This window comes from Enterobacter sp. RHBSTW-01064, from assembly GCF_014103035.1.
GTDB lineage: Bacteria > Pseudomonadota > Gammaproteobacteria > Enterobacterales > Enterobacteriaceae > Enterobacter > Enterobacter mori.
Genome location: NZ_JABXOU010000001.1, coordinates 173,015 through 403,700 on the forward strand (window position 1 = coordinate 173,015; position 230,686 = coordinate 403,700).

211 protein-coding genes, 2 tRNA genes, 1 other RNA gene, 5 pseudogenes and 1 other annotated feature (2 of these 220 cut by a window edge) are annotated in these 230,686 nt (G+C 54.0%); of the genes and pseudogenes, 68 read left to right on the forward strand and 151 right to left on the reverse strand.

Going from position 1 to position 230,686, the window contains the following annotated elements:
* The 23 genes and pseudogenes from tssF (HV355_RS00785) to HV355_RS00895 form a co-directional block, all read right to left on the reverse strand.
* Positions 1–98: the 5' end (the start) of a type VI secretion system baseplate subunit TssF gene (tssF, locus tag HV355_RS00785; RefSeq protein WP_182400685.1), read on the reverse strand. Its footprint begins 1,657 nt before the window's first position; only the first 98 of its 1,755 coding nucleotides appear in the window; it begins with the start codon at positions 96–98; the stop codon falls past the left edge of the window.
* Positions 99–181: 83 nt separating this feature from the next.
* On the reverse strand, positions 182–652 hold the full coding sequence (locus HV355_RS00790) for a hypothetical protein (RefSeq protein WP_249420809.1): 471 nt from the start codon (positions 650–652) through the stop codon (positions 182–184).
* 2 nt (positions 653–654) lie between these two features.
* Positions 655–1,724: pseudogene (locus HV355_RS00795) on the reverse strand (polymorphic toxin type 44 domain-containing protein).
* A gap of 31 nt (positions 1,725–1,755) precedes the next feature.
* Positions 1,756–3,357 (reverse strand): type VI secretion system protein TssA, encoded by a 1,602-nt coding sequence (tssA, locus tag HV355_RS00800; protein WP_148400815.1) that lies wholly within the window; start codon positions 3,355–3,357, stop codon positions 1,756–1,758.
* Positions 3,357–6,830, reverse strand: coding sequence for an ImcF-related family protein (locus HV355_RS00805; RefSeq protein WP_182400687.1), 3,474 nt, complete (start codon positions 6,828–6,830; stop codon positions 3,357–3,359). The genes tssA and HV355_RS00805 overlap by 1 nt, the downstream gene beginning before the upstream one ends.
* On the reverse strand, positions 6,827–8,035 hold the full coding sequence (locus HV355_RS00810) for a hypothetical protein (RefSeq protein WP_182400688.1): 1,209 nt from the start codon (positions 8,033–8,035) through the stop codon (positions 6,827–6,829). The genes HV355_RS00805 and HV355_RS00810 overlap by 4 nt, the downstream gene beginning before the upstream one ends.
* Before the next feature lie 261 nt (positions 8,036–8,296).
* Positions 8,297–8,617 carry a hypothetical protein gene (locus HV355_RS00815; protein ID WP_182400689.1) on the reverse strand — a complete coding sequence of 107 codons (321 nt, stop codon included), beginning with the start codon at positions 8,615–8,617 and terminating at the stop codon, positions 8,297–8,299.
* 158 nt (positions 8,618–8,775) lie between these two features.
* On the reverse strand, positions 8,776–9,507 hold the full coding sequence (locus tag HV355_RS00820) for a hypothetical protein (protein WP_182401251.1): 732 nt from the start codon (positions 9,505–9,507) through the stop codon (positions 8,776–8,778).
* A gap of 39 nt (positions 9,508–9,546) precedes the next feature.
* Positions 9,547–11,820, reverse strand: a complete 2,274-nt coding sequence (locus HV355_RS00825; protein ID WP_182400690.1) for a M23 family metallopeptidase — start codon at positions 11,818–11,820, stop codon at positions 9,547–9,549.
* A gap of 14 nt (positions 11,821–11,834) precedes the next feature.
* Positions 11,835–12,629 (reverse strand): annotated as a pseudogene (locus HV355_RS00830) (type VI secretion system Vgr family protein); the annotation flags it as partial.
* The gene (locus HV355_RS00835) at positions 12,617–12,934 is read right to left on the reverse strand and encodes a hypothetical protein (protein ID WP_182400691.1); all 318 of its coding nucleotides are present in this window, start codon (positions 12,932–12,934) and stop codon (positions 12,617–12,619) included. The pseudogene HV355_RS00830 and the gene HV355_RS00835, both read right to left, overlap by 13 nt.
* 481 nt (positions 12,935–13,415) lie before the next feature.
* Entirely contained in the window at positions 13,416–13,676 is a 261-nt protein-coding gene (locus HV355_RS00840; RefSeq protein WP_182400692.1) for a hypothetical protein, read from the reverse strand.
* A gap of 430 nt (positions 13,677–14,106) precedes the next feature.
* Positions 14,107–14,736 (reverse strand): hypothetical protein, encoded by a 630-nt coding sequence (locus HV355_RS00845; RefSeq protein WP_249420810.1) that lies wholly within the window; start codon positions 14,734–14,736, stop codon positions 14,107–14,109.
* 5 nt (positions 14,737–14,741) lie between these two features.
* Positions 14,742–16,913 carry a M23 family peptidase gene (locus HV355_RS00850; protein ID WP_182400693.1) on the reverse strand — a complete coding sequence of 724 codons (2,172 nt, stop codon included), beginning with the start codon at positions 16,911–16,913 and terminating at the stop codon, positions 14,742–14,744.
* A gap of 14 nt (positions 16,914–16,927) precedes the next feature.
* Complete coding sequence (gene vgrG / locus HV355_RS00855) at positions 16,928–19,369, reverse strand: type VI secretion system tip protein VgrG (RefSeq protein WP_182400694.1); 2,442 nt, start codon at positions 19,367–19,369, stop codon at positions 16,928–16,930.
* Positions 19,366–22,014 (reverse strand): type VI secretion system ATPase TssH, encoded by a 2,649-nt coding sequence (gene tssH / locus HV355_RS00860; RefSeq protein ID WP_182400695.1) that lies wholly within the window; start codon positions 22,012–22,014, stop codon positions 19,366–19,368. Before tssH (HV355_RS00860) ends, vgrG begins: the two co-directional genes overlap by 4 nt.
* Positions 22,015–22,175: 161 nt before the next feature.
* A complete protein-coding gene (gene hcp, locus HV355_RS00865; RefSeq protein WP_042716788.1) occupies positions 22,176–22,667 on the reverse strand; it encodes a type VI secretion system effector Hcp in 492 nt (163 codons plus the stop codon).
* Between the two features lie 5 nt (positions 22,668–22,672).
* A complete protein-coding gene (locus HV355_RS00870; RefSeq protein WP_182400696.1) occupies positions 22,673–24,376 on the reverse strand; it encodes an OmpA family protein in 1,704 nt (567 codons plus the stop codon).
* On the reverse strand, positions 24,373–25,059 hold the full coding sequence (gene tssL, locus HV355_RS00875; RefSeq protein ID WP_182400697.1) for a type VI secretion system protein TssL, short form: 687 nt from the start codon (positions 25,057–25,059) through the stop codon (positions 24,373–24,375). Before tssL ends, HV355_RS00870 begins: the two co-directional genes overlap by 4 nt.
* Positions 25,056–26,396, reverse strand: coding sequence for a type VI secretion system baseplate subunit TssK (gene tssK / locus HV355_RS00880; protein WP_126816228.1), 1,341 nt, complete (start codon positions 26,394–26,396; stop codon positions 25,056–25,058). Before tssK ends, tssL begins: the two co-directional genes overlap by 4 nt.
* A 17-nt stretch (positions 26,397–26,413) precedes the next feature.
* Positions 26,414–27,949, reverse strand: a complete 1,536-nt coding sequence (gene tssC / locus HV355_RS00885) for a type VI secretion system contractile sheath large subunit (RefSeq protein WP_182400698.1) — start codon at positions 27,947–27,949, stop codon at positions 26,414–26,416.
* Positions 27,950–27,989: 40 nt separating this feature from the next.
* On the reverse strand, positions 27,990–28,481 hold the full coding sequence (gene tssB, locus HV355_RS00890) for a type VI secretion system contractile sheath small subunit (protein ID WP_010431643.1): 492 nt from the start codon (positions 28,479–28,481) through the stop codon (positions 27,990–27,992).
* A gap of 702 nt (positions 28,482–29,183) precedes the next feature.
* Positions 29,184–30,800: a peptide ABC transporter substrate-binding protein gene (locus HV355_RS00895; RefSeq protein WP_148401221.1), complete on the reverse strand. Its 1,617-nt coding sequence runs from the start codon at positions 30,798–30,800 to the stop codon at positions 29,184–29,186.
* Positions 30,801–30,985: 185 nt separating this feature from the next.
* Here HV355_RS00895 and mpaA point away from each other — a divergent pair, with 185 nt between their 5' ends.
* Positions 30,986–31,699: a murein tripeptide amidase MpaA gene (gene mpaA, locus HV355_RS00900; RefSeq protein WP_100166174.1), complete on the forward strand. Its 714-nt coding sequence runs from the start codon at positions 30,986–30,988 to the stop codon at positions 31,697–31,699.
* Here the strand turns inward: mpaA and ycjG are convergent.
* Complete coding sequence (ycjG, locus tag HV355_RS00905; RefSeq protein ID WP_182400699.1) at positions 31,690–32,655, reverse strand: L-Ala-D/L-Glu epimerase; 966 nt, start codon at positions 32,653–32,655, stop codon at positions 31,690–31,692. The genes mpaA and ycjG overlap by 10 nt on opposite strands.
* A 107-nt stretch (positions 32,656–32,762) precedes the next feature.
* Between ycjG and tpx the strand changes: the two genes are divergently transcribed.
* Together tpx and HV355_RS00915 are read left to right on the forward strand one after the other, a co-directional pair.
* Positions 32,763–33,269 carry a thiol peroxidase gene (tpx, locus tag HV355_RS00910; protein WP_108417762.1) on the forward strand — a complete coding sequence of 169 codons (507 nt, stop codon included), beginning with the start codon at positions 32,763–32,765 and terminating at the stop codon, positions 33,267–33,269.
* A 283-nt stretch (positions 33,270–33,552) separates the two neighbouring features.
* On the forward strand, positions 33,553–34,761 hold the full coding sequence (locus HV355_RS00915; protein WP_182400700.1) for an aldose 1-epimerase family protein: 1,209 nt from the start codon (positions 33,553–33,555) through the stop codon (positions 34,759–34,761).
* A gap of 37 nt (positions 34,762–34,798) precedes the next feature.
* Here HV355_RS00915 and tyrR read toward each other — a convergent pair whose 3' ends face one another.
* The 3 genes from tyrR to HV355_RS00930 form a co-directional block, all read right to left on the reverse strand.
* Positions 34,799–36,340, reverse strand: a complete 1,542-nt coding sequence (gene tyrR / locus HV355_RS00920) for a transcriptional regulator TyrR (RefSeq protein ID WP_182400701.1) — start codon at positions 36,338–36,340, stop codon at positions 34,799–34,801.
* 113 nt (positions 36,341–36,453) lie between these two features.
* Positions 36,454–37,506, reverse strand: a complete 1,053-nt coding sequence (locus HV355_RS00925; protein ID WP_100166171.1) for a YcjF family protein — start codon at positions 37,504–37,506, stop codon at positions 36,454–36,456.
* Positions 37,503–38,900 (reverse strand): YcjX family protein, encoded by a 1,398-nt coding sequence (locus HV355_RS00930; protein WP_120158278.1) that lies wholly within the window; start codon positions 38,898–38,900, stop codon positions 37,503–37,505. Before HV355_RS00930 ends, HV355_RS00925 begins: the two co-directional genes overlap by 4 nt.
* Before the next feature lie 153 nt (positions 38,901–39,053).
* Here HV355_RS00930 and HV355_RS00935 point away from each other — a divergent pair, with 153 nt between their 5' ends.
* Complete coding sequence (locus HV355_RS00935) at positions 39,054–40,064, forward strand: LacI family DNA-binding transcriptional regulator (RefSeq protein WP_108417766.1); 1,011 nt, start codon at positions 39,054–39,056, stop codon at positions 40,062–40,064.
* Positions 40,065–40,098: 34 nt separating this feature from the next.
* Here HV355_RS00935 and HV355_RS00940 read toward each other — a convergent pair whose 3' ends face one another.
* The 15 genes from HV355_RS00940 to pspA all read right to left on the reverse strand — a co-directional run bounded on the left by HV355_RS00940 (position 40,099) and on the right by pspA (position 54,537).
* The gene (locus tag HV355_RS00940) at positions 40,099–41,013 is read right to left on the reverse strand and encodes an OmpG family monomeric porin (protein WP_182400702.1); all 915 of its coding nucleotides are present in this window, start codon (positions 41,011–41,013) and stop codon (positions 40,099–40,101) included.
* 66 nt (positions 41,014–41,079) lie between these two features.
* Complete coding sequence (locus HV355_RS00945; protein ID WP_182400703.1) at positions 41,080–42,162, reverse strand: ABC transporter ATP-binding protein; 1,083 nt, start codon at positions 42,160–42,162, stop codon at positions 41,080–41,082.
* A 2-nt stretch (positions 42,163–42,164) separates the two neighbouring features.
* Positions 42,165–42,842 (reverse strand): beta-phosphoglucomutase, encoded by a 678-nt coding sequence (pgmB, locus tag HV355_RS00950; protein ID WP_182400704.1) that lies wholly within the window; start codon positions 42,840–42,842, stop codon positions 42,165–42,167.
* Positions 42,832–45,114 (reverse strand): glycoside hydrolase family 65 protein, encoded by a 2,283-nt coding sequence (locus tag HV355_RS00955; protein WP_182400705.1) that lies wholly within the window; start codon positions 45,112–45,114, stop codon positions 42,832–42,834. The genes pgmB and HV355_RS00955 overlap by 11 nt, the downstream gene beginning before the upstream one ends.
* On the reverse strand, positions 45,108–46,166 hold the full coding sequence (locus tag HV355_RS00960) for a Gfo/Idh/MocA family oxidoreductase (protein WP_182400706.1): 1,059 nt from the start codon (positions 46,164–46,166) through the stop codon (positions 45,108–45,110). The genes HV355_RS00955 and HV355_RS00960 overlap by 7 nt, the downstream gene beginning before the upstream one ends.
* 11 nt (positions 46,167–46,177) lie before the next feature.
* Positions 46,178–46,966, reverse strand: a complete 789-nt coding sequence (locus tag HV355_RS00965; RefSeq protein WP_182400707.1) for a sugar phosphate isomerase/epimerase family protein — start codon at positions 46,964–46,966, stop codon at positions 46,178–46,180.
* A 17-nt stretch (positions 46,967–46,983) separates the two neighbouring features.
* Complete coding sequence (locus HV355_RS00970; protein ID WP_182400708.1) at positions 46,984–48,036, reverse strand: zinc-binding alcohol dehydrogenase; 1,053 nt, start codon at positions 48,034–48,036, stop codon at positions 46,984–46,986.
* 28 nt (positions 48,037–48,064) lie between these two features.
* On the reverse strand, positions 48,065–48,907 hold the full coding sequence (locus HV355_RS00975; protein ID WP_120158286.1) for a carbohydrate ABC transporter permease: 843 nt from the start codon (positions 48,905–48,907) through the stop codon (positions 48,065–48,067).
* Positions 48,894–49,775, reverse strand: coding sequence for a sugar ABC transporter permease (locus HV355_RS00980; RefSeq protein WP_100166161.1), 882 nt, complete (start codon positions 49,773–49,775; stop codon positions 48,894–48,896). The genes HV355_RS00975 and HV355_RS00980 overlap by 14 nt, the downstream gene beginning before the upstream one ends.
* A gap of 21 nt (positions 49,776–49,796) precedes the next feature.
* On the reverse strand, positions 49,797–51,089 hold the full coding sequence (locus HV355_RS00985) for an ABC transporter substrate-binding protein (RefSeq protein WP_182400709.1): 1,293 nt from the start codon (positions 51,087–51,089) through the stop codon (positions 49,797–49,799).
* 14 nt (positions 51,090–51,103) lie between these two features.
* Positions 51,104–52,801: a sugar phosphorylase gene (locus HV355_RS00990; protein WP_182400710.1), complete on the reverse strand. Its 1,698-nt coding sequence runs from the start codon at positions 52,799–52,801 to the stop codon at positions 51,104–51,106.
* Between the two features lie 200 nt (positions 52,802–53,001).
* The gene (gene pspD, locus HV355_RS00995; protein ID WP_010431696.1) at positions 53,002–53,223 is read right to left on the reverse strand and encodes a phage shock protein PspD; all 222 of its coding nucleotides are present in this window, start codon (positions 53,221–53,223) and stop codon (positions 53,002–53,004) included.
* Between the two features lie 12 nt (positions 53,224–53,235).
* Positions 53,236–53,595 carry an envelope stress response membrane protein PspC gene (gene pspC, locus HV355_RS01000; RefSeq protein WP_089600645.1) on the reverse strand — a complete coding sequence of 120 codons (360 nt, stop codon included), beginning with the start codon at positions 53,593–53,595 and terminating at the stop codon, positions 53,236–53,238.
* Positions 53,595–53,819, reverse strand: coding sequence for an envelope stress response membrane protein PspB (gene pspB, locus HV355_RS01005; RefSeq protein ID WP_010431698.1), 225 nt, complete (start codon positions 53,817–53,819; stop codon positions 53,595–53,597). Before pspB ends, pspC begins: the two co-directional genes overlap by 1 nt.
* Positions 53,820–53,868: 49 nt before the next feature.
* Positions 53,869–54,537: a phage shock protein PspA gene (gene pspA, locus HV355_RS01010; RefSeq protein ID WP_010431699.1), complete on the reverse strand. Its 669-nt coding sequence runs from the start codon at positions 54,535–54,537 to the stop codon at positions 53,869–53,871.
* Between the two features lie 166 nt (positions 54,538–54,703).
* Between pspA and pspF the strand changes: the two genes are divergently transcribed.
* From pspF to HV355_RS01045, 7 genes are all read left to right on the forward strand, one after another.
* Positions 54,704–55,681 (forward strand): phage shock protein operon transcriptional activator, encoded by a 978-nt coding sequence (gene pspF, locus HV355_RS01015; protein WP_182400711.1) that lies wholly within the window; start codon positions 54,704–54,706, stop codon positions 55,679–55,681.
* Positions 55,682–55,769: 88 nt separating this feature from the next.
* Positions 55,770–57,410 carry an ABC transporter substrate-binding protein SapA gene (sapA, locus tag HV355_RS01020; RefSeq protein ID WP_108417778.1) on the forward strand — a complete coding sequence of 547 codons (1,641 nt, stop codon included), beginning with the start codon at positions 55,770–55,772 and terminating at the stop codon, positions 57,408–57,410.
* Positions 57,407–58,372, forward strand: a complete 966-nt coding sequence (gene sapB, locus HV355_RS01025) for a putrescine export ABC transporter permease SapB (RefSeq protein WP_010431704.1) — start codon at positions 57,407–57,409, stop codon at positions 58,370–58,372. The genes sapA and sapB overlap by 4 nt, the downstream gene beginning before the upstream one ends.
* Positions 58,359–59,249 carry a putrescine export ABC transporter permease SapC gene (gene sapC, locus HV355_RS01030; RefSeq protein ID WP_089600639.1) on the forward strand — a complete coding sequence of 297 codons (891 nt, stop codon included), beginning with the start codon at positions 58,359–58,361 and terminating at the stop codon, positions 59,247–59,249. The genes sapB and sapC overlap by 14 nt, the downstream gene beginning before the upstream one ends.
* Positions 59,249–60,241 carry a putrescine export ABC transporter ATP-binding protein SapD gene (sapD, locus tag HV355_RS01035; protein WP_089600637.1) on the forward strand — a complete coding sequence of 331 codons (993 nt, stop codon included), beginning with the start codon at positions 59,249–59,251 and terminating at the stop codon, positions 60,239–60,241. Before sapC ends, sapD begins: the two co-directional genes overlap by 1 nt.
* A 1-nt stretch (position 60,242) precedes the next feature.
* Positions 60,243–61,049: a putrescine export ABC transporter ATP-binding protein SapF gene (gene sapF / locus HV355_RS01040; protein WP_089600634.1), complete on the forward strand. Its 807-nt coding sequence runs from the start codon at positions 60,243–60,245 to the stop codon at positions 61,047–61,049.
* Positions 61,050–61,229: 180 nt separating this feature from the next.
* Positions 61,230–62,171, forward strand: a complete 942-nt coding sequence (locus tag HV355_RS01045) for an ATP-grasp fold amidoligase family protein (RefSeq protein ID WP_182400712.1) — start codon at positions 61,230–61,232, stop codon at positions 62,169–62,171.
* Here HV355_RS01045 and HV355_RS01050 read toward each other — a convergent pair.
* Positions 62,152–63,216, reverse strand: a complete 1,065-nt coding sequence (locus HV355_RS01050; protein WP_174339670.1) for an ATP-binding protein — start codon at positions 63,214–63,216, stop codon at positions 62,152–62,154. The two genes, HV355_RS01045 and HV355_RS01050, sit on opposite strands and share 20 nt — an antisense overlap.
* The gene (locus HV355_RS01055; RefSeq protein WP_120158294.1) at positions 63,213–63,917 is read right to left on the reverse strand and encodes a response regulator; all 705 of its coding nucleotides are present in this window, start codon (positions 63,915–63,917) and stop codon (positions 63,213–63,215) included. The genes HV355_RS01050 and HV355_RS01055 overlap by 4 nt, the downstream gene beginning before the upstream one ends.
* Positions 63,918–64,190: 273 nt before the next feature.
* Between HV355_RS01055 and HV355_RS01060 the strand changes: the two genes are divergently transcribed.
* The 7 genes from HV355_RS01060 (at position 64,191) to pdeR (ending at position 75,245) form a co-directional block, all read left to right on the forward strand.
* Positions 64,191–64,577, forward strand: a complete 387-nt coding sequence (locus HV355_RS01060) for a transporter (protein ID WP_182400713.1) — start codon at positions 64,191–64,193, stop codon at positions 64,575–64,577.
* A gap of 123 nt (positions 64,578–64,700) precedes the next feature.
* Positions 64,701–65,612 carry an ABC transporter six-transmembrane domain-containing protein gene (locus HV355_RS01065; RefSeq protein WP_182400714.1) on the forward strand — a complete coding sequence of 304 codons (912 nt, stop codon included), beginning with the start codon at positions 64,701–64,703 and terminating at the stop codon, positions 65,610–65,612.
* A 4-nt stretch (positions 65,613–65,616) separates the two neighbouring features.
* Positions 65,617–68,712, forward strand: a complete 3,096-nt coding sequence (locus HV355_RS01070) for a multidrug efflux RND transporter permease subunit (protein ID WP_182400715.1) — start codon at positions 65,617–65,619, stop codon at positions 68,710–68,712.
* A 270-nt stretch (positions 68,713–68,982) separates the two neighbouring features.
* A complete protein-coding gene (gene fabI, locus HV355_RS01075) occupies positions 68,983–69,771 on the forward strand; it encodes an enoyl-ACP reductase FabI (protein WP_014832208.1) in 789 nt (262 codons plus the stop codon).
* Positions 69,772–69,928: 157 nt separating this feature from the next.
* Positions 69,929–70,915 (forward strand): CMD domain-containing protein, encoded by a 987-nt coding sequence (locus HV355_RS01080; protein WP_182400716.1) that lies wholly within the window; start codon positions 69,929–69,931, stop codon positions 70,913–70,915.
* A gap of 88 nt (positions 70,916–71,003) precedes the next feature.
* Positions 71,004–72,938 carry an exoribonuclease II gene (locus HV355_RS01085; protein ID WP_182400717.1) on the forward strand — a complete coding sequence of 645 codons (1,935 nt, stop codon included), beginning with the start codon at positions 71,004–71,006 and terminating at the stop codon, positions 72,936–72,938.
* Between the two features lie 318 nt (positions 72,939–73,256).
* On the forward strand, positions 73,257–75,245 hold the full coding sequence (pdeR, locus tag HV355_RS01090; RefSeq protein WP_182400718.1) for a cyclic di-GMP phosphodiesterase: 1,989 nt from the start codon (positions 73,257–73,259) through the stop codon (positions 75,243–75,245).
* Here pdeR and HV355_RS01095 read toward each other — a convergent pair.
* On the reverse strand, positions 75,242–76,111 hold the full coding sequence (locus HV355_RS01095; RefSeq protein ID WP_126816209.1) for a crotonase/enoyl-CoA hydratase family protein: 870 nt from the start codon (positions 76,109–76,111) through the stop codon (positions 75,242–75,244). The two genes, pdeR and HV355_RS01095, sit on opposite strands and share 4 nt — an antisense overlap.
* Positions 76,112–76,304: 193 nt before the next feature.
* Between HV355_RS01095 and HV355_RS01100 the strand changes: the two genes are divergently transcribed.
* The 3 genes from HV355_RS01100 to osmB all read left to right on the forward strand — a co-directional run bounded on the left by HV355_RS01100 (position 76,305) and on the right by osmB (position 77,765).
* Positions 76,305–76,487 (forward strand): hypothetical protein, encoded by a 183-nt coding sequence (locus tag HV355_RS01100; RefSeq protein WP_010431733.1) that lies wholly within the window; start codon positions 76,305–76,307, stop codon positions 76,485–76,487.
* Between the two features lie 42 nt (positions 76,488–76,529).
* A complete protein-coding gene (locus tag HV355_RS01105) occupies positions 76,530–77,282 on the forward strand; it encodes a DNA-binding transcriptional regulator YciT (RefSeq protein ID WP_108417786.1) in 753 nt (250 codons plus the stop codon).
* Between the two features lie 264 nt (positions 77,283–77,546).
* Entirely contained in the window at positions 77,547–77,765 is a 219-nt protein-coding gene (gene osmB / locus HV355_RS01110) for an osmotically-inducible lipoprotein OsmB (protein WP_010431738.1), read from the forward strand.
* A 102-nt stretch (positions 77,766–77,867) separates the two neighbouring features.
* On the opposite strand, the gene yciH is transcribed toward osmB, so the two are convergent.
* The 5 genes from yciH to pgpB form a co-directional block, all read right to left on the reverse strand.
* On the reverse strand, positions 77,868–78,194 hold the full coding sequence (gene yciH, locus HV355_RS01115; RefSeq protein WP_108417787.1) for a stress response translation initiation inhibitor YciH: 327 nt from the start codon (positions 78,192–78,194) through the stop codon (positions 77,868–77,870).
* Positions 78,194–78,931, reverse strand: a complete 738-nt coding sequence (gene pyrF, locus HV355_RS01120; protein ID WP_089600668.1) for an orotidine-5'-phosphate decarboxylase — start codon at positions 78,929–78,931, stop codon at positions 78,194–78,196. The genes yciH and pyrF overlap by 1 nt, the downstream gene beginning before the upstream one ends.
* 186 nt (positions 78,932–79,117) lie before the next feature.
* Positions 79,118–80,287 (reverse strand): lipopolysaccharide assembly protein LapB, encoded by a 1,170-nt coding sequence (gene lapB / locus HV355_RS01125; RefSeq protein WP_100166146.1) that lies wholly within the window; start codon positions 80,285–80,287, stop codon positions 79,118–79,120.
* Between the two features lie 6 nt (positions 80,288–80,293).
* A complete protein-coding gene (locus HV355_RS01130) occupies positions 80,294–80,602 on the reverse strand; it encodes a LapA family protein (protein ID WP_010431755.1) in 309 nt (102 codons plus the stop codon).
* A 148-nt stretch (positions 80,603–80,750) separates the two neighbouring features.
* Entirely contained in the window at positions 80,751–81,518 is a 768-nt protein-coding gene (gene pgpB / locus HV355_RS01135; RefSeq protein ID WP_029485098.1) for a phosphatidylglycerophosphatase B, read from the reverse strand.
* A gap of 197 nt (positions 81,519–81,715) precedes the next feature.
* Between pgpB and ribA the strand changes: the two genes are divergently transcribed.
* Positions 81,716–82,306 carry a GTP cyclohydrolase II gene (gene ribA / locus HV355_RS01140; RefSeq protein ID WP_013096372.1) on the forward strand — a complete coding sequence of 197 codons (591 nt, stop codon included), beginning with the start codon at positions 81,716–81,718 and terminating at the stop codon, positions 82,304–82,306.
* 36 nt (positions 82,307–82,342) lie between these two features.
* On the opposite strand, the gene acnA is transcribed toward ribA, so the two are convergent.
* From acnA to topA, 5 genes are all read right to left on the reverse strand, one after another.
* Positions 82,343–85,018, reverse strand: a complete 2,676-nt coding sequence (acnA, locus tag HV355_RS01145; protein WP_182400719.1) for an aconitate hydratase AcnA — start codon at positions 85,016–85,018, stop codon at positions 82,343–82,345.
* A 164-nt stretch (positions 85,019–85,182) separates the two neighbouring features.
* Positions 85,183–85,281, reverse strand: coding sequence for a small membrane protein YmiC (ymiC, locus tag HV355_RS24075; protein ID WP_042713577.1), 99 nt, complete (start codon positions 85,279–85,281; stop codon positions 85,183–85,185).
* A 312-nt stretch (positions 85,282–85,593) separates the two neighbouring features.
* Positions 85,594–85,734 (reverse strand): YmiA family putative membrane protein, encoded by a 141-nt coding sequence (locus HV355_RS01150; protein ID WP_213327741.1) that lies wholly within the window; start codon positions 85,732–85,734, stop codon positions 85,594–85,596.
* Positions 85,735–86,071: 337 nt separating this feature from the next.
* A complete protein-coding gene (cysB, locus tag HV355_RS01155) occupies positions 86,072–87,046 on the reverse strand; it encodes an HTH-type transcriptional regulator CysB (protein ID WP_010431770.1) in 975 nt (324 codons plus the stop codon).
* 188 nt (positions 87,047–87,234) lie between these two features.
* On the reverse strand, positions 87,235–89,832 hold the full coding sequence (gene topA, locus HV355_RS01160; protein WP_182400720.1) for a type I DNA topoisomerase: 2,598 nt from the start codon (positions 89,830–89,832) through the stop codon (positions 87,235–87,237).
* Positions 89,833–90,231: 399 nt separating this feature from the next.
* Between topA and HV355_RS01165 the strand changes: the two genes are divergently transcribed.
* Positions 90,232–90,483, forward strand: coding sequence for a YciN family protein (locus HV355_RS01165; protein ID WP_010431772.1), 252 nt, complete (start codon positions 90,232–90,234; stop codon positions 90,481–90,483).
* Between the two features lie 34 nt (positions 90,484–90,517).
* Here the strand turns inward: HV355_RS01165 and sohB are convergent, their stop codons facing one another.
* Complete coding sequence (sohB, locus tag HV355_RS01170; protein WP_089600607.1) at positions 90,518–91,564, reverse strand: protease SohB; 1,047 nt, start codon at positions 91,562–91,564, stop codon at positions 90,518–90,520.
* A 252-nt stretch (positions 91,565–91,816) separates the two neighbouring features.
* Here sohB and HV355_RS01175 point away from each other — a divergent pair, with 252 nt between their 5' ends.
* Together HV355_RS01175 and cobO are read left to right on the forward strand one after the other, a co-directional pair.
* On the forward strand, positions 91,817–92,578 hold the full coding sequence (locus tag HV355_RS01175; RefSeq protein ID WP_126546007.1) for a YciK family oxidoreductase: 762 nt from the start codon (positions 91,817–91,819) through the stop codon (positions 92,576–92,578).
* The gene (gene cobO, locus HV355_RS01180; protein WP_182400721.1) at positions 92,575–93,165 is read left to right on the forward strand and encodes a cob(I)yrinic acid a,c-diamide adenosyltransferase; all 591 of its coding nucleotides are present in this window, start codon (positions 92,575–92,577) and stop codon (positions 93,163–93,165) included. Before HV355_RS01175 ends, cobO begins: the two co-directional genes overlap by 4 nt.
* Positions 93,166–93,200: 35 nt before the next feature.
* Here the strand turns inward: cobO and rluB are convergent, their stop codons facing one another.
* The 3 genes from rluB to rnm form a co-directional block, all read right to left on the reverse strand.
* Positions 93,201–94,076 (reverse strand): 23S rRNA pseudouridine(2605) synthase RluB, encoded by an 876-nt coding sequence (gene rluB, locus HV355_RS01185; protein WP_182400722.1) that lies wholly within the window; start codon positions 94,074–94,076, stop codon positions 93,201–93,203.
* Positions 94,077–94,172: 96 nt separating this feature from the next.
* Positions 94,173–94,793: an L-threonylcarbamoyladenylate synthase gene (locus HV355_RS01190; protein ID WP_182400723.1), complete on the reverse strand. Its 621-nt coding sequence runs from the start codon at positions 94,791–94,793 to the stop codon at positions 94,173–94,175.
* Positions 94,790–95,671 (reverse strand): RNase AM, encoded by an 882-nt coding sequence (gene rnm, locus HV355_RS01195; RefSeq protein WP_174339680.1) that lies wholly within the window; start codon positions 95,669–95,671, stop codon positions 94,790–94,792. Before rnm ends, HV355_RS01190 begins: the two co-directional genes overlap by 4 nt.
* A gap of 160 nt (positions 95,672–95,831) precedes the next feature.
* Positions 95,832–95,926: a sequence feature (Trp leader region), on the forward strand.
* Positions 95,927–95,949: 23 nt separating this feature from the next.
* Between rnm and HV355_RS01205 the strand changes: the two genes are divergently transcribed.
* The 7 genes from HV355_RS01205 (at position 95,950) to yedF (ending at position 104,093) form a co-directional block, all read left to right on the forward strand.
* On the forward strand, positions 95,950–97,512 hold the full coding sequence (locus HV355_RS01205) for an anthranilate synthase component 1 (RefSeq protein ID WP_182400724.1): 1,563 nt from the start codon (positions 95,950–95,952) through the stop codon (positions 97,510–97,512).
* A complete protein-coding gene (gene trpD, locus HV355_RS01210; protein ID WP_182400725.1) occupies positions 97,512–99,107 on the forward strand; it encodes a bifunctional anthranilate synthase glutamate amidotransferase component TrpG/anthranilate phosphoribosyltransferase TrpD in 1,596 nt (531 codons plus the stop codon). Before HV355_RS01205 ends, trpD begins: the two co-directional genes overlap by 1 nt.
* 3 nt (positions 99,108–99,110) lie before the next feature.
* A complete protein-coding gene (gene trpCF, locus HV355_RS01215; RefSeq protein ID WP_148401193.1) occupies positions 99,111–100,469 on the forward strand; it encodes a bifunctional indole-3-glycerol-phosphate synthase TrpC/phosphoribosylanthranilate isomerase TrpF in 1,359 nt (452 codons plus the stop codon).
* Between the two features lie 10 nt (positions 100,470–100,479).
* Complete coding sequence (trpB, locus tag HV355_RS01220; protein WP_010431806.1) at positions 100,480–101,673, forward strand: tryptophan synthase subunit beta; 1,194 nt, start codon at positions 100,480–100,482, stop codon at positions 101,671–101,673.
* A complete protein-coding gene (gene trpA, locus HV355_RS01225; protein WP_042719119.1) occupies positions 101,673–102,482 on the forward strand; it encodes a tryptophan synthase subunit alpha in 810 nt (269 codons plus the stop codon). The genes trpB and trpA overlap by 1 nt, the downstream gene beginning before the upstream one ends.
* 169 nt (positions 102,483–102,651) lie before the next feature.
* Positions 102,652–103,863: a selenium metabolism membrane protein YedE/FdhT gene (yedE, locus tag HV355_RS01230; protein WP_108417798.1), complete on the forward strand. Its 1,212-nt coding sequence runs from the start codon at positions 102,652–102,654 to the stop codon at positions 103,861–103,863.
* Positions 103,860–104,093: a sulfurtransferase-like selenium metabolism protein YedF gene (gene yedF / locus HV355_RS01235; RefSeq protein ID WP_003856774.1), complete on the forward strand. Its 234-nt coding sequence runs from the start codon at positions 103,860–103,862 to the stop codon at positions 104,091–104,093. The genes yedE and yedF overlap by 4 nt, the downstream gene beginning before the upstream one ends.
* A gap of 43 nt (positions 104,094–104,136) precedes the next feature.
* On the opposite strand, the gene ompW is transcribed toward yedF, so the two are convergent.
* Positions 104,137–104,769, reverse strand: coding sequence for an outer membrane protein OmpW (gene ompW, locus HV355_RS01240; RefSeq protein WP_010433029.1), 633 nt, complete (start codon positions 104,767–104,769; stop codon positions 104,137–104,139).
* A gap of 183 nt (positions 104,770–104,952) precedes the next feature.
* Between ompW and HV355_RS01245 the strand changes: the two are divergent.
* The 4 genes and pseudogenes from HV355_RS01245 to yciA all read left to right on the forward strand — a co-directional run.
* A pseudogene (locus HV355_RS01245) lies at positions 104,953–105,042 on the forward strand (YkgJ family cysteine cluster protein); the annotation flags it as partial.
* 25 nt (positions 105,043–105,067) lie between these two features.
* Positions 105,068–105,811, forward strand: coding sequence for a YciC family protein (locus tag HV355_RS01250; protein ID WP_042719117.1), 744 nt, complete (start codon positions 105,068–105,070; stop codon positions 105,809–105,811).
* Between the two features lie 13 nt (positions 105,812–105,824).
* Positions 105,825–106,364 (forward strand): septation protein A, encoded by a 540-nt coding sequence (locus HV355_RS01255; protein WP_010433024.1) that lies wholly within the window; start codon positions 105,825–105,827, stop codon positions 106,362–106,364.
* 96 nt (positions 106,365–106,460) lie between these two features.
* Positions 106,461–106,856, forward strand: a complete 396-nt coding sequence (gene yciA / locus HV355_RS01260) for an acyl-CoA thioester hydrolase YciA (RefSeq protein WP_089600589.1) — start codon at positions 106,461–106,463, stop codon at positions 106,854–106,856.
* Between the two features lie 36 nt (positions 106,857–106,892).
* On the opposite strand, the gene tonB is transcribed toward yciA, so the two are convergent.
* Positions 106,893–107,615 (reverse strand): TonB system transport protein TonB, encoded by a 723-nt coding sequence (tonB, locus tag HV355_RS01265; protein WP_182401211.1) that lies wholly within the window; start codon positions 107,613–107,615, stop codon positions 106,893–106,895.
* A gap of 221 nt (positions 107,616–107,836) precedes the next feature.
* Between tonB and HV355_RS01270 the strand changes: the two genes are divergently transcribed.
* On the forward strand, positions 107,837–108,133 hold the full coding sequence (locus HV355_RS01270; protein WP_089600585.1) for a YciI family protein: 297 nt from the start codon (positions 107,837–107,839) through the stop codon (positions 108,131–108,133).
* Positions 108,134–108,172: 39 nt separating this feature from the next.
* Here HV355_RS01270 and HV355_RS01275 read toward each other — a convergent pair whose 3' ends face one another.
* The 10 genes from HV355_RS01275 to HV355_RS01320 form a co-directional block, all read right to left on the reverse strand.
* Entirely contained in the window at positions 108,173–109,126 is a 954-nt protein-coding gene (locus HV355_RS01275; protein WP_182400726.1) for a helix-turn-helix domain-containing GNAT family N-acetyltransferase, read from the reverse strand.
* 296 nt (positions 109,127–109,422) lie between these two features.
* Complete coding sequence (gene drt2, locus HV355_RS01280; protein ID WP_049010624.1) at positions 109,423–110,712, reverse strand: antiviral reverse transcriptase Drt2; 1,290 nt, start codon at positions 110,710–110,712, stop codon at positions 109,423–109,425.
* Positions 110,713–111,192: 480 nt separating this feature from the next.
* Positions 111,193–111,414, reverse strand: coding sequence for a DNA-binding transcriptional regulator (locus HV355_RS01285; protein ID WP_032665565.1), 222 nt, complete (start codon positions 111,412–111,414; stop codon positions 111,193–111,195).
* 76 nt (positions 111,415–111,490) lie between these two features.
* Positions 111,491–112,660, reverse strand: coding sequence for a phage late control D family protein (locus HV355_RS01290; RefSeq protein ID WP_063154251.1), 1,170 nt, complete (start codon positions 112,658–112,660; stop codon positions 111,491–111,493).
* Entirely contained in the window at positions 112,657–113,121 is a 465-nt protein-coding gene (locus HV355_RS01295; protein WP_049010630.1) for a phage tail protein, read from the reverse strand. Before HV355_RS01295 ends, HV355_RS01290 begins: the two co-directional genes overlap by 4 nt.
* Positions 113,122–113,131: 10 nt before the next feature.
* Positions 113,132–115,582, reverse strand: coding sequence for a phage tail tape measure protein (locus HV355_RS01300; RefSeq protein WP_049010634.1), 2,451 nt, complete (start codon positions 115,580–115,582; stop codon positions 113,132–113,134).
* Positions 115,572–115,730 carry a GpE family phage tail protein gene (locus HV355_RS01305; protein ID WP_240326290.1) on the reverse strand — a complete coding sequence of 53 codons (159 nt, stop codon included), beginning with the start codon at positions 115,728–115,730 and terminating at the stop codon, positions 115,572–115,574. The genes HV355_RS01300 and HV355_RS01305 overlap by 11 nt, the downstream gene beginning before the upstream one ends.
* Complete coding sequence (locus tag HV355_RS01310; RefSeq protein WP_063161408.1) at positions 115,727–116,035, reverse strand: phage tail assembly protein; 309 nt, start codon at positions 116,033–116,035, stop codon at positions 115,727–115,729. The genes HV355_RS01305 and HV355_RS01310 overlap by 4 nt, the downstream gene beginning before the upstream one ends.
* 60 nt (positions 116,036–116,095) lie before the next feature.
* Positions 116,096–116,614: a phage major tail tube protein gene (locus HV355_RS01315; RefSeq protein ID WP_049010640.1), complete on the reverse strand. Its 519-nt coding sequence runs from the start codon at positions 116,612–116,614 to the stop codon at positions 116,096–116,098.
* Between the two features lie 12 nt (positions 116,615–116,626).
* Positions 116,627–117,820, reverse strand: a complete 1,194-nt coding sequence (locus HV355_RS01320) for a phage tail sheath protein (protein ID WP_049010642.1) — start codon at positions 117,818–117,820, stop codon at positions 116,627–116,629.
* A gap of 228 nt (positions 117,821–118,048) precedes the next feature.
* On the opposite strand from HV355_RS01320, the gene HV355_RS24365 reads away from it, so the two are divergent.
* Positions 118,049–118,171: a hypothetical protein gene (locus HV355_RS24365; protein WP_254915563.1), complete on the forward strand. Its 123-nt coding sequence runs from the start codon at positions 118,049–118,051 to the stop codon at positions 118,169–118,171.
* 24 nt (positions 118,172–118,195) lie between these two features.
* Here HV355_RS24365 and HV355_RS01325 read toward each other — a convergent pair whose 3' ends face one another.
* The 6 genes from HV355_RS01325 to HV355_RS01350 are packed head-to-tail and all read right to left on the reverse strand — an operon-like array spanning position 118,196 to position 122,992.
* Positions 118,196–118,711: a tail fiber assembly protein gene (locus HV355_RS01325; protein WP_032609376.1), complete on the reverse strand. Its 516-nt coding sequence runs from the start codon at positions 118,709–118,711 to the stop codon at positions 118,196–118,198.
* A gap of 2 nt (positions 118,712–118,713) precedes the next feature.
* Positions 118,714–120,555, reverse strand: coding sequence for a phage tail protein (locus tag HV355_RS24080; protein ID WP_225990815.1), 1,842 nt, complete (start codon positions 120,553–120,555; stop codon positions 118,714–118,716).
* Positions 120,556–120,566: 11 nt separating this feature from the next.
* Positions 120,567–121,097, reverse strand: a complete 531-nt coding sequence (locus HV355_RS01335) for a phage tail protein I (protein ID WP_032609378.1) — start codon at positions 121,095–121,097, stop codon at positions 120,567–120,569.
* Positions 121,090–121,998: a baseplate assembly protein gene (locus tag HV355_RS01340; RefSeq protein ID WP_049010695.1), complete on the reverse strand. Its 909-nt coding sequence runs from the start codon at positions 121,996–121,998 to the stop codon at positions 121,090–121,092. The genes HV355_RS01335 and HV355_RS01340 overlap by 8 nt, the downstream gene beginning before the upstream one ends.
* Before the next feature lie 5 nt (positions 121,999–122,003).
* Positions 122,004–122,354, reverse strand: coding sequence for a GPW/gp25 family protein (locus HV355_RS01345; RefSeq protein WP_023338715.1), 351 nt, complete (start codon positions 122,352–122,354; stop codon positions 122,004–122,006).
* On the reverse strand, positions 122,351–122,992 hold the full coding sequence (locus tag HV355_RS01350; RefSeq protein WP_032609382.1) for a phage baseplate assembly protein V: 642 nt from the start codon (positions 122,990–122,992) through the stop codon (positions 122,351–122,353). The genes HV355_RS01345 and HV355_RS01350 overlap by 4 nt, the downstream gene beginning before the upstream one ends.
* 131 nt (positions 122,993–123,123) lie before the next feature.
* On the opposite strand from HV355_RS01350, the gene HV355_RS01355 reads away from it, so the two are divergent.
* Positions 123,124–123,855 carry a UPF0489 family protein gene (locus HV355_RS01355; RefSeq protein WP_049010691.1) on the forward strand — a complete coding sequence of 244 codons (732 nt, stop codon included), beginning with the start codon at positions 123,124–123,126 and terminating at the stop codon, positions 123,853–123,855.
* Between the two features lie 69 nt (positions 123,856–123,924).
* On the opposite strand, the gene HV355_RS01360 is transcribed toward HV355_RS01355, so the two are convergent.
* The 11 genes from HV355_RS01360 to HV355_RS01410 form a co-directional block, all read right to left on the reverse strand.
* Positions 123,925–124,374 (reverse strand): phage virion morphogenesis protein, encoded by a 450-nt coding sequence (locus tag HV355_RS01360; protein WP_049010689.1) that lies wholly within the window; start codon positions 124,372–124,374, stop codon positions 123,925–123,927.
* Entirely contained in the window at positions 124,367–124,834 is a 468-nt protein-coding gene (locus HV355_RS01365; protein ID WP_049010687.1) for a phage tail protein, read from the reverse strand. The genes HV355_RS01360 and HV355_RS01365 overlap by 8 nt, the downstream gene beginning before the upstream one ends.
* Positions 124,797–125,042 (reverse strand): Rz1-like lysis system protein LysC, encoded by a 246-nt coding sequence (gene lysC / locus HV355_RS01370; RefSeq protein WP_072163335.1) that lies wholly within the window; start codon positions 125,040–125,042, stop codon positions 124,797–124,799. The genes HV355_RS01365 and lysC overlap by 38 nt, the downstream gene beginning before the upstream one ends.
* The gene (gene lysB / locus HV355_RS24085; RefSeq protein WP_038421124.1) at positions 124,930–125,355 is read right to left on the reverse strand and encodes an Rz-like lysis system protein LysB; all 426 of its coding nucleotides are present in this window, start codon (positions 125,353–125,355) and stop codon (positions 124,930–124,932) included. The genes lysC and lysB overlap by 113 nt, the downstream gene beginning before the upstream one ends.
* Positions 125,352–125,861, reverse strand: a complete 510-nt coding sequence (locus tag HV355_RS01380; RefSeq protein ID WP_032609391.1) for a lysozyme — start codon at positions 125,859–125,861, stop codon at positions 125,352–125,354. The genes lysB and HV355_RS01380 overlap by 4 nt, the downstream gene beginning before the upstream one ends.
* Positions 125,845–126,066, reverse strand: coding sequence for a hypothetical protein (locus HV355_RS01385; RefSeq protein ID WP_001354073.1), 222 nt, complete (start codon positions 126,064–126,066; stop codon positions 125,845–125,847). Before HV355_RS01385 ends, HV355_RS01380 begins: the two co-directional genes overlap by 17 nt.
* Positions 126,057–126,260 (reverse strand): tail protein X, encoded by a 204-nt coding sequence (locus HV355_RS01390; RefSeq protein ID WP_032609394.1) that lies wholly within the window; start codon positions 126,258–126,260, stop codon positions 126,057–126,059. Before HV355_RS01390 ends, HV355_RS01385 begins: the two co-directional genes overlap by 10 nt.
* Complete coding sequence (locus tag HV355_RS01395) at positions 126,260–126,766, reverse strand: head completion/stabilization protein (protein WP_032609395.1); 507 nt, start codon at positions 126,764–126,766, stop codon at positions 126,260–126,262. The genes HV355_RS01390 and HV355_RS01395 overlap by 1 nt, the downstream gene beginning before the upstream one ends.
* A gap of 99 nt (positions 126,767–126,865) precedes the next feature.
* The gene (locus HV355_RS01400) at positions 126,866–127,621 is read right to left on the reverse strand and encodes a terminase endonuclease subunit (RefSeq protein ID WP_038421123.1); all 756 of its coding nucleotides are present in this window, start codon (positions 127,619–127,621) and stop codon (positions 126,866–126,868) included.
* Positions 127,622–127,624: 3 nt separating this feature from the next.
* Entirely contained in the window at positions 127,625–128,692 is a 1,068-nt protein-coding gene (locus HV355_RS01405; protein ID WP_049010683.1) for a phage major capsid protein, P2 family, read from the reverse strand.
* 55 nt (positions 128,693–128,747) lie between these two features.
* Positions 128,748–129,602: a GPO family capsid scaffolding protein gene (locus HV355_RS01410; protein WP_049010681.1), complete on the reverse strand. Its 855-nt coding sequence runs from the start codon at positions 129,600–129,602 to the stop codon at positions 128,748–128,750.
* A gap of 166 nt (positions 129,603–129,768) precedes the next feature.
* On the opposite strand from HV355_RS01410, the gene HV355_RS01415 reads away from it, so the two are divergent.
* The 5 genes from HV355_RS01415 (at position 129,769) to HV355_RS01435 (ending at position 135,657) form a co-directional block, all read left to right on the forward strand.
* Positions 129,769–131,538 (forward strand): terminase ATPase subunit family protein, encoded by a 1,770-nt coding sequence (locus tag HV355_RS01415; protein ID WP_049010678.1) that lies wholly within the window; start codon positions 129,769–129,771, stop codon positions 131,536–131,538.
* 1 nt (position 131,539) lies between these two features.
* Positions 131,540–132,565 (forward strand): phage portal protein, encoded by a 1,026-nt coding sequence (locus HV355_RS01420; RefSeq protein WP_049010675.1) that lies wholly within the window; start codon positions 131,540–131,542, stop codon positions 132,563–132,565.
* Between the two features lie 490 nt (positions 132,566–133,055).
* Positions 133,056–133,793, forward strand: a complete 738-nt coding sequence (locus tag HV355_RS01425) for a hypothetical protein (protein WP_069596666.1) — start codon at positions 133,056–133,058, stop codon at positions 133,791–133,793.
* Entirely contained in the window at positions 133,790–134,560 is a 771-nt protein-coding gene (locus HV355_RS01430; RefSeq protein ID WP_069596667.1) for a hypothetical protein, read from the forward strand. The genes HV355_RS01425 and HV355_RS01430 overlap by 4 nt, the downstream gene beginning before the upstream one ends.
* A gap of 38 nt (positions 134,561–134,598) precedes the next feature.
* The gene (locus HV355_RS01435; RefSeq protein ID WP_071892849.1) at positions 134,599–135,657 is read left to right on the forward strand and encodes an MBL fold metallo-hydrolase; all 1,059 of its coding nucleotides are present in this window, start codon (positions 134,599–134,601) and stop codon (positions 135,655–135,657) included.
* 65 nt (positions 135,658–135,722) lie between these two features.
* On the opposite strand, the gene HV355_RS01440 is transcribed toward HV355_RS01435, so the two are convergent.
* The 5 genes from HV355_RS01440 to HV355_RS01460 all read right to left on the reverse strand — a co-directional run bounded on the left by HV355_RS01440 (position 135,723) and on the right by HV355_RS01460 (position 139,298).
* Entirely contained in the window at positions 135,723–137,783 is a 2,061-nt protein-coding gene (locus HV355_RS01440; RefSeq protein WP_249420811.1) for a replication endonuclease, read from the reverse strand.
* Position 137,784: 1 nt separating this feature from the next.
* On the reverse strand, positions 137,785–138,048 hold the full coding sequence (locus tag HV355_RS01445; protein WP_014884151.1) for a DUF5405 family protein: 264 nt from the start codon (positions 138,046–138,048) through the stop codon (positions 137,785–137,787).
* Between the two features lie 22 nt (positions 138,049–138,070).
* Complete coding sequence (locus tag HV355_RS01450; protein WP_182400727.1) at positions 138,071–138,289, reverse strand: DUF2732 family protein; 219 nt, start codon at positions 138,287–138,289, stop codon at positions 138,071–138,073.
* Positions 138,290–138,355: 66 nt separating this feature from the next.
* The gene (locus tag HV355_RS01455; RefSeq protein ID WP_049010658.1) at positions 138,356–138,856 is read right to left on the reverse strand and encodes a hypothetical protein; all 501 of its coding nucleotides are present in this window, start codon (positions 138,854–138,856) and stop codon (positions 138,356–138,358) included.
* 166 nt (positions 138,857–139,022) lie between these two features.
* Positions 139,023–139,298, reverse strand: coding sequence for a regulatory phage cox family protein (locus HV355_RS01460; protein WP_045352347.1), 276 nt, complete (start codon positions 139,296–139,298; stop codon positions 139,023–139,025).
* 135 nt (positions 139,299–139,433) lie between these two features.
* Between HV355_RS01460 and HV355_RS01465 the strand changes: the two genes are divergently transcribed.
* Together HV355_RS01465 and HV355_RS01470 are read left to right on the forward strand one after the other, a co-directional pair.
* A complete protein-coding gene (locus HV355_RS01465; protein WP_058610388.1) occupies positions 139,434–139,730 on the forward strand; it encodes a helix-turn-helix transcriptional regulator in 297 nt (98 codons plus the stop codon).
* 96 nt (positions 139,731–139,826) lie between these two features.
* Complete coding sequence (locus tag HV355_RS01470; protein WP_182400728.1) at positions 139,827–140,837, forward strand: tyrosine-type recombinase/integrase; 1,011 nt, start codon at positions 139,827–139,829, stop codon at positions 140,835–140,837.
* A 109-nt stretch (positions 140,838–140,946) separates the two neighbouring features.
* On the opposite strand, the gene leuE is transcribed toward HV355_RS01470, so the two are convergent.
* From leuE to HV355_RS01485, 3 genes are all read right to left on the reverse strand, one after another.
* Positions 140,947–141,582: a leucine efflux protein LeuE gene (gene leuE / locus HV355_RS01475; protein WP_148401189.1), complete on the reverse strand. Its 636-nt coding sequence runs from the start codon at positions 141,580–141,582 to the stop codon at positions 140,947–140,949.
* Positions 141,583–141,651: 69 nt separating this feature from the next.
* Entirely contained in the window at positions 141,652–142,062 is a 411-nt protein-coding gene (locus tag HV355_RS01480; protein ID WP_120158318.1) for an Exc2 family lipoprotein, read from the reverse strand.
* A 127-nt stretch (positions 142,063–142,189) separates the two neighbouring features.
* On the reverse strand, positions 142,190–142,363 hold the full coding sequence (locus tag HV355_RS01485; RefSeq protein WP_017384232.1) for a YciY family protein: 174 nt from the start codon (positions 142,361–142,363) through the stop codon (positions 142,190–142,192).
* Between the two features lie 143 nt (positions 142,364–142,506).
* Here HV355_RS01485 and cls point away from each other — a divergent pair, with 143 nt between their 5' ends.
* Both cls and HV355_RS01495 read left to right on the forward strand, forming a co-directional pair.
* Entirely contained in the window at positions 142,507–143,967 is a 1,461-nt protein-coding gene (gene cls / locus HV355_RS01490; protein ID WP_089599052.1) for a cardiolipin synthase, read from the forward strand.
* Positions 143,968–144,000: 33 nt separating this feature from the next.
* Positions 144,001–144,330, forward strand: coding sequence for an HI1450 family dsDNA-mimic protein (locus tag HV355_RS01495; RefSeq protein WP_006810881.1), 330 nt, complete (start codon positions 144,001–144,003; stop codon positions 144,328–144,330).
* Positions 144,331–144,361: 31 nt separating this feature from the next.
* Here the strand turns inward: HV355_RS01495 and HV355_RS01500 are convergent, their stop codons facing one another.
* The 7 genes from HV355_RS01500 to HV355_RS01530 form a co-directional block, all read right to left on the reverse strand.
* Positions 144,362–145,231, reverse strand: a complete 870-nt coding sequence (locus HV355_RS01500) for an ion transporter (protein WP_182400729.1) — start codon at positions 145,229–145,231, stop codon at positions 144,362–144,364.
* Between the two features lie 14 nt (positions 145,232–145,245).
* Positions 145,246–146,250, reverse strand: a complete 1,005-nt coding sequence (gene oppF, locus HV355_RS01505; protein ID WP_010433006.1) for a murein tripeptide/oligopeptide ABC transporter ATP-binding protein OppF — start codon at positions 146,248–146,250, stop codon at positions 145,246–145,248.
* Positions 146,247–147,260: an ABC transporter ATP-binding protein gene (locus tag HV355_RS01510; RefSeq protein WP_010433005.1), complete on the reverse strand. Its 1,014-nt coding sequence runs from the start codon at positions 147,258–147,260 to the stop codon at positions 146,247–146,249. The genes oppF and HV355_RS01510 overlap by 4 nt, the downstream gene beginning before the upstream one ends.
* An 11-nt stretch (positions 147,261–147,271) precedes the next feature.
* Entirely contained in the window at positions 147,272–148,180 is a 909-nt protein-coding gene (gene oppC, locus HV355_RS01515; protein ID WP_014884161.1) for an oligopeptide ABC transporter permease OppC, read from the reverse strand.
* Positions 148,181–148,192: 12 nt separating this feature from the next.
* A complete protein-coding gene (gene oppB, locus HV355_RS01520; RefSeq protein WP_089599049.1) occupies positions 148,193–149,113 on the reverse strand; it encodes an oligopeptide ABC transporter permease OppB in 921 nt (306 codons plus the stop codon).
* Between the two features lie 84 nt (positions 149,114–149,197).
* Entirely contained in the window at positions 149,198–150,826 is a 1,629-nt protein-coding gene (gene oppA / locus HV355_RS01525) for an oligopeptide ABC transporter substrate-binding protein OppA (RefSeq protein WP_182400730.1), read from the reverse strand.
* Between the two features lie 772 nt (positions 150,827–151,598).
* Positions 151,599–152,246: a YchE family NAAT transporter gene (locus HV355_RS01530; RefSeq protein WP_010433000.1), complete on the reverse strand. Its 648-nt coding sequence runs from the start codon at positions 152,244–152,246 to the stop codon at positions 151,599–151,601.
* Positions 152,247–152,724: 478 nt separating this feature from the next.
* On the opposite strand from HV355_RS01530, the gene adhE reads away from it, so the two are divergent.
* Positions 152,725–155,403 (forward strand): bifunctional acetaldehyde-CoA/alcohol dehydrogenase, encoded by a 2,679-nt coding sequence (gene adhE, locus HV355_RS01535; protein ID WP_108417803.1) that lies wholly within the window; start codon positions 152,725–152,727, stop codon positions 155,401–155,403.
* A 75-nt stretch (positions 155,404–155,478) separates the two neighbouring features.
* Here adhE and tdk read toward each other — a convergent pair whose 3' ends face one another.
* Positions 155,479–156,093, reverse strand: a complete 615-nt coding sequence (gene tdk / locus HV355_RS01540; RefSeq protein WP_010432994.1) for a thymidine kinase — start codon at positions 156,091–156,093, stop codon at positions 155,479–155,481.
* 550 nt (positions 156,094–156,643) lie between these two features.
* On the opposite strand from tdk, the gene hns reads away from it, so the two are divergent.
* On the forward strand, positions 156,644–157,057 hold the full coding sequence (gene hns / locus HV355_RS01545) for a histone-like nucleoid-structuring protein H-NS (protein WP_003856724.1): 414 nt from the start codon (positions 156,644–156,646) through the stop codon (positions 157,055–157,057).
* 205 nt (positions 157,058–157,262) lie between these two features.
* Here the strand turns inward: hns and galU are convergent, their stop codons facing one another.
* The 3 genes from galU to rssA form a co-directional block, all read right to left on the reverse strand.
* Complete coding sequence (galU, locus tag HV355_RS01550) at positions 157,263–158,171, reverse strand: UTP--glucose-1-phosphate uridylyltransferase GalU (protein WP_010432990.1); 909 nt, start codon at positions 158,169–158,171, stop codon at positions 157,263–157,265.
* A 199-nt stretch (positions 158,172–158,370) separates the two neighbouring features.
* On the reverse strand, positions 158,371–159,384 hold the full coding sequence (gene rssB, locus HV355_RS01555) for a two-component system response regulator RssB (RefSeq protein WP_089599047.1): 1,014 nt from the start codon (positions 159,382–159,384) through the stop codon (positions 158,371–158,373).
* A gap of 92 nt (positions 159,385–159,476) precedes the next feature.
* Positions 159,477–160,379: a patatin-like phospholipase RssA gene (gene rssA, locus HV355_RS01560; RefSeq protein ID WP_174339693.1), complete on the reverse strand. Its 903-nt coding sequence runs from the start codon at positions 160,377–160,379 to the stop codon at positions 159,477–159,479.
* Between the two features lie 113 nt (positions 160,380–160,492).
* On the opposite strand from rssA, the gene HV355_RS01565 reads away from it, so the two are divergent.
* From HV355_RS01565 to HV355_RS01585, 5 genes are all read left to right on the forward strand, one after another.
* Complete coding sequence (locus HV355_RS01565; RefSeq protein ID WP_071985429.1) at positions 160,493–160,951, forward strand: YchJ family protein; 459 nt, start codon at positions 160,493–160,495, stop codon at positions 160,949–160,951.
* 48 nt (positions 160,952–160,999) lie between these two features.
* A complete protein-coding gene (gene purU / locus HV355_RS01570) occupies positions 161,000–161,842 on the forward strand; it encodes a formyltetrahydrofolate deformylase (RefSeq protein WP_010432980.1) in 843 nt (280 codons plus the stop codon).
* A 157-nt stretch (positions 161,843–161,999) separates the two neighbouring features.
* Positions 162,000–162,084: transfer RNA gene (locus tag HV355_RS01575), tRNA-Tyr, on the forward strand.
* A 35-nt stretch (positions 162,085–162,119) separates the two neighbouring features.
* Positions 162,120–162,204, forward strand: a tRNA-Tyr gene (locus tag HV355_RS01580).
* 45 nt (positions 162,205–162,249) lie between these two features.
* Positions 162,250–162,380, forward strand: a non-coding RNA gene (locus tag HV355_RS01585) — RtT sRNA.
* Between the two features lie 143 nt (positions 162,381–162,523).
* Here HV355_RS01585 and HV355_RS01590 read toward each other — a convergent pair.
* Positions 162,524–162,967, reverse strand: coding sequence for an Lrp/AsnC family transcriptional regulator (locus HV355_RS01590; protein WP_120158324.1), 444 nt, complete (start codon positions 162,965–162,967; stop codon positions 162,524–162,526).
* A 107-nt stretch (positions 162,968–163,074) separates the two neighbouring features.
* On the opposite strand from HV355_RS01590, the gene HV355_RS01595 reads away from it, so the two are divergent.
* Positions 163,075–163,971 carry a DMT family transporter gene (locus HV355_RS01595; protein WP_126816998.1) on the forward strand — a complete coding sequence of 299 codons (897 nt, stop codon included), beginning with the start codon at positions 163,075–163,077 and terminating at the stop codon, positions 163,969–163,971.
* On the opposite strand, the gene narI is transcribed toward HV355_RS01595, so the two are convergent.
* From narI to HV355_RS01620, 5 genes are all read right to left on the reverse strand, one after another.
* Positions 163,968–164,645: a respiratory nitrate reductase subunit gamma gene (narI, locus tag HV355_RS01600; RefSeq protein WP_010432973.1), complete on the reverse strand. Its 678-nt coding sequence runs from the start codon at positions 164,643–164,645 to the stop codon at positions 163,968–163,970. The genes HV355_RS01595 and narI overlap by 4 nt on opposite strands.
* Positions 164,645–165,355, reverse strand: a complete 711-nt coding sequence (narJ, locus tag HV355_RS01605; RefSeq protein ID WP_100166107.1) for a nitrate reductase molybdenum cofactor assembly chaperone — start codon at positions 165,353–165,355, stop codon at positions 164,645–164,647. Before narJ ends, narI begins: the two co-directional genes overlap by 1 nt.
* Positions 165,352–166,887, reverse strand: a complete 1,536-nt coding sequence (gene narH / locus HV355_RS01610) for a nitrate reductase subunit beta (RefSeq protein ID WP_174339695.1) — start codon at positions 166,885–166,887, stop codon at positions 165,352–165,354. Before narH ends, narJ begins: the two co-directional genes overlap by 4 nt.
* Positions 166,884–170,627, reverse strand: coding sequence for a nitrate reductase subunit alpha (locus HV355_RS01615; protein WP_182400731.1), 3,744 nt, complete (start codon positions 170,625–170,627; stop codon positions 166,884–166,886). The genes narH and HV355_RS01615 overlap by 4 nt, the downstream gene beginning before the upstream one ends.
* Positions 170,628–171,008: 381 nt before the next feature.
* Positions 171,009–172,406, reverse strand: a complete 1,398-nt coding sequence (locus HV355_RS01620) for a NarK family nitrate/nitrite MFS transporter (RefSeq protein WP_108417810.1) — start codon at positions 172,404–172,406, stop codon at positions 171,009–171,011.
* A 309-nt stretch (positions 172,407–172,715) separates the two neighbouring features.
* Here HV355_RS01620 and narX point away from each other — a divergent pair, with 309 nt between their 5' ends.
* Together narX and narL are read left to right on the forward strand one after the other, a co-directional pair.
* Positions 172,716–174,512, forward strand: a complete 1,797-nt coding sequence (gene narX / locus HV355_RS01625; RefSeq protein WP_182400732.1) for a nitrate/nitrite two-component system sensor histidine kinase NarX — start codon at positions 172,716–172,718, stop codon at positions 174,510–174,512.
* Positions 174,505–175,155 (forward strand): two-component system response regulator NarL, encoded by a 651-nt coding sequence (gene narL, locus HV355_RS01630; protein WP_028018756.1) that lies wholly within the window; start codon positions 174,505–174,507, stop codon positions 175,153–175,155. Before narX ends, narL begins: the two co-directional genes overlap by 8 nt.
* A 1-nt stretch (position 175,156) precedes the next feature.
* On the opposite strand, the gene HV355_RS01635 is transcribed toward narL, so the two are convergent.
* The 7 genes from HV355_RS01635 to nasR form a co-directional block, all read right to left on the reverse strand.
* Entirely contained in the window at positions 175,157–176,563 is a 1,407-nt protein-coding gene (locus HV355_RS01635) for a YchO/YchP family invasin (protein ID WP_108417812.1), read from the reverse strand.
* 202 nt (positions 176,564–176,765) lie between these two features.
* Entirely contained in the window at positions 176,766–179,243 is a 2,478-nt protein-coding gene (locus HV355_RS01640) for a nitrate reductase (RefSeq protein ID WP_182400733.1), read from the reverse strand.
* Entirely contained in the window at positions 179,240–183,226 is a 3,987-nt protein-coding gene (gene nirB, locus HV355_RS01645) for a nitrite reductase large subunit NirB (RefSeq protein ID WP_182400734.1), read from the reverse strand. Before nirB ends, HV355_RS01640 begins: the two co-directional genes overlap by 4 nt.
* Positions 183,227–183,241: 15 nt before the next feature.
* Positions 183,242–184,030 carry an ABC transporter ATP-binding protein gene (locus HV355_RS01650; RefSeq protein WP_042715167.1) on the reverse strand — a complete coding sequence of 263 codons (789 nt, stop codon included), beginning with the start codon at positions 184,028–184,030 and terminating at the stop codon, positions 183,242–183,244.
* 9 nt (positions 184,031–184,039) lie between these two features.
* Positions 184,040–184,918 (reverse strand): nitrate ABC transporter permease, encoded by an 879-nt coding sequence (gene ntrB / locus HV355_RS01655; protein ID WP_182400735.1) that lies wholly within the window; start codon positions 184,916–184,918, stop codon positions 184,040–184,042.
* Between the two features lie 2 nt (positions 184,919–184,920).
* The gene (locus tag HV355_RS01660) at positions 184,921–186,168 is read right to left on the reverse strand and encodes a CmpA/NrtA family ABC transporter substrate-binding protein (protein WP_182400736.1); all 1,248 of its coding nucleotides are present in this window, start codon (positions 186,166–186,168) and stop codon (positions 184,921–184,923) included.
* Positions 186,169–186,395: 227 nt separating this feature from the next.
* Complete coding sequence (nasR, locus tag HV355_RS01665; protein WP_182400737.1) at positions 186,396–187,580, reverse strand: nitrate regulatory protein NasR; 1,185 nt, start codon at positions 187,578–187,580, stop codon at positions 186,396–186,398.
* Positions 187,581–187,653: 73 nt separating this feature from the next.
* Between nasR and HV355_RS01670 the strand changes: the two genes are divergently transcribed.
* The 3 genes from HV355_RS01670 to HV355_RS01680 all read left to right on the forward strand — a co-directional run bounded on the left by HV355_RS01670 (position 187,654) and on the right by HV355_RS01680 (position 190,332).
* Positions 187,654–188,007, forward strand: coding sequence for a DsrE/DsrF/TusD sulfur relay family protein (locus tag HV355_RS01670; RefSeq protein WP_182400738.1), 354 nt, complete (start codon positions 187,654–187,656; stop codon positions 188,005–188,007).
* A 106-nt stretch (positions 188,008–188,113) separates the two neighbouring features.
* Complete coding sequence (locus HV355_RS01675; protein WP_108417818.1) at positions 188,114–189,898, forward strand: methyl-accepting chemotaxis protein; 1,785 nt, start codon at positions 188,114–188,116, stop codon at positions 189,896–189,898.
* Positions 189,899–190,092: 194 nt separating this feature from the next.
* A complete protein-coding gene (locus HV355_RS01680; protein WP_010432930.1) occupies positions 190,093–190,332 on the forward strand; it encodes a DUF1883 domain-containing protein in 240 nt (79 codons plus the stop codon).
* A gap of 30 nt (positions 190,333–190,362) precedes the next feature.
* On the opposite strand, the gene HV355_RS01685 is transcribed toward HV355_RS01680, so the two are convergent.
* Positions 190,363–191,058 (reverse strand): gamma-glutamylcyclotransferase, encoded by a 696-nt coding sequence (locus HV355_RS01685; RefSeq protein ID WP_148401365.1) that lies wholly within the window; start codon positions 191,056–191,058, stop codon positions 190,363–190,365.
* Positions 191,059–191,235: 177 nt separating this feature from the next.
* Complete coding sequence (gene chaB, locus HV355_RS01690) at positions 191,236–191,466, reverse strand: putative cation transport regulator ChaB (protein ID WP_042715159.1); 231 nt, start codon at positions 191,464–191,466, stop codon at positions 191,236–191,238.
* A gap of 270 nt (positions 191,467–191,736) precedes the next feature.
* On the opposite strand from chaB, the gene chaA reads away from it, so the two are divergent.
* On the forward strand, positions 191,737–192,837 hold the full coding sequence (gene chaA, locus HV355_RS01695) for a sodium-potassium/proton antiporter ChaA (RefSeq protein WP_010432924.1): 1,101 nt from the start codon (positions 191,737–191,739) through the stop codon (positions 192,835–192,837).
* 114 nt (positions 192,838–192,951) lie between these two features.
* On the opposite strand, the gene kdsA is transcribed toward chaA, so the two are convergent.
* From kdsA to hemA, 6 genes and pseudogenes are all read right to left on the reverse strand, one after another.
* On the reverse strand, positions 192,952–193,806 hold the full coding sequence (gene kdsA / locus HV355_RS01700; protein ID WP_029741601.1) for a 3-deoxy-8-phosphooctulonate synthase: 855 nt from the start codon (positions 193,804–193,806) through the stop codon (positions 192,952–192,954).
* A gap of 36 nt (positions 193,807–193,842) precedes the next feature.
* Positions 193,843–194,652 carry an invasion regulator SirB1 gene (gene sirB1 / locus HV355_RS01705; protein WP_089599489.1) on the reverse strand — a complete coding sequence of 270 codons (810 nt, stop codon included), beginning with the start codon at positions 194,650–194,652 and terminating at the stop codon, positions 193,843–193,845.
* A gap of 14 nt (positions 194,653–194,666) precedes the next feature.
* Positions 194,667–194,810 (reverse strand): annotated as a pseudogene (locus HV355_RS24090) (siroheme synthase); the annotation flags it as partial.
* Entirely contained in the window at positions 194,786–195,616 is an 831-nt protein-coding gene (gene prmC / locus HV355_RS01710) for a peptide chain release factor N(5)-glutamine methyltransferase (protein WP_182400739.1), read from the reverse strand. The pseudogene HV355_RS24090 and the gene prmC, both read right to left, overlap by 25 nt.
* Positions 195,616–196,698 (reverse strand): peptide chain release factor 1, encoded by a 1,083-nt coding sequence (gene prfA / locus HV355_RS01715; RefSeq protein WP_100166092.1) that lies wholly within the window; start codon positions 196,696–196,698, stop codon positions 195,616–195,618. Before prfA ends, prmC begins: the two co-directional genes overlap by 1 nt.
* A 41-nt stretch (positions 196,699–196,739) precedes the next feature.
* Positions 196,740–197,996 (reverse strand): glutamyl-tRNA reductase, encoded by a 1,257-nt coding sequence (hemA, locus tag HV355_RS01720; protein ID WP_010432912.1) that lies wholly within the window; start codon positions 197,994–197,996, stop codon positions 196,740–196,742.
* Positions 197,997–198,197: 201 nt separating this feature from the next.
* Here hemA and lolB point away from each other — a divergent pair, with 201 nt between their 5' ends.
* The 4 genes from lolB (at position 198,198) to dauA (ending at position 202,552) form a co-directional block, all read left to right on the forward strand.
* Positions 198,198–198,809, forward strand: a complete 612-nt coding sequence (lolB, locus tag HV355_RS01725; protein WP_010432909.1) for a lipoprotein insertase outer membrane protein LolB — start codon at positions 198,198–198,200, stop codon at positions 198,807–198,809.
* Positions 198,806–199,675, forward strand: coding sequence for a 4-(cytidine 5'-diphospho)-2-C-methyl-D-erythritol kinase (gene ispE / locus HV355_RS01730; protein ID WP_182400740.1), 870 nt, complete (start codon positions 198,806–198,808; stop codon positions 199,673–199,675). The genes lolB and ispE overlap by 4 nt, the downstream gene beginning before the upstream one ends.
* 125 nt (positions 199,676–199,800) lie before the next feature.
* A complete protein-coding gene (prs, locus tag HV355_RS01735) occupies positions 199,801–200,748 on the forward strand; it encodes a ribose-phosphate diphosphokinase (protein WP_003856663.1) in 948 nt (315 codons plus the stop codon).
* Between the two features lie 124 nt (positions 200,749–200,872).
* The gene (gene dauA, locus HV355_RS01740) at positions 200,873–202,552 is read left to right on the forward strand and encodes a C4-dicarboxylic acid transporter DauA (protein ID WP_182400741.1); all 1,680 of its coding nucleotides are present in this window, start codon (positions 200,873–200,875) and stop codon (positions 202,550–202,552) included.
* On the opposite strand, the gene HV355_RS01745 is transcribed toward dauA, so the two are convergent.
* A complete protein-coding gene (locus tag HV355_RS01745) occupies positions 202,538–203,596 on the reverse strand; it encodes a MerR family transcriptional regulator (RefSeq protein WP_108417823.1) in 1,059 nt (352 codons plus the stop codon). The genes dauA and HV355_RS01745 overlap by 15 nt on opposite strands.
* Positions 203,597–203,717: 121 nt before the next feature.
* Complete coding sequence (gene ychH, locus HV355_RS01750) at positions 203,718–203,993, reverse strand: stress-induced protein YchH (protein WP_108417824.1); 276 nt, start codon at positions 203,991–203,993, stop codon at positions 203,718–203,720.
* 274 nt (positions 203,994–204,267) lie between these two features.
* On the opposite strand from ychH, the gene pth reads away from it, so the two are divergent.
* Both pth and ychF read left to right on the forward strand, forming a co-directional pair.
* A complete protein-coding gene (pth, locus tag HV355_RS01755; RefSeq protein ID WP_095451149.1) occupies positions 204,268–204,852 on the forward strand; it encodes an aminoacyl-tRNA hydrolase in 585 nt (194 codons plus the stop codon).
* A gap of 126 nt (positions 204,853–204,978) precedes the next feature.
* A complete protein-coding gene (gene ychF / locus HV355_RS01760) occupies positions 204,979–206,073 on the forward strand; it encodes a redox-regulated ATPase YchF (protein WP_126816976.1) in 1,095 nt (364 codons plus the stop codon).
* Between the two features lie 53 nt (positions 206,074–206,126).
* Here ychF and HV355_RS01765 read toward each other — a convergent pair whose 3' ends face one another.
* The 21 genes and pseudogenes from HV355_RS01765 to tagH form a co-directional block, all read right to left on the reverse strand.
* Positions 206,127–206,420 carry a YciI family protein gene (locus HV355_RS01765; protein WP_126816978.1) on the reverse strand — a complete coding sequence of 98 codons (294 nt, stop codon included), beginning with the start codon at positions 206,418–206,420 and terminating at the stop codon, positions 206,127–206,129.
* A 99-nt stretch (positions 206,421–206,519) separates the two neighbouring features.
* Positions 206,520–206,885: a hypothetical protein gene (locus HV355_RS01770; RefSeq protein WP_182400742.1), complete on the reverse strand. Its 366-nt coding sequence runs from the start codon at positions 206,883–206,885 to the stop codon at positions 206,520–206,522.
* A 16-nt stretch (positions 206,886–206,901) separates the two neighbouring features.
* A complete protein-coding gene (locus tag HV355_RS01775; RefSeq protein ID WP_182400743.1) occupies positions 206,902–207,282 on the reverse strand; it encodes a hypothetical protein in 381 nt (126 codons plus the stop codon).
* Positions 207,283–207,363: 81 nt separating this feature from the next.
* Positions 207,364–207,840 (reverse strand): hypothetical protein, encoded by a 477-nt coding sequence (locus HV355_RS01780; RefSeq protein ID WP_182400744.1) that lies wholly within the window; start codon positions 207,838–207,840, stop codon positions 207,364–207,366.
* A 457-nt stretch (positions 207,841–208,297) separates the two neighbouring features.
* Positions 208,298–208,789, reverse strand: coding sequence for a hypothetical protein (locus HV355_RS01785; RefSeq protein ID WP_108417828.1), 492 nt, complete (start codon positions 208,787–208,789; stop codon positions 208,298–208,300).
* A 2-nt stretch (positions 208,790–208,791) separates the two neighbouring features.
* Positions 208,792–213,201 carry an RHS repeat-associated core domain-containing protein gene (locus tag HV355_RS01790; protein WP_182400745.1) on the reverse strand — a complete coding sequence of 1,470 codons (4,410 nt, stop codon included), beginning with the start codon at positions 213,199–213,201 and terminating at the stop codon, positions 208,792–208,794.
* Between the two features lie 3 nt (positions 213,202–213,204).
* On the reverse strand, positions 213,205–213,645 hold the full coding sequence (locus HV355_RS01795) for a DcrB-related protein (protein WP_182400746.1): 441 nt from the start codon (positions 213,643–213,645) through the stop codon (positions 213,205–213,207).
* A 75-nt stretch (positions 213,646–213,720) separates the two neighbouring features.
* On the reverse strand, positions 213,721–215,643 hold the full coding sequence (gene tssI / locus HV355_RS01800) for a type VI secretion system tip protein TssI/VgrG (protein ID WP_182400747.1): 1,923 nt from the start codon (positions 215,641–215,643) through the stop codon (positions 213,721–213,723).
* A gap of 105 nt (positions 215,644–215,748) precedes the next feature.
* Positions 215,749–216,069 (reverse strand): annotated as a pseudogene (locus HV355_RS01805) (ADP-ribosylglycohydrolase family protein); the annotation flags it as partial.
* A 60-nt stretch (positions 216,070–216,129) separates the two neighbouring features.
* Entirely contained in the window at positions 216,130–216,588 is a 459-nt protein-coding gene (locus tag HV355_RS01810) for a hypothetical protein (protein WP_249420812.1), read from the reverse strand.
* 29 nt (positions 216,589–216,617) lie between these two features.
* Positions 216,618–217,382: an ankyrin repeat domain-containing protein gene (locus HV355_RS01815; protein WP_126816351.1), complete on the reverse strand. Its 765-nt coding sequence runs from the start codon at positions 217,380–217,382 to the stop codon at positions 216,618–216,620.
* The gene (locus tag HV355_RS01820; RefSeq protein ID WP_182400748.1) at positions 217,379–218,797 is read right to left on the reverse strand and encodes a phospholipase; all 1,419 of its coding nucleotides are present in this window, start codon (positions 218,795–218,797) and stop codon (positions 217,379–217,381) included. The genes HV355_RS01815 and HV355_RS01820 overlap by 4 nt, the downstream gene beginning before the upstream one ends.
* Before the next feature lie 32 nt (positions 218,798–218,829).
* The gene (locus HV355_RS01825; RefSeq protein ID WP_182400749.1) at positions 218,830–220,251 is read right to left on the reverse strand and encodes a serine/threonine-protein kinase; all 1,422 of its coding nucleotides are present in this window, start codon (positions 220,249–220,251) and stop codon (positions 218,830–218,832) included.
* 24 nt (positions 220,252–220,275) lie between these two features.
* On the reverse strand, positions 220,276–222,891 hold the full coding sequence (gene tssH, locus HV355_RS01830) for a type VI secretion system ATPase TssH (protein ID WP_182400750.1): 2,616 nt from the start codon (positions 222,889–222,891) through the stop codon (positions 220,276–220,278).
* Between the two features lie 38 nt (positions 222,892–222,929).
* Positions 222,930–223,973, reverse strand: coding sequence for a type VI secretion system baseplate subunit TssG (gene tssG, locus HV355_RS01835; protein ID WP_010432864.1), 1,044 nt, complete (start codon positions 223,971–223,973; stop codon positions 222,930–222,932).
* The gene (gene tssF, locus HV355_RS01840) at positions 223,970–225,841 is read right to left on the reverse strand and encodes a type VI secretion system baseplate subunit TssF (protein WP_120158030.1); all 1,872 of its coding nucleotides are present in this window, start codon (positions 225,839–225,841) and stop codon (positions 223,970–223,972) included. The genes tssG and tssF (HV355_RS01840) overlap by 4 nt, the downstream gene beginning before the upstream one ends.
* Positions 225,842–225,843: 2 nt before the next feature.
* Complete coding sequence (gene tssE, locus HV355_RS01845; RefSeq protein ID WP_120158029.1) at positions 225,844–226,407, reverse strand: type VI secretion system baseplate subunit TssE; 564 nt, start codon at positions 226,405–226,407, stop codon at positions 225,844–225,846.
* Complete coding sequence (locus HV355_RS01850; RefSeq protein WP_126816347.1) at positions 226,400–227,212, reverse strand: type VI secretion system accessory protein TagJ; 813 nt, start codon at positions 227,210–227,212, stop codon at positions 226,400–226,402. The genes tssE and HV355_RS01850 overlap by 8 nt, the downstream gene beginning before the upstream one ends.
* Positions 227,213–227,221: 9 nt before the next feature.
* The gene (locus HV355_RS01855; RefSeq protein ID WP_182400751.1) at positions 227,222–228,208 is read right to left on the reverse strand and encodes a hypothetical protein; all 987 of its coding nucleotides are present in this window, start codon (positions 228,206–228,208) and stop codon (positions 227,222–227,224) included.
* A 16-nt stretch (positions 228,209–228,224) separates the two neighbouring features.
* The gene (locus tag HV355_RS01860) at positions 228,225–229,022 is read right to left on the reverse strand and encodes a protein phosphatase 2C domain-containing protein (protein WP_182400752.1); all 798 of its coding nucleotides are present in this window, start codon (positions 229,020–229,022) and stop codon (positions 228,225–228,227) included.
* A protein-coding gene (gene tagH, locus HV355_RS01865; RefSeq protein ID WP_182400753.1) for a type VI secretion system-associated FHA domain protein TagH crosses the window boundary here: on the reverse strand, positions 229,019–230,686 show its 3' portion. 96 nt of this gene lie beyond the right edge of the window; the window shows 1,668 of its 1,764 coding nt (coding positions 97–1,764); its start codon lies beyond the right edge, outside the window; its stop codon occupies positions 229,019–229,021. The genes HV355_RS01860 and tagH overlap by 4 nt, the downstream gene beginning before the upstream one ends.

The window sequence follows — 230,686 nt, forward strand, 5'->3', positions numbered from 1 at the left end:
ATTGCCGCCTGCTCGGGGTGAGCGCGGGCAAACTCTTCGCCAGCTTCCAGCAGGTAGCGCATTTCGGCGTCGTAATAACGCAGGGTTAAATTGTCCATATATTTATATTAATTTCTTATCATTTATTAAAAACTAAATATTCCCGCTTTAAACAGGCATTTCCAATAAAACAGGGCATGGGTCAATATTTGTATTTGAATGCTTTTATTTTTTTAAAACACAAATCACCAGAAGTATTCTCCAGAATCTCATTATTAAACCCATCGTTTATTTTGATCGACACAGAACACGCACCCGCTGTTGAGGAAAGAATTAAATTCTGACCTCCACCACCAGTTGAATTATATTCATATTGGCCACCGATCCTCCAACCAATATCGATTGCTGCGTCTCTTCTAATCAGAGATATAAATGAAGCAGTAAATTCACTTTTCTCGCCTGGAGCTATGATTTTAGGTTTTGACCTTACAATTCGATCAACTTCTTCAGGCTCGGGGTCGACGCCATAGATACTCTCACCAGCATATATGATAAGAGGTTTGTTAGTATTATTCGTAATCGTAACGAAAGGTCGTATCGGGAAGATGTGAACAATTAGCACCAACAGTCCCGAAAAGAATACAATGTAACCCAGAATTATTTTCTTTTTCATAATCATTCCTCAATCTTATCTGGATTATCCGTATTCCAGCACCAGTGTTTTTCTTTTGAGTGATGTAGTAGCACATCAGGTGTTTGCTCGAGTGCGTCAAGTATATTAATCACAGTCAAACTGTCTGCATATTTCCCGTGTTGATGGAACAGAGCAAAGCCGATTTTCATGCTCGTAACGTCGTCCACCGTATCGTCACCAATCGCTCCAGGCGTCATGTTTTGTTCCCAGGCAGACCCCTTTAAGAGCAACGATTTTGAAAAGCCGACACTAAGGCCAACATAGCCATAATGTATGTTTGACCAAACATCATAAAAATAATCATGCTGTTTGAACTTGTGGTAATAAGACCTTGAAGGTTCCCTTTTCTAGGTAATGGTCGCGCAACTACAACCGACGAAAATCTGTCTCGAATCTTCGGTTTGTGATCCCAGGTAGATCCTGTTTTTACGGTCTGATACCAGACAGCCATTGCAGCAGGTAAATCCGGTTTTGGATATGTTGCTAACTTTGCATAAAAAGGGAGTGTATTCCACTCGGCACGCCTTTGTTTTAAAGTATCATCATCGATTAAATATCTGATTGTTTCTGCTGTGTGGCTTCTGACATTCATCTTAATTTCTTTGAGTATGTAGTCAGCAACTTTTATCGCGCCATCAGTATGCTGACAATGCGGTTGAGTCTTAAGATCCGACGACTGCCCGGCAGTCGTTACTGGTAGAGTAGTTGCCGGTGAAGTAGCTGTAGATGTGGCTGCCGTTGCCCCCCCTGCAGAATTAGCACTCCCTCCGCTCTTCTCGTACGTATCCTCCAGCATCGACGGAATAAACTTTGCCCTGCAGGGACATGAACTGAAACTGTCGAGAGTCCCGGCCATTCGCCTGCCGTGAATGATATCGTTGTCGATGCCACCGGCTACCTTGTAAATCCCCGGAAATTTACCGCAGGTCACGCCGTCCTGTTCCCGTGCAACCGGTTTACCAAACAGAGTGTGATCTTCTGCGCCCGTGATAATTCTCCCGCCACAGGTCGTTTTGTCGCCCTGCACCAGATAAAAACCTTTTGCTGGCATATGTTCTCCTTATAGCTGAATTCAGTCCAGGTTAACTGCAAAGCACCGCACTGCCTGCTGGATCGAGTGCAATCAGACCGGACAGAAGCAAATCCATCTCTGGCTGTAACCGCGCTTTATCAGTCTCGTTGCGGGAAGCTTTCAAGCGCAGCAACCTGAGGCGACGCGATTTCACTTCAAACAACAGCGTCGGCACCCACTGTGTGAGGGTGATGGACTGTGCCGCACCATCGAGTTCACCCAGCAGATGCAGGGCCAGTTCATTTTTGCCTTTTTGCTCGGCCACGCGGGCCATCAGCAGGCGCAGCAACCATTTGTCTTTTGTGGAGTCGGTGCCCGGGCGCGTCTGCAGCCAGTGGAGTGTGGCATCCAGACCATCCGTGTCCGCTTTCTCCAGCGCTTCCGGCTCAAGGGCCAGAATAACGTTGTCCGTCTCACTGACTGTTCTGGCCGGCTCATCGTGCCAGCCGGACATATCGTCCAGCACGCTCTGGTTTATCCAGTTCAGCGTGACCTCATCGGCAAACGGCGTCCCGTCATTAAACGCCAGGGTTTCAAGCCCGGTGAGGCGGCTCAGCAGCCCTTTCAGGTCGGCGGCGATGATGTCGGCCAGCACATTTTGTCCCGTTTTCATCAGTGCCTGATGGATATACCACTGCAAATCCAGCCAGAGGTGACTGGCGCCACGCGAGAAGGTGCTGTCCGCCTGCTCCAGTAACTCCAGCCAGCTCTGCTGCAGGTACAGGCGTTTGAGCATGGCCCGCTCGTCAGCCCGCGGCGATGCGATGCGTGTTTTCCCTTCGCCATCCGGTGCCGGGATCGCACTCAGCGTGTCATGACGCAGGCTTTTCATCAGACGGTGCGCCGCAAGCCAGCCATCGGGTTGTTGGCGCAGATAGTCCGTCAGGATTCGAGCCTGGGCGAGTAAATCCTGACCCGAGGTGATGCGACTCAGCACCGGCGCATCCTGTTCTGTCGTATGGGGTACCGGCTGCATGCGAGTCTGACTGCTGGCGTTCTGTGGTACCACCGCATCCATGCCACCGGCCTTCATCAGGCGGGACTCCAGAGCACTGTACAAGGCATTCATTTTCGGCCGTGACGCTTCCGCCTCGGTCTCCAGACTGTCGCGGATAAGCAGCAGCGCACCAGCCGTGTGCAGGGCATCATCCCGGACCACTTCCGGCCAGAGAGACAGACTGTCGAGCACACGCGAGCCCGCGAGCCACTCCAGCGCCGGTTTACGGCTTCGCTCACGCTGCGGATGAAGCTGTGTTCCATAGCGCTGCAGCAATCCCGCCAGCAGCTCAAGCCCTTCGGCAAAGCCGGTTTCGCCGTCCTGGTGCAGGCGTGCCCAGCAATAATAAGTGGCAACCCGGATATCTTTGGCGGTAATGGTCAGCAGCTTTTCAGCAAGCGTGCATATCAGCCCGGTATCAATACCGGAAAGCTTATTGACCTCCTCCCGGATACGCTGGAAATCATCGTCATATCCCGGGTCTTCACCCGCTGGACGGGTAGCACTGATCGGGGCAAGCCAGGGCTGCCAGTTTTCCGTACGTGTCTGCGCCTGCTGGCGAAGCAGGGTTTCATCCGCCTGACAGGCGTCAACCAGATTCTGTAAAGTGTCCATTATTCGGTTCCGTCCATATCACTGTCTTCCGTGCTAGTCATCAGCGCCTGCGCCGTGGCCGCGCTGTCGACGCTGAATATCTGATCCGGCAGCGTGAAGTCACGCAGTGCCAGTAACGCCAGCGGCCCGCTGCCCAGCTGTGAACGCAGCACCCACTGCAGGGTACGGCCATCCGGCGCGGTAAAACTCATCATCCACTGGCTGCGGTCAAGCTGCGCACGCTTACCTTGGTCCAGCCAGCGAATAAAGCCCCAGGTCCCGCTGTAATCCCCGAACAGGCGCGCACCAGCGTTGACCGTGGTCCATGTCAGCATCGTTCCCGGCTTGTACGTCTCTCCCGGCCAGCGGAAGCTTTGCCAGTCGGCCATCTGGTTGAAGTAGTGCAGCTTTTGTCCATCAATGATTAGCTGCGTCTCCACCACCTGTGGCACAGGACGCGCCTGCAGCTCAAAGGTGATGCCCTGACTGCCGTCGGTGAACAGAATGTCCGACAGCTGGCTCAGCTGGTTTATCGCCCGCAGGAATGTCGGATTAAAGCTCAGCCCCTGGCTGTTGACCTTATCCGGTACCCACTGGCTACCCTCCTTGTGCAGTACACCACCGAGCTCTGTCGTCAGGAAGCGCTCTATACGTCCGCTGTCCTTACGCACAAATTCAGCCAGCATCGGCAGGGAGGCATCACTTTTACTCGCGGCAAACGGAAAACGTCCGTCAAATGCGGTGTGCCAGTTCGCTACCACGGAGCGGTTCCACTTGTCATTCAAGCTCGCCGCCGCTGGCTGAAGCACGGTTTCCCAGGCCTGGGTCAGCGGCTGCACAAACATTGTGCTGCCAAATCCGCTCCACTCCTCGCCAAGACTTGCCGAAATCAGGCTACCGTATTGCTGAGTGTCGGTGAGGTCCACGCTTTTGCCCTGGAACACGGTCTGCGCCAGGGTCTGCATCATTGCCTGCGGGTCAGAAGCGCTGGCCACCTGCTGCAGTCGCAGACGCACGCGGGTGATACGGGTCAGATACGTCTGCAGACTCAGGGAGTTGTCCGCCGACATGACATTACCACCTTTGTTTTTACCCAGAAGCTGCAGCAGCGGACCAAAGGTTTCGTCCAGCGGCCCCTGCGGCCCTGACGCAGACTGATCAATGGCAGGTTTATCTTTTCCACCGACGAGGTCTTTAGCCGATTTGATGAGGGAGTCCGAAAGACCTTCGCTTTGCTGGCCTGTCTGTCCCTGCCAGGCGAGGGTATTCATCAGGGCAATCAGTGGCGACTGGCGGACATCGCTCATCAGCGTCAGCTGATCGGTAACGTCCGCAATATTGTTTGCCGGGTTCCAGTGCAGGCTGTTAAGGAAATTCAACCAGCTGCCGGCAAAGTCAATGAAATAACGCTCTGTCAGGCGTGCTTTGAGCGCTTCCGGCGACAGATCTGCCGATACGGCTTTACGGGAATCACTCAGCACCCAGTCAATTTCATCCCGGCGGGAATTTGCAGCCTTTTCGATAGCCTGCTGAATGCCACCTTCCCAGGCCTGGCGGGTGAACATGCCCGGCACGACCTCCTCGGTAGTAAAAAGTCGACGCGCATCGGTACCGCTGGTCATGTCCTCCAGGGAGACATCGGCGAAGTTACGACGCACTGACTTGAGCATATTTTCATAAAGTGTGCTTTCAGCGTTACGACGCCCAATTTGCTGCAGCAGCAACTGGCGACTCTGGCTGACCAGCTGCGCATCCGGTGTGATTTTCCACTGTGGCTGCTTAGGCAGTTCGGTGATGTAGAAGGCCCACAAATCCGGCGCCAGGCTTTGCCACAGACCGGTAGAAATACCCATTCGCGTCGGCTGCACGGCTTTCAGGGTCTGGGCGTAAAACGCGCCGTCGACTTTATCCGGACGGGCCATCATCAGCAAGGCTTTAAGCTGGTCATAACCCGGCTTCGCCAGCTGTGCACGCTGGTCGCTGTTGGGGGCAGAGTTTGCCAATGCGCTGAGTTTTTGTGTCAGCGCCTGATTCGCCGGGTCGCGTATCAGGCGGTTGTTTGCCACGCCGTACCAGGGCAGCAACGCATCGAGCAGCTGCTGGTTATGGTCCAGACCGAAGCGCTGGTACCAGGGCGTGCCCTCCTGAACATTGTGCAACAGGCGGCCGGTGTCGTTACGCAGTTCGTGCAGGGCCGTCAGTTGGTAGTCCGATACGGAAGGATGCTCTACCAGGGCATGGGCCTGCTCAGCAACAGAGACTATCTGCTGACGGTTGACCATAAACGACAGCAGAGTACCCGCCCCCCAGACACCGATGATGGCCATCAGTGGCCAGGCAAGTGTCCTCTCCCACGCCATACCGACACGACGGCCACGCACACGGGTGCAGTCGTCAACGATACCTTGCCAGGTTGCCGGCAGGGTCAGGGCATGGTGCTGTGATCCCGGGATAAATTTTTCAGCGTCGGCTGTGCCCGCTGACGTACCGGCAGGTTGATTCTCCGTCAGGCTGAACATCAGCCCCCGCAGCGGAACACGCTGCTGAGAAACAGAAAGCCATGGCACCAGTTGCTGAGCCCAGCGGGTGACGGCGCCGTCTTTTAGATGCTGGCCCAGGCGCAGCAGGAAGTCGTGGCGGTTGTTTTCCCCGACCTGATTCATCCCCTGCGCCCGCAGGGCCGGCAGCATCCGCTCCAGCTGGCGGATAACATCGTCTTCATTTGCGCGTGGTGGAAAGCTTGCGCCTACCGCCTGCTCAGGACGCGTCCCCTGCGACCAGTGACTGCTGCACAGTTGCCACAGCCAGACCGGAGCGGAATAACGCAGCAGTTCGCTGATTTTTTCCAGACCGCGTAAATCGCTGTCACTGATTTGTGGGGTCAGGTTAAGCGACTCCGGCAGTACACGGATAATCCCGTCCAGCGGGCGTCCGCGGCGCAGTTTACGCAGCGCGGTGTATTTTTCGCGGTCAGGCTCCGGTGCCAGGCTGCCACCGTAAATCAGCACGGTGCGGTTGCCTTCAAGCCACTGCTGCTGTTGCAGGCCGGGTACCAGTTGTTCGATTGCCGCCTCATCGCCAGTGATTAACAGCAGACGGGTTTTGCTGCGCCAGTAAAGACTAATACGGGAGCGGAGATGCGCCCGAATCCTGTCACACATGACCACTGCAGGGTGAACAGGGACGTTATCATTTTCCCGTTTCGTTTTCTCGTCATCACCACTGGTTTCGTTGACAAGAACATCAAATTCTTTTTTGCCCGCACTGAGAGCTTGCCACAGGAGCACAACCAGCATGATAAATGTGCATCCGGAAATACAGCCTCCACCAATCAGCCAGTAAATTTGCTGCTGATTACCGTCAACCAGACCGGCCATGTCCGGATACTTCCAGACCATAAACGTCATGGCTGCAAAGAGTAAAAAGAGAATGAATGTGACAGAAAGATAGCGGCCTTCCGTAGTTTTCGGTGCAAAAGCAAAAGGTAGCTTCACGGATCCATCTCCTGTCGGGAAGCAATCGGGGTAATGAGCGTGCTCCACAGCACATTCTTTGTGGTATCGCCACAGATAATCATTTGTGGCGACTGTGTTTGTCGGGCGATTTCAGTGGCGGCAGCGATGGCCAGCCAGGGGGCTGCGGCTCCGGCACGTCCCATAGACATGTCGAGTGAAATGACGGAGTCGTCCGCTACAGACTGCGCAGGATGTGCATTCTGACAAGTGATCACTTCTGCGTGCTGCTTACCCGTCAGCCCGGCAATCCATAAATTTTTAACGATATGTCCTTTGAGCGGGACGTTATAGGCGGCCATGTTCATCCCCCCGCTCAGTTCACCTAGAGGGGATGCATCTGGCCGGTGCAGCAGCGCGAGAGGTTCGAGTGTCTCCTGTGTCAGGCGGTTGCCCAGAAGCAGTGCAACAGCGGCTTCTGCAGTATTGTTTGAGTCAACCGGATCAATCTGGAGACCAACTATCAATAACATCACCTCATCTTTAATGCGGTGATCCAGCCAGTGGCTGACGACTCCAGGCCCATTGCTGTCCACATACTCAACCGCGCAGGTTATTCCACTTTCCTGCCAGGCTTCCTGCCAAATCTCCCGAACCGCAGGGAATGACAAAGATGACGAGATATCAAGGATGACTGCCAGTGAGGCATTTTCCGGGAACTGACCAACTGGCAGATCAGCAATGAGTTCAGAAAGCAGACGTGAGACAACCAGCTCAGGAGTCTCTCCCGGCTCTGTCGTAATACGGCTCAGCCTCTTGCCTTTTTCACCTTTCCAGTCCGACTGAGAAATGATAATGCTCTGATTATTGAGCATCTCAGCAGCGACAGAACCCTGTTTGTCTTGCTGATGGGCAGTTATAAATGTCATATTCAGTATCTGAAGCGCGCGGCGTGCTTTACGGGTATCACTTAAGATCCAGTGTTCCCGACGCCGGTCAAAACTATTCGCTTTACTGTCCTGTAATGACCAGAGCCACATGCGAAAACCGAAACTTACAATCCACACAACGACAGGTATGCCAATAGCAAGCAACCAGAAGTGCCTGGTATCGATGTAGCGTCCGAATATACGCATGAGGATCACGCTAATAACCAACATTGCCGCCAGGACAGCAAACCAGTGGGATATTTTGGGCGGAACTGGCCGCGGGTAACATTCAGGAAGATGCTTTAGGGAATAAAACATATTTTTTCAGCCAAATAACTACAATAAAACTTCAAACACTATACTTAACAAGCTTCAAATCAGATGCACTAGCAAACATTTTGCAAGAGAGTATCTAAGAATCAAACTCATGGAGTTATAATGTTTTGGTTTTCTTACCAGATTTTGATAACTGATATACTTCTTTAATTAAATATTTATTTTTATCCAAAACTAGATGGTATTCAAAATAATCCATATCAGTGTCCGTCTCTCCAAATCTTGACGACATTCCTGTTTTAATTATAATCTCTTGATCGTTTTTTTTAGTGCTGAGTATTTTTCCCCATCAGAAATATGCAACGAGCATTGCCCATAGACATCATAACCAATCCTGCTTGTAGATTGAGTGTAATATTTGTCAAGTAATTTAATGTACTCATCTTTTGCCTGAAAACCTGTGTCTTCACTTAGATTTTGCGTAGCTTCTTCATTCCACTGTTCATAATCACTTATAAAATTAATGACAGTCTGCTGAGGAGCTAATTTTGAATTTGAACTCATTGCAAATGCAGAAAAGGTCATCGACAAAAATAACACGATTAGCAACTTTAAACATTTCATATTGATTCCTTAATGGCAAAATAACCGGCTTCTTGTTCTGTAGAATCGTTAAGCACATACCAGCCGTGCTTAAACGCAGGCCATCTTACGTCCTCAAACGCCATTCTCCCTGGATTTATTCTCCGTGCTACTGAGCCCTCCCATGATAGATGGTTTATTCACTTAGCCCCATGCTCAATGTTCCTGGGGAGGAGAATCCCTCCTAACTCATTCAGAGTCTTACTCCCTAAAAATAGTTCCTGGCATTTACTTTCAACAACTGAATCATCTTTATCTGATGGAAATACAACCTTCATCTTTTTTTCCACATCCCATACACCAGGGAATGAATCAGCTGAACAATCTAAATCGTTAGGTGCAACATATTTCCCATTGGATGATATTTTTCCTAAGTAGATTGAGTCCCCTACACTAAATGTATCTTTCTGCTCATCGAGATCTTCTTTAGCACTATCCCAAACCCCCGGACCACTCAAGATATTATCTTCGCCGCCAAAATAAGAAATAACAGATTGGTATGTTCCGTGTTGGGCATCAATAGGAATAGTTGCTAAAATTAGTTTTTTATTAAAATTCACATCTATAGGAGTGGATATATCACCTTCAAAGTATGTAAGACTTTTTAAGGGTATTTTGCCACCTTTACATTCAATTATATCCTTCAATAAAAGATATTTATTACCAGGGGAAATAAGTACTCCTATTTTATCACTTGTTAGAGATATTATCCCTGATCCTTTTGACTCGAGTTTACTCCACCCAGATATTTCACAATTAATCATTACGCCTGATAGAGAATCCCTAATATCAACACTGCCTTTCTTTTCTTTATTCAACTTAAAATGGTAAGTATTATAATTAACTTCATTGTAATACTCAGCATAAGACATCTTGGTAAAAAACAAAAAAATACCGACATTAAAATAAAATTAAATCTTATCATCTATCAACTCCTTAGCTTTCCTTGTGGCGATTTTTCTTTGTTCCAAACCTTTAATACCACCATTTATTGCTTTTGTGACTTTTTCTATAACACTATCATCATCAGCCAAATCTAATTTATCTGAATCCATAATCTTTAAAACCTTGCTTTTAAAACCAACGATAAAAAAACCACCAGTATCTATACAGTTATATGGGTTCTCAGTTATCTTGTGAGGAGATTCTATTTCTGGAGGGGTTTTCTTCATGCCAGTTTTATTTTTCTTTTTATATTCAGCATCACTCCACCATGAATTATCAAAGTCACTCTTACTCAGCCAACCACGATACACCCAATAACTTGAATACGTGTCCAACCCAGTTAGCATTTTAAATCCTCTTCCTCGAAATTTTTGAGCATCTAAGTCTCCGCAGTTTCCGTTTATCCAGCTATACGAACCAGCAATACGCCCACCTTTGGAGTTATATTTAATACCTGAATAGTATTCATCTACTTCATCCTGAACACTGCCATACCAATGACCAAGCTCTGTATTTTCATTTTGTTTAGATTCAGGAATTAATTTGCCACCAACAGTTATATCAATATTTACACCATTTTTCTTCACTATCTTTTTTACCTGTTGCTGACTAACTTCCCGCATCGACAATAAATAACCAGACTCAACAGCTCCTTGACCTAAAAACAGGCCAATTCTATTGCTAGCGTTAATATTATACTTATTCAATATAATATTTATAGCTTCATAATATTCAGTTGTTTTTTCGGATATTTGTTTAATTGATGTTGTTAATTTCTTGCTGGTATTCGCAGCCATAACTTTTTCAATTATTTCACAATCTAGCCAAACACATTTCCTGAACTGTCGAATAAATGCCTTAGGCTCGAAATGCCACAGTTTTCCGCTGCCGAGTGTTCCGGAATCAAAACACAGCGCTTCTGCATGCTGTTTAAACTTGCCATAGTCCTCCTCACTCATCAATGTTCGCTCTTTTGATTCCTGTGTCCCGGGAACCTGCCATATGGCCGTTTTTTTCGGCGTACACTGCTCCCAGGGCAGACCGATCATCAACCATTTATACCTTGCATCTATTGTGCTTTTTTCCCACTCGAATGGTAAACAGCAGATAAGCCTGTGGCTTTGAGTTTCGTAACTGCCTTCTTCCTGCAACTTTCTGATGATCGCCGAATTACACTGGCTGTGGGTATCGTTGTCATCATCAACAAGCCGCCATCCCGTCCAGTGCGGAAAATCAGTGTCACTGAACTTTTTAATAGCGGGATCTGCGAGATTCACCACCCCTTTGCCACCCGGGTAATTCACTGTCATCCATAATGGCGCATCTGCCAGCACCAGCGTTTCATGGTCCGTATTGATAACTCGCCCAAAATGCAGCAACTCGAACCCGGCACTGGGGCTTTCCTTATAATTACGCATCGCGGTTTTATAGAGATTATATTCATAGTCTTTCCCGTCAGCATTAACCAGCGGCTCGCCCAGCAGATCATACTTCCCGTCAACTTGAGTATTTTTTTGCCAGGTCACCATCGTACAGTTGCCTTGCGCCAGGGTCATGCTGACATACAGAGGCGCAATACTTGTATAGCGTTCAGAAATACCAGCTGTTGAAGTGCTGTTATCTGCCGGTGCCTTGTCGTAAAACGGTGTTCCTGCTGGCAGATAAAAATGGATATCACCGTACACCGCATCAGTGCGACCATCTTTCGAAATATCCAGCTCCTCTGTTTTTCTGCCTGTCAGTTTGCTGATGTTGTCATCATCGCAAAAAATCTGGAAATGAAATTCATTCTGCCCGTCAGTCATTCCGCAAGAGCCTATCGGGTCTTTCCGGTAAATTTTGGCATCCGTTTTTATCTCTGCTTCCAGAAACTTCAGATGGATATACAGAGAGTAAAAAATGACCTTACCGTCATCCCCGGAACCAATTTCTGTCTCATGCTTCAGTAAAACATAGCCATCATCCGTTCCCCTGACAGGGGCATACTTCAACGGGAACTGGTCTCTTTTCTCTGGCGGGGAGGGTTTGCGGAACGATACCACCGTCCCGTCAGCGATTGCCCGAACTTTCTCCACCGTCGAACCGGAGTCCGTATGCGATATATGAATGCCCCCATGCCAGGACTCTGATGCATTGAGAGGATATCCCCGGCGGGAATTGACAGGCATCATCGCCTCAACCCACTCTGCGTCAGACTGAGTAGCATCTCTGTTTCTCAAAAACGGAGGACTGATAATCATGTTGTGACTCCTTGTCAGGAAAAGCTGAATTTACTGGAAGGTTCGGTGGTTTCAGGCGCCACGTTCGGAAAATCTTCTGGTTTGTTGGCCCTTTCTTTTCTCCCGTAGTGCCCGGCTTTGGTCCGGTACTCACCCTGGGTGGCAGATTCAATGCCATTGGCATCCAGTGTGATGTAGCTTCCTCCACCGTTCAGGGTAAGCTTCTTCTTCGCGATGATTCTGATTTCATCTTCCGTGCTGACTATGCTGATTTCCTTGCGGGCCAGCAATGCCATCAGGTCGTTCTGCGCCTGTACCTGCACCGGACCCTGGTTCGCGATGAGCCTGATCCCCAGTTTGCGCGCAAACACGCTCAGGGCACTGCCCACCCCGATGAACAGATTTTTCACCACGCTGACGTCCGCATTTTTACCGGCCGTGGCAATCAGGTTCTGCCCGGCCGATACCTGCAGATGTTGGCCGCTGGTCAGCGCCATACCGTCCGGTGCGCTCATCAGCAGCACCGATTTTTTAAGGTCCGTCAGATGCTGCTCCAGCAGGGTGATTTGCGCCTGAAGGTCTGCCGGGTTCGCGGTCGCCTGCTGCGCGTCACCGGAGATGGCTGTCATCTGCTCCCGGGCATCGCCGAGATTGCTGACCGCAGGCTCCATCTCCAGCACCTGGCCCTGCGCCTTCACCTGGCCGTCAGCACTGATAAAAATCCCTTTCTGCGCCCGGATGGCACCCCGGCTGTCGGTTCGGAGTTCAAAACCCTCCCCCCGCTGCTGTTTTTCGCTGTCGACCAGGTGGTCGAGATTCAGCTGGCTCTTGCTTTTTTGGTACTAATTACTCTCTCCCCGCCGGAAACATGCAAGGAATATTGCCCATACGAATTACAACCAATTCTGCCAGAAGATTGAGCGCAATATTTATTCAGTAATTTAATGTACTCCTCTTTTGCCTGAAAACCAGTATCTTCACTTAAATTTTGCATAGCAAATTGATTCCACTGCTCATAGTCACTTATAAAATCAATGACTGTTTGTTGAGGAGTCAGTTTTGAATTTGAACTCATTGCAAAAGCTGAGAAGATCATTAATACAAATAATACGATTAACAACTTTAGAGATTTCATTTTTATTCCGTAATAGCAAAATATTCGGGTTCTTGTTCTGTAGAATCGTTAATCACATACCAGGCATGTTTAAACGCAGGCCATCTGGCATTCTCAAATGCCATTCTTTTTATAAATCCATTTATCTCTTGACGATTTCGTCTGCTGATAGCTCCAGACAAATTCATTGTTGCACTTGCCCTTCAGAACGCTGGTTTTCTACCCCCTCATCGTCACTAGCTTGTACAATTAAAGATGATTTTTTCGCAACCATTACCAATTCTCACTTCATTATATTGATACATATTTCACTCAAGGGTTTTAATTGGCATAGCGCATGATTTCAGAGTGTTTTCATCATAAAACGTGTTAATTAAATTGTCACCATCAATCCGGATATTGACAAAGTCATCGCCGCATCCAGGCTTTATCTCTTTGAATTTTCCCTCAAGAGGAGAAAAGATAAATAATCTATAAATTTTATACGTACCCATCCCTTCATCTAAATACCATACACTGAAGTCCTTATAACCATCACGATTATAATCTTCGAGCGTAACATGATTTTTTTCTCAGATAAAACATCTATTTCTTCTGTGCTAATAATCTTACCATGATTTAAAATCGACATTAACAATAAATCATTATTTTTCAGCAAAATGTTCGCAGGAATACCTTCTGCAAAGTTAACATCTAAAAGTGTATTATCACAACCTAATGCAATATTTGTAAAAGTGTAAAAAAGAAAAATAATATATCTCATTATAACACCTTAGGATTTTGTTAAGTCCACAACAATGCGAGATTTTCCAGTAGGGCTTACAGTAACAGTTGCATTCAGTATCTGAAGCGCGCGGAGTGCTTTACGGGTCTCACTTAAGATCCAGTGTTCCCGACGCCGGTCAAAACTATTCGCTTTACTGTCCTGTAATGACCAGAGCCATATGCGAAAACCGAAACTTACAATCCACACAACAACAGGTGTGCCAATAGCAAGCAACCAGAAGTGTCTGATATCGATGTAGTGTCAGAATATACGCATAAGGGTCACGCTAATAACCAACATTGCCGCCAGAACGACAAACCAGCGGGATGTTTTTGGTGAAACTGGTCGTGGATAACATTCAGGAGGATGTTTCAGTGAGTACGACATTCATACTTCATACTTCATAATTTATAAATATTAACTAAGGTTAGTTATCATCAAATGAAATACTCTCAAGCAGTTTCAACGCATCTTTAGAGAGCTCTTCATTTTTATCATCAGGGGAATTAATGCCAGAGCCACATAGAGCATTATTTTTATGTATCAAACAGAAATAAATGCTCTCACCTAGAGTTCCATCTATGAGTTTCGCCATACTATTAACAGTCATAAAACCAGATGCATTTTTACTTTTTACCTGCACTAGGGATAGATGATTTATCTTTCCATTTTTTACATAAGCTGTATCTGGTATTAGTTTCCATATCTTATTCTTATAATCATAAACAATTTTATTATCAGTGCTACTAACGCTAATTCCTTTAGTGTTTACTTGCCGTGTATCATATCCCGCTTCAAATGCCTCACCAGAATATAAACAACTCCACTCTGATATTGGCGATTTTCTTTTAAAGTACTCATCCTCTGACAATGTTGGGAATTTGTAATCACTGAAATGCACATTACATGCATCAAAACTGGATGACGAAGAGATATCTGCGTTAGAATCTGAAGTCAATGCTCTGGCTACTGAAGTATTTCCAATTTTAGCTTCAGGAGCAGAGGCCATAGCGAAGGAACTAATACTGAGAAAAACCACTATATATAACAATTTCATATAATTTACGTCCTATGATTATATCCTTCTGGAAAGTCCAAAACAAAACTTCCAGAAGCATTCGGGAATTTATTTTCAGTTAAAATAGCAATGGCAACTCCGTAGGCACAGCATCTTGAATCGAATCCATTTAGTGAGCGATGGTAAAGTGAACCGATCCTTCCAGGTAAATTAACTGCGGCACTTGCTTTCCAAAAACTAGGACTTCGGTAGTAATACTTACTTCCTAGATTTGAATTAACAGAAACCCTCTCTAAAACATGCTCCTCATCGGCATATTTAGCCATCTTATTTTTTACCCAATAAAACCCAGCGCTATCTGCAGCTAATGTACCTTGTGAATCACTAACCTCGCTCCTTAGTTCTATAAACTCTGTTGGAAGCGTAGGGAAGTGGCGATCTTGCAATGTCGCATTAGATCTATTCGCAGGTGGTTGTGCTGCAATTAATGCATATGCGTCAACCAAACTTCGTTTTAATTGATCCTGAACCACCTTGCCAATATATTTAAAATAATTTAGATAGTTTTCTGGATTAGTTAATTGCAAAAAACCGCGTCCGTACCACGGGGCGTACCAGAGGTTACTGCCATTTCCTTCATGAAGGGTACTTAACCAGCCTGTTTCTTGTATTGCATTACCTAAAAAGCAAGAAATCCTAAAGGGAGTATTAATACAATACTTTCTCATCGAGGAATTTAAATTTGAAATCTGGTTGCTTAAAATTGAGCCCGGCGTTCTTAAATTCGTATTAATTGCCTCCCAAGCAAACCGATCTCTGCCAGATTGCCGCAGTGCATGGCTAGGTACTATTTGTTTCATTTCATAGAAACTTAACCATCCACAGTTTCTAAAATGTTTAATGAATGTTTTTGGCTCAAAATGCCACAGTCTTCCACTACTCAATGCTCCGGGATCAAAGCACAACGCTTCTGCATGAGCTTTAAATTTTGCATAATTTGCTTCCGTCATCGGAGCACGCTTATCATTCCCCGTTTTCAGCCATGAAAAACGGGCATCGAACGTACTTTTTTCCCATTCGAACGGGAAATGACAGATTAACTTTCCACACTGATTATTGTACTCACCGTCCTCCTGCAGCTTACTGATTATGGCTGAGCTACACTGACTATTACTGTCACTATCGTCATCAACCAGCTGCCAGCCCGTCCAGTGAGGAAAATCAGCGTCACTGAACTTTTTAATATTCGGATCAGCGAGATTGACCACCCCTTTGCCACCCGGGTAACTGACCGTCATCCATAATGGCGCATCTGCCGGGACCAGCGTTTCATGCTCCGTATTGATCACCCGGCCAAAACGAAGCAGTTCAAACCCGGCGCTGGGACTTTCCTCATAATTCCGCATCGCGGTTTTATAGAGATTATATTCGTAGTCTTCACCGTCTGCATTCACCAGGGGGTCGCCCAGCAGGTCATACTTCCCGTCAGTCTGCGCATTTTTCTGGCGGGTCACCATTGTGCAGTTGCCTTGTGCCAGCGTCATACTGGCATACAGAGGCGCACTGCTGGTATGCAGCTCAGAAAGCCCGGTTATGGAAGTACTGTTATTTGCGGGGGCCATATCATAAAACTTCGTTCCGGCCGGAAGATAAAAGTGAATATCGCCGTAAACTGCATCGGTTCGGCCATCATTTGACACGTCCAGTTCACGGGCCGTTCTGCCCGTCAGCTTGCTGATATTGTCGTCATCACAGAAAATCTGGAAATGGAATTCATTCCGTGCACTGCACGTGCCTGAAGAGCCCAGGGGGGCTTTACGGTATATTTTTGCATCCTGCTTTATTTCTGCCTCCAGAAATTTCATATGCATGCACAGTGAATAGAATACAACCTTCCCGTCATCTCCGCTTCCTATCTCCGTTTCATGCTTCAGCAACACATAGCCGTCATCTGTCGGTCCGAGATAATTGAGTGGTTCTGCATCTTTAGACGACGATGGCTGGCGGAACGAAAACACCACGCCATCAGCAATTGCCCGTATTTTTTCATTAGGATTTCCTTCGTCTGTATGTGTAATGTGAATACCTCCATGCCAGGATTCTGCTCCGTTTAACGGGAATCCCTGGTCTGGATTTACCGGCATCATTGCGCCAGTCCAGTCGGCATCAGACTGGGATGCAGTTCTGTTTCTCAGAAACGGTGGGCTGATAATCATGTTATGACTCCGTGTCAGGAAAAAAGGAAATAACTGGCTGGCTCTGTTGCTTCCGGACCAGCAGGACCAGCACCCGGGGCATCTTCAGCTTTGTCTGATTTTTCTTGCTGGTTGTTACCGGAGCTGGCAGGCTCTGCTGCTATCTGGGCAATACTCGGGAAATCTTCTGGTTTATTTGCCTTCTGCTGCCGGTCATAAAATCCCGCCCGTGTCCGGTAATCCCCGAGCGTCGCCGCCTCAATCGCATTCGCGTCCAGTGTGATATAGCTCCCGCCACCGTTCAGCGTGATCTTCTTCTTCGCAAGGATCCTGATTTCATCTTCCGTGCTGACTATGCTGATTTCCTTGCGGGCCAGTAATTCCATCAGGTCGTTCTGCGCCTGTACCTGCACCGGCCCCTGGTTCGCGATGAGCTTTATTCCCAGCTTGCGCACAAACACGCTCAGGGCACTGCCCACCCCGATAAACAGGTTTTTCACCACGCTGACGTCCGCATTTTTACCCGCCGTGGCAATCAGGTTCTGCCCGGCAGACACCTGCAGGTGTTGTCCGCTGGTCAGCGCCACACCGTCCGGTGCGCTCATCAGCAGCACCGATTTTTTAAGGTCCGTCAGATGCTGCTCCAGCAGGGCGATTTGCGCCTGAAGGTCTGCCGGGTTCGCGGTCGCCTTCTGCGCGTCATCCGAAATGGATGTCATCTGCTCCCGGGCATCACTCAGGTTACTGACCGCCGGCTGCATCTCCAGCACCTGGCCCTGCGCCTTCGCCTGGCCGTCAGCACTGATAAAAATCCCTTTCAGTGCCCGGATGGCACCCCAACTGTCTGTTCTGAGCTCAAACCCCTCGCCACGCTGTTGCTTTTCGCTGTCGACGAGATGGCCGAGATTCAGCTGACTCTTGCCGCCGTACTCCGTGCTGACCTTGATATGCTCTTTCCCGCGCTCGTCGTCGAGGCGGATTTTATTGTTCGCCGGGGTGCGCAGCACGTTACGTTTGTAGTTGCGGATGGTGACGTGGTCGCCGTGCGCCGAGTCGTGCAGCACGCCGGAGATATACGGTCTGTCCGGGTTGCCGTCTTCAAAGCCAATCGCCACCTCGGTGCCTGCCAGCAGCGGCAGGTGAAGGCCGTAGGTATCCCCCGCGTACGGCCGGGACTGCCGCACCCACAGGCTCTCGAACCCTGTCTCCCAGCAGTCCCTGTCAAACAGCATGCTGACGCGGTAGCGACCGTCTTTATCGATGTGGCCGTAGGTGTCATTTTCAGTGGTACTGGTGACGCGGGCCGGTAAGGTGCCGGCCATCACCGGACGTGAGCCAGGCGCCGGGCGGAAGCAAAAGTCCGTGCTGTCCGGGATACCGTCAAACCTGACGCCAAAGTCCGCATCACGCCGCGCATGGCTGTGCATCGCCGTGATGACCACGCCCTGCGCAAACACGTCTGCCACTTCGTATCCGCCAGTGACTTTCAGCACCTGCCCCGGAGAGAGGGTCGGACAGCTGGTGACAGCACGGGTCTGCGTCTGGCTATTCAGATAACGTTCGTGCCGGATGCGGGCATAGAACGCCCCGGACTCCGGGGCCGGATTGCGGTCATGGGACGTTCCCGCCGTCAGGTAGTTATCCGCCCAGTGATAGGCATCTCCGTACGTGGTGGCATCCCCGCCGGTCGCGTCAACGAGGGTGTTCATGTCCTCCGTGGCCTGCCGGTAGTTGTAATCACGGGTGCTGACCTGCTTCTGCACCACGCTATGATGGCTCTCCATTTTCCACACCGAGTCCACACCCTTCGAGTGCTGCCCCGACGGCGGCACCGACGGCAGCGTCAGGCCTTTCTCATACCCCTGCTGGCTGTCGTAAAACTCCACCACGTCGATGTTCAGTCGCGTGTCGGTGGTGAAGCGGAACCAGATACCGACCTCGCCCAGCAGGCGGGTGATAAAGCGCAGGTCGTTCTCGCCGTACTGCATCACCTGCTCACGGCGTGGATACTCTCTGGTTAGCGAGAACAGGAAATCCTGGCCGCGCATGCCGTGACGCTCGCGCAGAATTTTTTCCACAATCTGCGGGACCGACATGTCCTGATAAATGGCGTTCTGGTGCGAGCGATCGAGCAGCGCCAGGCGCGGCACAAGCGTCACCGCATAACGGGTTTCATCTTTTGAGGTGCCCAGGCGCTCAAGGCCGGTCACCACTCCCTGAATCACCCGCACTGGTTGCTGTATTTTGATACCGTATCCCTGGTCAACCGGGGCCTGCAGCGTCAGCGAACCAGGCTTCATCAGCATCATCTCTTTGCTGATGGCGTGGTTACCGCTGGTGAACTCAATACGGTAGCTGAAGGGTTTGCTCAGGGCTTCATCGCCCTCAAACGCGAGTACATCAAGCCCTGATTCACAGCCTTTCACCGAAAGCAGGTGGTGGCTGTGGCTGAATCTTAGCGGGGGATTACTGCTCATGCGGGCACTCCTTGTGTCCGGTCAAACTCCAGCCCGATACCCTCTTCCTCGCACCATCCCAGAGTCAGGGAAGCAGGTTTCTGTTTCGCGGGCATGTGGGTCAGCAGCTGCTGACTCAGCACCGGCAGAATTTGTTGATTGAGCAGGCTGTCAACGTTGCGCGCGCCGGTATCCGGCAGCAGGCAGGCGGCCGTCAGCGCGTCATACAGGCTTTCTTCAATATGCGTGGTCAGGCCGTAGTGACGGTGCAGACGCTGGCTGACCTGTGACAGCTTCATCTCCACGATGGTGCGCATGGCCGCTTCCGCCAGCGGACGGTAAATCACAGTCTGGAAGCGGGCGAGTAAGGCTGGCTGGAAGTGGTCACGCAACACCGGGCGCAGTAATTCGTGCAGTGCCGGTTCGGTGGCCTCCGGCTGTTCATCCAGCATCTGCATGATGTGGTCACTGCCGAGGTTCGAGGTCATCAGAATCACCGTGTTGCGGAAGTCAATTTCCCGCCCCTCGCCGTCGCGCATAAAGCCGCGGTCAAAGACCTGGTAGAACAGGTTCATCACGTCGCGGTGCGCCTTCTCCACTTCATCCAGCAGCACCACGCTGTACGGACGCTTGCGCACGGCCTCAGTCAGAATACCGCCCTGTCCGTAGCCGACGTAGCCCGGCGGAGAACCTTTCAGCTGGGAAACCGTGTGTGGCTCCTGGTATTCGGAGAGGTTGATGGTAATCAGCGACTTCTCGCCGCCGAACAGTTCATCAGCCAGCGCCAGCGCGGTTTCGGTCTTGCCGGTGCCGCTCGGGCCGGTCAGCAGGAACACGCCCTGCGGACCGTTCTCCGGCGCAAGCCCGGTTTTACTGGCGCGCAGGCGCTGCGCGATGGCATTCAGCGCCGCATCCTGGCCCACCACGCGTTTACCGAGACTGGTTTCCAGGCTCAGCAGCTCCGTCTGCTCGTCCTTCATTAATGAAGAGAGCGGCACACCGGTCCAGTCGGCAATCACCGTGGCGACGGTGCGCACGTCCACGTCCAGCCCAAGCAGCGGGTTATTCTGCTGCACGGCGGTAAGCTCTGTCTGCAGGCCGGCAATCTCCGCCTGACGGGAGATGTCTGCGCGGCAGGCGAGCAGTGCTTCCGTGAGTTTCAGCTCCTGGCCGTACTGCGTTTCCAGTGCGTCGAGTTCCACGATGATGCGGACTTCGTCCTGCTCAATGGCCGCCAGACGTTCACCGGGAGCGGTGTTGCCCACCGCGATATCCTCCATCAGCGCCTGCTTTTCCATCGCCAGTGCCGTGAGCTGCGCCTTCATCCGGGTCAGCGGCTCCGGCACGGTGTCAAGGCTCATGCGCACGCGGGCGGAAGCTGTGTCCAGCAGGTCCACCGCCTTGTCCGGCAACTGGCGGCCTGTCAGGTAACGTCTGGACAGGGTGACCGCCGCCCTGACCGCCTCATCGGTAATGTGCACTCCATGGTGCTGCGCGTATCGCGATTTCAGACCCCGCAGCATCAGGCAGGCGGTGTCGTCGTCCGGCTCATCCACCTTCACCATCTGGAAGCGCCGCTCCAGCGCGGCGTCACGCTCGAAGTACTGCTTGTATTCGCTCCAGGTCGTCGCGGCGATGGTTCTGAGTTCGCCACGCGCGAGCGCGGGTTTCAGCAGGTTGGCCGCATCGGCGCCGCCCGCCTGGTTGCCTGCGCCGATAATGGTGTGTGCTTCGTCAATAAACAGCAGCACCGGTAGCGGCGACTGCTGCACTGCCTCAATGATGTTTTTCAGGCGCTGTTCAAATTCGCCCTTCACGCCCGCGCCCGCCTGCAGCAGGCCAAGGTCAAGAGTGCGTACCGAGACCGGCTTCAGCGCATCCGGGACGTTGCCCTCCGCAATGCGCAGCGCCAGACCTTCCACCAGGGCGGTTTTACCCACGCCCGGCTCCCCCACCAGAATCGGGTTGTTCTTGCGGCGCCGCGAGAGAATATCCACCATCTGGCGGATTTCATTATCACGACCAAACACCGGGTCGATTTTACCCTCGCGGGCGCGGGCAGTGACGTCGAGGGTGAACTTGTCCAGGGCGTTCTGCAGGGCCGGATTCAGTTCACCCTCTTTCACTCCGGCATCGACCGGCCGGCCGACAAACGCCACTTCCCCGCCCTGTGCCCGTTCCGCCTCCTGCTGTACTTCCGGACGCTCGTCAGACTGCGCATCCAGAAGCCCGCGCAGACGCTCCAACTGGCTCTGCCCCAGTGTCAGCAGCGGCCAGAGACCATCACAGCACGCCCGCGATGGTTTCTCCGTCAGGGCCATCAGCAGGTGAATGCTGCGTATCTGCTCTTCGCCCGCCAGCGACGCCCGCAGCCAGGCGTCCTGCATCAGGCTCTGAATACTGTCGGAGAGCTGTGGACGGCTGCGCACTGATCGGGGCAGCGTGTCGAGAAATGCCAGCAAATCCTGCCAGATGGCGTCCATATCCCATTCGTAGCGCCGTGCCAGCACCGTCAGGTCGCCCTCGCCCTGCTCCAGCAGCTTCAGCAGCCAGTGCTCGGGCAGGATTTCGGCGTGGGCGCGGGTCTGGCACAGGGAAGCCGCGCCCTCCATCGCACGGGCGCAGTAAGGGTTCAAACGACGTAACAGGACGGCGGGATTTTCCATGAGACTCTCTCTTTATCAGTTCCGGGCACGCTACCGCCCCTCGCTGTTCACCAAAGCGCATCAGGTCAGGCAGGCAGATTGTGTTTTTCTTTGCTCAACACCTGTTTCTCAGGCGCTCAGCAAAGAAAAAAGCGGACAGAGAAGCTCTGCCCGCTTGCGACTTACGCAGTGGCGCGTTCGTTCCAGCTGTCGGAATGGATGATGTTGCCGTCCTTATAGGTCCAGGTGATTTTTTCGTAGCGCAGCTCAATCTGCTCGAGGTGGTTGTGCTTCTCGAACGCCGGATCCTTGATGTCGTGCATCTTCGGATTCACTTTCACCAGCTTCACGTTTTCCAGTTTGGTGTTGAAGTACTCCACTTCCTGGCCCGCGTCGTTGATTTTGTACCACTTGAACTCCGCAGACTTCAGGGTCTGGCCGGTGGTCACCGCCTTGTACAGGTACGGGCTGGAGGAGTCGATTTCCTTGGTGAACAGGAACGGCGTGTGGATACGCGTACCGGTCAGTTTGCCGGTGTTGTTGTCGGTCGGGATGTACAGGTTATGCTCCTGCGCCACCACCTCGATGCTGCCTTCACGATCCTTCACGTCCACGGAACCTTTAATGTCCGCGCCGCCGTCGTCCTTCAGCCACAGATAAACAGGAATTGCCATGTTAATTACTCCATTTCATTTTTTGACGCGCCATCATCCGATGACGCGGGTGTGTTGCCCGGCAGCCGGCAGGCATTTGCCTGCGGCACCAGGCTGATTTCGACACGGCGGTTGAGCGCACGGCCCTCCGAGGTGTCGTTAGTGGCGACAGGACGGCTTTCGCCGTAGCCCTGCACCGCAAAACAGCTCTCCGGCACGTCGCCGGTATCGCGCATCCAGTCGCGCACGGACTCCGCACGCTTAAGCGACAGCACCTGGTTGGACTGGTCATCGCCCGTGCTGTCGGTATGGCCAGCCACCACAATCAGCCATCCGGGCTTTGCCTTAATCCCTACCAGCGAGTTCACCAGCAGTTTCACCGAGCCGGGTCTCAGGGCCCATTTGCCGGTATCGAACAGCGACATGCTGTCGAGGCGGATGATTTTCGGCGCGACCTTTTCCACAGGCTTCGGTGGCGGAGGCGGCGGCACATACGAGCGTATCGCTTCCAGCACCGGTATGCGCAGACGTTCCCCCCGATAAAGCCCCAGGCCCAGCCGGGCCGGTACACCATTGCGCGCCTGCTCATCCAGCAGCGCCGCATCCTCGCGCAGCACCTGTACGGCGCTGGCTTTCGGACCGTAATCATCCATGGCGATGCTGTTGTAACGGACAATATCGAAGCTCACGCGTTGCAGCAGCTGGCGATTGTTCCAGCCACTACTGAGCAGTGCAGCAATGGCCGCCAGCGTGAAGATCCCAAGCGCACAGCGCCAGGTTCGCTCACGCGGCGTCAGACCCCGCCCTTCCGGCAGTAATGGCAGAATAAAATCCGGGAACAGGGAAATCACCGTACTGTCCGTTCCCACCGGCTGCCAGCCAGACACCTGCTGCATCGCGGTGTGGCGGGAAAGCCATGTCGTCCAGGCCGATGTGGCCAGGCTTCCGGCCAGGATCGGCCCCATTCCCCACAGCACCGCAACAGGTGCAATGACCGGCACATCGGGGTTCTCATCCATAAAGACGGCCTGGACATGCTGACGGAACCAGTTCATCAGACTGTTCATCAGCACCTGCTGCTGCACCGCAGGCGTTCCGCCGGTGGTAACCCATTCAGCAACAGAACCCGGGGCTGAAGATTCACGCCAGACCCTCACGCCTTCATCCGGGAAAACCGCCTGCCAGAACACGTCATTCGTCATCGCGCTGCCGACCTGGCCATTCAGCACCAGCGGCATAGAATGACCGGTTGCTTTACGCAGCTGGCTGATGTGCCAGCGCAGGGTCAGCAGGCGACTGGTCAGGGCTTCGCTGTCAGGGTGCTGCTGCGGACAGACACTGACCATCACCGACAGCTGACGTCCCCAGTCAGGACGTAACCACAGTATCTGACGGGCAGCCTGCGCCAGATCCTGATGATCCTCCACGCGGATCCAGCATCCCTGCGTGACTGTGAGTACCGGTGACTGCTGCGGCCAGGCCAGCGGCAGATCGCCACAAACCAGCACCACGGGCTGACGGTAAGTGGCGTCAGGCAGGTCCTCCAGACGCAGGGTGACATCATGCTGTTCACGGCGACTGGCGACAGTCCGGAACGCCAGGATAAGCCCCAGAACGGTAAACAGAACGAGTAACGAAACCCACCTGGATACCGGCAGAAAACCCAGGCAGACCACGGTACTCAGCAGGGCGGCCCACAGCGCAAGCCCGCGCTGTTGTAAAGGACTCATTTCACGACTCCCGGCAACAGGGTCTGCAGCGTCTGATCCAGCCAGCGATCCAACCCCCACCAGAGTGCAGCGACCACCACCACACTCAGGCCGATACGCACGGGCCACGACGACAGACAGCCCATTTTCCTTCCGGCACGGCTTTCCGCCAGTACGGGGTGGGTCTGTGGATAGCTGAACGGCGTGACATGTTCACTGAGTGCACTGACGAGTTTCTGGCGTTCCGGGTCGCTCAGGGAGCGGAAACCGCCGAGGAACCCCAGCAGCATGACCCGCTGGAAACAGGTCACGACTGCAGGATCCGGAGCCGGTTCACGCAGCACATCGCGCATCCGATCGCACAGCGTGTCACCGGCGTCCATGGTGCCGAGGAAGTGCCCCTGCAGGGGAATGTCATACCACTGCACGCAGGCATCATCCTCCACACCGCGACCTTTGACCGCCTCATCCAGCAGCGCACACTGTGCGGTGAGAATATGTCGGCAGCTGGCTTCATCGAGTTCGCCCGCTTTCAGCTCACGCTGCACGCGTTCCACATCAGCAATGCAGCGCTCCCAAAGCGTACGCCCTTCTCCATTCTGGAATGTTGGGCCGTGACGCAGGCTGATCACCTGCAGCCAGGTGTCCTGCAGCAGGGCATCAATATCAATGGACGCGACAGCGCCGCGTTTACGCTCACTCATGTTCTCAGCACCGCAAAGAGTTCCAGTTCAGGCTCGCCGAGCATGCCCGGAACGTAAAACATGCAAGTGCCGCCCTGGAGCATTTCAGTGGCCTGGGGATGAGAGACATCAAGACTGAAATACTGATTTTCCAGACGTAACGGAATGGCTGCCGGTACATGGCGCAGCGGGGTCAGCGGCACGCCCACCCGCGATGAATTGACGATACTTCTGACATGATCGGGGCTGCCGACCTTGCACTGGCGCGGGAACTGCTCCTGCAGCTGTGCCACCGGCACCGGTGAACGCACGGAGAGGTAGTAATCCGCCCCTTCACGCAGACGCGGGTCATGCAGACGGGCCTGCCAGAAGTGCAGCCGGGCATCGTGCTCAAGCTTAATCGCCACCACCCGCGACGGCAGGCTGGCTTCCAGCAGGTCGCCCAGTAAATCAAACAGCGGCGGGAAGACGTTATTCAGCTGCTCGTGCTGCCAGACCGGGATCGCACTCACCTGGTGCTCCAGCGAGAAGGTCAGCAGGCTGCCCGCCAGGCGGGCCAGCTCCGGATACAAGCGCTCAGGCGGACTCTGCAGATGGCGCTGAAACTGCCCCAGCACGGGTTCAGCACTGTTCAGAGCATTGAGCAGCCAGAACAGAGACACATCGGCCACGGCAAAATCGGCCATGCGCTCGTTACTTTCACGACGCATGGACATCAGACGGCCCAGGCGTACACGTAGCTGGCTCATCAGCTGTTCGAGCTGGGTTACCAGCCAGCGGCTCCCCTGGATGGCCAGAAGCGGGGGAAGAAACGTCTCATCAGGCTGCCACACCCCCTGCAGATCCTGCTGCAGACGGGCTACCGGACAGGTCAGGTAATCGCTGTTGTTCTGATGGGCGAAACGCAGCGTCAGCTCAGGGCGCATCACCGCTATCTGGCGGGTGTCGTCCCCGAAGGTATTGCGGACGTCCTGCCAGCTCTGGCGATAGCGGACAGGGCGCGCGGCCATCTCATCGGGTTTCAGGCAGTTGCCGCCGTTCGCCCGCAGCAGCGGAAGCGCCAGAACCACCACCGCCTCCTGTGATCCGCTCTCAAGGGACAGAACCGGCGGCAGTGAGTCTGCATTATCCGTGTCGATAAGCGTCCCGTCCGGGAAACGGACGTGCAGATGACGGGCCTGCAGGCGGCCCAGCTTCAATGCATCCGGTTCGAAAGTGGCATCAATCACTCCCCAGGGATGAGAGAGGCCCAGCCGGGCAATGCATTCCGCAGTCCAGGCCGCATACGCGGCCTGTTGCTGGAAGTGCTGGGGAGAGACCATCTGGCCCCTGCCCCATAACGGTTGTTCCGTTTTCATTGGCTTCCTGCCTTAGCTTACGCTTTCGCTTTCGGCATCTGGCTCACCAGCGACAGGTTCACGTCCATGCCTTCCACCTGGAAGTGCGGCACCGCAAACAGCTTCACGCGGAAGAAGCCCGGGTTGTCTTCGATGTCTTCCACCACCACTTTCGCGTCGCGCAGCGGGTGTGAGGCCTGCAACTCGTCGCTCGGATCGGTCATTTCAGTCACCAGACCACGCACCCAAGTGTTGAGTTCCAGCTCCAGCAGACGGCGATCCTTGGTGGTACCGATGTTTTCGCGCTGAATCAGCTTCAGGTAATGCGCAATGCGCGACAGCAGGAAGATGTACGGCAGACGCGCGTTGATACGGCTGTTGGCGGTGGCATCTGCGGTATCGTACAGCGCCGGTTTCTGGGCAGAGTTAGCCGAGAAGAAGCAGGCGTAGTCGCGGTTTTTGTAGTACGACAGCGGGATAAAGCCCAGGTTGGCGAATTCAAACTCGCGGGTTTCTGGGATCATCACTTCAGATGGGATTTTCACCTGGTTACCGGTGCCAAGGTCATACAGGTGGATCGGCAGATCTTTCACCGCACCACCAGCCTGCGGGCCACGGATCTGCACGCACCAGCCATTATTGATGAAGCTCTTCACCATGTTCGAGGCGAAGGAGAATGACGCGCTGGTCCACAAATACTTCTCGTGATCAGGGCCTTTTACCTGCTCAACATAGTTGAAGCTGCGCACCGGCACGGTGTCCGGACCGTATGGCAGACGCCCTAACACGCGCGGCATCACCAGGCCGATATAGCGTGAGTCGTCGGTGTCACGGAAGGATTTCCACTTAATGTACTCAGCGCGATCGAAGTAGTTGCCGATATCTTTAATCGCTGCAACTTCTTCCATGGAGTCTTTCAGGAAGAATTTCGGGCCGACGGCACCGATAAACGGCATGTGTGCAGCAGCAGACACTTTAGAGATGTTGCGCAGCAGCGCCACGTCCTGCGGACTGGCATCGAATTCATAGGAGGAGATCACAGAGCCAATCGGCTCTCCGCCAGGGGTGTCATATTCGGCGGTATAGGTGTGCCAGTAGAGTCCGCTCTGGATCAGTTCCGGCGCGTCTTCGAAGTCCTGACGCAGGTCGTCTTTCGAGACGTCCAGAATTTCAGTCTTCACGTTCTGGCGGTAGTCAGTGCTGTCCACCAGCTGCTTCAGACCGCGCCACAGCGATTCCACCTTCTGGAACTCTTGATGGTGCATTACTGCGTCTAACTGGCGACTGATCTGGAAATCCAGTTCCGCGATATGATGGTCAATCAGCGTTTTGTCGAGTTTCTCAACCTGCTGACCGGACTTGCGGATGCAATCCATAAATACCTGCATCGCCGCCGTCAGGCGCTCGCCTGCTGGCGCGTCAGAAAGCGCCGCATCATCCAGAAACGCGTTAATATCACCCAGGCTTGAGGCTGGGGTCAGATTGATTTTTTCAAACAGGGAGGCGTAAACGCTCTCTTTTGCAAGTACGGTGGTCTGCCCCTGTACGGAGGCGGTTTCAGAATTTACAGACATCAGCATATTCCCGGTTAATCCATTAAATAACGCACGCCGCTTATTTCGGGGCCAGTGCACTCATTTCGTCGCGTAATTCCTGAGACAGCGCCGGGTCTTTAAGAATTTTCTCGAGTTCTTTTCTGAAAGTAGCGTTATCAAGGAGATTAGATTTCAGATCGCGTAATAAATTACGCATCGCCAGCATGGCACGGAGTTGAGGGATCTGACGGGCCACCTGTTCCGGTTCGAAATCTTTAATATCGGAGAAACTCAGCTTCACGTTCTCTTCCGAACCATCCCCTGCCAGCGTATTCTGCACACTAAGATTCACTTCCGGGTTAAATTCCGAAAGTACGCTATTAAAGTTATTTTTATTGACGTTAATTTTTTCTCTTTCAGATAATGGACGGCTTTCTTTGCCATTACTGAAATCACCGACGGTGAGGAGTTTAAGCGGCAGTTCGACTTTCTTCTGTGCGCCACCTGTGTGCAGAGCCAACTTTAAATTTATGCGTGCCTTCGGCACCTCGTTCTGGAACGTATCGGCCATAGCGGTCCCTTTCCTTAAGGAATGTTTGTTGAAAATAACAACGTTTCTTTACAAATCCATAGCAGAACAAAACACCATTAGAGATCAACCAAACAGATCATAGATCTGACATAAGACTTTTATTAAGAATTTTCATCCATTAACGATTAACGCATGACGCCATGAAAACAAAAACCATACATGGCATTAATTGTTTATTTACGGAAGCATGGAATTAAAACCCACTAGCGATGAAAACATCCTTTTTTATACCAAAGAACACGCGAATTATTGATACAAATCAATGAATGAATACAGCAGTAGATACCCTCACGCTTGAGAAATTTCTGAATCCGCAAATAACAGCACGATAATTTTCTTAAAAGAACCAGCAATAAAAAAGTCCAATGCTGGACAAGAAATAATTCCGAGAATGTAATGAAAATATGTTTATCATTCGTGCCATGAATATATTATTCAGACGAAGACTTTTCCAAATAGTAATCGCACCTCAGATACCTGATAGTAATAGATCGTAAGAGTCAACGAAAGATTTATTCCAATTGTGGCGCGACTGTCAACATAATAAGATTCCCCAGGCTTAATTGCTGGGTACCATTCGTCGGATGTCGTTGCGGCGGGAGAGGTTCGAATAAAGAGACTGGCGCTGTAAACGCGCCAGCTCAGGTTTAGCGGTAGTAGCCTTAGGCTAACAGGCACTGATCAGTGCTTTTCGATATACATCGTCCGGCTATAGGCTACGTCTTCGGGGTTATTAATCGGATAACCTTTCACCCACGGCTTGATCAAACGTCCATTGGTATACTGATAAATCGGGGCTATCGGGGCTTTCTCGGTCAGGATTTTTTCCGCCATGTTGTAATCTTCGTTACGCGCTTTCTCGGTGGTTTCAAGCGTCGCCTGGTTGATAATCTTGTCGTAAGCCGGGTCCTTGAAACGGGAAATATTGCCGCTGTGGGTTGAGGTCAGCAGCGAAAGGAACGTCGACGGCTCGTTGTAATCCCCTACCCACGACGCGCGGATCACATCAAAATTACCGGTGTTGCGGCTGTCAATGTAGGTTTTCCACTCCTGGTTTTGCAATTTAACATCCACACCCAGGTTCTTCTTCCACATTGATGCCACGGCGATGGCAATTTTCTGGTGGTTTTCTGATGTGTTGTACAGCAGAGTGAGCTTCAGCGGACGCTGCGGACCGTAACCTGCCGCCTGCAGCAGCGTCCTTGCTTGTGCGTTTAACTCCTGCTGCGACATCTGCTCAAAAGGCGATGTCTCCGGCGTAAAACCTGCCGTGACGTCAGGAGTGAAGTGCCAGGCTGGTTTTTCACCTGTACCCAGTACTTTTTCCGCCATAATACGCCTGTCGATTGTCATGCTCAGCGCCAGGCGCACACGGGCATCAGCCGTTGGGCCTTTCTGCGTGTTGAACGCATAGTAATAGGTGCCGAGCTGCGGCGGCGTATACACCTGCCCCGGAATATCCTTCAGCAGCTTCTGATACATATTTTTTGGGAACGACTCGGTGATATCAATATCGCCCGCCAGATAACGTTTTGTGGCTGAAGACTCCTGATTAATGGGCACAAAAGTGACTTTTTTCAGCACCGTTTTGGCGTTATCCCAGTAGTGTTCATTCGGCTCCACCACCAGCTTTTCGTTGACCACACGATCTTTCAGCACATACGCACCGTTCCCCACAAGGCTGCCCGGTCGCGTCCACTCTTTACCACTCTCAACATTGGCTTTCTGAACGGGATAAAACGCAAAGTTAGCCGTCAGGTTGCTGAACCAGGGCAGCGGCTTATCCAGCTGTACGCGCAACGTTTTGGCATCGACGGCCGTAACGCCAAGCGTATCAGGCGCGGCTTTACCATCAATAATCGCCTGCGCGTTGTTGATACCCGCCAGCGCCGCAAACCACGCGAACGGTGAGGTGGTTTTTGGGTCAACCAGACGCTGCCAGCTGTAGACAAAATCCTGCGCCGTCACGGGCGTGCCGTCAGACCATCGGGCGTTATCTCGCAGCGTGAAGGTCCAGACGCGGTTATCGTTGCTCTGCCAGCGCGTTGCCACGCCGGGGGTCAGTTCCCCTTTTTCATTCTGATTCACCAGACCTTCATAAATGTCACGGATCACCTGAATTTCAGGCAAACCTACGGCCTTAGCCGGATCGAGCGAAGCCGGTTCGTCTTTAATGTGTCTCACCAGTTCCTGTTTTTGCGCCAGGACAGTGCCCTGCGGCACATCAGCAGCGTACGAAAGTGAAGAAAATCCGCACAGCCAGAGTGCAGTACAGAGACGCGAAACAGGATGCTTCATAAGATCCCCTTGATTGAATTCAGATAACCAGCAGATGCGTAATTATTTGTTTCACAAATGAGAAAAGCAAATACCTTCATCCGGAAAGTTGATATCTGGCAATTTTCCGCTAACACGGAAACTATTTGATAAACAGCAAGTTTTGCACAACACTGCCAGTAGAGACATTTTTATCAGGATTTCGTATGACAATCACCCGACCAAGAGCGCAACGTGGTGCTTTTCCGCCTGGCGCTGAGCAATATGGCCGTTCTTTTTTTGGTGCATCTTTGATCTGGTTTCCTGCCCCGGAGGCCGATCGTAACAGCGGTCTGATCATTGCCGGTACGCACGGCGATGAGAATTCATCCATTGTCACGCTGTCGTGCGCGCTGAGAACGCTGACTCCCGAACTGCGGCGTCATCACGTGATTTTGACCGTCAATCCGGATGGCTGTCAGCTTGGGTTGCGTGCCAATGCGAGAGGGATTGACTTAAACCGCAATTTTCCGGCAGCAAACTGGCGCGCCGGTGAGACGGTGTATCGCTGGAACAGCTCCGCTGAAGAGCGCGATGTGGTCCTGCTGACGGGAGACACCCCCGGCTCGGAGCCGGAGACGCAGGCGTTATGCCAGCTCATTCATAAGATCCACCCGGCCTGGGTTGTCTCGTTCCACGATCCGCTGGCCTGTATCGAAGATCCGCGCCATACGGCGCTGGGTCAGTGGCTGGCTGAGGCATTTGCCCTTCCGCTTGTGACCAGCGTGGGTTACGAAACACCAGGCTCGTTCGGCAGTTGGTGCGCTGACCTGGGACTGCATTGTATCACCGCAGAATTCCCGCCCATCTCGTCTGATGAAGCCAGCGAAAAGTATCTCAAGGCGATGACAGAGCTTCTGCGGTGGGAACCTCAGAGGTGAAGCACGCCCGTGGTAAAATTCAGCGCGGGTGAGACGTCAACCGCCAGCCATGTCGGGCCATCGAGATCGGCAAAACGCACTTGATTTGCCAGCGGTAGCGCAGCGCCAATCGCCCGTGATGTGCAGAGCATGCATCCCAGCATGAGGGTAAATCCCTGCTCCTGCGCCGCTTTCGCCAGCGCAAGCGCTTCGGTTAACCCGCCCGTTTTGTCGAGCTTAATATTAACCATCTCATAGCGGCCTTTAAGGCTGTCCAGACTGTCGCGGGTGTGACAACTTTCATCTGCACAGACAGGAAGTGGATGAATGAAATTCGCCAGGGCGGCATCCTCATGCGCCGGTAAAGGCTGTTCGAGCATGGCAACGTCAAGATCGGCCAGCAGCTGACAGCGTGCGGCCAGTCCCTCGCTATGCCAGGATTCATTCGCATCCACAATCAGCGTTGCCTGCGGCACTGCCGCACGAATGGCAACCATCCGTTCACTGATTAATCGATCGTCGAGCTTAATCTTTAATAACGTCGCGCCGGAGTCGTAGAGCGCTTTTGCACTGGCCGCCATCTGTTCTGGCTCACCGATAACGACCGTCTGCGCGGTCACCACCGCGCCCGGCAACGTAATCCCCAAGAGTGAAGGCAAGGTTGTCTGCTGCTGCGCGGCCTCCAGGCTCCACAGCGCGCAGTCAATCGCGTTGCGCGCTGCACCGGCGGGCAGTCGCTGTTGCAACGATTCGCGGCTAAGACCCGTTTGCAGATCGGGCACCAGGGTCATGATCTGGGCCATCACCGAGGCAAGGCTCTCGCCGTAGCGAGGATAAGGCGTGCATTCACCGACCCCCTTAATGCCGTCCTCCTCTATTTCGACCACCACGACGCAGGCTTCACTGCGGCTGCCGCGGGAGATCACAAACGGGGTATGCAATGGCCAGGCTTCTTCATAGACCTTTACGCTTCTCATCACTGACTCCTTGTAGCCCGGTAAGGCATAAAAATTGGTTTGCCGTGTTATCCGCGGATGGCATACACTAGCCACGACGTTAACTATATGTAAACAGGAAGATATCTATGTCACAACTCGTTCATTTCCAGGGCAACCCGGTCTCTGTTGCAGGTGCCATTCCGCAGGTGGGTAACAAGGCGCAGGCTTTTACGCTGGTGGCTAAAGATCTGTCTGACGTCACGTTGAGCCAGTTTGCTGGCAAGCGCAAAGTCCTGAACATTTTCCCAAGCATCGATACCGGCGTTTGTGCCGCATCCGTGCGTAAATTCAACCAACTGGCAACAGAAATGGACAACACCGTCGTGCTGTGCATTTCCGCTGACCTGCCGTTTGCCCAGTCTCGCTTCTGCGGCGCTGAAGGTCTGAGCAACGTCATCACCCTTTCTACCCTGCGCAGCCCTGATTTCCTGGAGAAATACGGCGTTGGCATTTCTGAAGGTGCCCTGAAAGGCCTGGCGGCACGTGCGGTTCTGGTCATCGACGAAAACGACAACGTTGTTTTCAGCGAACTGGTCAACGAAATCACCACCGAGCCGGATTACAGCGCTGCGCTGGACGCCCTGAAAGCATAATAATTGCTTAGCATTCTATAAAGCTTAGCACTGTCCTGAAACCTCGCATCGGCGGGGTTTTTTATTGCCCCACAAGCTGAATCGTTAAGGCATAAATGCTTTTACTTCACATTTTTCATGTAAACATTGCTTAGTAGACAAACAAACAGGAGATTCAACTCTCATTTATCAGGTTAAAAAACCGTTATTTCCTTACCAGTGAACCGCATCACATTTCCCCTCCCCTCTAAACATTAGATTTGCTGACGTATTCAAATAATCGTTTCAGCAAAAAGGGGTAAATATGAAAATTAAACTGGCGTTGACGGTGGTTGCAGTACTGATTTCGGGTCATGTCTCGGCAAAAACATGGGTGCTGACAAGCGCTGAAAGCGGTGTAGAAAAAGGAAACTGGCGAATTTCGAGTGATGAGCTGAACGCTAAAGGGCCAAACTTCAGCATTGAACAAAAAGTTCTCCACGGCGGTAAGCAGGAAGGCAGTAAAATCATTGTTATTAGCAGTAAAAATGGCCTGACAATAACGTTGAGTCCAACGCGTGGTATGAATTTACTGCGCGTTGAGGGTTTTGGGTCAAAACTGGGCTGGGACTCTCCGGTTAAAGAGGTCGTTAACCCGGCATTTATCAATCTGGAAAGTCGAAATGGACTCGGCTGGCTGGAAGGTTTCAACGAAATGATGGTTCGCTGCGGCTATGAGTGGACAGGCCACCCGGTAACAGCGGACGGACAGATTTACACGCTGCACGGTAAGGCGGGGAATACGCCGGTATCTCAGGTTGAAGTCGAGGTCGCTGATGCTGCACCGCATGAAATCCGCATTCGCGGTCTGATTAAAGAGAGCACCTTCAAAAAAGCCGATCTGCAAACGATGACCGAACTGCGTTATGTTCCTGGAAGCAACCAGTTCAGCCTGCATGATGTTCTGACCAACCATGCTGACTACCCGCACGACTATCAAATCATCTACCACAGCAACTTTGGCACGCCGATCCTTGAAGAAGGCGCTCGCTTCCTGGCTCCGGCCGCCAGCGTGAGTCCATTTAACGATTACGCCAAAGCGGGTCTGAACGGCTGGCAAACCTATGCCGGTCCGACAAAAGGGTTTGATGAGATGGTCTTTAATATCACGCCGCTGGCTGACAAAGATCGCCAGACGCTGGCTGCGGTGGTCAACAAAGCGGGTGATAAAGGGGCATCAATTCAGTTTGATACTCGCCAGTTGCCGGTTCTGACGTTGTGGAAGAATACCGACACGTTGAAGCAAGGCTATGTCATGGGTATTGAACCCGGTACCAGCTACGCCTACCCGGTCACGATTGAACGCGAGCAGAAACGCGTTAAGCAGCTGGAACCTGGCGCAAGTACCCAGTTCGATCTCACCTATACCCTGCTTCATAACCAGGATCAGGTGAAAGAGGTGGAGAACAGGATCGCGGCGATTCAGGGTGAGACAAAACCAGACCTCGTTGCCACCCCAATCGCGAAGGAATAAGTGATATTCAAAAGCCTCCATCCGGAGGCTTTTGCTTTTATTCGTCGCCTTTCTTATGGTTCAGCCCATACTCACGCAGCTTATTCGCAATCGCGGTATGTGACACCCCAAGCCGCTTGGCCAGCTTGCGTGTGCTTGGATAGCTGCGGTACAGCTGCGTCAGCACAGAGCGCTCAAAACGACTGGTGATATCGTCGAGCGAGCCTTCCATCGCCTCTTCACCCACCGACACCGTCCCGGCATCGTAATCCGGCAACAGGATATCCTGAGGCCGCAGCTCGTATCCTTCCAGTTGAGTCAACGCGCGATACACGGCGTTCTTCAACTGACGAATATTCCCCGGCCAGCCGTAGCGCGTCAGCACCGTGCCCAGATCGGCAGAAAGCTTCGGACGCGGCACCCCTTGCTCATCCGCAAAACGGGCCACAAACAGCTCCGTCAGCGGGATGATGTCTTGCGGACAATCGCGCAGCGGCGGGATGTTAAGTGTCAGCACGTTCAGACGATAATAGAGATCTTCCCTGAACACCCCTTTTTGCACCAGCTCCACCAGGTTTTTCTGGGTGGCGCAAATGACGCGAACGTCGACGTGGACCTCATGGTCCTCACCCACGCGACGGAAAGTACCGTCGTTCAGGAAGCGCAGCAGCTTAGCCTGCATGCGCGCAGACATCTCGCCGATTTCGTCCAGCAGGACCGAACCGCCGTTGGCCTGTTCGAAGAATCCTTTTTTCCCTTCCGGCGCGTGGCCAAACAGTTCACTTTCAACGGCATCTTCAGGGATCGACGCGCAGTTCAGTGCCAGGTAAGGTTTTGCCGCCCGCGGGCTGGCCATATGTACGGCATGCGCGAGTAAATCTTTCCCGGTTCCCGTATCTCCCGTTATCAGCAAGGGTGCACTCAAACTGGCAAGCTTACGTGCCTGATCGACCACATGGCGCATTTTCGGGCTGACGGCAATAATCTGGCTGAATGCGCCGACATCCTGGCTGGAAATATTCTGCAGCTGGCGTCCCATACGGACGGTGGAGCGCAGCATAATCACAGCTCCCGTCAGGACACGACTGTCGTTTTCCCCTTTCAGGTAGACCGGCGTGATCTCCATCAGGAAATTTTGCCCGTTAATAACGACATGTTCGCTATGGGTGTTTTGCGGGTTACTGTCCAGCCAGCGCTGGAAGTTAAAGCCGGGGATCAGCTGCGTAGCGTGATGATTGCTGAGTTTCTCCTGACTCTGTGCAAAAAGCTGGCAGCTCGCCAGATTCACGCGCTCAACTTTACTTTTCAAGTCGAGGGACAAGAAAGGTTCAGGCATGGCTTCCAGCAGCGCGCTCAGCGCCAGGTGCTCTCGCTCTGACGGCATCCAGGGGATAGTACGGACATCCGTAACGCCAGCGATACGGCGGATTTCCCCCATCAGGCTACTGAAGGTGTTGAATTCAATTTCGGCAAAATTGAGGTAAATTCGCCCGACAGGATCGATCTCAATGCCACGTAAATCAATGCTACGTAAAACAAGAAGATCGAGTAACTCGCGGGTCAGACCGAGACGGTCCTCACAAAAGACTTCCAGACGCATGGGAAATTCACCGTTCTTAGCCATTAACGCTAAAATGATATGTCAGATCACGGTATTCTGGAAGGTGGCTGTCAACAAATATTGACAGCCAGCACGAATAGTAAGCAAGGCCTTTACGGGGTCGGTTTTTTATTGAGCGTTTCTTTCAGTTGGCCAATGAGTTCACGACGGAAATCGCCCAGACGAGGCTTATCACCATCGATCCAGGGCAACGGACGGCATACTTCCATCGCTTTGATACCCAAACGGGCAGTCAGCAAACCGGCACCAATCCCCTGAGCAGCACGTGCGGACAGACGCGCCGCCAGATCTTGTGACATCCAGTCCATCCCCACTTCACGAACCAGCTCGCTGGCACCGGCAAACGCGATATTCAGCAGCACCAGCTTGAACAGGCGCAGACGGCTGTAATAGCCCAGTTCGATGCCGTACAGATTTGCGATGCGGTTAATCAGACGCAGGTTACGCCAGGCGATAAATGCCATATCCACCAGCGCCAGCGGGCTGACGGCAATCATCAGCGTGGACTCCGCCGCCGAACGGCTGATTTCACGTCGCGCCTGCGCATCCAGCACCGGCTGCACCAGGTGGGAATAAAGCGTCACCACTTCGCGATCGTTCTGAGTCTCATGAATGGCGGCATACCAGCGCTGAAGCGCCGGGTGCGACTTGTCTATACCGGCCTGTGCGGCCAGTTTCTCACAAAAGTCCCGGCCCTTTCCCGTGCCGTGGCTGTGAAGCAGATCCCGGGCGATATCTCGCTCGTGCGCGCGCTGTCGTAAACGCCACAGACGCCGCCACTCGGTAGCAACCGACCCGACACCCGCCCCCACAATCAGCGCACCCGCAGCACATCCACCCAGCGCAACCCAGTCCTGGGTTTGCCAGGCGTTGATCGTCCACTGAACGCCTTGACCCACCACGCTTACGCCAAATAACGCCAGCCCGGCAGTGACCATCTTCCGCCACAGGCTACGTTTCGGGCGTAAGGCCGCTTCAACCACCGCTTCAGCCGGGCCGTCCTCGACGCTGGGTTCTTCAGTCAGCACTGGAGCAAAGTTATCAGCCTGCGCGCCGTTAAAGGTTTGCGCCGTTTTAAACGCCTCCTGATGCTCTTTCTCAAGCGTCCCGGTAAAGTCAATGCGCGGTTTTAACGGTTCCGTCATCGCAATTTATCTCCAATCAAAAATTCCAGAGCCGCATCCAGACGAATGTGCGGTAACGGCCGATCGACGCTCATGGTTTGTGGCCGGAAGGCTTCGAACTGGAAGCCCTGATTCTGCCAAAATGCCTGCCCCGGCAGACGAGCCGGTACCTCCCCCGGATAGACGGTCAATGGTTCACCGTCGCTGAGACGGTTGCCCCGCAGTGCAGGGATCTTTTCGCCATTAACGTCTATCAACCCGCTCTGTGTCGCCTGTACCGAGGCCAGCCCGAGGCAGTCCATACCGATCCCTTCAAACGCAGCGTTCTGCCAGGCATCCTGCACCAGCTGCTGCAGCAGCGAGACTAAATTGGCATGCTGATCGACCGTCACGTGGTCGGCCTTGGTGGCGGCAAAGAGCAGCTTATCGATCACCGGCGAGAACAGACGGCGGAACAGCGTGCGCTGTCCATAATGAAAACTTTGCATCAGTTGCGTCAGCGCAAGGCGCATATCGTTAAACGCCTGCGGTCCGCTGTTGAGCGGCTGAAGGCAGTCCACCAGCACGATCTGGCGGTCGAAACGTAAAAAATGATTTTTGTAGAAACCTTTGACCACTTTTTCGCAGTAGTAATTGTAGCGCTCGCGCAGCATCCCGGCGTTGGTGTGCTTGTCCGCTTGCGCCAGCTTTGATTCCCCGTAGGCATCCACATCCGGCCAGGGGAAGAACTGCAGTGCGGGAGCCCCCGCTAAGTCTCCCGGCAGAACAAAACGACCTGGCTGTATGAAATGCAGCCCTTCCTGTTTGCACTGATGCAGATACGTCGTCCAGGCCTCAGCAATCGTTGCCAGCCGGTTTTCATCCGCAGGGGCCAGGGGATCTAACCCCTCGCACAGCTGTCGCCATTTTGCCGACCACCCGGCACGTTGCCCCTGCAATAATCCCGTCATCTGGCGGGACCACGTCAGATAATCCTGGGCCAGCATTGGCAAATCAAGCAGCCACTCACCAGGGTAATCCACAATTTCCAGATAGAGCGTCGACGTATCCTTGAAGTGGCGCATGAGCGATTCATTGGAGCGAAAACGGAGCGCAAGGCGAATTTCACTCACGCCGCGCGTCGGCGTCGGCCATGTCGGCGGGTCGCCATAAAGCTGTGCCAGCCCTTCATCATAGGTAAAACGAGGAATGCCGAAGTCGCGCTGAGGCACGCGCTTAACGCCCAGCAAACGCTCTTCGCGCACGGCGCTTAGCAGCGGCAGACGTGCCCCGGCGTGCAGATTCAGCAGTTGGTTCACCATCGCCGTGATGAACGCCGTTTTGCCGCTGCGGCTGAGTCCCGTCACCGCCAGACGCAGATGGCGATCAACACCGCGGTTCACCAGAGAGTTGAGTTCGTTTTTAAGTCGCTTCATCGCCGTCCTTCATTGCGTGGAAACCTGAAATGCATGGCTTCAGAATACAATAAATGGGGGCAGATCGTTGATTATCAATTCTTATTTATTGCTATTGCCGTTTTCTCTCCAGTAAGATGAACGGCATTGCTGTTTGTCTGGAGTGAGAGGTGTATGTCACCCACTATCTATGATATCGCCCGGGTTGCTGGCGTTTCAAAATCAACCGTGTCGCGCGTTCTGAATAAACAAACGAATATTTCTCCTGAAGCGCGTGACAAAGTGTTGAAGGCGATTGACGAATTAAATTATCAGCCCAACAAACTTGCCCGCGCCCTGACCTCTTCTGGCTTCGACGCCATTATGGTAATTTCAACGCGTTCAACCAAAACGACTGCCGGTAACCCTTTCTTCTCTGATGTACTTCATACCATTACGGCAAAAGCTGAAGAAGAAGGTTTTGACGTTATTTTGCAGACCTCGAAAAGCAGTGAAGACGACCTGCTAAAATGTGTGAACAAAATAAAGCAGAAAATGATTAAAGGGATCATTATGCTGAGTTCACCGGCTGATGAATCTTTTTTTACTACCCTGGATGCGTACGGCGTACCGGTAGTTGTCATCGGTAAAGTGGAAGGCGATTTTACGAATATTTACTCCGTCGACACGGATAATTTTCATGACAGCGCCACGCTAACAGATAATTTTATTAAAAACGGACGGCATAAAATTGCCTGCCTGCATGCGCCGCTTGATTATCATGTTTCTATCGATCGTCTTTCAGGCTATAAAGCCAGTCTGGAAAAGAATAACATTGCTATTAATCCAGACTGGATCATCGATGGCGGGTATACGCACGAGAGCGCGCTTACTGCGGCTATTCAATTATTGTCCTCAACCACGCCGCCTGACGCGGTATTTGCGACTGACAGCATGAAGTTGCTTGGTCTTTATCGCGCGGCGGATGAGTTAAACCTGATGATCCCAGAGCAGGTTGTGGTTGCGGGATACAGCGATCCGATGCTGTCCCTCATTCTCACGCCTGCACCAGGAGGCTTTGATATTCCTACCCGCAAGCTGGGCGAAGAGAGTTGCGATCTTCTGTTTAAGCGTATCGCCGGTCATCCTGCGCCACAAAAGGTGCTCGTTGATACCCATTTTTCACTTGCAGCCTCCCTACGGTAATACCAGGGGCGGTTAGCCCCTGGTATTGTGTCGATCAAAATGCGTAATTCACGCCAACGCCCGCATAGTGGAAGCGGTCGCTTTCACCTTCATCATGGTTTTCCCACTCATAGGCGTATTCCAGCGTCATGGATAAGCCATTGTTGAAATCGTAAGCGTAGAGGAGACCGAGTCGGTTGAAATCGTGTCCTTCACGTTCAGGATCGTCCTGCCAGTCCCAGTTCGACCAGCGATCAAGCCCAAGGCGGGTATAAGGTGTTAGCGTCGTCTGGCCTAACGAAATGGGCAGATACGCACGAATTTCCTGCGTCGAAAACTCGCCGTTATTACGGGAACTGTCCATATTGAAACCGCGCTCTAAATAGTAATTCACTTTAGCCGCGAAGGTTTCGTTGATGGTCCAGGTAAAGCCCGTTTCGGTTTCGACGCGGCTGTCAGAATATCCGGTCTTTTCCAGGTCATTGGCAAACTGATACATGGCAAACCAGCCGCCAAAACGCCAGTCATCGGTTAATTTAATATCCCAGTCAGGCTGAATTTTATAGCGCTGCATATTAGCGCTGCCGTCTTTCGCGCCCTTTTCATCTTTGTAGTGATATCCATAATTACGGAAGCCACCCGTCAGGCCGAGTGTGAAATCATCCGTTCCAATAAAGCGGTAGCGTAATTCAAATTCAGGACGATCGAAATAGGTTCCGCGTGTCATGCTGCTGTAATCAACCGGCCCTTCCTGATACATCGCCATCGAAATTGTCCACGCATCCCAGGTGGCGTTAAACCAGACGGAGGGTTCATATAAACCATCTTTATCGTCGCCCTGACCTTCTACGTTTTCAATTTCATACATTGCACCGATATTAAACGCCCAGTATTTTGCTGTTTCTTCGGCTTGCGCACAGCTAACCCCTGCGCACAGCACGAGCGCAGCACTTCGTAGTAGAGTACTCATTAAAATATTCCTTTATAATTAACAAACAAAAAAACCGGAAATTTGCATTTCCGGCAAACACCTTTCTTATCTAATAGCCGCTTCGGTATCCGCGTCGAAGAAATGGCACTTATTCATATCAAACTGGATGCCGATAGTGTCTCCGGCAACGTAGTCATTGGCCGCACCCGCCCGAACAACCAGTTCATGCCCGCCGACAGTGGCATAAAGCATAAACTCCGCACCCGTCAGCTCGGCTACACTCACTTTCGCGGCAATGTCTTCCCCCTGGCGCTGAAGCGTCAGAATATCTTCCGGTCGGATCCCAAACACCACGGCTTTACGCTGGTAGCCCGCAGCGTTGAGTGCCGCGAGCTTCTCTTCCGGAATTTCCAGACGCAGTGTTTCCGTCACAAAATAACGGTCGTCTACTGCCCCGCGAATGAAGTTCATGGCGGGCGAACCAATAAACCCGGCGACAAACATATTCGCGGGCTCGTTATATACCTGCTTCGGTGCCCCCACCTGCTGAATAAAGCCGTCCTTCAAAATCACGATACGGGTAGCCATCGTCATCGCTTCCGTCTGATCGTGGGTCACGTAAATCATCGTGGTATTGAGTTTCTGGTGCAGCTTGCTGATTTCAGCGCGCATCTGCACGCGAAGCTTGGCGTCGAGGTTAGAGAGCGGTTCATCCATCAGGAAGACACCGGCTTCGCGGACGATCGCCCTGCCTAATGCCACACGCTGCCGCTGGCCGCCGGACAACGCGCCAGGTTTACGCTTGAGATACTCACGCAATCCCAGAATTTGAGCCGCCCAGTTAACGCGCTCTTCGATAACCGCAGGCGGGATTTTCTGCATCTTCAGGCCAAACGCCATGTTGTCGTAGACCGTCATATGCGGATAAAGCGCATAGTTCTGGAAAACCATCGCGATGTCGCGAGACTTGGCGGGGACATCGTTCATGCAGACGCCGTCTATCACCAGTTCACCGGCGCTGATTTCTTCCAGTCCGGCGATCATGCGCAGCGTCGTCGATTTACCGCAGCCAGACGGCCCGACGAAGACGATGAACTCCTTGTCCTCAATTTCGAGGTTGAAATCCTTCACCACGTGGACCTGGTTATCGTAGATTTTCTGAATGTGTTTCAGAGACAGTTGAGCCATTATTAATTCCTTATCAATGCCGTCCGGGACGCCCAGAAATCCGTCAGGCATTTCCAGGTCAGTTCCCGCGTTGAATGAAGTTGTAATCCCGCATGGTTCAGGCCAGGTCCAATCCCAACCGACAACATCCCTGCCGCATTGATCGCTTCAACGCCCGCCGCCGCATCTTCGATACCGATGGCCTCTTCAGGGCGGACATTCAGCCCTGTGCAGGCAGCGAGGAAGATCTCCGGGTCAGGTTTTGAGCAGGTAATACGAGAAGCATCTGCACAAAAATCAAAAGCCTTATGAATGCCCAACGCCTGTAATATGCCGGGGGCGTTGAGGGATACGGAGGCAAGCCCAATTTTGATTTTCGCCGCACGTATATCCGCCAGGACTTCGCGGATACCTGGAAGCAGCGAATCTTGTGTCAACGACGCCAGGGACTGGACATAGAGATCGTTTTTCTTCCCGGCAAGCGTGAGGCATTGCTTGTCGTCAAACGCCCCCTCTTTTCCACCGTGTCGCAGGATCCGCTGCAGGGAATCCATGCGGCTAATTCCCTTTAGCTGCTCGTTAAACGCCTCGTCGATGGTGATGCCAATCTCCAGCGCCACGCTACGCCAGGCCAGGAAATGCAGATGTGCGGTATCGGTGATCACGCCATCCAGATCAAATACAACTGCATTAAGCGTCATAGCGCCCCTCCGTGGTAGCGGTCCCAATAATAGGCGCAAGAAAATCCTTACGTGCAAAGATCTGCAGCCCCGAGACGTTAAGGGTTTTACCCCATAGCGTTAGCGTGACAGGTGCAGAGGATTCAACGGTCAACGCATCATGTTCAAAACAGAAACGCATTTGCGCGTTTCGCCACCGCAGCGGGAAGCTCAGTTTTCGCCAGTGGGCAGGCAATTTCGGCGCGAGATGAAGTTCCCCTTCCACAATCTGCACCCCGGCAAAACCCTGAATAACGCCCGACCAGATGGCACCGGTCGCGGCGGCGTGAATACCGTCATCGCTGCTGTGCGGATCGTCACCCAGGTCGATGGCGACACCGTCACGCCATAAAATATATGCCCCTTCAGTGTCGCCGCAACGCGCAGTCACGATCCCGTGAATGGACTTGCTCAGCGACGAGTCATGTATGGTGCGTGGCTCGTAGAAAGCCAGGTTGGCAGCGCACTGTTGTGGTGTAAACCTTTCCGGCAGCAGGTAGTTGAGCATCACCACATCGGCCTGTTTGAGGATCTGCATCTCATTCACTTCAGCGCGAGAGTAATCAAGCAAAATGGTTTGTTTACCCGCTTTCGCTTTGTAGCGACTCAGATCGATAGCCGGTTTCGCCATAAAGGTATCATCCTGAGGAAGGACACCTTCGGCATTCGCCTCCGGGAGCCATAAACGCGTCAGAAAACGGGTGGCATTCGCCAGGAAAGCGTCATCGTCACGACCAAACATCGTCATAAACTGGCGGGCACAGGCGACGTTATGCCAGGCCAGATAGTTGGTGTAAGCGTTGTTGTTGACGTGTTCGGTGTATTCATCCGGCCCGATCACATCATGGATTTCCAGGCGACCGTTGACTTCGACGGCACGTCCCATCCAGAACGTCGCCGTCTCCGTCAGTAACGTCAAACCTTCATTGCGCATAAAGGCGTCGTCCCGTGTCGCCTGCCAGTAAGCGACAACGGCCCACGCGATATCCGCCACAATGTGGTGTTCGGCCAGTGCAGAGGCCACTTTCTGACGTGTGCCCGTACGAATGTTGATTGCCGCAAATTCCGGCGTCTCTTCCTGACCGCTCGCGGCGCTTTCCCACGGGAACAGCGCGCCTGGCCAACCGTTACGACGCGCTTTTTCACGCGCTCCGGAGAGGTTAAGCCACCGATAGCGCAGCAGGTTGCGGGCAATCTGTGGCCGGGTGAAAAGATGGAAAGGCAGCAAGAAAATTTCGGTATCCCAGAAGATGTGACCTTTGTACCCTTCCCCGGTCAAGCCTTTGGCGGCGATACTGCTTCGCTCGTCATGTGCTGGCGTCATGGTTGTCAGATGCCAGACGGCATAATCAAGCGCCATCTGATCCTGTTTGTCCGTGGATGTCACGTCAACCCGCGCGTCACGCCAGACGTTATCCCAGGCACGCGCGGAGTTCTCCAGCAGCGATGCATACCCTTTTGTGGCACATACTTTGAGATCGGCCAGCGCATTGCGCGCATAGGTTTCCTGCGAGAGCGTTTTGTCCTTGCGGTGAGTGATCCACACCAGTTTTTCAAGTGTGACAGTGTCACCGGCAGGAAGCGTCAGCGAATGGTGTGCCATGACGCGGCGATTTTTCGCGCTAAAGCAGCTGTCACTGCTGTCCGACGACAGACGGCAGCTTGTTGAGATGACCACCTCTGCAGCGCGATCCTGGGTTTCATAGACACCCTGCAGGTAATGCTGGTCAAAGACTCTGACAGAAACTTCATCCAGATGCTGTCTGCCGCTGTTGGTTTGGGTCGCATCAATACCTGTTTTCAACACCACCTGGGATGCAGCATCCAGCGGCGTGATCGACAGTTGCATTGCCACCAACGGCAGTTGATCGAGTGACACAAAGCGACGGCTATCCAGACGATACCGCTTCCCATCGGGCGCGCGCCAGAGAACCGTGCGACGCAGTTCGCCGTTGGCAAAATCCAGCTCGCGCTGCCAGCTCAGGATATCCCCTGACAGGAGGGTAAAATTCACACCGTCCAGTTCAACCTCGATGCCGGTGATATCCGGCAGGTTGATCAGTTCATTGGTCTCGTTCCGACCTGCGCGATGATACAGCCCCGCCAGATACATTCCTCTGGTTTGCTGGGTATAGTCTTCCTCATGCGCAGCGCGAATGCCCATATAGCCATTGCCGCAGGCCATAACAGAAGCGAATTTGTTCAGGCTGTGTGGACAAAAGCCCGGGTCGGTTAATACAGACACGTTCAGCATAACGTCACGCTTTCCCCTGTTTCTGCTGATTCATAAAGCGCGGCAACAAGCTGCTGGATAACCAGCCCCTGCTCCGCATCAGCAATCATGACCGGCTCTCCCTGCACGTGACGAACAAAGGCGTCCATACTGCGCAAATGCCGTTGGTCATCAGCGTCTTCACGCTGCGTGAGGGTCTGTAATACCCCGGCCTCGTCAGTGTAAATATGTGCCGGGAACAGCGTTGCCCCGGCTTTTTCAGCGCAGAATGAGACATTCATGATCGACTGCTCGCGAATATTCAGGGCAAACGAGGTATCCAGACGCAGGATGCCGCCGTTGCAGAATTCAATTGTGCCGAACAGCGCATCTTCGACCGTAAACTGAGCCGGATCCCACTCACCAAACTGGCCACAGTTTTTCCTGTTTCCCAGCCGCTGGAAGCTGTGCGCCGTGACCCGTTTAACCGCAGGGAAACCCAGTACATACATGGCGGCATCCAGCATATGAATGCCGATGTCGATCAACGGTCCGCCGCCCTGCAACGATTTGTTCGTAAAGACGCCCCAGCCCGGCACGCCACATCGACGCAGTGCCTGCGCCGTCGTGAAGTAGATCTCGCCCAGGACGCCATTCAACACGGCCTCACGCAGCAATTGCGTATCGCGTGCAAACCGGTGGTGAAAATCATACGCCAGCACTTTTCCCGCCTTTCGGGCAGCGGTACGCATCTGTTCGGCCTGCTGTGGCGTCATGGCGGGCGGCTTTTCACACATGACATGGCATCCGGCGTCGAGCGCCGCCATAACATGTTCAAAGTGAAACCGGTTAGGCGAACAAACGCTCACCACATCCGGTCTGACCGTCTCCAGCATGGTTCGCGTATCCTGCCATGAAGACGGGATCCCATGACGTTCCGCAAACGCCTGTGCCTGTTCAGGGCGGCTGTCCATGACAGCCACCATCTGAATATCACTGCGCGTGGCGTAATACGAGGCATGAACTTTGTCCGCGACCTGTCCGGCACCAATGATGGCGACGCGCAGAGGCGAAGGTGTTGAAGCACTCATCACGCATGTCATCCTTAGCATTCACGCAAATAGGTGAGGGAATCCTGATAAGCCTGCGCAGGATTGTCAGCACGAACACGACACTCATACACCACGTAACCCTGATAATCGTCAGCGCGCAGCCGATCGAATAGGCTGGCAAAATCGAGGCTGCCGCTGCCCGGCTGGTAGCGGTGGTTATCTGCAATGTGCACATGACCCAGCAGATCGCGGTTGCGGTGCAGCGCATCCGTTAGCGAGTCTTCTTCAATGTTCATATGATAGAAATCACCGATGATCTGCACGTGTTTGAGCGCATTCTCTTCGATGTAACGACGCGCATCCGCCAGGGTGTTGATCATATGGTCCTGATAGCGGTTCAGCGGCTCCAGGTATACCGTCGTCCCGGTGCGTGCTGCCACTTCATCCAGCCAGCGCAGGGAGGCGCTGACTGCTTTGCGGTCACCGTCCAGGCTGCGTGGAGAGGTCATTGGCGGCAGACGGAAGGTAAACATCCCCCAGGCCGCAGGGACGATAATCCCCTTGCCGCCCACCTCTGCCAGCGCTTCCAGAATACGTTCAATCTGCTGTAGTCCGTTCAGACGGCGCTCTTCAATGAAATCACCGATCCAGCCATCGTATCCGCCGCACGCGGTTGTTACCGGCAGGCCGGTGGCTTTGATAGCTGCTTTTACTTCATCGAGGTTTTCCACCAGCAGGCGGCCATCAATTTCGTAGCCATCAAAACCCATCGCTTTGATGTACTGGAATTTTTCCATGATGTTGGTCGGGAAAAAGGCCTGGTTTTGTGTTGCGATTTTCATGATTTGCTGTCCTTAGCTTAAAAAGTGACGCCCATTTTGATGCTCAGTTCAGGGTGCTGATCGACATATTTCATGTAGCTCTCAGCGCTGGTGGTAAAGGTGACAACTGGGTCGATCAGATCCTCGCAATTGAGATAACCGTTCATCAGCAATTCCCAGCAGGTCTCTTCAATACGCTTGCGGCTCCAGCGCGGGTAATCCGGGTTCGGTTCACTGCAGGCGCGGGAGAAAACAATTTTCGCGTTGTTGAAATGCGCTTCGCGACCGAGGTTGAATCCTGCCGCAAACGGCTTTGCGAACGCCACGTAGGAGAGGGTTCCGCCGTAAGCGAGACCGCGCAGTGCAGATTGCAGCGCATCGGCAAAGCCACTGGTTTCGATAATCACATCCGCGCCCTGCTTACCGGTCAGCTTTTTGATTTCAAGACCGACATCAGTACCGATTGGGTTCAGGCAGTGGTCTGCGCCATGACGGCGAGCAATCTCACAGCGATGTTCGATAGGATCGACACCGATGACCACTGACGCGCCAGCTTTCTTCGCCAGCTGAATCGCGATCTGACCAATCGCCCCCAGCCCGACAACAACCACAAAATCACCTACACGGACATTGGCATCACGCACGCCGCTCATGGCGAATTGCGCCGGATCGTAGCAAACGGCATTTTTCCAGGACGACCCCTGCGGCATTTTGCGCAGCTTGTAGTTGTTCACCGCGTTAACGATCACCGTCTCCTGCAGCGGACCGTAGCAGCAGACGCGATCGCCGATCTGGTATTCCGTCACGTCAGCCCCGCATTCGATAATGTCGCCGACGATCATGTTCCCCAGCTGGAATTTACCGAACTCAATACCGCGAGCCGCGCCCTCTTCACGTGGCGTGAACATCTGCCACTCGGCGTTGAACTCTTCATCGATAAACGGGCTTGCCGCGCGGAAATCCACCACTTCAGTGCCGTGTTTCGGCGCGCCAAAGCGGGCACGAATTTTCACTTCGTGAATGGCAACAGGACGATCTTCATATTCCACCAGCGCCGCCACGCGGGGCGCTGTCGCAACTAACTTTTTCATGACTGACTCCTTGTTAAAATTGGCCGCCTCAGCCCTTCACGCCACCGGCGGTCAAACCACTTTTAATAAAACGTTCAGACAGCGCGTACATGATGACCACAGGCAGTGCCGTGACCAGCGATGCCGCCATCATGCGACCCCAGATGTAATCTGGCGTGCTAAACAGGGTGTTGAGTCCTACCGGCAGGGTGAAATTGCTGGCGCTGGACAGGAAAATGGAGGCAAACAGATAGTCGTTCCATGCCACCATGAAGCAGTAGACAAACACCGACACCAGACCGGAAATCGCCAGCGGCACGGTGATGCGGAAGATGATTTGCAGACGGTTAAGACCGTCCATCATCGCGGCTTCTTCTATTTCGTCCGGAATGGTGTCGAAATAGCTGCGCAGCATGAATACCGCGGTCGGCAACGTCTGGGTCACCATGGTGATAATCAGCGCCAGTTCGGTATCGTAGATCCCGAGCGCGGTGATGATTTTGAACAGCGGCACCACCAATAAAATCCCGGAGAACATGTAGACGGTGTAAAAACTCGCATTGATCGTCGTGCGTCCTTTAAAACGCAGTTTGGACAAGGCGTAGGCACCCAATGTACCGAGAAACACCGCAATCACTGATGAAGTCAGCGAGACCACCATGCTGTTGCGGAAGTAATCCACAAACGGGAAAATCAGTGGGTTAAAGATGTCGACGTAATGCTGCAACGTCCACTCCTGCGGCAGAATCGTCGGATGCAGCGAGATCGCCTCTTTGGCGCTTTTAAACGACGTCATCAGCATCACGAAGAACGGGAACAGCGTGATGATGAGGAACACCGCCAGCCCCAGATAAAAACCGATACGGCCCAGCACGCGTTTATTTGTTGCCATTGAGGTTTACCCTTTTTCTGGTCAGCAGAATGACGGCGAAGATGATCACGAACAGCACCACGGAGATAGCGGCGGCTTTACCCAGATCGTTGAAGGCAAAGGCCGTTTTATAGAGATAGACGCCCAAAATATCGACCTTCGTTGTCAGCAGATAGACATCCGCAAACATGTAGAACATCCAGATGGTTCGCAGCGTAACCACCGTTGCCAGAACCGGCATGATCGCGGGCAATGTGACAATGCGAAAACGCTGCCAGGCATTCGCGCCATCCATTTCAGCCGCTTCATATAACGACTTATCAATGGTCTGCAAAATGGCCAGAAACGAGATGAACGCATAGGGGAAATAGCGCCAGATGGCAAACAGCACCACCAGCACAAAACTGCTGCCGGGGTTGTCAAACCACAGCGGTGCCTGGTCATACAGATGCAGCAGGTCAACGCCCAGATAGTTCACAATGCCGTAGCCGTTGTTGAACATGTACTTCCAGGCAAACACCAGCGAAATTGACGGCGTAACGTAGGATAAAATCACCAGTGAACGGGCCGTTTTGCGCAGGCGAAATTCACGGTTAAAGAAGATGGCGACGGCCAGCCCAAGGCCCGTACTGCCCAAAACGACCAGCGCGGTGTACCAGAACGTCATCCACAGCGAGTGCCAGAACGCAGCATCGCTCAGAATACGGATGTAGTTATCCAGCCCAACAAACACGGCATCGATGCGCGGGTTGAGCGGCAAGCGTAAGAAACTGATTTCAATGTTGGAAATCATCGGCCAGGCCACCAGGCCCCCCAGCAAAATCAGGCTGGGGGCCAACAGCAGCATGGCGAAAGGCATATCTGAACGACCAGAAAACAACGTCTTCATAATTCCCTTCGCAAAGCGCTCCTATCGTTGTGAAATCAGGTCAGTCAGTCGCTTCTGGCTGTTGCTTAACGTTGCACTGAGATCTTGTTGACCTACCGTGACGTTATGCACCATAGAACTGATAATGCCGGAACCCGTGACATCGCCCATGCGGGTGAAGTTTTTGTCACCCACGGCACCAAACACCTGCACGTTCGGGAATTGGGCGATCAGCTCGTAAGGCAGTTGCCCAAACGCTTTAATCACATCGTTGTTTTTCCAGGTTTCCGTGCCCACAACCCGTTTGTTCACGGGCAACGCTGCACCAGGCGACATCATGACCCAGTCTGTTGCGTTCTGAGCCTGCTCCATCCAGGTGACAAATTTCTCTGCCGCTTTGGTTTCCTCTTCGGTTTGGCCTGTGGTGATCGTCAGTGATGTGATCATGCCGTAGACCGCAGAGGATTTTTCAGTCGGGACCACAAAGCCCAGGTCCGCGGGATTGCCGTCTTTGAAGACCGCCGGCAGGATGTAGGTGGAGTAAACGGCCATCGGCGCGGAGCCGTTCATAAAGGCGTCTTTGATCTCCATGACATCGTTTGATCCAGGCATGGTGGTTGCCGCCAGCGCTTTATAAAAGGCCAGCGCTTTCGTCATCTCTGGCGTATCAATCTCCACGTCACCTTTCGCATCAAAGACGTTTGCGCCTCCCGAAAGGGCGAACTGGGAGAATGCCTGTTCCGTCATCACACTTTCTGCTGTTGGCAACGCAATGCCGTAGTGTTTCTTGCCCGGATCGTTGAGTTTCTGACTGGCTTGCAGCAACTGCTCCCAGTTATGCGGCTCTTCAATGTCCGCAGCCGCCAGGATGTCTTTGTGGTACCAGACGCCGGACAGCCAGGCACTGACAGGAACGCCGGTCCACGCAGTGCCGTCTTCAGTACGAACCACGCGAAGAATGCCGTCGTAGAAGGTGTCTTCACCTACGGCTTTAATCGCTTCACCGATCGCGTCCCGATCCAGCAACTGCTCTTTGTCCATCACCTTTGCGTAGTCATGGCTGACTTCGATCACTTCCGGCAATGCGCCGGTACGGGCCAGAGTGATGACCTTGGTGTTGTAGGCATCCTCTTCCACCGGTACCTGTTTCACCGTGATGGTTGGGTTTTCCTTCTCGAATTTCTCAATCAGTTTCGTAATGACGGCCTGACGTTCCTGCTCCACCGACGAATGCATAAATTCAATGGTGACGTTCGATGGCTTGTCGTCCTTACATCCTGATATCAGGGCGCACGAAGCCAGTGCTGACATCAGCACAATTTTGGTCATCTTCATTTTTGAGGTCCTTTTTAGTTTTCTTTAATCCACATCACCTGCCATGGATTAAGGGTCAGAGTCGTACCGCTAATATTCTGTTTCGTAATCAGCTCCGTACCGGATATCCCTTCAGAATTCACGGTCTGAATATGTTGGCTAAAGTTAAAAAATGCCGTTATTCGCTCACCCTTTTCTGCCACGCGAATAATTTTAAGAATATGTTTTCCGGATGTTTCGAAAAATGCGTGACTATCCGGATGGAATACCTGTTCCGTTCTGCGTATCGCAATCAATTCGCTTAGCTGTTTAAATATTTTATGGCGAATGCCTGTTGTGTTTGAAAGTTCTGAATCAATCTCACCGGCAATGTATTTTTTGCGGTTGATTGCGCGGTTATATCCAAGTCGCTCAACGCCTTCATAATCATTACGTGAGCCCAGCACACTTTGAATATAAATGGCAGGCACGCCAGGGAAACTCAATAAGACCGCATGCGCCAGAATAAATCGTGCAATACGTTCGTTATCAGCTGCATTTTTTGGGCTTAATGCATCCAGATAGGTAACATTAATTTCATAGGGACTTCGCGTTCCGTCAGGGTTATTTTTCCAGTTAACCAGAGCCCCTTCCTGCTGAAGTTTTTCCACCAGCGAAAGGATGTCGGATTCAGGTAAAATCCCGCGTAACGGATTCAGGCCGATACCATCATGCGAAGCTAAAAAGTTGAACCAGGTGGTTTTCGTGGAAGGGAGTTCCAGCGATGAGGCCCACTGGCTCAGGGTGTGGACATCCTGACGATGGATGGCATGCAACACCAGCGGCGGTAAAGAGAACTGATACACCATCTGCGCTTCATTTTCGCCGTTGCCAAAATAAGAGATGTTGTCTTTATGCGGAACGTTTGTTTCGGTGATGATGACCGTTCCCGGCGCCACAGCCTCAGTAATCGCGCGGAAGAACTGGATGAGCTGGTGGGTTTGTTCCAGATGGATGCAGTGTGTTCCGGGGATTTTCCACATAAAACCCACGGCATCGAGACGGATGTAATTCGCCCCTTCCATCAGGTAATGAAGCAGTACATCCACCATGGCAATTAACACGTCCGGCGAAGCAAAGTTCAGATCGATCTGGTCTTCGCTAAAGGTGGTCCACAGGTGGCGGACGCTGCCGTCATGAAGCGTAAAAGGCGTCAGAAGCGGTAACGCTCGTGGGCGCGTCACGGCGGATAAGTCTGTTTTCGGATCGACGGAGATAAAGAAATCTTCATAGCCAGGCGTTTGCTGAAGATAGTTAGCAAACCATTGGCTTTTTGCCGACATATGATTGCACACGTAATCAAACATCAGGCTGGTGGACTGTTTTAATTCAGCAATATCACTCCAGGTTCCGGTTTCTGGTGCCACTTCATGATAATCGATGACAGAGAAACCATCGTCAGAGGACCACGGATAAAAAGGTAAAAGATGGACATGAGAAAAGGAATGAGAAAGCCACTTATTATAAAAACGGGTAAACACCGGCAGCGCGTTCTCCCCTGCTTCCGAAAACTGATCGGCATAGGTAATGAGGACGACATCTTTTTCATCCCAGCCGGATTTACGTTTTTCCGTAATAAGAGAAGCGGCATTACCGATTTTTTCCAATAACACCTTGCGATGTGTATCAGTAAAGGTTTCCCCGTAAATAAGATCAATGAGTTTATTAATTTTTGCGTTCACTTTGTTTTCCATGGTAGCGGTCCCACGGATCGCAATCTACTCCCATGGAAAATATCTGTCAACGGACCAGGGAGCATAAAATCGCCCTGATAAAGCAGCGCAGAGCAGTAATGTGAGCTACAGCAAAGAAAGAATAAAAAGACAGAGATGCCAGGCAGAAACGCCGCTAGCCCTTCTCTCGGGTGAGAAAGGGCTAACGCAATCAGGAAGGGTCAGGAGAAGTATCGACGAGAAACGCGTTTTGCCAGTTTCTGCAGCATCGGTTCCAGCGCCACGGCAAGCAGCATTCTGACCGGTTTACGGGCAACAGATTTTATCGCCCAGCCCGCCACACCGGCCGGACCGTAACGCAACGCTGTCAGCAGGACCAGTTTACCTGCGATTTTCAGGCCGGGTTTTACCTTCTGACCGGCCTGTTGCCAGTTTTGTTTCATTAATGTTCTCTCTTAAAGCTGACGAAAACGGCTTCTCAGCGTAAAGGTATCAGAGGTGATATAGCGTTCCATTTCCCGCAGCCGCTTCTCCCCTTCAGCCAGTTGATCATCAACGGCGTTGAGCAGATCGCTGCTGGTCGGTGCGCCTTCCGCCGCCAGTTCACCGTCAGGCATGGGGTCGAGCACAAACGACAGCACGATATAGGCCACCAGAGTAATAAAAGCCAGACCAAAGAAAATGGATAATACCGTCACCACACGCACCAGTTTCACCGGTACATCGAGATAATGGGCCAATCCAGCACAAACGCCGCGTACCATGCCCTGCTGCGGGATGCGCCACAATTTTTTGTTCAGGTTCAGTCCAGACATTAACGCTCCCTCCAGTTCGGATGTTCTGCATCCAGGATAGCTTCCAGCGCCTGAATGCGATCGCGCATCTTATTCGCCTGATCGGTAAGCTGCACAAGACGTTGTTGCTCACTCTGAGAAAGCTCTCCACGCGAAGAGCGGTTACTGTAGTGCAGCCATAACCAAATCGGCAGAACGAACAGCACGAAAATGGTCAGGGGAATTGCCAGAAAAAGCGCGCTCATGTGTACTCCTTGTTTTATGATGCGGCACGCTCAGGTGCCGCACGAATTATTACTGGTTGTCTTGCTTCATTTTGGCTTTCAACGCCGCCAGCTGCTCGCTGATTTCGTCGTCGGCTTTCAAATCGGCAAACTGCTGATCCAGCGTTTTCTGCTTACCGATACTGTGGCTTTCCGCTTCCGCTTCCATGTGGTCGATACGGCGTTCGAAAGATTCGAAACGGGCCATCGCTTCGTCCAGCTTACCGCTGTCCAGCTGACGGCGAACGTCACGGGAAGAGCTTGCCGCCTGGTGGCGAAGCGTCAGCGCCTGTTGACGAGCGCGGGTTTCGCTGAGTTTATTCTCAAGCTCGCCGATCTCTTTCTTCATACGAGAGAGCGTGTCATCAACCAGCGTCACTTCGTGTTCGAGCGCGGTGACAACATCTGACAACTTCTGTTTTTCAATCAGCGCGGCACGAGCGAGATCTTCTTTATCTTTACGTAACGCCAGTTCGGCTTTTTCCTGCCATTCGTTGAGCTGGGTGGTCGCCTGCTCAATGCGACGCGTGAGCTGCTTTTTCTCAGCCAGCGCACGAGCGGAGGTGGAACGCACTTCAACCAGCGTGTCTTCCATTTCCTGAATCATCAGACGCACCAGCTTCTGCGGATCTTCCGCTTTCTCAAGCAGTGAGTTGATGTTGGCGTTCACGATGTCGGCAAAACGAGAAAAAATACCCATAATCAAATCCTCATATTTCTGTTATCGGGCGATGCCCTGCTAAAGAGATAATACAAATCCCATGCCAACTTTTTATCTCATTGATATTATTAGATGTGATTGATATTTGCACATTATGGCACTATCCTCACCTGGTGAATATCACTAAGGAGTGGTTAATTTCATCATGACCGGATACAAAGACAACTTACTGGGTGAAGCGAACAGTTTTCTTGAAGTGCTTGAACAGGTTTCGCGCCTGGCACCTCTCAATAAACCGGTGCTCATTATCGGCGAGCGCGGTACGGGTAAGGAACTGATAGCCAACCGTCTCCACTATTTATCCGGACGCTGGGACGGGCCATTTATTTCCCTTAACTGCGCGGCGTTGAATGAGAATCTGCTCGACACTGAACTGTTTGGTCATGAAGCGGGTGCGTTTACCGGTGCACAAAAACGCCATCCCGGACGGTTCGAGCGTGCAGATGGCGGCACACTGTTCCTCGATGAACTGGCGACAGCCCCAATGCTGGTTCAGGAAAAGCTGCTGCGCGTCATTGAATATGGCGAGCTGGAGCGCGTCGGCGGAAGTCAGCCGCTGCAGGTTAACGTGCGTCTGGTCTGCGCGACCAACGCCAATCTGCCGGAAATGGTGGCGGAAGATACATTTCGCGCAGACCTGCTCGACAGGCTGGCATTTGACGTCGTACAACTGCCGCCGCTGCGTGAAAGGCGCAGCGACATCATGCTGCTGGCAGAGCAGTTTGCCATCCAGATGTGCCGTGAGCTGGGTCTGCCTCTTTTCCCCGGCTTCAGCGATTACGCCACAGAAACCCTGCTCGGCTACCCGTGGCCGGGGAATATTCGTGAACTGAAAAACGTGGTAGAGCGTTCGGTTTATCGCCACGGCAGCAGCGAAACCGAACTGGACAACATTATCCTCGACCCGTTTAAGCGCAACGCACGGCCCGCTGTTGTGCCTGTCAATAACACTGACGTGCCGTCTCTGCCGCTCGATTTGCGTCAATTTCAGCATAAGCAGGAACAGCAGTTACTGGAACAGAGCCTCCAGCAGGCGAAATATAACCAGAAACAGGCGGCTGATTTGTTGGGTCTGACCTACCATCAATTAAGGGCATTGCTCAAAAAGCATCAAATGCGCTGACATTATCAGCACTTATCTGCAGACATTTTTACGAAGCAGGTGTAAGTGCGATACACTTTGCAGATCGAACCTAAAAACCTTAAAAATTATGCGTCTGGTTTTATCGTCCTTGTTGGCACTCGGTCTGTTCAGCAACCTGGCTGTTGCTGCGCCTGAGCGATCTGCGCTCCCTGATATTCGCGATAGCGGATTTGTCTATTGCGTCAGCGGGCAAGTTGATACCTTTAACCCGCAAAAAGCGGGTAGCGGCCTGATTGTCGATACGCTGGCAGCACAGCTGTACGATCGTCTGCTTGATGTTGATCCGTATACCTATCGCCTGGTGCCTGAGCTTGCTGAGAGCTGGGAAGTGCTGGATAACGGCGCAACCTACCGTTTCCGCCTCCGCGACGATGTCGACTTCCAGCGCACGCCATGGTTTACCCCCACCCGCAAACTGAACGCGGATGACGTGGTGTTTACCTTCCAGCGCATCTTTGACCGCCACCATCCGTGGCATAACGTTAACGGCGGAAACTTCCCCTATTTCGACAGTCTGCAGTTTGCCGATACCGTCAAAAGCGTGCGCAAGCTGGATAACCGGACGGTGGAGTTCCGGCTGGTTCGCCCGGATGCCTCTTTCCTCTGGCATCTGGCAACACACTATGCGTCAGTGATGTCGGCAGAATACGCGGCTACGTTGACGAAAAAAGATCGCCAGGAACTGCTCGACCGCCAGCCTGTCGGCACGGGCCCGTTCCAGCTTGCAGAGTATCGTGCCGGGCAGTTTATTCGCCTGCAGCGTCACGAACATTTCTGGCGCGGCACGCCGCTGATGCCGCAGGTGGTTGTCGATCTGGGCTCTGGCGGTACAGGACGTCTTTCGAAGCTGTTAACCGGTGAGTGCGATGTGCTTGCCTGGCCAGCAGCCAGCCAGCTGACCATTCTGCGTGACGATCCGCGTCTGCGCCTGACATTGCGTCCGGGGATGAACATTGCCTATCTGGCATTCAACACCGACAAACCGCCGCTGAACAATCCTGCCGTTCGCCACGCTCTGGCGTTAGCGATCAATAACCAGCGTCTGATGCAGTCGATTTACTACGGCACCGCAGAAACGGCGGCTTCTATTTTACCGAGAGCCTCCTGGGCCTACGACGGCGAAGCTAAAATTACGGAATACAATCCGGCAAAAGCGCGTGAGCAGTTGAAAGCGCTGGGGGCGGAAAACCTGACGCTGCAGCTTTGGGTGCCAACCAGTTCCCAGGCGTGGAACCCAAGCCCGCTGAAAACAGCGGAACTGTTGCAGGCCGATATGGCGCAGGTAGGCGTTAAAGTGATCATCGTCCCTGTCGAAGGTCGTTTCCAGGAGGCTCGCCTGATGGATATGAACCATGATTTGACGCTGGCGGGCTGGTCTACCGACAGTAACGACCCGGACAGCTTCTTCCGCCCGTTGCTCAGCTGCGCCGCGATTAACTCGCAGACCAACTACGCGCACTGGTGTCATCGGGAATTTGATGCCGTGTTACAAAAAGCGCTCGCCTCACAGCAGCTTGCGTCGCGTATAGAAGCGTACGATGAAGCTCAGGATATTCTGGCTCGGGAACTCCCGGTGCTCCCGCTGGCCTCATCCCTGCGTTTGCAGGCCTATCGGTACGATATTAAAGGGCTGGTACTGAGTCCGTTTGGCAACGCCTCCTTCGCAGGGGTCACTCGTGAAAAAGAGCAAGAGGTGAAGAAACCATGATCATATTTACCTTGCGCCGTCTGCTGTTGCTGCTGGTTACGCTGTTCTTTTTGACCTTCGTGGGCTTTAGCCTGAGCTATTTCACGCCCCACGCCCCGCTTCAGGGATCGTCACTGTGGGATGCATGGCTGTTCTGGTTTAACGGCGTACTGCACTGGGACTTCGGGGTTTCCAGCATTAACGGACAGCTGATTTCAGAACAGTTGAAAGAGGTTTTCCCGGCGACCATGGAGCTGTGCATCCTGGCGTTTGGCTTTGCTTTGATGGTGGGCATTCCCGTGGGGATGCTGGCGGGCATTTATCGCAATAAATGGCAGGATAAATTTATCAGCGCCATTGCCCTGCTCGGCTTCTCAATCCCGGTATTTTGGCTGGCGCTGCTGCTCACCCTCTTCTTCTCTCTGACGCTGGGCTGGCTGCCGGTTTCCGGGCGATTCGATCTGCTTTATACGGTTAAAACAGTGAGCGGGTTTGCCATCATCGATGCATGGCTTTCGGATTCGGTCTGGCGCGATGAGATGATCATGAGTGCGCTGCGTCATATGGTGCTGCCGGTTCTGACTTTAGCCGTTGCGCCTACCACCGAAGTGATCCGCCTGATGCGCATCAGCACCATTGAGGTGTTCGATCAAAACTACGTCAAAGCTGCCGCCACGCGCGGGCTGTCGCGTCTGACTATTCTGCGTCGCCATGTGCTGCACAATGCGCTGCCGCCGGTTATTCCCCGCCTGGGATTACAATTCTCTACCATGCTCACGCTGGCGATGATCACGGAGATGGTCTTTAGCTGGCCGGGTCTGGGGCGCTGGATGATCAACGCCATTCGCCAGCAGGATTACGCGGCGATCTCCGCTGGTGTGATGGTGATTGGCTCACTGGTGATTATTGTGAACGTTCTTTCCGATATTTTGGGTGCCATGGCCAACCCTCTGAAGCATAAGGAATGGTATGCCTTACGATAGCGTATACAGTGAAAAGCGCACGCCCGGTGCGCTACGTACCGTGTGGCGTAAATTCTATGGTGACACCACGGCTATGATCGGCCTTTACGGCTGCGCTGGCCTGGCCTTGCTGTGCGTGTTGGGTTCGTGGTTTGCACCGTATGGCATCGATCAGCAGTTCCTCGGCTATCAACTTTTGCCGCCTTCATGGTCCCGCTATGGTGAAGTCTCCTTCTTCCTCGGGACTGACGATCTTGGACGAGACGTGTTAAGCCGTCTTCTGAGCGGCGCGGCCCCGACGGTGGGCGGTGCGTTTGTGGTGACGCTGGCGGCCACGATCTGCGGCCTGGCGCTGGGCATTTTTGCAGGCTCTACTCACGGCCTGCGTTCGGCGGTGCTGAACCACATTCTGGATACCCTGCTCTCTATTCCGTCTTTGCTGCTTGCGATTATCGTCGTGGCGTTCGCTGGGCCACATCTGTCACACGCGATGTTTGCCGTCTGGCTGGCGATCCTGCCGCGCCTGGTTCGCTCGGTATACAGCCTGGTGCATGACGAACTGGAAAAAGAGTACGTTGTCGCGGCCCGTCTGGACGGCGCGACCACGTTTAATATTTTGTGGTTTGCCGTATTGCCGAACATTGCTGCCGGACTGGTCACAGAGATCACCCGAGCCCTGTCGATGGCTATCCTGGACATCGCCGCGCTGGGTTTCCTCGATCTGGGGGCGCAACTGCCCTCCCCTGAATGGGGTGCAATGCTCGGTGATGCCCTGGAGCTTATCTATGTCGCACCGTGGACGGTCATGCTGCCAGGGGCGGCCATTATGGTGAGCGTACTGCTGGTCAACCTGCTGGGCGACGGCATTCGCCGTGCGATTAATGCGGGGGTGGAATAATGCCGTTACTTGATATCCGCAACCTGACCATCGAATTCAAGACCGGTGAAGGCTGGGTGAAGGCCGTGGACCGCATCAGCATCACGCTTGCTGAAGGTGAAATCCGCGGGCTGGTGGGAGAATCTGGCTCCGGTAAGAGCTTGATCGCCAAAGCCATCTGCGGCGTGGCGAAGGACAACTGGCGCGTCACCGCTGACCGCATGCGCTTCGATGATATCGACCTGCTGCGCCTCTCCCCTCGGGAACGCCGCAAGCTGGTGGGTCATAACGTGTCGATGATTTTCCAGGAGCCGCAATCCTGTCTTGATCCGTCCGAGCGCGTGGGCAAACAGCTGATGCAGAACATCCCCGGCTGGACCTATAAAGGACGCTGGTGGCAGCGTTTTGGCTGGCGCAAGCGCCGTGCCATTGAGCTACTGCACCGTGTCGGGATTAAAGATCACAAAGACGCGATGCGCAGCTTCCCTTACGAACTGACCGACGGCGAATGCCAAAAAGTGATGATTGCCATCGCGCTGGCAAACCAGCCGCGCCTGCTGATTGCCGATGAACCCACAAACGCGATGGAGCCCACCACGCAGGCGCAAATTTTCCGCCTGCTGACGCGTCTTAATCAGAACAATAACACCACCATTTTGCTGATCAGCCATGACCTGCAGATGCTGAGCAAATGGGCGGATAAAATTGACGTGATGTATTGCGGCCAGACGGTCGAAACTGCCGTCAGTGAAGATCTGGTGAATACGCCGCATCATCCATACACCCAGGCACTGATCCGCGCGATACCGGATTTCGGTAGCGCGATGCCGCATAAAAGCCGTCTGAATACCTTGCCGGGTGCCATCCCCCTGCTGGAGTCGTTGCCTATTGGCTGCCGTCTGGGGCCACGTTGTCCCTACGCTCAGCGTAAATGCATTGAGACGCCGCGTCTCACAGGGGCGAAAAGCCACCTGTACGCCTGTCATTTCCCGCTGAACATGGAGAGAGAGTGAAATGGTCGAAACCTTACTGGAAGTTCGTAACCTGAGTAAGACCTTTCGCTACCGCACAGGGCTCTTTCATCGCCAGACCGTAGAGGCGGTTAAGCCGCTGAGCTTCACGCTGCGCGAGAAACAGACGCTGGCGATCATTGGCGAGAACGGGTCCGGAAAATCCACGCTGGCGAAAATGCTGGCAGGCATGGTTGAGCCAACCGATGGCGAAGTGCTGATTGACGATCACCCGCTAAAATTTGGTGACTACTCTTTCCGCAGCCAGCGCATCCGCATGATCTTTCAGGATCCGTCTACTTCCCTCAATCCGCGCCAGCGAATTTCGCAGATCCTGGATTTCCCGCTGCGGTTGAATACCGACCTGGAGCCTGAAGCCCGGCGTAAACGCATCGTCGAAACGCTGCGTTTAGTCGGACTGCTTCCCGATCATGTGAGCTACTACCCGCACATGCTTGCACCGGGTCAGAAACAACGTCTGGGGCTGGCACGCGCGTTGATTCTGCGTCCAAAGGTGATTATTGCCGATGAAGCCCTTGCCTCGCTGGATATGTCGATGCGTTCGCAGTTAATTAACCTGATGCTGGAATTACAGGAAAAACAAGGTATCTCTTATATCTACGTGACCCAGCATCTTGGCATGATGAAACACATCAGCGACCAGGTCATGGTGATGCACCAGGGTGAAGTTGTCGAACGAGGAAGTACGGCTGATGTGCTGGCCTCTCCGCTGCACGATTTGACGAAACGGCTCATCGCCGGGCATTTCGGTGAAGCATTGACCGCCGATGCGTGGAGAAAAGATCGATAAGCACGAGATAGACGCTCCTGACGCGGCACTGAACTAAATTGCTCAGCTGAATTAAGGATTAAATAGTTTGCATACGCTATTTAATCCTTTGCTTTTTCGTCTCCACTCCTGCTCCATATTTCACACAAAATAAATCAATAGTTCCCCTCCAGAATACCCAGAAATTACGGAGGAGAAGAAATGAATAACGCCACTTACGTTCTCAAATACACTGAATATCTAATAAGAAAATGCCGCTCTTTTTTAATCACAGACCTGCATTTCCATACTACCAGGCTTAAAAAAGCCTCAGGAAGAATCCCAGACATTCAATCACCCACGACGTTGAGTGAAAAAATATGTCATCGTCTGGTCTATGATCATAATAACCTCTACACGATGCTCGCCGATAAACTCGCCGTTCGGGCATACGTTTCCTCCAGAACAAAACGAGTGAAAACGGTGCCATTAATTGGCGTTTATTCCCGGGCGTCGCAGATTGATTTTTCAGTACTCCCTGACAAGTTCGTCCTTAAGTGCAACCATGACAGCGGCAGCACAATAATATGTACAAACAAAGCGCAATTTAACTATAAGGAAGCGTGTAAAAAACTGAGCCTCGCGTTAAAGAAAAACTTGTACTACACCACGCGCGAATGGCAATACAAAAACATTACGCCGAGTATACTTTGCGAGCCGTTCGTCGATCTCTTCGATAATGCTGACAGGAATATAACACCCGAAATGCTGAGGATCCATTGCTTTCATGGCGTTGCCCACTATGTAGAAGCGGATTTCACGGATGATAACGGCAAAGGGTTTATCAACGTTTATGACAGGCACTGGAACTTACAACCCTTCCGGATGGAATATCCGAATACTTCAGCAGATCCAGGCGAACCGGTCTTGTTCCGACAGGCGTTGTTGGCCTCTCAGGAGCTGGCGGATGGAATTGACTACTGCCGCGTTGACCTTATGCTAAAAAAAGATGAAATCTATTTCAGTGAAATAACCTTAAGCCCGAGACGCGGTAAACTGACGATTACCCCGCAGGAATGGGATGCTAAGTTAGGAAAAATATGGCATTTATCGCCGGCAGGCGTATTTGACCTGCCGCTGAAACTCACGCGTCGGACCAGGTGAGTTTAAATATCGAGTGGTTTTGCGTCGATAAGGTATAGGTAACATCGCCACCATGCGCCAGCATGATGGCTTTTACCACCGACAGGCCCAAACCACAGCCTTCCGGGTTCAAATGTCTGGCGCCATTATCGCGCTGAAAGGGCTGAAACAGGAAATCATGAAACTCTCTGGGGATGCCCGGTCCGCCGTCCTGAATAAGGATATAATTGCCTTTATCCGAAACGCCATTTTTCACGATGAGCGTGCGCGAGGTTGAATAATGTAAGGCATTGTCAAATAAAACGGTCAGACACTGATTGATGCGTAACGGATCGAATACGCATTGCTGCTCCCTCAGGTCTGTATTAACGGTAAATGCCTTACGGTTAAACTCGGGCATGAATGTATCGAGTGCATCCTGTATTGTTCCTTTTAGATCCATTCTGGACTGGCATAACGTGTATCCCGCTCCGCCACCCGAACTGATCACCCGGAGATCCTCAATCAGACGGGTTAACCCTTCCGTCTGTTTGAGAAGATTATTAAACAGTACCGGGTCTGGGGTAAAAACACCGTCAACCAACCCCTGAAGCCGTCCGCGTAAGATCGTGACCGGCGTTCTCAGCTCATGCGCAATAGCGGCATTCCAGGATTTCCGCTGAATATCCAGCGTCTGTAATTTTTCCGCCATTTCATTGAAATCCGTCACCAGGTGATTGATCTCACCAAGCCGAGAACTGGTACAAAATGCCCGGGCGTCCAGATCGCCCTGAGAAATCTTTTTCAGGCTGGACGCTACTGCGTTAAGCGGGGTGAGTATTCGCGATGAAAGTTTGACCGTGAAAAAGAGTGCAATAATCAGACTAATCGTTGTCGCGGTCCCAATCCATACCCAGTCCCACATCGTCATCTGCTCGTCATCGCCCGCAGCAGCGCCACCCGGGAGATGATCCAGAATAAAGGAGTAAAAAAACCAGGAGCCCAGTATGGCGATGGCAATGATCGTAAACGTCAGCAACAGCATATACGTTAAGATCTGACGGCTCAGGACAGACTCTTTGTTCATTTCTTTTCCCCAAGCCGGTAGCCCATGCCTCTGATGCTCTCGGGAACACCGTACAGACCGGCAAGCTCCAGTTTTTTTCGCAACTTGCTCATATGGCTGTCGACCGTTCTGTCGAGCGTATCCCCTTCCGGCAGACACGCGTTGAGTAACTCTTCGCGGGAGCAGACCTTTCGCGGATATCTCACCAGCCAGGTAAGTAATTTAAATTCGGTCGTCGTTAATACCGGGGAGATAACCTCTTCGCCCACGGTGACTTCCACGTAAAAGTCATCCGGATAGACCGTAATAAAAGGCGTTCTGAGCGGCAGGGAACCCGCCTGCTGAAGCGTGGGTTTCGTCCTGCGCAGCACCGCCTCAACCCGCGCGACAACCTCAGAAGGGTTGAAGGGTTTGATCACGTAATCATCCGCGCCCAGTCTCAGCCCCATGAGTTTATCGACATCCTGATCGAGTGCGGAAACCATAATAACGGGGACAGAACTTTCCTGACGAAGCGTGGTAAGTACGCTCCAGCCGTCACATACGGGCAGGTGAATGTCCAGCAAGATGAGATCCGGCTTATGGAGGCGATTAAGCGTTATTGCCTGCTCGCCCTGGCTGGCTCTGAGCGTTTTCATTCCTGAACGCTCTAAGTAGCTCATCAGTATATCGGCGATTTCGTCTTCATCTTCAACAACAAGGATCAGCGTATTTTTGTGCATTTTATCTCCGCGGGTGAAATCCCTTTGAGCACGCTTACAGACATCTTTAGCACAATAAGACACAGTCTTCGGGAAAAAGTGCCCTGGTCACAAAATTTTCCGGGGTGGATTTCAATTCCCGGTTATTTCTCCACACAGCATACACATTCCGACAATAAAAACTCGACAATGCCTGTTCAAAATCGCTGTTCAGGCATATGCCGTCTTTTCATCGAACGTAACTAATTAATCCTGTCCCTTAAAGACATTCTGAAGTTGGCTGAGATAATGAACATGGAACTCTCTAAATATTTACACCCTAAAAAAATCGGCATATATTCCTTGTTCCTGATGCTGTCCTGGGGACTATTATATATTTGGCTGGTTCTGATACACAGACTGGACGAAAAAGTCGCCTCGACGCTACCCTCCTCCCCCATCATGTATGGCTGCATCGCACTGTCAGTGGTCTTTTTATCAATCCAAAATAAAGCTGGCGCGCTGACTGAACTTCTTGTCATCGCCTTCTGGTTAATGGTGATTTTTGTTTATCTCATTATTACGTTCACCGTGCTGTTAAATGCGATGCCCGACATCGAAGATCTGATCTTTTATTACGAGTGTTATTTGATTATTTTTTTTGGCGGAACACCTCTGTACCTCATTATGAGAATGATTTGAATCTGAGCTCCACACATCCTCCACAAACCACCCATTTCCGCTAAACAGGCGCGCGGTAGACTCTCTACCTCATTTTTTGCACAAAAATAATACACTGAAAAAGTCTGACACGACTTACCCATAATGATGAATCCTAATAATAATCTCCGTTCTTCGGAATCTGCCGGTGTGATGCACTCGCTTAAAAAACTCGCGATACGGCACCGGAAAAAACTGGTTGTCACTTTCTTGCTGGTGGTGGCCGAAAACGTGACGTTTTTACTTTATCCCGTTCAGGCAGGCATCGCGATTAATGCCATCCTCGCAGGTGAGACGCTTAACGCCGCGCTGTATGGCCTGATGGTACTTTGTATGTGGTTCATCGGGGCCGCCAGACGGAGCGTAGACACGCGCACGTTTGCACGCATTTATGCCGGACTTGCGGTATCCGTCGTCCTGGCACAGCGCAAATATCAGCTAAACCATTCGGCAATCGCCGCCAGAGTCACGCTCTCGCGCGAGTATGTGGATTTCTTTGAAATGCACCTTCCCCTGCTTATTACATCGCTGAGTTCCCTTTTGGGTGCTGCAATCATGTTGCTGTTTATTGAATGTTGGGCCGGCGTCATGTGCTTTGCGATTGTACTTATCCTGCTCGGATTTGTCTCCGGATATGCCCGTAAAAATGAATGGCTATTCATGCGCCTGAATAATCGGCTGGAAAAAGAAGTGGATTATGTTCATAAGGCGGGTACGGCCACCCTTCACCGACATTACGCCACGCTTGCACGTTTACGTATCGCATTATCTGACCGCGAGGCGTGGGGTTATTTGTGGGTTGGCGTGCTTGTTGCCGCGCTTTTTACGCTGACCATCGTCTGGATGACGCGCTCAACCGGCATCACCGCCGGACATATCTATTCCGTGATGACCTACATGTGGATGTTCGCGACGAGTCTCGATGACGCACCGCAGCTTCTTGAGAAGTTTTCGCAGCTCAGGGACATCGGTAAACGCGTTTCCACTGATGATGAAATTCACGTAACTGGACGTTAATTTAATGCCTCATTTTTTTATTGAACGCCCCGTTTTTGCCTGGGTAGTGGCGCTTTTTATCGTTCTGGCGGGACTTCTGTCTATTCCCCGTTTACCGATTTCGCAGTATCCGGCGGTGGTACCGCCGGGAATCATTATTTCCGTCAGTTACCCGGGGGCCAGCCCCGATATCATGAATACGTCGGTGGTGTCGTTAATAGAACGCGAAATCTCTGGAGTCGATAACTTGCTCTATTTCGAATCATCCAGTGATACAACCGGTTCAGCATCAATTACCGTCACGTTTAAACCGGGCACGGACATCAAGCTGGCGCAGATGGACCTGCAGAATCAGATTAAGATCGTCGAGCCTCGTCTACCTCAGGCGGTAAGACAAAACGGCATTAACGTCGAGGCCGCTAATTCTGGCTTTTTAATGATGGTGGGGCTGAAATCCACGACAGGTCAATTTGAAGAAGCCGATTTAAGCGACTATTTTGCCAGAAACGTCAGTGACGAGCTTCGTCGCGTGCCCGGCGTAGGGAAAGTTCAGCTGTTTGGCGGCGAAAAAGCGCTGCGTATCTGGTTGGATCCCATGAAGCTCCACAGCTATGGGCTCTCGGTAAGTGATGTTCTTACCGCCGTTGGCCAGCAAAATGCCCTGGTTTCGCCCGGTAAAACGGGAGACGAGCCCGCATCTGAAGGACAAGGGGTGACGTATCCCATCACCGTAAAGGGACAGCTCTCCTCGGTCGAGGCGTTCAGGAATATTACCCTGAAATCTGACGCATCCGGCGCCCGCCTGAAACTGTCCGACATTGCGCGGATTGAATCTGGCCTGCAAAGCTACGCTTTTGGTATCCGCGAAAATGGCGTGCCCGCAACGGCGGCGGCAATCCAGCTGTCGCCTGGCGCGAATGCAATGAGTACGGCTTCAGGCGTACGAGCGCGCATCGACGAACTTTCCCGGGTGTTACCCGACGGAATGACGTTTACGATCCCTTTCGATACCGCGCCGTTTGTAAAACTTTCTATCATGAAAGTTGTTCAGACATTTGTGGAAGCGATGGTCCTCGTCTTCCTGGTTATGCTGCTGTTTCTGCACAAGATACGCTGTACGCTTATCCCGGCGATTGTTGCTCCCGTCGCGCTTCTTGGCACCTTCACGGTGATGCTATTGAGCGGCTACTCCATCAATATTCTGACGATGTTCGGCATGGTGCTGGCGATAGGGATTATCGTTGATGATGCCATTGTGGTTGTAGAAAACGTTGAACGACTGATGGAGGAAAAAAGCCTGTCCCCGCGTGACGCAACGCGGCAAGCCATGCAGGAAATCACCCCGGCGATTATAGGGATCACGCTGGTGCTAACCGCGGTCTTTATCCCCATGGGGTTTGCTGAAGGATCCGTCGGGATTATCTACCGACAATTTTGTATTTCCATGGCGGTCTCCATACTGCTATCCGCGTTTCTTGCCCTGACGCTGACGCCTGCCCTGTGCGCAACGTTACTCAAGCCGCATAAGGCAGGAAAGCGCGGAGGTGGAAGATTCGCGGCAGGGTTTAACGCGCGCTTCCGTTCGCTCACGGCCTGTTACGAAGTCGGGCTGGGTGCTGTTCTGAAGCGAAGCGGACGTATGCTGTTCCTGTACGTTGCGCTTTGCGCTGCGCTGTTTTTGGGAATGTCTTCGTTACCGTCATCCTTTCTGCCGGACGAAGATCAAGGCTACTTTATGTCCTCAATCCAGCTGCCTTCTGATGCCACGATGCAGCGCACCCTCAACGTGGTTAAAAAGTTTGAAGAGGAAATTGCGGCCCGGCCGGATATTGAAAGCAACATAATGATCCTGGGGTTTGGGTTTTCAGGTTCGGGACCGAATTCGGCTATGGCCTTTACCACGCTGAAGGACTGGAAAAATCGGCAGGGCTCGACGGCTCAGGATGAAGCCGACCATATCCAGGCCAGCATGGCGAACGTGTCGGATGCCGTCACGATGAGCCTGCTCCCGCCGGCCATTTCGGATATGGGCACCTCCTCGGGGTTCACCTGGTACGTGCAGGACAGAGCAGGACTGGGCTACGAGGCGTTAAAGCGTGCTGCCGACGCGCTGGTCCTGCACGCTAATCAGCGCCCTGAACTGAGTGACGTTTATATAGACGGGCTTCCGGAAGGAACAAGCCTTGCGCTCCAGGTTGACAGAGAAAAGGCGGAAGCGATGGGCGTCTCATTTGATGAAATCAACCAGACGCTCTCCGTCACCCTGGGCTCAAATTACGTCAATGACTATACGAACAACGGCCGCGTTCAGCAGGTGATTATTCAGGCCGATGCGCCTTACCGAATGCAGCCTGAGCAGATACTGACATTATCAGTGAAAAACCGGATGGGTCAGATGGTGCCGGTATCGACGTTTGCCACGCTTTCGTGGAACGTTGCGCCGCAGCAGTTGACGCGTTACCAGGGATATTCTGCTATTCGCATTACCGGAAATGCGGCCTCGGGAGAGTCCAGCGGCACCGCAATGAAGATTATGGAGAGTTTGTCCAGAGATTTACCTCAGGGCTTGGCGGGCGAGTGGGCCGGGAGTTCATTACAGGAGCGAAAATCGGAGTCTCAGCTTCCGGGCCTTATCGTCCTGTCGATACTGGTCGTATTTATGCTACTCGCCGCCCTGTATGAGAGCTGGTCTATTCCTTTTGCGGTCATGCTGGTCGTTCCGCTGGGTCTCATCGGCGCGGTGATAGCGGTGTCTGTTGCCGGCATGACGAATGACGTTTTCTTCAAGGTCGGCCTGATTACGCTTATCGGCCTGTCAGCCAAGAACGCCATTCTGATTGTTGAATTTGCCAGGCAGCTCCATCGCCAGGGGCAGCCCCTGCTGGCGGCAACCATTCATGCCGCCAGCCAGCGCCTGCGCCCCATTCTGATGACCTCGTTAGCCTTTACTTTAGGGGTTGTTCCCTTGATGCTGGCCAGGGGGGCGAGCGACAGTACGCAGCATGCCATCGGTACCGGCGTATTTGGCGGCATGATCAGCGGGACGCTTCTCGCGATCTTCTTCGTACCCGTTTTCTTTATCGTCATTGCGCGTTTTGTCGACAACATCAGGAAAGCGTGAATACCCAGGTGGAATCGTGCTTCCTCTCTGGTTGGATGAGGCGAAGCTGTTGCCGGGTGATATACTGGACGAATGCTGAAATTTTGAGCCCCCGCGAGTCCGCGGTGCATTCTTCGGGGCAGGCGTCTTCGGAGAAGTGCGAGAAATATCGTGACACAAGGGGCTGTGAGTAGGCTATAATTTCGAGCTAATTTCGAATGATTTTGAAATGCTGCCTGTAACGCTATGAATTACAAGGCAAAATTAGCAATGAATATAAGGATTAAAGCTATGGGTTTTCTTTCCGGTAAGCGCATTCTGGTGACTGGCGTTGCCAGCAAACTGTCCATCGCATACGGCATCGCACAGGCAATGCATCGCGAAGGCGCTGAGCTGGCGTTCACCTACCAGAACGACAAGCTGAAAGGCCGTGTTGAAGAGTTTGCCGCGCAGCTGGGTTCCAGCATCGTTCTGGAATGTGACGTTGCACAAGATGAAAGCATCGATGGCATGTTTGCTGAACTGGCAAAAACGTGGGATAAATTCGACGGTTTCGTTCACTCCATCGGCTTCGCACCTGGCGACCAGCTGGACGGCGACTACGTTAACGCGGTAACCCGTGATGGCTTCAAAATTGCGCACGACATCAGCTCCTACAGCTTCGTGGCGATGGCGAAATCTTGCCGTGCCATGTTGAACCCGGGCTCCGCCCTGCTGACGCTGTCCTACCTGGGCGCAGAGCGTGCTATCCCTAACTACAACGTGATGGGTCTGGCTAAAGCCTCTCTGGAAGCCAACGTACGCTACATGGCGAACGCAATGGGTCCTGAAGGCGTGCGCGTTAACGCCATCTCTGCAGGTCCTATCCGCACCCTGGCCGCTTCCGGTATTAAAGATTTCCGTAAAATGCTGGCACACTGCGAAGCGGTTACCCCGATTCGTCGTACTGTTACCATTGAAGATGTGGGTAACTCTGCAGCCTTCCTGTGCTCTGACCTTTCTGCGGGTATCTCCGGCGAAGTGGTTCACGTTGACGGCGGTTTCAACATCGCTGCAATGAACGAGCTGGAAATTAAATAAGTTTGTGACTCTCTTCCCGCCCGGGAAGAGAGTTTCTCCCCCCCCTGCGGTGCTCTTCGTTATTCCCTTCTGTTATTTGTTATCACCTAACAATATTTTTCCCCTCATTCACCTTACGCCAGGATATTGATCGCCATTTTGAGATCAAGGAACGCCCATGGAACAACGCCGCTTTTCCGGCAAAGGCCACTGGTATCATGAAACCCAGTCCAACCACTCGCAAACGGATGTCCTGCCTTTGGTGCCCGAAGCCGCTAACGTCGACGATCGTTTTTTGCTCGATTTAGAACTCCCTGAAAAGATTGTCACCGCCTGCCATGGCTGGCTCGCTCCCGCCAGGGCCTTGTGCCACCTTCTGTTCCCGCTCAATATTGAGGTTAACCGACTACACACGCTTAGTGCGTACGACAGACTCAGCACGGCGTTGACGGTCGCTCAGGCGTGTGGTGTTCAGCGACTCTGTAACCACTACGCTGCCCTGCTCGCCCCCCTTCCTGGTCCTGACTCCTCACGCGAAAGCAACCGCCGCCTGGCACAAATCACGCAATATGCCCGCCAACTTGCCAGCTCACCAGACGTCATTGACCACAAAGCGCAGCTACAGCTCGATGAAGTGGGCCTGACAACCTATGACATTGTGCTGATCAACCAGATTATCGGCTTTATTGGCTTTCAGGCGCGCGTTGTGGCGGTGTTTCAGGCGTTACTGGGGCATCCTGTACGCTGGTTGCCCGGACACCATATTCCGCCGCATTCCTTACCGGTGACTATTCGTGTCTGGACCCCTGTACTGCCCGTCGTCGAACTGCGCTACGCGACCCCATTCCAGCTTGAGTCGCTTTCACGCTGGCAAGCAGAGCCGGAACTTCAGGCGCTCACGCCGGTGCTGAGCCACGAACCTGCGCTACTCAACCTGACGGGCGAGATTCTGATCAATCACCGTCAAAGCGAGCCACAAACGCACGGGGCGCTAACTGCGGCAGTAGAGCTACTGACCCGTTCACCGGATCGTTTTAGCGCGGCACAATTCACGCCGCTGATTGATGCTGGGATCGCCGATATCCGCGCCATCAATCTGCTTACTCAAAGTGCATTTACTGGCTGGCTCGACCGCCTGCGAGTGGCGCTTGGCAAAGCGGAATAACCGTACTTTTTACCCAAAGAGCGCTTGCTGAAGCAGTAAGATTCGCGTAAAACTGTCAGCCGCTCAATGGCTACGAAAATAGAACATTATGTTTCAGGACAACCCGCTGCTAGCGCAGCTTAAACAGCAACTGCATTCCCAGACGCCGCGTGCAGAAGGGGTCGTAAAAGCCACGGAAAAGGGCTTTGGCTTCCTTGAAGTTGACGGGCAAAAGAGCTATTTCATCCCGCCTCCGCAGATGAAAAAAGTGATGCACGGCGATCGCGTCACAGCGGTTATTCATACGGAAAAGGAACGTGAGTCCGCCGAGCCAGAAGAACTGATTGAACCCTTCCTGACTCGCTTCGTGGGCAAGGTACACAGAAAAGATGACCGTCTTTCCATCGTGCCGGACCATCCCCTGCTGAAAGATGCTATTCAGTGCCGTGCTGCACGTGGCGTTGAGCATGATTTTAAAGAGGGTGACTGGGCCGTTGCTGAAATGCGCCGCCACCCTCTCAAAGGCGACCGTGGTTTCTATGCTGAGCTGACGCAATTTATCACCTTCGGCGACGACCACTTCGTCCCGTGGTGGGTAACGCTGGCGCGTCACAATCTTGAAAAAGAGGCGCCAGACGGCGTCGCGACAGAAATGCAGGACGAAGGTCTGTCACGCCGTGACCTGACCGGTCTGGACTTTGTCACCATCGACAGTGCCAGCACCGAAGACATGGACGATGCGCTGTTTGCAGAAGAGACTGCGGATGGCAAAGTGCATCTGACCGTCGCGATTGCCGATCCTACCGCCTGGATTGTCGAAGGCAGCAAACTGGACGATATGGCAAAAGTGCGTTCGTTCACCAACTACCTGCCGGGCTTCAATATCCCGATGTTGCCGCGTGAACTCTCTGACGATCTCTGCTCGCTGCGCCCGAATGAAGTGCGCCCGGTACTCGCCTGCCGCATGACTATCGCCGCCGACGGCACGATTGAAGACGATATCGAATTCTTTGCTGCGACCATCGAATCCAAAGCCAAGCTGGCCTATGACGACGTGTCCGACTGGCTGGAAAATACGGGCACCTGGCAACCTGAAAACGACGCCATTGCCGCGCAAATTCGACTGTTGCATCGCGTGTGTCTGAACCGCAGTGAATGGCGTAAAACCCATGCGCTGGTCTTCAAGGACCGTCCGGACTACCGTTTCGTGTTGGGTGAAAAAGGCGAAGTGCTGGATATCGTTGCTGAACCACGCCGCATCGCTAACCGTATTGTTGAAGAAGCCATGATCTCGGCCAACATTTGTGCCGCCCGCATATTGCGCGACAAGTTAGGCTTCGGCATCTATAACGTGCATACCGGGTTCGATCCGGCTAACACCGAGGCGCTGGCTGCCCTGCTGAAAACGCATGACGTGCATGTCGATCCTGAAGAAGTGCTGACGCTGCAAGGCTTCTGCAAACTTCGTCGCGAACTCGATGCGCAACCATCCGGTTTCCTCGACAGCCGTATTCGCCGCTTCCAGTCCTTTGCCGAAATCAGCATCGAACCGGGCCCACATTTCGGTCTGGGGCTTGAAGCCTATGCCACCTGGACCTCTCCGATTCGTAAGTACGGCGACATGGTAAACCATCGCCTGCTGAAAGCGATTATCAAAGGGGAATCGGTCGCGCGTCCTCAGGATGATTCCACCGTGCAAATGGCCGAGCGCCGCCGCCTGAACCGTATGGCTGAACGCGATGTCGGTGACTGGCTGTACGCGCGCTTCCTGAATGATAAAGCAGGAACGGATGCCCGCTTCCCGGCCGAAATCATTGATATCAGCCGCGGCGGTATGCGCGTACGTCTGGTGGACAACGGTGCCGTTGCTTTCATTCCTGCGCCGTTCCTGCATGCTGTACGCGACGAACTGGTCTGTAGCCAGGAAAACGGAACCGTGCAAATCAAAGGCGAAACGGTTTACAAAGTCACTGACGTGATTGATGTGAATATCGCTGAAGTTCGCATGGAAACGCGCAGCATTATTGCGCGCCCGGTCGCCTGATAAGCTGTTAAATTGTCGACCCTTTCCCTCATGGATGGGTCGACAAACTCTTCTCTCATCACAAACCACAAAATCACTGACTATTTTCCGTCTCCTCCCGCCCAAAATCGCCATAATTATCTACATTAAAAGAATCCCTTCATATTCGGTTACGTGAATTTTTATACGCTGAGTATCCTTTTTAACCTGACTCGTTTTATTATTAGAAATCAGGGAAAAAACAATAAGTTCACTTCGGTTTTGCCGCTGTATCACAACGGAAAGTCGACAACAAATGAATGATTTGTGCGCTAATGAGCAGCTGCGGGAGAAAACAGGATGGACGATTTGGAGCAGAATTTGCTGTTTCGCTACATGGGAACTCACAGCCCCTGGTGGCGACTGACCGCTGACAGCAATGCTCTGCATCTCTCCACCAGTGAAAATGCCGATGTGACGCAAGTGATCGCGCTGAATGATGAACAGGCCGCGCTCATCCGCCAGTTAACCGTCATCACCTCCAGTATCTCGATGACCCTCTCTTTGTACGGTGAAGATGTTCCTGTCCATCTGGTCGGGCGCAAAATTACCCGAAACGAGTGGGCCGGTACAGCCTCTGCCTGGCACGATACCCCTTCCGTTGCGCGCGATCTGGCGCAGGGCCTCTCTTTTGCCGAACAGGTTGTCTCAGAAGCCAATTCAGTAATCGTTATCCTGGATCAGAACGGCAATATCCAGCGCTTCAACCGCCTGAGTGAAGAGTACACCGGGCTGAAAGAGCACGAAGTTATCGGGCAAAACGTCTTCAAACTGTTTATGACCCGCAGCGAAGCCGCTGCCTCAAGACGTAATATCGCCGGTTTTTTTCGTAACGGCAGTTCCTATGAAGTTGAACGCTGGGTCAAGACCCGCAAAGGGCAGCGATTGTTTCTGTTCAGAAATAAATTTGTTCACAGCGGCAGCGGTAAAAATGAAATTTATCTCATCTGTTCCGGTACCGATATCACGGAGGAGCGGCGTGCTCAGGAACGCCTGCGCGTGTTGGCCAATACGGATACCATCACCGGACTGCCAAACCGAAACGCGATCCACGAGCTGATTTCCGATGCCATCGCCACCCGGGGAGACACTCAGGTCGGCGTGGTCTATCTCGATCTGGATAATTTTAAAAAGGTTAACGATGCCTACGGGCACATGTTTGGCGACCAGTTATTGCAGGCCGTCGCCCTTGCCATTCTGAGTTGTCTGGATGAAGGTCAGGTGCTGGCGAGACTCGGCGGCGATGAGTTTATTGTGATGGCAACCAATACCTCGCAAGGCTCACTGGAAGCTATGGCATCGCGTATTTTAAGCCGGTTACGGCAACCCTTCCGCATCGGCTTAATTGAAATTTACACCGGCTGCTCTCTGGGCATCGCCCTTGCCCCGCAGCATGGTAACGACCGCGAGAGCGTCATTCGCAACGCGGATACCGCCATGTACACCGCGAAAGAGAACGGACGAGGCAAGTTCTGCGTTTTCTCTCCAGAGATGAACCAGCGCGTGTTCGAGTATCTTTGGCTGGATACCAACCTGCGCAAAGCGCTGGATAACGACCAGCTCTTGATCCACTATCAGCCGAAAATGACCTGGCGCGGCGAAGTCAGAAGCCTGGAAGCGCTGGTACGCTGGCAATCGCCAGAGCGCGGACTTATTCCTCCGCTGGAATTTATCTCTTACGCTGAGGAGTCCGGCTTGATTGTGCCGCTCGGTCGCTGGGTTATGCTGGACGTGGTGCGTCAGGTGGCTAAATGGCGCGATAAAGGCATTAACCTGCGGGTGGCGGTCAACGTATCAGCGCGTCAACTGGCAGACCAGACGATATTCAGTGACCTGAAACAGGCGCTGAAGGATCTGAATTTTGAATATTGCCCTATCGATGTTGAACTGACCGAGAGCTGTCTTATCGAAAACGAAGAGCTGGCCCTTTCGGTCATCCAGCAGTTCAGCCAGCTTGGGGCGCAAATTCATCTGGACGATTTTGGTACAGGCTATTCATCCCTGTCACAGCTGGCGCGTTTTCCTATCGATGCCATCAAGCTCGATCAGTCATTTGTGCGGGATATCCATAAACAATCCATTTCGCAGTCTTTGGTCCGTGCGATTGTGGCCGTTGCTCAGGCACTGAATCTGCAGGTCATTGCGGAAGGCGTGGAGAGTGCAAAAGAAGACGCCTTTCTGACTAAGAACGGCGTCAACGAACGGCAAGGTTTTCTGTTTGCTAAGCCGATGCCCGCTGCCGTTTTCGAGCGATGGCTAAAGCGCTATCAGTCACGAAAGATGCGTTAACTGGCCTGGCGTAACCCCGCCGCCTGATGGCGGTTTTGCAGCATAACCAGACGTTCCATATAAGCGATATCTTTCGGTTCAAGGCAAAACGCGGCATCGACCCAGTCTTCTGTAATATCCATCAGTTCACTGCGTGGCAGCTGCAACACGCGGGTACGGGCGCGCAGCATTGCCCTTACGCCGTTCAGCTTCGGCTGCAGCGTGTCGATAAATGTTCGGACGGTGACGTAGCTTTGTCCCGGTTCAAACAGCACATCCACCAATCCGTGCTGTTCGTACCACTCAGCCGTATGGGATTCCCCTTTGTAAATGAGCTCCTCTGCCAGCTTCATGCCTGAGCGGCGTGCAACGAGCGAATAGCCCCCCATCCCGGGGAAAAGATTAAAGGCGATCTCCGGGAACCCTAACCGGGCATCGCGCTGAGCCAGGAGAAAATGGTGCGCCAGCGCAGCCTCGAAGCCGCCTCCTAAGGCGCTCCCTTCGACCATCGCCAGCGTAATTGCCCCGGTATCAAAACCCCGTGATGCGGCGTGTACGCAATCAACACAGGCACGCGCATATGCGCGTAATGCTTCCCGGCGCCCGTTTTGAATACAGTCTACGAAGAACTGCAAGTCCCCACCGGCGTTATACATATCGGGTACCAGCGATCCGGTAACCCAAAAATCGACCGCAAAACCGGACTGGCGAACCAGCCAGGAAAGATTCATGATCTCCTCTATTAATGCGTGGTTGAAGCAAGGGCGCGGTTGCGACCGCAACATCATCCAGACAGTGCGACGCTCCGCCTCATAATAGCCCGCCAGCTGAGTGAAACGTTCAGTATCGGTAAACAGTGTGCAGGTTGCTTGATTGATAACGGTCATAGTCTAATTCCTCTTAAAAAAAAGCGCCTTACGCGCAGTTTTAGACTAATCCACTCATTAACCCCGCTGCATGAGAGGGAATAAAATTATCACTTTCATTTATGTACTTTAGTTATTGCATTTTTTCCCTTCTCTTTTGTTCCCATTTTCTGCATCATTGAAAATATTAACTTTTCGCTCCTGGGGTGAGATTATGTCTGACATTGATGCACTGGCTGTGGCACGACGTATTGATACGGTGCTGGATATCCTGGTAGCGGGTGATTATCACTCTGCGATCCGTAATCTTGAGATCCTGAAATCAGAGTTACTGGCTCACAAAGATTCCGATTCCGCGCCAGAAAGCGCTCAGCCAAAAGCCCCGTGGGAAGTTTGACTCCACCGTTTCCGACCTCGTTTTGCTTTTTAAATGGATGCTATGAATTCCCGACAACAAATCATTTTGCAGATGGTCATCGATCAGGGGCGCGTAAGCGTGGTCGATCTCGCGAAAACGACCGGCGTTTCTGAAGTCACAATCCGTCAGGATCTTAACCTTCTGGAAAAACAGAGCTACCTGCGTCGTGCGCATGGTTATGCCGTCCCACTGGACAGTGAAGACGTTGAAACCCGCATGATGAACAATTATGCCCTCAAGCGAGAACTGGCAGAATTTGCTGCGTCCTTAGTGAACAATGGTGAAACGGTCTTTATTGAGAATGGCAGCAGTAACGCCCTTCTGGCACGTACCCTGGCCGATCAAAAAGACGTCACCATTATTACCGTCAGCAGCTATATTGCGCATCTGCTGAAGGAGACGCGCTGTGAGGTCATTCTGCTGGGCGGTATTTACCAGAAGAAAAGTGAAAGCATGGTGGGTCCACTCACTCGCCAGTATGTCCAGCAGGTTCATTTCAGCAAAGCGTTCATTGGCATTGATGGCTGGCAACCTGACACCGGGTTCACCGGTCGGGATATGATGCGTTCTGACGTGGTTAATGCCGTGCTGGAAAAAGAGTGTGAAGCAATTGTCCTTACCGACAGTTCTAAATTCGGTTCTGTACATCCCTATATGATGGGCCCGATAAACCGATTTAGCCGCGTGATCACCGATGAACGGCTGAGTGATGAACATCGCCAGCAGCTTGAGCAGGACGGCCTGACCGTCGATATTGTGAGAAAACCTGCCTGACTCTCCTCTGCGCCTGAATAACGGGCGCAAATCCCCCCCTCTCTCTGAGATGATTCCGAAGCCTGCTTTAAGAGTTTTTACCTGTTTAACCTGGGCTAAAGGGGTAAAATTATTATTAGCGATATAACAGGAAGTGACTATCACTTGCGTGATTACGTAACACCTGCGCGACTAGCTTTCATGGAAAACAGAATTTAAGTATGACTATTGTCTATACTTAAAGTGCACTTCTTTCCGTGAATCGATAATTCAGGAGAAAGTATTATGACCTTTACCAGCAAAAAAATCGCTGCCGCTGTTTTGGCAATTACAGTAGCTATGTCCCTGAGCGCCTGCTCTAACTGGTCTAAACGTGACCGTAACACCGCGATTGGTGCGGGTGCCGGTGCTCTTGGTGGTGCGGTATTAACGGATGGTAGTACGCTGGGTACATTAGGTGGTGCTGCTGTCGGCGGCATTATCGGTCACCAGGTGGGCAAATAATCACCATAACGGCTCTCACCGGTCTAATAATATATTCAGTATTTTTCAGGTCTGACTTACACACGTATAAAGAGCCACGGTTAACGCCGTGGCTCTTTTAATTTAGCCGCCCGCCAGTTTAACTTTCATTCCTTTGGCTTCGAGCAGCGTTTTAATTAAATCGCGTTTGTCGCCCTGAATTTCGATCACGCCATCTTTCACGGCACCGCCGCAACCGCATTTCTTTTTTAATTCTGCGGCCAGGTTAGCCAGCTCCGCATCATCCAGATCGATACCGGTAATCAGGCACACGCCCTTGCCCTTGCGACCACTGGTCTGACGCTGGATGCGCACGATGCCATCACCTTTAGGACGTTCAGCTTTCTCTTTTGGCTCATCGATACGCCCGGTGCCGGTGGAGTAGACCAGGCGGCTGTTGGAATCGCTCATCAGGCACCCTTTTTCAATGACGCGTTGATCGCTTTTAGCGTCTGCGCCGGATCCGCAGATTGCGTAACGGGACGGCCGATCACCATATAATCCACACCTGCAGCTAACGCTTGCTCTGGCGTCATAATACGGCGCTGATCGCCAACCTCACTGCCCGCGGGACGAATACCCGGCGTGATAAGCTTAAATTGTTGGCCCAGTTCGGATTTGAAGCGCACCGCCTCCTGGGCTGAACAGACTACCCCATCGAGACCGCAGTTTTGCGTTAGACGAGCCAGACGTTCAGCTTGCTCAGCAGGTGACAACGTCACGCCAAGATCGCGCAGGTCAGATTCATCCATGCTGGTCAGCACGGTGACCGCAATCAGGAGCGGTGCATCTTTGCCGAAGGGCACCAGCGCCTCGCGCGCGGCGGTCATCATACGCGCCCCACCCGATGCATGGACGTTGACCATCCACACACCAAGCTCGGCTGCTGCAGCGACGGCATGCGCAGTGGTGTTGGGAATATCATGGAATTTCAGGTCCAGGAAAACGTCAAACCCACGCTGCTGAAGATCGCGGACAATTTGCGGACCAAACAGCGTAAACATCTCTTTGCCAACTTTCAGACGGCAATCTCGCGGATCGATACCATCAACAAAGGCCAGCGCGGTGTCGCGGTTATTGTAATCAAGCGCAACAACAACAGGAGAATCAGTAATTACGCGGGAAGCGGAGGAAGTAACAGACGTCATGACCAGCCCTTTTCGTCTATGGGCGCGCAGCGGCGCGGAACAGATAAACGGCCTGCATTCTACCTGCCAGCGGTGGAAATTGACAGAATCGATTTCTTTTCCTGCCTGACCGAAAAATCGCACGGTGCTGACTCAGTGACAAAAACCCAACAGTATGTTGTAACTAAAATGGGACGTTTTAAAAAATTACTGCCCGTCAAGACCACGAATCGGCTTGATGGTTGACCAGGCCCGGCACGAAGGACAGTGCCAGTACAGCGTATAGGCAGTAAAACCGCACTTCTGGCAGCGGTAGCGCGGCTTACTGCGCACCTGCTCGCCGACCATATCGCGCAGCACCATCAGGCTCTCTTTGGCACGCCCTTCTTCTGCGTCGTTCAGGTGGTAATCCATCAGCTTATGGAACACCCGCATGGTCGGGTGGCGCTGCAGCTGACGCGTAATATAAACCTGCGCGGTGTCGCTTCCCTCATACTGCTCAACAACGTCTGAGAGCATCAGTTCAGCGGTGGCGCCAGTATTTTCTTCCACGCAACGACGCAGGAATGCTACCCACTCATCCTGCTTGTCGAGCTGTTGATAGCAGGTTTGCAGCATTTCCAGCGTTTCACTGACCAACTCTTTATCCTGGTCGATAACCCGCAACAGGCTTTCAACGGCTTTGGCGTAGTCGCCATTCGCCATAAAGACGCGCCCCATCATGATGGAGATTCGCGCGCTGTTGCGATCCGCAGCGGCGCCTTTCTTCAGCAGTGCCATGGCTTTATCCATGTCGTCGTTGCCCATCTGCTGAAGCGCCAGTTCGCAATAGAAGTGAGCAATTTCTACGCGTTGCTTATCTTTGCCAAGCTTCACCAGACGTTCGGCTGTGTCTATGGCTTTTTGCCAGTCGCTGGTCGCCTGGTAAATCTGCAGTAACTGCTGGAGCGCACTGATACGAAAGTCGGTCTCATCAACCAGTTGCGTGAACATATCTTCGGCACGGTCGTACAGCCCCGCAGCCATGTAATCACGTCCCAGCTGTTGAACGGCCAGCAAGCGTTGATCGTAGGTTAACGACGCGCTTTCCATCAGCGTCTGGTGAATACGAATAGCGCGATCAACCTCACCGCGCGAGCGGAACAGGTTGCCCAGGGTGAGATGCGCTTCTACGGTGCCCGTATCCTCTTTCAACATATCAAGGAACAGATCAACCGCTTTATCCTGTTGATTGCTCAGGAGGAAGTTCACCCCCGCAACATAGTCGCGGGAGAGTCGGTTGGCCTCATCCTGTTTTGTTTGTTGCGCACTTCTGCGGCCCATATACCAGCCATAGGCTGCGGCTACAGGCAAAAGCAGAAACAACAACTCCAGCATATTCGATTATTCCTTGGCTACCGGCACACCAGAACTCTCCGGAATGTCAGTCGCGGGCGCAATTTGATGTTCAAGGCGTTTGATTTTACGTTCAGCGCGCACAAGCGAAACACGAACTTTAAGCCAGAAGAGACCGCACACCAGCCAGCCGATAATAAAACCGGCGGCAAACAGGACCGCAAGCAGGCTCGATACCCGGTACTCGCCCTGTGCAAGCAGATAGTTAAAGGTCACCTGCTGATCGTTTTGCGCACCTAAGGTGACGGAAATAACAAAAATCGCCAACACCAGTAAGAAAATGAGTAAATATTTCACATGACTTCCCGTTATGTGGTTCAAGCGAATAAAGTCTGTTCAACTCACCGCAATCAGCCTTATAAACTACCATTTTAGTGACGGGGGCGAAACGGAAAAAGTTGCGCGCCCGTCATGGATTTATGGGCAAAATACGGAAAATCAACCTTCAGACACCGCTTTGCTCGCGCTCGGCGATTTCTTCCTTCTCTTCCGGTGGCGGCGTCAGTGGCCCACAGAATCGTTCGGCAAGCCAGGTGGCTAACGTTACCAGCAGCCAGGAAATCAGCGTGGCCACCACTAAATCACGCGGCCAGTGCATCCCCAGCAGTAAACGGCTCCCCATTACGCCGGTTGCCCAGACTAACAGAATCGCAATAGTGACCGTCCGGCGTCGCGGCCACAATAACCCGACGCCGAGCAACGCCCAGCTTGCGGCAAACATCGTGTGCCCGGAAGGAAACGCGAAACCGGTCTCTTTTTGCCAGTGTTTACGCAAAAATGCCGGAATATCCTCTTGTTCTGCAAGCTGCTCTTTTACCAGCGCACCGCGATCTTTACGTTTTAAAGTGTAGAACTCATCCACCGGCACATGGTGCGTTTTTTCCATCCAGATGACGAAAGGACGCGGCTCCTGTACACGATCTTTAACCCAGGATTTTACGCCCTGACCCACCAGAATGGCCCCGCCGAGGATAGCAAATAACACCAGCGCTGCGCGCAGACGAAAACGCAGGCACCACAGGAACCAGGCGCAGAGAAGAACATGCGTGATGATCCCCCACGGCTGTGTCACCGTTTCCGTTATCCAGTATAACGTTTTCAGCCACATGGCGTTCTGGCCCGGCTGCCACATCCAGCCGGAGCACCATACAACCAAAGGCATCACAAGTAGTACGGCCGCACCCGCTGCCGTTCGTCTGGCGATTGAAAGCATGTCTTCTCCTTTTATGCTAAGCACCACAATCATAACTGAAATTCATCCATATGGTGGATATGTCGGATCGTGCGTTTAACGCGCGTATAGCATGGTGGTGATTAGGCGAACTTGAGGAGCTTGTGGCAAAATGAACAGATAGAGAAAGCCAAACAGGCAGACGGCACGAAACGTGTCAGCCGATTCTGGAGAATCACATGCAGCTTAAACGTGTGGCAGAAGCCAAACTGCCAACCCCATGGGGCGATTTCCTGATGGTGGGTTTTGAAGAACTGGCAACCGGACAGGATCACGTCGCGCTGGTCTATGGCGACATTTCAGGGCAGACGCCGGTACTATCCCGCGTACATTCAGAGTGTCTGACCGGCGATGCGTTGTTCAGCTTGCGCTGTGACTGCGGTTTCCAGCTCGAAGCCGCCCTCTCGCACATTGCAGAAGAAGGCCGCGGCGTGCTGCTGTATCACCGTCAGGAGGGGCGTAATATTGGCCTGCTGAATAAAATCCGCGCCTATGCGCTGCAGGATCAGGGTTACGATACGGTAGAAGCCAACCACCAGCTGGGCTTTGCCGCTGACGAACGTGATTTCACCCTGTGTGCAGATATGTTCAAGCTGCTGGGCGTGGACGAAGTGCGTCTGTTGACCAACAACCCTAAAAAGGTCGAAATTCTGACCGAGGCGGGGATCAACATTGTCGAACGCGTGCCGCTGATTGTCGGACGTAACCCGAAAAACGCGCACTACCTCGACACCAAAGCCGCGAAGATGGGCCATCTGCTCAGCGAGTAATCATGAAAGCCCGGCTGTAAAGCCGGGCGTTTTCCATCAATCCAGCATCTTACGAATCACATAGTGCAAAATGCCGTCGTTCTGGTAATAGGTCAGCTCTGTTGCCGTATCGATGCGGCAACGGCATTCCAGCACCTCAATCTTCCCATCTGCCCGCGTTAACTTCACCGGAACCGTTTTACCCGGCTGCAGGTTTTGCAGACCGCTAATGTCAATCTGCTCCTCCCCGGTCAGGCCCAGCGTTTTACGGGTGACGCCCTGTGGAAATTCGAGAGGCAGGACCCCCATCCCGATCAGATTCGAGCGGTGAATACGTTCGAACGATTCGGCGATGACCACCCGAACCCCGAGCAGGCGCGGCCCTTTCGCTGCCCAGTCGCGGCTTGAGCCAGAGCCGTACTCTTTCCCGGCAATGACCGCCAGCGGCGTGCCTTCCTGCTGGTATTTGACGGCCGCATCATAAATAGAAACGACCTCCGTACCCGGCAGATGACGCGTCATGCCGCCTTCCACACCCGGCACCATTTCATTACGGATACGAATATTGGCAAACGTCCCGCGCATCATCACTTCATGGTTACCCCGGCGAGAACCATAGGAGTTAAAGTCGCGGCGTTCTACACCCCGGCTTTGCAGATAGCGTCCAGCCGGGCTGTCGGCTTTGATGCTGCCCGCCGGTGAGATGTGGTCCGTGGTGACAGAATCCCCCAGCATCGCGAGAATGCGCGCGCCGTGGATATCCTGAAGCGGCGCAGGCTCTGCCTGCATTTCATCGAAGAATGGCGACAGGCGGATATAGGTTGAGTCATCCTGCCAGTCATAGGTATCCGAGCCGACGATGTTGATGGCTTTCCATTCCGGCGTGCCTTCAAACACCTCCGCATACTCTTTGCGGAACATTTCGGTCGACACTTTTTCTACCGCACGCGCAATTTCTCGCGACGACGGCCAGATATCTTTCAGATAGACCGGCTCGTTCCTGCGATCGTGACCAATCGGATCGGTAACCAGGTTGATGTTCATATTCCCGGCCAGCGCGTAAGCCACGACCAGCGGCGGTGATGCCAGCCAGTTGGTTTTGACCAGCGGATGAATACGACCTTCAAAGTTTCGGTTGCCCGAAAGCACTGCGCCAACGGTCAAATCGCCCTGCTTGATCGCCACTTCAATCGGTTCCGGTAGCGGACCGGAGTTACCGATACAGGTGGTACAGCCATAGCCAACCAGGTTAAAACCAAGTTCATCCAGATACGGGGTCAACCTGGCCTGCGCAAGATAATCGGAAACCACTTTGGAGCCCGGCGCGAGAGAGGCTTTCACCCATGGCTGAGGCTTGAGGCCCAGCTCCACCGCTTTTTTCGCCAGCAGCCCGGCGGCCATCAGTACGCTTGGGTTGGAGGTATTGGTGCAGGATGTAATTGCGGCGATGACCACAGCACCATCAGGAAGCTGATACTGATGCCCGTTCATGACATAGTCGACCGGACGATGATCCTTTTGTGCCGTATTCACTTCCAGCTCATTGCTGGCCGCAAACGCCTTTGGCACATCGTTCAGGGCAACGCGATCCTGAGGCCGTTTTGGCCCCGCCAGACTCGCTTCAACCGCGCCCATATCCAGCGCCAGCGTGCTGGTAAAGACCGGTTCATCCCCGGGATTGCGCCACATGCCCTGCGCTTTGGTGTAGGCCTCGACCAGCGCCACCTGTTCTTCGCTGCGACCACTCAGACGCATATATTCCAGCGTGACATTATCGATTGGGAAAAAGCCGCAGGTTGCGCCATATTCCGGCGCCATATTGGCGATAGTGGCGCGATCCGCCAGCGGCAATGAATCAAGTCCGTCGCCGTAGAATTCAACAAACTTGCCAACCACGCCATGCTTACGCAGCATCTGGGTAACCGTCAGCACCAGGTCCGTGGCGGTAATCCCTTCTGAGAGCTTACCTGTTAGTTTGAAACCGACGACATCAGGAATGAGCATGGAGACAGGTTGCCCAAGCATCGCCGCTTCCGCTTCGATGCCGCCGACCCCCCAGCCCAAAACGCCCAGGCCGTTGATCATGGTGGTATGGGAATCCGTACCGACCAGCGTATCCGGGTAAGCGACCCATTCCTTATCCTGTAATTCGCTCCAGACGGCTTTGCCAAGATATTCGAGGTTCACCTGGTGACAGATGCCGGTGCCCGGAGGAACAACGCTGAAGCGGCTGAAAGCCTGCTGTCCCCACTTCAGGAAAACATAGCGTTCATGATTACGCTCCATCTCCAGACGCACGTTCTCACCAAACGCATCATCATCGCCAAAATGGTCAACGGTCACCGAGTGGTCAATCACGAGATCGACGGGAGAAAGTGGATTCACTTTTGCAGTATCGCCCCCCAGACGTTTTACCGCTTCACGCATGGCGGCTAAATCAACGACAGCAGGTACGCCAGTGAAATCCTGCATCAGGACCCTTGCCGGGCGATAGGCTATTTCTCTGTCAGCATGGGCATCCTTGAGCCATCCTGCCAGAGCGTGAATGTCCTCGGCGGTGACAGACTCTTCATCCTGCCAGCGCAGGAGGTTTTCCAGTAAAACTTTCAACGACTTGGGTAACCGCGAAATGTCTCCAAGCGTGTTGGCTGCCAGCGGCAAGCTATAGTAGTGCCAGGTTTTATTTTCTGCCTGCAACGTATCCTTACTGGCTTCGCGTAGGGTTAACGACATAAGCTCCTCCTTAATCACAGGGAAACCCTGACAATCATCAGGGCCGTAATTAAAGATAACACAAAGATGTCGTAACGTTTTGATAACAACCCAAATTGATAAATCCAGGAAGGTTCTGGTGAAGCATAAAAACAAAAAACCCCGCCGCAGCGAGGTTTTAGCATTTAGTGGATAGCCAGCCAGATAAGCTGACACCAGAAGAGAATCGACACGGAAAAAACGCCGATCCATGACCAGTATTTGAGAGTTGTCATGTTATTCATCATAGGGACACCAGGCTTTAATTATTAAAGATTCCGAGGTCAGCCCTCAGGTCTATATTGCTGATGTGTATTTATTAAAGAGTACAAAAGCGCAGAGTCTTTATTCAGACTATTTGCATCATTACGCAAAAAAACTAAATTATTGTTTTTTGGGTTCGTCTTCCGCGAACACATCAATAAATGCTTGCTGCTGTGCTGTCAGCTTCCAGGACGCAGGTACGGTAGTCGCAGGTGCTTTGCGAGCTTTGTGCCCGTTGTCACGGTGTTGACACATTGGTTTTAGCGTTTCAGAACGTACCGTCACTGCCATATTCAACCCCAATATTTCCAGGCCAGGAGAGCAACCACCACCCAAAACAGGGTAGAGACGAGAAAGACCGCCAGCCAGGCTTTACGCTTGAGCGCAGGATCCCTTTGCGGTTCTTCACTTCCTGAAGGCATTGCTAACCTCATACAATCGACATCGCTTATCATTTTAGGACCAAACAATTGGTACAATTAATCATCTGATGAGATAAATCCTAAAGAAACTTTAGCCGAAAAGCCAGTGAATTTACGTATCTATTCCCGCGAATATTCAATCTTTTGACCAGAAATAAATAATTGAAAAGAAATATTTGCGTAGGCGTAAAATACTTTCTACTTTTGTCGCCAATTCGCGACATTAAAACCCTACAATCTTAATGGATACTGACATTATATGGCGCTAAAGTGCAGATGATGATAATTCTGATTTAGGTTTGAGAGGTTATTTCGGTATCTCTCCGCAGGGGAAAGATACCGGGAGTGATTATTTGGCAGGAAGTTTGATGTCTTTAAACATCTCTTCGATATCTTCGTTTGAACGCAATGCAACGGCGGTATCAACCACGTCGCGGGTTAAATGCGGGGCGAAGCGTTGAATAAAATCATACATATAGCTGCGCAGGAAAGTACTGCGGCGGAAGCCAATCTTGGTCGTGCTATGGCTGAAAACATCATGCGCATCAAGGCGTACCAGATCCGGGTCGGAAACCGGGTCAACCGCCATACTGGCAATCACCCCTACCCCCAGTCCCAGACGTACATAGGTTTTAATCACATCGGCGTCGGTTGCGGTAAAGACGATTCGCGGCGTTAAGCCCGCGCGGTTGAATGCCGTATCAAGCTCAGAACGCCCGGTAAAGCCGAACGTGTATGTCACGAGCGGATATTGCGCCAGCTCTTCAATCGTCACCGAACCTTTACCCGCCAGCGGGTGGTCGGGCGTCACGACAATGGAGCGGTTCCAGTGGTAGCACGGCAACATCACCAGATCGTCATAAAGATGAAGAGCTTCCGTCGCGATGGCAAAGTCCGCATTGCCCTTGGAGACTGCTTCAGCAATTTGCGTCGGAGAGCCCTGGTGCATATGCAAAGAGACACGGGGATAACGCTCGATAAAGCCTTTAATGACGCCTGGCAGCGCATAACGCGCCTGCGTGTGGGTGGTTGCGATGTAGAGCGAGCCTTTGTCTGGCCAGGTATGCTCCCCTGCCACGGATTTAATCGCATCGACTTTGGAAAGCACTTCCCGCGCAATCCGAATAATTTCCTGCCCGGCTGGCGTCACCTGTGTGAGGTGCTTACCGCTACGGGCGAAAATCTGGATGCCTAACTCATCCTCCAGCATGCGAACCTGTTTGCTGATGCCTGGCTGCGAGGTATAAAGCCCCTCAGCGGTAGAAGAGACATTAAGGTTGTGATTCACCACCTCAACAATATAACGAAGCTGCTGTAATTTCATGCCAGACCATCCGATTTAGCGCACGCGGGTCAATCGCTTAAGACGATTTGATAATAAGAAAAGGGTTAACTATAACCACTATATCATTTATTGCCTGACTGTATAGTACGTAACAAAAAATAATAACAACGTAATAAAAAAGGGCCGGAAGTCCGGCCCTTTCACAGGTAAGTTACGGTAAGTGAAGATTATTTCTTGCCTTCAACCCACTTGCCGTCAACAAAGAACGCCGACCAGCCGGTCGCTTTACCCTCTTTCTCCGCAGCCACATACTGCTGCTTCGTTTTACGGCTAAAACGCACAACGGTCTTGTTGCCTTCTGGATCCTGCTGTGGCGCGTCGGCCAGATAACGCAGTTTTTCCGGCAGGCGATCGCGGAAGCGATGCAGCTCTTCCACCAGCGGCGCACGCGTTTCACGTGATTTCGGGAAGGTGTTGGCCGCCAGGAACACACCGGCAGCACCGTCACGCAGCACGAAATAAGCGTCTGATTTCTCACACGGCAGCTCTGGCAGCGGAACCGGATCTTCCTTCGGAGGAGCCACTTCACCGTTACGCAGAATTTTACGCGTGTTTTTACAGTCGTCGTTGGTGCACGCCATGTACTTACCGAAGCGCCCCATTTTCAGGTGCATTTCAGAACCGCACTTCTCGCACTCAACGATCGGGCCGTCATAGCCCTTAATGCGGAACTCACCTTCTTCGATCTCATATCCGTCGCAGGTCGGGTTATTACCGCAGACGTGCAGTTTGCGTTTAGGATCGATCAGGTAGCTGTCCATCGCCGTGCCGCATTTCTGACAGCGACGCTTGGCGCGCAGCGCGTTGGTTTCTGCATCGTCACCTTCCAGCACGTTGAGTACTTCATTCTCAGGTACCAGGTTGATAGTGGTTTTGCAGCGCTCTTTCGGCGACAGCGCGTAACCGGAGCAGCCCAGGAACACGCCTGTGGTTGCGGTACGGATACCCATCTTGCGGCCACAGGTTGGACAGTCAATGCTGGTCAGGACCATCTGGTTAGGCAGCATGCCGCCCTCTTCAGGGTCTTTCTCGGCTTTCTCAAGCTGGTCGGTAAAGTCGCTGAAGAAGCTGTCGAGAACCTTCTTCCACTCCGCTTTGTGGCTGGCAACCTCATCGAGGCTGTCTTCCATCTGCGCGGTGAAGTCGTAGTTCATCAACTCGCGGAAGTTGGCTTCCAGACGGTCAGTGACAATCTCACCCATTTTTTCAGCGTAGAAGCGACGGTTTTCAACACGGACGTAGCCACGATCCTGAATGGTCGAAATGATCGACGCATAGGTCGACGGACGACCGATCCCGCGTTTTTCCAGCTCTTTAACCAGCGAGGCCTCACTGAAACGTGCAGGCGGCTTGGTGAAGTGCTGTGCCGGAACCAGATCGACAAGCGACAACTCGTCACCTTTATTAACCGCAGGCAGCGTTCTGTCTTCATCGCCTTTACGCAGCGCAGGCATCACTTTGGTCCAGCCATCGAAGCGCAGAATACGACCGCGCGCCTTCAGGCGGAAATCACCCGCGCCGACGGTCAGCGTTGTGGAGTCGTATTTCGCAGGCGTCATCTGACAGGCGACAAACTGGCGCCAGATCAGCTGATACAGCTTCTGCGCATCCGCTTCCATATCTTTTAACGATTCCGCGAGGACGGAGACGTCAGAAGGACGAATTGCTTCGTGCGCTTCCTGGGAATTCTCTTTGCTGGCGTACTGATTCGCACTTTCCGGCAAGTATTTTTTGCCGAAATTGTCGCTGATATAGCCGCGAACCATATTAACAGCGTCCTGGCTCAGGTTGGTGGAGTCAGTACGCATGTAAGTGATGTAACCCGCTTCATACAAGCGCTGCGCCATCATCATGGTTTTCTTCACGCCATAACCCAGACGCGTGCTCGCCGCCTGCTGCAGCGTTGAGGTGATAAACGGCGCACCAGGCTTGCTGCTGGTCGGTTTATCTTCGCGATCCAGCACCTGATAACGTGATTTTTCCAGCAGCGCCACCGCAGCCATAGTCTGGTCACGGTTTTCAGGACGGAAAGGTTTGTCGTTGTGATGACTGACCTGCAGCGGCAGAGCGTCACCGCCCGGCGTGGTCACATTGGCGTCAACTTCCCAGTACTCTTCCGGCACGAAGGCTTTAATTTCGCGTTCGCGCTCGACGACAAGACGTACGGCTACGGACTGCACACGACCGGCGGACAGACCACGCGCAACCTTTTTCCACAGCAGTGGCGAAACCATGTAGCCCACGACACGGTCCATAAAGCGACGTGCCTGCTGTGCGTTTACACGGTCAATGTTCAGTTCGCCCGGCTTCTCAAACGCCTGACGAATCGCATTCTTAGTAATTTCGTTAAACACTACACGGCTGTAGCGTTTGTCGTCACCCCCGATCACTTCCCGCAGGTGCCAGGCAATGGCTTCCCCTTCGCGGTCAAGGTCGGTTGCGAGATAGATGTGGTCTGCTTTTTCAGCAAGCTGCTTCAGCTCGTTAACGACTTTTTCTTTACCTGGCAGCACTTCATATTGTGCATCCCAGTTATGCCATGGGTTAACACCCATGCGGTTGACAAGCGCGCTACGTTCATCCTTTTTAGGCTTTTTAGCCCCTTTGGTGGAGGTAGAGTCTGCGCTCTTTTTGCTGGCTGAGCCACTGGTCGGCAAATCGCGGATATGACCAACGCTGGACTTAACCACGTAGTCATTACCCAGATACTTATTGATCGTTTTGGCTTTTGCCGGGGACTCAACGATGACGAGAGCTTTACCCATATTCACCTTTACCTAATTTAATTCTTCCAGGAATACGCCGCACGTTGATTTCCCTTCCGCTGACGACGAGCCATTGATATTGCGACTGCGCCAGGGGATATCAACCCCTTTGTCTTACCGGACGTCAGAAAGATAACATCCAGGTCATTGACTTAACGGATATTTTTCTCGCACTCAATATAATTCGTGACGAATTCCCGGTCGAATGTCAAGCAATTCTGTTGCCAGAATGACGAAAGCGCACACTGTACCTGATAAAATTCGTTACGCAACTTTATTAGCATGCAAAAGCAAATCATGCCAGCCAGACCCCTTCGCCTTACCCTCTCAGATTACAGGGAAAATTTGCCCCCAACGCGCCCCGGGCGTAAACTACGGTCATTGTTTAAGGAGTGGATTATGCACAGTACGACCCAACCTATTGACCGAGCGTCTCTGCTTATTGAAGCAAATAAACTCATTCGCGATCATGAAGACACCCTGGCGGGCATTGAAGCCACTGGCGTGGAACAGCGTAACGGTGTGCTTGTTTTCAGCGGTGAATATTTCCTTGATGAACAGGGTTTACCCACCCCGAAAAGCACCGCGGTATTCAACATGTTTAAATACCTGGCGCATACGCTCTCAGAGAAATATCACCTGATCGATTAATGCAAAACGCGAGGCAATTGCCTCGCGTTTTTGTTTACAGCAGCGGTTTTTGACCGCGCTGTAGCCAGCGTAGCAGCAAGCGATCTGCACTTTCTGCGGCGCTATTGGTAAATCGGTCCAGCAGACGCTTACGCTGGGTGAAGCGCACGCCAACCAGTTCGCGCCCTTCCATCAGGTTCAGGAGCAGATCGTCACTGGTCCCCACCTCGTCCACCAGCCCTTTCTCCTGGGCCTGCGTGCCGTACCAGTGTTCACCGGTTGCGACCTGTTCGATATCAAGCGAGGGGCGCATACGGTGCACAAAATCTTTAAACAAGTGGTGGGTTTCGTTCAGGTCTTCGCGGAATTTTTGACGCCCTTCTTCCGTGTTCTCTCCCAGCAGCGTCAGGGTGCGTTTATACTGCCCCGCGGTGTGAAGTTCGATATCAATTTCTTTATTTTTCAGGAAGCGGTTAAAGTTCGGGATCTGCGCGACCACGCCAATTGAGCCAATGATAGAGAACGGCGCCGCGACAATTTTGTCCGCCACGCAGGCCATCATATATCCTCCGCTCGCGGCCACTTTGTCCACGGCTACGGTCAGCGGGATCTGTTTTTCACGCAGGCGCTGCAGCTGCGAAGCCGCCAGTCCGTAACCGTGGACCACCCCGCCAGGACTCTCAAGACGGACCACCACCTGATCCTGCGGTTTCGCTACCGCTAATACCGCCGTCACTTCTTCACGCAGGGAGGAGACTTCATGTGCATCCATGCTGCCTTTAAAATCGAGCACATAGACGCGAGGTTTTGCCTCATCCTGCGGCGCGGCAAGCTTCGCTTTTGCCTTAGCCGCTTTGGCTTCCTGTTTATGCTTTTTCTTCTGCGCTTTAAGCCAGAGTTTCTGTTGATGGCTATCAAGCAGCGCCAGAGACATCTCTTCCTGCATTTCTTTATACTGCTCGCTCAGGCGGGTGATGCGTAACTCCCCACGCTGACGCTTGCGCTGCGTCAGGTTGACAATCAGAACGGCAACCACCGCAATGGCAATCACCACCGTCGCGATTTTGGCCAAAAACAACCCATATTGAGAAAGTAATTCCACGCGTTCCACCTTGATTTAACCACGAATCTTTCACGGCAGTGTACAACAGCCCTGCCCATGCGTCTCGCTCGTGACATTACCTCTGCGAGCCGCCTTCAGGAATCCCCGGTCTGGCGTTTAAATATTTGCAAATTGTTAATTTTACAGTAATGCGTCCTGTAGACTGATTGAATTATTAGGCTAATTCGGGCATAAAGCCGAAAAGTCATAAAAGAAGGCGCCATCAAGCTCCAGTGCGCCAGAGGAGTCACCGTGCATTATCAACCGCAAAAAAATCTGCTCCAGAACCGGATCATACTTGTCACAGGTGCCAGCGACGGCATTGGTCGTGAAGCCGCCCTGACGTACGCTGAATATGGTGCAAGCGTCATCCTGACGGGTCGTAATGAAGAAAAACTCCGGGGAGTCGCTCAGGAGATTGAATCTGCTGGCGGCATCGCTGCTTCCTGGTACACCCTCGATTTACTTACCTGCACGCCCGCTAGCTGTCAGGAACTTGCCCAGCGCATCAGCACGCATTATCCCCGTCTGGACGGCGTGTTGCACAACGCTGGCTTATTGGGCGAAGTACGCCCGATGGATGAACAAGATCCTGAGATTTGGCAGCAGGTAATGCAGGTAAACATTAATGGAACCTTTTTCCTCACCCAGGCGTTGCTTCCTTTATTGCTCAATTCTGAGTCTGGTTCGCTGGTCTTCACCTCTTCCAGCGTAGGCCGTGAGGGACGCGCCAACTGGGGGGCTTATGCCGTCTCGAAATTTGCGACCGAAGGCATGATGCAGGTGCTGGCGGAGGAGTATCAAAACCGTCATCTGCGCGTAAACTGCATTAACCCTGGCGGAACGCGGACAAAAATGCGCGCCAGCGCTTTCCCGACGGAAGATCCGCAAAAGCTGAAAACGCCGGCAGACATTATGCCGCTCTATCTCTGGCTGATGGGTGATGACAGCCGCCGTAAAACCGGGATGACTTTTGATGCCCAACCCAACCGCAAACCGGGGATTTCGCAATGAGTGATGAACGCCATCAGCAGCGCCAGCAGCGTCTGAAAGAACAGGTTGATGCACGCGTAGCCGCAGCCCAGGACGAGCGTGGGATCCTCATCGTATTTACCGGCAACGGTAAAGGGAAAACCACCGCCGCGTTTGGCACGGCGACGCGTGCCGTCGGACACGGGCAGAAAGTGGGCGTGATCCAGTTTATCAAAGGCGAATGGCCCAATGGCGAGCGCAATTTACTTGAGACTCACGGCGTTGAATTTCAGGTGATGGCCACCGGATTTACCTGGGACACGCAGAACCGGGAAACCGATACAGCCGCCTGCCTTGCCGTCTGGGAGCATGCAACGCGAATGCTGGCCGATCCCTCGCTGAATATGGTTCTGCTGGATGAGATAACCTACATGGTCGCCTACGACTATCTGCCGCTGGATGTCCTGTTGAATGCACTGAAGAACCGTCCTGCGCACCAGACGGTTATCGTCACGGGACGCGGGTGTCATCGGGATATTATTGAGCTGGCAGATACCGTCAGCGAGCTGCGTCCGGTCAAGCATGCGTTTGATGCAGGTATCAAAGCGCAAATTGGGATTGATTACTAAAGAAAAAAGCCCGGTGCGTTCACCGGGCTTTTAGATTAACCGTTGTTATTCCGGCTGCCAGAGCGACGATTGCTGCTGACCTGGCTGTGACGCTTCACCGCACGGCGGATCTGATTCGCCTTCATGCGACGACGATCTTTTTCAACCGCCACTTTAGAGGTGGTTTCCGGGGTCAGGCCGACCAGCTCGCGCAGGTAGTTGGTTTGAGTCAGATCCAGTTCGGTATAACCACCGCGTGGCAGTCCTTTAGGCAGCAGAATGTCACCGTAACGGACACGGATCAGACGGCTCACCTGGACGCCTACCGCTTCCCAGAGACGACGCGCCTCGCGGTTACGGCCTTCGGTCAGGGTCACGTTGTACCACTGGTTAATGCCTTCCCCACCGGTAAACTTGATAGTTTTGAACGCCGCAGGGCCGTCTTCCAGCTGAACGCCACGCGACAGGTCGCGCAGTTTATTTTCGTCAACCTGGCCGAAGACACGTACGGCGTATTCACGTTCCACTTCGCGGCTTGGGTGCATCAAACGGTTTGCCAGTTCACCATCGGTGGTAAACAGCAGCAGGCCGCAGGTGTTCACGTCCAGACGGCCTACGGCGATCCAGCGAGCGCCACGCAGCTTAGGCAGACGGTCGAACACCGTTGGGCGACCTTCTGGGTCGTTGCGGGTACACAGCTCGCCTTCCGGCTTGTAGTAAGCCAGCACGCGGCAGATCTGTTCGGCGGACTCTTTCACGGAGATAAGATGACCGTCGATGCGGATCTTCAGCCCCGGGACGATTTCTACGCGGTCACCCAGCGTGGCGATTTTACCGTCCACACTCACGCGACCCGCTTCAATAATGGCTTCGATTTCACGGCGCGAACCGTGGCCAGCACGCGCCAGCACTTTTTGTAACTTCTCGCTCATTGAGCTTCCTCAGGTGTCGCCTTCACAGGCGTCGAATCAGGTCAAAAGAGGGCCGGGCCCTGCTTTGATGGCCGCGTAGTATATCTGCTTACACCTTTACAAGAAAGGCTTAACATCACCCACGCCTTCACGAATCACTTCCGGCGCATCTTCAGTTAAGTCGACCACCGTGGTCGGCTGTTGGCCAAGATAGCCGCCGTGAATAATCAGCTCAACCACCTTCTCCAGACGATCTTTGATCTCTTCCGGGTCGGACTCGGTAAACTCACTTCCCGGCAGCATCAGCGAGGTGGAGAGCATCGGTTCGCCGAGGGTTTCCAGCAGCGCCTGCGCAATCGGATTAGATGGCACGCGCATGCCGATGGTTTTGCGTTTTTCCTGCAGCAGACGACGCGGTACTTCCTTCGTGCCTTTCAGGATGAAGGTGTAGTTGCCCGGCGTGTTGTTCTTAATCAGGCGAAACGCCACATTATCAATATACGCGTAGGTCGACAGCTCAGAGAGATCGCGGCACATCAGGGTAAAATTATGACCGTCCGGCAACTGGCGAATACGGCAAATACGCTCCATCGCCCCTTTATCTTCAATTTTGCAGCCCAGCGCGTAGCCTGAATCGGTCGGGTAGACAATGACGCCGCCTTTGCGGACGATCTCCACGGCCTGGTTAATCAGACGTGGCTGCGGGTTATCAGGATGGATATAGAAAAACTGACTCATACTTCCCTCTCTTCAATTTGCTGCGGCTGTTCCCAGAGCTGCCAGACCGGCTCAACGCCAGCAGGCAACCAGAGCTTGCGACCCAGTTCGATCCAGGCGCAGGGCTGATGGAAATCAGACCCTTGTGACCCAAGCAGGCCGAACTGACGAGCATAGGTGGCAAGCTGTGCACGCTCATTGGGCGCCTGCTGACACTGGGCAACTTCCATTGCCTCACCACCGCATTCGGCAAAGTGCGCCAGCAGCCTTTTCAACCATTTAGCAGAAAGATTATACCGTCCCGGATGGGCCAGCACAGCCTTACCGCCAGAATGATGAATCACATCAATAGCTTGTTTTATTGTACACCACTGTGGCGGAACGTATCCGGTTTTCCCGCGCGCCAGATACCGTTTAAAGACGTCCGCCATGGTCGTCGCTTTACCTGCCTCAACCAGAAAACGGGCGAAGTGACCGCGCGTCACGGCCCCACCGTTCGCCAGCTTTTGCGCCCCTTCGAGTGCGCCAGGAATGTGGGCCTTCTCCAGACGTTCGCCAATCATCTCTGCACGCTGGTTGCGGCGTGTTTTTTGTTCTTGCAAAAACGCACACATTGCCGGATGGTCTATATCAATGTTGAGGCCAACAATATGAATTTCATGGTTTTCCCAGACGGTCGAGATCTCAACGCCGGCGATCAGGTTCAGCGCCAGCCCGCTGCGAGCGATCTCAGCGCGCGCCGCCGGAATGGCATCTGTTGTATCGTGATCGGTTATCGCCAGCGTGCCGACACGCATTTCAACGGCACGATGAACCAAGGCTTCGGGCGTCAGAAGGCCATCAGAGGCCTGAGTATGGCTGTGTAAATCGTAAATAATGGCGTAGGTGGTATCGCTCAAAGCACTTCCCATAACAGGTTGGAGACATCCGAAAACATCATGATACCGACATAACGCGAAATTCTGAAATCAAGGGTTGACAACACGCCATCGAACTAGTTAACTAGTACGCAAGTTCACACGAGAAAGGTATCTGAAAATGACAGCACATTTCACTCTGCACGGTTGGTGGCGCACTTCCTGATCTTCGGGCAGTGTCACGCGTCTGCGAAATGCAAACAGATACCCAGCCCGCTACCCAGCGGGCTTTTTTTTGAACAGAAAATGAGAACACTATAATGCAAACAGCCAAACCACACCTCGAACTGCTGACCTGCGAGGCGGCCTATCGTCACAACCCCACCGCACTGTTTCATCAGGTTTGCGGAGCGCGTCCGGCTACCCTACTGCTGGAATCTGCGGATATCGACAGTAAAGACGATCTCAAGAGCCTGCTGCTGGTCGACAGCGCGCTGCGCATTACCGCTTTAGGTGACACTGTCACCATCAAGGCGTTATCAGAGAATGGTGCATCGCTGCTGCCACTGCTGGACGCCGCACTGCCTTCTGGCATAGAAAACGAGCGCCATCCGGACATGCGCATTCTGCATTTCCCGGCGGTCAGCCAGTTGCTGGACGAAGACGCGCGGCTCTGCTCTCTTTCCGTTTTCGATGCCTTCCGCCTGCTGCAGAATCTAGTCACCGTGCCGGCAGAGGAACGCGAAGCGATGTTCTTTGGCGGGCTGTTTGCTTACGACCTGGTTGCCGGTTTCGAAGATTTGCCGGAAACGGAACAGGGTAACCGCTGCCCGGATTACTGCTTCTATCTGGCTGAAACCCTGCTGGTGATCGACCATCAGAAAAAATACACCCGCGTTCAGGCCAGCCTGTTCACTCCATCGACCGCTGAGAAAAACCGTCTTGAGCACCGCATCGCTCAGCTTCAGCAGCAGATGACGGAAGAGCCACCGGCGCTGCCTGTGCAGCGTGTGGAGAAAATGACGTGCGACGTTAACCAGACCGACGATCAGTACGGCGCCGTGGTTCGCCAGATGCAAAAAGCGATTCGCGCCGGGGAAATTTTCCAGGTGGTGCCTTCACGCCGCTTCTCACTGCCCTGCCCGTCGCCGCTCGCAGCCTACGACGTGCTGAAAAAGAGCAATCCAAGCCCGTACATGTTCTTCATGCAGGACAATGATTTCACGCTGTTCGGCGCATCCCCGGAAAGCTCGCTGAAGTACGACGCCACCAGCCGTCAGATTGAGATCTACCCGATTGCCGGTACCCGTCCACGTGGACGCCGCGCCGACGGCTCGCTGGATCGCGATTTGGACAGCCGTATCGAACTCGAAATGCGGACTGACCATAAAGAGTTGTCAGAGCACCTGATGCTGGTTGACCTGGCGCGTAACGATCTGGCACGCATCTGTACCCCTGGCAGCCGCTACGTGGCGGATCTGACCAAAGTTGACCGCTATTCGTTCGTGATGCACCTGGTCTCCCGCGTGGTGGGTGAGTTGCGCCACGACCTTGACGTTCTGCACGCCTACCGCGCCTGCATGAACATGGGCACCCTGAGCGGTGCGCCGAAAGTGCGCGCCATGCAGCTGATTGCCGCCGCCGAAGGACGCCGTCGCGGCAGCTACGGCGGCGCGGTGGGCTACTTCACGGCTCACGGTGACCTCGACACCTGCATTGTTATCCGCTCCGCTTATGTTGAAGACGGTATTGCCACCGTCCAGGCGGGTGCCGGGATTGTTCTTGATTCTGTTCCGCAGTCTGAAGCTGACGAAACGCGCAGTAAAGCGCGTGCGGTCCTTCGCGCCATTGCGACTGCACACCACGCACAGGAGATTTTCTGATGGCTGACATTCTGCTGCTCGATAATATCGACTCTTTTACCTATAACCTGGCAGATCAGCTGCGTGCGAATGGTCACAACGTCGTTATCTACCGCAACCACGTACCGGCGCAGACCCTGATTGACCGTCTGGCAACTATGCAAAACCCGGTGCTGATGCTCTCCCCGGGGCCTGGCGCACCGAGCGAAGCGGGCTGTATGCCGGAGCTGCTGACCCGTATGCGCGGCAAGCTGCCGATCGTCGGCATCTGTCTGGGACATCAGGCGATTGTTGAAGCCTACGGCGGCTACGTTGGCCAGGCGGGTGAGATCCTGCACGGCAAAGCCTCCAGTATTGAACATGACGGCCAGGCAATGTTTGCCGGGCTGCCGAATCCGCTCCCGGTTGCGCGCTACCACTCGCTGGTGGGCAGCAATATTCCTGCGGGGCTGACCATTAATGCCTCGTTTGAAGGCATGGTGATGGCGGTACGTCATGATGCGGATCGCGTCTGCGGTATGCAGTTCCACCCGGAATCGATCCTGACTTCCAACGGTGCGCGCCTGCTGGAACAGACGCTCGACTGGGCGTTACAGAAGCTGGAGCAAACCAATACCCTGCAACCGATTCTGGAAAAACTGTATCAGGCGCAGACCCTGAGCCAGCAGGAGAGCCACCAGCTCTTTTCCGCCGTGGTTCGCGGCGAGCTGAAGCCCGAACAGCTGGCGGCTGCGCTGGTGAGCATGAAAGTGCGTGGTGAACGCCCGCAGGAGATCGCCGGTGCCGCCACGGCCCTGCTGGAAAATGCCGCCCCGTTCCCGCGTCCGGACTATCAGTTTGCCGATATCGTTGGGACCGGCGGTGACGGCAGTAACAGCATCAACATCTCTACAGCCAGCGCCTTTGTCGCCGCGGCGTGTGGGCTGAAAGTGGCGAAGCACGGTAATCGCAGCGTCTCCAGCCGGTCAGGCTCTTCCGATCTGCTCGCCGCGTTTGGCATTAACCTGGATATGAAAGCAGAGCGTTCTCGTGAAGCGCTGGATGACCTGGGCGTCTGCTTCCTGTTTGCACCGAAGTATCACACCGGTTTCCGCCACGCGATGCCAGTGCGGCAGCAGCTTAAAACTCGCACGCTGTTTAACGTGCTCGGCCCGCTGATCAACCCGGCCCATCCACCGCTGGCGCTGATTGGCGTTTATAGCCCGGAACTGGTTCTGCCGATTGCTGAGACACTGCGCGTGCTGGGCTACAAACGTGCCGCCGTGGTACACAGCGGCGGTATGGATGAAGTATCGCTGCATGCACCGACGCTGGTTGCCGAACTGAACAACGGTGAAATTATGAGTTACCAGCTTGAGGCTGCTGACTTCGGCTTAGCGCCGTATCGTCAGGAAGCGCTGGCAGGCGGTACGCCGGAAGAAAACCGTGACATTCTCACGCGCTTATTACAAGGTAAAGGAGAGGTTGCCCACGAGGCCGCCGTGGCTGCCAACGTCGCTATGCTGATGCGTTTGCACGGTGAGGAAGACCTGAAGGCCAACGTTCAAAAAGTTCTGGACGTACTGCGCTCCGGTGCAGCTTACGATCGCGTTACCGCACTTGCGGCAAGAGGGTAAAGAATGCAAACCGTTTTAGCGAAAATCGTTGCCGATAAGGCCATCTGGGTAGAAGCCCGCAAGCAACAGCAGCCGCTTGCCAGCTTCCAGAATGACGTCGTACCAAGCCAACGACGTTTCTATGATGCCCTGCAGGGTGCGCGCACCGCGTTTATTCTTGAGTGCAAAAAAGCGTCCCCGTCGAAAGGCGTTATTCGTGACGATTTTGACCCGGCGCGTATTGCCGGTATTTATAAGCATCATGCGTCCGCCATCTCCGTGCTGACGGATGAGAAATATTTCCAGGGCAGCTTCGATTTTTTGCCGATCGTCAGCGGCATCGCGCCGCAGCCGATCCTGTGCAAAGACTTTATTATCGATCCGTATCAGATCTGGCTGGCGCGTTTCTACCAGGCCGATGCCTGCCTGCTGATGCTCTCGGTGCTTGACGACGAGCAGTATCGCCAGCTCTCCGCCGTCGCGCACAGCCTGAACATGGGCGTGCTGACCGAAGTGAGCAACGAAGAAGAGCTTGAGCGCGCCATCGCGCTGGAAGCCAAAGTGGTCGGCATTAACAACCGCGATCTGCGCGACTTGTCCATTGACCTGAACCGCACGCGCCAGCTGGCACCGCGTCTCGGGTCTGGCGTTACGGTTATCAGCGAATCCGGCATTAACAGCTACGCCCAGGTGCGCGAGCTGAGCCACTTCGCTAACGGTTTCCTGATTGGCTCCGCCATGATGGAGCATGACGATCTCAACGCGGCTGTGCGTCGCGTGCTACTGGGTGAAAACAAAGTCTGCGGCTTAACCCGCGAACAGGATGCCCAGGCCGCGTACGAAGCCGGGGCGATTTATGGCGGGCTGATCTTTGTCGATTCGTCCCCTCGCGCGGTCAGCGAAGAGCAGGCGCGTAAGGTCATCTCAGCGGCTCCGCTCAGCTACGTGGGCGTTTTCCGCAATGCAGATATTGAAGATGTTGCGGCAAAAGCCGAGGCGTTATCCCTGAGTGCGGTGCAGCTTCACGGCAGCGAAGATCAGGCGTATATCGATGCCCTGCGCGCCGCGCTGGCGCCTCAGGTTCAGATTTGGAAAGCGCAAAGCGTCGGCGAGACCCTGCCCGCACGTAACCTGAACCATGTGGATAAATACGTGCTCGATAACGGCCAGGGCGGCACCGGCCAGCGTTTTGACTGGTCACTGCTGAGCGGCGAAAAGCTGGACAACGTTCTACTGGCGGGCGGATTAAGCCCGGATAACTGCGTAGAAGCCGCGAAAACCGGCTGCGCAGGCCTCGATTTCAATTCAGGCGTAGAGTCCCAACCGGGTATTAAAGATGCCAACAAACTGGCCTCGGTTTTTAAAACTCTGCGTGCATATTAAGGAAGAGAAGATGACGACATTACTAAACCCGTATTTTGGTGAGTTCGGCGGGATGTACGTCCCGCAAATCCTGATGCCCGCGCTGCGCCAGCTGGAAGAAGCCTTTGTCAGCGCGCAGAAAGATCCGGCGTTTCAGGCGGAATTTACCGACCTGCTGAAGAATTACGCCGGTCGTCCGACCGCGCTGACCAAATGCCGCAACCTGACGGAAGGCACCAAAACCACGCTGTATCTGAAGCGTGAAGACCTGCTGCACGGCGGTGCGCATAAAACTAACCAGGTGCTGGGCCAGGCGCTTCTCGCGAAGCGTATGGGTAAAACCGAAATCATCGCCGAAACCGGCGCGGGTCAGCACGGCGTGGCCTCTGCGCTTGCCAGTGCCCTGCTCGGCCTGAAATGCCGAATCTATATGGGGGCGAAAGACGTTGAGCGTCAGTCTCCGAACGTCTTCCGTATGCGCCTGATGGGGGCAGAAGTGATCCCGGTACACAGCGGTTCCGCCACGCTGAAAGATGCCTGTAACGAAGCGCTGCGCGACTGGTCTGGCAGCTACGACACCGCGCACTACATGCTCGGCACAGCCGCAGGCCCGCACCCGTTCCCGACTATCGTACGCGAATTCCAGCGTATGATCGGTGAAGAGACCAAAGCGCAAATCCTCGAGAAAGAGGGTCGCCTGCCGGATGCGGTGATCGCCTGCGTTGGCGGCGGGTCTAACGCCATCGGCATGTTTGCTGATTTCATTGACGACACCAGCGTTGGTCTGATTGGCGTCGAGCCTGCCGGCCACGGGATTGAATCCGGTGAGCACGGCGCGCCGCTGAAGCATGGTCGCGTAGGGATCTACTTCGGAATGAAATCCCCGATGATGCAAACCGATGAGGGCCAGATTGAAGAGTCTTACTCTATTTCTGCCGGCCTTGACTTCCCGTCCGTTGGCCCACAGCATGCGTATCTGAACAGCACTGGCCGCGCGGACTATGTTTCCATTACCGATGACGAAGCGCTGGAAGCCTTTAAAACGCTGTGCCGCAGCGAAGGGATCATCCCGGCGCTGGAGTCTTCTCATGCCCTGGCGCATGCGCTGAAAATGATTAAAGAGAACCCGGAAAAAGAACAGCTGCTGGTGGTAAACCTTTCCGGTCGCGGTGACAAAGACATCTTCACCGTTCACGATATTCTGAAAGCACGAGGGGAAATCTGATGGAACGCTACGATAACGTATTTGCAGAACTGAAGTCCCGCCAGGAAGGCGCGTTCGTTCCCTTCGTCACTCTGGGCGACCCAGGCCCGGAACAGTCGCTGAAGATTATCGATACCCTGATTGAAGCCGGTGCCGACGCGCTGGAGCTGGGTATTCCGTTCTCTGACCCGCTGGCAGATGGCCCGACCATCCAGAATGCGACGCTGCGCGCATTTGCCTCCGGCGTGACGCCAACCCAGTGTTTCGAGATGCTGGCGGCGATCCGCCAGAAGCACCCGACCATTCCGATCGGCCTGCTGATGTACGCCAACCTGGTCTTTAACCGCGGTATTGATGAGTTCTATGCCGAGTGCGCGCGCGTGGGCGTCGACTCCGTGCTGGTAGCAGACGTGCCGGTTGAGGAGTCTGCCCCATTCCGCCAGGCGGCGATGCGCCATAACGTTGCGCCGATCTTCATCTGCCCGCCAAACGCCGACGACGAACTGCTGCGCCAGATTGCTTCTTACGGACGCGGGTATACCTACCTGCTCTCCCGAGCGGGCGTCACCGGTGCCGAGAATAAAGCGGCGCTGCCGCTGCATCATCTGGTGGAGAAGCTGGCTGAATATCATGCCGCGCCTCCGTTGCAGGGCTTTGGTATTTCATCCCCGGATCAGGTTGCTGCAGCAATTGATGCGAAGGCCGCCGGGGCGATTTCCGGTTCCGCCATCGTAAAAATCATCGAGAAGAACGTGGATAAGCCAGAGCAGATGCTGGCCGAGCTCAAAACCTTCGTGACCGAGATGAAAGCGGCAACGCGTAAAGCATGATGCACTCCCCGTCTGGCGCAACTGCCAGACGGTTCCCCTTTTACCCCTGTCGAGTTACGTCAAAATTGATCGCGTCGATATTCTCGGTGCGAATGACTTTTCAAACCCTGCCGTAAGCGTATGATTCGGTTTCTTTCTGTTTATACCTTCTGAGTTCAGAGGCTTACACATGTCATGGCAACATTTCAAACAGGCTTATCTGGTTAAGTTCTGGTCACCTGTACCGGCCGTTATCGCGGCAGGTATTCTCTCTACTTATTATTTTGGCATTACCGGCACCTTCTGGGCCGTTACCGGGGAATTTACCCGCTGGGGCGGACAGCTGCTGCAGCTGGCGGGCATCCACGCTGAAGAGTGGGGCTACTTTAAGCTCATTCACCTGGACGGTACCCCGCTCACCCGCATAGATGGGATGATGATTATCGGGATGTTCGGCGGCTGCTTCGCGGCGGCGCTGTGGGCTAACAACGTGAAGCTGCGCATGCCAAAAAGCCGTATCCGCATCCTGCAGGCGGTAGCCGGTGGGATTATCGCAGGGTTTGGCGCGCGTCTGGCGATGGGCTGTAATCTGGCGGCGTTCTTCACCGGGATCCCACAGTTTTCGCTGCACGCCTGGTTTTTTGCCGTGGCAACCGCAATCGGCTCTTACTTTGGCGCAAAATTCACGCTTCTGCCGTTTTTCCGCATTCCGGTAAAAATGACCAAAGTTAGCGCCGCATCGCCATTAACGCAAAAACCCACTCAGGCCCGCCGCCGTTTTCGTCTGGGTATGCTGGTCTTTTTCGCCATGATCGCCTGGGCACTGTGTACTGCGCTGAATCAGCCAAAACTGGGGCTGGCGATGCTGTTCGGCGTTGGTTTTGGTTTGCTGATTGAGCGCGCGCAAATCTGCTTTACCTCGGCGTTTCGCGACATGTGGATCACCGGACGCACCATGATGGCCAAAGCCATTATTGCCGGGATGGCCGTGAGCGCGATCGGCATCTTCAGCTATGTTCAGCTTGGCGTCGAGCCGAAAATCATGTGGGCTGGCCCTAATGCGGTCATCGGCGGGCTGCTGTTTGGCTTTGGCATTGTGCTGGCGGGCGGCTGTGAGACCGGCTGGATGTATCGCGCCGTCGAAGGTCAGGTGCATTACTGGTGGGTGGGACTCGGGAATGTGATTGGCTCCACCCTCCTGGCCTACTACTGGGATGACGTGTCACCCGTACTGGCGACGAACTGGGACAAGGTTAATCTGCTGAATACCTTTGGCCCACTCGGTGGGCTCGTGGTGACCTATGCCCTGCTGCTGCTCGCCTTTTTACTGGTTATTGCACAGGAGAAACGCTTCTTCCGTCGTGCCACCGTCAAAACTGCAACGCAGGAGAATGCCGCATGAAAGAGATCGTGCCTGACTATCGCCTCGATATGGTGGGTGAACCTTGTCCTTACCCGGCTGTCGCCACGCTTGAGGCACTGCCGCAGCTTAAGAAAGGTGAAATTCTGGAAGTGGTGAGCGATTGCCCGCAGTCGATCAATAACATTCCGCTGGATGCCAAAAACCACGGCTATACCGTGCTGGATATTCAGCAGGATGGACCAACGATTCGTTATTTGATTCAGAAATAATCGATGACATGCGCCCTGAAGAGGGCGCATTGAAGAGCACGCGTTAGAAACGATAGCCTGCTGAGAACATAAATACCCACGGATCCAGACGGGTATTGATGCTTTGCTGCTGGCCACCGGCTTTGAAACGAACGTCAGTATCAATGTCCATGTACCAGACTGAGGCGTTGATTAACCAGTCACGGTTAATCAGATAATCAAGACCTACCTGCCCCGCCATACCCCATGAGTCTTTCAGGCTAAGGTCAGTCAGACCAGCTTCTTTACCGGTATCGTTAAACTTCTCATCAAAGAAGGTCGTGTAGTTCACACCCGCGCCAATGTACGGGCGCACCTTGCTGCTGGCATCACCAAAGTACCACTGCGCCATCAACGTCGGCGGCAGATGGTGCACCGTGGCGATATCGCCGGTCGGCCCAAGGCCAACGCGATGGCGGAACGGCGTTGCGGCCAAAAGCTCAACGCCGATGTTTTCTGTCGCCATATAGGTAAAGGTCAAACCTAACTGGGTGTTATTGCTGACATTAAAGCCGCCCATTCCCAGTACGCTATCGGAACCTTCAGTTGGGCGAACCGTTGCCGAACCGGCTCGAATAAAAAATTCGCCTGCTTCATGCGCATACGCGCCACCAGAGAGACTGCTTAAGATAAGGGCTGCCACCGCTAATTTTTTCATATCCGCTCCATCGTTGTGGTTTTAAGTGCGGATGAGAATATACTCACAAAAGAGTATTAAGTGATCTATCACAGATCACATTAAAACCAGTAAGTTAACATTCATTGATCTGGGTTAATTTTTGATAATCAAACATAACCCGCCAGGTGGGTTCTACATCAAATTTTAGTGATGAGCGAAAAATTACTGCCGCTTTACAAAGATATGCTTTTCCATACAAGCCTTGATGCTGCCACGGCACTCTTATCCGGTGTACAATTGCCGGCTAATTAACACCTGCAATACTCAAGGAGAGTGCATGTCTATCACGGCGAAGTCTGTCTACCGTGACACGGGAAATTTTTTCCGCAATCAGTTCATTACCTTTTTACTGATCGCGCTGCTATGCGCCTTTATCACGGTGGTGCTTGGTCATGCGTTCTCACCGAGTGAAGAACAGATTGCCAGCCTGAGCCAGGGCGACCATCTTGCCGGTAGCGTAGGGTTATTTGAACTGGTGCAAAACATGACGCCGGAGCAACAGCAAATCCTGCTGCGGGCGTCCGCGGCATCGACATTTTCAGGTTTGATCGGTAATGCTGTTCTGGCGGGCGGCGTGCTGCTGATGATTCAGCTCGTTTCGGCGGGTCATCGCGTCAGTGCCCTGCGCGCCATTGGCGCCAGCGCGCCAGTGCTCCCTAAGCTGTTCATCGTCATCTTTTTAACCACGCTGCTGGTACAAATGGGGATTATGCTGGTCGTGGTACCGGGTGTATTACTGGCTATCGTGCTCTCTTTCGCGCCGGTAATGATTGTGCAGGATAAGATGGGTATCTTTACTGCGATGCGCAGCAGCATCAGACTGGCGTGGGCGAACATGCGTCTGGTGGCACCTGCGGTGATCGGCTGGCTCCTTGCCAAAACGCTACTGTTATTATTTGCACCAAATTTTGCCGTGTTAACGCCGAACGTTGGCGCGGTCGTTGCTAATACGCTGAGCAACCTGATATCAGCAGTTCTGCTGGTCTACTTGTTCCGCCTGTATATGTTAATTCGTCAGTAATTGGGATCGTAGAATGAAGCAGTTTCTTGATTTTTTACCGCTGGTCGTCTTTTTTGCGTTTTACAAGCTGTACGACATTTATGCCGGAACGACGGCGCTGATTATTGCTACCGCTATCGTGCTGATATACAGCTGGGTGCGTTACCGCAAAGTTGAAAAAATGGCGCTGATCACCTTCATTATGGTGGCTGTATTTGGTGGCCTGACGTTGTTCTTCCACAATGATGAATTCATCAAATGGAAGGTCACGGTGATTTACGCGCTGTTTGCAGGTGCGTTGTTGATCAGCCAGTGGGTAATGAAAAAGCCGTTGATCCAGCGCATGCTGGGCAAAGAGCTAACGCTGCCGCAAGAGGTGTGGTCCCGTCTGAATGTCGCCTGGGCGGTGTTCTTTATTCTCTGCGGCCTCGCCAATATCTACATTGCTTTCTGGCTACCGCAGAACATCTGGGTCAACTTTAAGGTCTTCGGGCTGACCGCGTTGACGCTTATCTTCACGCTGTTGAGCGGTGTTTATATCTATCGACACATGCCTCAGGACGACAAGCACTGATCCTCACGCCCGGAACATGCGCGTTCCGGGCTATTTTCTCCCGCTAAAAATCATAGTAGCATCCCGCCTGAAGTCTTCAGTTACGAGTTTAAAACAATGACAACAAATGACGCCCCTCAGGGCGAACTGGTTTTACGCACACTGGCAATGCCTGCGGACACGAATGCCAATGGCGATATTTTCGGCGGCTGGCTAATGTCGCAGATGGATATGGGTGGGGCAATTTTAGCAAAAGAGATTGCGCACGGGCGGGTGGTGACTGTCCGGGTGGACGGCATGACCTTCCTGCGCCCGGTCGCGGTGGGGGATGTGGTGTGCTGTTACGCGCGCTGCGTGAAACGCGGCAACACGTCAATTTCCATCAACATTGAAGTATGGGTGAAAAAGGTCTCTTCCGAACCGATTGGACAGCGTTACAAAGCCACGGAAGCGCTGTTTATTTATGTGGCGGTCGATAACGCGGGTAAACCGCGTCAGCTCCCTCAAACCTGATTGTCAGACAAAAAAGCCTCCTTGCGGAGGCTTTTTTCATTCCATCTGCGCCCCGCCGTTCAGGCGGAAAACAATATTCACTATCAATCCACTGCCCGGCTTACCGGCTTCATAGCGCCATTTACGCATCGCTGCCTTTACATCACGCTCAAACATATTTGAGGGCTGCGCAGAGAGGATTTGCACATTGTCAACGCGGCCATCGGAGGTCACGTCAAACTTCACACGCACGCGCCCTTCAATACGGAGCGCCTGAGCGCGCGCCGGATAGGTAGGCTGGTTGCGGCTGAGCGCCCTTGGCCCCGCAGGCGCTGTAACGGTCGGCTTCGTGGTCGTTGCGGTGTTGTTCATCACCGGACGCGAAGGCGCAGTATTCTCTACCGGCTGCGTTGGCCGCGTCTCGACCGGGCGCACTTCGCGTTTCGGACGCTCTTCGACTTTCTTCACCGGTTTTGGCTTCGGCTTAGGTTTCGGCTTAGGCTCCGGTTTGTGGATCACCACCGGCGCTTCCTTCGGAGGTTCCGGGACAGGCTCGGGTTCAGGTTCAGGTTCCACAACCGGCTGTGGCGGCGGAGGCGCAACCTGCGGCGGCTCAAGATCCGCTGCCGAAACCATGGTCACGGAAATTGGCTGCGCGGGCGCTGGCATTTCAATAACCTGATGAACCGAGGTATAGAGTAAACCCGCCACAACGGCACCGTGAATCACGACAGAAAGCAGCGTCGGCCAGGGAAAGCGGCGAGGTAAATCAAGGGTCATCGAAGTCATAATCATCAACGTTAAAAAACCGAACTCTGATTTTAAATGCAAATAGCAATCATATTCAATAAGACACTTTGTCTAAGCGCAATTAAAGCGCCAGAGCGGCGAAAAAAGGGGCATTTAGATCAGGGTTTTAACATTGTTTTTATCTTTACATTGCAGTCATTTGCCCTTTCACATAACGTAACTGGCACTTTTAATGGTTAAGGAGCTTCGCCGTGCTTTATGTGATTTACTCTGAAGATGTCGCTGAATCCCTGGAAAAACGCCAGTCTGTTCGCCCTGCCCACCTGGCACGCCTACAGCTGCTGCAGGATGAAGGCCGCTTATTGACCGCGGGGCCTATGCCTGCGGTAGACAGCAACGATCCTGGCGCCGCGGGTTTTTCTGGCTCGACGGTCATTGCCGAGTTTGAATCTCTGGAAGCGGCAACAGCCTGGGCTGACGCCGATCCGTATGTGGCTGCCGGTGTGTACGAAAAAGTCACGGTGCGCCCGTACAAAAAAGTCTTTTGATGCCTCAAGGCTCCGCAAGGAGCCTTTTTTATCGCACCGCTAAACCTGTTTGAACCGGGTGAACTGCTGCTCAATAATACGACTGCCCCACTGATCGCCCTCCCACTCTTTCGCTAGCGTAAAGCCAAAGGATTCGTACAGGCGTCGGGCAGCGGTCAATTTATTGAACGTCCAGAGATGCACGGCAGAAAAGCCCTCGCTGTCGCAAAACATCATGGCCTCGCTCAACAGTTTTTTGCCAACCCCATGACCCCGGCAGCCATCGTCCAGAATAAACCAGCGCAGATGCGCCTCACCCGGCTCTAAATCTTCACCATCAATGGCGACAGATCCTACAATTCTGCCGTTCATCACAGCTAGCCAAACCTGGTTGCACGGCTTCTCGAGGCGTTCGCTAAATTCAGCAAGCCCCGCAGCAACTTTGGCTTCGAAGAAGCTGCCAAAGTTATGTTCGCGTGCGTAATAGCTGCCGTGCATTTCCGCGATGCGGCCAATCATGCCAGGACGGTAGCCTGCGACAATCACTGGGGCCGTAGGCTGCCGCTCAGTGCCGCTCTCCCGGCAGGCCAGCAGCGCGTTAGCGTAGAGCGACAGTCCCTGAGAGATGGTTTCCTGCTGTATGGGATCCAGTGATTGTATCGCTGAAATGACCCGTTCACTCCCGTAGGCATTAATCTGCTCAACGGTCTTGCGCCCCTTTGCAGTCAGCCGGAGACTTTTGGCCCTGGCATCTTGCGCAGAAACACCCTCTTCCAGTTCGCCTGCAGAAATAAGGCGCGACAGCATCCGGCTGACGCTGGATTTTTCCAGACCCAGCAGCTGCACCAGTTGACCTGCGGTCATCTCCTTATGCAGCTCAATTTCCACGAGGGTGTGTACGGCCGAGGGTGAGTAATGGGTAGAGGCCAGCGTGGAGGCCATAAAGCCCAGCTCTCTGACCATCAGACGTGACGCAACGCGAATATCGCTAACTACAGGGGGTACAGTATGCATTATTTTCTCCGTCATTTAGTTGTACTATACAACTAAATGACGGAGCATTGTCAACGATATTAAAAAGGCTCCCTCAGGAGCCTTTTTAAAATTCACAACATAATGAAATAAAAGGATTTGTTTCAGGTCACGTCCACATGTTGACCACATCGATACAAGAAGCCCCGCTTTTGCGGGGCTTTTCCTCAGAATTGATGTCTGACTTAATTTAGTAGTGCCAGCAAACATACAATTTGATGTCTAATTAATTTAACTAGTTTATTTTTTCTTACATCACCGAAGTAAAGCATACACCATTAGCTTCTGTTTATTTCTTTTTGCAATCGTTCCCACAAAGGCTTCAATTGTTTTCTTATTGAGTTAGACTTCATTATACGTGATGCCCTATAGCCATAAGTTAAGAAGTTTCGTTTTCCTACATGAGCGTAGCGGGCATAAATTTTTTCTTTGAAAAGTTCTTTTTTTGCCAAACCCTTATGCTTTCTTATATTATTTTTTCTCTTCATGGTAGCTTTTGCAAGCCGTACACCTCGCTTCATTCTATCCGAGTAGCGCGAAAGAGAAGATGACCTTAGGAATATGTTCTGCCCATCAAAAACAAACCCCAAATATTGCAACGGCTTGTCACACTTTAGTTTTTTCGAGGCAAATGAAAACTCTCTAATCTCTGTCTTCTTGGTATTTAGTGATACCTTTAGTTTATTCAGCCTTTTTTCTGCTTCACCCGCAACATTATTTTTAGCAGACAGAGGAACAATAAACAGCATATCGTCACAATATCGGAAGTATTCTCCGCCTAAAGTTGCAACATAATCCTTCATTTCTATATCAAAGTTAAGCATGTAAATATTGGAAAGAAGCGCACTTATTGGCGAGCCTTGAGGTATTCCAAAATTCGCTTTATTAGATATTATTAACGCATTTTTCCTGACTTTATCTCTAAAATCTGCAAACGAACAAATTTGCTTTCTTGTTTTCTTAGTGTATTTAGCATTATTTTTTGGGATATCCATCAAATCATACACTTTTTCTTTGTCGACTTTCGAATATTTTGTTATAGCCTTGAAAACAGCATAATGATCTTCTGGCAATTTATCAGTAGAAAGCAATCGACACCAAGCATCTTTTAGAAAAGAATGATCAAGAGTATCGAAAAATTTAGATAAGTCTAAAGCAACTGCACTGCATTCACCTCTTTTTTTAATTTCTTGAAAGGCATCATATGCAAACTCAATATTGCTTTTATGGAGAGATCTGAAAGCCAGAACATTTTTGGAAATTCCATGAATTTGCAGTGCGTTCTCATAAAGCTCATTCAGTGTCGCTGCATAGTAAGAATAGATGTGGCTATCTACATGAGAAGAATAAGCTATAGGTCTTTCTTTTAAAGTTTTATTTATTGCATTAGTGCCTTTATCTTTTTGTACTTTGTAGGTAGTGGAAGTAAAGGTAATGAAAGGAAGAAAAGAATGAGCTGCAACAGCTCGAGGGTTTGTTACTATGTCTAAAGCGTGTTCAATGGAAATTGGTTTATCGAAATGAAGATAACCACGCTTCCTAAACCAAGGATGTTCACGGGATTCCATTTTGTGAATTCTCAAAATTGTGAAACCGGGGCAATTTCGAACTGCGGTCGTTCAGAAAAACATTGCCCCGGCTTAACAAAGTGGTCTTTATCCAACCTTCTCATACACATAGCACTACAAGTAGGCTAAGTGCATTTCACCGCAAATGTTAGAAACACTGTATAATGTAATCAGTATCATGGAGACCGTTATGAGCATCGTCCACCTGTTAATCAGCCTCTGGGAGGTATTCAGCGAAGGTCGCTGTCCGAGAGTTGACAACCTGTACATCACCCCTAAGCCTTACGCTTAGGGCGATTAATTTATATCATTTAGTAATGCTTAGTGACAAGTAGAATTTCAATAACATGGCCAATTTTTATATTCATACTGTCATAATTTAAATGAGATCAATATTACTTCAGCTTATCTCCAAACTATCGATATAAAAACGATTCCGGCCCAATGAGAAAGCCCCGCATATGCGGGGCTTACTTTTGGTCACTGCCAGTGCATTTGTTGCTGGCCTGAAGATGTAGGGTGCGGCGCCGCTGGTACTACAACCCCCGGCGATACGATAAAGCGCTCGACCGTCTCAGTGGTCACAAACGTCGCGCTGCAGTTGATGTTTGTGCACTGGTGATATCGCTCTTTGGTCGTGTCAGTAAAATAGCGACTTGTGCGGGCGTGAGCGGCAAAATGGCATTTTGGACAGTGAAACATGGCGAGCACCTCATTTAATTTCCGATGCGCTAATTTTACTTAACTTATCCTTATATAACAAACAGTTAAATATAAATCACTGCGCTAATTCTTCGCTTTCGTACTCCACATCCGAAACCTTCACCTCAAGCTCTAAGCCCGTCGTGTAGCCGCTCCCGTTGAGGTTATGCACCACCCGGCTGATTATCCATGCCTGCTCGTCTATAACGCGCTTAAAGCCTTTCACCGCGATTGGCGTTTCAGGAAATAAATCTGCCCGGCCGATCGCCAGCGAGATTGAAAACTCCGCGACACCTCGCTGCAGCTTGTCCCACTTCGCCTGAGCGGCGCGCATGGCCTGCGCCTTTGTCGCGTAAATGGTCGTCAGCTCCAGCACGTTGTCAGCCTCACCGGCCATATACTCACCCTCGCGCGCTTCCTGCTCTTTTTTGGCTTTGGCCTTAGCCGGGGCTTTGGTCGCTTTCGGGTGCTGCAGCGCGCGGAGGTGCTTCTCCTTAGGTTTTCTCTTGAGCTTCACCTTTTGCTTTTGCGGCTTCGGGTCTTTGGTGTGCAGCCACTTTGCCGTAACGCCGGTATAGGCTTCACGGTCAGCAATGGCAAACTGATGACGATCGCCGTCCCCGCGCTCAAGCGTCATCTGCGGAATGGGCTTCCCGCTGGCCGTCTTACCGCTCCCCGCTTTCAGGAATAACAGTTTCCCCGCTTTAACCGAAACCGCCGCCCCGTTCCGGTCAGCCAGACGGGACAGAAACACAGCGTCGGATTCCTGAGACTGGTCAATGTGAGGCACTGTGACGGCTTTTAGCGTGTCGGCCACGCTAGCCGCAAGCTTATTGCGTGCCGCAATCGTCTCCACAATTTGCCCGAGCGTGGTGTCATGCCATGACTGTTCCCGGCGCGAGTTCAGCGTACCGCGAAAATCGGCGCTACGCCCCCGGATGGTCAGCGTATCAGGCGCGCCCCTGTGCTCGATTTCGTCGACCGTGAACGTCCCCTTTTTTATCAGCGCGGAATCCTGCCAGCCTAACCACAGCGTCAACGTTGCACCGCGCGGTGGCATTGCTATCTGACCGTCAGTGTCGTCGAGCTCGATATCGAGCTGGTCGGCCTCGAATCCACGATTGTCGGTCATGGTCAGGCTGATAAGGCGATCACTAAAATCCTGCGTGATATCCTCGTTATCCAGCTTGAGCATAAACGCCGGGGCTATCTTCGCTCCGGCCTGAATATCCATACCTGTAATCATCCTGCCAGCCCTCCCAGCCAGTCACCGGCAGACGTGACCAGATTGTCGGCCTGCGTTTTCAGGTCGCCGTAAATGGCCGCGAGCGATTTATCGACCCGTTTAAGCGAAAGGCTAAACTCGATTTTTCTCGCTGCTCCGTCGCTGAATAGCTCGGTGTGCGTATACGTCACTTTGTCGATGACATACATGCCGTGGATCATGCCCGTTCCGTCAATCAGCGGCCACGCTCGCCCCTCGTCTGCCATCAGCTCGATGGCGGTCAGTGACAGACGTCCGCCCGTAATTTCGGGATAAAGCACGCCCGACAGCGTGCGCGTGGTTTCTCCCTCCCCGAGATACTGGTAAGCCGGTGGCTTGCCGATACGGTCGTTTGACGCCCAGCGATAATCTTTCGAATACTGCATAGACTGATAGGGCAGCGTGCGGCGCTCAAACACAAATAAACCTAAAACCATTAACATGCTTTAGCCCTCATCCATCGTGACGCATACTTGAGCGCTGACGCGCACGGTTTTGCTTGTCGAGTCTGTCGACTGCCTCCCGGAGCTGCCGGTCAAGGTCTGTACCCGGTGCAATACCACCATTCAGGGTGATGTTATATTCTGGTTTGCTCTGGTCGACGTATGTCTTACCCGTCGGCGCCGTTACCGGCTGATATACCTGATAGCCGCCATATGCTGAGGTTGCCGGAATATAAGACCCGTTTTGCGAGCCGGTGGCGGCACTGGCTTTTGCGGCTTTCTGATCAAGGTCGCTCGACTCTTTATTGATAACCCCGAGCTTTTCCAGCAGCCAGTTAACGCCGGTACGCAATGTATTAAAGCTTTTGAGCGGTAACCTCAGCGCTTCGGCCAGCATCTTACCGAACATCACACCCGCATTTTTGCAGCTGTCGAGCGTCTCCTGCGTCGATTTAACCGGTGCGATCAGGTCTTTAAACCACTGCCACGCCGCTTTAAGTTTGTCACCCAGCCAGTCAAAAACCGGCTTTAACGGTTCGAATAATTCCACTACAGGGGCAAAAGCCTGCTTTAGCCCCTCCATTACGCCTGAGAAAAATGCGCTTATTGGCTCCCAGTATTTGCGGATAAGCAGCGCACCGGCGACGATGGCAACGCCAATAGCCACTATCGGCCAGGTAAGCGCCCCGAGCACGGTCATGATGGCACCGCCCACCACAGAGAAAACCGTCCCAAGCAGTGATGCACCGGCAATTAAAATATTAATGCCGGTAATGACCGGCCAGGCGACCAGACCAATTGCCCCGAGGATGCCAATAATTGCCAGTGCGCCGCCTGCTATGATGCCGATGGTCTGCGCCAGCCCCTGATTTTTCTGGATCCAGCCGTCGAGCTTTAACACATATTTCGTGGCAGTCTGGGTGAGCTTACGCAGTGACCCCTCCTGCTGATCAAACAGGTCAGTACCGACGGCCTCATAGGCTGACTGAAATTCTTTAAAGTCGCCGCCGAGGTTGTCCTGCATGATTTTGACCAGCTCAGCGGTTTTGCCGTCCGAGGCTTTAAACGCCGCCGTGAGCTGGTCGAGCTTACCGCTTGAGGCCGCGGTCATCAGTACCGCCGCCGCCGAGCTGGCTTCCTCACCAAAGATGGTTTTCATGTATTCGCCGCGCTGGCTTGTTCCGAGATTGTTTTTCTCAAAACTGCGCTGCATTTCTTTCAGAATGGCAAATATCGGGCGCGTGTTGCCCTTGCTGTCAGACGTTTTAACGCCGAGTTCTTTGATGGCCTCGTATGCCTTACCGGTCGGAGCCTGCAGGCGACTCAGGACGGCACGGCTGCCCGTTCCCGCCATCGAGCCGGTGATTTTGGCGTCATGGAGCGCGCCGACCATTGCGGCGGTCTGCTCGATACTGACCCCGGCATTTTTTGCCACCGGCGCAGCATACGTCAGCGCGTCGCTCAGCCCGTCAAAGTCAGCGGCCGTTTTGTTCATCGTCATCGACAGCACGTCGCCGATGTGTGCGATCTGGTCGTTTGACATCTGAAACGCGGATTTCATCCCCGTCAGCAGCGCGGCGTTTTCTTCCATCGAGCGACGGTTAGACAGCGCCATATTCAGCGTGACCGGCGTCGCCGCCTGAATCGCTGCGGCATCACCGCCGCTTTTCGCAATGATAATCTGCGCGCTCGCCGCATCGTCTGCAGACGCAGCGGTATTGTCCCCGAGCTGACGCGCCTGTTTGCGCAGCGCCTCCATTTCGGGCGACTGTTTTTCGACCCCGAGCACGGCCTGCAGCTCAGAGTTTTTCTGTGCAAAGTCATAACCGGGTGTGAGTAATTTTACTCCGGCCATCGTTCCCGCCGTGGCGATACCGACGCCCGCCGCGCCTGCCGCTGCAGCGCCTCCGGCAAGAGATTTACCAGCCTGATAACGCTCTTTAATGCGACTCAGTCGCGCCTGCTGTTGACTGACCCGCGCCAGTGCCCCGCGCTGCCGGTTTAGCTGTGCGGTCGTCTCACTGATGCTGGTTTTCAGGCGGCGCTCATCCGCCGACAGAGTTCTGGTGTTTATGCCAGCCTGCGCGAGCGCCGTGCGCTGGCGCTGCACCGACCGCCTGAGGCTGTTGTATTTGAGCTGCAGGTCAGCGGCGGATTTCTTTGCCGCCTCCATCGCCCGCGCCTGCGCTTTAGTGGGGTTTTCTGTGTTTTTAAACTGCACGGCCAGCGCGGCGGCTTCCTGTTTCGCCTTGTTAAGCGACTGGCCGGTCACGGCAAGCTGTGCGCTCGCTTTCCTGAATCCGTCAATTCGGGACGCCTGCGCATTCAGATCGCGCAGGCTGTTCTGAGAAGTGCGGATGTCGCCAGCAAGGGTCTTGCTGGCGTTCTGGATAGCTTTGAGCGGTCGGCTTGCCCGGTCTACTGCGTTCAGCAGTACCTCAATCCTGACATTATTGCTCATGGTGGTGTCCGCTTCGCTGCAGCGCCTTTTCGCGCCATGTGATGAGCTCGGTCACGCTCAGGGAATTCAGCTCTGATGGCGGCCAGTGAAATATCACCGCGATATCCGCCATCAGGTCATCGACCGAAAGGTTATCCGGGAAGGTCAGCGAGCCGAAGATGGCGACAAAAAACCGACCACCTTACCGGCGAACAAAATCAGGTCTGACGCTTCCAGACGCATGACCTCATGCTCGGTGAGCGCCGGGTACGTCATACGCGGCAGCACTTTAATCAGCGCATCGACGTCTGAGTTTGCCAGTGAGGCCAGACTCACACCGCGCAGGGTTCCCGCGTTGGGTTTTGTGACCGTGATCTGCTCGATTTTCTGCTCACCGCGCATGACGGGATTATCGAGGATCACAATGTTCGGTTTTTCGGTTTCGGTGGTGGCGGTTTCGTTGATGTTTTCCATGATGTTGCTCTCTTTGAATCTGAGTAAGTGACCGGCCAGCCTGGCTGACCGGTTAACGGGTTACAGGCCAATCGCCCGGCGGTGCTCAGCGATACGGTCTACGCCGTCGACTTTCATCACCATATTGACGACGTCAATCTCGATGACCTCTTTGCCGTCAATCGTGAGCTGGTAGTAAGAGCACTCGGTCGCGATTTTGGTCGTGCCGCTTTCGCCCTGTTTGTTTTCGCCGCCGTCGAACTCCTTATGACGGCCACGCATGACCACCTCAACGGCAGAAATTGCGCCGGTGTCATCGCGCTGGAATGAGCCGGTGAAGCGCAGCGGCACGCTATCCGCACCCGGTGACGCGTACTGCGCCCACAGCTCGACGTCGGGCAGGCCGCCCAGCGTCCACTCAAGCGACAGCGCGTCGTCATCGAGACCGAGGTCAATCGACACCGAGCCGGGCATCCCGCCGCCACGGTATTTCTCAAGCTTACGGGTCAGCTTTGGCAGGGTGACGGATTCAACGACGCCCATATAGCTGAGACCGTCGTTAAACATGTTCAGGTATTTCAGTTTGCGTGGTAACGCCATGCTCTGAGCTCCTTAGCTGTTGACCGAGTCTGACAGGTCTGCCAGATAGGTATCGGTGATGCGCTGGCGCAGGGTCAGGTTTTCCAGCGGAGGGACGGGGGTGTAGTCGTAATCGATATACAGCTTCCCGGCTTTCAGGGTTTCCACGCTGTTCGACTCCGGGTCGTACCAGCACGTACCGTCAACGATATAGCCGTTGTTTTTCAGCTCGCGAAATTTGGCATTGATACCGGCGACAATGTCGCGGATAAGCGTTGCGGTAACGGGTTTATCAATCGCCCACGCGTGCGCCTCAGCCATCGTGTCGGCCAGCACCTGTGCCGTGCGGGTGTAGTTTTCAAACAGGAAAAGCGGGTCATCTGAGCAGGTACGGTTGCCCCAGAATTTAAAGCCGTCGTTACGGATGAGCGTTGTCACCCCGGCCTGATTCAGCAGGTTCGCGTCAGTGGCCTTCTCCTGCAAATCCCATGAGACCGAGGTACTGACGCCGGTGACTCCAGTCACGCCGACGTTAGAGAGCGTTTTGTGCCAGCCGGTTTCCTGGTCGATTTTGGCGCGCAGGCCGAGCGCGCGGGCGGTCGCCCATGCAATATCGGTTTCGTTCGCCGTGGTGTCCCATGCCAGAAAGTCAGGGTGAATGACCATCAGCTCGCGCTGGCTGAAATTCTCACGGTATTTGATGGCGTCGGAAATGGTCTTGCAGCCCCACGCGCTCACGTAGCCGAATGCGCGCAGGCTCTGGCAGGTCGACGCAAGCGCGGTCGCCACTTCCTGCGTATCCAGCCCCGGCACGCCGAGAATGCGCGGCTTGACGCCGGTGACGGTTTTCGCCGTTAACAGCGCTTTCAGCCCGGTGTATTTGCCGTTTTCATCGGTCGTGCCAATGATGTTGGAAATGGTTTCTTTCTGCGCCGCTTCCGGGTCTTCCGGGTCGTCGATACCTTCGGGAACGCGCACCACCACAATGACCGGCTTGCACTGGTCGGCGATGGCCTGCAGGGATTTTGACAGTGTGCCTTTTTTCCCGGCTTTACCGATAGCTGTTTGCACACTGGTAATCAGCACCGGCTCGTTAAGTGGAAACGTCTTTTCGTCAGCATCGCTGGCCGTGCAGACCATGCCGATGATGGCCGTCGAGACGGTGGAAATGGTGCGAGTGCCATCGTTAATCTCGATGACCTCGACGCCGTGGTGATAGTCGCCCATTTGTTTAACTCCGTGGTAAAGGGGTGCGACTATTTTCTGTTGTGCGCGAGGCGCAAGAAACGTAATGCCGTTGGAGGATGGGCAGTACAACGCGCAGTCAACCGGTGAAGCGTGCGGAAATGGTGATTGATCGTTTTCAGTGATCAATCTCCTGGAATTGATCGCTGATAACCATTATCAATGAAGGGATATTGTCGCTATCGTTTCGCCATTAACGAGGGAGCGAGAATGACGATATTACTCTGGGTTGGTGGTGGTCTGGCTGCATGGTGCCTCTTTGGCTTTTGCTGGCTCAGGCTGTTTGCCGGTGATGAAACTGAAAAAGACTATGAAGAATGCCCCTACGATTAAACCCGCTTAACGCGGGTTTTTTTATTAATTCTTCGGTGGTAGCTCAGGCCATTCAATTTCTTCGGGCTTACTGGTATCAACTCTGTAAAGTAAAACCCGGTATTTCTTCCACGCTGATAGGCTGGCCTTTTCAGCATCAGTAGCCATCGACTCATCGACTGCGCCCTGCAGGACTGAAATTATCAGCCCCGCATCTTCAATGAGCTGTTTTCGGGTTTGTTCGGCAAGCGTCGTCGCATCAGGGCGGATATCGTAAAAAATACCATCCACATATTTGTAATTCCCTAACACATCTACCGGCACACTCAGGGGGTCGACCTCATAGACATTGCGGCCTTCTTCCATCCCCATATACGAAACATCCTGCTCGTAAGCAACGACAATCCCGTCATCATCCAGAGAAACAGCACCTTTCCAGCCGGTTAAAGTTTCGTACCAGTCCCGGCCATGCTCATCATGAAAATAAAGTCCGGTACGCATTATTCCGCTTACTTCAATGTGTTCGTATTTATAAATAACTGGATTAATAAACGTATCCATATTTAATCCCCAATGTTAACCCATGCGCCAGTTTGCTTGTTCAGGTACTGCATTTGACGGAAATATACCCCTAGTTTTCGGCCATCACTTCTGCCGTCCATTTGAATACCCGTCACTACGCAACCGGCAGGTGACTCCCAGTTGCCAAACCACGCATCAGTCGGGTTTCTGATTTGTTGACCACCACGGCGAATACCATTTACCACCCCATAACGCGCATCCGACTCTGCTTTTGTATACGCCTGACCTGCAGGAGTGTAATTCCCTTTCGGCTGGAAACGCCCGTCAGACTCGGCTTTTGTGTATGCGCCAGTCTTGGGCATATAGCCCGCATCAGATTGTGCTTTAGTATAATAACGCGCATCAAAATATCCGAAGTCAGATAAATTGAGTTTGCTGATTATTACTTCACCGTTATTGAGACTTACCCGGAAAGGTCTCAGGGCGTTGTAATTCCCCCACGGGTCATCTTTGTTTGTCAGCATCAAATAAAGGCTTCCGCCATCATTTCGCCAGAACGTCCCAAAAGCGCCATATGCTATGCGGTAACTATTGGCCGAACTTGATTGCACTTCCCCGCCTGCGCGTAAATAACCGCTAAATAGCCCTGCGCCGTTATACTGAAATTGTAACGAACCATCTTTACTTCGCTGAGAATAAAGGTGATAGCCGGTGTCGTCCCCCAGTTCAACTACTGTTGGCCGGTCAGCATTCCCCCAAAGGCGCAAGGTGGCATTTTTGTCAGAAGTATTTGAAGAAACAAAGGAAAACTTTTTGGCGTTTCCTGAATAAAACCCGCCAGTTTGCGAGGTGAAATTCCCTCGCGTTCTGACACCGGCGCTGGTACTTATTGCCAGCTCTTCCTGTGCATCAGTGCTCCCTGTCGCCAGACGATACTCGCCACCTTGAACGGTTTCATGCCAGATAGTATCCGTCCCGCCACCGCGCATTTTACGCAGATAATTTTTATTACCTGTAACAGCGTTGGAAAGTGCCGTCAGGTTATAGGTTGCCTGCGCTACTGAGTCCTGATTTAACGTTCCGGTCATGCTGTCGCCAGATTTACTGACTCGCTCACTGGCATTTTTATTTGCTGCAGCGGCATTGTCATTTGCGGCTTTAACGGCTTTCGGTGTCGCAGCCAGTGCCTCAGACGTGCTGTCGGTCTCGCTACTGAGCTGGACGATGCCCTTTTGCGCCGTGGTGGCGTCCTGAGCCGTGTATTTCCCTTTGGCAAGGTCATACGCCGCCTTAACCGCTTTCGGCGTCGCTGCGAGCGCCTCAGACGTGCTGTCGGTCGCACTGCTTAGCTGAGTGAAACCCTTTGCAGTGAGGGTGGCGTCAGGATGGCGGCGGGACTGCTCATGCTCCGCGAGCTTGTCGTCAACGTAGTCCTGCGTAGCCATCACCGTTGAGGTGTCAATGGTCAGCTCGACTGACTCGATGTCGCTCACCATGATGACCATTCGAACGGTCTGCGCGCGGCCTGAGCCCTCTGCCAGCGCTGGCTTGTAGCTTTCGGCCATGTTACCGACTGCAATCAGCGTGCCGGTGTCATCATAGAGCCCGAGCTCGCGCATCCAGAAACCGCCGGTTTCAGGCGGGATAAGCAGTTCTGCCACGACATAATTTTTATTTTTCCTGTCCTGGCTGATTTTGTTCAGTGTGTGACGCCAGACCTCTTTGACAAGCTTTGTCTGGTTAGGGTCTGGCACTGGTAGCGTGCCGCCACCGTCACCCACGGCCATCGCCGTAAAATTCACCTTTTTCCCGTTCGGGACGGTCGCCGCCGCGAGTTTTTCCGCACCGGCTTTGGTGATGACCGTTTTGTATTTCACTGTCATTGTGCTCTCACTTATCCGGGGTAAACCGTGATGATGTCACCGTCATAGCTCAGGGCACCGGTGTACAGATAGCCGGGAATGTCCTGAATAATATTGAGGCCGATTAAATGGCGGCTGGCTGGCTTTGCATCGGCAATAAGCCGCTCCATTTCGTAGTACATTTCCTCGGTGATGCCCGTCTCTAACACGCCGATATCGAGGCGAAACGTGCCGGGTGGGTCGTTTGTTTGCCACCACTCAGAGACGTTAATCAGATAGCCGAGCGGCTCCACCACGCGGCGCACTGCGCCAATCGTCCCCTTGTGTGCGTGGATGTACCACGCCGCGCGGATCACGTCCCTTTTTGTAGCCTCCGGCCAGCTCTCATCCCAGCGGTCAACGGAAAACGCCCACGCCAGCCATGGCAGCAGATTTGCCGGGCAGTCGTCAGGACTCCAGAGTCGGCGCAGGGGGACGGGAGTATTTTCGATTTCAGCGCAGGCGCGCGCCGCCGCCACCTCAAGCGGCGACGAGCCCACCGGCAACAGTCGGGTATTATTCATCGTTGCCCCCGATGGTCACGCTGTACTCGGTGCACCATGACGCCTGCGTGTCATCGAGCACGATGTCGGCCACCGGCGCGGCCAGCTCAACGCGCTGTACCCCCTCGACGTGGAGCGCGGCATAAATTGCAGATTTGCGGATATCACGCCCGAGCCGGTGCTGCGCGGTGATATACGCCTGCAGCTTTGCTTTTGCCGCACTGAGTACCGGCTCACTTTCGGGACCGGGATAAAGGTAAAGCGATGCGGTGATTTTATAGTCGACAATGTTCGCCGACTGCACGGTCACGCGGTCAGCGACCGGCCTGACGTCCTCATCGTTCAGCGCGGTGCGCACGATGGCGAGCAGCTCGTCAGAAGCTATCCCGTTATTTTCGCGTGACAGCACCGTGACCGTGACACACGCAGGCGCGGGACTGATGACCGAAATATCGGCGACACGCCCGTCAGCGCTGCGGCCATGAAACTGATATGAGCCGACAGAGCCTGCGGTACTCAGCCCCTCAAATGCCTGTTGAATGCGCAGACGATAGTCTGTGTCCGACTCCATCACGGCAGGCGTTGGCGGTAACGTGGTGTCGTCTGCAGGCGTGATAACAAGGCGCTTGACGTTGTAATTTGCGCCTATCTGGTCGAGGTCTGCGCCAGTGGCGTAGGCCAGCATGACCGCGCGCGCGGCCTCGTTGACGCGCTGTCGCCAGATTACTTCCCGGTAGGCGTTTTCTTCCAGCAGCTTAACAATCGGCTCTGATTCAAGCATCAGCGTGCGCGCAACGGCCTCCTGTTGTTCCTCGGGATAAAGCGAGACGAGCGTAGCCTTTCGCTCGCTCAGGTTGGTTTCATAGTCCAGTTCTTCCACGACGTCAGGCGCGGCGAGCTGGCTCAGGTCAACAATTGCCATAGCGTTTAACTCAGTGGAATGGTGAGTGAAAAAGGCTGGCCGCCGGTGGAGCGGGTGCCGGTGATGTCGACATACAGCCCACCGTCGGTCTCCGACCGTTCAAAGGTGATGGTCGAGAGATTTACGCGGGGCTCCCACTTCTGGATCGCGGAATAGCACGCGGCCATAATCTGCAGGCGCAGCGCCGGGGTCTGCGGCTGGTCAATCATTTGCGAAAGAAGCGAGCCGTATTCACGACGCATGACGCGCGACCCAACCGGTGTGACCAGAATGTCGCGCACGCTTTGCCGGATATGCTCAACCTCAGAGATACTGAGGCCGGTCTGGCTGTTCATTCCCAGATAACGCACCGTCATTTGATGCCCTCCGTCCAGCTTCCGCCCCGTTCGACGCCGCCGTGCGCGTGGTTATCCACCTGCACGCCGTTTGATTTCAGTGTCCCGCCGGTGTGCTCGATATTCCCGCTCATCTTCCCGCCGTTCTTCACTTCGAGCGTGCCGGTCGTCAGCTTGTTGGTGCACACCACCTCCGGCGTATCGAGCGTGATGCGGGTCGAGGCTTTCACCAGTACCAGTGGCACGGTGGCCGTGATGGACTCAGACGCGGTGACGTCTGCGGTTTTGATGCCTGACACAGTGAGCGCGCCGTTTTCGGGCTCGTACTCAATAACCGCCCCGTCAGGAAAGGAAACATGAAGTGCATCAGGGGAGGCAGACGGCGCGGGATGGTCATCAGAGAAAATACCGGGCAGCGCAAATGCCGTATCGAGCTCGCCGCCGATCGCCAGCAAAAGCACCTGCTCGCCAACGGATGGAGCCCACCATACGCGCGAGCGACCGGCGCGGCAGGTTAGCCAGTTCAGCCAGGTGGTTTCCATACCGCCGGTCTGGATACGACAAAGCCCCTCGTCGTGGTCGACGTCGGTCACGATGCCGGTGCGGATAAGGTTGCGGATCGCGCGTGCGATTTCTTGTAGACTGTTCAGTGTATTCATGAGCACTATTGTGAAGTTAACATCGTATGTTTTCTAATTCGTCACTCTCTATCACGGCCAGCACAACTCGCAGTGACGCTTTACCTTTGTGTTGGAATTTCCTTTGAAAATATCTAGAATGTGGAGTTAATATGAATTGGCTGATTCCTTTAAATCAAAAAAGCACCTCCGGTGCATTCAATGTAAATTTCTTAGTAGAAGAAAATGGTATATACATTAGCGATAACCACCGAACTGCTCTTTGGTGCTGGATGCAGCACTTAAAGCCGAATCAGGATATTGCTTTGTTCCATATTGACAGGCACTATGACACTTTTCCTTTGCATGGGCCTTACGCTGCACAATTTCCGGGCGTTTTTAATTTAAACTCTCTTAAGGATTACCTAGGCCTAACAGTCAAATCTAACAACCAAAACTCGCCTTTAATTCGATGGGATAATTACCTTTCTTACTTCATTTCTGACAGCGCACTACAAAATCACATCGCTGCCATATACTTTGCAACCCATAAAGACGGCACATATCCTAACAACCCTTTCCAGCACTGCTTCGAAAACGTTGAGCCTTACGAACTCTTGGAAGATTTAGAAAGTGCTATTAACAACCATGAAAAAATCATTATCAACATTGATCTTGATTACTTCTTTACTGACAAGGACGAGAAATATTTTAGGTTTATCGACACCAAGTTCATCCAGAATCTATTCAAAATTTTGAACGAAGGCATGAAAACAAAAAAAATAACCTGCATGACTATATGCCTAAGCCCTGAGTGTTGTGGTGATCAAAATGGTAATTGGAGCAATTCAGAAAGCGTATTACAAATTGCAAAAACAGAGCTAGGGTTAAACTTCATACTTTAACCCCCTTCGAAATAGTCATCTATTTACAGGAACTGGCCACACCCCAGTTCCTGTTATAATTTAAAGCAATTAAGTACTTAGATTCTTTATTATAACATTTTCAATCATCTTGGTATCGTCATAGGGAATACCGAGGAGTGGGCGCGCCTCGTACTGCACATCCCGACTATTGCGGTTTGGCCGGTCTTTTAGGCCGTAATTATGCACCCGAGCAATACGCTGCACTTTGCTGGTGAATTCAACCATCGCGCTGTTTTCGTGACCAGTGGTTTTCATGTACCGGCTTGTGCGGAGTTTCTGGAACATCGCCCGTTTTATCCGCCCGTTTTTTGCCCTGAGCGGCTGACGTTTTCGCGCCTGATACGGTGAGCCGTCCGGGGCTTTCTGCAGCTTGATGCGTTGCTGTTGCGACTTGCGCAGCTCCTTTGCAATCTCCCCGGCCAGCTTGCGGCGCGCTGCCGGTGACAGGGCAGCAATCAGACCATTGAGCCGGTCGTCAAAGGGCTTAAATTCACTCATCCCATTTGCTCACCAGTTCGCCGTTGATATAGAGCTCCTTTGGCCGGGCGACGGGCTCCGGCAGCGGCGGCTCAGGGGCATAGCTTACGTGCAGCGCGCCGTTTTCCTCTTTGATGAGGGTGCGCTCGGTGAGCTGCAGGCTGATGCTGATATCGACGCTGTCCCCGTCGTTTAAATCCATCTGGAAACGGTAGCCCTTTTTGCGGCCGTCATCGAGCGTGCAGATATCCGGCTGGTTTTCCCTGAGCCATGCGGCCACCGGCACGAAAATCAGGTCAGGGTCGCCCACAAAGTCACACACGATCACATTCAGGGTGTAAATTTTCTCATGCGACAGGGAGGCCGCGAGACGCGCATCGATATTCCCCTCATCGGCAAATATGCGCATCATTTCGGGATTTGTTTCAAGCTGCGGGACGGCTTTAATCAGCGCTTCGCGCAGGCTGCGTGCTTTCTTCATCGAGTTTATCCTGACAGTCTTTGACGGTTTCAACCTGCAGCGCGCACGCGGCGAGCGCGTGCTCAAGCCTGCGAATATCGGCGCTCAGGTCGCCATTAGTGGCCGGGTCGCTTCCCGGCATCGGGCAATAGCTCACCTTCGGGCAGGCGCTGTAAACAATGACCGGCGGAGGCGCAGGCGGTGCGGGTGTGCAGCCGACGCACAACATCAGGCAGCTCAGCGCTATACCAGCGGCGTAGGGTTTCATTCTCATTTATCAGCCTCGTAATGGTTTCTTCACGCCGCACGGCCATCGCACCGGCGGCCAGCAGTTCGCCGCGTAAACTGACCTGCGCGGTTTCATTTCGCCTGGCAATACCCTGCGAAACGGAAAGCTGATTTTTCAGCATTCCGATCGCGGTTTTTTGTTCCGTGGCGACCCTGTTTGCCCGTTCAAACGAGCGCGTCAGGTTGCCGTTTTCATGACGCTGCCAGAGCACAACCGCAATAAGCGCGGCCAGTAAAAACAACATCACTTTCATTCAATCCCCCTGAGGCAGTAGGCACGCTCGCGCGCGCGACGGTTTTCCAGCCCCTTGTTAATTTCGCCATTCACGTAAACCCAGCGGGTGAGCTGGTCGCACGCCTGCGGCCATTGCTGGCGTTTGATATACGAGACCAGCGTCGACCGGCAGGCCGCGCCGGTTCCCACGTTGAATGAGAAACTGACCAGCGCGTCGTAAACGTGCTGCGGCATTTTCACCGGCGCGCAGACCGCCAGACGTTTCTCGACGTTCAGCACATCCGCGACGAGGTTCGCCGCCGCCTGCCGCTCGGTGATTTCCCCTTTCGGCACGACGCCTGCAGTGTGGCCGATGCCCGACGTCCACACTCCCGCGCTGCACTGGTAAGGCGTCAGGCGACAACCTTCGAGGTCGGCAATCAGCGCCAGCCCCCCGGGCGAGGTGTTAAGCAGACGAAAGTCAGGCATCAGTGCTGCCAGCGCCAGCACGGCGGCCACACTGCATTTTTTAACGATTGATTTCACGAATAGCCCCTTTATCGAGTCCGAGCGATGTCAGATAGAGGTACGTCTTGCGCTTAAACCAGTAGTTCGTCAGCGCGGTAAAAATGGCGCATCCGCCGCCCACGTAAAGCGCCATCTTTTCGGGGGACATTGCCCCGACATACGCCAGCCCCACGGCCAGCCAGTAGGCGATAAACGTGGTGATTTTTTCCATACTCAGTCCCATAGATTCACCGTTTCGGTTCTGGCCGCGCTGTCGGTCTCGGGCAGCTCAATTAGCGTGCCGTGCGGGAGGATGACGCCGAGCTCAGACAGGCCGGGATTTGCCTCTAAGACAGTTTCGACCACGCCCACGGTGCGCCCGTAGTACCGGGCGCAAATTGCGTCGAGGGTGTCGCCCTGCAGCGCGTAGGCTTTCATCAGATTTGCCCCACAATGCAGCGCGCTTTGTCCTGGATGCGCGCCACAGACCAGCGCATATCCCGCCACATTTCATCGATAGTGCTGTCGATGCTGTCGGCCTTTTTGTCGCCTTTGGCAGTCGCATCCACGCCGCGAAAACGCTCATAAAGCGTGGCCGTCGTCATCGAGCACACGGCGTTGAAATAGTGGAAAACGCGCACGCTCTCGCCGTCGAGCTTGTCGGTCGGGACATCCGCCAGCGTGGCGTAACCGGCATCGAGCTGAATTTCGCGCCAGTCGCTCAGCTCCGCGTTAGTCTCCGCGATCGCGGTCTTAATCGCCCGGCGCAGGCGCACGGGGGAAACGGTCTGCTCTAAACGCATTTCTTCCCGCACGCGCTTCGGATCAACATCAGGAAAAAACGGGGTGTTTTTGATTACCGGCTCGCTCACGCCCGGTGGCGGTATCACCACGCCCGGCACATCCTGCGGCTCTTTTTTTGGCTCAATAATCAGCGTCTTCATGACAACCTCGGGTAATGGATGGGCGGTGGACGCCGGTCGCAGTCAGGGCAATTGATACCCGCATTGACCGGCGTGCCGCCCGGCTCGGGGAGCGCTCGGTTAACCAGCGGCTTTTGCCGCTTTTGGTGGACGCCCGCGCCGTGCCGCCGGTTTAGCGGCAGTTTTGCGCGTGCGCGGTTGAGTCGTTTTGGTTTTTGGTGCCGGTTCGGGTTTTGGCCTGAGCTGGCGCTCTAGCTGCTCAATATCCTTTTTCACCCCGATAGTGCTTTCTAACTGGATCGCACGCTGCAGGTGCGCCAGTGCCTCGGGCAGTTGCTCCGCGTCACGCAGCACGTAGCCGGTGATTTTGTGCAGCTTCGCACGCACGATATCGGGCATATCCGCGCGTTCAGTCAGCGCGATAGTGTCGAGCAGGTTCGCCAGACTGACCGGCTGTTTTGCCGTGAGCAGGCGCTGCGCGGCCAGTGCCACTTCTTCGGCCAGCAGGCACGGCGTCGGACGGCGACCGACCGGCATGGTGAGGCCGTAGGTCATGGCGTAACGGGCGATTTCCAGCGCCCCGGCGATATCGTCAGCATCGAGACGCCAGAGCATCACCGTCATAACGATGTCATCCTGCGCGCCTTTGCCGTTTTCGAGTACGCCAGCGACCCACGGCAGATAGAACGGCAGCAGCTCGCGCTTTTTCGCGGCTTTGCGCTCTTTGGAGCTGATTTGTTTTAGCGTGCGGTTGTCTGCGGCCAGCTTAACGAGCATCTGCTCATAGGCAGTTGCATTGCGCAGCGGGACAGCAGCCCGCCGCGCTGTTTCAGAGGCCGAGACCCGCATCATGTGACGCGCTGCGGGACTCGTCATGGCTTACTCCCCGCTTTCCGGCTCTGCAGGTGCAGTGAAGTCACCGAGCTTGATGTTTTCAATCAGGCAACCGGCGGCGTAAGCCTCGACCACATAGTCAACATTCATTGACTCGTAGTTTTCGATGCGGTCTTTTTTCGGGTTCTCGATGATGCTGCGACGGTGCGCGTCATCCATGAAGTAGATAGACAGGTTGTCGAGACGCGTCACCATCAGGGCATTTGCAGGGAAGTAAGGCACGCGCACGGCTGGCAGGTTGCCGATACGCTTCTGGCTGATGATGATGTCAGCGGCCAGCGACTCGGTGTTTTCCTGCTCTTTGTTGACGATAGGGAAATACTTATCCGCCATCAGCTTACGGCCGGTGATGACAACCAGCTCCGGGTCATCCTGATAAATCTCGTCAATCAGGTTGCCGGTGGCATCCATGACCAGCGCGTCGAGGTTCGCATAGTCGCCGTTTTTGCCCACGCGGATCACGTCGGAAATAACCTTGCCGTCCTCGTCGGTGATTTTGGACATCACGCGCGCTGGCGCTTCATTGCGGTACTTCTGCAGCCAGCCGATCGCCACGTCCTGCAGCAGTGGATATTTTTTACGGTTGGACGTCGCCACGCGCTCGATGCCGTTGAAACCGGCCATGATGAAATCCAGCGACTGACGTTTAATGATGGCGTCACGGATACGGGTCTGGAAGTCCTGGAATCGCGCCCACAGGTCGAGCTGTTTATAGCGGATATGGAAATCGAAGTTAATCTGGTCACACTCGTATTTGAATGACTCCAGCGCGGTGAAATCAGCGGTCTTACGCTCATCATCACCGGCGGTGTCGGCAGTGCTCGCAATCGTACCGTTAACGCCAACCCCGACTTTTTCGCCTTTCAGCTCGTCGACCGGCACGATGTTGATTTTGGTCAGAAACGCGGATGACATCTGCAGGGTAGTCATCAGGGTTTGCGTGACCGACGGCTCGACGGTGAATTTCTTATCCACGTCATCGGTGGAAATACCGTTCAGCTCCGCGACGCGGGACAGGTAGGCATTAAATTTGAAGCGGGTATCTTTACGCATGGTTTTTCCTGTTCGGGTAAAAGGGTTCAGGCCGGGCAGCACGCCCGGCGTGTTATCAGCAGTTGGTCAGCAGCTCGTCGCCCGTACCGCCTTTTGAAAGCTCGCGGCGCGGCTGGCGCTGGCTTTCGGTGTTATCGAGGGAGCTTTTGAGGTCGTTAAATGCCTGCGCGCTTTCTTCCGCCTTGCTGGTCACGTCCTGCTTGAGTTGCGCCAGTTCGGTCTCCAGCTCGGTGACGCGCTGGTCGGTGGCGGTGAGGTTGGTCTGCACCAGTTCGGTGACGGTGGTCACCGCCTCATGCACATCGGCGAAACGGATGTCATCGCTGGCCTGCTTGCGGCTGAAAATGGCCTTAACCTTATCGGTCAGGCTGTTGAGCATGGTGTCGGGGACGTCTTCAAATTCCAGCACAGCCAGTGAGGCCACAGAGAAAACGTCGTCCGGCTGGTCTTTTTTACCGGCAAGCGGGTTCTGCGCGGCGCGGCTGCAGAATTCGAGGTATTCAGTGCCGAGGCTTGCCGGGTCATCGGTGACGGCAAGGCCAACGAGGTAACATTTGCCGCTGTTAGCAAAGTTCGGGCGGATCTCCATGGAGGTGTAAACCTTCTGCCCGGCCTTAACCATGCTGACCAGCTCGTCGAGCGGGGCGATTTTGCCAAACAGCCCTTTTTTGCCATCGAGCGCTGAGCCATCGCTGATAATCTCCGCCTTGAGCTCGGTCACATCGCCATAACGTTTAAACTGACTGTCAGGCATCAGCCCCCGGATATGTTCGAGGTTAATGCGGCAGCCGTAGACGCGCGGGTCGAACGTGTCGGCCATATCCTGAATATCATCGCCGCTGATGACACGGCCATCGCAGGTGTCACCCTCGACGCCGATGCGAAACCATTTAGAGATTTTCTTTGCCATTGTTCAGGTGTCCTGATGTTGGGTTTTCGGGTCGGGTTTAGTTTCCCGACTCTGACCCGTATCAGCCACCGCTTACGATCTGATTAGATCTGACACAACAGGCACTTAGCGCGAATTACCCTCCATTTCCTTAGCCTTGCCACGTAACACCAAAAACGAGGCAAGCATGACCATTTCAACTGACCTTTCACTGCTCAATGACCCGCGACGACAGGCGCGCCTGTTGTACTGGCAGGGGTTCGCCGTGCCGCAAATCTGCGACATGCTGCAGCTCAAGCGCCCGACGGTGCAGAGCTGGAAACAGCGCGATGGATGGGAGGAAACCGCCCCGATTAACCGCGTGGAATCGACGTTAGAGGCGCGGCTTATTCAGCTCTACGCAAAGCCAGACCTGACCGCGCATGACTTCAAAGTCGCTGATTTTCTGTCGCGCCAGATGGAGCGGCTCGCGCGCGTTAACCGCTACGGCCAGACCGGAAACGAGGTGGATTTAAACCCCAATATCGCCAGCCGTAACAAAGGGGATCGCAAAAAGCCGAAACGCAATTTCTTCAGTGATGAAGCGATTGAAAAGCTGGAAGAGATTTTCTTCGACCAGTCGTTTGACTATCAGCTCCGCTGGCATAGAGCGGGATTAGAGCACCGCATCCGCCACATCCTGAAATCGCGACAGATTGGCGCGACGTTCTACTTTGCGCGCGAGTCCCTCCTGCGCGCGCTCAAAACCGGGCAAAACCAGATATTTTTGTCGGCCAGTAAAACGCAGGCTTACGTGTTCCGTAAGTACATCATCGCCTTTGCCCGTCTGGTTGACGTCGACCTGTCAGGCGACCCGATCGTCATCGGTAACAATGGCGCTGAGCTGATTTTTCTCGGGACCAATTCCAACACCGCGCAGAGCCACAACGGCGACCTGTACGTCGATGAAATTTTCTGGATCCCCAATTTTCAGAAGCTGCGCAAAGTCGCCTCGGGCATGGCCTCGCAGTCACACCTGCGCACCACCTATTTTTCGACCCCGTCGACGCTGGCGCATGGCGCGTACCCGTTCTGGTCAGGCGAGCTGTTTAACCTTGGCCGTAGCAACCGCGAGGAACGTGTCGACATCGACATCAGTCATCAGGCGCTTGCCGGAGGCATGTTATGCGGGGATGGACAGTGGCGGCAGATTGTCACCATTGAGGACGCGCTTGCCGGTGGTTGCACTCTTTTCAACCTCGACCAGCTTAAGCAGGAAAACAGCGCGGATGACTTCCGTAACCTGTTTATGTGCGAATTCGTTGACGATAAGGCGTCGGTATTCCCATTCGAGGAGCTGCAGCGCTGCATGGTCGATGCGATGGAAGAATGGGAGGACTTCGAGCCGTTCGCCGACCGTCCGTTTAACTGGCGCCCTGTCTGGATTGGCTATGACCCGTCACACACTGGGGACAGCGCCGGGTGCGCGGTACTGGCTCCGCCGCTGGTTGCCGGTGGCAAGTTCCGCATCCTTGAGCGTCACCAGTGGAAAGGAATGGACTTTGCCGCGCAGGCTGAGGCCATCCGTGCACTGACCGAGAAATACACCGTTGACTATATCGGCATCGATGCGACCGGCATCGGCCAGGGTGTTTACCAGCTCGTGCGCTCATTCTTCCCGGCGGCGCGCGCCATCCGCTACACGCCGGAAATGAAAACCGCAATGGTGCTGAAAGCAAAAGACACCATTCGCCGCGGGTGTCTGGAATACGACGCCGGTGCGACCGACATCACGCAGTCATTTATGGCTATCCGCAAAACCATGACCAGCAGCGGCCGCAGCGCCACCTACGAAGCCAGCCGCAGTGAAGAAGCCAGCCACGCGGATATCGCGTGGGCGACCATGCACGCCCTGTTAAACGAGCCACTTTCCGCCGGTAGCGGTATGCAATCAAGCTCAATTCTGGATATTAACTAAGATGAAAAAACGCCAAAAGAAACAGCCAAAACAGACCAGCATGACGGCCAGCGCGCCGCAGAAAATGGAGACATTCACCTTTGGTGAGCCGTCTCCCGTTCTGGATCGCCGGGACATTCTCGACTATGTCGAATGCATCAATAACGGCAAATGGTACGAGCCGCCGGTCAACTTCTCGGGACTGGCAAAAAGCCTGCGCGCAGCCGTACACCACAGCTCCCCGATTTACGTCAAGCGCAACATTCTGACCAGCACCTTTATCCCGCACCCGTTGCTGTCCCGTCAGGACTTTAGCCGCCTTGTGCTCGATTATCTGGTGTTTGCCAACGGCTATCTTGAAAAGCGTATGAGCGTGACCGGCCAGCTCTTTAAACTGGAAACCTCCCCGGCCAAATACACCCGCCGGGGCGTTGAGTATGGCGTTTACTGGTACGTGTCGGACTATACGCACCCGCACCAGTTCGCGCCCGGTTCGGTGTTTCACTTGCTTGAGCCCGATATAAATCAGGAGCTCTACGGGATGCCGGAATACCTCAGCGCGCTTAATTCTGCCTGGCTGAATGAATCCGCCACGCTGTTTCGTCGCAAGTATTACCAGAACGGCGCGCACGCGGGTTATATCATGTACGTGACCGACGCGGCGCAGAGCAGCACAGACGTTGAGGCGCTGCGCTCCGCCATGCGTGACTCGAAAGGACTCGGGAATTTTAAAAACCTGTTTTTCTACGCCCCGAACGGGAAACCGGATGGCATTAAGATCGTGCCGCTGAGTGAAGTCGCCACGAAGGATGATTTTTTTAACATCAAGAAGGTGAGCGCCGCTGACCTGCTCGACGCGCACCGCGTGCCGTTCCAGCTCATGGGAGGCAAGCCTGAAAATATCGGCTCGATGGGCGATATCGAGAAGGTGGCGCGGGTATTTGTGCGTAACGAGCTGACGCCGCTGCAGGAGCGTTTCAAAGAGATAAACGACTGGCTCGGGATGGAGGTGATCCGCTTTAAGGATTACAACATCGAGACCGATTAACCCCGCACAAAATGCCGCCTCCGGGCGGCATATCCTCTGACCTCACCAGACGCCGCACACGCCACGCAACCCTGCCAACACCTAACGATTCAACCTCACCACTCAGCGCGCCGCCACGACGCGCACAGACGCGCAAAATAAATCCTTTCACCACGTCTGGCGCGCAGTGCTATCCCCGCCTCGCCTGCACGCTTAAGGTATTGGTCTTGATGCAGTTGCAAATGAGCATGAAGGTAAAGCTGGCTATACCTCTTCCCATGAATTTAAACGAAAATTTCACATGCAAATTGATGCAAACTATTGACCCAATAGTGTATGTGCAGATAGACAATTTACATTAATGATGCCTATAATTTTAAAAAATTTTTAAACAAGAGCTCACTTGCATTTATGCAGGTGTGCGGTAGCCATCACCTTAGAATTTATCATCAAAAAAAACACCTTAGAATCAATAGGTTATCTCTAAATCATCTCATCGGATTATCTGATTATGAAGTTTTCTATCCAAGAACAAAGCTCTAGCATTGTTTGGGTTGCCGCAGTCAACCAAATGAATCTCACTCCTGACTGGTTTAAACACTATGAGATTCTTCCTTCAGATGATTGCGATCAAGCAAGCGTAGCAATAAACAATAATTCAATATGTTGCGATTTTGGTTGGTTCGAAATTATTTCATCAGACAAAAAAATTCATTTCAAACTGGCTAAAAACGGGCTAGAACAAGATTTTGTGGATATGGTTAGTTCAGTTATTTCTGTCATGGGTACTGTCAAGACCTATGGCTTAGGCATGAATACTAAAATAAAATTTAAAGTAAACAGTTTTGAAGATTATCATAAAGTAGGTGATGAATTAGTTCCTAAAAGCAAACTTTACGAAGCTAGTAAATCAGGTTTAATAGGAAATCCTGATGTACATATAGGTATGGCACGTTGCAGAATTGCATTTGAGAATGCCATTCATCATAATTCTGATAAAGAAGTCAAACCTATAGATGATAATAAATTCCTCGATACAATCTATCTTGATATTAGTGGCATTAGTGATAAAAGCACAGGAATGGAATATGGTGTTTTATTCTCCTACAACCATCACATTGCATCTGTTAAAGAGCAGGAAATACAATTTACAGAACAACTTCCAGACTTGCTTATAAATAATTTCGTTTCCGATATTACAAACAATCGCGAAACAGCAGAAAATATCATGAGGAACATATTATCATGACATATGCATTAAATCCTGCTTCTGATTCATTCTCAAACGAGCTAGGTAATTCTTTTTTTGAGGATACCTCAAGCATCAAATCACTTCCTAAAAACTTCACTAACTCAAATGGCTGGGAAAAGAAACAAGCGAATAATAACAGCACCGAAGTTTTAAAAGAAGCAATTAGTACGCCCAATCAGACCGTTTATGACATAAGTGATCAGGATAATCCAAATAACGGCCTATCAAAAGATTTGATGAAGGACAATACTTTTTCAGAAAATTACTTCTTGACTCAATCTAATGTAGGGATGGTTGAGGTTGAAATCGATACTATTCCCGATGAAACTTACACTAAACCCATTAATGATCTTTTAACTAAAGCCAAGGCTGAATTAGACAAAAAAGTTCGGGCTCTGCTAAGTCAGAAAGTTGTATATTTCGAAAAACAGCTTGAGTGTTATGGAGTTATTGATAATATCTACTTAGAACATAAAACAAGATTAATCGATGCTCGAATTTATGATATCAACACAAACAAAATCATAGATAACATCACGTTCGAAGCTAAAGAATTTCCAAAAAGTGACCAAGGTTATCTTTCCGAGAATTCCGTTTTTTACTGGCGTGTTGGGAAAGACCATCATTTATTTGGTGGGCATCGTAAAGTCTCTGATTTTAGACTTAGACGTAGAGTGATAAAGCTTAGCCCAGCTCAATTAAAGCAAAAACAGCAAGATATAAACGATACCATCAATTTCTTTGAATCAATTATTAAAAAATAACACATAGTAATCACCACTAAAATATAAGAAGCATCCGTATGTCATCAATATGTGAAACTGTTATTTTTGGAAAAGGAAATGGCGAATCTGTACTCGTTCATTTAAAGAATAATGAGTGGTTGATTACTGACTCTTGCTTAAATAACGATAACAATCCAGCTGCGCTTGATTATTTACGATCTAATGGCATCGATCCTGTAACCGCAGTTAAGATAATTGTTATCAGTCATTTTCATGACGATCATATCGCAGGAATTCTAGAAACCATAAAAACATGCATTAATGCAAAAGTATATATTAGCGCAGCCTTGACAAATAAAGAATTTGTCAACTATATATTCGAATTCAACAGCCCTGAGATAAGCAACAAGGCAAGGGAGTTTTCTGAATTATTCGCTTATTTCCGTTTATCCAAGCGAAGTAATATAGAGCAAGTTGTAGTTGACAAATGTCTTTACAGGAATGGAAATATTACTGTTGAGGCTCTTTCACCTTGTGATACTGATATGCAAGAGTCAAGAGATGAGTTTATCAATCACGCATATAATGCAGGACGTAACCCCCATCAACTTCAAGCACTACCCAAGGGTAAACCAAATCATTATTGCATTGTATTACGCATTTACGATACAACACTTACAACATCACATGACATTTTACTCGGTGCCGATCTAGAAATTAAAACGAATCGAGGCTGGGATTCAGTATGTCAAGCGATTTGCGCTCCTAAAGGAAGAAAAGTAGGGTTATTTAAAATACCGCATCATGGTTCTCAAACCGGTTATCATGTTCCAACATGGCAAAACCTAATTTCCCAAGAACCTATCGGTATTTTAACAACTTATGATTCCAGCTCTCTTCCAAGGGAAGAAATGGTCAATCTCTACAAGTCCCATACTAAAGAGTTGTATTGCACCGCAGATCCAAAACACACTACAAGTTATATACAAAACAAAGAAGCAAAAAAAACGCTTGCAAGCCTAAATGTTAACATTAGGTCTAAAGGTGCAATCGATCGTTTTGGTTTTATTATTATTAAGCAACCATTCATACGACCAAGCATCCTCCTTCAAGGCTCAGCTGTTCAACTTAAGTAAGTTAATTTTAATAAAAGGCGTCTTAAATGCATCCAAGACGCCTTTTGAACTCATTAATATTCCATTCACTTTCTTTCATATCCCTGCACATCCCTCAAATAACTACCTTTCTCTTCGCCCCTTGCTTTTACATTATTTAATCCAAAATTAACTACTATTTTTATTGGATATGCTTTTTGAACTCGACATTTCTTATACGTCATATCATAAGTGTATGTATCAAAATCATTTTCCAAACATCTACAGTTATTGACAGAACTCCGAGGCGCGGCAATGCCGCTTTTTAAAGTCAAAGGCTCAACGGCCAAAAGCTTTGGAACAATGCGCCATTCGGCTGTCCGGGTAACACGTACCAGCTCAGAGCCCAAGTGCGGGGCGTAGATGCCCACAACTCTCTCTATATCCTCTTCATAGGCGTTGACCTCATCAGTCACGTTACGAGCCACACGGACGGTCTGGCTATCGCGTGGAACATTCGCCCCACCCTGCGCTGCGATATACCGGTCAAATTCACCTTCATCAGCTGCAGCTCTGGCCGCCTCGACACGCTCATCGAATTCATCAGCAATACTTACCCCGCGAGGCAGTTTGCGCAGTTCGCGGTATGCGCCCATCGTCGGCAGACCAATTGATTTGAATTGCGGGATACGCCATGTTGACGCCCATGCGGTTACAGCTGCTGCGGTATCGGTTAGAGTTTTGCCGGTGTCGTGATCGACCTGACCATCGAGCGCGTAACCATCGATATTCTTCGCGATGTATTTTGCAATGTAACCGGCTGCGCCACCTTGATTGAGGTGCTTAGCTTCAAAGCGCTGTGCTTCAGCGCCTTTTTCATCGCCATCTTCTTTTAAGGCATAACGGCGCATGATATCGGTGACCTGTTTGCGTTGCTCTGGTTTGCAAAAAAGCATCATATGCCAGTGCGGAGTCCCGTCATGATGCGGCTCAACAACACGCATCCCATAGACCTGCAGACCGTTATCCTTAAAAGCTGTACGCATCAGGCTCCAGATACGGCACAAATACCGCTGTCCATCCTTGGGCGTAAAGACAGTGTCATTCCATCCGTGGTTAAGCTGCACCGTCTTTTTGTCGCCCTTTCCAACCTGACGTGTCGGGTGATACTTCGACGGCGTGGTGATAGTGATAAACATCCCGACGTCACCCTGACCGGCCGCATAGCGTTCAATCCCTGCGATAGTATTCATCAGTTCCATACGACGGATTTCGGGGTTTGAAATACTTCCCATGACTTTGCTGATGAGATCGATGCGCTCACCGGTGACTTTGTTTTCCAAGTCACACGACTTCAAGTATTCGAAATTAGCCTGACGGCGGGAATGTACATCACGGATCGCCGTTTTGCTGGCGTATGGGGAGCGGTCTTTATTCACCTCACCGGCGGCAATCAGCAAAGCCTCGTGCCAGCGCATACGCTGCGCCTTTAACTGGTTAATCCACCATTCATCGTTAATCAGACGAGAGATGGCGGAAAATGCCTGGCGGATCGTGATTTGCCCTTTGCGGTATTTCTTCCAGAACATTGGGGTAATGTTGAATGCACGAGCTGCACCGGCAACGTGACCATATAAGTGCGCCTGCGCTTCATCGGTGAAAAGGGTTTCTTTACCGCCATGAGCATCTGCCCATGCGTCGCTAAGTTCCTCATAAGCAACATAGAGCTGCGAAGCAATACGAGCAGCAAATTTTTTGAGCGCTTTGTCACTCATACCCGCTAATCGTGAATAGCTTTCGCGCTCGCTCAGAAAGAGAAGCGATGCAGTCTCGTTCATTCCATTTAACTGATTAACCCGCTCAAGACGCGGCCCCACCCTTTGCTCAACGGTATTCTTGAGGAAATAGAAACCATGAAGTGGGCTTTTTGTACGACGGATGAAGTCATACCGCGAGTTAAACAACGTTTTTAAGACATATGGCAGGCGATTAACTTTAACTAAAACGCCTTGCACCTGACGGAATTCGCCACGTGTAAGGGGTCTATCACGGCCAATTGCAGGACGTGGAGCATTCCATGGGTAAGCACCAACGAATGAATCACTGGTGCCCTTCAAAAATGGTGGTGGTGGCGAGGGGGCAACACGCCCCCGAGTTTCGTTGGACATATTATTTAAAAGCGTCCAGACATTGCTTCCCCATGCGTTCAATCCGAGCTTCCAAAGCTGAGAAGCCGGTAAGATCGCTGGTCAAAAGATCATGCAAAACCAAGCCTGAGATAAGCTTAGGGATAGTTGGGTAGTAACCCACAACGTCCAACCATTCCTTACCTTCATTCTTCCCGGATGTAGCGGTCTTTTTTTCCTGCAAAATGAATTGATAGCGGTCACTGGTGATGACGTATTGGTTATTAATCTCGATGTGTATGCTCATTTTTGCTTCCTGTTAACAGAGGTTAACCAGCTCTACCGAAAATTGAGTTGTGTAACTTTTCCGACTCCTGGCCTAATAACTCGATAATCTCGGTGCGATTAAGTTCTGACTTACTGATGTACGCGATAAGCCCATCAAACTGAGAAGAGTAACGGGTCGCCAAGTCGCGCTGTGCCTCGCTTACTGCCTGCGCCAGATGTGCCGAACACATCCCCCGCTGCGCTGTATTTTGTTCTTGCATTTGCCTATCTCCGGACAAAAGGAGTCCCCACGCTGTAAGGCGCGTAATAAATCGAATCCAGATTAATTAATGTAAATACTGCTCAGGTTTTACCGAGGTTAAAATGGTTGGTGCGTACTCAAAAAGGCTGAACAGCTCTCGCAGAGCGCGGAAAAGTTTGTCACGCCAATAACAGTCCTCCTCATTCAAACGCCAGTGCGGCATCATAAATTCCTGCTCTGTCAGTCCAGCATGAAGAAACAATGAGCGCCTTTGGCTGACGGTCAGGCGGCTTATGAAAGTTGCTTTTGACGCGCCAAGTTGGCGGTGCCGGGCAAATGCATTTCTCAATTCATCAAGCGCACAAACAAGACGCTCCCGATCGGCTTCGGTCATTTCCTCTAAGCGCATAACAGAGTGGCGCTGTTTTAATTGAGCGTGGAAACAAACCGTAAGACGCTCCCGCTCCATCATCTGATTGTAAAAATCGCAAGTGTCCTGCCAGCGAGGCTGAGCCAGATACTTGCAGACCAGACCGCGAAGCGCTGTTGGTTGTTTCTGGATCACGTCCAGTGTCATTACCGTCATAACCACAGTCCTCTCTTTTTGACTAAGCTACAAATCTTCTCGATAACACCCGCCTTACGGGTTCGGATGATGATGCCCTTGCGTCCGCGACCGTGAGTGATAGTGAAGTTAATCGGATTAGGGCTTTCTCTTCTAAGCAACTGTGCAATGCAACGAGGTTCATTCTTCATACTGGCCCCCCTAATCCGAGCCACATCAGCCAACCATCTCTAATTTCCTTCGGTCGGCTGTCATAGGCCATCTTCATGCCCTTGTTCCACGCTGGCAGATAAACCCAATATTCCCCTGCGCGCCCACTCGTTGACTGCGGATCAGTCATCTCGACTACAGGCAACTTGCCCTTCTCAATCATGCCTTTAACGGCTGCAGGTGTTTTACCGATAAGGCGCGCGAATTCCTGGTATGGAACGGCGTCGCTCACACTATCAATGACCCTATTCATTTGTGAGTATTCCTCGTTAGTGTTTTAATTGCTCCTAATGGCTATTAATTGCCATATTGGAGCCATTGCTTTGCGATAACGAATTGAAGATTACTCCGTTATCGTTTTTCTATCAATAGTGGAGTGTTAATTACGATGATACCCGTAAATGAAAAGCTAGCGATCATGCGTGAGTCAGAACGTATGAATAGGAAAGAATTCAGTGACTTAACAGGCGTTCCATACAGTTCTCTTTCGAGTTACGAGAAGGGTGTAAAAGATATGGGCATACAGGCTGTGATGAAGATTTTGAATCATCCTCAGTTCAAAAAATACACTATGTGGTTCATGACAGAGACAATATCACCTGAAGCTGGGCAGATTGCACCGGCTCTCGCGCACTTTGGGCAGCCGACAACAACGTCATCCCACTCAGACCAGAAAACTGGCTAACTATTTACGGCGCTTATTTGTGCAGTAAATGCACAGTGAGTTTTTGCTATTTAAATCAGGAAATTGAAGTACGCAGTAACATCATCGGGAGGCTTTATGTCTGTTAAAAAGCTCGATGATGGTCGATATGAAGTGGACATTAGACCGAGCGGGCGTAACGGAAAACGCATCCGTCGGAAGTTCGACAAGAAAAGCGAGGCGATGGCTTTTGAAAAGCATACTCAATACAACCATCACTCAAAGGAATGGCTTTCAAAACCAACGGACAAACGCCAATTGTCGGAACTGAAAGAGTTATGGTGGAAGCTGAAAGGTAAACATGAGGAGCACGGTCAATCGTATCTCAGGAAAATTGAGCGTTTCGAAACGATGACCGGAAACCCGTGCGCTTTCCAGATTACCAAGAGCCTGATAACGCAATATTGTGCTCAACGCCGGGGTGAAGGTATTAAGCCAACAACCATCAACCGCGACCTGATCACATTAGGTGGGATGTTCACTACCCTGATTGAGTCAGAGCTCTATAACGGTGAACATCCATTCAGGGGATTCAAAAAACTGAAAGAGCAGACAGCCGAAACGGGCTATCTCACTCTTGAGGAAATTGACGCCTTACTTGCTGCGCTCTCAGGTGATAATCGTAAAATTGCGGTCTTGTGTTTGAGTACCGGAGCAAGATGGGGAGAAGCTGCGCGATTGAAGGCGGAGAATGTGATTCATAACCGGGTATCTTTCATTAAGACGAAAACCAACACACCGCGCACGGTCCCGATCTCTGATGTCGTTGCGGCTTACGTAGTCGGCAAAGCACGAGGCTTTCTTTTTCCTGAGGCCAGTTATGCTGAATTCAGGCGAATCCTCAAAGAAGTTAAGCCCGACTTACCGGCGGGGCAAGCAACACATGCGCTACGACACTCTTTCGCCACGCACTTTATGATTAACGGGGGCAATATCATCACACTGCAGAGGATCTTAGGTCATACGAAAATTGCGCAGACAATGGTCTATGCGCACTTCGCTCCTCAGTACCTGCAGGACGCGATTTCGCTTAACCCGTTGAAGGGTGCTAATGGTGGTCAGAGTGTCCACAATGTGTCCACACCCTAGCCGCTTTTTATGGCTTTTGACTGCTAGTAGTAAAACGTGAAGCCTTGTCTGGCGCGGCTTTCCAGCTACGCCAGACATTAAAAAGGCTCCCTCAGGAGCCTTTCTTCTGTCAATGTAGCGACGCTAATCTCGCCGCAAAGCCGACAAATAATAGTCCTATCAACCCATTCCCCAGCTTCGCCAGTTTCTTTTTGGTTTTCAGGTAGCGGGTGACAAACGCGCCAGAGAAGATCAGGAAGCTCATGTACATAAAGCTAATCAATTCAAGCGTGGTGGCGAGGATCAGGAAAGAAGTTCCGGTGTTTTGCGCATTCACGTCAATAAACTGTACGAAGAATGACACGTAAAACAGAATCGCTTTCGGGTTCGTCAGGCTCAATACCAGAGAACGCTTCATGATGGCGCTGGCAGGCTCGGCTCCACTTTCGTGCCCATTAGTCTGTCGGGTAATGACCGACCACAGCATTTTACCGCCAAGCCACAGCAGATAAAACGCCCCCAGATAGCGGACGATATTGAACAGCACCGGCGTGGTCTGGATTAAGGCCGCGACGCCTGCCCATGCCAGAAACATCAAAACCGCATCGCCGATAAACACACCGGTCGCGGCGAGATAGCCTTTTTTGACGCCGTGACCAATACCCGTTTTCAATACAAACAGCGTATTCGGACCGGGTACCAGCACAATGAAAAATGCGCCGACCACGTACGTCCAGAAATTCAGTACACCAAACTCCGCAAACACCTCTCCCTCCTTTTGCTGAAAAACAACGGGAATATCGCTGCAAAAACGATATTCCCGAAAACTGTCGCGTTATTGTACGCCGTTATAGCCGTCAAGATAAGTCGTGGCCAGTTCGTTGCCGTATAAAATGGCATCCTTCGGCTCCATTTCCGAGGTCCATTTGCTATCACTATTCCCCGTGAAGGCGTGCTCCGTTTTGGCCTCTTCCTTCAACCGGTCGCGAATAGCCTGTGCATACTGCTGAGCGTAAGACGGCGGTTGCCCCGCGGCGCGGTCAGCTTTCCCCTGCTTATACAGCTCACGAAACTGCGGCACATTGAGACGATAATTTTGCGAAATACTGGAGGTATAATTCCCGCCCGTAAAATTGGATTGATGCGAGACGAAATAATAGGCATGTCTTTCAGGTGAGGGTTTATTGCTGTTGCAAGCGCTGAGTACAGCGATCCCCATAAGTACCGCGACCACTTTTCCATTCATCCTTTGTTCCTTTTAAATTCATGAGGTTAAGCAAGAGGAGTATATCGCGGAATGAGGTCGGGAAGAGACTGCGAAAAATGATAGTCTTATAAAATCAGCGGGCACCTTGACGGTGCCCTCATGGTTCTCAGATATCCTGGACGGCGAACAGCAACGCGTTGCGGTGTCTGTTTAGTCCACATTTTCTGATAGCGTGGATACGCATATTGCGGCGGGATTGTGCTTCCAGCCAACGAGCCTTACGACGACTCACCTGTCGCAACATACGCCAGCGCCCTACTTCTGTTCTACTGCGCTTCATATCGACAACTCTTTCACTCACAGAGACGCCATTATAAGCTCAACCCCGTCGCAAACCAGCGCTTTTATCTGCCGTTTTTATTTGCCAGATGAATCCTGATGCGTACACTCATAACAATACGCTTTCAAAAGGATTTTTTACTTATGACAACCTTCTACACCGTGGTGAGTTGGCTGGTCATTCTGGGATACTGGCTGTTAATCGCGGGGGTGACGTTACGCATCCTGATGAAGCGCAGAGCCGTACCTTCTGCCATGGCCTGGCTTCTGATTATTTACATACTGCCGTTAGTGGGCATTATCGCGTATCTCTCTTTCGGTGAGCTCCATCTGGGTAAACGCCGCGCCGAGCGCGCCCGCGCGATGTGGCCCTCGACGGCGAAATGGCTGAGCGATCTTAAAGCCTGCAAACATATATTTGCCGAAGAAAACAGTAGCGTCGCCTCTTCATTATTCAAGCTGTGCGAACGCCGCCAGGGCATCGCGGGCGTTAAGGGTAATCAGCTGCAATTAATGACTTCGTCCGACGACGTGATGCAGGCGCTGATCCGCGATATTCAGCTGGCGCGTCATAACATCGAGATGGTCTTTTATATCTGGCAGCCGGGGGGCATGGCGGATCAGGTTGCTGAATCACTGATGGCCGCCGCTCGTCGCGGTATTCACTGCCGCCTGATGCTGGATTCCGCTGGCAGCGTCGCGTTTTTCCGCAGCCCGTGGGCGGGAATGATGCGCAACGCTGGTATAGAAGTGGTTGAGGCGCTGAAGGTCAATCTGCTGCGTGTTTTCCTGCGGCGCATGGATCTTCGCCAGCACCGCAAAATGATTCTGATTGATAACTATATTGCCTACACCGGCAGTATGAACCTGGTTGACCCGCGCTTCTTCAAGCAAGATTCCGGTGTCGGTCAATGGATCGATCTGATGGCGCGAATGGAAGGCCCGGTCGCCACCTCGATGGGGATCGTCTACTCGTGCGACTGGGAAATAGAAACCGGTAAGCGTATTTTACCGCCGCCCCCGGACGGCAATATTATGCCGTTTGAAGAGGCTAGCGGGCATACCATTCATACCATTGCCTCCGGGCCGGGTTTCCCGGAAGACCTCATCCACCAGGCATTACTCACGGCGACCTATTCTGCGCGTGAGTATCTGATTATGACGACGCCCTACTTCGTCCCGAGCGACGATCTGCTGCATGCTATTTGTACTGCCGCGCAGCGTGGTGTCGACGTCAGTATTATTATGCCGCGCAAAAACGATTCGCTGCTGGTCGGTTGGGCAAGCCGCGCATTCTTTAGCGAACTCCTTGCCGCAGGGGTGAAAATTTATCAGTTTGAAGGCGGACTGTTGCATACCAAGAGCGTGCTGGTGGACGGTGAGCTGAGCCTGGTGGGCACAGTTAATCTTGATATGCGCAGCCTGTGGCTTAACTTTGAAATCACCCTCGTGATTGACGATGCCGGATTTGGTGGCGATCTGGCAGCGGTCCAGGATGATTATATCTCCCGCTCGCGCCTGCTGGATGCCAGACTGTGGGTGAAACGCCCTCTCTGGCAGAGAATTGCTGAACGACTGTTTTACTTCTTTAGTCCGTTGCTGTAAAACGTGCCCAACGATGTTTAACAGGTAGTCATCATGGAAATGGATCTGAACAATCGCCTGACCGAAGACGAAACGCTCGAGCAGGCCTATGACATTTTTCTCGAACTGGCGGTTGATAACCTCGATCCCGCAGATGTGATCCTCTTTAATCTGCAGTTTGAAGAACGCGGCGGTGCCGAGCTGTTCGACCCTTCAGAAGACTGGGCTGAGCATGTTGATTTTGATCTCAATCCGGACTTCTTTGCTGAAGTGGTGATTGGGCTGGCCGATGAAGATGGCGGTGAAATTAACGACATTTTCGCCCGCGTTCTGCTGTGTCGCGAGAAAGACCATAAGCTGTGCCATATTCTCTGGCGCGAATAATAAAAAAGGCTGCGATCGCAGCCTTTTTTATTTAATCCGGTAATTCACTACCACAGCGGTTACAGAATCGCGCGCTGTGTTCATGCTCACCCTGATGGCAGTTCGAACATTTACGCTGCTGCTTGCGGTTCTGAAATGCACTGCTCATGTGGGTAGTAATCAGTCCCGTCGGGATCGCGATCACCGAATAGCCAATCAAAATCAGGACCGATGCCACAATACGCCCAAGCGGCGTATGCGGTGTGATATCGCCGTAGCCAACGGTTGTAACGGTCACAATAGCCCAGTAGACGGACGCATTAAGCGTCGTAAAGCCATATTTGGGCCCTTCTATTAGATACATCAGCGCACCAAAAACAATCATGACGATGGCAATAAACGAGTAGAACAAAATAAGCTGATGCCGCGCACTGACGATCGCACTCCAGAACACGCGTAATGACGGCATAAAACGCAGTAATTTCAGAATACGTAATACCCGAATCACGCGCATCGCTCGCCAGGCGAAGACATAGCTCAGGCTGATCTCCGGCCAAAGCCACATGACATAGAGCGGCAGGATGGTGGCTAAATCGATAAATCCCCAGAAGCTGAAAACATATCTGGCCGGGTTGGGCCAGGCTATCACTCTGAGGAGATATTCGGCGGTAAAGACCAGGGTAATCGCCAGTTCAAGCCAGACAAAGATATGCCATTCGTCAAACGTCAGGTGGTATTGCGTCCCGGCACCCGATTCAATAAAGATGACAACCACGCTGAGCAGCGCAAATAAACCGCAAAGACCTTCGAAGCGTCGCCCGGATACCGTTTCAGGATCGAATAAAAAATGATAAAGCCGCCGACGGGCTGACGTGAATAAACGCGACACAGTAACCTCGCAAAAAATAAGGGCTGACGTCATGTCAGCCCTTGCGATTATAACGGGTCTACTTTAAGGCAGGAAACCGCATGTCGGAAACTGCCCTCCAGCACCGGTCGTGTTTTTGCACATTCCGGGCCGGCCATTGGACAGCGCGTGCGGAATACGCAGCCGGACGGCGGATTAATCGGCGAAGGCAGTTCCCCTTCCAGCAACTGGATGGTTTTATTTTTCTCCAAATCCGGGTCGGGGATCGGCACTGCCGACATCAGCGCTTTGGTATAAGGATGCAGCGGGTTGTGGTAAACCTCGTCATAGGTGCCCAGTTCCACCGCGTGCCCCAGATACATCACCAGTACACGGTCTGAAATGTGCTTCACCACGGCCAGATCGTGAGCGATGAAGATCAGCGAGAGCCCCATCTCACGCTGCAGCTTCTGCAGCAGGTTAACCACCTGTGCCTGAATGGACACGTCCAGCGCGGAGACCGGCTCATCACAGATGATCAGCTTCGGTTCCAGGATGAGCGCACGCGCAATGCCAATACGCTGACACTGGCCGCCGGAGAATTCGTGCGGATAGCGGTTGATGAGGTTTGGCAGCAGGCCCACTTTCATCATCATCGCTTTCACACGATCGCGCACTTCCTGACGCGACATCTTCGGATGATAGGTGCGCAGCGGCTCGGCAATAATTTCGCCGATGGTCATACGCGGGTTCAGTGACGCCAGCGGATCCTGGAAAATCATCTGAATATCGCTGCGCACGTCGCGCCACTCGTCCGGTTTCATCCCCAGCAGGTCTTTGCCCAGCCAGGCCACTTTGCCGTCGGTGGCTTTCACCAGACCGATAATGGCACGGGCAAAAGTGGACTTCCCGCAACCAGACTCACCCACCACGCCCAGCGTTTCGCCCTCGTACAGGCGAAGCGTTACGCCATCAACGGCTTTGAGGGTTTTAGGCGGCTGCCAGAACCACTGTTTGCCGTCTTTGATATCGAAATGGACTTTAAGATCGGCAATTTCGAGCAGCACATTTCTTTTTTCATCTAATGCGTTCATACCAGCTCCTCATGCGACTTAAAGCAGGCGCGCAGGCGGCCTGGTGCAAACTCTTCCAGCGGCGGAGCGCTATTACAAATCTCCATGGCATGCGGACAACGTGGCTGGAATGGACAACCTTTTGGCAAACGCAACAGGTTTGGCGGGTTACCCGGGATTGTCAGCAGGGATTCACCTTCCGCATCCAGACGCGGTACCGCATTCAGCAGGCCGATAGAATACGGATGTGCAGGTTGATAGAAGACATCACGCGCCTGACCGTACTCCATGGTACGACCGGCATACATCACCAGCACTTTGTCGCAGATACCTGCAACCACGCCCAGGTCATGGGTGATCATGATAATTGCCGTGTTGAATTCCCGCTTAAGCTCGTTCAACAGGGTCATGATCTGTGCCTGAACGGTTACATCCAGCGCAGTGGTCGGCTCATCAGCAATCAGCAGTTTTGGCCGGCAAAGCAGCGCCATCGCAATCATCACGCGCTGACGCATACCGCCAGAGAATTCGTGCGGGAACATGCGCATGCGCTTGCGCGCTTCCGGCATTTTTACCGCATCCAACATTTTTACCGACTCTTCAAAGGCTTCCGCTTTACCCATACCTTTGTGCAGCATCAGCACTTCCATGAGCTGTTCGCCGACGCGCATGTACGGGTTTAAAGAGGTCATTGGGTCCTGGAAAATCATCGAAATCTGCTCAGCGCGAAGCTTATTCAGCTCATGTTCCGGCAGGTTGAGGATTTCACGACCGTTGAATTTCGCAGAACCACCAATCACACCGTTAGACGCCAGCAGACCCATCAGCGCAAATGCGGTTTGAGATTTACCGGAACCAGACTCCCCCACGATCCCCAGCGTTTCACCGGCGCGCAGATTAAAATTAAGGTCGTTTACGGCGGTTACATCACCATCCGGCGTTTTAAAGGTGACACGGAGATCGTTTACATCCAGCAGCATATTGCTCTGCTGTTGCGCCATTGGCGCAGTGGCCGTTTCAATAATCGTCATGACGGCGCTCCTTAACGGTCTTTCGGGTCGAGGGCATCACGCAGGCCATCGCCGATAAAGTTGAAACAAAACAGGGTGACAACCAGGAAGCCCGCCGGATACAGCAGCAACCACGGTGAAACTTCCATCGAGTTTGCACCGTCACTCAACAACGCGCCCCAGCTGCTTAGCGGCTCTTGCGTGCCCAGCCCCAGGAAGCTCAGGAAGGATTCAAAGAGGATCATGCTCGGCACCAGCAGTGAGGCATACACCACCACCACGCCAAGAACGTTCGGCACAATGTGGCGAACCACGATATTTCTGGTCGATACCCCACCCACCTGCGCCGCCTCGATAAACTCTTTGCGCTTAAGGCTCAGCGTTTGACCACGCACGATACGCGCCATATCGAGCCAGGACACCATCCCGATGGCCACGAAAATCAACAGGATGTTCTGACCAAAGAAGGTCACCAGCAGGATCACGAAGAACATGAACGGGAAGGAGTTGAGGATTTCCAGCAGACGCATCATGACGGAGTCCACTTTCCCGCCGAGATAACCGGAAAGCGATCCGTAAAGCGTGCCGAGGATCACCGCCACCAGCGCGGCAGCAATACCGACCATCAACGAAATGCGGCCACCGATGGCCACGCGCACCAACAGATCACGACCGGATGAATCGGTACCGAAATAGTGCCCGGACTCCATATCTGGCGCGCTGGACATCATGCCCCAGTCCGTATCGAAATAGGTGAATTGCGACAGCATCGGTGCCAGCGTCACAAACAGGGCAATGATCACCAGTACGACCAGGCTCGCGACAGCAGCACGGTTGTGCATAAAGCGACGACGCGCATCCTGCCAGAGGCTACGACCTTCGACTTCCAGTTTTTCACTGAAGTTTTCCAGCGCCTCGCTGTTTTTCTTACTCAACATCATGGCGTGCTCCAGTTAGTAACGGATTTTAGGGTCGATAACGGCATACAGCACATCGACAATGGCGTTAAACAGAATGGTCAGCGCACCAACCAAAATCGTCAGGCTCAGCACCAGCGAGTAGTCACGGTTAAGCGCACCGTTAACAAACAGCTGACCAATGCCCGGCAGGCCGTAGATGGTTTCGATAACCATTGACCCCGTAATAATGCCGACAAAAGCTGGCCCCAGGTAAGACAGAACGGGTAACAGCGCAGGCTTCAGCGCATGCCGTAAGATAATCCGGCGCATCGGTAAACCTTTCGCGCGCGCGGTACGGATAAAGTTGGAGTGCAGAACCTCAATCATCGACCCGCGCGTGATACGCGCGATACTGGCGATGTATGCCAACGATAATGCCACCATTGGCAGTATCATGAACTGCAGCGCCCCACCGTTCCACCCGCCGCCCGGCAGCCATTTCAGCGTGATGGCAAATATCATGACCAGCAACGGTGCGACAACGAAGCTTGGGATAACCACCCCGGTCATTGCGACCCCCATGACGGCATAATCCCATTTGGTATTTTGTTTTAAGGCGGCGATAACGCCCGCAGCAACCCCGAGAACGACGGCGAGCAGGAATGCTGCAGCACCCAATTTAGCCGATACCGGGAAGCTTGACGCCACCAGGTCGTTAACGGAGTAGTCTTTATATTTGAATGACGGCCCAAAATCCCCGTGTGCCAGCTGCTTCAGATAGTTGAAGTACTGGGTAGAGATAGGATCGTTCAGATGGTATTTCGCTTCGATGTTGGCCATGACTTCTGGCGGCAGCGTACGTTCACCGGTAAAAGGGCTTCCCGGTGCAAGACGCATCATGAAGAAGGAAATCGTGATGAGAATAAATAGCGTTGGAATCGCTTCAAGACAGCGACGTAGGATAAATTTCAACATTGCCCGTACCTTCTGGCGTGTGCCTATATTATGTGACGTTGGTTAGACACCGTGGGGCGAGTACCCTCGCCCCACTCATTGCCATTAATGCTTGATAATATAAAGATTCTTAACGGAGATATTATCCAACGGGTCTTTACCGGTATAACCCCCTACCCACGGTTTCACCAGACGGGCGTTCACGTAGTAGTAAACCGGTACAATTGCAGAGTCTTTATCGAGTTGTTCTTCTGATTTCGCGTACAGCTCTGCGCGTTGCGCATCGTCAGTCACTTTCAGCGTATCACCGATAATCTTATCGAAAGCTGGGCTCTTATAGTGTGCAGTGTTATTCGAACTGTCACTGAGCATCGTGTTCAGGAAGGATGTCGGTTCGTTGTAGTCCGCACACCAGCCAGCACGTGCCACGTCGAACGTCCCCTGATGACGGGTATCGAGGAAGGTTTTCCACTCCTGGTTTTCCAGTTTGACGTTCGCACCCAGGTTTTTCTTCCAGATAGACGCGACGGCAATAGCCAGTTTTTTATGCAGATCTGACGTGTTGTACAGCAGGTTAAACGTCAGAGGCTTATCAGCGGTATATCCTGCTTCAGCCAACAGTTTTTTGGCTTCTTCGTTACGTTTTTCCTGGGACCATTTGAACCACTCAGGTTCAACCAGTTTCATGCCGTCGGTGTAAGGCGGGGTGTAGCTGTAAGCGGGCAGATCGCCCTGGTTTTTCACCTTGTTAACAATGATATCGCGATCCAGCGCCAGCTTCAGTGCGGTACGAACGCGCACGTCGGTGAACGGTGCTTTCTGGTTGTTAATTTCGTAGTAGTACGTGCACAGGTACGGATCGACGTGAACTTCTTTCGGGATCTCTTTTTTCAGTTTCTGGAACAGTTCAATCGGCATGTTGTTATAGGTCATGTCGATCTCGCCGCTGCGGTAGCGGTTAACGTCTGTCACTTCAGAAGAAATTGGCAGGTAAGTCACCTGATTGATCACGGTTTTCGCGTTGTCCCAATACTGCGGGTTACGCTCCAGAACCATACGTTCGTTGACCACCCAGTCTTTCAGCTTATAAGCACCGTTGGTCACGATATTGGCTGGCTGCGTCCATTTTTCACCAAATTTCTCCACGGCGGATTTTGGTACCGGGGAGACGGACGGGTGAACAAGCAGCTTATAGAAGTACGGAACAGGTTCGCTCAACGTCACTTCAAAGGTATTCGCATCAATGGCTTTTACGCCCAGATCGGTAACAGGTTTTTTGCCTGTGATAATGTCATCAATATTGGCGATGTGACCATACTGCAGATAGCTCGCATACGGAGAGGCGGTATTTGGATTCGCCAGGCGCTGCCAGCTATACACGAAATCTTCGGCGGTGACCGGAGTGCCGTCGGACCATTTAGCGTCTTTACGCAGATGGAAGGTCCAGACTTTGAAATCTTTGTTTTCCCATTTCTCAGCCACACCCGGAGCCGGGTGGCCGTCTACGTCAGTAACCAGCAGACCTTCGAACAGATCGCGGTTAACGTTCGACTCAGGAACCCCTTCAATTTTGTGCGGGTCCAGAGACTGAACTTCCGCACCGTTGTTACGCACCAGCGTCTGTTTTTCCGCCAGTTGTACCCCTGCAGGCACATCCGCAGCCATTGCGTTGCCCGCGATTAGCGCAGTTAAAATCCCCGCCGCTACCAGATTTTTTTTTGTGATGATGGTCATTGTGTTGGTACTCCACTCATTATAATTACTGGCCTTCGCCAGCTGTGTAATCCCCTGTTGGGGCCTGTACAGCGCAGGAGTTTTTTTATGCTGCTGCCAGGTTCTTTTTTCTACTTCTTGCTATCACCGACTTTTTTATTACTGACCGCTCGTATGGCCGTCTTGCGTCGATTCTTAACGCGCCGCCCCGTCTGCGACGTGTTATGGATTTCTGAGACGAAAACTATTTGAAAATAATTCTCATCTACTTGTTTAATTCTGCAAAATATAAGGCCGGAAAGTATCAAATGGCGCATACGCCCGCCAATACATTTTGCAAATTTGTTAAGCAATTCTCTTTTACGAAGGATACCGTTTCTCTGACAATCGTCTCACCGGACAGCATTTATCAAAAAATCATTGAATATTCAATAAGATGTAAAAAACCTTCTTTGCGCGCACTTCAATGCGTCGCCTCAGGCAGATTTTGCACAAAAACTTAACAACTGGTTATTATTTAGCACATTCCTCTAGGGGAACATTGAAATTACTAATATCATTTCGGATATCACTCAGCAAGCCCCAGACTATCATGTGAGTAAAATAACAGAGCATTCGAAGAATTTATGTGCAGGCGGGTGGGTAAGAAAGAATTAACTCGTTGAAATACAAGAAAAGAGGATTATTAGTAGAATTTATTATGTCATGTTCACATTTCAACTTTATTTATATGATTTGCTGATAATGACGTAAAAAAAACGGAGCCCCTGGCTCCGTCCTTTCATATGAAGTTTTAATGCAATAACCCAGGGAAAATGCTCTTAATGCCGGTAACGATAAACTCAATACCCAGGGCCATCAGTAGCAGACCCATGATACGGGTAATAACGTTGATGCCTGTTTGCCCTAACAGCCGCACCAGCCAGGGGGCCATGCGGAATACGCCCCAGCAGCAGAGCGCGAAAAGCGCAATCGCCACGGAAAAACCGATCAGGTGCATCAGACTGTGATAGCGCGTCCCCCACACTATCGTCGAGCTAATGGCCCCCGGCCCCGCCATCAGCGGCAAGGCCAACGGAACGACACCGATACTTTCACGGACCGCTGTTTCTGATTTCTCCTGTTTGTTCTGTTTATCCTCACCCAGCTTACCGCTGATCATCGACATGGCGATGGTGACAACCAGAATCCCGCCCGCAATACGGAAGGAATCAATAGATATACCGAACAACTGCAGAATGGCATCGCCCAGGTAAAGCGACGTCAGCAGAATAATGGCTACCGATAAGTTTGCCGTCAGGTTGGTTTTGTTTCTGGCAACGGCTGTCTGGTAGCTGGTCATACTGATGAAGACAGGGATAATCCCCACTGGGTTCACCAGTGCAAACAAACCAATAAAAAACTTAAAATATGTAGGGAAATCAAAGAGCGTTTGAATCACATTTAGCTCCGCTAATGAGCATGTTCAGGGACAAAAAATATGTCATGATAAAACCGCGCTGAAGATACGCTTTTTTGCAGCATTCTTCACCAGAAATCTGTGCCAAAACGTTATCATTTCATGATGTTAAACATTTGTAGAATCAATGATAGTGTCACTTCTAATAGTTACGTAATTATTTAACGGTGGAAAATTCTTGCCGAAATAGGCTGCTGAAAGGTATCAGCTTAGGGAAAAATTGATGCAGATCATGATTTCCGTACTCAGAAGTGAGTAATCTGATTACGCCGCCAGGGAGATCACCTATCAAAAAGGTATGATGCTAAGGTAAGGCTCTTTTAGTAAATTAGTGAGCTGGAACGAGAAGTAAGCCCTTGTTTTACTGTGTGTTACGCAAGTGGTATCGGCTCTGTCTATACTGTGTGACGTATCGAGCGCTGGTTTACTAAAAGAGTTTAAACATTATCAGGAGAGCATTATGGCTGTTACTAATATCGCTGAACTGAACGCACTCGTCGAGCGCGTTAAAAAAGCCCAGCGTGAATATGCCAATTTCACCCAAGAACAGGTTGATAAAATCTTCCGCGCGGCCGCACTGGCTGCTGCAGATGCTCGAATCCCTCTCGCTAAAATGGCCGTTGCCGAATCCGGTATGGGTATCGTTGAAGATAAAGTGATCAAAAACCACTTTGCTTCAGAGTATATCTACAACGCCTATAAAGATGAGAAAACCTGTGGCGTGCTGTCTGAAGACGACACCTTCGGTACCATTACTATTGCAGAACCTATCGGCATCATTTGCGGTATCGTTCCAACCACTAACCCAACGTCTACTGCTATCTTCAAATCACTGATCAGCCTGAAGACCCGTAACGCAATCATCTTCTCCCCGCACCCACGTGCAAAAGACGCGACCAACAAAGCAGCAGATATCGTTCTGCAGGCTGCAATTGCCGCTGGCGCACCAAAAGATTTGATTGGCTGGATTGATCAGCCGTCTGTTGAACTGTCCAATGCACTGATGCATCACCCGGACATTAACCTGATTCTGGCGACCGGTGGTCCTGGTATGGTTAAAGCTGCATACAGCTCCGGTAAACCAGCCATCGGCGTAGGCGCAGGTAACACCCCTGTTGTTATCGACGAAACGGCGGATATCAAACGTGCCGTTGCGTCTGTACTGATGTCAAAAACCTTCGACAACGGCGTTATTTGTGCGTCCGAGCAGTCTGTTGTGGTTGTTGATTCCGTGTACGATGCCGTTCGTGAACGTTTCGCAAGCCACGGCGGCTACCTGTTGCAGGGTAAAGAGCTGAAAGCCGTTCAGGACATCATCCTGAAAAATGGCGCACTGAATGCTGCTATCGTAGGTCAACCAGCATATAAAATTGCTGAGCTGGCAGGCTTCACCGTTCCGGCAACAACCAAGATCCTGATTGGTGAAGTGAAAGTTGTCGATGAAAGCGAACCGTTCGCTCACGAAAAACTGTCCCCTACTCTGGCAATGTACCGTGCGAAAGATTTCGATGACGCGGTAGAGAAAGCAGAGAAACTGGTTGCCATGGGCGGTATCGGCCACACCTCTTGCCTGTACACCGACCAGGATAACCAGCCAGAACGTGTTGCTCACTTCGGTCAGAAGATGAAAACTGCACGTATCCTGATCAACACCCCTGCTTCTCAGGGTGGTATCGGTGACCTGTATAACTTTAAACTCGCACCTTCCCTGACTCTGGGTTGTGGTTCCTGGGGTGGTAACTCCATCTCTGAAAACGTTGGTCCAAAACACCTGATCAACAAGAAAACAGTTGCTAAGCGAGCTGAAAACATGTTGTGGCACAAACTTCCGAAATCTATCTACTTCCGCCGTGGCTCTCTGCCAATCGCGCTGGATGAAGTGATTACTGATGGCCACAAACGTGCGCTCATCGTGACTGACCGTTTCCTGTTCAACAACGGCTACGCTGATCAGATCACCTCAGTACTGAAAGCCTCTGGCGTTGAAACTGAAGTCTTCTTTGAAGTTGAAGCTGACCCAACCCTGAGCGTTGTTCGTAAAGGTGCTGAACTGGCTAACTCCTTCAAACCAGATGTGATTATCGCACTGGGTGGCGGTTCCCCAATGGACGCCGCGAAAATCATGTGGGTCATGTACGAGCATCCGGAAACTCACTTCGAAGAACTGGCGCTGCGCTTTATGGATATCCGTAAACGTATCTACAAGTTCCCGAAAATGGGCGTGAAAGCGAAAATGATCGCTGTCACCACCACTTCCGGTACCGGTTCAGAAGTGACGCCGTTTGCGGTTGTAACTGATGATGCAACAGGTCAGAAATACCCACTGGCTGACTACGCGCTGACCCCAGATATGGCTATCGTTGATGCCAACCTGGTGATGGATATGCCGAAATCACTGTGTGCCTTCGGTGGTCTGGATGCCGTGACTCACGCCCTGGAAGCCTATGTGTCTGTACTGGCGTCTGAATTCTCTGACGGTCAGGCTCTGCAAGCGCTGAAACTGCTGAAAGAGAACCTGCCAGCGTCTTACAACGAAGGGTCTAAAAACCCGGTAGCGCGTGAGCGTGTACACAGTGCTGCAACCATCGCTGGTATCGCGTTTGCGAACGCCTTCCTGGGTGTTTGTCACTCAATGGCACACAAACTGGGTTCCCAGTTCCACATTCCTCACGGTCTGGCGAACGCCCTGTTGATCAGCAACGTTATCCGTTATAACGCGAACGACAACCCTACCAAGCAGACTGCATTCAGCCAGTACGACCGTCCACAAGCACGTCGTCGTTACGCTGAAATCGCTGACCACCTGGGTCTGAGCGCACCGGGCGACCGCACTGCTGCTAAGATTGAGAAACTGCTGGCATGGCTGGACAGCATCAAAGCTGAGCTGGGTATTCCTAAATCTATCCGTGAAGCAGGCGTTCAGGAAGCTGACTTCCTCGCTCACGTAGATAAGCTGTCTGAAGACGCATTTGATGACCAGTGTACTGGTGCTAACCCGCGCTACCCACTGATCTCCGAGCTGAAACAGATTCTGCTGGATACCTACTACGGTCGCGAGTTCAAAGAAAATGACACTGTCGCGGCAAAAGTTGAAGCGCCTGTTGTTAAAGCTGACAAAAAAGCGAAGAAAAGCGCTTAATTGACAGCCTAATAAAAAACCCGCCAATGGCGGGTTTTTTTATGCCTGCTGATCGACAAAGAAATTTGCGCTGCCCTATTTCCGGTTATCGCTCTGGATAGCCGTCAGTGAACCGACAACAAGTGCTTCTTTATAGTGCTTGCGACAGACCGATACATAGCGCTCGTTGCCCCCTATAACGACCTGCTCACCATCCGCGTAGGGTTTACCCGATTGATCGAGACGAAGCACCATACTGGCTTTACGGCCGCAGAAACAGATAGTCTTCAGCTCAACGAGCTTATCCGACCATGCGAGCAAATACTGGCTGCCAGCAAATAACTCGCCGCGAAAATCGGTGCGTAGACCATAACAGAGTACGGGAATATCCAGTTCGTCAACGACTTCAGAAAGTGCATGAACCTGTTCACGCGTCAGGAACTGGCTTTCATCTACCAGAACACAATGGATAGGCTTAGCGGCGTGTTCAGTGCGGATATCATCCAGTAAATCTGTTTGCGGGTTATACAGCCTTGCTGGCGACGAAAGTCCTATTCTTGAACTTACCTTCCCTGCACCAAAGCGATCGTCGATTTCAGCGGTGTATACAACGGTGCGCATCCCCCGCTCCTGATAATTGTATGAGGATTGCAGTAACGCCGTCGATTTCCCTGCATTCATTGCCGAATAGTAGAAATAAAGTTGTGCCATTGGCCGAAGAACCCTAATCAATGTGTAATATTCCCGATGAATCATTGTACCATATTTTGTCTCGTCATCAGCGATGCACCGCACAGACTATGCCGCTGAACCCGCGATTAACCCTCGGTGCTTTTAGAAAATAATGCGTTAAAACATACATTAAACGCTTATCGGGCTGCCAATAAGCAACTTATGCAGCCAAACATAACACTCCTTTTTATACTGGAATTTACGTTCATTAAAATTCACTATTTATTAACTATTTTTGTCTCACCCGCGCGTCCCTGAAGTAATACAAAAGGCTGATATTTATCCGCCGCAACTATAATTCCTGGGGGAAATGTCACAAAACCAAACATGCATACCGCTGGTTTTTGCCGTTTGACGTGAAATCATCAGACCAGACACACGGTGAAATTTAAGTTAGCGTAATTAATAATAGCGCCGACGATTTCGTATTTTTTGAATTCCTTACATTCCCACCTATTGCACAACTCAATTTATCGCTCTATTATTAGGACAACAAACCACCCCCCATTATAAGTTTGAGATTACTACAATGAGCGAAGCACTTAAAATTCTGAACAACATCCGTACTCTTCGTGCGCAGGCAAGAGAATGTACCCTCGAAACGCTTGAAGAAATGCTGGAAAAATTAGAAGTTGTAGTTAATGAGCGTCGTGAAGAAGAAAGCGCAGCTGCTGCTGAAATCGAAGAACGCACTCGTAAACTGCAGCAATATCGCGAAATGCTGATTGCAGATGGTATCGATCCAAACGAATTGCTGAACAGCATGGCTGCGGCGAAAACCGGTACCAAAGCAAAACGCGCTGCTCGTCCGGCTAAATATAGCTACATTGATGAGAACGGCGAAGAGAAAACCTGGACCGGCCAGGGTCGTACTCCAGCTGTTATCAAGAAAGCAATGGATGAGCAGGGTAAACAACTGGATGACTTCCTGATCAAGGATTAATCCTAATCTAATTACAAAAATCCCGCTTAATGCGGGATTTTTTTTACGCGAAATTCCGCTGAGCAACCCTTTACACTCTGTCATATGTCGCCACAGACTATTTAATGTCTTTTACAATCCCTCTCCAGCAGCCACTGAGCCTCGTTATGGGCATAAAAAAACCGGTGGGCATCGCCACACCGGTCTTGTTCAACTGAGTATCAGACTATTTCTTAATACCCACGTTTTCTTTGAGCCAGGCTTTAAATTCTTCGCCCAGGGTATTGTGGCGAATACCATATTCAACGAATGCCTGCATATAACCGAGTTTATTACCGCAGTCATGGCTCTTACCTTTCATATGGTAAGCTTCTACGGTTTCTTTTTCGATCAGCATATCGATGCCATCGGTCAGCTGGATTTCATCACCCGCTCCCGGAGGCGTTTTCGCCAGCAGTGGCCAAATCTCAGCACTCAGCACGTAACGACCCACAACCGCCAGATTAGATGGCGCGACGTCCGCTTTCGGTTTCTCAACGACACCTACCATAGGAACGCTTTCGCCTGGCTCCAGATTAACGCCCTTGCAGTCCACAACACCATAGGCGGTAACGTCTTCTACAGGCTCAACCATGATCTGGCTGCTGCCTGTTTCGTCGAAGCGCTTGATCATCTCAGCCAGGTTATCCTGAGACAGATCTGATTCAAATTCGTCCAGAATAACGTCCGGCAGAATAACAGCAACCGGCTCATCACCCACAACCGGGTGTGCACACAGCACAGCATGACCCAGACCTTTCGCCAGCCCCTGACGAACCTGCATAATGGTGACGTGTGGAGGACAAATAGACTGAACTTCCGCTAACAGCTGGCGCTTAACACGTTTTTCCAGCATCGCTTCAAGTTCAAAACTTGTATCAAAATGGTTTTCGATAGAGTTTTTAGATGAATGCGTAACCAGCACAATCTCAGTAATCCCTGCCGCGATACATTCATTTACGACGTACTGGATTAATGGCTTATCAACTAAAGGCAGCATCTCTTTAGGGATTGCCTTCGTTGCTGGTAACATCCTGGTCCCCAATCCCGCTACCGGGATGACGGCCTTTCTGACTTTCGAATTTAGGGCAGCCATTCAAATTCTCCTGAGCTGTTCAAGTTTTGAACTTTTATGCATTAAATAACGCGTTGAGTATATCAGCCTCAGCCTTTAGTACGGGTCTGAAAAGAACGCGTTGCCGATCAATTAGGATAAATACGCATGAATCTGGCAGCGATAGTAGCACCGCCAACTAAACACTGGAAAAGCAATCTCAAGAATAAAACTCAACTGCTTATTCCGTGGACAACATTAAGCGCAACCGCCCGCCAGCACCCCAAATTTGGCACTGCCAGGAGGAACAGCGATGGCTAATTTGATTGAGGTAAGCCGTCCCCAGTGTTCCCAGCGGTACGCCGTTACTCACCTGAATATGATGCTCCCCCGTATTCAGAGAAGCGTTTAAACCCGCAGAAACAAGAATCAGATTTTTCAGTCCGCTGTGATAATAACCGACGAGAAGCGGAAACTGCCCAGGCAAATTAGCCTGGCGGAAAAGCTGATTTACCTGTTTAAGCAAACTGCCTAATTCAGGAAGCCGCTGTCCCTGATGGGATAACTGCTCCTGCAATAATCCATTAAATAGCGCACGAAGTAACAATGCGGCTAAAACACCATTGTCTCCTGCCCGGGTCACGTCCAGACAATAAAAAGCGAGATCGGAGTCGGATAACGGCGCTATATCGAGCACCAGACCATGCTGGTCTGCCGCCACGAGTTGTCGATAATTTATCCGGCAATGGGAAAGCGTTTGTTGTACCGGCGGCTGAAGCTCTTGTAGCAATTTGGCTGCGGCAAGCGGATTACTGACCAACGCATCCCAGTCCTGAAACAGACGTTCTTCTTCTTCAACGCGAGAATTGAACATGTTGGGATAAAGGCAAGCGAGTACCGTCTCACGCAGACGGCTCAAATCCTTGACGGGCTTGAGCAGAATATCCTGCACCCCCAGCCGTAGCGCTTTCGCGATATCCGCCATATTCTCCGTTGCAGAGATCACCAGCACAGGCATCTGGTTTCCTTCGTTGCGAAGATGCTCAACCAGCTTCAGGCCATTCATTCGCGGCATCGCGATGTCGCAGATCATCAAGTCCGGGGCAATAGACGTCATTTTCTCCAGCGCGTCGATGCCGTCCTCGGCAAGAGAAGTATCCGCACCCAGTGAGGATAACCACGAATCCAGCAAAGAGCGGAAAACGGGCTCGTCTTCAACGATTAAAATGTGTTTTCCGACCAATGGCTGCGTCATGGTTCCTCCCCTGGCTGACAGTTACTCAATAGTGGCATGCTATTGGGACTATCGCCTGTCAGATTTTGCTGAAGTAATCAAATAAAGGATGCTTAAAGTGCTGTTCGCACAAATGGCAACAATTCATCTATTTTCTTTTCGACGGCTAAGGAACCCGCTGAAATCGCGGCCTCAGCTCTATGGAAATCAAGGGTAGAGATTTGAGGACAATAAGGTTGAATCAGAATATCGGGAGGATCGCCAGCCATACGGTTTCGCTTCAGGCGATTCTCAAGTACCTGAATTGACGTGGTCATGATTTCCAGGGCGGTGGGTGCCGTTACTGCTCGGCGAGTTGCCAGGCGTCCAATTCTTCCGCGCAAACGCGCATGCCAGGCGAGCTTCTCACCTTCGGCATCATCACTTTGCAGATTAACGGGCATGAGGTCTTGCTGCATCAGGTGGGCATCATGTTGCAGGTCCACGGCAATCACAATATCCGCGCCCATGGCACGCGTCAGGGAAACAGGGACCGGGTTTACTACCCCGCCATCGACCAGCCAGTAGCCGTTATGTGGCACAGGGGCCATTAATCCTGGCATGCTGCAGGACGCACGGACAGCAAGATGCAGATCGCCTTCGGTGAGCCACAGCTCACGTCCTGTACTGAGGTTCGTGGCCACCGCGCCAAACGGCAACTGACAGTGGGTAAAGTCATCAAGGGGCATAATCTGACGGAACTGATTAAACACGCGCTCGCCGCGCAGCAGGCCGCCACGCTGCCAGGAGAGATCCATCAGGCGCAGCACATCCCAGTAGCTGAAGGAACGTACCCATTTCTCAAGCTCCGGTAGCTTACCGCAGGCATATGCTGACCCGACTAGCGAACCAATCGAACAGCCTGCAACGATATCAACGTCAATACCCATCTGTTTCAAGGCGTTGATAACGCCAATATGCGACCAGCCTCGGGCTGCACCTGAGCCTAACGCCAGTCCGATTTTTACTTTTCTCATTAGCCCTGTTTTACTTCCCCTGGATCCCCAACATAGCGTCAACGCAACAGCTCAGTTAACATAGTGCTACCCTAAGCGTTAAACGCCCTTATTTTTGTTCCAGGAAGAGAATCGTGTCTCAACTCTGCCCCTGTGGTAGCGCTCTGGAGTATAGCCTATGTTGCCAGCGATATCTTACTGGCGAGCAGGTTGCTCCAGACCCGTCACACCTGATGCGTTCGCGGTATACTGCTTTTGTGATCAAAGACGCAGATTATTTAGTCAAGACCTGGCACCCCACTTGCCATGCAGCTGATTTTCAGCAAGACATTGAAGCGGGCTTCGCCAATACCCACTGGCTCGGTCTTACGGTCTTTGATTCAGCCCCCGGTCGTGATGAAAACGAGGGTTACGTGAGTTTTGTTGCCCGTTTTACCGAACAGCACAAACCCGGCGCCATTATTGAACGTTCCCGTTTCTTAAAGGAAAGCGGGCAATGGTATTATATTGACGGAACGCGTCCTCAATTCGGTCGTAACGATCCCTGCCCTTGCGGTTCAGGTAAAAAATTTAAAAAGTGTTGCGGGCAGTAATGCCTGACAACCCAGACTTCGCAAATACACAAACAGGATTTCCCGGCGATGCAATCACTACAACGTAAAGTTCTGCGCACCATCTGTCCCGATCAAAAAGGACTGATCGCACGAATTACCAACATTTGTTACAAACATGAACTGAATATCGTGCAGAACAACGAGTTCGTTGACCACCGTACCGGTCGCTTCTTTATGCGTACCGAGCTCGAAGGTATTTTCAACGACACCACCCTGCTTGCCGATCTGGATAGCGCCCTGCCGGAAGGTTCCGTGCGTGAACTGACGCCTGCTGGCCGTCGTCGCATTGTGATCCTGGTGACCAAAGAGGCACACTGCCTGGGCGACCTGCTGATGAAAGCCAACTACGGCGGTCTTGATGTCGAAATTGCCGCTGTTATCGGCAACCACGAGACGCTGCGTACGCTGGTCGAGCGTTTTGATATTCCATTCGAACTGGTCAGCCACGAAGGACATACCCGTGAAGAGCACGACGATCTGATGGCGCAGGCGATTGAAGCGCATAATCCAGATTACGTGGTGCTGGCGAAATATATGCGCGTATTAACGCCCTCCTTCGTATCGCGTTTCCCGAATAAGATCATCAACATTCATCACTCATTCCTTCCCGCCTTTATCGGCGCGCGCCCGTACCACCAGGCGTACGAGCGCGGCGTGAAGATCATCGGTGCGACGGCCCACTACGTGAATGACAATCTGGATGAAGGTCCCATCATCATGCAGGACGTGATTCATGTGGATCACACCTATACCGCAGAAGACATGATGCGCGCTGGGCGCGACGTTGAGAAAAACGTCTTAAGCCGCGCGTTGTATCAGGTGCTTGCCCAACGCGTCTTCGTTTACGGCAACAGAACCATCATTCTTTAATCTTTCGGAAAATGAATTGATTAGCTTTGCACCTTTGCGGATAAAAAGCAGGCAAACAACTTCATTTCCCTAAAGGAATGCTTTACAGGGGCGTCTCATTTGATATGATGCGCCCCGCTTCCAACAGGAAGCAGGCCTGTAAAAAGCATTACCCCGTGGTGGGGTTCCCGAGCGGCCAAAGGGAGCAGACTGTAAATCTGCCGTCATCGACTTCGAAGGTTCGAATCCTTCCCCCACCACCATCTCTCAGCATTACCTCAAAATTTGAATTATCCCTGGTGGGGTTCCCGAGCGGCCAAAGGGAGCAGACTGTAAATCTGCCGTCATCGACTTCGAAGGTTCGAATCCTTCCCCCACCACCATCATTTCCAAATAACGCTTAACTTTCTGTTCGCACCGGGCATCATGCTTTTCCGTAACGGGGAAGGATGAGAAGCTTCGATTAAGGTTCGATTCGAGCGTAGCGAGAAAGCGTTGCCGCAGGCAACGACCCGAAGGGCGAGGCGCAACGCGCCGAGTAATCCTTCCCCCACCACCATCACTTTCAAATGACTCCAAATCTTCTGTTCGCACCAGGCATCATGCATTTCCGTGACGGGGAAGGATGAGAAGCTTCGACTAAGGTTCGATTCGAGCCTTCGTAGGCCGGGTAAGGCGCAGCCGCCACCCGGCAACAGAAACCTACATCGGCGGTAACCGTCGCTTCACCGGCGAGCTCTTCACAATCGACGTATTACACTGGGCATGCTCTGCCAGGCCGTCCAGCAACACATCCAGCTGTTCTATCGACCGTACCACCAGCCTGATCACAAAACAGTCCTCACCCGTGACTTTGTCACTCTCAATGCACTCCGGCATGGCCTGAATGTATTTATCCACCTTATGCAATAACCCCGGCAATGGGCGCACGCGCACCAGCGCCTGCAAGGTGTATCCCAGCGCCGCCAGGTTCACCCGCGCACCATAACCCTGAATCACACCGCGCTCTTCCAGCCTCTTCAAACGTTCTGCCGTGCTGGGTGACGTTAATCCCACACGACCACTCAGCACCTTCAGCGACACGCGCGCGTCCTCTACCAGACAAGCCAATATTTGCCGATCGATATCATCAAGCAGGTATTCCATCGCTTTCACCTAATTTTAAAAAGTCATTAACCTGTTTCACCTTATATCAGCCCTGTAAAACCCGACAGCGATTTTCGACAATAGGGTCATTAATCAGGAGGTGGATGATGCGTGATTTACAAAAAGGCGTCGGGCAGATGTGCCTGGCGATGTTAATTTCCGGCTCTATCGGCGCGTTTGTTTTACTCTCCGGTCTGCCGGTAACGGAAGTGGTGTTCTGGCGCTGCGTCATCGGCGCGGTGACGCTTTATATGTTCATCCGGTTAAGTCGAAAGCCCTTCAGTCCCCTCACCCGCACCACGCTGCTGCTGGCCATTTTTGGCGGCGTAGCGCTCGTGGTGAACTGGTTGCTGCTGTTTGCAGCCTATGAGCGGATCTCGATTGGCCTGTCAACCGTGGTCTATAACACCCAGCCGTTTATGCTGGTGATGATGGGGATGCTTTTAGGCGAACGCGTCAGTCTGGTGAAGTGGGGCTGGTTGATCCTCGCCTTCGGCGGCGTGGTGATATTGCTTTCCAGCGAGCTGAGCGGCACGCATGGCAGTGAATGGCTCGCAGGTATCGGGCTGGCGCTGGGTGCAGCATTCTTTTACGCACTGACTGCCATTATCGCCCGCAAACTGAAATCCATCGCACCGCAGCATATCGCCTTTATTCAGGTCCTGACAGGGGTGGTGATGCTTCTTCCGCTGGCGCATATGCCTTCCCTTTCGGGCGATTTCCCCTGGACGATACTGCTGACGCTGGGCATTGTCCATACTGGCATCATGTACCAGTTGCTGTATAGCGCCATTCAGAAACTCCCCACTCCAGTCACCGGCTCGCTGTCGTTTATCTATCCGGTGGTCGCCATTGTTGTTGATAACCTGGTGTTCGGACACTCGCTGAACCTCACGCAGCTTGCGGGCGGCGCGCTGATATTGTTTGCCGCTGCGGGCAACAACCTGGGCTGGGGCGAAAAAAAACCCCGCGAGTGCGGGGTGGGTATCAAAACGGCAAATTAGCGACGGGCACGCACAATCTGGTATTTGCGCGTCAGGTACTCAACCGGCGCGCTCCAGATGTGCACCAGGCGGGAGAACGGGAACAGCACAAACAGCGTCATCCCCAGCACCAGGTGCACGCGGAAGATAAAGGCCACGCCGTCCAGATGCTCAGATGCGCCGCCGTGGAAGGTCACTACGGACTGCGCCCAGCCGACCAGCTTCATCATTTCGCTACCGTCCATATGCTGCGCAGAGAACGGAATTGTCAGCAGACCCAGCGCACACTGCACCATCAACAGGGAGAGGATCAGGATGTCCGCAGCGGTCGTGGTAGCACGCACGCGCGGGCTGAACAGACGACGTTTTAGCAGCAGTAGACCGCCGACCAGGCACATCACGCCGCTGGCACCGCCCGCAAACATCGCCATTTTCTGCTTCACTTCAATCGGCAGCCAGGCTTCGTACATCCAGTGCGGTGTCAGCATGCCCAGGAAGTGACCGGCAAAAATCCCCAGGATCCCGATATGGAACAGGTTAGAGGCGAGGTTCATCCCCTTGCGGTCCAGCATCTGGCTGGAGGCCGCCCGCCAGGTATACTGGCCATAGTCATAACGCAGCCAGCTTCCCACCAGGAATACGGTGCCCGCGATGTACGGGTAAATGTCAAAGAAGAACATATTCAGGAAGTGCATTATTGCCGTCCTCCGTTAGAGATATTCAAATATTGCGGAGCAACGGCCCCGGCAAAACGACGCTGGTGAGCGGAGATTTCAGACTCGCCGCAGTTCTGGTCAGCAAAGAACTTCACCTGCTCTTCTTCCCAGACCGCATCAAGCGCCTGCGGAGTGTCGTCGCGCGCTTCATCCGCGATTTTTTCCGCTACTTTTTCGCTATCAACGGCGGCATTTGCCAGCTTCACCAGCAGGTCAAAGAGCACCGCATAAGCACTTTCGCGCTGCTGAAGACGCGCGCCAAGCAGTGCCAGGATCGGTGCGATGTCCTGTAAACCGCCCAGCGCCTCTTCTTTTGGCAGCTGCGCCAGATATTCCAGGTACAGCGGCAGGTGGTCTGGCAGTTCGCGGCTGTCGAGCTGCAGGCCGTGCTGCTCGTACTGGGACATCAGGTCGACCATCGCCTGACCACGATCGCGGGATTCACCGTGGACGTGTTCAAACAGCAGCAGAGACGTCGCGCGCCCGCGGTCAAACAGCTGGCTGTAGTCCGCCTGCGCGTCCAGGAGATCGCGCGCTAACAGATCGCGGAGGAAAACGCCCAGCTTCTGGGCATCCGCTTTATCCAGGTTTTCAGATGACGCGAGTGCATCAAAGAGTTCCTGCTGATGCTGCGCAAGCGCAGCATCCGGGTACTCGAGCAGACGCGAAACAATGACGAGTTCAATCATTGGTGCGGCTCCGTTTTGCTGGTCACATCCATGGCGTCGATGCGGCGGCTGTTGAACAGGTTGAATTTGGTGTCTGAGCCGTGGCAACCGTCACCGAAGCTAAAGCCACATCCGTTTTTCTCCGGGAAGGCGTCGCGCGCCTGCTCGCGGTGGCTGCTCGGTACGACGAAACGGTCTTCGTAGTTCGCAATCGCCAGATAGCGGTACATCTCCTGAGCCTGTGCTTCGGTCAGACCAACTTCTTCCAGCGCACGGGTATCGGTAACGCCGTCAACGGTCTCAGCACGCTTGAAGTGACGCATCGCTAGCATGCGCTTCAGCGCCAGCAGGACCGGCTGGGTATCCCCTGCGGTCAGCAGGTTCGCCAGGTACTGTACCGGAATACGCAGGCTTTCCACGTCCGGCAGAATACCGTTGCCGCCCAGTTCACCCGCGTCGGCAGCAGACTGAATCGGCGACAGCGGCGGCACGTACCAGACCATCGGCAGCGTGCGGTATTCCGGATGCAGCGGCAGCGCCAGCTTCCAGTCCATCGCCATTTTGTACACCGGAGACTGCTGCGCGGCGTCGATCACGCTCTGCGGCACGCCGTCCTTCAGCGCCTGCTCGATCACCTTCGGATCGTTCGGATCGAGGAACACGTCCAGCTGACGCTGGTACAGATCTTTCTCGTTCTCGGTGCTTGCTGCCGTTTCAATCGCGTCCGCGTCATACAGCAGCACGCCGAGGTAGCGAATACGGCCTACGCAGCTTTCTGAACAGACGGTAGGCATACCGGCTTCAATGCGCGGATAGCAGAAGATGCACTTCTCTGACTTGCCGCTCTTCCAGTTGAAGTAGATTTTTTTATACGGACAGCCGGTGATGCACATACGCCAGCCGCGGCACTTGTCCTGGTCGATGAGTACGATGCCGTCTTCTTCACGCTTGTAGATGGCGCCGCTCGGGCAGGTCGCCACGCACGCTGGGTTAAGGCAGTGCTCGCACAGGCGCGGCAGGTACATCATGAAGGTGTTTTCGAACTGGCCGTACATCGCCTTCTGCATGTTCTCGAAGTTTTTGTCTTTCGACAGCTTCTCGAACTCACCGCCCAGATCGTCTTCCCAGTTCGGGCCTTTCTCGATCTTGTTCATACGCTGACCGGTGATCAGCGAGCGAGGACGAGCAATCGGCTGATGTTTACCTTCCGCTGCGTTATGCAGGTTCTGATAGTCATAATCAAACGGCTCGTAGTAATCATCAATGCCCGGCAGATGCGGGTTAGCGAAGATTTTTCCCAGCAGCATCGCGCGGTTGCCCATGCGCGGCTGGATTTTGCCGTTGATTTTGCGGATCCAGCCGCCCTTGTATTTCTCCTGATCTTCCCAGTTGGTCGGGAAGCCGGTGCCCGGCTTGGTTTCCACGTTGTTGAACCAGGCGTATTCGGTCCCTTCGCGGCTGGTCCAGACGTTTTTACAGGTGACTGAGCAGGTATGACAGCCGATGCATTTATCCAGATTCAGCACCATGCCGACTTGTGAACGAATTTTCATTTTACGCTCTCCTGTACCTGGTCATTACCTTCGCCGTCTAACCAGTTAATATTCTTCATCTTACGTACCACCACGAACTCATCGCGGTTAGATCCTACGGTGCCGTAGTAGTTAAAGCCGTAGGCCAGCTGCGCATAGCCACCGATCATATGGGTCGGCTTCGGCGTAATACGGGTGACCGAGTTATGAATACCGCCGCGCTGCTCGGTGATTTCTGAGCCAGGAATGTTCACGATACGTTCCTGCGCGTGGTACATCATGGTCATCCCTGCGGGAACACGCTGGCTAACCACTGCACGAGCGGTCAATGAACCGTTGCTGTTGAAGACTTCGATCCAGTCGTTATCCACAATCCCCAGATCTTTGGCATCCGCTTCGCTCATCCAGACAATCGGACCGCCGCGTCCCAGCGTCAGCATCAGCAGGTTGTCGCTGTAGGTAGAGTGGATCCCCCACTTCTGGTGCGGCGTCAGGAAGTTCAGCGCTTTCTCCGGATTACCGTTGGACTTCTCGCCCATTACCGCTTTCACCGAACGGGTGTCGATTGGCGGACGGTAAACCAGCAGGCTTTCGCCGAAGTCACGCATCCACTGGTGATCCTGATACAGAGACTGACGACCGGTCAGGGTACGCCATGGGATCAGCTCGTGAACGTTGGTGTAACCCGCGTTATAAGAGACGTGCTCATCTTCCAGACCAGACCAGGTCGGGCTGGAGATAATTTTGCGCGGCTGGGCCTGAATATCGCGGAAGCGGATTTTCTCGTCTTCTTTGTTCAGGGCCAGATGCTTGTGGTCGCGACCGGTGATTTTACTCAGTGCTTCCCAGGCTTTTACTGCGACCTGGCCGTTGGTCTCCGGTGCCAGGGTCAGGATCATCTCTGCGGCATCAATCGCCGTGTTCAGCATTGGCTGGCCTTTGGCCGGGCCGTCTGATTTGGTGTAATTGAGCTTACGCAGCAGGTCCATTTCGCTCTGGGTGTTCCAGGCGATCCCTTTCCCGCCGTTGCCGATTGTCTCCATCAGCGGGCCAATAGAGGTAAAGCGTTCGTAGGTCGCCGGGTAGTCACGTTCAACCGGAATGATGTGCGGCGCCGTCACGCCTGGGATCAGATCGCACTCGCCTTTTTTCCAGTCCTTCACGTCCAGCGGCTGCGCCAGTTCGGCAGCCGAGTCGTGCTGAATGGGCAGCGTCACCACGTCGGTTTCTTTGCCCAGGTGCCCCACGCATACTTCAGAGAATTTCTCGGCGATGCCTTTGTAGATTTCCCAGTCGCTTTTGGATTCCCACGCCGGGTCAACGGCAGCAGACAGCGGATGAATAAACGGATGCATATCCGAGGTATTCATGTCGTCTTTTTCATACCAGGTTGCAGTAGGCAGAACGATATCGGAGTACAGGCAGGTGCTCGACAGACGGAAATCCAGCGTCACTACCAGATCCAGCTTGCCGTCCAGGCCGTTGTCTTTCCATTCCACTTCTTCAGGCTTCACGCCGCCCTGCTTGCCGAGATCTTTACCCTGAATACCGTGTTCCGTACCGAGCAGATACTTCAGCATGAACTCGTGACCTTTACCGGAAGAACCCAGCAGGTTTGAGCGCCAGATGAACAGGTTGCGCGGATGGTTTTTACCGTTTTCCGGCTGTTCCGCCGCAAAGCGAATCGAACCTTCCTTCAGCGACTTAATGGTGTAGTCCACCGGGGTCATGCCCGCTTTCTTCGCCGCTTCCGCGATGCGCAGCGGGTTGGTACCAAGCTGAGGAGCCGACGGCAGCCAGCCCATACGTTCCGCACGCACGTTGAAGTCAATCAGGTGACCGCTGTAGCGGGATTTATCCGCCATTGGCGACAGCAGTTCCTCTGCGGTAACCGTCTCGTAGCGCCACTGGCTGGAGTGGTTATAGAAGTAGGAAGTGCTGTTCATGTGGCGTGCCGGACGCTGCCAGTCGAGGGCAAACGCCAGCGGCTGCCAGCCGGTCTGCGGACGCAGTTTTTCCTGGCCAACGTAGTGCGCCCAGCCGCCGCCGCTCTGACCGACGCAGCCGCAGAAGATCAGCATGTTAATCAGGCCGCGATAGTTCATATCGAGGTGATACCAGTGGTTCAGACCGGCACCGACGATGATCATGGAGCGACCGTGGGTCTTGTCGGCGTTTTCCGCGAACTCACGCGCGATACGGGTGATCTGCGCGCGCGGCACGCCGGTGATCTGCTCCGCCCATGCCGGGGTGTACGCTTTCACGTCATCGTAGCTGCTTGCACAGTTTTCGTCGTTCAGACCGCGCTCAAGGCCGTAGTTCGCCATGGTGAGATCGTAAACGGTGGTGACCAGCGCCGTTGAACCATCGGCGAGCTGAAGACGCTTCACCGGCAGTTTGTGCATCAGAACATTATTCAGTTCAACCTTGTTGAAATGCTCGGTGCCTTCGCCACCGAAGTACGGGAAGCCGACGTCAGCGATCTCATCCTGGCTGCCCAGCATGCTCAGGCGCAGTTCGGTCTCTTCGCCGGTGGTGCCGTTACGCTGCTCCAGGTTCCATTTGCCCTTTTCGCCCCAGCGGAAACCGATAGAGCCGTTAGGCGCAATCAGTTCGCCATTGCTGTTACAGGCAACCGTTTTCCACTGCGGGTTATTTTCCTGACCAAGTGAATCCACCAGGTCAGCGGCGCGCAGCATACGACCGGCAGCGTAGTAGCCGTCGCGCTCTTCCAGCATCACCAGCATCGGCATGTCGGTGTAGCGACGCACGTAGTCGGTGAAGTACTGGCTAGGCTTGTCCAGGTGGAACTCGCGCAGCATGACGTGGCCCATCGCCAGCGCCATCGCCGCATCGGTGCCCTGCTTAGGTGCCAGCCACAGGTCGCACAGCTTGGCGATTTCCGCATAGTCAGGGGTAATCGCAACGGTTTTGGTGCCTTTGTAACGCACTTCGGTAAAGAAGTGGGCATCCGGGGTACGGGTCTGAGGAACGTTAGAGCCCCAGGCCAGAATGTAGCTGGAGTTATACCAGTCGGCGGATTCCGGCACGTCGGTCTGCTCGCCCCAGGTCTGCGGAGACGCAGGCGGCAGGTCGCAGTACCAGTCATAGAAGCTCAGACAGGTCCCGCCAATCAGGGAGAGATAGCGCGCGCCAGACGCGTAAGAGACCATCGACATCGCCGGGATTGGCGAGAAGCCCGCCACGCGGTCCGGGCCGTAGGTTTTGACGGTGTAGACGTTAGACGCCGCAATCAGTTCGTTCACTTCTTTCCAGGAGGAACGGACAAAGCCACCGCGACCGCGAGCCTGCTTGAAGCTCTTCGCTTTGTCGGTGTCTTCAATGATGGATGCCCATGCATCAACCGGATCGCTGTGCTGGACTTTCGCTTCACGCCACATTTTCATCAGGCGCTTACGCATCAGAGGGTATTTCAGGCGGTTAGCGCTGTAGAGATACCAGGAGTAGCTTGCGCCACGCGGACAGCCGCGCGGTTCATGATTCGGCAGATCGGGACGGGTACGCGGGTAGTCGGTTTGCTGGACTTCCCATGTCACCAGACCATTCTTGACGAAAATCTTCCAGCTGCACGAACCCGTGCAGTTGACGCCGTGGGTTGAACGGACCACTTTGTCATGCTGCCAGCGCTGGCGATAGCCGTCTTCCCAGTCGCGGTTGGTCTCCAGAAGCTGACCGTGCCCATCGGCAAACGTCTCGCCCTTCTGCTTGAAGTAGCGAAACCGGTCTAAAAATTTGCTCATCGGGTATCTCCTGTGTGGAGCCTGTGGCTCTCTAAATCGACATTGCTGATTTGCTGCGAAGGTAACGCTCTGAAAGCGGGGGAGAATTGATAACGATCAAGGCGGACGGGGTCTCTGGAGGTGGGTGTTACATCAAATACCACCAAAGCAGTATAAATGTAAAATTCGTATCATGATGATTAATATTGATATTTTATATTTATCGTACAAAAAGCAGGGCTAAATTTAACATCTCAGGTATTAAGGGGTAGACCCCACTGGAAAGCGATGGCGATCACAGTGTTACCCGCAGGCTGCCGCTGTAAAGGTCATCAGTATGTTGTAACTATTTTCAACACAAAAAAAACGCGGCCCGAAGGCCGCGCAAACGGATAATCACACTTACTTATTTTTCTTGGTATTACGGCCATATACCAGCCACGTAATCACAACGCAGGCGATATAGAAGACGAGGAATACTTTCATGGCCCCTGCCGGAGAGCCGGTCAGGTCCAGTGAGATTCCGAACGCTTTCGGGATGAAGAAACCGCCGATTGCGCCAATCGCAGAGATAAAGCCCAGCGCCGCTGCGGTGTCGGTCGCCGCTTCACGCATGGCCTGCTCTTCGGTGCCGCCCTGCGCTTTAACGCGATCCATGGTCAGCTTACGGAAAATGACGGAGATCATCTGGAACGTGGATGCACTTCCCAGCCCGGCCGTCAGGAACAGCACCATAAATACGCCGAAGAAGGCAATAAAGTTGCCGCCCTGCCCGTTGGCTGGCAGCGTCAGGAACAGCAGCGCGCAGAAGATCGCCATCACCATGAAGTTCACCAGCGTCACGCGCGTCCCGCCCAGACGGTCGGAGATCATCCCGCCAAGAGAACGTGCCAGCGCGCCGACAAATGGACCAAAGAAGGCAAATTGCAGGATCTGCACGTCCGGGAACTGGGTTTTCGACAGCATGGCGAAGCCCGCAGAGAACCCGATAAACGAGCCGAACGTTGCCAGATACAACAGCGCCATGACCCAAAGGTGACCGCGTTTCAGGACCGGTAACTGTTCGCTCAGGGACGCCTTCGACGCGGACAAATCGTTCATAAAGAACCAGGCCGCCAGCGTGAAGACCACCAGGAACGGTACCCAAATCCAGGCCGCGTTCTGCAGGAACAGAGAAGAACCATCCGGCTGGGTCACACCGCCGCCGCCAAAGGCCGCAAAGATGGAAACCGAAATCGCCAGCGGGGCAATCAGCTGCATCACGCTCACGCCCATGTTCCCCAAACCGCCGTTAATGCCCAGCGCACCACCCTGCTTCGCTTTCGGGAAGAAGAAGCTGATGTTCGCCATGCTGGAGGCAAAGTTCGCGCCCGCAAAACCGCACAGCAGAGAGATGATCACAAACACGCTAAACGGCGTGGAGGTATCCTGCACCGCAAAACCGAGCCACACGCACGGCACGATCATGATGCCGGTACTGAAAGCCGTCCAGCGGCGTCCGCCAAACACTGGCACCATAAACGCGTAAGGCACACGCAGCAACGCACCGGACAGGGACGGCAGCGCGGTCAACATAAACAGCTGATCGGTCGTGAACGTAAAGCCGACTTTTGGCAGGTTTACCGCAACCGCACTAAACAACATCCATACGCAAAACGCTAACAGCAGGCACGGAACGGAAATCCACAGATTACGACTTGCTACACGATGGCCGCGCTGTTGCCAGAACGCCGGATCCTCTGGTCGCCATTCTGTAATAACGGGACCATTTTCCCTGTCGGGAGCGGATGAGTGACTCATAGACACCTCTGATTCTCGAATGATGCTGCAAACATTAGGGTTTTAGGGCGGCGGTAAGTTGATATAAATCAAAGGAAAAGTGCGGGGTTTTGTGGCGAAAAAAAAGGCATTACTCTTAGTGAGTAGGAGTAAGGGGTAAAAAAGATGTGGTTTTTCACGGTGCTGAGCCATCCTGGCTACTCCCTCCCCCTAACCGTTACCCCTCTGGCAATTTAGAGGTAATCCTTTATTGGTATGGGTATACTCCAGGGTATGCACCAGAATAGCGCCATTCCTGCAGTCAGGTCACGTCAGGAGCCCGGCAACACCATGTTAAAAAGATGTCTATCCCCGCTGACGCTGGTTAACCAACTGGCGCTTATTGTCTTGCTGTCCACCGCGATCGGTGTCACCGGCATGGCGATTTCCGGCTGGCTGGTCCAGGGCGTACAGGGTAATGCGCATGCCATCAACGAGGCAGGCTCGCTACGCATGCAGAGTTATCGTCTGCTGGCCTCGGTGCCCTTAACGCAGGACGACCAGAAGCTGATCGACGATATGGAGCGTACGGCTTTCAGCCCCGAGCTGGAAAGTGCCGCCATTCGCGCTGGTCAGAAATCCCAGCTCAAGGCCCTTCAGGGCTACTGGCACACGCAGCTGGAGCCAGGCTTAAAGCAGGCGAACAGCCCCGACGCCGTCGCGCGCGACGTTGCCGGTTTCGTCTCACGCATTGATACGCTGGTCTCTTCTTTCGATCAAACCACCGAATTACGCATTGACCGGGTGGTTATGATCCACCGGGTGATGGCGCTGTTTATGGGCCTGCTGCTGATTTTCACCATCGTCTGGCTGCGCGCAAGGCTGCTGAATCCCTGGAAACAGCTGCTGGCAATGGCACGCGCCGTAACGAACCGCGATTTTACCCAGCGCACGCATATCAGCGGGCGTAACGAGATGGCGATGCTCGGCCAGGCGCTTAACACCATGTCGGAAGAGCTGTCTGAAAGCTACGCGGTACTGGAACATCGGGTTCAGGAAAAAACCGCCGGACTCGAACAGAAAAACGAAATTCTCTCTTTCCTGTGGCAGGCAAACCGCCGTTTGCACATGCAGGTACCGCTGTGCGAGCGCCTCTCGCCGGTGCTGAACGGCCTGCAAAACTTGACGCTGCTGCACGATCTGGAGCTGCGAGTCTACGACGTTGAAGACGAAGAAAATCATCAGGAATTTACCTGTCAGTCTGACATGTCCTGTGATGATAAAGGTTGTCACCTTTGCCCGCGGGGTGTACCACCGCTAACGACGACGGGCACCACGCTGAAGTGGCGTCTGACGGACAGCCACACCCAGTACGGCATTCTGCTGGCTACCCTGCCCGCCGGAAGGCATTTGAGCCACGACCAGCAGCAGCTGGTGGATACCCTGGTGGAACAGCTCACGGCCACGCTGGCGCTGGACAGGCACCAGGAAAAACAGCAGCAGCTGATTGTCATGGAAGAGCGCGCAACCATCGCGCGGGAGCTGCATGACTCCATCGCCCAATCCCTTTCCTGCATGAAGATGCAGGTCAGTTGCCTGCAGATGCAGGACGCGGAGATGCCGGAAAGCAATAAACAGCTCCTGAGCCAGATCCGCAACGAGCTGAACACGTCGTGGGTTCAGCTTCGTGAGCTGTTAACCACTTTCCGACTGCAGCTGACCGAGCCGGGCCTTCGCCCCGCGCTGGAGTCCAGCTGTCACGAATTTAGCGCCCGGCTGGGGTTCCCGGTGAAGCTCGACTACCAGCTTCCGCCGCGTTTTGTCCCCTCCCATCAGGCGATTCATTTACTGCAGATCGCCCGCGAAGCCCTGAGCAACGTGCTCAAACACGCCAGCGCGACGGCGGTGACGGTAACCGTCAGCCAGCACAATAATCAGGTGAAGCTGACGATTCAGGACGACGGCTGCGGCGTGCCGGAAAATGCCGAGAGAACCAACCACTATGGTTTAATTATCATGCGAGACCGCGCGCAAAGCCTGCGCGGTGATTGCCAGGTTCGCCGGAGAGACACGGGTGGCACGGAAGTGGTCGTCACCTTTATTCCCGAAAAACCGCTTACAACTGTCCAAGGAGAACACCATGACTAATCAGGAACCGGCATCCATCCTGTTGATCGACGACCATCCCATGCTGCGCACCGGGGTGAAACAGCTGGTCAGCATGGCGCCCGATATTACCGTCGTTGGCGAAGCCAGCAACGGCGAACAGGGTATTGAGCTTGCCGAAGCGCTCGATCCTGATTTGATCCTGCTCGATCTCAACATGCCGGGCATGAACGGTCTGGAGACGCTGGACAAACTGCGCGAAAAATCCCTGTCTGGCCGCGTGGTGGTGTTTAGCGTGTCAAATCATGAAGAAGACGTGGTGACGGCGCTGAAGCGCGGCGCGGACGGCTACCTGCTGAAAGATATGGAGCCGGAAGATCTGCTCAAGGCGCTGCAGCAGGCCGCTGCCGGAGAGATGGTGCTGAGCGAAGCCTTAACGCCGGTACTGGCCGCCAGCCTGCGGGCCAACCGCGCAACCTCAGACCGTGACGTGAGCCAGCTTACCCCGCGCGAACGCGATATTCTGAAGCTGATTGCCCAGGGCCTGCCGAACAAAATGATCGCCCGCCGTCTGGACATCACCGAAAGCACGGTAAAAGTGCACGTGAAGCACATGCTGAAGAAGATGAAGTTAAAGTCCCGCGTCGAAGCCGCCGTGTGGGTCCATCAGGAACGGATTTTTTAACTTACTCATCCGGCAGCAGCTTCCACCGTGGATCGTCGTTGGGCAATGCGACCAGCGGTTGAACCACCGTTAGCGCGATCTCATTGGAAGAGACGCGCTGCCCGTCTTTATCTTCCGCGATCACCGACAACCGCCACTGGTTAGTTGCACCCTCAGCGTTATCCCATGCGGGCATAATGACGCTCCAGCCGTCGCTGCTGGTACTGTCAGCCGGTGCGGTCAGGCTCAGCGCCTGCGTATCCCCCTGCCAGTGCAGCTGGCGAATACCATGCTTGCTGCGTATTTGCAGCTTCAGCATGACGGTTTCGCCCCCTTTCAGATCCCACGGCGGCGTTGCCAGATAGACCGACAGCGTTTTGCGCTGGCGGAACTCCATGACCGGCAGGTTCTCCCGCTCTGGCGAATCGTAGCGACTGCCGCGCAGCGAACGCGTCACAGCCACTTCGCTGGCGGACAGCTGTTTGACCAGGGGTACGCCAAACCGATAGTTGAGCTTAAGCCCGAGGTTATTCTGGCTGACGCCGCTCTCTCCCTGCTTATGGGCAGCCGTCAGGGTCACCAGCGGAACGGGGGTATAGTTGAGTCCCAGATTGACCGCCATCGGGTTGTGGTAGCCGGTTCCACTGCTAAACAGATCGACGTTATCGCCAAAATACTGTTCAAAACTAACGCTGGTATTCAGATGATGGAACCACGGCAGCCAGGCTTTAGCGGTGATGTCATACCCGCGCGCCATGCGCTGCTCCTGCAGATCCGCGCTGTCGCGCCAGCTGGCGAACGGCTGATAGTAGTTCGCCGACAGGCGTAGATTTCGCCCCCACGCTTCTGCCCCCAGCCCGGCGCGCTGCAGGTTTTCCTCAAGCAGGTTATCGTAAAAGGTGTTATAGCCCAGCAGCCAGTCTCCGGCGACCCATCGCTGGCCAATCCCGGCATTGCTCACCAGACCGTCCGTCTGTTGCGTCAGGCCCAGCTGGCTCCAGCTCAGGTAACGATTGTTATCGTTCCAGGGAATAAACCAGCTTCCGCTGCTGCCATTGAAATTGCCCTCATCATCCACCAGCAGATTTACGCTGGCATTACCCCAGGGGGAAAGCCAGGATTCAATCTGCTCGTTCACTTCCCCGCTCACCACATCCCGTACCTGACCCAGTGCAAACTGCTTCGCCTGCTCGCCTGTCGTCAGGCCGTTGTCGGTCATACTGGCTTCGCCAAAGGCCTTGGCCATTTCGGCCAGGTGCTTCTCCCCTTCACCCGTTGGCGCCGCCATGCCGAGGTCGGGCAAACTATCCCCGTTATTATCAAACGGATTTTGCGCTTGCTGCATAAAGGAATTCGGCGCACCGTGAACGGCTCCGACCGTAAGAAGGGAGAGTAAAAACAGCAAATGAATGCGGGACGATACAGCCATCAACGTCGTAAATAAGGACCTGTGTTCATAAGGCAATTCTTTTTATGTTAACGCGATAAGCAGTGAAATGCAGGCTTAACGGAAATTCCAGGATTATCCTGAACATTATTGTCGGGTGGCGGCTGCGCCTTACCCGACCTACGGGGCGGCACGAATTTGTAGGTCGGGTAAGGCACAGCCGCCACCCGACGCCCTTACACCGCTATCCAAACAGCGCTTTCAGCTCGGGCACGCACGAACCGCAGTTCGTTCCGCAGCGCAAACGTGCCCCCAGCGCCGAAATGGAATCGCACCCTCCGGCAATCGCCTCGCGTATCGCGTTTTCCCCGACGCTGAAACAACTACAGATAATGCGCCCCGGATCCACCACCTCCCCCACGCCCTGCCCGTTGAGGAGCGCATGACGTGCAGCAGGCGTTAAGGGGGGCGACTGAAAAGCCGCTTCAATCACCGGGTGCGCCAGCTCCGGTCGCGCGGTTCCTTCCCAGAAGGCGAGCATCAGCTCGCCGTTATGCCAGGCCAGCACGCTGCTACGCTCGCCGGTCTGCGCAACCTGCAGCTGCCAGCCCCTGCCGCTGGCGTAATCCATGACCCATGGCAGGAACGGTTTATCACCCGCCAGCGTCAGGCGAGTCGCTTTGCGCCACCAGTACACGAAGGACGGGAGTTCCGGTAAGTCACGCGCGTAAAGCTCCCCCTGCCAGCCCGGCTGCCACGGCAGGATCCTGACCGCGGTTTGTTTACTCTCTGGCTGGCCTGAAACCGGGTCAACGCGGCCTTCCACCAGCGCATTGACCTTCCCCTGACGGGAAAATTGCGCATTCCAGTGCATCGGGAGAAACAGCTCTCCCGCCTTCTGAGCGTCGTTAATATGGATCCGGGCAACCATCACCCCGCGCGGGGAAGCGATTCGCGCCAGCTGCCCCTCGCACACTCCATATCGCGCGGCATCTGAACGGCAGATGTCAACCAACGGCTCGGCGATATGCTGCATTAATCGTGCGACGTATCCCGTGCGGGTCATGGTATGCCACTGGTCGCGAATACGGCCGGTGTTGAGCATCAGCGGGTACAGGGTATTGATCCCCGCGGCGGGCAACGATGGGATAACCGGGACAATCCGTCTGTGGGGAAAATGACCGGCGCACCATTGATAAGGCTCCAGCGCATCCCATTCCTCGCGGCTTAACGTCGCCAGTTCACCCAGATTGAGCGCGCGCTCGCCGTTATTTTCAAACGCCGTTAGCGCCGCATGTTCACAAAAAATATCCCGCGGATGTTCCCAGGCAAAGGCTTCGCCATAGCCCAGCCTTTTAGCGACCTGGGCAATAATCCACCAGTCCGGCTTTGCCTCGCCCGGCGCGGGCAGAAACGCGCGCTGGCGCGAAATGCGCCGCTCTGAGTTGGTTACCGTACCGTTTTTCTCGCCCCAGCCCTGCGCCGGAAGACGAATATGGGCAAACCGGCTGGTGTCCGTCTCCTGCATCACTTCAGAAACGATAACCAGCGGACAGGCCGCCAGCGCCTGACACACCGCGTGGCTGTCCGGCAGCGATACGGCGGGGTTGGTCCCCATAATCCACACCGCCTTCACCTCGCCGCGGGCGATGGCGTCAAACAGCTCCACCGCCATCAGGCCTGGCGTCTGCGCCAGCCGCTCGGTTCCCCAGAAACGCGCCACCCGCGAGAGATCGTCCGGCTCGAAGCTCATGTGCGCCGCCAGCTGGTTCGCCAGCCCGCCCACTTCGCGCCCGCCCATCGCGTTAGGCTGTCCGGTCAGCGAAAACGGGCCGCAGCCCTGACGATTGAATTTGCCGCTGGCAAGATGGACGTTGATGATAGCGTTGCACTTGTCGCTGCCGCGGGTGGACTGGTTGATCCCCATGGTGTAGAGCGTGATAGCACGAGGTGCCGTCATAAACCAGTCGTAAAAGGTGCCAATATCCTGCGGCGAAAGACCGCAAAATGCCGCCACGCGCTCAACGGGCCACTCATCCGCACCCTGAATCAGGTTCAGCAGGCCGACAAATAATCCGGCATCGCTCCCCGGCGCAAGCGCCAGATGCAGATCGGCGATATCGCAGGTGGCGGTGCTGCGCGGGTCAATCACCACCACCTTCATCTGCGGATTGCTGTGCTTTGCCTGCACCAGCCGTTGATACAGCACCGGATGGGTCCATGCAGCGTTGGATCCCACCAGCACGACCAGATCGCTGTTTTCCACATCCTCATAGCTGCACGGCACCACGTCTTCGCCGAAGGCGCGCTTGTAGCCGACCACCGCCGAAGACATGCAGAGCCGGGAGTTGGTATCAATGTTTGCCGCGCCGATAAATCCTTTCATCAGCTTGTTGGCAACATAATAGTCCTCGGTTAATAGCTGGCCGGAGGCGTAAAACGCCACGGCCTGCGGCCCCCATTTGTCGATGATCGCCTGGAGTCGCTCGCCTGCCGCCCCCAGCGCCTGCGACCAGCCCACCTCAACACCGTCAACAACGGGGCGCAGCAATCGCCCCTGTAACCCCGTCGTTTCCCCCAGGGCCGATCCTTTCACGCACAGGCGTCCAAAGTTTGCAGGATGGGTTTCGTCCCCCCGAACGCTTACCGCTCCGCCTTCCACGCTGGCGACCACGCCGCAGCCCACCCCGCAGTAGGGGCACGTTGTCCGGGTTTCCGTCATGAGGCCTCCGCACGCATCACTATCGCGTCGTTCCCGACCCACACCTTGCCGTTTTCAATCTTCACCGGCCAGGCGCGTACCGCAGGTTCACCGTTATCCACCTGGCACCCGTCGCGCAGGCGAATGCGCTGCTTGTAGAGCGGAGAGATTACCACCGGCTCGCCCGCCGCATCGCCGAGAATGCCGCGTGAAAGCACGTTCGCGCTGCTGCCCGGCTCCAGGTCGTCGAGGGCGTAAACTCGCTGTCCGAAACGGAACAGCGCGATCGGTTTGCGGCCAAGACGCGCGCCAATGCCCGCCTGCTCGGGAATATCGTCGATGCCGCAGATTTCCTGCCAGCGCTTGCTTTCATCCGACGGCGCGGCGTTCACCGCGGTGCGGAACAGCGCCAGACGGTTCGGATCGTTAAGCGTGGTTTGCCATTCGCACTGGTAGGTTTCCACCACCCGGGCCATCTCCTGCTCCAGCTCGTGGGCGATACCCAGGCTGTCGTTGACGATCACCTCCCGCAGGTAGTCGAGGCCGCCTTCCAGGTTGTCCATCCAGGTGCTGGTGCGCTGCAGGCGATCCGCCGTGCGGATGTAGAACATCAGGAAACGGTCAACGGTGCGGATCAGCGTTTCATCGTCCAGATCGCTGGCAAAAAGGTCCGCATGGCGCGGCTTCATCCCGCCGTTGCCGCACAGATAGAGGTTCCAGCCCTTGTCGGTGGCAATCACCCCCACGTCTTTGCTCTGCGCCTCCGCGCATTCGCGGGTGCAGCCTGAGACCGCCATTTTGATTTTGTGCGGCGCGCGCAGCCCCTTGTAGCGGTGCTCCAGCCGGACCGCGAGGCCGGTGGAGTCCTGCACGCCGTAGCGGCACCAGGTCGAGCCGACGCAGGATTTCACTGTGCGCAGGGATTTCCCGTAGGCGTGTCCGGTTTCAAACCCCGCTTCCACCAGCGCCTGCCAGATTTCCGGCAGCTGTTCCAGGGTAGCGCCAAACAGGTCGATACGCTGCCCGCCGGTGATTTTGCTGTAGAGGTCATAGCGTTTCGCAATCTGGCCGATGGCGATCAGCCCGTCTGCCGTCACTTCCCCGGCGGGCATGCGCGGCACGATGGAATAGGTCCCGTCCTTCTGGATATTGGCGAAGTAGCGGTCGTTGGTATCCTGCAGCGGCAGATGTGCCGGTTTCAGCAGATACTCGTTCCAGCAGGAGGCAAGCACCGACCCCACCAGCGGCTTGCAGATCTCACATCCGTGCCCCTGCCCGTAGCGGCTAATCAGCTGGTCAAAGGTGCGAATATGGTTAACGCGCACCAGGTGGTAAATCTCCTGGCGCGAGTACGGGAAGTGTTCGCAGATATCCTTTTTCACCTCCACGCCCTGCTCCGCCAGCTGGAACTCCATCACCTGCTTCACCAGCGCGCTGCAGCCCCCGCAGCCGGTCGCAGCTTTGGTGCACTGCTTGATGGCGCCGATATCCGTTGCCCCCGCGCTCACCGCCTGGCAGATATCGCCTTTGCTGACGTTATGGCACGAACAGATTTGCGCGCTTTCCGGCAGCGCCGCCACGCCGAGCGCTTTTGGCGCGCTGCCCGTCGACGCGGGTAATATCAGCGTTTCCGGCTCTTTTGGCAGGGCTATCCCGTTGAGCATCATCTGCACCAGCGTGGCGTATTCGCTGGCGTCACCCACCAGCACGCCGCCGAGCAGCGTTTTGCCGTCATGGCTGACCACGATTTTCTTGTAGATTTGCTGCGGACCGTGCGTCCACTGGTAGCTCAGCGCCCCCGGCGTGCGCCCGTGAGCGTCGCCGAACGAGGCCACGTCCACGCCGAGCAGCTTGAGCTTGGTGCTCATATCCGCGCCGGTAAAGGTTTTATCCTCACCCGCCAGCGCGGCGGCGGCCACCCGCGCCATCTGATAACCGGGCGCGACCAGACCGAAGATTTTCCCCTCCCACAGGGCGCATTCGCCGATGGCCAGCACGTCCGGATCGGAGGTCCGGCAGCCGTCGTCAATGCCGATCCCGCCGCGCTCGCCAATAGCCAGCCCGCTACTGCGCGCCAGCGCGTCCTGCGGACGAATACCGGCAGAAAAGACCACCATGTCCGTTTCCAGCTGTTCACCATCGGCAAAGCGCAGCACCAGTCCACCGTCCGCGGTGGCAATCTCCGTCGTCGCTCTACTGGTGTGAACGCCAACGCCCAGCGCCTCGATTTTCCTGCGCAGCATCGCCGCGCCGTCGTTGTCGAGCTGCACCGCCATCAGATTGGGCGCAAACTCAACCACGTGGGTTTCCAGCCCGAGTTGCTTCAGGGCGTTCGCCGCCTCCAGCCCCAGCAGGCCGCCGCCAATCACCACGCCGCGACGCGAGCCCTTTGCATGTGCGGCAATATTATCGAGATCGTCGAGGGTGCGATAAACAAAGCAGCCCAGCAGATCGTTGCCCGGAACCGGCGGGACGAACGGATAAGAGCCTGTCGCCAGCACCAGCTTGTCCCAGTGGGTTTCATGCCCGCTGGCGGTACGCACCACGCGCGCGTCGCGGTCGATGGCGACAATCTGCTGCGACAGGCGCAGCTCAATGCCGCTGTCGGCAAAGAAATCCCCTTCCACCAGCGAGAGCGACTTTGCGCTGCGCCCGCCAAAATATTCCGACAGATGCACGCGGTCGTAGGCGGCATAGCGCTCCTCACCAAAGACGATTATCTGGTACTGTTCATGCAAATTGCGGTTAACGCAGTCTTCGAGGAAATGATGGCCGACCATACCGTGCCCAACCACCACCAGAGTAGGTTTTGTCATAGCGTTCTGTCCTGCAACCTGCGGTTGCGTAGTGAAACGATCGAACAGCCAGTCCGCGTGGGCGGGCGCAGCCGTTGCCAGTAAATCGGTAAATGTTGCCGCGCTGCGGCAGTCGCCCATCAGCAGCACGCCTGCCAGCGCCCCCTGATGGATCAGTAAACGTCGGTAGTGACGGGTCAGCGGATCCCATGCGCTCCAGACCACATCGTCCTCCTGCTCTGCCGCGCGACCGAGGCTAAACAACTCCACGCCGGTCACCTTGAGGCGCACGCCGTTGTCGGTGAGGGTAAACGGCACAGTAACGTCCCCGGCCAGCCGTGCGGCGAGGATATCCGACTGCGCCATGCAGGGGGCGACCAGGCCAAACGTCTGGCCGTCAATTTCGCAGCACTCGCCAATGGCGTAGACGTTCGGTGCGGAGGTCTGCATCTGGTGATCCACCACGATGCCGCGCGCGCAGCGAATGCCGCTGGCGTGCGCCAGCGCAACGTTCGGCTGCACGCCGGTCGCCAACACCACGCGCGTGGCGGCGATGCTGTGCCCGTTGAGCAGCGTCACGCTACTGCCGTTAATGGCCGCGATGCCTGAGGAAAGCTCGCAGCGCACGCCCCGCGCCGCCAGCGCCTCTTCCAGCAGCATTCCCGCCTGCTGGTCCAGCTGTTGCTCCATTAGCCACGGACCGCGATGAACAAGCTTGACGCTGTCACCTGAGCGCGCCAGGGCTGCCGCCGCTTCAACCCCGAGCACGCCGCCCCCCAGCACCACCGCCGGACCGGCGATTGCCTGAATGGCCTGGGTATCCTCCAGAGTACGAAACGTGAATACGTGTGGCGCATCGCCGCCGGGGATGGGAGGAATAAAGGGCGTTGACCCGGTGGCGAACACCATCGCATCCCAGCCCAGCGTGCGGGCGGCGGTTTGCACTTCCCGCGTATCCACGTTCACGGCAATCGCCTTTTCGCCCCGCAGCACCGTCACGCCGCGCGCCTGGTACCACTCATCATCCTGAAGGCAGATGTCCACCGCCGCTTTTTCACCGCCCAGCACCGGCGAAAGCTGGATGCGGTTATAGGCATGCTCCGGCTCGTCACCGATGACGGTGATAGCGAAATGACCGGCAGCACGCCCGGTGAGCGAGGCAATCAGCCGCGTGGCCGCCATGCCATTTCCGATAATGACCAGTCGCATCAAAGCCCCCCCTCGCTACGCCGCTTTCGGCTGCTTTTCATAGAGGAAATGCAGGATCTGCTGGCGCATGTGGTGGTATCGGCTGTCGTCCGCCAGCTGCACCCGGTTACGCGGGCGCGGCAGGTCAACGCGCAGGATTTCTCCCACAGTGGCCGCCGGGCCGTTGGTCATCATCAGCACGCGATCGGAGAGCAGCACCGCCTCGTCCACGTCGTGGGTAATGAGCACGATGGTGGTGTTCAGCGCCTGCTGGATCTGCATCACCGAGTCCTGCAGATGGGCGCGCGTCAGCGCATCAAGCGCCCCGAAGGGTTCATCCATCAGGAGCACTTTAGGCTTCATCGCCAGCGCGCGGGCTATGCCGACGCGCTGCTTCATGCCGCCGGAGATCTCCCCCGGGCGCTTGTGCAGCGCGTGCCCCATCTGCACGCGGTCGAGGTTGTGCTCAATCCACTCTTTGCGCTCGGCCTTGCTCATGGTGCGACGGAAGACCTGATCCACCGCCAGCGCCACGTTGTCGAAGCAGGTCAGCCACGGCAGCAGGGAGTGGTTCTGAAACACCACCGCGCGCTCGGGCCCTGGCCCGGCGATTTCGCGGTTGTCGCAAATCAGCCCCCCTTCCGTTGGCAGCGTGATCCCTGCGATGAGGTTCAGCAGCGTCGATTTGCCGCAGCCGGAGTGACCGATCAGACTGACGGTTTCGCCCTCGTGGATATCAAAAGAGACGTTTTGCAGTGCCAGAAACTCGCCGCTGGCGGTGGAAAAACGCTGGCTCACGGCCTGGACCTGAATTAATGGTTTCATGTTCGCTCCTTATTTTTCCTGCCAGCTAAAGCGACGGGCGATCAGCATCAGCCCCTGCTCCAGCAGCAACCCGACCACGCCAATGATGACGATGGCGATGAGAATGTTTTCGACGTTGAGGTTGTTCCACTCGTTCCAGATCCAGAAGCCAATGCCCAGCCCGCCGGTCAGCATCTCGGCGGCGACGATCACCAGCCAGGCGATGCCGATCGAGAGGCGCACCCCGGTCAGTACCGCAGGCAGCACGGCCGGGAAGAGGATGCGGCGCATGATGGTCCACTCGGAGAGCTGCAGCACGCGGGCCACGTTGAGGTAATCCTGCGGAATGCGGCGCACGCCCTCGGCGGTGTTGATCACCATCGGCCAGATGGAGCAGATAAAAATGGTCCAGCTCGACGCGGGCTCTGCTTTCTGGAACAGCAATAAACCGATAGGCAACCAGGCCAGCGGGCTAACCGGACGCAGAAGCGCAATCAGCGGGTTGAACATGCGCGAGAAAAAGGTGAAACGGCCAATCAAAAAGCCCAGCGGAATACCCGCCAGCGCTGCCAGCCCAAAGCCGATGGCGACGCGCTGCAATGAGGCCAGCACGTTCCAGCCGATGCCCATATCATTTGGCCCGTCGCGGTAGAACGGGTCGGCAAACAGGGTGATGGCCGAATCCAGGGTGCTCAGCGGCGTCGGGAAGCCTTTGCTGTTGATGGCCGCCAGCTGCCACAGCAGCACTAGCAGTCCCAGACCCAGCATTGCGGGAATGACGCGCTGGAGAAGGTCGTTAATCCGACGCGCAAATGCCGGGGTGCGACGGCGTACCTGCACGGGAGGCAGGGAGATGACTTCCCCACTCACGGATGTCTCTTGTGATGTCGTCTTTTGCAGATGCTGCATAATCAGGCCCCTTTACGATGAATGGCGAAGCGGTTGGCGTATCCTTCCGGGTCGGTACCGTTCCAGACGGTGCCGTCCATCAATGTGCTGTTGCGTAGTGGTGATGCCGGTGTGGTAATGCCCCCCACCGCGGTGGCAGCATCCTGCCAGGTTGCGGTCTGGTTAATCCGCTGCGCGATGCCCGCATAGTCCGGTGCAGATTTAAGCAAACCCCATCGGCGGAACTGGGTCAGGAACCACATGCCGTCAGAGAGATACGGGTAGCTGACGGCTCCCTCGTTGAAGAAGCGGATCGGGTGCGCGTCCTGCCAGCGCTGGCCCAGGCCGTTGTCGTATTCGCCCAGCATCCGTCCGGTGAGGTACTGCTCTTTGCAGTTGAGCCAGGCGCGGCGGGAGAGGATCCGCGCGGTCTCGCGTTTGTTTTCCGGGGAGGCGTCGATCCAGCGCGCGGCCTCCATCACGGCGCTCACCAGCGCCCGGGCGGTATGCGGGTTCCTCTCCACCCAGTCGCGGCGAGTGCCGAGGATTTTTTCCGGATGGTCGGCCCAGATGGACTGCGACGTGGCGGCGGTGAAGCCGATGCGGTCGTTAATCGCCCGCGCGTTCCACGGCTCACCGACGCAAAAGCCCACCATGTTGCCAATGCGCATGTTCATCACCATCTGCGGCGGCGGTACCACCACGGTCCGGATATCGTCGAAGGGGTTAATGCCCGCACTGGCCAGCCAGTAGTAGAGCCACATGGCGTGTGTACCCGTCGGGAAGGTGTGCGCGAAGGTGTAGGTACCAGGCGCCTGCTGCCCAATCAGCTTTTTCAGCCCGTCGAGATCGCGAACGCCCTTCTCTGCCAGATCGCTGGAGAGCGTGATGGCCTGACCGTTCTGGTTAAGGGTCATCAGGTTCGCCATCTGCTGTGGCTTGCCGGCGATGCCCAGTTCCAGCCCATACAGCAGGCCGTAGAGAATGTGCGCGGCATCCAGCTCGCCCGCCACCAGCTTGTCGCGCACCGCCGCCCAGCTCGCCTCTTTGGTGGGCACGATGGTAATGCCGTATTTTTTATCAAACCCTTTCAGCGCCGCGATAACCACCGGGGCACAGTCGGTCAGCGGGATAAACCCGATGCGCACCGTTTCCTGCTCCGGTTTATCCGAGCCTGCCGCCCACGCGGCCTGCATGACACCCGGTAACAGCATTGCACCACTCGCCAGCATGCTGGCCTGCAAAAACCGCCGTCTCGACAAATCCGCCATGACCACTCCTGAAAAAAAGCCAAAAAAAAGCGCCCGCCGTGCCGGAGCACCGCTGGACGCCTTTATCCCGAAGACGCATGCACCGCCGTTGGCGCATCGTCGAAAATGGTTAAACAGATAATGCAAAGTGAATGCCAGGTTTTAAGGCCCTGCTTTCGGGGTGTTAACCTGATAGCTGTCGCGTTAGCGCACCTCAATCAGGCATTAAATGCCCACTGATTGTGCAACTACTCCTTTGGTGTTAGCTGCCACAAATTCTTCACTGTGAGCAGTGCGCGCGCGATATCGACCATGCGCTGGTTCTTGTCCATTGCCATTTTGCGCAGTGCCGTCCACGCCTGTTCCTCACTCATGCTTTGATGCGTCATCAGCACGCTTTTGGCTTTATCAATGGTCTTACGCTCCTCCAGCGTATCGCGGAGTGATGCCAGTTGGCGGGAGAGCTGGTCAATCTCTCGCGCCTGCTGGCGAACCAGCAGCAGCAAGGGTTTATCCGGGTAAAGCGCAAGAGGATCGTCATGCTCTTCGCCACTCATCGTGGCTTCACCGGACGCCTGAATCGCGTCATCAACCGCCACCATCAGATCGGCAATCACCATTTCTTCAAGCGTGCGCAGATGTTCAAGACGCGAGGTTTGCAGGGCAAACCAGTTCAGCGCGGTATCGCCATTGTCGGCGGCGGGCTGACGGGTGCAGGCGACGCGCCGGAGTTGCTCTGTTTCTCGATCGGGCTGGCAGTTGTGGGCAAAGGTGTTCTGCACCTCAGCGTGGCTGTGGGATAAAAAGATCTCAAAACAGGCCTGCTGCCCGTCAATCCTGTCTACCAGTCGCTGGCGGGTTTCATCAGTGAAAAACCCCTGCGTGAAGCCTATCGCCCCGAGTGCCCGCTCTTGCCCCACCAGCTCTTTGCCCTGCATCAGGCTATAAAGGGCGACAAAACGGCCCGCGATTTGCGGATCGTCAATGCTGTCATTGAGTTGCGGTACGATACTGAGCAGATGGCGAAGCATCCGGCAGTAATGATCCATTGCCTGAGGTGCCGTTATGCTTTGGCTGTCTATCCCGTCACGCAGCAAAGGCAGTGTTTCCAGGCTGAGTAACGCACAGGCGATGCGCTCACAAACGCCGCTCCCCGTGACCGGGAATTGTGCTTTCAGCATGGCCTGCAGCGCGGTGAGGTTTTCATCCACCAGCCCACGACTGGCTTTGCATTCGGGGGCATACAGCTTACCCTGAGAGCAGAGCCAGACGTTGGATGCCCCGCGCTCGCACTGGAGCATATGCACAAGGCGGCTGATGCCGTTAACCAGCACGCCCAACGCAGCCAGCCTGCCGAGCTGCTCCCGGCGAAGTAATGTCGCGCGCTGGAACCACTCGGTTGCCGCGGGTGAACTGCCCGCCATTAATGTCATGCTTACTCTCCCGGGTAGCGAATCTCCCAGAGAGTTAAGCAATATTCGTGCCTTTCAAACAACAGGAGTTAACATGCAGAAGATTGTGATCGTCGCCAACGGTGCGGCCTACGGCAGCGAATCCCTTTTCAACAGCCTGCGACTGGCGATAGCGCTGCGCGAGAAAGAGAGCGCGCCTGAGCTGCGCCTTTTTTTGATGTCGGACGCCGTCACCGCAGGCCTGAAGGGACAAAAACCCGCCGAGGGCTACAACATCCAGCAGATGCTGGAGATCCTGACCGCGCAAAATGTGCCGGTCAAACTCTGTAAGACCTGCACCGACGGGCGCGGTATCACCGGACTGCCGCTGATTGATGGCGTCGAGATTGGGACGCTGGTTGAGCTGGCCGAGTGGACCCTGACCGCTGATAAAGTATTAACTTTTTAATAATAAACCCGTAAAAATATTATTTTCTTATGGACGCGGTTTCAGCATCAAGTTTACCTGCGCGGCTGCCGATAGGCATGGAAACAACACAGCAGGTATTTCACTTATGTTCAGATCCATTCGTGCCCGTATTATTGCCGCGACGACAGGTTGCCTGATCGTCGCCCTTCTTCTCAATACCGTCATTAATTTCCAGGTTACGCGCCAGGATAACCAGCAGTCGCAGCGCGATATTCTGACCAGCACCAGCGCCAGCCATAACATGGCGATTGCAGACTGGGTTAAAAGCAAAATGACGGTGATAGCCTCCGCGCAGACCGTTGCGCTGAATGACGATCCGGTTCCGGTATTCAAACAGCTTGCGCAGGCGGGTGGCTTCACCAACGTCTATGTCGGCTACGCCAGCAAAACGGCGAAGTTCTCCGACCCGGCGGGCGTCCCGGCAGATTATGACCCCACGATCCGTCCCTGGTATCAGCAGGTGGTGAGTACTGACGGCCCGGTCGTGACCGCCCCGTACGTGGACGCGGGCACCGGAAAACTGGTGGTGACCTTTGCGGTGCCGGTGAAGGAGAACGGTGCGCTGAAAGCGGTTGTGGCAGGCGACGTGGCGATGGACAGCGTGGTGGCTAACGTACGCGGTATTCACCCGACGCCTGCCAGCAGCGGGTTACTCCTTGATAGCGATGGCACGGTGATTGCCGCCAGCGATCCGGCGCTCACGCTCAAGCCATTCGCTGAAACCATCAAAGGGACCGATTTTGCGGCACTGAAAAGCGGTAGCCTGGTTGAGGGGACGTTCAACGGCAGCGAAAAAACCTTCGTGGCAACCGCCGTGCCGGGCACGCACTGGATGCTGGCCGTGGCGCTCGATAACAACGATGCCACCTCCGGCATGCGCTCGCTGCTGAAAGCCTCTGCGCTGTCGCTGGTGATCCTCGCTTTGCTGAGCGGCGCGATTGTTCATTTCCTGATAGCCCGCCTGTTGAAACGTTTGTCCGATATTCGCGACGCCATGCATAACATCGCTAACGGCACCAATGACCTGTCGCAGCGCCTGCCGGACAGCGGTGATGACGAAGTGGCGCAAATTGCCCAGGCATTCAACGCGTTTAGCGATAAGCTCTCGGTCGTGATGGTCCAGCTGCGCGACGCCAGCGCCTCGGTGAAAAATGCGGCGCAGGAAATCGCAGCCGGTAACCAGGATCTCTCCGGGCGCACTGAGCAAGCGGCGTCAAGCCTTCGCGAAACCGCCAGCGCCGTCGAAGAGATCACCGCCTCCGTCACCCAGTCAAATGAATCTGCGGCAGAAGCGAACGAGCAGGCAAGCAAAGCCTCTGCTGCAGCGTCGCGCGGGGGTGAAGTGGTTTCTCAGGCTATCACTACCATGCAGTCGATTGAGGTGGCCTCGGCGAAGATTGGCGATATCACCAGCGTCATCGACGGCATTGCCTTCCAGACCAACATTCTGGCGCTGAACGCCTCGGTCGAAGCGGCGCGCGCGGGCGAACAAGGCCGCGGCTTCGCGGTGGTGGCTGGAGAAGTGCGAAACCTCGCCAGCCGCAGCGCTCAGGCGGCGAAAGAGATCAAATCCCTTATCGATTCCACAACCGACAGCGTGGCAACGGGTTCGCGCTACGTTCATCTGGCCGGAGAAAGCATGGATGAGATCCGCTCCAGCATCGGTAGCGTCTCGGGGATTATGCGTGAAATCTCGATTGCCACCAGCGAGCAGATGAAAGGCATTCACGAGATCAACCACGCGGTAACGCATCTGGACAGAATGGTGCAGCAGAACGCCGAACTGGTGGTGCAGTCTGCCGCAGCGGCCAGCGCGCTGCAGAGTCAGGCGGGCGACCTTGCTGAAACCGCAGGTCATTTCCGCATTTAATTTTCTTCTGGCGCGGGTTAACCGGGTAAAACACGCGCCAGCTGAATGCTTTCAGGCATTTTGTCATTTTTGTTTAAACGTTATGCCATTTTTTGATCAAAATCATCATCCTTCCCCCTCCCCTTTGGTGTTATGCAATGAGTAAATTGTGAACAATATCACGCTCGGGATGGGCAAAATCGACGGGGTAAAAAATGGCACTGGTGAAGACAAGTTTGAAACTGTTTGGCGGGGATACGGTCGTGGTGCGTTGCTCAGAGCGCTGCCGCATTCATCTTATGAGTTCAAAAGCACAGAAGCAATCGCAGGCGGATATTCTGACGGTGCAGGATGACAAGGCGTGGCTGACCGTGCCTTATACCGGCACCTGGGATGTCCTGATTGACAGCCACAGTCAGTCACTGGAGCATTCGGTCAGCTACGTTGCCGCATAAAACGAACGCCCGGTTTAGCCGGGCGTTTTTTCAGGCAAAACCCGGACGTAGCGGGTTATTAAGCAGGCTCCCTTCCAGCAGCGCTTTCACCTTCATGACCAGCTCATTCAAACATTCGTCCTGCATGCCCAGACGCGTCAGTTCCTGATCGAGTGAAAACAGATATTGCGCGTTGGTACCCAGCGGCCCGCTGGCCGCAGCAATCAAGGGCGCGATCACCTGCGTACGGGTATCCGCTTCATACAGCGGGTGGCGCGGATCCATAATAAACACCAGCGCATTGACGGTACGTCCGTCATCCAGTTCCAGCTTGCACCAGCTCGGCATATAGCAGCCGGTGATCATCTCGCGCTTCCAGAGCAGCGTCAGCTCCTCCTCCAGCGTGGCATCCGGCAGGCGGTAAGCGACACCCGTGGTGCGCCCGCCCTCTTTCAGTGCAAGCATACGCCCCGGCTGGCACGCGCTGCCGCGTCCGGCCGTCAGGCGCAGACAAAATGCGCGATGCCAGCCAGGCAAGGTTCCCGTTGCCGATTCGACAAATTCGAGAGCCGGGTTCCACATCAGGGAACCGTAGCCAAAAATCCATACCGGGCCATCATCCGGGCGGCAGGCAAGCGTGGCAGCGAGTGACGCCGCCCGTTGTTCAGCTGACCAGAGAAGCGATTCCTCAATAGCACCAAATGCCGTCTTACAATCTGCCTTCATTAAGAAATCACGCGTTAACACATTACACCTCCGCCACTGCATGCTTCCTTGCGACATCTGTAATTCGCTTTCCCGGCATTCTATGCTGGTCATTTTGCCAGCAGTTAAATAACGATAAGCAATTAGCGGACCAGTTGCAATACAACGGAAGTTGAACCGCCTGAAAAGTCAAAATGCAGGCAGCTTATTATTTTGCGGCTATTTCTTTTTGTGCCATTTATCATCGTCGCCTTTCTCGTATTCATGTTTTACGGCGGCCCAGGCGACCTTGTGCGCCGTCTCTTCACGGCTGGCATCATCCCGGCGATCGTCCTTATCTTTGTATTGATCCCAGGCGCTGTTAAAGGCTTCTTTGTAGATATCCTGCGCGTGGGCAGGGAGGACGTGCTGCACGCTATCGGGTAACTCGCGTTTCGTTTTGTATGGCATCGAAAACCTCTCTTTTTACTAAAGAGATAAGTTTGGTTGAGGATGCCCGCGCCTGCCAGGTTGATTTCATTTATGCTTAATCAACAAATCTAATTAACTGTAATACAGCGCTATTTTCTTGATAATCACTCTTTATGGGAGTGATAATAAATATTAACGCCAAACCGTAAAATTAAGTAAAACTTCAACGGTATTTATTAGATATCTGTTAGTTTAATGCCCTCAAAAATCTATCTATAATTACAAGCACCTGCATTGATGGAGAAGCACATGACAACAACACACGAGGCGGTTAAGACCCGCCACAAGGAGACGTCGCTCATTTTCCCGGTTCTGGCACTGGCTGTGCTGCTCTTCTGGGGAAGCAGTCAGTCACTGCCAGTGGTGGTTGGTATCAATATTCTTGCGCTGGTCGGCATCTTAACCAGCGCCTTTAGCGTAGTTCGTCACGCGGACGTATTAGCCCACCGTCTGGGTGAGCCGTACGGCTCGTTAATTCTCAGCCTTTCCGTTGTTATTCTCGAAGTCAGCCTGATTTCCGCGCTCATGGCCACCGGCGATGCCGCGCCGACGCTGATGCGCGACACGCTCTACTCGATCATTATGATTGTGACGGGCGGCCTGGTGGGCTTCTCTCTGCTGCTGGGCGGCCGCAAGTTCGCGACCCAGTATATGAACCTGTTCGGCATTAAACAGTATCTGATTGCCCTCTTCCCGCTGGCGATTATCGTGCTGGTGTTCCCAATGGCGCTACCGGGTGCAAACTTCTCTACCGGTCAGGCGCTGCTGGTCGCTCTGATTTCCGCCGCCATGTACGGCGTGTTCCTGTTGATTCAGACCAAAACGCACCAGAGCCTGTTCGTGTATGAGCATGAAGACGACGGCGACGACGATGACCCGCACCACGGTAAGCCGTCGGCCCACAGCAGCGCGTGGCATACGGTTTGGCTGATCGTGCATCTGATTGCGGTGATTGCCGTCACCAAGATGAATGCCAACCCGCTGGAGACGCTGTTAACCGAGCTGAACGCGCCGGTGGCGTTTACCGGCTTCCTGGTGGCGCTGCTGATCCTGTCCCCTGAAGGGCTGGGCGCGCTGAAAGCGGTGTTGAATAATCAGGTGCAGCGCGCAATGAACCTGTTCTTCGGGTCCGTACTGGCGACGATTTCACTTACCGTTCCGGTGGTGACGCTGATTGCCTTTATGACGGGCAACGAGCTGCAGTTTGCGCTGGGTGCGCCGGAGATGATTGTGATGGTGGCCTCGTTGCTGCTGTGCCAGATTTCATTCTCCACCGGACGCACTAACGTGCTGAACGGCGCGGCGCATATGGCGTTGTTTATTGCGTACTTAATGACAATTTTTGCATAGCCTTTTTGCCCGGCGGCGCTTCGCTTGCAGGGCCTACGGGTTTTGTAGGTCGGGTAAGCGAAGCGCCACCCGGCAATATGCCCCATAAAAAAACCCGCCGAAGCGGGTTTTTTATTAGTTGCTGGTATCCAGCTCGTCGAAGCTCTTCACCAGATCGTCAATCGCTTTAATCTGTTTCAGGAACGGCTCCAGCTTATCCAGCGGCAGTGCGGAAGGACCATCGCATTTTGCGTTCGCCGGATCCGGGTGCGCTTCAATGAACAGGCCTGCCAGTCCGGTCGCCATACCGGCACGCGCCAGCTCGGTAACCTGGGCACGACGGCCGCCAGAGGCTGCGCCGAACGGGTCGCGGCACTGCAGAGCATGCGTCACGTCGAAAATCACCGGAGACTGGCCGGAGACATTTTTCATCACGCTGAAGCCCAGCATATCGACAACCAGGTTGTCGTAACCGAAGTTTGCGCCACGGTCACACAGGATCACCTTGTCGTTGCCACCTTCAATGAACTTATCGACGATGTTACCCATCTGCCCAGGGCTCACGAACTGCGGTTTCTTCACGTTGATGACCGCACCGGTTTTCGCCATTGCCGCAACCAGGTCGGTCTGACGCGCCAGGAATGCCGGAAGCTGAATCACGTCTACCACGTCAGCCACAGGCTGCGCCTGAGAGGCTTCATGCACGTCGGTGATCACTTTCACGCCAAAGGTCTGCTTCAGCTCCTGGAAAATCTTCATCCCTTCTTCCAGGCCCGGGCCACGGTAAGAGTTGATGGAGGAGCGGTTGGCTTTATCAAAAGAGGCCTTAAACACGTACGGGATGCCCAGCTTCTGGGTCACGGTCACGTAGTGCTCGCAGATACGCATGGCGAGATCGCGGGATTCCAGCACGTTCATGCCGCCAAACAGCACGAACGGCAGGTCGTTTGCTACCTTGATATCACCAATGCTAACCACTTTTTGTTTCATAGGATCGCCTTATTCAGGTGTGAATCGGAATTAAGATTAATGCAGTGTAATTTGTTTGTGCGAGATCGCGTTGATCTGCGCACGAATCATTTCGCTAATCGGGTCTTCCGGACATTGCTCGACGAAATAATTCAAATCACTTAGCGCCACATGCTCGCAATCGAGCTGCGCATAAATCAGGCCGCGGTCGCGAATTTCGTACGGATCTTCCGGGTTGAACTGCAGCAGCACTTCGCTGGCACGCAGCGCAAGCTCCATTTGACGCTCTTCCATTAGCGCAGACTTCAGCGTATCCAGCAGCTTGCGGATCACTTCGGCGTTATCCGCCTCGTCGAGATCTTCGTTGAAGAGCTCGGCCACCGGGCTGATATTGCCTTTCAGCCACACGTCCAGCGTGTGCTCATCCAGCGTGTCACCGTTGAAGGGATTAATGAGCCACATCTCGCCGTCCAGCCACTCCGCACGCAGTATCATCTGCGTCGGGAAAATGACCGGCACCAGCGGAATATCCAGACGATGGGCGACCCACAGCAAAATGGATCCCAGCGCGACGGCGCTGCCCTGACGATTCTTTAAGACCTGGTCCAGCCATAATGCGTCTGACAGGCGATACACGCCACGCGTGTCGCAGAAACCCCATTCGCCGTAGAAAAGCTCTAGCAGCTTCTCTAATTGCCAGTCCTGCGGACGCGCCTGACTGATCTCCTCCCGTGCCAGGCTGACCAGATTCTCCAGTTCCGCGTGGACGTACTGCGACGTAAAATCATCGCGAATCATTTCAGAAATCAGGATCATGCCTTCACACAGCGGCACTTTGTTAAATTCGAAATCGGCTAAGGACCTCATGACTTACCCCAGTAACGACTGCGCGTACAATGACGTCCAGACGCGATAAAACTCAAAACGATGTAGATGATAACGCCAAACCACTTTTCAGTCAGCCATGCGCCTTTATCAGTTAATGGCAGATAGCGGTGATTCATACCCACTGTCCCAGCGTCAGACGTTCATTGCCGCCGTAATCGCGGCAGGTTGCCACTTCGCGATAACCCGCATGAGTGAACAGCGCGCGCACCGCGTTCCCTTGCGTCCAGCCATGTTCCACCAGCAGCCAGCCACCGGGAAGCAAATGTTGTCGTGACGTTGTCACAATGTGATCAAGATCGGCTAAGCCTTCATTGGCCGCGACCAGCGCAGTCAGTGGTTCGAAACGAACATCGCCCTGCGCAAGGTGTGGGTCATGTTCGTCGATGTAAGGCGGGTTGCTGACAATCAGCGCAAATAAGCGATTCTCCAGCGCGGTAAACCAGCTACTTTGCAGTACCGTCACGTTGCCGAGGCCAAGACGTTCCACGTTACGCTGCGCCAGCGTCACCGCGTCTGGCATCACATCCACCGCCGTTACTGTGCAATCGGGCCGCTCAGTGGCGAGCGCGAGCGCAATAGCGCCTGTGCCAGTACCGAGATCGAGAATGCTACAGGCCGCTGTGGGTAAACGCGCCAGCGCTTGCTCCACCAGACACTCGGTGTCAGGACGTGGGATCAGCGTTGCCGCCGAGACGTACAGCGGTAACGACCAGAACTCGCGTTCGCCGACAAGGTGCGCCACCGGCTCGCCCGTCTTACGGCGGGCAAGCAGCGCGGCGAGTTGCGCTTCCTGCTCGGCAGTCAGCAGCGTCTCACCAAAAGCCAGCAGGTACGTGCGGGATTTCCCCGTCACATGCTCAAGCAATATTTCGGCGTCGCGTTTCGGGCTTTCGCTTTCTGAAAGCTCACTGACCGCCTCGCGTAACCAGCGCTGAAAATCCATTATTCCTGCTCGGACAGTGCCGCCAGCTGGTCGGCCTGGTATTCCTGCACGATAGGCTCAATCAGCATATCGAGCTTACCTTCCATTGCTTCATCCAGACGGTACAGCGTCAGGTTGATGCGGTGGTCGGTTACGCGGCCCTGCGGGAAGTTATAGGTACGGTTACGATCGCTGCGATCGCCGCTGCCCAGCAGGTTACGACGCGTAGACGCTTCCGCCTGCTGACGTTTCGCCACTTCGGCGGCGCGGATACGTGCACCCAGTACAGACAACGCTTTGGCTTTGTTTTTGTGCTGGGAACGTTCGTCCTGACACTCCACCACAATACCGGTTGGCAGGTGGGTAATACGGATCGCGGAGTCGGTGGTGTTAACGTGCTGACCGCCCGCCCCGGAGGAGCGGAACGTATCAATTCGCAGATCCGCCGGATTGATGTCCGGCAGTTCGGCTTCCGGCAGTTCAGGCATCACCGCAACCGTACAGGCTGAGGTGTGAATACGTCCCTGAGATTCTGTCGCAGGCACGCGCTGCACGCGGTGACCGCCGGATTCAAACTTAAGACGACCGTATACGCCGTCGCCGCTAATCTTGGCGATAACTTCTTTAAAGCCACCATGTTCGCCTTCGTTGGCACTCATGATCTCTACGCGCCAGCGACGCGCTTCGGCGTAGCGACTGTACATACGGAACAAGTCACCAGCAAACAGCGCGGCTTCGTCACCGCCGGTACCGGCGCGCACTTCCACAAACGCGTTACGCTCATCGTCCGGATCTTTCGGCAGCAGAAGCACCTGGAGCTGTTGTTCCATCTCTTCAGAACGCGCTTTTGCGTCCTGCAGCTCTTCCTGCGCCATCTCGCGCATCTCAGGATCGTCGAGCATCATCTGCGCGGTTTCAATATCTTCCTGAACCTGTCGCCAGTCGGTAAAGCATTTAGACACATCACTTAACTGCGCATATTCACGCGACAGTGCGCGAAAACGTTCCTGGTCTGCGATGGTCCCGGCATCGCCGAGCAGCGCCTGTACTTCCTCATGGCGCTCATGCAGAGCTTCCAGTTTAGCGACGATAGAAGGCTTCATAGGCGTAAGTGCACCTTGTAATAGAAAATGGGTGTAGGGCGCTATTCCAGCCCGAGGCTGTTGCGCAGAATAGTCAGGCGTTCATCATCCCCGTCACGGGCAGCCTGCTGAAGAGATTTGGTTGGTGCATGGATCAGGCGGTTGGTCAGTTTCCACGCCAGATCCTGCATGATTGCATTTGCGTCACCGCCCTGTTCCAGGGCCGCTAACGCTTTGGCTGTCAGGTCATCACGCACCTGTTCAGCCTGTCCGCGGTACTCGCGGATGGTCTCACTGACGCTTTGCGCGCGCAGCCAGGCCATAAACTCGCTGGTTTCCTGCTCAACGATGGTTTCCGCCTGCACCGCTGCCGCTTTACGCTGGGCAAGGTTGTGCGAAATGATGCTTTGCAGGTCATCCACGCTGTAGAGATAGGCGTTCGCCAGTTTGCCCACTTCGGGTTCAACATCACGCGGGACGGCAATATCGACCAGCAGCATCGGCTGATTACGGCGGGACTTCAGCGCACGCTCCACCATCCCTTTACCGATAATCGGCAGCGGGCTGGCGGTAGAACTGATAATAATGTCCGCCTCTTTCAGGCGTTCATCAATGTCGCTCAGCGCAACAACCTCTGCGCCCACTTCGTCCGCGAGCACCTGCGCACGCTCGCGGGTGCGGTTGGCGATAATCATCTTTTTCACTTTATGCTCGCGCAGATGGCGCGCCACAAGTTCGATGGTTTCGCCCGCGCCCACCAGCAGCACGGTGACGGTCGACAGAGATTCAAAGATTTGACGAGCGAGGGTACAGGCCGCGAAAGCAACAGAAACCGCACTGGCACCAATGTCGGTTTCGGTTCGCACTCGCTTTGCCACGGAGAAAGACTTCTGGAACATACGCTCCAGCTCGCTGGCCTTCAGATGCCCTTTTTGCGAATCCGCAAACGCCTTTTTCACCTGCCCAAGAATTTGCGGTTCGCCCAGCACCAGCGAATCCAGCCCGCTGGCCACGCGCATAAGATGGCTGACCGCATCGTTGTCCTGATGCCAGTACAGGCTATTGCGCAGTTCTTCTTCGTTGAGGTTGTGGTAGTCGCATAACCAGCGGATCAGCGCCTCGTGCAGGTTATCCTGCTCTTCCACGCTGAGATACAGCTCGGTACGGTTGCACGTCGAGAGCACCACGCCACCCTGCACCATCGGTTGTGCAAGCAGGCTATCCAGCGCCAGGTCGAGCGTATCCGGCGAAAACGTCACGCGTTCTCGCAGTGAAACCGGGGCTGTTTTGTGGTTAATGCCGAGTGCTAATAGGGTCATGTTGAGCGGGAGTAGTACCAGCGTTAATAAGGTTAGCAGAACGCATCATACAGGATGCGCGAGATCAATAAAAGAGACTGCCCCCTTTCGGAGTAATAGGTTACACAACGCTTTGAGATAATTTGAACGTAGACGGTAGCACTGTGGGACGCTAGCATTAACAGTTATAACTGCAACGTATCTCAAGGATTTGTCCTCATTATGACCCGACTGATTCGCCTGCTGCCGCTGGCGGCACTGGTTCTGACCGCATGTACCGTCACCCAACCAAAAGGCCCGGGCAAAAGCCCTGATTCACCGCAGTGGCGTCAGCACCAGCAGGACGTCCGTAATTTGAGCCAGTACCAGACCCGAGGCGCTTTCGCTTATCTCTCTGACGAGCAAAAGGTTTATGCACGATTCTTCTGGCAGCAAACGGGTCAGGACAACTATCGCCTGCTGCTGTTAAATCCGCTGGGCAGCACCGAACTGGAGCTTATCGCCAAACCGGGCGAAGCGCAGATCACCGATAACAAAGGCCAGCACTACACCGCGACAGACGCCGAAGAGATGATTGGCAAGCTGACCGGGATGCCTATCCCGCTCAACAGCCTGCGCCAGTGGATCCTTGGCCTGCCGGGTGAGGCAACCGACTACCAGCTTGACGATCAATACCGTCTCAGCCAGGTGAACTACACTCAGAATGGCAAGACGTGGAAAGTGGTGTACAGCGCCTATGACAGCAAGAGTAAACCGTCGTTGCCGTCGAATATGGAGCTGACGCAAGGCAGCCAGCGCATTAAGCTGAAAATGGACAACTGGATCGTTAAATGATGACCCACTGGCCCTCTCCGGCAAAACTGAACCTGTTTTTATACATCACCGGCCAGCGTGCTGACGGTTATCACACCCTGCAGACGCTGTTTCAGTTTATTGATTATGGCGACACGATCGCCATTGAGCTGCGCCAGGATGGACAGATATGTCTGCTGACGCCCGTTGAAGGCGTGGCGCATGAGGACAATCTGATCGTGCGCGCCGCGCGCCTTCTGATGAAAGCCGCAGCGGAATCAGGTCGTCTGCCCTCAGGAAGCGGTGCGGATATCCGTATCGAGAAGCGTCTGCCGATGGGCGGCGGGTTGGGCGGTGGCTCATCTAACGCCGCGACCGTACTGGTTGCGCTGAATCATCTCTGGGGCTGCGGGCTGTCACAGGACGAACTGGCAGCTTTAGGCTTGACGCTGGGGGCTGATGTACCGGTGTTTGTTCGCGGTCATGCGGCTTTTGCCGAGGGCGTAGGCGAGATCCTCACGCCAGTCGACCCGCCGGAAAAATGGTATCTGGTTGCCCACCCTGGCGTGAGCATACCAACGCCGGTCATCTTTAAAGATCCTGACCTGAAAAGAAATACCCCGGAACGGTCAATAGAAACGTTATTAAATTGTGAATTCAGCAACGATTGCGAGGATATCGCAAGAAAACGTTTTCGCGAGGTTGATGCGGTGCTTTCCTGGCTGTTAGAATACGCGCCGTCGCGCCTTACGGGTACAGGGGCCTGTGTCTTTGCTGAATTTGACACCGAATCCGCCGCTCGTCAGGTGCTTGAGCAAGCGCCAGTTTGGCTGCATGGTTTTGTAGCACGCGGGATGAACACCTCCCCCCTACAGCAGGCCATTCTGGCGCAGACTGAGTTTCGGTGACAACGTCACCCTGTTCCAGACGTTGCATCGCGCTCTTTAATACACCGCCTGGATAGCCTTCGCCTGGCCCGCACAGTTTGCGGCGAACGCTATCCGCCACTGGACGCATGCCTGAGGTTCTTCTCGTGCCTGATATGAAGCTTTTTGCTGGTAACGCCACCCCGGAACTAGCACAACGTATTGCCAACCGCCTGTACACTTCCCTCGGCGACGCCGCCGTAGGTCGCTTTAGCGACGGCGAAGTCAGCGTACAAATTAACGAAAATGTACGCGGTGGTGATATTTTCATCATCCAGTCCACCTGTGCTCCAACAAACGACAACCTGATGGAATTGGTTGTTATGGTCGACGCCCTGCGTCGCGCTTCAGCAGGCCGTATCACTGCTGTAATCCCTTACTTCGGCTATGCCCGTCAGGACCGTCGCGTCCGTTCTGCACGTGTGCCAATCACCGCTAAAGTTGTCGCTGACTTCCTGTCCAGCGTCGGTGTTGACCGCGTACTGACCGTTGACCTGCACGCAGAGCAGATCCAGGGCTTCTTCGACGTCCCGGTTGATAACGTATTCGGCAGCCCAATCCTGCTGGAAGACATGCTGCAGCTGAACCTGGACAACCCAATCGTGGTTTCTCCGGACATCGGCGGCGTGGTACGTGCCCGTGCTATCGCTAAGCTGCTGAACGATACCGACATGGCAATCATCGACAAACGCCGTCCGCGCGCTAACGTTTCTCAGGTGATGCACATCATCGGTGACGTTGCTGGCCGCGACTGCGTGCTGGTTGACGACATGATCGATACTGGCGGTACCCTGTGTAAAGCAGCTGAAGCGCTGAAAGAGCGTGGTGCCAAGCGCGTGTTCGCTTACGCGACCCACCCGATCTTTTCCGGTAATGCGGTAAACAACCTGCGCAACTCCGTCATTGACGAAGTGGTGGTATGCGATACCATCCCACTGAGCGACGAGATCAAAGCACTGCCAAACGTGCGTACGTTGACCCTTTCCGGAATGCTGGCCGAAGCGATTCGTCGTATCAGCAACGAAGAATCTATCTCAGCAATGTTCGAACACTAATCGAATACGGCCGAAAAACCCGCTGCGGCGGGTTTTTTTGTCTCTGGGTTTTATTTGTATGATTAATGCCTCCTTCACCTGCCATTCACATGACAGATGATGCGCATACGGATGATAGATAATTGTGAAAAACGTAACCTCCTCACATGTTCTGCCCTTTCGCGCCCTCATCGACGCCTGCTGGAAAGAGAAGTACACCTCATCACGCTTTGTCCGTGACCTGATTGCCGGGATCACCGTCGGCATTATCGCCATCCCGCTGGCGATGGCGCTGGCGATTGGCAGCGGCGTTGCACCGCAGTACGGTCTGTACACCTCGGCCGTTGCCGGGATCGTCATCGCCCTTACGGGCGGCTCGCGCTTCAGCGTCTCCGGCCCGACCGCTGCCTTTGTGGTGATCCTCTACCCGGTTTCGCAGCAGTTTGGTCTGGCAGGCCTGCTGGTCGCCACCCTGATGTCCGGCGTCTTTTTGATTCTGTTTGGCCTGGCCCGCTTTGGTCGGCTGATAGAGTACATCCCCCTTTCCGTGACGCTGGGATTCACCTCGGGGATTGGTATCACCATCGGAACCATGCAGATCAAGGATTTCCTCAGCCTGCAGATGACTCATGTTCCTGAGCACTATTTACAGAAAGTGGGGGCGCTGTTTATGGCGCTGCCGACCGCCAACCTGGGCGACGCTGCCATTGGGATTGTGACGCTGGGTACGCTGATCGTCTGGCCTCGTCTGGGGATCCGTCTCCCGGGCCATCTGCCCGCACTGCTGCTGGGCTGCGCGGTGATGGCTATCGTCAATATGTTCGGTGGTCATGTCGCGACCATCGGCTCGCAGTTCCACTATGTTCTGGCGGACGGTTCACAGGGTAGCGGCATTCCGCAGCTGTTGCCGCAGCTGGTGCTGCCGTGGGACATGCCCGGCTCCAGCTTTACCCTAAGCTGGGATTCCCTGCGCGCTTTGCTTCCCGCCGCATTTTCTATGGCGATGCTGGGAGCGATTGAGTCCCTGCTCTGCGCCGTCGTACTGGACGGTATGACTGGCACCAAACACAAAGCCAACAGCGAGCTGGTCGGTCAGGGCTTAGGTAATATTATCGCGCCCTTCTTCGGCGGTATTACGGCTACGGCTGCGATTGCCCGTTCCGCCGCGAACGTCCGCGCAGGGGCGACGTCACCGGTCTCTGCGGTCATTCACTCCCTGCTGGTGATTCTGGCGCTGCTGGTCCTCGCCCCGCTGCTCTCCTGGCTGCCGCTTTCCGCCATGGCTGCCCTGCTGCTGATGGTGGCCTGGAACATGAGCGAGGCGCACAAGGTGGTGAACCTGCTGCGTCGCGCGCCGAAAGACGACATCATCGTGATGCTAATCTGCATGTCGCTGACCGTGCTGTTCGATATGGTTATCGCCATCAGCGTCGGGATCGTGCTGGCGTCCCTGCTGTTTATGCGCCGCATCGCGCAGATGACGCGCCTTTCCGCGGTTAACGTGGAAGTACCTGACGATGTGCTGGTGCTGCGCGTGATTGGCCCGCTGTTCTTCGCTGCGGCGGAAGGCCTGTTCAGCGATCTGGAGTCCCGCATCGTGGGGAAACGGGTTGTCGTGCTGAAGTGGGATGCCGTACCGGTACTGGATGCAGGCGGCCTGGATGCCTTCCAGCGCTTTGTGGCACGTCTGCCGGAAGGCTGCGAGCTGCGGGTGAGTAACCTGGAGTTTCAGCCGCTGCGCACCATGGCGCGCGCGGGCGTGCAGCCTATCCCTGGCCGCCTTGCCTTCTATCCTAACCGCGAAGCTGCGTTAGCGGATCTGTGAGTCACCTGATGCAGAGAAACGTCTCTGCATCATCACCCCGATCGCCTGCTGTAGCCATGCAATCACGGCAGGCGTCATCCATGTTCCCTTCATCAGATGCGGCTCCTGCTGCATGGCAGTGCGAAACTTTTGCTGGGTCGCCGGGTTCGTGCCCGCGTACGACTGGAATAGCGACAGCCAGTTTTCGGCGAGCTTTTGCGCCTCCTCCGTGGCGGGAGCGATATTATCCCGCTGCGCCTGATGCAGTTTCGCCACCAGCGGCGGCCACTCCATCATGCGGTCAAAGTAGTGTGCCCGGGTAAAGGCCATCTCTTCGGCAGTGAGATACTTCTCCCATATGCAGAGCTTAGACTCAGCAAACGCGCGCGTGATGTAATCCGTCATCTCCGGCGTGATGCCGGTTTGCGCCTGCATCTGCGGTTCAACGCTGTGCATCTCGTTCAGCCGGGTGAGAAACTCCGGCTTGCCCGCCGTGTCCTGCTCCAGGCGTTCCATCCAGCGCGTCGCCAGATCCATGGCTCGCGCGTCCGTAATGGGTATATCTTGCTCCAGAAGCGTTTTGGCTTGTGCAACCAGTCCTGACCAGATAGCCGCCAGCGCATCCTTCTGCACTGCAAACGGCAGCTGCTGTAACTCTTCTTTGCTAAACCAGCGATCGTACATATTCATTAACTCCAGAGTCTGTAGCCAGGATTCCAGATCCGGCGTCGCATCGTCGATAAGCCCGGTCCGCAACTCCACCAGCCGGTCGCGCAGCGTATGTATGCTGCGCAGTTGTTTATCCAGCAGCGTGATTTGCGCATCGAGTAACTCGGTTAACGACAGCGACTCCTGTTCCAGGAAATCCCTGATTTCAGCAAGTTCCAGCCCCGCTTTTGCCAACGCCTGGATCATGTGCAGACGCTGGACATCCGCCAGGTTATAAAGCCGGTAACCTGCCGCGCTTCTGGCTGAAGGCAGCAACAACCCTGTTTGCTCATAGTGGTGCAATGTCCGCACGGTGATCCCGGCACGTTTCGCCAGCTCACCCACCTGAATCAACATAACTGCTCCTTTTCTTAGCCAGTGGCGCCACTCTGGAGCCTTACGTTACGTGAGGGTCAACCCATGATGCAAAAAAAAAACGGCTCCCCAGGGAACCGTTTCGGTGTTCTTCATCGTAGCACTAGCTGTGCTTATGCTGGTCGCGACGACAGCGTTTGTCGTAGTGGCGCACCCACCAGTACTTGTCACACACTTCCTCATGGCCGCTCACGCGAGCCCCCGCCAGCCATAATACCGCACCAATGAAGATGCTCAATATCGCGCCATGTGCGAAGTATTGCGGGAGATCAAACTGTGGTAACTGGTTTAAAATTGAATAACCCACCCCGGCTACCATCACGAACAGCCCCAATCCCATCAGTACGTTACCGAGTAACGAAGCGTTTTTGCGTTTCATGTGTCACCTCCGGAACTTTGGGTTGTCAGGGGAAAAGCCCCTAATCCTTGTGTGTAAAGTATAGACAACGCCCCTTTTATGAGTTGCGCGAATGATCACAATTACAGATAACGCCCAAACAAAAGTTTACAAATAAGGCTTTGAACAGCTTGAAATTCTAATTGTTCAAATCAGAAATTATTCGTATTTCGTTATGATGGTCGCAGAATTTTGTCAAGCGGCGCGCCAGACAGTAAACTACGCGCCAGATCTGGAACCCATTAGGAATTGAATCGTGACGATTAAAATGATTGTCGGCCTCGCCAACCCGGGCGCAGAATATGCGGCCACTCGCCACAACGCCGGGGCATGGTACGTTGATCTGCTGGCCGAGCGGTTACGTGCTCCCCTGCGTGAAGAACCTAAATTCTTCGGATATACCTCACGTATCAATCTTGCAGGCGCGGATGTTCGCTTACTGGTGCCCACCACCTTTATGAACCTGAGCGGTAAAGCCGTTGCGGCAATGGCGACGTTTTATCGCATCAATCCGGATGAAATTCTGGTGGCTCACGATGAGCTGGATCTCCCGCCTGGCGTAGCAAAATTCAAACTGGGCGGCGGGCACGGCGGCCACAACGGTCTTAAAGACATCATCAGCAAGCTGGGCAATAACCCGAATTTCCACCGTTTGCGCGTCGGAATCGGTCATCCGGGCGATAAAAACAAAGTTGTCGGTTTCGTACTCGGTAAGCCCCCGGTTTCTGAGCAGAAATTGATTGACGAAGCGGTAGATGAAGCGGCGCGCTGCACCGAAATCTGGCTGAAAGACGGGCTAACCAAAGCGACAAACCGCTTGCACGCTTTCAAAGCGCAATAATCCACCCGGTACGGCATTTTTACCGCGCGTCATGCGGGTTACGTGTATAATAGGCGTAGTTATTTACTTTTCATCAGTCGGTTATCGTTAACGGATTGATTATCAAGATATTAAGGTGATTTAGAAATGGGATTCAAATGCGGTATCGTCGGTCTGCCAAACGTGGGCAAATCCACCCTGTTTAACGCGCTTACCAAAGCGGGTATCGAAGCGGCGAACTTCCCGTTCTGTACCATCGAACCTAACACCGGCGTTGTGCCAATGCCGGATCCGCGTCTGGATCAGCTCGCGGAAATCGTGAAGCCGCAGCGCATTCTGCCAACCACCATGGAGTTCGTGGACATCGCGGGCCTGGTAAAAGGCGCATCCAAAGGTGAAGGCCTGGGTAACCAGTTCCTGACCAACATTCGTGAAACCGAAGCGATCGGCCACGTTGTGCGCTGCTTCGAGAACGACAATATCATCCACGTAAACAACAAAGTGGATCCGGCTGACGACATCGACGTCATCAACACCGAACTGGCTCTTTCTGACCTCGATACCTGTGAACGCGCGATTCATCGCGTGCAGAAGAAAGCCAAAGGCGGCGATAAGGACGCGAAAGCGGAACTGGCTGCGCTGGAAAAATGTCTGCCACAGCTGGAAAACGCGGGCATGCTGCGCGCGCTGAAAAACCTGACTGAAGAAGACAAGGCGGCGATCAAATACCTGAGCTTCCTGACCCTGAAGCCAACCATGTACATCGCCAACGTTAACGAAGACGGTTTCGAGAACAACCCGTACCTCGACAAAGTGCGTGAAATTGCAGCGGCGGAAGGTTCTGTGGTTGTTGCCGTGTGCGCGGCCGTTGAATCCGATATCGCCGAGCTGGACGATGCCGACCGTGAAGAGTTCATGGCCGAGCTGGGTCTGGAAGAGCCGGGCCTGAACCGCGTAATTCGCGCAGGCTATGAGCTGCTGAACCTGCAGACCTACTTCACCGCAGGCGTGAAGGAAGTACGTGCGTGGACCATCCCTGTAGGTGCAACTGCGCCTCAGGCGGCTGGTAAAATTCACACCGACTTCGAGAAAGGCTTTATTCGTGCGCAGACCATCGCGTTTGAAGACTTCATCACCTACAAGGGTGAGCAAGGCGCGAAAGAAGCAGGCAAGATGCGTGCGGAAGGGAAAGATTATGTCGTTAAAGATGGCGATGTGATGAACTTCCTGTTCAACGTCTGATTCGTCTTGAATGAAAAAAATCCACGCCCTGGCGTGGATTTTTTATTGCGGGGTTAAAACACATTTTCTAATAGTTCTGTTTTCATGCTGGGTTCAAAGGGAATGATTTCGGCAGTCGCAAGCTTCAACGCCTGAAAAGGATCCTCGCGCAAGTGCTCTTCGAGAGAGACCAGACTCTCGCATTTAGCGAGTATGACTCCACCGGTTCTTGGGATCCGTCTACCCGATGCCAGAAATATCCCCTCTGCATACCCCTTTTTTAGCCACTCCACATGAGCAGGAATCGCTGCGTCAACCTCTTCAAGGGGTTTGATATAGGTCAATATGACAATGTAAACCGTACTCATCCTTTGCCTCTTAGCTCTGTTTTAAACCGGTTGTTGGAACTGCTTATGCAGCCCTCTTTTGCTACCGGTTATTGTTATCGTTTTTTGGCGCTTTTGATGTTAATACGCTGGGCCCAATTGAGACAAAGCATTACGCTTCATATCCCAGGAGTAAAACCAATCATGCCAGCCGTTTTGCTTTTCCGCATAGCTACAGACCACAACCACTTCCTTTGACAGGTTGAAAGTTAAGTAATAGAAAAATGCGCCTTCAGGAGGTGCTGACCAAAATAGTTTTTCGCCCTGCGCATTGAAGATGGTCAAAACGGTTGGTAATGGCTTTGGCTCGCTTAACGCAAAGACTAATTGGCGTGTAGGGTCGACCATTGCATAGTCAAAAAATGGCATACTAACCAGTATGTTACTTTCACCATACGCCCATTGAAGCAGGTCTTTTTCTTTAATACAAATGAGATTTTCAATCATTGGTAAACCTCAACTTTTAAAGTTTGATCTGCTTCAAATCCCCTTCAAAAAGCCCCACAAGATATACCCGGTATCGGGCTGGCTGCACTTCTTTATACGTTAATACAGTGGAAAATTCTTTTAAACACTTTGAACATGTGTTTTTCGAAACATCTAATTGGCTTTCATCAAAGCTATATTTCTTATGTTCACTAACAAGCTTCACACCTCTCATTTTCTTAACCAAAAAGCATTTTACCTCTTCAGTGAGCGTGTCAAAATCATATGAGTTTACGATAGAGTAGACTATTACACCCTCGCATTCAGGGCATGCTATTTCCTTTCCATACTCTATGAAATCATTGTCGATGCCATCGAGGACTAATAACTTTTTCTTTAGTCGATTAGTTATTTTCATTTTTTTAGCTTTTAATTTTATTAATAAAAAAGTAAGGCGAGAAGAAAATGAGGGATTTTATTAATTAATAACATTATTTAGTCAACCATTCCATTCGATATAAATACCACAATCGAAGCTTTTTTCATTAGACTGTACAACAATACTTCCCCATTCATGCTCCCATTGAATTCCATATGGGGGGGTTGTAATTTTAAGCTTAGGCTTCGAGGTTATTTCATTCTCAACCCATGCTGTCAAACGCTGCCGCTCATCCGATAAATTACTCAGATTAGCCTTTTTATCCCAATCATCTAGAGTTTTATAAAAACTTCCATCCTTACTGGTAAGGAATATTGATGGAGAAAAAGAAAATACTGAAGGCCTCAGTTCCAAAATGAAAACTTGATCTTTCCATTTAATATTATCGATAGAGTAATAAAAAGAACCTATTTTAGTCAGTGGAGAGAGGAATTGGTAAAATTTGGAATTTTTAAAAGTATCAACACCTTTTAATTCGAGAGGGTAATTGTTAATTGCCACAAAACCAGTATGAACATCAAGGTTCATTTCTAACATATTTAAACCACCTTGTCTGGAAGTGACTACGTTATATTCCAAACTATATATATCCCATGATTAAACGACTTTGTCTCATATGAGACTGAAACCCGCCCCCACGCAAAGTTCCACCTAATGATGTCTGTTTCCATGGTATCAGGCGTGTCCAGGTTTAGTGATTCTTTCAGCCAATCAGACAAACTTTTACCGAGTTAATTTCCGGTTGGCACTCGTAACCCTTAACGATTATTAATGTAAGTTCTTAGGGAGTTATCCAAAAAAATAACTGCATTTAAATCTGACATTATTAGCCTTTGGAATACCACAAATGTTTAATTAATTTTTTTATCGGCAGCGGCCTTTGGCATAACAAGATGACCTCCTACAGGGTCAATTTCAACTCTATTTATCCCATGTGATTTTTCAACACCCCATTATTATAATTGCGAGTTTTTTACACCAATACGCACTCAACTCATAATTTTATATTATTCCATTTACAATAATCTCTCCAGGATTTTTCATCTCTGAAACCGGAACGATAATTACAATAAATTGCACCTGAACAATTCCAATGGTCATATGCCGAATTAATATGGCCCCATGCACCATGAATTGGAAGGTCAATATTCGTTTTTTCTTTGAACCAATCCCTTAATCTTTTTGTAACTTTTCCCTCAGGTTTTTTTTGTTCTCCATCGATTAATTTATAAGGTGCAAAACTCCAACTACCTATAATAGCATTTTCATCATTAGGCTGAATAAAGTTAACTATCAAATAAATGTCACCATGCGTGTTTCCTTTAATGTTAAAAATAGCTCTATAAGAGACTGTATCACATCCCTTATCTGGCCAAGCCTCCCAATTAAAATTATCATTATTCATTATTTCTTTTTTGGTTGTAAGTGGTGTCAGCGCCAGCATTTTATTGAAGAAAAGAGCGCCTGTATCTATATCAAGATTCATAGTCATATTCCGATATCAAAAGGCTTGCCAATAGGCTCAAGCACAGTTTTATAATTTGAAAGGAAAAATTGCGTTCCTCCGCCCTGACCAAAAACAACAGGATCTTGTGATAATGCTTGTCCCGTTCCAGCAACTGCATCACGTTTTACACGGTACGCCTGAATTTTGCTACGGAATCCAAATATTCTATGTGGCTGTACCTGCAAACTCTCCCATAGTTTTTGTCTACTACCGCCAGCGGCATCGAGAGTTGCCTTATCAAAATAAAAACCAGATTGTCCAGGAGCACCACCGAAGATGACATCACCTTCTTTTAACATTGTGTTAGACCATAAGTCGCGTCCTTTGTACTCCCCATGACCTTGCCACTGCCTGCCGAACGCAGCCTGATTATGGTCATTTGCTTTCGTCGGCGCACATCTTGGTTTCAACCCCCACGGATCCACCCACCCCAACGCATTCGGCGCATACTGGTAAAGGTTTATCCCCCCCGCCAGCCCTATCGGGTCCTGCTGCGTAAACCTTCCGCAGTCCGGGTCGTAATACCGGAACAGATTGTAGTGCAGCCCTGTCTCACGGTCCAGGTATTGCCCCTGCATCCGCAGGTTCTGGGAATATCCTGATAGCTGCGTTTCGCTTTCTCGCAGCAGCTTGCCCCAGGCGCTGTTAACCCCTTCCCAGCGCACCTGCCCTTCGATATCCGTCATCCGCTCCGGCGTGCCGTTCGGCTGGCAGTGGAACCAGAAAATCTCCGGCGCTTCCACGCCGTCAATACGCGCCAGCGGGTCATAGCTGTCCTGGTCGCTGTAAACGTAGGTGAGCGGCACATCCCCGTGCACCTCCTGCAGCAGGCGGAACCCTTCCCAGACAAACCGGGTGGTAACCGGCTTGCCGGCTGGCTGACCGCCCAGCATCTGCTGACGCGTTTTGCTTATGCGTCGCCCGAGCGGATCGTAGCGGAAGCTGACCTGCGTTTGCGGCCTGTTACGGTCCCGCGGCTGGCTGATAACCTCCGTCAGGCGATGTTCGCCGTCATAGCGGTAGTGCCAGCGAGTCTGACCGTTATCTTTCTCCACGGTGCGGCCGTGGAGGTCATAACGCCAGCGAATGCCGTTCAGCTGCGTCAGGCGGTTGTGCGTGACCTTCTCAGCAGAGCCTTCGAGCGGGTTACCGGCAGCATCCCAGCGCCACTGCTCCTGGCCGGGCAGCGTACCGTCCTGAACGAGCAGACGCCCGGCGCTGTCGTACTGCCAGCGGTACCATCTGAACGGGTTATCGTCCCGCTCTTCCCGCACCAGGTTATTGCGGTAATCGTAATCCCAGCGGCGGGACCACCGGCGCGGCGACGGGCGCTGGGCATTGCCGGTAAAGACGTCACGGCGATGCAGTCGCCCAAGACGATCGTATTCGCTGCGGGTGGTCAGCAGCCCCTTGGTACGGCTGGTCTCGCGGTGGAGTTCGTCGCGTGTGAAATCAGAAACCGACAGCTTATCGAGAGCAATGCTGAGCAGATGTCCGCTGCCGTAGTAGAACTGCTTCAGCTCGCGGCCATCGGGCAGCGTGACGGAGGTGCGGTTACCCAGCGTGTCATACTCCCACGCCAGCTCGCCGTGCTCGCCCGCCTCGCGCGTGACGCGACCGAGCGCGTCATAGTCAAAGGCGAGCTCCTGCTCTGCCTCGGTGCTCCACGCGTCGGCTGAAAGCGCAGGGTGTAGCCCAATCCGGCTTAACAGCCCGGACGGCGTGTAGTGATAGCGGGTTTGCCCTTCCGGCGTGGTGCGGGCGACCAGCTGGCCGCTCGCGCTCCAGGCGAAGGCGTGGGTAATGGCTTCGGGATGACCGGCGGCAAAGGTGCGCGCTATCGTGCGCCCGCAGGCGTCGTAGCGATACTGTGAGGCCACGCCATCGAGCCCTACCTCTTCCAGCAGCAGCGAATCTGCTCCCCAGCGGAACTGATACGCTTCACCGTTTTCGTTTTCAAGAGCAATCAGACGCCCTCGGCTGTCCCAGCGGCGGCGAACCTCCTCACCCTGAGTATTACGCGTGGTGGTTAAGCGACCGGCCTCATCGTATCTGAACTCACTTTCTTTACCATCCGCGCCAGCATGCTTCGCCGGCAGGCCGCGCTCGTTCCATTTGAGCGACTCCGTCCAGCCTTCCGGGCGATCGAGCTGCACCGGGCGACCTGCGGCGTCGTAGCGGTAGCGCGTCTCTTCACCGTCGGCCCCAGTCTCGACCACCAGCCAGCCCAGCGGATGATAGTGATACCGGGTCGTGCGACCAGAGCAGTCCGTCGCGCGCACCAGCTGTCCCGCCTCGTTGTACTCCTGGTAGCGGCTGTTGCCGGCGGCATCTATCTCTTCAACGACCTGGCCGAACTCGTCCCGGCGCAGCTGTGTGGTCTGTCCCATCGGATCCACCACGCGCTTCAGCCCGTGATGTTCGTCGTACCAGAACCGGGTGGCGCTGCCGTCGGCTTCGATAATCGCAGACGGCAGCGCGCGGTGCTCAAGCCAGGTGGTAGCGCGCGTATTGCCGTCGGCATCGGTCTCCTGAACCCGGTTGCCCATTTCGTCGTAGACGAAGGTGACGGCGTTACCGAGCGGATCGATGCGACGCGTCAGAAGTTCGTTGTCATCCCACGCGTAGCGCCAGTTCTCGCCGCGCTCGTCAACGTAGCGGACTATCAGATTTTGCGCGTTCCAGTAGTGGCGGCGCGTCTGACCGTCGTAGTGCTCAACGATCGTCAGCCCGGCGGCCAAATCGTAGCTAAAGCGGCAACCGTCGCCGGTGCTGGTGCGGTTTTCCACTACGCGCCAGTGATCGAATTTTTTCCAGCGGTATTCGCTCTCCAGACCGCCCGGCATCCGGTGCCAGACCATCAGCCCGTGCTCGTTATAACGGTATTCACGCGTCACCACGCCGGAGGCATCCGTCGCGCTCGCCAGCTGTCCGCGCGCGTCGTAGCCCCACTGCATCAGCGGCCAGCTACGGCTGCCGTCGAAATGGCTGGCAGCGGTCACGCGCTGCGGGAATCGTTCATCTTCATAGCGCAGGGTGACGTCTATCGCCCGCGGCTCGTCGTGAAGACCGACCAGCCTGCCCTGCTCGTCCCACTCCGTCTGCAGCGCGTTGCCGTATTCATCGCTGAGGGAGGCCAGACGCAGGATTAAGGGGTTTGCGCGTGTCGGTTTGTACAGACGCCACACCGCGCCGTCATCGTCAGCAATCGCCACGTCGCCGCTCTCATTACGGCGGATAATGATACCTTCGCTGATGCTGTAAAACGCGCGGTCAACAGGCGGCAGCTCGAAGCTCAGCTCGCGCCCGGTTTCGTCGTACCAGGTGGCATTGTTTTCTTCCAGCGTCAGATAGCTGTCAAAGGCGGTAGCCCAGCCCAGACCAAACAGCCCTTCGCGGGTGGTCAGGCTGTTGTAGCTGCGCTGCCAGCGAAGCGGGAATCGCCCTGGCAGCGAGAAATCGAGTTCGTCGTCGTCATTCAGCACCTTCACGCCGGTGGCGGCGTGAACCGGGTGCGAGGAGCCAAACACGGCATTGACGGCCATATCGGCCAGCATCCCGCCGCCGGCTGCCGCCAGCGCGCAGGGCATGTTTTTCAGGATCTTGCCCGGACGGCCGCGGAGCAGGGAGAGCGCAATCATCCCCAGCGCCAGACCCGGCGTTTTGCCGCTTTTGATATCGCGAACCGTGAGCGTGTCGCCGCCGATGATCACGTTCGGGGAAACGCCATCGGAAACAGTCCCTTCGCAGGTGGTGCGATCTTTCGCACGCACCGCGGGCTGCCCGTTGATGAAGACGCTTTTCGAGCCTTCCGCCAGATACTGCGGCCCGGAGTGCTTTTCGCACGCCACCTTGTCTTCTTCCAGCGGCGAGGTTCCCGCAGCGGCAGAGGCCACGCTCGGCTGCCACATTTCGCTGCCAAACTGTCCGGCAGCGGAAAGCAGCATGCCCGCGTAATCGGCAAAGCTGCCCGGAGACTGCGGCTCAGGTGAAGGGGTATCTGCTGGCGTCAGCGTTCCGGCCGCGCGTGCTGCGGGGATCGCATTCGTCATAACGTTGCTGGAGCCGGTGGTGATTTTACCCGCAGGCGACGGCGGGAAAATCGCGTTGCCTAACCCTTCGGCAGCGTTGCTGATATCGTCTGTGATCCCCGCCACGTTTGCCAGCACGCCGCCAATGATGCCGCTTAACAGACAGCTGGATCCAATCGCCGCCACGCCTGCGGCTGCCGCCCCTGCCCCCAGCAATGGCGCTGCCACGGTAGCGGCGGCACCCACCGCCGCGCCAATCACCGCATAAGCGGCGCCTTCCGCCACAATGCTGGTGATGTCAGCAAAAATGCTGGAGTGAATAATCTCATCGCCCTTACGGGCCGCGTTGTTATCGCTCATGCCTTACACATTCCGGTTGTCGTTTAGCGTCAGGCTCTGCTTAAGCGCGCTCCAGCGCACCTCGTCCTCTTCAGTGAATGCTCTGAGCGCTGAGAGGGTAAAAATCATCAACACCGGTTTGCCCGGCGTCTGCACGGCCAGCTGTTTTTGCCACAGGCGCTGCCCGTTATGGTCAAAGTTGGTTTCAACTTCCAGACCGCTGATGTTGCCGTCAGGCCCGGTTTTCACACTCTGGAACTCGCTCTGAACGACCTCGCCCATCTGAGGGCGCATCACGTCCCACTGGCGGTGGAACTCTTCCTCATAATCGCTGCCATCCGGGATAACGCCGCGGCTGACCACAACGGACAGCCCGCTTTCGTCATCGCGAATAATATTCATGCTGTTATCCTGCCAGGCCGCAGGGAAAAGGGAAAACGAACCTTCCTGGAGGGTATATTTCATTGGTGAATCCGCGTCTAAGAATGCTGAAGAATTTTAAGGACCGTTATGGACAACATGGTGGCAGACAGAAAGCGGTTATTCTTTCGGCGGCGTGAATTTCGCCTGCACCGCCGCATCAATATCCCCTTTATGCCCCGCGCCCGGCGCCGTGGTGCCCGGTTTTGTGCCTGAGGTATTCAGGTGCAGCTTTCCGCCCGTCGTGATATGACCATCCCCTTCAACAAAGAAGTTAAACTCTTTGCCGATCAGGCTAATTTTGCCGTTCGCGTTAAGCTCAATGGCGCTCTCGCCGGAGACAAGTCTCAGCTTTGTTCCGGAAGCGATAACGTACTGCTCCACCGCCGCATCCAGCTTGCCTTTCCCCGTCAGGATCTCGGTTCCACCTTTCACCGCCTGGATCTGATTAGCCTCCACGCGATGCAGCTCGTTTTTCTTAACGTAATGGCTGCGCTCGCCACCGACGCTGTGCGTTTCATCATTCTTAACGCTGGTGTCCATGTTGCGCTCGGCCTGGATCCACACCTGCTCTGCACCTGCCTTGTCCTCAAAGCGCAGGGCGTTGGCGTTGTCGACCGAGCCGTCTTTCGTGCGGCTCATAAAGCCCATCTGCGTCGCCGCTGCCGGCAGCGCCCACGGCGGCATGCTGGCTTCGTTATACACGCGCCCGGTAATAATCGGACGATCCGGGTCGCCGTTGATAAAGTCCACCACCACCTCATCGCCCACGCGCGGAATTTGCACACCGCCGTAGCCCTGGCCGGCCCACGCGCTCGACACGCGCACCCAGCAGGAGCTGGTGTCATCACCCTTCGCCAGACGGTCCCAGTGGAACTTCACCTTCACGCGACCGTATTTGTCCGTCCAGATGCTCTCCCCCTGCGGCCCCACGACCTTCGCCGTCTGCGGGCCGTAGGTGCGCGGCCACGCCGTGCTCTGCGCCGGGCGATAAGAGACCGACGCCGGGATGACTGTGAAATCAGTCCGGTGAATAGTTTCACCTTCGCCGCTGGCGTAGCGGTTCTCCTCGAAGTGGTATCCGGCCGCCGTCACCAGATACTGGCCGTTATCGCTGAAGAACGGCGCGTTGGTCAGGGTGAAGATGTGGCCCGGCGCAATGCCCGCCGCCGTGGCCGTGGCCTGAATCTGCTGATGCTCCACCTGCCAGCGCTCCTGGCGAATGCGGGCGTAGAACTCCGCATGCCCGGTCTCGACAAAGCGGCCCGGCCAGTCATACACGTCAATGCTGCCCGGTTTCGGCGATGCCGGGTTCTGCTGGGCCTGGAACAGCCACGCGTTCGGCTTGCGGAAGTCGTAGTCGTCGAGGCTGTAAATCCCCGGCGTCACGCTGTCCTCCAGCGCCCACTGGCCGATGCCCTCTTCGTCGGTACTGCCGCCGGACGGTGTCTGGTGATACGGAATCACCTCGTAGCCGCTGAACGGCTGGTGCTGGGTGGCGGCGTCGGTGAGCACCAGGGTGTGTTTGTCGGCCTCGTGGCTGAAGTGATAGGCAATCCCCTCCAGCTCCATCAGACGGCTGATGAAGTCCAGGCTCGACTCCTGATACTGCACGCAGTAGTCCCATACGCGGTAGCTGCCGGTGAGCTTGTCCTCCACGTTGACCTGATGCTCGCCAAGCAGGGTTTTCACTATCTGCGGCACCGTCTGCCCCTGGAAGATACGCAGGTTGCGGTCGCGCTTCATCGGCCACAGGTCCGGCTCCACCGTCAGCTGGTACACCGCGTAGCGGGTGCCCGTCAGCTCAACGGCGCTCACCGCCACGCGCGTGACTTTGCCGTTGATATAGCGGGAGGTGAGCAGGTTCTGCGTCGGGATGGTCACCGTGACCGGCTGCCCGAGCAATTTGCTGCGGTCAATGCGCGCATCCGTGCCGAGCAGGGTCAGCGTCAGGGCGAACGACTCGGACATCGCCTCGCGGCCGGAAAGTTTCCAGAAGAGCAGCCCCTCGACCGGGAGCTGAACGGTAATTCGGTTGAGCATAATCTGTATTCCGTAATGGTTTATGCTGAAAACGTGTTTGAACGTAAAGCTAATTTTGACAAAGTGGTTTTGGATATGCGCCGGTGCTCTTATTCGTCAGAAACGTTAAAGAAAGTTATCCTCAGGTGCACTGTGAAATAGCTCCCCTGCCATGCTGACGAGACGTTCGTGTTGGACCAGTTTATCTTTCCACTTCTGCGGAATACCTGAATAGCCATATAACGCACCGGCCAGTTGACCTGCCGTTGCCGCAACGCTGTCGGCATCATCCGCCAGATTGGCGGCAAGAAGGATCGCATCACGGAAATTATCCGTATGCCATACCGCCCACATTGCGGCCTCAAGCGTATCGATAACATAACCGCTGGAGCGAATCTGGTGACGCGACTTATGCTTGTACTCACCAGCGTTAACGATCATAACCCTTGCACACAAAGGAAACCGATGAAGCTTGAACAACGCCTCTTTTGGATAACCACAGCATCGTCACTGTGAAGATCGAGCATTACGCGTCCTTCCGTATTGATGTATCCACAGAGAGTAGATCTTAAGAAACTCTGAAAATATAAACAAAACACTATACAGCCAGACGCTTGAGGCGCCCGCGAGATTCAACAACAGCGGGAAAAGGGTCACCGAGTACCGGAAGGAGATCAGACGAAAAACTTCCTGGCAGAGCGCCAGTCTGCTCGCGAAAGGCTTCCCGGTCAGCAAGCACCATGCCGAGGCAAAGAGCGACAACAGCAACAGGAAATCGAGAATAAAGAAAAGCAGCAGAACGCCGGATCCACCACCAGAAAGCCAGTTTCCTGTCGCACTGAAAGAGGATATATCGGATACAAAGGGGACTCTGTCATGGCGCACGGACTGCGCACAGTAGACCGCAACAGCCAGCGCATCCATCGTTCCCCAGAAAATGAATACCTGCTTTTTAACACTCATCATTGCTCAAGGAAGTGCGCTGTTTAACAACATCACTGACTCACCGGTGCAGGAGGCCATTTACCGCCATGCTGAATAAGCGTGTCTTTGATTTCAGTCAGCTTTTGATATTCGTCACTGCCCTCTTTCGCCCGGTTCAGATAACGCTGCAGCTGGTTGGCCATTGTCCAGCCATTATCCGCCTTGATCTCAGCGTTTGCGCCACGCTCCAGCAAAAGCAGGACATGATCGTAAGAGTGAAAGTCAAGCGCGGCGATCAGCAACGTATTACCCAGTGAATTGGTAATATTGATGTCCGCTCCACCGTCAAGCATCGCCTGCAGCGTATCGGTGTTTTTTGCTTCGAGGGTCTCGAAGATAATCGGTTCCCCAAACGTTTTATCCTTCGCATCCGGCGATAATCCGCCCTCAAGCATCGCCTTTATCCAGACCCCACTGTCTGCTTTCAGCACATATTCAGCCGGACTGCTCTCTCCTTTAGGCCTTGGCTGGAGCGGATCTGCCCCCGATTTAACCAGAGCGGTAATAATATTTAGCTGTTCTGGTGTTTTTTTATCGTTAATTGCGTTCATCACCGCCCAAAACAACAGCGTCATGTCCTCTTTACCGGGCTTATTAAGGTCGGTTTGCGACGCTAATTTAATAACCTCATTCATCTCACCGGCTTCAATTGCACGCGCGACTGTGAGCTGCTGACCACTGAAGTAATTGTCTGGTTTTAAATCCATATTTTGCTTGCACCCCTGAACCATAAACATTAAACAAAGCGCTATCCAGCCAGTAATCAATGATTTCACGCGCGACTCCCGATAATTGCGATGTCTTCATCTTTCTGTTGCTCAATACATTTAATCGCCTGATCGATGCCATGGCGATCGAGAGCACCTCCCGTTCCCCCCGGAAGGTCGTGTGCAATTCCGGCAGCGTTAGGCATGACGGCAGAAAGCTCTTCTTTGGCTATCAGCGCCGGCACGTGTCCTTTAACCGTTTTGAAATCTTCCCAAAGGTTAACTTCCTGAATTTTTGTCAGCAGTTCACCTTCAACCCGGTAAGCCTGAATATTTTCCGTACTGCCCAACAAACTTCCGCCGTATTTCTCTACGGTACCCGGATGCAGACCGGCCGCGTTGAAGGTCCATCCCGGCATACCGCTGGCCATCGCGGTAGCAGACGCTAATCCGCCCCCTAAAGAGTGGCCCGCAATGTCCACTTGTTGACCGGATTTAGCGAGTTGTTCGCCAAGACCCACTGCTCTTTTATAGTAATCTGACGCCATTCCGAGCCCTTGCGCACCGTTATTTTTCCAGTCAGCCATGTTCTTCATGGGGAAAAATTCGGGTTGCCGTGACCCTCTGAAAACCAACGTTGGGTTCATATCACGACCAAACACCTCGGGGTCGGGTTGATATACGCGGGCCAGAAAATCAGGAGAGGCTGTATTGTCGAAAAGTGATTTGCTGTTCAGCCCAAGCTTCTTCAGCGCCGCTGCGTCATTACTAATATCCGTCCATCCCTTCGGCACGCCCGGCGTCGTTTCCAGCGGGTTTACGGTCTTATAAACATTTTCCGCAAGCTTCGCTTTCTCCACGGCAATATTATTCGCCGCTAACCGTTTAGCCGCGATCTGCGCATCCGGATAGAGACTGTTGCTGCCCTTCGCAATCAGGTCCTTACGGGCCTGCCAGCGTTCGGCTTTGGTCATATTCTCCAACTGCGCCGCATAGGTTTTACCGTCTTTGCCCGGCGTCGGCTGGTCAGGCACCTGAGCCGCTTTGGATTTCACCACCTGCGTCGGCAGCTCCGTTGGCGCGGGGCGGGAACCATAGGTGCGCACCATGGTTTCGTAACGTTCAACGATAGTGCTCTCCGGATACCAGCCCAGACCCGTATTTGAGGCAGCCTGTAATCGCCCATCGGCATTGATATAAAACATCTCAGTCACTGACGACCAGTTGCGAAAACTCTCGTCGATAGCCACGATCCTGCCCATGTCGAGATCCTGCGCAATCAGCTTGCGGGTATCGCGACCTGACTGATACGGATTTGCACCGGTAATGGAGTACAGCAGATCGTAGCGCGTGAACAGCGAGCGCAGCGAATTGTCGGGCACCGACATAATCCACTGCCCGGCGACGGACGGGCGGATAATTTTCGCAAAAAGCGCTGGCGAGACGTTCTCGCTGAAAAGATAGACAAACTTAATGTTATACATTCGCTCCGTCCTGTTCCCTGTCCCTGCCTGACTTACGGATTCACCAGCCAGGTACCCGGCTTGGCAATATCCAGCGTCTGGGTACGCGTTCTGCCGTTGCCCTGCAGTTCAATCTTCACCTCTCCGGCTGGCAGCTTGAGCGATGCATAACCGTTGGTCGCCGGACGCAGCGCTTTTGGCTCGCCGTTCACTTTCAGCGTTTCGCCGTCCTGGATACGGATATAGACCAGCGCGACCGGGCTGGCGACAGGTGGTGGAGTCTGTTCCGCCGCCGCCGGCTCGCTAACCTTCTCCGTTTCCGGCTTCACGTCTGGCGTGTTCGCGGCGGTTTCAGTCGGACGCGTCTCTGCCGGTGCCTGTGCCGCCTGCTCGGGCGCATCCTGACCGCCGCCGCTAAACAGCATGGCTCCGGCGACAATGCCCACCAGCACGCCAGCGGCAACCATGCCCGGGATCTTGTAGCGGCGCCAGTCAAGCGCCGAAGCCGGTTTCTCTTCCTCTACCGGAACCAGCATGGTGCCGGTTTTTTTGGCGGTCAGCACATCGTTGATCCCGGCGACCGGCATCTCAATCAGCGCCGCGAACTCGTCGATAGACTGCGGACGGTCCTCCATGTGCAGCGCCAGCGCGCGGTCAATAGCCTGCAGCAGCGGGATGGAATAACCCTGCGGCATGATTTCCACCAGCGGTTTGCAGGTATCCTGGATAGAGCGCACCACGCTGACCGGCGGCGGCGATCCCACGATCAGAGTACGCAGCACGGCACCAAGGGCGTAGATATCCGTCCACGGACCCTGCTCGCTTTCGTTGTCGTCGGTGTACTGCTCAATCGGCGCAAAGCCCGGGCGCAGCATGGTTTCCGTTTCGTCAGAGAGGTTACCGATGGTGCGGCGCGCGGAGCCGAAATCGAGCAGCACCGGCAGGCCGTTATCCTGGATCTGAATGTTATCCAGAGAGATATCGCGGTGCAGATAGCCTTCGTCGTGAATGGTTTTGATCGCGCCGAACAGCATCGGCAGCGTGCGGCGGATCCACGCCTCGTTGATCAGCTCCGGCTTTTCTTCACGCAGGCGTGAAAGCGTGGTGCCGCTGTAAAACAGCGTCCCCATGTAGGCCGTGTCGTTTTGCACCCAGAAGCGCAGGACGTGCAGCAGGTTCGGGTGGTTGAAGCGCGCCAGCAGACGGGCTTCCTGAATAAAGCTGTTCAGGCCGGCGGAAAACGCTTTGCCAAAGCGCTCGCTGCGCAGCACGAGGGTCATGTCATCACCGCGCACGGCGAGCGAGGAAGGCATAAATTCTTTGATAGCGATAGTGCGTTCGAGCTGGTGATCCCACGCGCGATAGACAATGCCAAAACCGCCGCCGCCGATCACCTCTTTAATTTCAAACTCGTTGAAGCGGTACCCGACCGGGAGCGCGTTTGGGACAGTCCGATTGTTATCATTATCCGTCATCTTTTACAGTTCTCTTGATGATTATTACGCGGCAAACTGACAGTGAAACTCGCCCTGCTCGCAGGTGACGTGCAGACGTCGGTACTGCTCGTCGCTGCGGCTGGCGGTAAGTAAGATCTGGCTCATCTGAGGCAGTAAGGTGTTGGTCAGAATAGCATCCACCATGCGGCCACCGGACTCCACCTCGGTACAGCGCTGAACAATCTGTTCAACCACGCTGTCGTCAAACTCAGAAATAATGCTGTGATTCTCTTCCAGACGGCGCTGAATGCGCTTGAGCTGCAGACGAACAATCAGCCCCAGCATCTCATCGCTGAGCGGATAATACGGCACCACCAGCAGACGGCCCAGCAGCGCCGGTGGGAACACCTCCAGCAGCGGCTGGCGCAGCGCGCCGCTTAACGCGTCAGGCTCCGGCATCAGCTCCGGATCGGCGCACATCGCGCTAATCAGGTCGGTGCCGACGTTAGAGGTCAGAATAATGATGGTGTTACGGAAATCAATATGGCGTCCCTCGCCGTCTTCCATCCAGCCTTTATCAAAGACCTGGAAGAAGATCTCGTGGACGTCCGGGTGTGCTTTTTCAATTTCGTCCAGCAGCACCACGCTATAAGGACGGCGGCGCACGGCCTCGGTTAACACCCCGCCTTCACCATACCCTACGTACCCCGGAGGCGCACCTTTTAAGGTGGAAACGGTGTGCGCTTCCTGGAACTCGCTCATGTTGATGGTGATAACGTTCTGCTCGCCGCCGTACAGAGATTCCGCGAGCGCCAGCGCGGTTTCGGTTTTACCGACGCCGGACGGGCCGCACAGCATAAAAACGCCCACCGGTTTGTTGGGATCGTCGAGCTTCGCTCGCGAGGTTTTCACGCGGCGGGCAATGAGATCCAGACCGTGACGCTGGCCAATAACGCGCTGGTTCAGCGTGTCGGCAAGGTTCAGCACCGCGTCGATCTCGTTTTTCACCATCCTGCCCAGCGGGATCCCGGTCCAGTCAGAGACCACGGCGGCAACCACGTTTTCATCCACAGCCGCAAACAGCAGCGGTTCATCACCCTGTAAGGCGTTCAGCGCCTGCTGCTGTTCCGCCAGCTGGCTGCGCAGTTCAGCGCTATCTTCATCGCCCGCCGCGAACAGCGCCGCGCGCAGGCGAATAATCTCCTGGACCAGGCTGCGTTCTTCTTCCCAGCGCTGAGCCAGAGATTCGCGTTTTGTTTCGTACACGTCGCGTTCTGCGCGTAACGTCGCTACGCGCTCAGCGTCACCGGCACCGACGCGCGCTTCGCGCTCAGCGATCTCAATTTCCACGTCCAGCGCGGCAAGGTGGCGCAGGCAGTCTTCCAGCTGCGCGGGCGGCGCGCTCTGGCTGACCGCGACGCGGGCGCAGGCGGTATCGAGCAGCGCAACGGCTTTGTCCGGCAGCTGACGCGCCGGGATGTAGCGATGCGACAGCTTGACCGCCGCGCTGACCGCTTCGTCGAGCAGCAGCACCTGGTGGTGCGTCTCCAGCGGCGACACGGTGCTGCGCAGCATCAGAATGGCTTTCGCTTCGTCCGGCTCATGCACCTGCACCGTCTGGAAACGACGGGTCAGCGCCGGGTCTTTTTCGATGTACTTTTTGTATTCCGCCCAGGTGGTGGCCCCGATGGTGCGCAGCTGACCGCGCGCCAGCGCTGGCTTGAGCAGGTTCGCCGCATCGCCGGTCCCCTGCTGGCCGCCTGCGCCAATCAGGGTATGGATCTCATCGATGAACAGAATAATCGGCGTTGCGCTGGACTGGACTTCATTAATGAGCGCCTGCAGACGGGCTTCAAACTCGCCTTTCATGCCTGCGCCAGCCTGCAGCATGCCGATATCCAGCAGCCACAGCTGGATATTTTGCAGCGGCTCCGGCACGTCGCCGTCGGCGATACGCAGCGCCAGCCCTTCCACCACCGCCGTTTTGCCGACCCCGGCTTCCCCGGTCAGCAGCGGGTTGTTCTGGCGGCGACGCATCAGGATATCCACCATCTGGCGGATCTCCTCGTCGCGCCCGACAACCGGGTCAATCTTCCCTTCGCGAGCGCGGGCGGTCAGGTCCTGGCCGTACTGGGCCAGCGTCCCCTGCGCAGCCGGTACCGCACCCGCCGGTGCATCGACGGCGGCTGCGGCCTGCTGCGTCTCTTTGCTGTTGGCGCAGATAGCGTCGAACTGCTCAATCAGCACCTCGACGTTCAGGCGGGTGAACTGTGACGAGATGCTTTTCAGCACGTTAGCCAGGTTCCAGGTTTTAAGCATGCCGATCAGCAAATGGCCGCCGCGAATACGGCTGACGCCAAACTTCAGCGAGCCGAAGACCCAGGCGCGCTCCACGGCGCTGTCGATATGTTCAGAGAGATCGGAAACGGAACTTGCGCCACGCGGAAGGACATCCAGCGCCGCAACGATATCGCGCGTCAGCTGCTGTTCATCAAGGGCAAAGTGGCGGATGACCTGCTGCAGATCGCCATCCTGCTGCTGCATCAGCTGATGGAGCCAGTGCACCAGCTCAACATAGGGGTTACCGCGCAGCTTGCAGAACGCAGTGGCGCTTTCCAGAGAGGTAAATAACAGCGTATCCAGTTTGCCGAAAAGCACGGCACGGCTAATTTCTGACATGTTAGTTTCCATTAACAATAATTCGGTATACGGAAGGATTACCGCTCTGCGCGATACACCAGATCGCCACGCGGGACAGGCTGCGGCTGACGGCCCAGCCAGGTGTTGTAGCCTAATCGCCCATTGCTGCCGAGCGTGGTGCCCTGCACCGCGTCTTCACGCAGGATCACCCGTGTTTCCCATTCAAACTCCACCCCCGCGTACTGACGCACCCAGTCGCGCAGCTCGGTGACCCACGCTTCTCCCGGCAGAAAGCGGTTATACTCCTCCGCGCTCAGCGGGCCTATGTCGATGCGAAACTTATGCTGAACGTCGCGGACGGCGACGCCGAGAAAGGCGGACTCACCCATGCGAGGCATGCGGCGTCCTGCTCCCAGCTGCGCCTGCTCGCGCGTGGAAAGCGGCATCCACTGCGGCACGTTGCTGACCAGCTTGACCGGCGCTTTAAAATAGTTGCGCAGGATCTTCTCTAGCCCCTCCGGATCCCGCCCGTTACGGGTCAGGTGCCCGGCGTGGGTAAAGCGTGCATGCGAGCTCAGGCTGCCTTTGTTCATCTGCCCCGGCTGCCCCATGCCAATCAGCGACGCCAGGTAGCCCTCAAAGCGCTTGTTATCGGCGCGATCCAGAGAGACCGCCGGTTGCGCATCCGCCCAGGCGCGGTAAAAAAGCAGCGCCAGACGGTGGTGGAACAGATCGGCAAACGCGCTGAGGCTGGTGTCCTGATGATGATAAATACGCTCGCGGGCATATTCGGTCATGTGGACCGGCAGCGGGCCGTTCGGGCCAAACAGGCCGAAGCTGAGGATAGAGACCTCGTGCAGCCCGCTTTCCTCCCGCTGACGTACCTGGGCCAGCGTCGACGGCGCAAAACTCATCGACGGCTGCTGGCCGATGCGCAGCGGCTCAAATTTCGGCAGCGGCGCGCGCCCCAGCGGGTAGCGCTCGCCGCCCTGGGCATCAATGCGCCTTAACAGCTGAAACAGATCGTAGCGCCAGGGCGTCTCACGGACCCCGCTCCAGAACGTATCCGGCAACCGGGTCAGGCGATGTACGCGCAGCGGTGCAGTGGCAGCGTCACTCATATCAGCGCCCTTTTACCCATGCGCGGTGCCCAGTAGCCAATCTCGCCGCGCTGCTGACTCTTCAGGGTGAACTCCGTAAAGCTGTTGATGGACACCAGGCGGGCAAAGAGACGCTCCATTACGCTGCCGAAGAGCCACGGGCTGGCGCCGGAAAAGGCTCGCTCATCCACCATCAGGGTAATGCCGATCCCGCGGGCGAAAACGACCGGGCCGGGTTCAGGCACGCGGCGGTGAACCGGCTCCAGCACGCAGTGGCGTACCCCCTCCACCTGACGCGCAACGGGCGTTTCTGCCAGGTTGGCGTACAGCCCTAACAGCTGGCGCAGCGCGGCCGCGCCGTCTTCATTTTCGCTGTCCATCAGGCTGAGGTAGTTCATCTGCAGCTGGCTGATGAGCCGCCAGGTGCTGAACCCTTCGGCCAGCGCCGGACGCGGCGGCGTCGGCCCTTTACGCAGGGTCAGGGACTTCACGGGCATGGAGTCGGCCATAATGAACTGTCCGAGCTCCTGCTGCAGCATCAGCGGCAGGTCGCGGCTGGTGCAGAGCACCTCGGCAGAGATATAGCGCAGGTTTTCCTGCCAGGGAGCGTGCTGTTCATCCACCAGCGAAATAAAGACCTCCGAGCCAATATAGCCGGTACGGGTGCCGTAGCGCAGGGCGTGCTCGGAAAGCACGCGCTGTTCGCGGCGCAGGGAAAAATAGGCCCCGTAGTTGCCCGCATCGCCGCTCCAGGTGCTCCAGAATGGACGAAACGTCTGGTCATCACGCTGGCCGTCTGCGCTGCCATAGATTTTTTTGACCGCGTATATTTCATAATCCAGCGGACGGATGTTATCGACCACCAGATGGTATTCATGCTGGCCTTCGTTCAGCTTCTGACGCGCCGCGACCTTAGGGAACAGGTTGATGACAGGCGTACAGTGCAGCGCCAGATGGCTGGCATCGACCACGCGCTCCAGCTGTTCATCCGACTTATCCAGCAGGATGAAAATATCAAAGGCTTTTTCGTTTTCACAACGCTGAATCAGCTTGCTCAGACCGCTGAGGCTGATGAAGCGGAAGCGGGCCGGAAACGCGAAATACTCCTGCAGCAGACGGTAGCCGTCAAAGTTGCGCAGATCGTCCGGGAGCAGCGCCTGGTCAGGCTCAAAGCCTTCCTGGCGCAGCGCGTCAGACGCCAGCAGCTGTCGCTGCGGCTGCGGGCTGACCGTCTGACAGACGATCCCGGCGTGGTGCTCCATCACCAGCTCCAGCAGCTTCAGCGCTTCAATGTCCGGACCGCCGAGGAAGAATTCCAGACGGTCGAAATCCAGGTGCCCGAGGTTTTGCGGGCCGTCGCAGGCGATGCGGATCCGTAAGGCGCTGTTGATCCCCCGCTGGCTCAGCCCCAGCTGCGCGAGCGGCAGATCGGCGGGCACGCCGCCCAGCTCGACCCTGTCGATTTTCAGCGGCAGCAGGTTGACCTCGTGCGCCGTGGTATAGCTGCAGGTCACGCCGGTCTTCTTGAGCGCCAGGCTGTCCATCATGGTACCGCGCGGCACAATGAAGCCCTTGCTCAGGTCACCCCGGCTGCTGTCGGGTTCAATCTCCGCGATCGCCATCGACGGCGTGGGCGCGAGATAGTTAGGCGCAATCATCTCCAGCAGACGCTGGGAGAAGCGCGGAAACTCCGCGTCCATTTTCATCTGCACGCGGGAGGTCAGGAAGGCGAAGCCCTCCATCAGACGTTCGGTATACGGGTCCGCCACTTCGATGCCGCGCATGCCCAGCCGTCCGGCGACTTTTGGGTAGCGTTCGGCAAACTCGGCCCCCATTTCGCGCAGGTAGGCCAGCTCACGGTTGTAGTATTCGAGCAGTTTACTTTCCATGATTACCCCGCATCTTTCAGTTCAAAATGGCCGTTTTCCAGATCGACATCGGTACGAAACAGAAACTCCAGCGGGTACGGCACGCACCACAGACGCCCTTTGATCTCGATGGAGAGCACGTTGTGCAGATCCAGCGAGGAGGTATCCGACACGCAGCGGACCTGCAGCCCCTGCGGCAAAATGCGCGGTTCAAAATTGATGATGGCCTCGGTGAGCTTGCGCTGAATATCGTGCCATTCGATATCCGACATTCGCTTCCCGGCCAGCGGTGCGACGCCGAAGTTGACCACCGAGCGGTTCACGTGCGGCAAGGCGCTCAAATCACCGGAGGCATCGTGATTGATGGTGTTAAACAGCCACTGCAGATCGCGCAGCACATTGCGGCGCAGGGCGGCGTGGGTGATCAGATTGTTGTTGGCCGACTCGCGTTTTTTCTCCGGGTCGTTATCGGTGAGACGATCCAGCAGCGAGGGCTGCATTTTGTCGCGCGCCCCCACCTTCTCCTGCTTGCTGCGGGCTTGCCAGCCGCTGCGCAGCAGATCGCCTTCGCCAGCGGGATTACTCATCGGCTCCATCCGTCGCAAACGTCACGAGGTTCAGGGAAAGCAGCGGGTATTCGCTTTGTTCGCTCAGCCACGCCTTCTGGCCCCGTCCTTCGTACAGCGTACCGTCAGCGTCAAGCGGCAACCATTCAGTCGTACGCCCGAGCATGACGGCATCCGAAGCGTCTTCAGCAAACGGATAGCGCGCCGGGATCTGACACACCTGCTCCGTACCGTCGGTCAGGCGCACCAGCGCGTGACGCCAGACCAGATCGGTGACGCTGGCAGGCGCCTGAAAACGGATCTCGGCGATAGCGCTAAACGGCAGCCAGAAATAACGGCCGTTCACGATGGTTTCGCACACCGGGCCGAGGCGGGCATCGCCGTCCATCAGCCAGCCAAACGCCTGCGTCTCCTCGTTTTCGAGGGTGATGCCGCCTGGGTTTGCCTGAGCCTGTTCAAGGGCTTCAAGACGCAGCGCACTGGCGCGTTCGCCCTCCTCGCTCAGCGCCGCGGCCAGGGTTGTCAGCCACGGCCACTGGGTTTCAGGCATGGCCGGACGCGCCTGTCCCGCCATCACCTGCACGCGCTGCAGCTCGCCCTGAATGGACTGCTCCAGCAGGGTAACGGTAGGCTTCGCCTGGGGCTTCAGCGCCACCCAGCTTTTCAGCTGGGTCAGCGCACGCGTCCAGTTGCCGCTGAGGATCAGAAACTGCACAAACGCGGCGCGGAGATCGGCATCCGCCGGACGGACTTTGATATCGGCTTCCAGACGACGCAGCGCATCGCTGAGCGGCTCACCCGCCAGGTGTTGATAAAGCGTATTCATCGCCACTCCTTAGTTTGCCGCGCGCCATGCGCCCACTGCCGGATCGCGCAGCTGAGGACGCAGGGTGTCAATCAGGACAATATTCAGCGAGGTACCCGGAGTCACCCACGCGCCCCAGGTCTGTTTGACTTCGGCAATGCGCGCCTGCAGTTTGGCGTCATCACTGGCTGTCTCGCGGGAAATCTCTACCGCCACCGTGCCGTTGCTTTTCCAGCCGTTGAGGGCGTTGTCGTAGGGCAGGATCATCCAGCTTTGATCGCTGTTCTGCGTGCTGAACACCATGCGTTCTTTGTTGACGGAGGTGATCAGGGCGTTTTCAGGATCGGCGCTTTTGTTCAGGCCCATGACCGGGAAGCCGTGAATGTAGGTCACCGCCATCTCTTTCTGCTCGCCGTTGCGAGTCTGAGAGATAACGGTATGACCGCTCAGCCAGCTGCCGTTGCCGCAGCGGGTGGTGTCGGTGTCCGGGATGAACAGTGCCGGTGCGGACGCACCGCCTTCCCAGAACGTCCGCAGATGGCAGCCGTCCTGAAGGGTAAACTCCTGCCACGGCGTGCGGTCAGCAGCGACGGTGCGGGCTTCAGCGTTCTGATCCGGCGGCAGCAGCGCGCCGCTGGCGGCGGTACTGGCCGGAGCCGCCTGTTCCTGTTTCACCACCAGCGCCCAATCCTGCGCTTTCCCTGCGGTACCCTCAGCCAGCGTGACGCCCGCCGGATCGTTAAGCGTCCAGCTGAGTTTATTCACTTTGCTGCACTGATGTTCCAGCAGTGAGCCAAGACGCGGCACAAAGTTTTCCAGCACGGAGACGTCTTTCTTGCCGTTTGCCACAATACGCAGCGCCACTTCAGGCTTACACCAGCTCTGCGGCGTGTTGTCTTTGATGTTGTCGATCCAGATATCCAGCTTCTGCGCAGGGGACTGCACGATGCGGAAATTCTCAGCCTGCGCGGTGGAGGTCACCGCCAGAAGTGCTAAACCCGATAGCCAAAGTTTCATATCGTTCCTTGTGTGTCTAATCAGTTCCGCAGGGAAGAAATTGCGCTGCGTCAGAGAGCGTATGCAGCAAAGTGGTGTCCTGAGGGTCGCCCATCCATACCGCAAGGGCCGTATAGTTGTCCTGAGCATTCCCCTCCTGCTCGCCATTCTTTTGAATGATTTGGTTCATTAAGGTCAGCCACTCCTGCGGCGTATTGACCATATGCAGCGACTGCTTCATTTGTTCTTCGCTGACGCCGTGCCAGAACCCGTCGGTGCAGAGTAAAAAGGCATCGCCGTCTTCCACCTGCACCACGTCGCTGTAGCTCGCTTCCGGCCCACCGTTTTCAATCCCCAGCGCGAGGTACAGCAGGTTGCTGTTGAGATCGTCGGTCTGGTGCCCCGCATCCTTCATCTGCTGCACCAGGCTGTGATCGGTGGTGACATGCCACAGCCAGCCTCGGCGAAACAGATACAGACGGCTGTCTCCGGCGTGCGCCCAGTAGGCCAGACGGTAATCCCGGTCAATGAACAGGCTCACCAGCGTGGTGCCCATTCGACGGTAATCCTGAACCGCCTGCTGTTCGCTGAGAATGGTGCGGTTCGCCGTTTGCACATAGTCGCGAATATGCTGCGCATTCAGGTGCTTTTCGCCATCAAAGCGGGAAATAATGCTGTTGCGGGCAAGCTCAGCGGCCACTTCACCGCCCGGCAAACCCGCGATGCCGTCACAGACGACAAAGCAGGCTGAACGTTCCCCTATGGTTTCTCCCGTCTGATCCTGGTTGCTGGCGCGCGTCCCCTGGCGGGAGAGAGAAGCCGTTGCGATATTCATTTGTCTTCCGATCCGCTCTGTGAGTCTTTGTACTGATTCACCTCCATGTCGTACGCATGAAGGAAGGCTTCGCCGAACAGGGTGTGGAAGTCATCCTCAATCTCGCCTGCCGTCTCGCCATAGCTGCGAACAAAGTAGTCCCACAGGGCGGCTTTACGGCTGCCCGGCAGCGCCAGGCGGGAGGTCATGCCGTTCTGCTTCGCCTGCTCTTCCAGCTGTTCCGGGTTAAAGGACTGCAGCATTGCGGCGATGATGGCGCGAATACCGGAGATCATGCCCAGCTGGTGCGCCTGCAGATCGATCAGCGCGTCGCGCACGGATTTTGTTGGCGGCATAAAGCCCGGCATCGGCGTGCCGAACATCTGGATCAGGACGGTTTTGCCGGTCGGCAGCAGCTTGAACGGGTTGTTGGCATCGTCCAGCACCATGGTCATATCGGCTTTCACGCCGCGCTTGAGGATGGAGCGCGAGGAAAGCAGCGCCACGGTGCCCTGAGAGAACATGCCGAGGATCTGCCCCAGCTGACGCATATTCTCACGGTCAAACTGCGGGACGGGCTGCATTTCGCTCAGGCCCATCCCTTCCAGCAGCGCCTCCAGCAGCTCGCCCTGCAACACGTCGCCTTTCTCGCCGCTGTTAGCCGTGGCGGTTGGGGAGGCCGCGTTATTGACCGGGTCGATGCGCAGGCGGCCCTTCGGTGCCTGAGCGCTACTGCGCGCAACGGCCTGCGGAGTCGGCATGGTGAAACCTGCGTAATCAGGTCGAGCGGGCTCTTCTTCAACAGCACGCGGGGCTTCCTGCGGCTCAGGGGCGAACAGCGGAGAATCGGCGAGGACATCCTCTTCCTCAACCGGTGCAGGCGTTGGCTCCGGCCTGTCATCGACAATGTCATCCGGATGCGTCAACGGTGCACCGCCCATCAGCCCGAGAGGGTCATCATTACGCGCGGCGGGCGCGCTGGCCGTGCCGCCAAACAGGGCCAGCGGATCGAGTTCATCCGCCGCCTCTTCTTTAGGCTCGGCTGGCTTAGTTTCAACCGGCGGCACCAGCGTTGAGGGCGTAATGTCGTCAAAGATGCTCTCTTTTTTGAACAAGGCTTCATCGCTGAACAGCGTATCCGGGTCAACGTTCTTACGCTCAAGCTTCGGATCGCTGTCGTTGAACATCGCCAGCGGATCTTCAGCGTTACGCTCCGGCGCAGCAGGCTGGGAGAACGGATCCTGTGATGCCGCAGGCTGAGGTTTTGTGCGGTTGCTTGAGATGCTGTCGGAGATGGAGAACTCCTGCATCAGACTATCCCAGATCTCCGTTGGCACGGCGGTCGGCTCGCCCTTCCCGCGCGATGCGGCACTCGCCGGTTTCGGCTGCGATGCAGGTGCTGGCGCGGATGGTCGAACCTGCTGCTGCATGCTGGCCGCCATGCGGCTCACCGGCTGCGTGTCGTGAATAATTTCAGCCACTTCAATGCGGTAGTCATCAATACCCAGAATGTCTCCATCCTGCAGTTCAACCTGACGCCCGCGTTCCAGTGGAATATCGTTCAATACCACGCGCGTAACGCTGCCACGGTTAGTGACGCGACATTCGCCATTGGCATCAACGTGAACAATGGCCTGCAGACGCGAGATGGTGCGGTCATTGTCCGGCAATACCAGATTGTTATC

Excerpts from the sequence above, each read along its gene's own strand:
- HV355_RS01325 (WP_032609376.1), bottom strand. The coding sequence starts at position 118,711 with ATGGATACGTTTATTAATCCAGTTATTTATAAATACGAACACATTGAA.
- tssL (WP_182400697.1), bottom strand. The coding sequence starts at position 25,059 with ATGAGTGAGCGTAAACGCGGCGCTGTCGCGTCCATTGATATTGATGCC.
- HV355_RS01450 (WP_182400727.1), bottom strand. The coding sequence starts at position 138,289 with ATGCAAGAACAAAATACAGCGCAGCGGGGGATGTGTTCGGCACATCTG.
- HV355_RS01640 (WP_182400733.1), bottom strand. The coding sequence starts at position 179,243 with ATGACGGAAACCCGGACAACGTGCCCCTACTGCGGGGTGGGCTGCGGC.
- osmB (WP_010431738.1), top strand. The coding sequence starts at position 77,547 with ATGACCTTTACCAGCAAAAAAATCGCTGCCGCTGTTTTGGCAATTACA.
- tssH (WP_182400695.1), bottom strand. The coding sequence starts at position 22,014 with ATGGAAAATCCCGCCGTCCTGTTACGTCGTTTGAACCCTTACTGCGCC.
- HV355_RS00895 (WP_148401221.1), bottom strand. The coding sequence starts at position 30,800 with ATGAAGCATCCTGTTTCGCGTCTCTGTACTGCACTCTGGCTGTGCGGA.
- acnA (WP_182400719.1), bottom strand. The coding sequence starts at position 85,018 with ATGTCGTTAACCCTACGCGAAGCCAGTAAGGATACGTTGCAGGCAGAA.
- HV355_RS00810 (WP_182400688.1), bottom strand. The coding sequence starts at position 8,035 with ATGTTTTATTCCCTAAAGCATCTTCCTGAATGTTACCCGCGGCCAGTT.
- HV355_RS01355 (WP_049010691.1), top strand. The coding sequence starts at position 123,124 with ATGAATTGGCTGATTCCTTTAAATCAAAAAAGCACCTCCGGTGCATTC.
- HV355_RS01765 (WP_126816978.1), bottom strand. The coding sequence starts at position 206,420 with ATGAGTACGGTTTACATTGTCATATTGACCTATATCAAACCCCTTGAA.
- prfA (WP_100166092.1), bottom strand. The coding sequence starts at position 196,698 with ATGAAGCCTTCTATCGTCGCTAAACTGGAAGCTCTGCATGAGCGCCAT.
- oppA (WP_182400730.1), bottom strand. The coding sequence starts at position 150,826 with ATGACCATCATCACAAAAAAAAATCTGGTAGCGGCGGGGATTTTAACT.
- HV355_RS01650 (WP_042715167.1), bottom strand. The coding sequence starts at position 184,030 with ATGAAACCATTAATTCAGGTCCAGGCCGTGAGCCAGCGTTTTTCCACC.
- HV355_RS01615 (WP_182400731.1), bottom strand. The coding sequence starts at position 170,627 with ATGAGCAAATTTTTAGACCGGTTTCGCTACTTCAAGCAGAAGGGCGAG.
- sirB1 (WP_089599489.1), bottom strand. The coding sequence starts at position 194,652 with ATGAGGTCCTTAGCCGATTTCGAATTTAACAAAGTGCCGCTGTGTGAA.
- narL (WP_028018756.1), top strand. The coding sequence starts at position 174,505 with ATGACTAATCAGGAACCGGCATCCATCCTGTTGATCGACGACCATCCC.
- narH (WP_174339695.1), bottom strand. The coding sequence starts at position 166,887 with ATGAAAATTCGTTCACAAGTCGGCATGGTGCTGAATCTGGATAAATGC.
- tssG (WP_010432864.1), bottom strand. The coding sequence starts at position 223,973 with ATGAGTGACGCTGCCACTGCACCGCTGCGCGTACATCGCCTGACCCGG.
- HV355_RS01190 (WP_182400723.1), bottom strand. The coding sequence starts at position 94,793 with ATGAGTCAGTTTTTCTATATCCATCCTGATAACCCGCAGCCACGTCTG.
- HV355_RS01810 (WP_249420812.1), bottom strand. The coding sequence starts at position 216,588 with ATGATGAGTGTTAAAAAGCAGGTATTCATTTTCTGGGGAACGATGGAT.
- pgmB (WP_182400704.1), bottom strand. The coding sequence starts at position 42,842 with ATGACGCTTAATGCAGTTGTATTTGATCTGGATGGCGTGATCACCGAT.
- HV355_RS01165 (WP_010431772.1), top strand. The coding sequence starts at position 90,232 with ATGCACAGTACGACCCAACCTATTGACCGAGCGTCTCTGCTTATTGAA.
- HV355_RS01385 (WP_001354073.1), bottom strand. The coding sequence starts at position 126,066 with ATGGGACTGAGTATGGAAAAAATCACCACGTTTATCGCCTACTGGCTG.
- hns (WP_003856724.1), top strand. The coding sequence starts at position 156,644 with ATGAGCGAAGCACTTAAAATTCTGAACAACATCCGTACTCTTCGTGCG.
- trpCF (WP_148401193.1), top strand. The coding sequence starts at position 99,111 with ATGCAAACCGTTTTAGCGAAAATCGTTGCCGATAAGGCCATCTGGGTA.
- HV355_RS01150 (WP_213327741.1), bottom strand. The coding sequence starts at position 85,734 with ATGAGGTTAGCAATGCCTTCAGGAAGTGAAGAACCGCAAAGGGATCCT.
- HV355_RS01250 (WP_042719117.1), top strand. The coding sequence starts at position 105,068 with ATGTCTATCACGGCGAAGTCTGTCTACCGTGACACGGGAAATTTTTTC.
- tssB (WP_010431643.1), bottom strand. The coding sequence starts at position 28,481 with ATGGCCGATACGTTCCAGAACGAGGTGCCGAAGGCACGCATAAATTTA.
- lysC (WP_072163335.1), bottom strand. The coding sequence starts at position 125,042 with ATGTTGTGCGTCGGCTGCACACCCGCACCGCCTGCGCCTCCGCCGGTC.
- HV355_RS01105 (WP_108417786.1), top strand. The coding sequence starts at position 76,530 with ATGAATTCCCGACAACAAATCATTTTGCAGATGGTCATCGATCAGGGG.
- HV355_RS01310 (WP_063161408.1), bottom strand. The coding sequence starts at position 116,035 with ATGGAAAACATCAACGAAACCGCCACCACCGAAACCGAAAAACCGAAC.
- HV355_RS01440 (WP_249420811.1), bottom strand. The coding sequence starts at position 137,783 with ATGTCCAACGAAACTCGGGGGCGTGTTGCCCCCTCGCCACCACCACCA.
- trpD (WP_182400725.1), top strand. The coding sequence starts at position 97,512 with ATGGCTGACATTCTGCTGCTCGATAATATCGACTCTTTTACCTATAAC.
- HV355_RS00930 (WP_120158278.1), bottom strand. The coding sequence starts at position 38,900 with ATGAAGCGACTTAAAAACGAACTCAACTCTCTGGTGAACCGCGGTGTT.
- pspB (WP_010431698.1), bottom strand. The coding sequence starts at position 53,819 with ATGAGCGCGCTTTTTCTGGCAATTCCCCTGACCATTTTCGTGCTGTTC.
- HV355_RS00820 (WP_182401251.1), bottom strand. The coding sequence starts at position 9,507 with ATGTCTTATGCTGAGTATTACAATGAAGTTAATTATAATACTTACCAT.
- HV355_RS01595 (WP_126816998.1), top strand. The coding sequence starts at position 163,075 with ATGCGTGATTTACAAAAAGGCGTCGGGCAGATGTGCCTGGCGATGTTA.
- HV355_RS01850 (WP_126816347.1), bottom strand. The coding sequence starts at position 227,212 with ATGAATACGCTTTATCAACACCTGGCGGGTGAGCCGCTCAGCGATGCG.
- HV355_RS00945 (WP_182400703.1), bottom strand. The coding sequence starts at position 42,162 with ATGGCTCAACTGTCTCTGAAACACATTCAGAAAATCTACGATAACCAG.
- narX (WP_182400732.1), top strand. The coding sequence starts at position 172,716 with ATGTTAAAAAGATGTCTATCCCCGCTGACGCTGGTTAACCAACTGGCG.
- HV355_RS00955 (WP_182400705.1), bottom strand. The coding sequence starts at position 45,114 with ATGCTGAACGTGTCTGTATTAACCGACCCGGGCTTTTGTCCACACAGC.
- tssC (WP_182400698.1), bottom strand. The coding sequence starts at position 27,949 with ATGTCTGTAAATTCTGAAACCGCCTCCGTACAGGGGCAGACCACCGTA.
- HV355_RS01825 (WP_182400749.1), bottom strand. The coding sequence starts at position 220,251 with ATGACGGATAATGATAACAATCGGACTGTCCCAAACGCGCTCCCGGTC.
- yciH (WP_108417787.1), bottom strand. The coding sequence starts at position 78,194 with ATGAGCGATTCCAACAGCCGCCTGGTCTACTCCACCGGCACCGGGCGT.
- tdk (WP_010432994.1), bottom strand. The coding sequence starts at position 156,093 with ATGGCACAACTTTATTTCTACTATTCGGCAATGAATGCAGGGAAATCG.
- HV355_RS00850 (WP_182400693.1), bottom strand. The coding sequence starts at position 16,913 with ATGATTATCAGCCCACCGTTTCTGAGAAACAGAACTGCATCCCAGTCT.
- pspA (WP_010431699.1), bottom strand. The coding sequence starts at position 54,537 with ATGGGTATTTTTTCTCGTTTTGCCGACATCGTGAACGCCAACATCAAC.
- ompW (WP_010433029.1), bottom strand. The coding sequence starts at position 104,769 with ATGAAAAAATTAGCGGTGGCAGCCCTTATCTTAAGCAGTCTCTCTGGT.
- HV355_RS01500 (WP_182400729.1), bottom strand. The coding sequence starts at position 145,231 with ATGACGTCAGCCCTTATTTTTTGCGAGGTTACTGTGTCGCGTTTATTC.
- sapA (WP_108417778.1), top strand. The coding sequence starts at position 55,770 with ATGCGTCTGGTTTTATCGTCCTTGTTGGCACTCGGTCTGTTCAGCAAC.
- HV355_RS01065 (WP_182400714.1), top strand. The coding sequence starts at position 64,701 with ATGATGAATCCTAATAATAATCTCCGTTCTTCGGAATCTGCCGGTGTG.
- HV355_RS01085 (WP_182400717.1), top strand. The coding sequence starts at position 71,004 with ATGTTTCAGGACAACCCGCTGCTAGCGCAGCTTAAACAGCAACTGCAT.
- HV355_RS00925 (WP_100166171.1), bottom strand. The coding sequence starts at position 37,506 with ATGACGGAACCGTTAAAACCGCGCATTGACTTTACCGGGACGCTTGAG.
- HV355_RS01060 (WP_182400713.1), top strand. The coding sequence starts at position 64,191 with ATGGAACTCTCTAAATATTTACACCCTAAAAAAATCGGCATATATTCC.
- hcp (WP_042716788.1), bottom strand. The coding sequence starts at position 22,667 with ATGGCAATTCCTGTTTATCTGTGGCTGAAGGACGACGGCGGCGCGGAC.
- HV355_RS01445 (WP_014884151.1), bottom strand. The coding sequence starts at position 138,048 with ATGAGCATACACATCGAGATTAATAACCAATACGTCATCACCAGTGAC.
- HV355_RS01770 (WP_182400742.1), bottom strand. The coding sequence starts at position 206,885 with ATGATTGAAAATCTCATTTGTATTAAAGAAAAAGACCTGCTTCAATGG.
- narI (WP_010432973.1), bottom strand. The coding sequence starts at position 164,645 with ATGCACTTCCTGAATATGTTCTTCTTTGACATTTACCCGTACATCGCG.
- oppF (WP_010433006.1), bottom strand. The coding sequence starts at position 146,250 with ATGAACGCATTAGATGAAAAAAGAAATGTGCTGCTCGAAATTGCCGAT.
- kdsA (WP_029741601.1), bottom strand. The coding sequence starts at position 193,806 with ATGAAACAAAAAGTGGTTAGCATTGGTGATATCAAGGTAGCAAACGAC.
- HV355_RS00835 (WP_182400691.1), bottom strand. The coding sequence starts at position 12,934 with ATGAAATCTCTAAAGTTGTTAATCGTATTATTTGTATTAATGATCTTC.
- tssA (WP_148400815.1), bottom strand. The coding sequence starts at position 3,357 with ATGGACACTTTACAGAATCTGGTTGACGCCTGTCAGGCGGATGAAACC.
- ychH (WP_108417824.1), bottom strand. The coding sequence starts at position 203,993 with ATGAAACGCAAAAACGCTTCGTTACTCGGTAACGTACTGATGGGATTG.
- HV355_RS00985 (WP_182400709.1), bottom strand. The coding sequence starts at position 51,089 with ATGAAGATGACCAAAATTGTGCTGATGTCAGCACTGGCTTCGTGCGCC.
- HV355_RS01390 (WP_032609394.1), bottom strand. The coding sequence starts at position 126,260 with ATGAAAGCCTACGCGCTGCAGGGCGACACCCTCGACGCAATTTGCGCC.
- vgrG (WP_182400694.1), bottom strand. The coding sequence starts at position 19,369 with ATGAGCAGTAATCCCCCGCTAAGATTCAGCCACAGCCACCACCTGCTT.
- HV355_RS01300 (WP_049010634.1), bottom strand. The coding sequence starts at position 115,582 with ATGAGCAATAATGTCAGGATTGAGGTACTGCTGAACGCAGTAGACCGG.
- HV355_RS01095 (WP_126816209.1), bottom strand. The coding sequence starts at position 76,111 with ATGACCGTTATCAATCAAGCAACCTGCACACTGTTTACCGATACTGAA.
- HV355_RS01335 (WP_032609378.1), bottom strand. The coding sequence starts at position 121,097 with ATGAATAATACCCGACTGTTGCCGGTGGGCTCGTCGCCGCTTGAGGTG.
- HV355_RS01415 (WP_049010678.1), top strand. The coding sequence starts at position 129,769 with ATGACCATTTCAACTGACCTTTCACTGCTCAATGACCCGCGACGACAG.
- narJ (WP_100166107.1), bottom strand. The coding sequence starts at position 165,355 with ATGATTGAACTCGTCATTGTTTCGCGTCTGCTCGAGTACCCGGATGCT.
- HV355_RS01340 (WP_049010695.1), bottom strand. The coding sequence starts at position 121,998 with ATGGCAATTGTTGACCTGAGCCAGCTCGCCGCGCCTGACGTCGTGGAA.
- HV355_RS01350 (WP_032609382.1), bottom strand. The coding sequence starts at position 122,992 with ATGAATACACTGAACAGTCTACAAGAAATCGCACGCGCGATCCGCAAC.
- tpx (WP_108417762.1), top strand. The coding sequence starts at position 32,763 with ATGTCACAACTCGTTCATTTCCAGGGCAACCCGGTCTCTGTTGCAGGT.
- HV355_RS01855 (WP_182400751.1), bottom strand. The coding sequence starts at position 228,208 with ATGAAACTTTGGCTATCGGGTTTAGCACTTCTGGCGGTGACCTCCACC.
- galU (WP_010432990.1), bottom strand. The coding sequence starts at position 158,171 with ATGGCTGCCCTAAATTCGAAAGTCAGAAAGGCCGTCATCCCGGTAGCG.
- pgpB (WP_029485098.1), bottom strand. The coding sequence starts at position 81,518 with ATGCTTTCAATCGCCAGACGAACGGCAGCGGGTGCGGCCGTACTACTT.
- HV355_RS01680 (WP_010432930.1), top strand. The coding sequence starts at position 190,093 with ATGGCACTGGTGAAGACAAGTTTGAAACTGTTTGGCGGGGATACGGTC.
- rluB (WP_182400722.1), bottom strand. The coding sequence starts at position 94,076 with ATGAGCGAGAAGTTACAAAAAGTGCTGGCGCGTGCTGGCCACGGTTCG.
- ispE (WP_182400740.1), top strand. The coding sequence starts at position 198,806 with ATGATGACCCACTGGCCCTCTCCGGCAAAACTGAACCTGTTTTTATAC.
- HV355_RS00990 (WP_182400710.1), bottom strand. The coding sequence starts at position 52,801 with ATGGAAAACAAAGTGAACGCAAAAATTAATAAACTCATTGATCTTATT.
- trpB (WP_010431806.1), top strand. The coding sequence starts at position 100,480 with ATGACGACATTACTAAACCCGTATTTTGGTGAGTTCGGCGGGATGTAC.
- HV355_RS01050 (WP_174339670.1), bottom strand. The coding sequence starts at position 63,216 with ATGAACAAAGAGTCTGTCCTGAGCCGTCAGATCTTAACGTATATGCTG.
- purU (WP_010432980.1), top strand. The coding sequence starts at position 161,000 with ATGCAATCACTACAACGTAAAGTTCTGCGCACCATCTGTCCCGATCAA.
- HV355_RS01790 (WP_182400745.1), bottom strand. The coding sequence starts at position 213,201 with ATGAGCGATAACAACGCGGCCCGTAAGGGCGATGAGATTATTCACTCC.
- yedF (WP_003856774.1), top strand. The coding sequence starts at position 103,860 with ATGAAAGAGATCGTGCCTGACTATCGCCTCGATATGGTGGGTGAACCT.
- ntrB (WP_182400735.1), bottom strand. The coding sequence starts at position 184,918 with ATGCAGCATCTGCAAAAGACGACATCACAAGAGACATCCGTGAGTGGG.
- HV355_RS24365 (WP_254915563.1), top strand. The coding sequence starts at position 118,049 with ATGACGATATTACTCTGGGTTGGTGGTGGTCTGGCTGCATGGTGCCTC.
- tssF (WP_120158030.1), bottom strand. The coding sequence starts at position 225,841 with ATGGAAAGTAAACTGCTCGAATACTACAACCGTGAGCTGGCCTACCTG.
- hemA (WP_010432912.1), bottom strand. The coding sequence starts at position 197,996 with ATGACCCTATTAGCACTCGGCATTAACCACAAAACAGCCCCGGTTTCA.
- rssB (WP_089599047.1), bottom strand. The coding sequence starts at position 159,384 with ATGACGCAGCCATTGGTCGGAAAACACATTTTAATCGTTGAAGACGAG.
- HV355_RS00970 (WP_182400708.1), bottom strand. The coding sequence starts at position 48,036 with ATGAAAAAGTTAGTTGCGACAGCGCCCCGCGTGGCGGCGCTGGTGGAA.
- HV355_RS01590 (WP_120158324.1), bottom strand. The coding sequence starts at position 162,967 with ATGGAATACCTGCTTGATGATATCGATCGGCAAATATTGGCTTGTCTG.
- HV355_RS00980 (WP_100166161.1), bottom strand. The coding sequence starts at position 49,775 with ATGAAGACGTTGTTTTCTGGTCGTTCAGATATGCCTTTCGCCATGCTG.
- HV355_RS01495 (WP_006810881.1), top strand. The coding sequence starts at position 144,001 with ATGGAAATGGATCTGAACAATCGCCTGACCGAAGACGAAACGCTCGAG.
- HV355_RS01395 (WP_032609395.1), bottom strand. The coding sequence starts at position 126,766 with ATGAAGACGCTGATTATTGAGCCAAAAAAAGAGCCGCAGGATGTGCCG.
- rssA (WP_174339693.1), bottom strand. The coding sequence starts at position 160,379 with ATGAGAAAAGTAAAAATCGGACTGGCGTTAGGCTCAGGTGCAGCCCGA.
- HV355_RS00790 (WP_249420809.1), bottom strand. The coding sequence starts at position 652 with ATGAAAAAGAAAATAATTCTGGGTTACATTGTATTCTTTTCGGGACTG.
- HV355_RS01255 (WP_010433024.1), top strand. The coding sequence starts at position 105,825 with ATGAAGCAGTTTCTTGATTTTTTACCGCTGGTCGTCTTTTTTGCGTTT.
- nasR (WP_182400737.1), bottom strand. The coding sequence starts at position 187,580 with ATGACATTAATGGCGGGCAGTTCACCCGCGGCAACCGAGTGGTTCCAG.
- oppB (WP_089599049.1), bottom strand. The coding sequence starts at position 149,113 with ATGTTGAAATTTATCCTACGTCGCTGTCTTGAAGCGATTCCAACGCTA.
- lysB (WP_038421124.1), bottom strand. The coding sequence starts at position 125,355 with ATGAAAGTGATGTTGTTTTTACTGGCCGCGCTTATTGCGGTTGTGCTC.
- HV355_RS00915 (WP_182400700.1), top strand. The coding sequence starts at position 33,553 with ATGAAAATTAAACTGGCGTTGACGGTGGTTGCAGTACTGATTTCGGGT.
- HV355_RS01045 (WP_182400712.1), top strand. The coding sequence starts at position 61,230 with ATGAATAACGCCACTTACGTTCTCAAATACACTGAATATCTAATAAGA.
- HV355_RS01470 (WP_182400728.1), top strand. The coding sequence starts at position 139,827 with ATGTCTGTTAAAAAGCTCGATGATGGTCGATATGAAGTGGACATTAGA.
- HV355_RS01435 (WP_071892849.1), top strand. The coding sequence starts at position 134,599 with ATGTCATCAATATGTGAAACTGTTATTTTTGGAAAAGGAAATGGCGAA.
- HV355_RS00940 (WP_182400702.1), bottom strand. The coding sequence starts at position 41,013 with ATGAGTACTCTACTACGAAGTGCTGCGCTCGTGCTGTGCGCAGGGGTT.
- HV355_RS01455 (WP_049010658.1), bottom strand. The coding sequence starts at position 138,856 with ATGACGGTAATGACACTGGACGTGATCCAGAAACAACCAACAGCGCTT.
- HV355_RS01295 (WP_049010630.1), bottom strand. The coding sequence starts at position 113,121 with ATGTTAATGGTTTTAGGTTTATTTGTGTTTGAGCGCCGCACGCTGCCC.
- yedE (WP_108417798.1), top strand. The coding sequence starts at position 102,652 with ATGTCATGGCAACATTTCAAACAGGCTTATCTGGTTAAGTTCTGGTCA.
- HV355_RS01070 (WP_182400715.1), top strand. The coding sequence starts at position 65,617 with ATGCCTCATTTTTTTATTGAACGCCCCGTTTTTGCCTGGGTAGTGGCG.
- HV355_RS01055 (WP_120158294.1), bottom strand. The coding sequence starts at position 63,917 with ATGCACAAAAATACGCTGATCCTTGTTGTTGAAGATGAAGACGAAATC.
- ribA (WP_013096372.1), top strand. The coding sequence starts at position 81,716 with ATGCAGCTTAAACGTGTGGCAGAAGCCAAACTGCCAACCCCATGGGGC.
- HV355_RS01510 (WP_010433005.1), bottom strand. The coding sequence starts at position 147,260 with ATGACGATTATTGAAACGGCCACTGCGCCAATGGCGCAACAGCAGAGC.
- HV355_RS01100 (WP_010431733.1), top strand. The coding sequence starts at position 76,305 with ATGTCTGACATTGATGCACTGGCTGTGGCACGACGTATTGATACGGTG.
- HV355_RS00845 (WP_249420810.1), bottom strand. The coding sequence starts at position 14,736 with ATGAAATTGTTATATATAGTGGTTTTTCTCAGTATTAGTTCCTTCGCT.
- HV355_RS01425 (WP_069596666.1), top strand. The coding sequence starts at position 133,056 with ATGAAGTTTTCTATCCAAGAACAAAGCTCTAGCATTGTTTGGGTTGCC.
- HV355_RS01290 (WP_063154251.1), bottom strand. The coding sequence starts at position 112,660 with ATGATTACAGGTATGGATATTCAGGCCGGAGCGAAGATAGCCCCGGCG.
- HV355_RS01430 (WP_069596667.1), top strand. The coding sequence starts at position 133,790 with ATGACATATGCATTAAATCCTGCTTCTGATTCATTCTCAAACGAGCTA.
- HV355_RS01745 (WP_108417823.1), bottom strand. The coding sequence starts at position 203,596 with ATGTTGATTCAGGTGGGTGAGCTGGCGAAACGTGCCGGGATCACCGTG.
- tssI (WP_182400747.1), bottom strand. The coding sequence starts at position 215,643 with ATGCTCAACCGAATTACCGTTCAGCTCCCGGTCGAGGGGCTGCTCTTC.
- trpA (WP_042719119.1), top strand. The coding sequence starts at position 101,673 with ATGGAACGCTACGATAACGTATTTGCAGAACTGAAGTCCCGCCAGGAA.
- HV355_RS01365 (WP_049010687.1), bottom strand. The coding sequence starts at position 124,834 with ATGAAGAAAGCACGCAGCCTGCGCGAAGCGCTGATTAAAGCCGTCCCG.
- HV355_RS01620 (WP_108417810.1), bottom strand. The coding sequence starts at position 172,406 with ATGAGTCACTCATCCGCTCCCGACAGGGAAAATGGTCCCGTTATTACA.
- tssH (WP_182400750.1), bottom strand. The coding sequence starts at position 222,891 with ATGTCAGAAATTAGCCGTGCCGTGCTTTTCGGCAAACTGGATACGCTG.
- HV355_RS01675 (WP_108417818.1), top strand. The coding sequence starts at position 188,114 with ATGTTCAGATCCATTCGTGCCCGTATTATTGCCGCGACGACAGGTTGC.
- topA (WP_182400720.1), bottom strand. The coding sequence starts at position 89,832 with ATGGGTAAAGCTCTCGTCATCGTTGAGTCCCCGGCAAAAGCCAAAACG.
- prmC (WP_182400739.1), bottom strand. The coding sequence starts at position 195,616 with ATGGATTTTCAGCGCTGGTTACGCGAGGCGGTCAGTGAGCTTTCAGAA.
- tyrR (WP_182400701.1), bottom strand. The coding sequence starts at position 36,340 with ATGCGTCTGGAAGTCTTTTGTGAGGACCGTCTCGGTCTGACCCGCGAG.
- HV355_RS01780 (WP_182400744.1), bottom strand. The coding sequence starts at position 207,840 with ATGTTAGAAATGAACCTTGATGTTCATACTGGTTTTGTGGCAATTAAC.
- ycjG (WP_182400699.1), bottom strand. The coding sequence starts at position 32,655 with ATGAGAAGCGTAAAGGTCTATGAAGAAGCCTGGCCATTGCATACCCCG.
- HV355_RS01285 (WP_032665565.1), bottom strand. The coding sequence starts at position 111,414 with ATGTTTCACTGTCCAAAATGCCATTTTGCCGCTCACGCCCGCACAAGT.
- pspC (WP_089600645.1), bottom strand. The coding sequence starts at position 53,595 with ATGTCTGGACTGAACCTGAACAAAAAATTGTGGCGCATCCCGCAGCAG.
- HV355_RS01320 (WP_049010642.1), bottom strand. The coding sequence starts at position 117,820 with ATGGGCGACTATCACCACGGCGTCGAGGTCATCGAGATTAACGATGGC.
- mpaA (WP_100166174.1), top strand. The coding sequence starts at position 30,986 with ATGACAATCACCCGACCAAGAGCGCAACGTGGTGCTTTTCCGCCTGGC.
- tonB (WP_182401211.1), bottom strand. The coding sequence starts at position 107,615 with ATGACCCTTGATTTACCTCGCCGCTTTCCCTGGCCGACGCTGCTTTCT.
- HV355_RS00965 (WP_182400707.1), bottom strand. The coding sequence starts at position 46,966 with ATGAAAATCGCAACACAAAACCAGGCCTTTTTCCCGACCAACATCATG.
- HV355_RS01275 (WP_182400726.1), bottom strand. The coding sequence starts at position 109,126 with ATGCATACTGTACCCCCTGTAGTTAGCGATATTCGCGTTGCGTCACGT.
- HV355_RS01205 (WP_182400724.1), top strand. The coding sequence starts at position 95,950 with ATGCAAACAGCCAAACCACACCTCGAACTGCTGACCTGCGAGGCGGCC.
- lapB (WP_100166146.1), bottom strand. The coding sequence starts at position 80,287 with ATGCTGGAGTTGTTGTTTCTGCTTTTGCCTGTAGCCGCAGCCTATGGC.
- adhE (WP_108417803.1), top strand. The coding sequence starts at position 152,725 with ATGGCTGTTACTAATATCGCTGAACTGAACGCACTCGTCGAGCGCGTT.
- chaB (WP_042715159.1), bottom strand. The coding sequence starts at position 191,466 with ATGCCATACAAAACGAAACGCGAGTTACCCGATAGCGTGCAGCACGTC.
- HV355_RS01785 (WP_108417828.1), bottom strand. The coding sequence starts at position 208,789 with ATGAATCTTGATATAGATACAGGCGCTCTTTTCTTCAATAAAATGCTG.
- nirB (WP_182400734.1), bottom strand. The coding sequence starts at position 183,226 with ATGCGACTGGTCATTATCGGAAATGGCATGGCGGCCACGCGGCTGATT.
- HV355_RS01400 (WP_038421123.1), bottom strand. The coding sequence starts at position 127,621 with ATGACGAGTCCCGCAGCGCGTCACATGATGCGGGTCTCGGCCTCTGAA.
- cysB (WP_010431770.1), bottom strand. The coding sequence starts at position 87,046 with ATGAAATTACAGCAGCTTCGTTATATTGTTGAGGTGGTGAATCACAAC.
- sapB (WP_010431704.1), top strand. The coding sequence starts at position 57,407 with ATGATCATATTTACCTTGCGCCGTCTGCTGTTGCTGCTGGTTACGCTG.
- HV355_RS01660 (WP_182400736.1), bottom strand. The coding sequence starts at position 186,168 with ATGGCGGATTTGTCGAGACGGCGGTTTTTGCAGGCCAGCATGCTGGCG.
- sapD (WP_089600637.1), top strand. The coding sequence starts at position 59,249 with ATGCCGTTACTTGATATCCGCAACCTGACCATCGAATTCAAGACCGGT.
- HV355_RS01315 (WP_049010640.1), bottom strand. The coding sequence starts at position 116,614 with ATGGCGTTACCACGCAAACTGAAATACCTGAACATGTTTAACGACGGT.
- ymiC (WP_042713577.1), bottom strand. The coding sequence starts at position 85,281 with ATGAATAACATGACAACTCTCAAATACTGGTCATGGATCGGCGTTTTT.
- HV355_RS01410 (WP_049010681.1), bottom strand. The coding sequence starts at position 129,602 with ATGGCAAAGAAAATCTCTAAATGGTTTCGCATCGGCGTCGAGGGTGAC.
- HV355_RS01360 (WP_049010689.1), bottom strand. The coding sequence starts at position 124,374 with ATGAGTGAATTTAAGCCCTTTGACGACCGGCTCAATGGTCTGATTGCT.
- pspF (WP_182400711.1), top strand. The coding sequence starts at position 54,704 with ATGACCGGATACAAAGACAACTTACTGGGTGAAGCGAACAGTTTTCTT.
- lolB (WP_010432909.1), top strand. The coding sequence starts at position 198,198 with ATGACCCGACTGATTCGCCTGCTGCCGCTGGCGGCACTGGTTCTGACC.
- HV355_RS00870 (WP_182400696.1), bottom strand. The coding sequence starts at position 24,376 with ATGAGTCCTTTACAACAGCGCGGGCTTGCGCTGTGGGCCGCCCTGCTG.
- HV355_RS01465 (WP_058610388.1), top strand. The coding sequence starts at position 139,434 with ATGATACCCGTAAATGAAAAGCTAGCGATCATGCGTGAGTCAGAACGT.
- chaA (WP_010432924.1), top strand. The coding sequence starts at position 191,737 with ATGACAACAACACACGAGGCGGTTAAGACCCGCCACAAGGAGACGTCG.
- pdeR (WP_182400718.1), top strand. The coding sequence starts at position 73,257 with ATGGACGATTTGGAGCAGAATTTGCTGTTTCGCTACATGGGAACTCAC.
- cobO (WP_182400721.1), top strand. The coding sequence starts at position 92,575 with ATGAGTGATGAACGCCATCAGCAGCGCCAGCAGCGTCTGAAAGAACAG.
- HV355_RS01080 (WP_182400716.1), top strand. The coding sequence starts at position 69,929 with ATGGAACAACGCCGCTTTTCCGGCAAAGGCCACTGGTATCATGAAACC.
- cls (WP_089599052.1), top strand. The coding sequence starts at position 142,507 with ATGACAACCTTCTACACCGTGGTGAGTTGGCTGGTCATTCTGGGATAC.
- HV355_RS24080 (WP_225990815.1), bottom strand. The coding sequence starts at position 120,555 with ATGACAGTGAAATACAAAACGGTCATCACCAAAGCCGGTGCGGAAAAA.
- fabI (WP_014832208.1), top strand. The coding sequence starts at position 68,983 with ATGGGTTTTCTTTCCGGTAAGCGCATTCTGGTGACTGGCGTTGCCAGC.
- HV355_RS01820 (WP_182400748.1), bottom strand. The coding sequence starts at position 218,797 with ATGTATAACATTAAGTTTGTCTATCTTTTCAGCGAGAACGTCTCGCCA.
- HV355_RS00975 (WP_120158286.1), bottom strand. The coding sequence starts at position 48,907 with ATGGCAACAAATAAACGCGTGCTGGGCCGTATCGGTTTTTATCTGGGG.
- ychF (WP_126816976.1), top strand. The coding sequence starts at position 204,979 with ATGGGATTCAAATGCGGTATCGTCGGTCTGCCAAACGTGGGCAAATCC.
- HV355_RS01460 (WP_045352347.1), bottom strand. The coding sequence starts at position 139,298 with ATGAATAGGGTCATTGATAGTGTGAGCGACGCCGTTCCATACCAGGAA.
- yciA (WP_089600589.1), top strand. The coding sequence starts at position 106,461 with ATGACAACAAATGACGCCCCTCAGGGCGAACTGGTTTTACGCACACTG.
- HV355_RS01775 (WP_182400743.1), bottom strand. The coding sequence starts at position 207,282 with ATGAAAATAACTAATCGACTAAAGAAAAAGTTATTAGTCCTCGATGGC.
- HV355_RS00935 (WP_108417766.1), top strand. The coding sequence starts at position 39,054 with ATGTCACCCACTATCTATGATATCGCCCGGGTTGCTGGCGTTTCAAAA.
- tssE (WP_120158029.1), bottom strand. The coding sequence starts at position 226,407 with ATGAGTAATCCCGCTGGCGAAGGCGATCTGCTGCGCAGCGGCTGGCAA.
- HV355_RS00825 (WP_182400690.1), bottom strand. The coding sequence starts at position 11,820 with ATGATTATCAGTCCTCCGTTTTTGAGAAACAGAGATGCTACTCAGTCT.
- HV355_RS01485 (WP_017384232.1), bottom strand. The coding sequence starts at position 142,363 with ATGAAGCGCAGTAGAACAGAAGTAGGGCGCTGGCGTATGTTGCGACAG.
- tssK (WP_126816228.1), bottom strand. The coding sequence starts at position 26,396 with ATGAAAACGGAACAACCGTTATGGGGCAGGGGCCAGATGGTCTCTCCC.
- pyrF (WP_089600668.1), bottom strand. The coding sequence starts at position 78,931 with ATGACGTCTGTTACTTCCTCCGCTTCCCGCGTAATTACTGATTCTCCT.
- HV355_RS01405 (WP_049010683.1), bottom strand. The coding sequence starts at position 128,692 with ATGCGTAAAGATACCCGCTTCAAATTTAATGCCTACCTGTCCCGCGTC.
- HV355_RS00815 (WP_182400689.1), bottom strand. The coding sequence starts at position 8,617 with ATGAAATGTTTAAAGTTGCTAATCGTGTTATTTTTGTCGATGACCTTT.
- oppC (WP_014884161.1), bottom strand. The coding sequence starts at position 148,180 with ATGATGTTGAGTAAGAAAAACAGCGAGGCGCTGGAAAACTTCAGTGAA.
- pspD (WP_010431696.1), bottom strand. The coding sequence starts at position 53,223 with ATGAAACAAAACTGGCAACAGGCCGGTCAGAAGGTAAAACCCGGCCTG.
- HV355_RS00840 (WP_182400692.1), bottom strand. The coding sequence starts at position 13,676 with ATGAGATATATTATTTTTCTTTTTTACACTTTTACAAATATTGCATTA.
- HV355_RS01420 (WP_049010675.1), top strand. The coding sequence starts at position 131,540 with ATGAAAAAACGCCAAAAGAAACAGCCAAAACAGACCAGCATGACGGCC.
- drt2 (WP_049010624.1), bottom strand. The coding sequence starts at position 110,712 with ATGGAATCCCGTGAACATCCTTGGTTTAGGAAGCGTGGTTATCTTCAT.
- HV355_RS01795 (WP_182400746.1), bottom strand. The coding sequence starts at position 213,645 with ATGAAATATACCCTCCAGGAAGGTTCGTTTTCCCTTTTCCCTGCGGCC.
- HV355_RS01670 (WP_182400738.1), top strand. The coding sequence starts at position 187,654 with ATGCAGAAGATTGTGATCGTCGCCAACGGTGCGGCCTACGGCAGCGAA.
- HV355_RS01635 (WP_108417812.1), bottom strand. The coding sequence starts at position 176,563 with ATGGCTGTATCGTCCCGCATTCATTTGCTGTTTTTACTCTCCCTTCTT.
- HV355_RS01345 (WP_023338715.1), bottom strand. The coding sequence starts at position 122,354 with ATGACGGTGCGTTATCTGGGAATGAACAGCCAGACCGGCCTCAGTATC.
- sapF (WP_089600634.1), top strand. The coding sequence starts at position 60,243 with ATGGTCGAAACCTTACTGGAAGTTCGTAACCTGAGTAAGACCTTTCGC.
- HV355_RS01480 (WP_120158318.1), bottom strand. The coding sequence starts at position 142,062 with ATGAATGGAAAAGTGGTCGCGGTACTTATGGGGATCGCTGTACTCAGC.
- sapC (WP_089600639.1), top strand. The coding sequence starts at position 58,359 with ATGCCTTACGATAGCGTATACAGTGAAAAGCGCACGCCCGGTGCGCTA.
- HV355_RS01860 (WP_182400752.1), bottom strand. The coding sequence starts at position 229,022 with ATGAATATCGCAACGGCTTCTCTCTCCCGCCAGGGGACGCGCGCCAGC.